This window comes from Salinivibrio sp. VGrn1, from assembly GCF_009377995.1.
In the GTDB taxonomy this organism is placed as follows: Bacteria; Pseudomonadota; Gammaproteobacteria; order Enterobacterales; family Vibrionaceae; genus Salinivibrio; species Salinivibrio siamensis.
On the sequence record NZ_SATA01000003.1, the window covers coordinates 56,903 to 287,588 of the forward strand.

Annotated in this window: 208 protein-coding genes, 9 tRNA genes, 1 other RNA gene and 3 pseudogenes (2 of these 221 cut by a window edge); 128 read left to right on the forward strand and 93 right to left on the reverse strand. The window is 50.6% G+C overall.

Annotated elements, in window-relative coordinates; all coding sequences use genetic code 11:
- Nucleotides 1-1,927 (reverse strand): annotated as a pseudogene (gene leuS, locus EHW56_RS05920) (leucine--tRNA ligase) (its annotated part extends 632 nt beyond the left edge of the window); the annotation flags it as partial.
- A gap of 106 nt (nucleotides 1,928-2,033) precedes the next feature.
- On the opposite strand from leuS, the gene EHW56_RS05925 reads away from it, so the two are divergent.
- Nucleotides 2,034-2,519 carry a zinc ribbon-containing protein gene (locus EHW56_RS05925; RefSeq protein ID WP_046073731.1) on the forward strand — a complete coding sequence of 162 codons (486 nt, stop codon included), beginning with the start codon at nucleotides 2,034-2,036 and terminating at the stop codon, nucleotides 2,517-2,519.
- 66 nt (nucleotides 2,520-2,585) lie between these two features.
- Here the strand turns inward: EHW56_RS05925 and EHW56_RS05930 are convergent, their stop codons facing one another.
- From EHW56_RS05930 to EHW56_RS05945, 4 genes are read right to left on the reverse strand one after another with little or no spacing between them, the layout of a single operon-like run.
- Nucleotides 2,586-2,999 (reverse strand): DUF2069 domain-containing protein, encoded by a 414-nt coding sequence (locus EHW56_RS05930; RefSeq protein WP_046073730.1) that lies wholly within the window; start codon nucleotides 2,997-2,999, stop codon nucleotides 2,586-2,588.
- Nucleotides 3,000-3,032: 33 nt separating this feature from the next.
- Nucleotides 3,033-3,626, reverse strand: a complete 594-nt coding sequence (gene wrbA, locus EHW56_RS05935) for an NAD(P)H:quinone oxidoreductase (protein WP_077578608.1) — start codon at nucleotides 3,624-3,626, stop codon at nucleotides 3,033-3,035.
- Nucleotides 3,623-3,979 carry an arsenate reductase (glutaredoxin) gene (gene arsC / locus EHW56_RS05940; RefSeq protein ID WP_077578607.1) on the reverse strand — a complete coding sequence of 119 codons (357 nt, stop codon included), beginning with the start codon at nucleotides 3,977-3,979 and terminating at the stop codon, nucleotides 3,623-3,625. The genes wrbA and arsC overlap by 4 nt, the downstream gene beginning before the upstream one ends.
- A gap of 23 nt (nucleotides 3,980-4,002) precedes the next feature.
- A complete protein-coding gene (locus EHW56_RS05945) occupies nucleotides 4,003-5,502 on the reverse strand; it encodes a M48 family metalloprotease (RefSeq protein WP_152799424.1) in 1,500 nt (499 codons plus the stop codon).
- A 125-nt stretch (nucleotides 5,503-5,627) separates the two neighbouring features.
- Here EHW56_RS05945 and EHW56_RS05950 point away from each other — a divergent pair, with 125 nt between their 5' ends.
- The 3 genes from EHW56_RS05950 (at nucleotide 5,628) to EHW56_RS05960 (ending at nucleotide 8,479) form a co-directional block, all read left to right on the forward strand.
- Nucleotides 5,628-5,846: a sulfurtransferase TusA family protein gene (locus tag EHW56_RS05950; RefSeq protein WP_046073727.1), complete on the forward strand. Its 219-nt coding sequence runs from the start codon at nucleotides 5,628-5,630 to the stop codon at nucleotides 5,844-5,846.
- A 10-nt stretch (nucleotides 5,847-5,856) separates the two neighbouring features.
- Complete coding sequence (locus EHW56_RS05955; RefSeq protein ID WP_046073726.1) at nucleotides 5,857-6,936, forward strand: AI-2E family transporter; 1,080 nt, start codon at nucleotides 5,857-5,859, stop codon at nucleotides 6,934-6,936.
- Between the two features lie 106 nt (nucleotides 6,937-7,042).
- On the forward strand, nucleotides 7,043-8,479 hold the full coding sequence (locus EHW56_RS05960; protein WP_152799421.1) for an FAD-dependent oxidoreductase: 1,437 nt from the start codon (nucleotides 7,043-7,045) through the stop codon (nucleotides 8,477-8,479).
- A gap of 136 nt (nucleotides 8,480-8,615) precedes the next feature.
- On the opposite strand, the gene bcp is transcribed toward EHW56_RS05960, so the two are convergent.
- Complete coding sequence (bcp, locus tag EHW56_RS05965; RefSeq protein ID WP_046073724.1) at nucleotides 8,616-9,086, reverse strand: thioredoxin-dependent thiol peroxidase; 471 nt, start codon at nucleotides 9,084-9,086, stop codon at nucleotides 8,616-8,618.
- Nucleotides 9,087-9,353: 267 nt separating this feature from the next.
- On the opposite strand from bcp, the gene dapA reads away from it, so the two are divergent.
- From dapA to purC, 3 genes are read left to right on the forward strand one after another with little or no spacing between them, the layout of a single operon-like run.
- The gene (gene dapA / locus EHW56_RS05970) at nucleotides 9,354-10,232 is read left to right on the forward strand and encodes a 4-hydroxy-tetrahydrodipicolinate synthase (RefSeq protein WP_046073723.1); all 879 of its coding nucleotides are present in this window, start codon (nucleotides 9,354-9,356) and stop codon (nucleotides 10,230-10,232) included.
- A gap of 15 nt (nucleotides 10,233-10,247) precedes the next feature.
- A complete protein-coding gene (gene bamC, locus EHW56_RS05975) occupies nucleotides 10,248-11,276 on the forward strand; it encodes an outer membrane protein assembly factor BamC (protein WP_046073722.1) in 1,029 nt (342 codons plus the stop codon).
- A gap of 58 nt (nucleotides 11,277-11,334) precedes the next feature.
- A complete protein-coding gene (purC, locus tag EHW56_RS05980) occupies nucleotides 11,335-12,048 on the forward strand; it encodes a phosphoribosylaminoimidazolesuccinocarboxamide synthase (RefSeq protein ID WP_152796847.1) in 714 nt (237 codons plus the stop codon).
- A 68-nt stretch (nucleotides 12,049-12,116) separates the two neighbouring features.
- Here the strand turns inward: purC and EHW56_RS05985 are convergent, their stop codons facing one another.
- Genes EHW56_RS05985 through EHW56_RS06000 form a run of 4 tightly spaced genes read right to left on the reverse strand, consistent with a single transcriptional unit; the run spans nucleotide 12,117 to nucleotide 14,510 of the window.
- Entirely contained in the window at nucleotides 12,117-12,311 is a 195-nt protein-coding gene (locus EHW56_RS05985) for a DUF2897 family protein (RefSeq protein WP_046073720.1), read from the reverse strand.
- Entirely contained in the window at nucleotides 12,299-13,066 is a 768-nt protein-coding gene (locus EHW56_RS05990) for a M15 family metallopeptidase (RefSeq protein WP_046073719.1), read from the reverse strand. Before EHW56_RS05990 ends, EHW56_RS05985 begins: the two co-directional genes overlap by 13 nt.
- Nucleotides 12,994-14,127, reverse strand: a complete 1,134-nt coding sequence (dapE, locus tag EHW56_RS05995) for a succinyl-diaminopimelate desuccinylase (protein ID WP_152796849.1) — start codon at nucleotides 14,125-14,127, stop codon at nucleotides 12,994-12,996. Before dapE ends, EHW56_RS05990 begins: the two co-directional genes overlap by 73 nt.
- Nucleotides 14,128-14,165: 38 nt before the next feature.
- The gene (locus tag EHW56_RS06000) at nucleotides 14,166-14,510 is read right to left on the reverse strand and encodes an ArsC family reductase (protein ID WP_046073717.1); all 345 of its coding nucleotides are present in this window, start codon (nucleotides 14,508-14,510) and stop codon (nucleotides 14,166-14,168) included.
- 224 nt (nucleotides 14,511-14,734) lie between these two features.
- Here EHW56_RS06000 and EHW56_RS06005 point away from each other — a divergent pair, with 224 nt between their 5' ends.
- Entirely contained in the window at nucleotides 14,735-15,013 is a 279-nt protein-coding gene (locus EHW56_RS06005; RefSeq protein WP_025740011.1) for a helix-turn-helix domain-containing protein, read from the forward strand.
- Here EHW56_RS06005 and EHW56_RS06010 read toward each other — a convergent pair.
- A complete protein-coding gene (locus EHW56_RS06010) occupies nucleotides 15,010-15,393 on the reverse strand; it encodes a DUF1499 domain-containing protein (protein ID WP_172969990.1) in 384 nt (127 codons plus the stop codon). The genes EHW56_RS06005 and EHW56_RS06010 overlap by 4 nt on opposite strands.
- A gap of 65 nt (nucleotides 15,394-15,458) precedes the next feature.
- Entirely contained in the window at nucleotides 15,459-15,809 is a 351-nt protein-coding gene (locus tag EHW56_RS06015) for a DUF2956 domain-containing protein (protein WP_046073715.1), read from the reverse strand.
- Between the two features lie 121 nt (nucleotides 15,810-15,930).
- Between EHW56_RS06015 and EHW56_RS06020 the strand changes: the two genes are divergently transcribed.
- On the forward strand, nucleotides 15,931-16,380 hold the full coding sequence (locus EHW56_RS06020; protein WP_158011352.1) for a DUF2919 family protein: 450 nt from the start codon (nucleotides 15,931-15,933) through the stop codon (nucleotides 16,378-16,380).
- Nucleotides 16,381-16,452: 72 nt separating this feature from the next.
- Here the strand turns inward: EHW56_RS06020 and crr are convergent, their stop codons facing one another.
- The 5 genes from crr to cysZ form a co-directional block, all read right to left on the reverse strand.
- Entirely contained in the window at nucleotides 16,453-16,962 is a 510-nt protein-coding gene (crr, locus tag EHW56_RS06025) for a PTS glucose transporter subunit IIA (RefSeq protein WP_046073714.1), read from the reverse strand.
- 39 nt (nucleotides 16,963-17,001) lie between these two features.
- Nucleotides 17,002-18,729 carry a phosphoenolpyruvate-protein phosphotransferase PtsI gene (gene ptsI, locus EHW56_RS06030; protein ID WP_152799418.1) on the reverse strand — a complete coding sequence of 576 codons (1,728 nt, stop codon included), beginning with the start codon at nucleotides 18,727-18,729 and terminating at the stop codon, nucleotides 17,002-17,004.
- Between the two features lie 50 nt (nucleotides 18,730-18,779).
- Entirely contained in the window at nucleotides 18,780-19,037 is a 258-nt protein-coding gene (gene ptsH / locus EHW56_RS06035) for a phosphocarrier protein Hpr (protein WP_046073712.1), read from the reverse strand.
- 317 nt (nucleotides 19,038-19,354) lie between these two features.
- On the reverse strand, nucleotides 19,355-20,323 hold the full coding sequence (cysK, locus tag EHW56_RS06040; RefSeq protein ID WP_046073711.1) for a cysteine synthase A: 969 nt from the start codon (nucleotides 20,321-20,323) through the stop codon (nucleotides 19,355-19,357).
- 171 nt (nucleotides 20,324-20,494) lie between these two features.
- Entirely contained in the window at nucleotides 20,495-21,253 is a 759-nt protein-coding gene (gene cysZ / locus EHW56_RS06045) for a sulfate transporter CysZ (RefSeq protein WP_046073710.1), read from the reverse strand.
- A gap of 309 nt (nucleotides 21,254-21,562) precedes the next feature.
- Here cysZ and zipA point away from each other — a divergent pair, with 309 nt between their 5' ends.
- The 3 genes from zipA (at nucleotide 21,563) to gltX (ending at nucleotide 26,245) form a co-directional block, all read left to right on the forward strand.
- The gene (gene zipA / locus EHW56_RS06050; RefSeq protein WP_152796857.1) at nucleotides 21,563-22,525 is read left to right on the forward strand and encodes a cell division protein ZipA; all 963 of its coding nucleotides are present in this window, start codon (nucleotides 21,563-21,565) and stop codon (nucleotides 22,523-22,525) included.
- A gap of 111 nt (nucleotides 22,526-22,636) precedes the next feature.
- Complete coding sequence (gene ligA / locus EHW56_RS06055) at nucleotides 22,637-24,652, forward strand: NAD-dependent DNA ligase LigA (protein WP_152796859.1); 2,016 nt, start codon at nucleotides 22,637-22,639, stop codon at nucleotides 24,650-24,652.
- Nucleotides 24,653-24,820: 168 nt separating this feature from the next.
- Nucleotides 24,821-26,245, forward strand: coding sequence for a glutamate--tRNA ligase (gltX, locus tag EHW56_RS06060; RefSeq protein WP_152796861.1), 1,425 nt, complete (start codon nucleotides 24,821-24,823; stop codon nucleotides 26,243-26,245).
- Between the two features lie 71 nt (nucleotides 26,246-26,316).
- Here gltX and EHW56_RS06065 read toward each other — a convergent pair whose 3' ends face one another.
- Nucleotides 26,317-27,567 (reverse strand): uracil-xanthine permease family protein, encoded by a 1,251-nt coding sequence (locus EHW56_RS06065; protein WP_046073706.1) that lies wholly within the window; start codon nucleotides 27,565-27,567, stop codon nucleotides 26,317-26,319.
- A 260-nt stretch (nucleotides 27,568-27,827) separates the two neighbouring features.
- Between EHW56_RS06065 and EHW56_RS06070 the strand changes: the two genes are divergently transcribed.
- On the forward strand, nucleotides 27,828-28,997 hold the full coding sequence (locus EHW56_RS06070) for a DUF2066 domain-containing protein (RefSeq protein WP_152796863.1): 1,170 nt from the start codon (nucleotides 27,828-27,830) through the stop codon (nucleotides 28,995-28,997).
- A gap of 95 nt (nucleotides 28,998-29,092) precedes the next feature.
- Here EHW56_RS06070 and EHW56_RS06075 read toward each other — a convergent pair whose 3' ends face one another.
- The 6 genes from EHW56_RS06075 to miaB all read right to left on the reverse strand — a co-directional run bounded on the left by EHW56_RS06075 (nucleotide 29,093) and on the right by miaB (nucleotide 35,220).
- Nucleotides 29,093-29,671, reverse strand: a complete 579-nt coding sequence (locus EHW56_RS06075; RefSeq protein WP_077578595.1) for a YSC84-related protein — start codon at nucleotides 29,669-29,671, stop codon at nucleotides 29,093-29,095.
- A 74-nt stretch (nucleotides 29,672-29,745) separates the two neighbouring features.
- On the reverse strand, nucleotides 29,746-31,311 hold the full coding sequence (gene lnt, locus EHW56_RS06080) for an apolipoprotein N-acyltransferase (RefSeq protein ID WP_370517137.1): 1,566 nt from the start codon (nucleotides 31,309-31,311) through the stop codon (nucleotides 29,746-29,748).
- Nucleotides 31,298-32,170, reverse strand: a complete 873-nt coding sequence (gene corC / locus EHW56_RS06085; RefSeq protein ID WP_046073703.1) for a CNNM family magnesium/cobalt transport protein CorC — start codon at nucleotides 32,168-32,170, stop codon at nucleotides 31,298-31,300. Before corC ends, lnt begins: the two co-directional genes overlap by 14 nt.
- An 18-nt stretch (nucleotides 32,171-32,188) precedes the next feature.
- A complete protein-coding gene (ybeY, locus tag EHW56_RS06090) occupies nucleotides 32,189-32,659 on the reverse strand; it encodes an rRNA maturation RNase YbeY (RefSeq protein ID WP_046073702.1) in 471 nt (156 codons plus the stop codon).
- Entirely contained in the window at nucleotides 32,656-33,741 is a 1,086-nt protein-coding gene (locus EHW56_RS06095) for a PhoH family protein (protein ID WP_152799415.1), read from the reverse strand. Before EHW56_RS06095 ends, ybeY begins: the two co-directional genes overlap by 4 nt.
- A 54-nt stretch (nucleotides 33,742-33,795) precedes the next feature.
- Nucleotides 33,796-35,220 carry a tRNA (N6-isopentenyl adenosine(37)-C2)-methylthiotransferase MiaB gene (miaB, locus tag EHW56_RS06100; RefSeq protein ID WP_046073700.1) on the reverse strand — a complete coding sequence of 475 codons (1,425 nt, stop codon included), beginning with the start codon at nucleotides 35,218-35,220 and terminating at the stop codon, nucleotides 33,796-33,798.
- A gap of 283 nt (nucleotides 35,221-35,503) precedes the next feature.
- On the opposite strand from miaB, the gene EHW56_RS06105 reads away from it, so the two are divergent.
- A complete protein-coding gene (locus tag EHW56_RS06105) occupies nucleotides 35,504-36,664 on the forward strand; it encodes a 2-octaprenyl-3-methyl-6-methoxy-1,4-benzoquinol hydroxylase (RefSeq protein WP_152799412.1) in 1,161 nt (386 codons plus the stop codon).
- A 53-nt stretch (nucleotides 36,665-36,717) separates the two neighbouring features.
- On the opposite strand, the gene EHW56_RS06110 is transcribed toward EHW56_RS06105, so the two are convergent.
- From EHW56_RS06110 to lolB, 8 genes are all read right to left on the reverse strand, one after another.
- Nucleotides 36,718-36,792, reverse strand: a tRNA-Gln gene (locus EHW56_RS06110).
- Between the two features lie 17 nt (nucleotides 36,793-36,809).
- Nucleotides 36,810-36,896: transfer RNA gene (locus EHW56_RS06115), tRNA-Leu, on the reverse strand.
- A 52-nt stretch (nucleotides 36,897-36,948) separates the two neighbouring features.
- Nucleotides 36,949-37,025: transfer RNA gene (locus EHW56_RS06120), tRNA-Met, on the reverse strand.
- A 268-nt stretch (nucleotides 37,026-37,293) separates the two neighbouring features.
- Nucleotides 37,294-38,385: a redox-regulated ATPase YchF gene (gene ychF, locus EHW56_RS06125; protein ID WP_046073697.1), complete on the reverse strand. Its 1,092-nt coding sequence runs from the start codon at nucleotides 38,383-38,385 to the stop codon at nucleotides 37,294-37,296.
- Between the two features lie 24 nt (nucleotides 38,386-38,409).
- A complete protein-coding gene (gene pth, locus EHW56_RS06130; protein ID WP_077665978.1) occupies nucleotides 38,410-39,000 on the reverse strand; it encodes an aminoacyl-tRNA hydrolase in 591 nt (196 codons plus the stop codon).
- 192 nt (nucleotides 39,001-39,192) lie between these two features.
- Nucleotides 39,193-40,140: a ribose-phosphate pyrophosphokinase gene (locus EHW56_RS06135; RefSeq protein ID WP_046073862.1), complete on the reverse strand. Its 948-nt coding sequence runs from the start codon at nucleotides 40,138-40,140 to the stop codon at nucleotides 39,193-39,195.
- Between the two features lie 32 nt (nucleotides 40,141-40,172).
- The gene (ispE, locus tag EHW56_RS06140) at nucleotides 40,173-41,030 is read right to left on the reverse strand and encodes a 4-(cytidine 5'-diphospho)-2-C-methyl-D-erythritol kinase (protein WP_077578586.1); all 858 of its coding nucleotides are present in this window, start codon (nucleotides 41,028-41,030) and stop codon (nucleotides 40,173-40,175) included.
- Nucleotides 41,023-41,649, reverse strand: coding sequence for a lipoprotein insertase outer membrane protein LolB (gene lolB, locus EHW56_RS06145; RefSeq protein WP_227486495.1), 627 nt, complete (start codon nucleotides 41,647-41,649; stop codon nucleotides 41,023-41,025). The genes ispE and lolB overlap by 8 nt, the downstream gene beginning before the upstream one ends.
- Before the next feature lie 318 nt (nucleotides 41,650-41,967).
- Between lolB and hemA the strand changes: the two genes are divergently transcribed.
- The 10 genes from hemA (at nucleotide 41,968) to EHW56_RS06195 (ending at nucleotide 52,037) form a co-directional block, all read left to right on the forward strand.
- A complete protein-coding gene (hemA, locus tag EHW56_RS06150; RefSeq protein ID WP_046073693.1) occupies nucleotides 41,968-43,227 on the forward strand; it encodes a glutamyl-tRNA reductase in 1,260 nt (419 codons plus the stop codon).
- A gap of 11 nt (nucleotides 43,228-43,238) precedes the next feature.
- The gene (gene prfA / locus EHW56_RS06155; protein ID WP_046073692.1) at nucleotides 43,239-44,327 is read left to right on the forward strand and encodes a peptide chain release factor 1; all 1,089 of its coding nucleotides are present in this window, start codon (nucleotides 43,239-43,241) and stop codon (nucleotides 44,325-44,327) included.
- The gene (gene prmC / locus EHW56_RS06160) at nucleotides 44,327-45,172 is read left to right on the forward strand and encodes a peptide chain release factor N(5)-glutamine methyltransferase (RefSeq protein WP_077578584.1); all 846 of its coding nucleotides are present in this window, start codon (nucleotides 44,327-44,329) and stop codon (nucleotides 45,170-45,172) included. Before prfA ends, prmC begins: the two co-directional genes overlap by 1 nt.
- Before the next feature lie 31 nt (nucleotides 45,173-45,203).
- Nucleotides 45,204-45,587 (forward strand): SirB2 family protein, encoded by a 384-nt coding sequence (locus EHW56_RS06165; RefSeq protein ID WP_046073861.1) that lies wholly within the window; start codon nucleotides 45,204-45,206, stop codon nucleotides 45,585-45,587.
- Between the two features lie 2 nt (nucleotides 45,588-45,589).
- The gene (locus tag EHW56_RS06170) at nucleotides 45,590-46,399 is read left to right on the forward strand and encodes a SirB1 family protein (RefSeq protein WP_046073690.1); all 810 of its coding nucleotides are present in this window, start codon (nucleotides 45,590-45,592) and stop codon (nucleotides 46,397-46,399) included.
- A 31-nt stretch (nucleotides 46,400-46,430) separates the two neighbouring features.
- Complete coding sequence (gene kdsA, locus EHW56_RS06175; RefSeq protein ID WP_046073689.1) at nucleotides 46,431-47,282, forward strand: 3-deoxy-8-phosphooctulonate synthase; 852 nt, start codon at nucleotides 46,431-46,433, stop codon at nucleotides 47,280-47,282.
- A 255-nt stretch (nucleotides 47,283-47,537) separates the two neighbouring features.
- On the forward strand, nucleotides 47,538-48,884 hold the full coding sequence (locus EHW56_RS06180) for a Na+/H+ antiporter NhaC family protein (protein WP_152799406.1): 1,347 nt from the start codon (nucleotides 47,538-47,540) through the stop codon (nucleotides 48,882-48,884).
- A gap of 272 nt (nucleotides 48,885-49,156) precedes the next feature.
- Complete coding sequence (ushA, locus tag EHW56_RS06185) at nucleotides 49,157-50,830, forward strand: bifunctional UDP-sugar hydrolase/5'-nucleotidase UshA (RefSeq protein ID WP_152794630.1); 1,674 nt, start codon at nucleotides 49,157-49,159, stop codon at nucleotides 50,828-50,830.
- Between the two features lie 98 nt (nucleotides 50,831-50,928).
- Nucleotides 50,929-51,402 (forward strand): Cys-tRNA(Pro) deacylase, encoded by a 474-nt coding sequence (gene ybaK / locus EHW56_RS06190; RefSeq protein WP_077658817.1) that lies wholly within the window; start codon nucleotides 50,929-50,931, stop codon nucleotides 51,400-51,402.
- A gap of 17 nt (nucleotides 51,403-51,419) precedes the next feature.
- Nucleotides 51,420-52,037 carry a LysE family translocator gene (locus tag EHW56_RS06195; RefSeq protein WP_046073686.1) on the forward strand — a complete coding sequence of 206 codons (618 nt, stop codon included), beginning with the start codon at nucleotides 51,420-51,422 and terminating at the stop codon, nucleotides 52,035-52,037.
- A 69-nt stretch (nucleotides 52,038-52,106) separates the two neighbouring features.
- Here the strand turns inward: EHW56_RS06195 and smrA are convergent, their stop codons facing one another.
- Entirely contained in the window at nucleotides 52,107-52,691 is a 585-nt protein-coding gene (gene smrA / locus EHW56_RS06200; RefSeq protein ID WP_077578581.1) for a DNA endonuclease SmrA, read from the reverse strand.
- A gap of 145 nt (nucleotides 52,692-52,836) precedes the next feature.
- On the reverse strand, nucleotides 52,837-52,974 hold the full coding sequence (locus EHW56_RS06205) for a DUF3149 domain-containing protein (protein ID WP_046073685.1): 138 nt from the start codon (nucleotides 52,972-52,974) through the stop codon (nucleotides 52,837-52,839).
- Nucleotides 52,975-53,282: 308 nt separating this feature from the next.
- Here EHW56_RS06205 and EHW56_RS06210 point away from each other — a divergent pair.
- Together EHW56_RS06210 and EHW56_RS06215 are read left to right on the forward strand one after the other, a co-directional pair.
- Nucleotides 53,283-53,359 (forward strand) — tRNA-Pro (locus EHW56_RS06210).
- Between the two features lie 127 nt (nucleotides 53,360-53,486).
- Nucleotides 53,487-53,563: transfer RNA gene (locus EHW56_RS06215), tRNA-Pro, on the forward strand.
- Between the two features lie 245 nt (nucleotides 53,564-53,808).
- Here EHW56_RS06215 and EHW56_RS06220 read toward each other — a convergent pair.
- Nucleotides 53,809-54,246, reverse strand: coding sequence for a DUF411 domain-containing protein (locus EHW56_RS06220; protein ID WP_046073684.1), 438 nt, complete (start codon nucleotides 54,244-54,246; stop codon nucleotides 53,809-53,811).
- Nucleotides 54,247-54,258: 12 nt separating this feature from the next.
- Entirely contained in the window at nucleotides 54,259-57,201 is a 2,943-nt protein-coding gene (locus EHW56_RS06225) for a cation transporter (protein ID WP_152799403.1), read from the reverse strand.
- Nucleotides 57,202-57,304: 103 nt separating this feature from the next.
- Between EHW56_RS06225 and cueR the strand changes: the two genes are divergently transcribed.
- Nucleotides 57,305-57,766, forward strand: coding sequence for a Cu(I)-responsive transcriptional regulator (gene cueR, locus EHW56_RS06230; RefSeq protein ID WP_077578578.1), 462 nt, complete (start codon nucleotides 57,305-57,307; stop codon nucleotides 57,764-57,766).
- Nucleotides 57,767-57,769: 3 nt separating this feature from the next.
- Here cueR and EHW56_RS06235 read toward each other — a convergent pair whose 3' ends face one another.
- The 3 genes from EHW56_RS06235 to tesA form a co-directional block, all read right to left on the reverse strand.
- Nucleotides 57,770-58,624 (reverse strand): co-chaperone YbbN, encoded by an 855-nt coding sequence (locus EHW56_RS06235; protein ID WP_152799399.1) that lies wholly within the window; start codon nucleotides 58,622-58,624, stop codon nucleotides 57,770-57,772.
- 430 nt (nucleotides 58,625-59,054) lie between these two features.
- Complete coding sequence (locus EHW56_RS06240; protein WP_152794854.1) at nucleotides 59,055-59,882, reverse strand: SDR family oxidoreductase; 828 nt, start codon at nucleotides 59,880-59,882, stop codon at nucleotides 59,055-59,057.
- A 29-nt stretch (nucleotides 59,883-59,911) separates the two neighbouring features.
- Entirely contained in the window at nucleotides 59,912-60,526 is a 615-nt protein-coding gene (gene tesA / locus EHW56_RS06245) for a multifunctional acyl-CoA thioesterase I/protease I/lysophospholipase L1 (protein WP_152794637.1), read from the reverse strand.
- Between tesA and EHW56_RS06250 the strand changes: the two genes are divergently transcribed.
- Both EHW56_RS06250 and EHW56_RS06255 read left to right on the forward strand, forming a co-directional pair.
- Nucleotides 60,525-61,211, forward strand: a complete 687-nt coding sequence (locus EHW56_RS06250; RefSeq protein WP_074213144.1) for an ABC transporter ATP-binding protein — start codon at nucleotides 60,525-60,527, stop codon at nucleotides 61,209-61,211. The genes tesA and EHW56_RS06250 overlap by 2 nt on opposite strands.
- Nucleotides 61,201-63,642 carry an ABC transporter permease gene (locus EHW56_RS06255; protein ID WP_152799396.1) on the forward strand — a complete coding sequence of 814 codons (2,442 nt, stop codon included), beginning with the start codon at nucleotides 61,201-61,203 and terminating at the stop codon, nucleotides 63,640-63,642. The genes EHW56_RS06250 and EHW56_RS06255 overlap by 11 nt, the downstream gene beginning before the upstream one ends.
- Before the next feature lie 114 nt (nucleotides 63,643-63,756).
- Here EHW56_RS06255 and EHW56_RS06260 read toward each other — a convergent pair whose 3' ends face one another.
- Entirely contained in the window at nucleotides 63,757-64,653 is an 897-nt protein-coding gene (locus EHW56_RS06260) for a TIGR01777 family oxidoreductase (protein ID WP_152799393.1), read from the reverse strand.
- 226 nt (nucleotides 64,654-64,879) lie between these two features.
- Between EHW56_RS06260 and EHW56_RS06265 the strand changes: the two genes are divergently transcribed.
- The 17 genes and pseudogenes from EHW56_RS06265 to EHW56_RS06345 all read left to right on the forward strand — a co-directional run bounded on the left by EHW56_RS06265 (nucleotide 64,880) and on the right by EHW56_RS06345 (nucleotide 80,031).
- The gene (locus EHW56_RS06265) at nucleotides 64,880-65,605 is read left to right on the forward strand and encodes a DUF1538 domain-containing protein (protein WP_074213141.1); all 726 of its coding nucleotides are present in this window, start codon (nucleotides 64,880-64,882) and stop codon (nucleotides 65,603-65,605) included.
- Nucleotides 65,602-66,384 (forward strand): DUF1538 domain-containing protein, encoded by a 783-nt coding sequence (locus EHW56_RS06270; protein WP_046073675.1) that lies wholly within the window; start codon nucleotides 65,602-65,604, stop codon nucleotides 66,382-66,384. Before EHW56_RS06265 ends, EHW56_RS06270 begins: the two co-directional genes overlap by 4 nt.
- Nucleotides 66,385-66,393: 9 nt before the next feature.
- On the forward strand, nucleotides 66,394-66,744 hold the full coding sequence (locus EHW56_RS06275) for a P-II family nitrogen regulator (protein ID WP_025674528.1): 351 nt from the start codon (nucleotides 66,394-66,396) through the stop codon (nucleotides 66,742-66,744).
- A complete protein-coding gene (locus EHW56_RS06280; protein ID WP_077771019.1) occupies nucleotides 66,741-67,163 on the forward strand; it encodes a CBS domain-containing protein in 423 nt (140 codons plus the stop codon). The genes EHW56_RS06275 and EHW56_RS06280 overlap by 4 nt, the downstream gene beginning before the upstream one ends.
- Nucleotides 67,164-67,547: 384 nt before the next feature.
- Nucleotides 67,548-68,480, forward strand: coding sequence for an MvdC/MvdD family ATP grasp protein (locus EHW56_RS06285; protein ID WP_152799389.1), 933 nt, complete (start codon nucleotides 67,548-67,550; stop codon nucleotides 68,478-68,480).
- Nucleotides 68,480-69,550, forward strand: a complete 1,071-nt coding sequence (locus EHW56_RS06290) for a hypothetical protein (RefSeq protein ID WP_152799386.1) — start codon at nucleotides 68,480-68,482, stop codon at nucleotides 69,548-69,550. Before EHW56_RS06285 ends, EHW56_RS06290 begins: the two co-directional genes overlap by 1 nt.
- Nucleotides 69,547-69,915 (forward strand): hypothetical protein, encoded by a 369-nt coding sequence (locus tag EHW56_RS06295; protein ID WP_152799384.1) that lies wholly within the window; start codon nucleotides 69,547-69,549, stop codon nucleotides 69,913-69,915. Before EHW56_RS06290 ends, EHW56_RS06295 begins: the two co-directional genes overlap by 4 nt.
- 271 nt (nucleotides 69,916-70,186) lie before the next feature.
- The gene (locus tag EHW56_RS06300; RefSeq protein ID WP_152799380.1) at nucleotides 70,187-70,870 is read left to right on the forward strand and encodes an HNH endonuclease signature motif containing protein; all 684 of its coding nucleotides are present in this window, start codon (nucleotides 70,187-70,189) and stop codon (nucleotides 70,868-70,870) included.
- Nucleotides 70,857-71,261, forward strand: coding sequence for a hypothetical protein (locus EHW56_RS06305; RefSeq protein WP_152799377.1), 405 nt, complete (start codon nucleotides 70,857-70,859; stop codon nucleotides 71,259-71,261). The genes EHW56_RS06300 and EHW56_RS06305 overlap by 14 nt, the downstream gene beginning before the upstream one ends.
- A 326-nt stretch (nucleotides 71,262-71,587) precedes the next feature.
- Nucleotides 71,588-72,505, forward strand: a complete 918-nt coding sequence (locus tag EHW56_RS06310) for an IS5 family transposase (protein WP_152799445.1) — start codon at nucleotides 71,588-71,590, stop codon at nucleotides 72,503-72,505.
- 285 nt (nucleotides 72,506-72,790) lie between these two features.
- Nucleotides 72,791-74,047, forward strand: a complete 1,257-nt coding sequence (locus tag EHW56_RS06315) for an ATP/GTP-binding protein (protein ID WP_227486486.1) — start codon at nucleotides 72,791-72,793, stop codon at nucleotides 74,045-74,047.
- Complete coding sequence (locus EHW56_RS06320) at nucleotides 74,047-74,745, forward strand: RloB family protein (protein WP_152799371.1); 699 nt, start codon at nucleotides 74,047-74,049, stop codon at nucleotides 74,743-74,745. The genes EHW56_RS06315 and EHW56_RS06320 overlap by 1 nt, the downstream gene beginning before the upstream one ends.
- 282 nt (nucleotides 74,746-75,027) lie before the next feature.
- Nucleotides 75,028-75,614 (forward strand): annotated as a pseudogene (locus EHW56_RS06325) (IS5 family transposase); the annotation flags it as partial.
- Nucleotides 75,615-75,923: 309 nt separating this feature from the next.
- Nucleotides 75,924-76,835 carry a 3-keto-5-aminohexanoate cleavage protein gene (locus EHW56_RS06330; protein WP_152799368.1) on the forward strand — a complete coding sequence of 304 codons (912 nt, stop codon included), beginning with the start codon at nucleotides 75,924-75,926 and terminating at the stop codon, nucleotides 76,833-76,835.
- A complete protein-coding gene (locus EHW56_RS06335) occupies nucleotides 76,832-77,788 on the forward strand; it encodes an L-carnitine dehydrogenase (RefSeq protein ID WP_152799365.1) in 957 nt (318 codons plus the stop codon). The genes EHW56_RS06330 and EHW56_RS06335 overlap by 4 nt, the downstream gene beginning before the upstream one ends.
- Complete coding sequence (locus EHW56_RS06340) at nucleotides 77,788-78,249, forward strand: thioesterase family protein (protein WP_152799363.1); 462 nt, start codon at nucleotides 77,788-77,790, stop codon at nucleotides 78,247-78,249. Before EHW56_RS06335 ends, EHW56_RS06340 begins: the two co-directional genes overlap by 1 nt.
- 177 nt (nucleotides 78,250-78,426) lie before the next feature.
- Nucleotides 78,427-80,031, forward strand: coding sequence for a BCCT family transporter (locus tag EHW56_RS06345; RefSeq protein WP_077578569.1), 1,605 nt, complete (start codon nucleotides 78,427-78,429; stop codon nucleotides 80,029-80,031).
- Between the two features lie 132 nt (nucleotides 80,032-80,163).
- Here the strand turns inward: EHW56_RS06345 and EHW56_RS06350 are convergent, their stop codons facing one another.
- A complete protein-coding gene (locus EHW56_RS06350) occupies nucleotides 80,164-81,129 on the reverse strand; it encodes a GlxA family transcriptional regulator (RefSeq protein WP_152799360.1) in 966 nt (321 codons plus the stop codon).
- A 271-nt stretch (nucleotides 81,130-81,400) separates the two neighbouring features.
- On the opposite strand from EHW56_RS06350, the gene EHW56_RS06355 reads away from it, so the two are divergent.
- Nucleotides 81,401-82,774, forward strand: coding sequence for a hemolysin family protein (locus EHW56_RS06355; protein WP_152799357.1), 1,374 nt, complete (start codon nucleotides 81,401-81,403; stop codon nucleotides 82,772-82,774).
- Nucleotides 82,771-83,787: a CNNM domain-containing protein gene (locus tag EHW56_RS06360; protein WP_152799354.1), complete on the forward strand. Its 1,017-nt coding sequence runs from the start codon at nucleotides 82,771-82,773 to the stop codon at nucleotides 83,785-83,787. The genes EHW56_RS06355 and EHW56_RS06360 overlap by 4 nt, the downstream gene beginning before the upstream one ends.
- Nucleotides 83,788-83,911: 124 nt before the next feature.
- Here EHW56_RS06360 and metQ read toward each other — a convergent pair whose 3' ends face one another.
- From metQ to metN, 3 genes are read right to left on the reverse strand one after another with little or no spacing between them, the layout of a single operon-like run.
- Complete coding sequence (gene metQ, locus EHW56_RS06365) at nucleotides 83,912-84,727, reverse strand: methionine ABC transporter substrate-binding lipoprotein MetQ (protein WP_077605865.1); 816 nt, start codon at nucleotides 84,725-84,727, stop codon at nucleotides 83,912-83,914.
- 46 nt (nucleotides 84,728-84,773) lie between these two features.
- Nucleotides 84,774-85,460, reverse strand: a complete 687-nt coding sequence (locus EHW56_RS06370; RefSeq protein WP_077578564.1) for a methionine ABC transporter permease — start codon at nucleotides 85,458-85,460, stop codon at nucleotides 84,774-84,776.
- Entirely contained in the window at nucleotides 85,450-86,484 is a 1,035-nt protein-coding gene (gene metN / locus EHW56_RS06375; protein ID WP_152799351.1) for a methionine ABC transporter ATP-binding protein MetN, read from the reverse strand. The genes EHW56_RS06370 and metN overlap by 11 nt, the downstream gene beginning before the upstream one ends.
- A 266-nt stretch (nucleotides 86,485-86,750) precedes the next feature.
- On the opposite strand from metN, the gene EHW56_RS06380 reads away from it, so the two are divergent.
- The 7 genes from EHW56_RS06380 (at nucleotide 86,751) to EHW56_RS06410 (ending at nucleotide 97,237) form a co-directional block, all read left to right on the forward strand.
- A complete protein-coding gene (locus EHW56_RS06380) occupies nucleotides 86,751-87,374 on the forward strand; it encodes a LysE family translocator (RefSeq protein WP_370517142.1) in 624 nt (207 codons plus the stop codon).
- Between the two features lie 67 nt (nucleotides 87,375-87,441).
- Nucleotides 87,442-88,755, forward strand: a complete 1,314-nt coding sequence (locus tag EHW56_RS06385) for a serine/threonine-protein kinase (RefSeq protein ID WP_077479667.1) — start codon at nucleotides 87,442-87,444, stop codon at nucleotides 88,753-88,755.
- Nucleotides 88,745-90,172 (forward strand): chromosome partitioning protein ParA, encoded by a 1,428-nt coding sequence (locus EHW56_RS06390; protein ID WP_152799348.1) that lies wholly within the window; start codon nucleotides 88,745-88,747, stop codon nucleotides 90,170-90,172. The genes EHW56_RS06385 and EHW56_RS06390 overlap by 11 nt, the downstream gene beginning before the upstream one ends.
- Nucleotides 90,162-90,743 carry an ECF-type sigma factor gene (locus EHW56_RS06395; protein ID WP_152794677.1) on the forward strand — a complete coding sequence of 194 codons (582 nt, stop codon included), beginning with the start codon at nucleotides 90,162-90,164 and terminating at the stop codon, nucleotides 90,741-90,743. Before EHW56_RS06390 ends, EHW56_RS06395 begins: the two co-directional genes overlap by 11 nt.
- Entirely contained in the window at nucleotides 90,740-92,290 is a 1,551-nt protein-coding gene (locus EHW56_RS06400) for a hypothetical protein (RefSeq protein ID WP_152794680.1), read from the forward strand. Before EHW56_RS06395 ends, EHW56_RS06400 begins: the two co-directional genes overlap by 4 nt.
- Before the next feature lie 203 nt (nucleotides 92,291-92,493).
- Complete coding sequence (locus tag EHW56_RS06405) at nucleotides 92,494-94,845, forward strand: hypothetical protein (RefSeq protein ID WP_152799345.1); 2,352 nt, start codon at nucleotides 92,494-92,496, stop codon at nucleotides 94,843-94,845.
- Between the two features lie 124 nt (nucleotides 94,846-94,969).
- Nucleotides 94,970-97,237 carry a TonB-dependent receptor domain-containing protein gene (locus tag EHW56_RS06410; RefSeq protein WP_152799342.1) on the forward strand — a complete coding sequence of 756 codons (2,268 nt, stop codon included), beginning with the start codon at nucleotides 94,970-94,972 and terminating at the stop codon, nucleotides 97,235-97,237.
- 90 nt (nucleotides 97,238-97,327) lie between these two features.
- On the opposite strand, the gene EHW56_RS06415 is transcribed toward EHW56_RS06410, so the two are convergent.
- The 3 genes from EHW56_RS06415 to EHW56_RS06425 form a co-directional block, all read right to left on the reverse strand.
- Nucleotides 97,328-98,479: an amidohydrolase gene (locus EHW56_RS06415; protein ID WP_152794689.1), complete on the reverse strand. Its 1,152-nt coding sequence runs from the start codon at nucleotides 98,477-98,479 to the stop codon at nucleotides 97,328-97,330.
- 129 nt (nucleotides 98,480-98,608) lie between these two features.
- The gene (gene pta, locus EHW56_RS06420; RefSeq protein ID WP_077578561.1) at nucleotides 98,609-100,756 is read right to left on the reverse strand and encodes a phosphate acetyltransferase; all 2,148 of its coding nucleotides are present in this window, start codon (nucleotides 100,754-100,756) and stop codon (nucleotides 98,609-98,611) included.
- Between the two features lie 105 nt (nucleotides 100,757-100,861).
- Nucleotides 100,862-102,058, reverse strand: coding sequence for an acetate kinase (locus tag EHW56_RS06425; protein ID WP_077578560.1), 1,197 nt, complete (start codon nucleotides 102,056-102,058; stop codon nucleotides 100,862-100,864).
- Between the two features lie 369 nt (nucleotides 102,059-102,427).
- Here EHW56_RS06425 and yfbV point away from each other — a divergent pair, with 369 nt between their 5' ends.
- Nucleotides 102,428-102,877 (forward strand): terminus macrodomain insulation protein YfbV, encoded by a 450-nt coding sequence (yfbV, locus tag EHW56_RS06430; RefSeq protein WP_077578559.1) that lies wholly within the window; start codon nucleotides 102,428-102,430, stop codon nucleotides 102,875-102,877.
- Nucleotides 102,878-103,001: 124 nt separating this feature from the next.
- Here yfbV and EHW56_RS06435 read toward each other — a convergent pair whose 3' ends face one another.
- The 3 genes from EHW56_RS06435 to EHW56_RS06445 all read right to left on the reverse strand — a co-directional run bounded on the left by EHW56_RS06435 (nucleotide 103,002) and on the right by EHW56_RS06445 (nucleotide 105,446).
- The gene (locus tag EHW56_RS06435) at nucleotides 103,002-103,973 is read right to left on the reverse strand and encodes a ChaN family lipoprotein (protein ID WP_152794692.1); all 972 of its coding nucleotides are present in this window, start codon (nucleotides 103,971-103,973) and stop codon (nucleotides 103,002-103,004) included.
- A gap of 18 nt (nucleotides 103,974-103,991) precedes the next feature.
- On the reverse strand, nucleotides 103,992-104,816 hold the full coding sequence (gene rlmA / locus EHW56_RS06440) for a 23S rRNA (guanine(745)-N(1))-methyltransferase (RefSeq protein WP_077605869.1): 825 nt from the start codon (nucleotides 104,814-104,816) through the stop codon (nucleotides 103,992-103,994).
- Nucleotides 104,817-104,945: 129 nt separating this feature from the next.
- A complete protein-coding gene (locus EHW56_RS06445) occupies nucleotides 104,946-105,446 on the reverse strand; it encodes a YfbU family protein (RefSeq protein WP_077578556.1) in 501 nt (166 codons plus the stop codon).
- A 182-nt stretch (nucleotides 105,447-105,628) separates the two neighbouring features.
- On the opposite strand from EHW56_RS06445, the gene EHW56_RS06450 reads away from it, so the two are divergent.
- A complete protein-coding gene (locus tag EHW56_RS06450; RefSeq protein ID WP_077605870.1) occupies nucleotides 105,629-106,294 on the forward strand; it encodes an energy-coupling factor ABC transporter permease in 666 nt (221 codons plus the stop codon).
- Between the two features lie 110 nt (nucleotides 106,295-106,404).
- On the opposite strand, the gene focA is transcribed toward EHW56_RS06450, so the two are convergent.
- Nucleotides 106,405-107,853: a formate transporter FocA gene (gene focA / locus EHW56_RS06455; RefSeq protein WP_152794695.1), complete on the reverse strand. Its 1,449-nt coding sequence runs from the start codon at nucleotides 107,851-107,853 to the stop codon at nucleotides 106,405-106,407.
- A 197-nt stretch (nucleotides 107,854-108,050) separates the two neighbouring features.
- On the opposite strand from focA, the gene EHW56_RS06460 reads away from it, so the two are divergent.
- Complete coding sequence (locus tag EHW56_RS06460; protein WP_046073653.1) at nucleotides 108,051-108,956, forward strand: LysR substrate-binding domain-containing protein; 906 nt, start codon at nucleotides 108,051-108,053, stop codon at nucleotides 108,954-108,956.
- 43 nt (nucleotides 108,957-108,999) lie between these two features.
- Here the strand turns inward: EHW56_RS06460 and pflA are convergent, their stop codons facing one another.
- Entirely contained in the window at nucleotides 109,000-109,740 is a 741-nt protein-coding gene (pflA, locus tag EHW56_RS06465) for a pyruvate formate lyase 1-activating protein (RefSeq protein WP_152794698.1), read from the reverse strand.
- A gap of 331 nt (nucleotides 109,741-110,071) precedes the next feature.
- On the opposite strand from pflA, the gene EHW56_RS06470 reads away from it, so the two are divergent.
- Nucleotides 110,072-111,694: a methyl-accepting chemotaxis protein gene (locus EHW56_RS06470; RefSeq protein WP_152794701.1), complete on the forward strand. Its 1,623-nt coding sequence runs from the start codon at nucleotides 110,072-110,074 to the stop codon at nucleotides 111,692-111,694.
- A 166-nt stretch (nucleotides 111,695-111,860) separates the two neighbouring features.
- Here EHW56_RS06470 and pflB read toward each other — a convergent pair whose 3' ends face one another.
- Complete coding sequence (gene pflB, locus EHW56_RS06475; protein WP_046073650.1) at nucleotides 111,861-114,137, reverse strand: formate C-acetyltransferase; 2,277 nt, start codon at nucleotides 114,135-114,137, stop codon at nucleotides 111,861-111,863.
- Nucleotides 114,138-114,270: 133 nt separating this feature from the next.
- Nucleotides 114,271-115,782: a DUF3360 family protein gene (locus EHW56_RS06480; RefSeq protein WP_077665960.1), complete on the reverse strand. Its 1,512-nt coding sequence runs from the start codon at nucleotides 115,780-115,782 to the stop codon at nucleotides 114,271-114,273.
- A gap of 544 nt (nucleotides 115,783-116,326) precedes the next feature.
- Between EHW56_RS06480 and EHW56_RS06485 the strand changes: the two genes are divergently transcribed.
- The 5 genes from EHW56_RS06485 (at nucleotide 116,327) to EHW56_RS06505 (ending at nucleotide 120,966) form a co-directional block, all read left to right on the forward strand.
- Complete coding sequence (locus EHW56_RS06485; RefSeq protein WP_152799339.1) at nucleotides 116,327-117,439, forward strand: lipopolysaccharide assembly protein LapB; 1,113 nt, start codon at nucleotides 116,327-116,329, stop codon at nucleotides 117,437-117,439.
- 432 nt (nucleotides 117,440-117,871) lie between these two features.
- A complete protein-coding gene (locus EHW56_RS06490) occupies nucleotides 117,872-118,642 on the forward strand; it encodes an ABC transporter ATP-binding protein (protein ID WP_046073647.1) in 771 nt (256 codons plus the stop codon).
- Between the two features lie 84 nt (nucleotides 118,643-118,726).
- Nucleotides 118,727-119,503: an ABC transporter substrate-binding protein gene (locus EHW56_RS06495; protein WP_046073646.1), complete on the forward strand. Its 777-nt coding sequence runs from the start codon at nucleotides 118,727-118,729 to the stop codon at nucleotides 119,501-119,503.
- 38 nt (nucleotides 119,504-119,541) lie between these two features.
- Nucleotides 119,542-120,282, forward strand: coding sequence for an ABC transporter permease (locus EHW56_RS06500; protein WP_046073645.1), 741 nt, complete (start codon nucleotides 119,542-119,544; stop codon nucleotides 120,280-120,282).
- A 6-nt stretch (nucleotides 120,283-120,288) separates the two neighbouring features.
- Entirely contained in the window at nucleotides 120,289-120,966 is a 678-nt protein-coding gene (locus EHW56_RS06505) for an ABC transporter permease (protein WP_046073644.1), read from the forward strand.
- 84 nt (nucleotides 120,967-121,050) lie between these two features.
- Here EHW56_RS06505 and xthA read toward each other — a convergent pair whose 3' ends face one another.
- Together xthA and EHW56_RS06515 are read right to left on the reverse strand one after the other, a co-directional pair.
- Nucleotides 121,051-121,854, reverse strand: coding sequence for an exodeoxyribonuclease III (gene xthA, locus EHW56_RS06510; protein WP_172969987.1), 804 nt, complete (start codon nucleotides 121,852-121,854; stop codon nucleotides 121,051-121,053).
- A gap of 118 nt (nucleotides 121,855-121,972) precedes the next feature.
- A complete protein-coding gene (locus tag EHW56_RS06515; protein WP_152794710.1) occupies nucleotides 121,973-122,173 on the reverse strand; it encodes a hypothetical protein in 201 nt (66 codons plus the stop codon).
- Between the two features lie 520 nt (nucleotides 122,174-122,693).
- On the opposite strand from EHW56_RS06515, the gene EHW56_RS06520 reads away from it, so the two are divergent.
- From EHW56_RS06520 to arsJ, 6 genes are all read left to right on the forward strand, one after another.
- Nucleotides 122,694-123,029, forward strand: a complete 336-nt coding sequence (locus tag EHW56_RS06520; protein WP_152794855.1) for a metalloregulator ArsR/SmtB family transcription factor — start codon at nucleotides 122,694-122,696, stop codon at nucleotides 123,027-123,029.
- Nucleotide 123,030: 1 nt separating this feature from the next.
- The gene (arsH, locus tag EHW56_RS06525; protein ID WP_152794713.1) at nucleotides 123,031-123,744 is read left to right on the forward strand and encodes an arsenical resistance protein ArsH; all 714 of its coding nucleotides are present in this window, start codon (nucleotides 123,031-123,033) and stop codon (nucleotides 123,742-123,744) included.
- Between the two features lie 15 nt (nucleotides 123,745-123,759).
- Nucleotides 123,760-124,821 (forward strand): ACR3 family arsenite efflux transporter, encoded by a 1,062-nt coding sequence (gene arsB / locus EHW56_RS06530; RefSeq protein ID WP_077667524.1) that lies wholly within the window; start codon nucleotides 123,760-123,762, stop codon nucleotides 124,819-124,821.
- Between the two features lie 106 nt (nucleotides 124,822-124,927).
- A complete protein-coding gene (locus tag EHW56_RS06535; RefSeq protein ID WP_077638573.1) occupies nucleotides 124,928-125,269 on the forward strand; it encodes a metalloregulator ArsR/SmtB family transcription factor in 342 nt (113 codons plus the stop codon).
- 11 nt (nucleotides 125,270-125,280) lie between these two features.
- Nucleotides 125,281-126,288 carry an ArsJ-associated glyceraldehyde-3-phosphate dehydrogenase gene (locus EHW56_RS06540; RefSeq protein ID WP_152794719.1) on the forward strand — a complete coding sequence of 336 codons (1,008 nt, stop codon included), beginning with the start codon at nucleotides 125,281-125,283 and terminating at the stop codon, nucleotides 126,286-126,288.
- A 73-nt stretch (nucleotides 126,289-126,361) separates the two neighbouring features.
- The gene (gene arsJ, locus EHW56_RS06545; RefSeq protein WP_152794857.1) at nucleotides 126,362-127,585 is read left to right on the forward strand and encodes an organoarsenical effux MFS transporter ArsJ; all 1,224 of its coding nucleotides are present in this window, start codon (nucleotides 126,362-126,364) and stop codon (nucleotides 127,583-127,585) included.
- A gap of 47 nt (nucleotides 127,586-127,632) precedes the next feature.
- On the opposite strand, the gene EHW56_RS06550 is transcribed toward arsJ, so the two are convergent.
- On the reverse strand, nucleotides 127,633-127,986 hold the full coding sequence (locus tag EHW56_RS06550; protein WP_046073635.1) for a DUF4168 domain-containing protein: 354 nt from the start codon (nucleotides 127,984-127,986) through the stop codon (nucleotides 127,633-127,635).
- 210 nt (nucleotides 127,987-128,196) lie between these two features.
- Between EHW56_RS06550 and EHW56_RS06555 the strand changes: the two genes are divergently transcribed.
- Nucleotides 128,197-129,174 carry a glutathione S-transferase family protein gene (locus EHW56_RS06555; RefSeq protein ID WP_152794722.1) on the forward strand — a complete coding sequence of 326 codons (978 nt, stop codon included), beginning with the start codon at nucleotides 128,197-128,199 and terminating at the stop codon, nucleotides 129,172-129,174.
- A 56-nt stretch (nucleotides 129,175-129,230) separates the two neighbouring features.
- Here the strand turns inward: EHW56_RS06555 and EHW56_RS06560 are convergent.
- From EHW56_RS06560 to EHW56_RS06575, 4 genes are all read right to left on the reverse strand, one after another.
- Nucleotides 129,231-129,315, reverse strand: a tRNA-Tyr gene (locus EHW56_RS06560).
- A gap of 22 nt (nucleotides 129,316-129,337) precedes the next feature.
- Nucleotides 129,338-129,422 (reverse strand) — tRNA-Tyr (locus EHW56_RS06565).
- Between the two features lie 21 nt (nucleotides 129,423-129,443).
- Nucleotides 129,444-129,528, reverse strand: a tRNA-Tyr gene (locus EHW56_RS06570).
- 22 nt (nucleotides 129,529-129,550) lie between these two features.
- Nucleotides 129,551-129,635: transfer RNA gene (locus tag EHW56_RS06575), tRNA-Tyr, on the reverse strand.
- 286 nt (nucleotides 129,636-129,921) lie between these two features.
- Here EHW56_RS06575 and EHW56_RS06580 point away from each other — a divergent pair.
- Nucleotides 129,922-131,043, forward strand: a complete 1,122-nt coding sequence (locus EHW56_RS06580; protein ID WP_046073633.1) for an efflux RND transporter periplasmic adaptor subunit — start codon at nucleotides 129,922-129,924, stop codon at nucleotides 131,041-131,043.
- Entirely contained in the window at nucleotides 131,043-134,192 is a 3,150-nt protein-coding gene (locus EHW56_RS06585; RefSeq protein WP_152799337.1) for a multidrug efflux RND transporter permease subunit, read from the forward strand. Before EHW56_RS06580 ends, EHW56_RS06585 begins: the two co-directional genes overlap by 1 nt.
- Before the next feature lie 85 nt (nucleotides 134,193-134,277).
- On the opposite strand, the gene queC is transcribed toward EHW56_RS06585, so the two are convergent.
- Nucleotides 134,278-134,973, reverse strand: coding sequence for a 7-cyano-7-deazaguanine synthase QueC (gene queC / locus EHW56_RS06590; RefSeq protein ID WP_152799335.1), 696 nt, complete (start codon nucleotides 134,971-134,973; stop codon nucleotides 134,278-134,280).
- 180 nt (nucleotides 134,974-135,153) lie between these two features.
- Nucleotides 135,154-135,585 carry an acyl-CoA thioesterase gene (locus EHW56_RS06595; protein ID WP_370517139.1) on the reverse strand — a complete coding sequence of 144 codons (432 nt, stop codon included), beginning with the start codon at nucleotides 135,583-135,585 and terminating at the stop codon, nucleotides 135,154-135,156.
- 243 nt (nucleotides 135,586-135,828) lie between these two features.
- On the opposite strand from EHW56_RS06595, the gene dbpA reads away from it, so the two are divergent.
- Nucleotides 135,829-137,211 (forward strand): ATP-dependent RNA helicase DbpA, encoded by a 1,383-nt coding sequence (dbpA, locus tag EHW56_RS06600; RefSeq protein WP_152794734.1) that lies wholly within the window; start codon nucleotides 135,829-135,831, stop codon nucleotides 137,209-137,211.
- Between the two features lie 148 nt (nucleotides 137,212-137,359).
- Here the strand turns inward: dbpA and EHW56_RS06605 are convergent, their stop codons facing one another.
- On the reverse strand, nucleotides 137,360-138,421 hold the full coding sequence (locus EHW56_RS06605; RefSeq protein WP_069588008.1) for a PLP-dependent cysteine synthase family protein: 1,062 nt from the start codon (nucleotides 138,419-138,421) through the stop codon (nucleotides 137,360-137,362).
- Between the two features lie 132 nt (nucleotides 138,422-138,553).
- On the opposite strand from EHW56_RS06605, the gene EHW56_RS06610 reads away from it, so the two are divergent.
- The 3 genes from EHW56_RS06610 to EHW56_RS06620 are packed head-to-tail and all read left to right on the forward strand — an operon-like array spanning nucleotide 138,554 to nucleotide 142,577.
- Nucleotides 138,554-139,021, forward strand: coding sequence for an Lrp/AsnC family transcriptional regulator (locus EHW56_RS06610; protein ID WP_046073854.1), 468 nt, complete (start codon nucleotides 138,554-138,556; stop codon nucleotides 139,019-139,021).
- Nucleotides 139,022-139,063: 42 nt separating this feature from the next.
- The gene (locus EHW56_RS06615) at nucleotides 139,064-140,824 is read left to right on the forward strand and encodes an ABC transporter transmembrane domain-containing protein (protein WP_152794737.1); all 1,761 of its coding nucleotides are present in this window, start codon (nucleotides 139,064-139,066) and stop codon (nucleotides 140,822-140,824) included.
- Complete coding sequence (locus tag EHW56_RS06620) at nucleotides 140,817-142,577, forward strand: ABC transporter transmembrane domain-containing protein (RefSeq protein WP_152799333.1); 1,761 nt, start codon at nucleotides 140,817-140,819, stop codon at nucleotides 142,575-142,577. The genes EHW56_RS06615 and EHW56_RS06620 overlap by 8 nt, the downstream gene beginning before the upstream one ends.
- An 89-nt stretch (nucleotides 142,578-142,666) precedes the next feature.
- Here EHW56_RS06620 and tesB read toward each other — a convergent pair whose 3' ends face one another.
- Nucleotides 142,667-143,530, reverse strand: a complete 864-nt coding sequence (gene tesB, locus EHW56_RS06625; RefSeq protein WP_046073853.1) for an acyl-CoA thioesterase II — start codon at nucleotides 143,528-143,530, stop codon at nucleotides 142,667-142,669.
- A gap of 99 nt (nucleotides 143,531-143,629) precedes the next feature.
- Between tesB and EHW56_RS06630 the strand changes: the two genes are divergently transcribed.
- From EHW56_RS06630 to EHW56_RS06655, 6 genes are all read left to right on the forward strand, one after another.
- The gene (locus EHW56_RS06630) at nucleotides 143,630-144,049 is read left to right on the forward strand and encodes a YbaY family lipoprotein (protein ID WP_046073620.1); all 420 of its coding nucleotides are present in this window, start codon (nucleotides 143,630-143,632) and stop codon (nucleotides 144,047-144,049) included.
- Nucleotides 144,050-144,088: 39 nt separating this feature from the next.
- Nucleotides 144,089-144,820 (forward strand): hypothetical protein, encoded by a 732-nt coding sequence (locus EHW56_RS06635; protein ID WP_152799331.1) that lies wholly within the window; start codon nucleotides 144,089-144,091, stop codon nucleotides 144,818-144,820.
- 122 nt (nucleotides 144,821-144,942) lie between these two features.
- Nucleotides 144,943-145,039: signal recognition particle sRNA small type (ffs, locus tag EHW56_RS06640), an RNA gene on the forward strand.
- A 171-nt stretch (nucleotides 145,040-145,210) separates the two neighbouring features.
- Nucleotides 145,211-146,629 (forward strand): DUF3404 domain-containing protein, encoded by a 1,419-nt coding sequence (locus tag EHW56_RS06645; protein ID WP_227486497.1) that lies wholly within the window; start codon nucleotides 145,211-145,213, stop codon nucleotides 146,627-146,629.
- A complete protein-coding gene (locus EHW56_RS06650) occupies nucleotides 146,626-147,270 on the forward strand; it encodes a response regulator transcription factor (RefSeq protein WP_077578529.1) in 645 nt (214 codons plus the stop codon). The genes EHW56_RS06645 and EHW56_RS06650 overlap by 4 nt, the downstream gene beginning before the upstream one ends.
- Nucleotides 147,267-148,130 (forward strand): DUF2861 family protein, encoded by an 864-nt coding sequence (locus tag EHW56_RS06655; RefSeq protein WP_152794747.1) that lies wholly within the window; start codon nucleotides 147,267-147,269, stop codon nucleotides 148,128-148,130. Before EHW56_RS06650 ends, EHW56_RS06655 begins: the two co-directional genes overlap by 4 nt.
- A 55-nt stretch (nucleotides 148,131-148,185) precedes the next feature.
- Here the strand turns inward: EHW56_RS06655 and EHW56_RS06660 are convergent, their stop codons facing one another.
- From EHW56_RS06660 to EHW56_RS15685, 4 genes and pseudogenes are all read right to left on the reverse strand, one after another.
- On the reverse strand, nucleotides 148,186-148,662 hold the full coding sequence (locus tag EHW56_RS06660; protein ID WP_077486604.1) for a Dps family protein: 477 nt from the start codon (nucleotides 148,660-148,662) through the stop codon (nucleotides 148,186-148,188).
- Nucleotides 148,663-148,818: 156 nt separating this feature from the next.
- On the reverse strand, nucleotides 148,819-150,210 hold the full coding sequence (locus EHW56_RS06665) for an HD-GYP domain-containing protein (RefSeq protein WP_152799326.1): 1,392 nt from the start codon (nucleotides 150,208-150,210) through the stop codon (nucleotides 148,819-148,821).
- A 54-nt stretch (nucleotides 150,211-150,264) separates the two neighbouring features.
- Entirely contained in the window at nucleotides 150,265-150,798 is a 534-nt protein-coding gene (locus tag EHW56_RS15680; RefSeq protein WP_255377317.1) for a methyl-accepting chemotaxis protein, read from the reverse strand.
- Nucleotides 150,793-151,560 (reverse strand): annotated as a pseudogene (locus EHW56_RS15685) (PAS domain-containing protein); the annotation flags it as partial. The gene EHW56_RS15680 and the pseudogene EHW56_RS15685, both read right to left, overlap by 6 nt.
- 422 nt (nucleotides 151,561-151,982) lie before the next feature.
- On the opposite strand from EHW56_RS15685, the gene EHW56_RS06675 reads away from it, so the two are divergent.
- The 9 genes from EHW56_RS06675 (at nucleotide 151,983) to choV (ending at nucleotide 162,503) form a co-directional block, all read left to right on the forward strand.
- Nucleotides 151,983-152,546 carry a GbsR/MarR family transcriptional regulator gene (locus EHW56_RS06675; protein ID WP_152794750.1) on the forward strand — a complete coding sequence of 188 codons (564 nt, stop codon included), beginning with the start codon at nucleotides 151,983-151,985 and terminating at the stop codon, nucleotides 152,544-152,546.
- 18 nt (nucleotides 152,547-152,564) lie between these two features.
- Nucleotides 152,565-153,908 carry a cytochrome ubiquinol oxidase subunit I gene (locus EHW56_RS06680; RefSeq protein WP_046073609.1) on the forward strand — a complete coding sequence of 448 codons (1,344 nt, stop codon included), beginning with the start codon at nucleotides 152,565-152,567 and terminating at the stop codon, nucleotides 153,906-153,908.
- Nucleotides 153,905-154,903, forward strand: coding sequence for a cytochrome d ubiquinol oxidase subunit II (gene cydB, locus EHW56_RS06685; RefSeq protein ID WP_046073608.1), 999 nt, complete (start codon nucleotides 153,905-153,907; stop codon nucleotides 154,901-154,903). Before EHW56_RS06680 ends, cydB begins: the two co-directional genes overlap by 4 nt.
- Nucleotides 154,904-155,551: 648 nt before the next feature.
- Complete coding sequence (gene betI, locus EHW56_RS06690) at nucleotides 155,552-156,154, forward strand: transcriptional regulator BetI (RefSeq protein ID WP_046073607.1); 603 nt, start codon at nucleotides 155,552-155,554, stop codon at nucleotides 156,152-156,154.
- Nucleotides 156,155-156,208: 54 nt separating this feature from the next.
- Nucleotides 156,209-157,669, forward strand: coding sequence for a betaine-aldehyde dehydrogenase (betB, locus tag EHW56_RS06695; protein WP_046073606.1), 1,461 nt, complete (start codon nucleotides 156,209-156,211; stop codon nucleotides 157,667-157,669).
- A gap of 20 nt (nucleotides 157,670-157,689) precedes the next feature.
- On the forward strand, nucleotides 157,690-159,414 hold the full coding sequence (betA, locus tag EHW56_RS06700; RefSeq protein WP_152794754.1) for a choline dehydrogenase: 1,725 nt from the start codon (nucleotides 157,690-157,692) through the stop codon (nucleotides 159,412-159,414).
- A 25-nt stretch (nucleotides 159,415-159,439) separates the two neighbouring features.
- On the forward strand, nucleotides 159,440-160,393 hold the full coding sequence (locus EHW56_RS06705) for a choline ABC transporter substrate-binding protein (RefSeq protein WP_371416090.1): 954 nt from the start codon (nucleotides 159,440-159,442) through the stop codon (nucleotides 160,391-160,393).
- Nucleotides 160,394-160,447: 54 nt separating this feature from the next.
- Nucleotides 160,448-161,290 (forward strand): choline ABC transporter permease subunit, encoded by an 843-nt coding sequence (gene choW, locus EHW56_RS06710; protein ID WP_046073603.1) that lies wholly within the window; start codon nucleotides 160,448-160,450, stop codon nucleotides 161,288-161,290.
- Nucleotides 161,291-161,300: 10 nt separating this feature from the next.
- Entirely contained in the window at nucleotides 161,301-162,503 is a 1,203-nt protein-coding gene (choV, locus tag EHW56_RS06715; protein ID WP_046073602.1) for a choline ABC transporter ATP-binding protein, read from the forward strand.
- 151 nt (nucleotides 162,504-162,654) lie between these two features.
- On the opposite strand, the gene EHW56_RS06720 is transcribed toward choV, so the two are convergent.
- On the reverse strand, nucleotides 162,655-163,149 hold the full coding sequence (locus EHW56_RS06720) for a fasciclin domain-containing protein (protein ID WP_077578519.1): 495 nt from the start codon (nucleotides 163,147-163,149) through the stop codon (nucleotides 162,655-162,657).
- A gap of 423 nt (nucleotides 163,150-163,572) precedes the next feature.
- On the opposite strand from EHW56_RS06720, the gene EHW56_RS06725 reads away from it, so the two are divergent.
- Nucleotides 163,573-163,878, forward strand: coding sequence for a hypothetical protein (locus EHW56_RS06725; RefSeq protein WP_077605900.1), 306 nt, complete (start codon nucleotides 163,573-163,575; stop codon nucleotides 163,876-163,878).
- Between the two features lie 85 nt (nucleotides 163,879-163,963).
- On the opposite strand, the gene yjjG is transcribed toward EHW56_RS06725, so the two are convergent.
- Nucleotides 163,964-164,641, reverse strand: a complete 678-nt coding sequence (gene yjjG / locus EHW56_RS06730; RefSeq protein WP_046073599.1) for a pyrimidine 5'-nucleotidase — start codon at nucleotides 164,639-164,641, stop codon at nucleotides 163,964-163,966.
- A 124-nt stretch (nucleotides 164,642-164,765) separates the two neighbouring features.
- Nucleotides 164,766-165,998 (reverse strand): NupC/NupG family nucleoside CNT transporter, encoded by a 1,233-nt coding sequence (locus EHW56_RS06735; protein ID WP_152794758.1) that lies wholly within the window; start codon nucleotides 165,996-165,998, stop codon nucleotides 164,766-164,768.
- A gap of 548 nt (nucleotides 165,999-166,546) precedes the next feature.
- Here EHW56_RS06735 and EHW56_RS06740 point away from each other — a divergent pair.
- From EHW56_RS06740 to EHW56_RS06760, 5 genes are all read left to right on the forward strand, one after another.
- Nucleotides 166,547-168,163: a BCCT family transporter gene (locus tag EHW56_RS06740; RefSeq protein ID WP_152794867.1), complete on the forward strand. Its 1,617-nt coding sequence runs from the start codon at nucleotides 166,547-166,549 to the stop codon at nucleotides 168,161-168,163.
- Nucleotides 168,164-168,590: 427 nt separating this feature from the next.
- Nucleotides 168,591-170,207 (forward strand): BCCT family transporter, encoded by a 1,617-nt coding sequence (locus EHW56_RS06745; RefSeq protein WP_152794869.1) that lies wholly within the window; start codon nucleotides 168,591-168,593, stop codon nucleotides 170,205-170,207.
- A 161-nt stretch (nucleotides 170,208-170,368) separates the two neighbouring features.
- Nucleotides 170,369-172,246 (forward strand): DUF294 nucleotidyltransferase-like domain-containing protein, encoded by a 1,878-nt coding sequence (locus tag EHW56_RS06750; protein WP_046073595.1) that lies wholly within the window; start codon nucleotides 170,369-170,371, stop codon nucleotides 172,244-172,246.
- A 9-nt stretch (nucleotides 172,247-172,255) separates the two neighbouring features.
- A complete protein-coding gene (locus tag EHW56_RS06755; protein WP_077578513.1) occupies nucleotides 172,256-172,987 on the forward strand; it encodes a 3'-5' exonuclease in 732 nt (243 codons plus the stop codon).
- A gap of 133 nt (nucleotides 172,988-173,120) precedes the next feature.
- Nucleotides 173,121-173,324: a hypothetical protein gene (locus EHW56_RS06760; protein WP_046073593.1), complete on the forward strand. Its 204-nt coding sequence runs from the start codon at nucleotides 173,121-173,123 to the stop codon at nucleotides 173,322-173,324.
- Nucleotides 173,325-173,430: 106 nt separating this feature from the next.
- On the opposite strand, the gene EHW56_RS06765 is transcribed toward EHW56_RS06760, so the two are convergent.
- The 6 genes from EHW56_RS06765 to dinG all read right to left on the reverse strand — a co-directional run bounded on the left by EHW56_RS06765 (nucleotide 173,431) and on the right by dinG (nucleotide 179,999).
- Nucleotides 173,431-174,861 carry a sodium:alanine symporter family protein gene (locus tag EHW56_RS06765; protein ID WP_077578512.1) on the reverse strand — a complete coding sequence of 477 codons (1,431 nt, stop codon included), beginning with the start codon at nucleotides 174,859-174,861 and terminating at the stop codon, nucleotides 173,431-173,433.
- Nucleotides 174,862-175,443: 582 nt separating this feature from the next.
- Nucleotides 175,444-175,626, reverse strand: coding sequence for a DUF2496 domain-containing protein (locus tag EHW56_RS06770; RefSeq protein WP_077605903.1), 183 nt, complete (start codon nucleotides 175,624-175,626; stop codon nucleotides 175,444-175,446).
- Nucleotides 175,623-176,549, reverse strand: coding sequence for a histone deacetylase (locus EHW56_RS06775; protein ID WP_172969984.1), 927 nt, complete (start codon nucleotides 176,547-176,549; stop codon nucleotides 175,623-175,625). The genes EHW56_RS06770 and EHW56_RS06775 overlap by 4 nt, the downstream gene beginning before the upstream one ends.
- Before the next feature lie 14 nt (nucleotides 176,550-176,563).
- Entirely contained in the window at nucleotides 176,564-177,115 is a 552-nt protein-coding gene (locus EHW56_RS06780) for a primosomal replication protein (protein ID WP_046073589.1), read from the reverse strand.
- Nucleotides 177,116-177,138: 23 nt separating this feature from the next.
- Entirely contained in the window at nucleotides 177,139-177,912 is a 774-nt protein-coding gene (locus EHW56_RS06785; RefSeq protein ID WP_077578509.1) for a TSUP family transporter, read from the reverse strand.
- A 14-nt stretch (nucleotides 177,913-177,926) separates the two neighbouring features.
- The gene (dinG, locus tag EHW56_RS06790) at nucleotides 177,927-179,999 is read right to left on the reverse strand and encodes an ATP-dependent DNA helicase DinG (protein WP_152794760.1); all 2,073 of its coding nucleotides are present in this window, start codon (nucleotides 179,997-179,999) and stop codon (nucleotides 177,927-177,929) included.
- Nucleotides 180,000-180,537: 538 nt separating this feature from the next.
- Between dinG and EHW56_RS06795 the strand changes: the two genes are divergently transcribed.
- On the forward strand, nucleotides 180,538-181,593 hold the full coding sequence (locus EHW56_RS06795; RefSeq protein WP_152794762.1) for a porin: 1,056 nt from the start codon (nucleotides 180,538-180,540) through the stop codon (nucleotides 181,591-181,593).
- Nucleotides 181,594-181,684: 91 nt separating this feature from the next.
- On the forward strand, nucleotides 181,685-182,329 hold the full coding sequence (locus EHW56_RS06800; protein WP_172969983.1) for a DUF2057 domain-containing protein: 645 nt from the start codon (nucleotides 181,685-181,687) through the stop codon (nucleotides 182,327-182,329).
- 134 nt (nucleotides 182,330-182,463) lie between these two features.
- Here EHW56_RS06800 and EHW56_RS06805 read toward each other — a convergent pair whose 3' ends face one another.
- Nucleotides 182,464-182,847 carry a hypothetical protein gene (locus EHW56_RS06805; RefSeq protein ID WP_077668771.1) on the reverse strand — a complete coding sequence of 128 codons (384 nt, stop codon included), beginning with the start codon at nucleotides 182,845-182,847 and terminating at the stop codon, nucleotides 182,464-182,466.
- 423 nt (nucleotides 182,848-183,270) lie between these two features.
- Between EHW56_RS06805 and EHW56_RS06815 the strand changes: the two genes are divergently transcribed.
- The 9 genes from EHW56_RS06815 to EHW56_RS06855 all read left to right on the forward strand — a co-directional run bounded on the left by EHW56_RS06815 (nucleotide 183,271) and on the right by EHW56_RS06855 (nucleotide 193,141).
- The gene (locus EHW56_RS06815; protein ID WP_152794764.1) at nucleotides 183,271-183,678 is read left to right on the forward strand and encodes a YbaN family protein; all 408 of its coding nucleotides are present in this window, start codon (nucleotides 183,271-183,273) and stop codon (nucleotides 183,676-183,678) included.
- A 37-nt stretch (nucleotides 183,679-183,715) separates the two neighbouring features.
- A complete protein-coding gene (gene apt, locus EHW56_RS06820; RefSeq protein WP_152794766.1) occupies nucleotides 183,716-184,261 on the forward strand; it encodes an adenine phosphoribosyltransferase in 546 nt (181 codons plus the stop codon).
- Nucleotides 184,262-184,318: 57 nt separating this feature from the next.
- On the forward strand, nucleotides 184,319-186,583 hold the full coding sequence (dnaX, locus tag EHW56_RS06825; RefSeq protein WP_152794768.1) for a DNA polymerase III subunit gamma/tau: 2,265 nt from the start codon (nucleotides 184,319-184,321) through the stop codon (nucleotides 186,581-186,583).
- 24 nt (nucleotides 186,584-186,607) lie between these two features.
- Nucleotides 186,608-186,937 (forward strand): YbaB/EbfC family nucleoid-associated protein, encoded by a 330-nt coding sequence (locus EHW56_RS06830; protein WP_046073581.1) that lies wholly within the window; start codon nucleotides 186,608-186,610, stop codon nucleotides 186,935-186,937.
- Nucleotides 186,938-186,940: 3 nt separating this feature from the next.
- Nucleotides 186,941-187,549, forward strand: coding sequence for a recombination mediator RecR (gene recR / locus EHW56_RS06835; protein WP_046073580.1), 609 nt, complete (start codon nucleotides 186,941-186,943; stop codon nucleotides 187,547-187,549).
- Nucleotides 187,550-187,872: 323 nt separating this feature from the next.
- A complete protein-coding gene (htpG, locus tag EHW56_RS06840) occupies nucleotides 187,873-189,768 on the forward strand; it encodes a molecular chaperone HtpG (protein WP_046073579.1) in 1,896 nt (631 codons plus the stop codon).
- Between the two features lie 157 nt (nucleotides 189,769-189,925).
- Nucleotides 189,926-190,570, forward strand: coding sequence for an adenylate kinase (gene adk / locus EHW56_RS06845; protein WP_046073578.1), 645 nt, complete (start codon nucleotides 189,926-189,928; stop codon nucleotides 190,568-190,570).
- A 205-nt stretch (nucleotides 190,571-190,775) separates the two neighbouring features.
- Nucleotides 190,776-191,750, forward strand: coding sequence for a ferrochelatase (gene hemH, locus EHW56_RS06850; RefSeq protein WP_152794770.1), 975 nt, complete (start codon nucleotides 190,776-190,778; stop codon nucleotides 191,748-191,750).
- An 89-nt stretch (nucleotides 191,751-191,839) separates the two neighbouring features.
- Nucleotides 191,840-193,141, forward strand: coding sequence for an inosine/guanosine kinase (locus tag EHW56_RS06855; RefSeq protein WP_152799324.1), 1,302 nt, complete (start codon nucleotides 191,840-191,842; stop codon nucleotides 193,139-193,141).
- A 74-nt stretch (nucleotides 193,142-193,215) separates the two neighbouring features.
- Here the strand turns inward: EHW56_RS06855 and asnB are convergent, their stop codons facing one another.
- The 5 genes from asnB to nagB all read right to left on the reverse strand — a co-directional run bounded on the left by asnB (nucleotide 193,216) and on the right by nagB (nucleotide 200,186).
- Complete coding sequence (gene asnB / locus EHW56_RS06860; protein WP_046073575.1) at nucleotides 193,216-194,883, reverse strand: asparagine synthase B; 1,668 nt, start codon at nucleotides 194,881-194,883, stop codon at nucleotides 193,216-193,218.
- 268 nt (nucleotides 194,884-195,151) lie between these two features.
- On the reverse strand, nucleotides 195,152-196,732 hold the full coding sequence (locus EHW56_RS06865; protein WP_077666120.1) for a cation:proton antiporter family protein: 1,581 nt from the start codon (nucleotides 196,730-196,732) through the stop codon (nucleotides 195,152-195,154).
- A 283-nt stretch (nucleotides 196,733-197,015) separates the two neighbouring features.
- Nucleotides 197,016-198,230, reverse strand: coding sequence for an ROK family protein (locus EHW56_RS06870; RefSeq protein WP_046073573.1), 1,215 nt, complete (start codon nucleotides 198,228-198,230; stop codon nucleotides 197,016-197,018).
- Nucleotides 198,231-198,237: 7 nt separating this feature from the next.
- Nucleotides 198,238-199,374 (reverse strand): N-acetylglucosamine-6-phosphate deacetylase, encoded by a 1,137-nt coding sequence (gene nagA, locus EHW56_RS06875; protein ID WP_077666121.1) that lies wholly within the window; start codon nucleotides 199,372-199,374, stop codon nucleotides 198,238-198,240.
- 11 nt (nucleotides 199,375-199,385) lie between these two features.
- Nucleotides 199,386-200,186, reverse strand: a complete 801-nt coding sequence (gene nagB / locus EHW56_RS06880; RefSeq protein ID WP_152794772.1) for a glucosamine-6-phosphate deaminase — start codon at nucleotides 200,184-200,186, stop codon at nucleotides 199,386-199,388.
- A 317-nt stretch (nucleotides 200,187-200,503) separates the two neighbouring features.
- Between nagB and nagE the strand changes: the two genes are divergently transcribed.
- Complete coding sequence (nagE, locus tag EHW56_RS06885; protein WP_046073570.1) at nucleotides 200,504-202,012, forward strand: N-acetylglucosamine-specific PTS transporter subunit IIBC; 1,509 nt, start codon at nucleotides 200,504-200,506, stop codon at nucleotides 202,010-202,012.
- Between the two features lie 212 nt (nucleotides 202,013-202,224).
- Nucleotides 202,225-203,892 carry a glutamine--tRNA ligase gene (glnS, locus tag EHW56_RS06890; protein WP_152794774.1) on the forward strand — a complete coding sequence of 556 codons (1,668 nt, stop codon included), beginning with the start codon at nucleotides 202,225-202,227 and terminating at the stop codon, nucleotides 203,890-203,892.
- A gap of 52 nt (nucleotides 203,893-203,944) precedes the next feature.
- On the opposite strand, the gene fcrX is transcribed toward glnS, so the two are convergent.
- A complete protein-coding gene (gene fcrX, locus EHW56_RS06895; RefSeq protein ID WP_046073568.1) occupies nucleotides 203,945-204,391 on the reverse strand; it encodes a ferric iron uptake transcriptional regulator FcrX in 447 nt (148 codons plus the stop codon).
- 196 nt (nucleotides 204,392-204,587) lie between these two features.
- Between fcrX and EHW56_RS06900 the strand changes: the two genes are divergently transcribed.
- Nucleotides 204,588-205,076, forward strand: a complete 489-nt coding sequence (locus EHW56_RS06900) for a DUF4442 domain-containing protein (RefSeq protein ID WP_370517140.1) — start codon at nucleotides 204,588-204,590, stop codon at nucleotides 205,074-205,076.
- 70 nt (nucleotides 205,077-205,146) lie between these two features.
- Here EHW56_RS06900 and fldA read toward each other — a convergent pair whose 3' ends face one another.
- The 3 genes from fldA to EHW56_RS06915 all read right to left on the reverse strand — a co-directional run bounded on the left by fldA (nucleotide 205,147) and on the right by EHW56_RS06915 (nucleotide 206,840).
- Nucleotides 205,147-205,674, reverse strand: a complete 528-nt coding sequence (fldA, locus tag EHW56_RS06905) for a flavodoxin FldA (RefSeq protein WP_046073566.1) — start codon at nucleotides 205,672-205,674, stop codon at nucleotides 205,147-205,149.
- 110 nt (nucleotides 205,675-205,784) lie between these two features.
- Nucleotides 205,785-206,006, reverse strand: coding sequence for a DUF2788 domain-containing protein (locus EHW56_RS06910; protein ID WP_021022467.1), 222 nt, complete (start codon nucleotides 206,004-206,006; stop codon nucleotides 205,785-205,787).
- A gap of 60 nt (nucleotides 206,007-206,066) precedes the next feature.
- On the reverse strand, nucleotides 206,067-206,840 hold the full coding sequence (locus tag EHW56_RS06915) for an alpha/beta fold hydrolase (RefSeq protein WP_172969982.1): 774 nt from the start codon (nucleotides 206,838-206,840) through the stop codon (nucleotides 206,067-206,069).
- 99 nt (nucleotides 206,841-206,939) lie between these two features.
- Here EHW56_RS06915 and seqA point away from each other — a divergent pair, with 99 nt between their 5' ends.
- Together seqA and pgm are read left to right on the forward strand one after the other, a co-directional pair.
- Nucleotides 206,940-207,485, forward strand: a complete 546-nt coding sequence (seqA, locus tag EHW56_RS06920; RefSeq protein ID WP_046073564.1) for a replication initiation negative regulator SeqA — start codon at nucleotides 206,940-206,942, stop codon at nucleotides 207,483-207,485.
- A 28-nt stretch (nucleotides 207,486-207,513) separates the two neighbouring features.
- Nucleotides 207,514-209,160 (forward strand): phosphoglucomutase (alpha-D-glucose-1,6-bisphosphate-dependent), encoded by a 1,647-nt coding sequence (pgm, locus tag EHW56_RS06925; protein WP_077666124.1) that lies wholly within the window; start codon nucleotides 207,514-207,516, stop codon nucleotides 209,158-209,160.
- Nucleotides 209,161-209,215: 55 nt separating this feature from the next.
- Here pgm and EHW56_RS06930 read toward each other — a convergent pair whose 3' ends face one another.
- Nucleotides 209,216-210,025 carry a DUF1853 family protein gene (locus tag EHW56_RS06930; protein ID WP_077666125.1) on the reverse strand — a complete coding sequence of 270 codons (810 nt, stop codon included), beginning with the start codon at nucleotides 210,023-210,025 and terminating at the stop codon, nucleotides 209,216-209,218.
- Nucleotides 210,026-210,172: 147 nt separating this feature from the next.
- Between EHW56_RS06930 and EHW56_RS06935 the strand changes: the two genes are divergently transcribed.
- Both EHW56_RS06935 and EHW56_RS06940 read left to right on the forward strand, forming a co-directional pair.
- On the forward strand, nucleotides 210,173-210,370 hold the full coding sequence (locus tag EHW56_RS06935) for a DUF2517 family protein (protein WP_046073561.1): 198 nt from the start codon (nucleotides 210,173-210,175) through the stop codon (nucleotides 210,368-210,370).
- A gap of 176 nt (nucleotides 210,371-210,546) precedes the next feature.
- The gene (locus EHW56_RS06940; RefSeq protein ID WP_077579201.1) at nucleotides 210,547-211,305 is read left to right on the forward strand and encodes a Nif3-like dinuclear metal center hexameric protein; all 759 of its coding nucleotides are present in this window, start codon (nucleotides 210,547-210,549) and stop codon (nucleotides 211,303-211,305) included.
- 112 nt (nucleotides 211,306-211,417) lie between these two features.
- Here EHW56_RS06940 and EHW56_RS06945 read toward each other — a convergent pair whose 3' ends face one another.
- Nucleotides 211,418-212,707: a citrate synthase gene (locus tag EHW56_RS06945; protein WP_046073559.1), complete on the reverse strand. Its 1,290-nt coding sequence runs from the start codon at nucleotides 212,705-212,707 to the stop codon at nucleotides 211,418-211,420.
- Between the two features lie 399 nt (nucleotides 212,708-213,106).
- Between EHW56_RS06945 and sdhC the strand changes: the two genes are divergently transcribed.
- The 8 genes from sdhC to sucD all read left to right on the forward strand — a co-directional run bounded on the left by sdhC (nucleotide 213,107) and on the right by sucD (nucleotide 222,646).
- Entirely contained in the window at nucleotides 213,107-213,499 is a 393-nt protein-coding gene (gene sdhC, locus EHW56_RS06950; RefSeq protein WP_046073558.1) for a succinate dehydrogenase cytochrome b556 subunit, read from the forward strand.
- Nucleotides 213,493-213,843 (forward strand): succinate dehydrogenase, hydrophobic membrane anchor protein, encoded by a 351-nt coding sequence (sdhD, locus tag EHW56_RS06955; protein WP_046073557.1) that lies wholly within the window; start codon nucleotides 213,493-213,495, stop codon nucleotides 213,841-213,843. Before sdhC ends, sdhD begins: the two co-directional genes overlap by 7 nt.
- Nucleotides 213,844-215,610, forward strand: a complete 1,767-nt coding sequence (sdhA, locus tag EHW56_RS06960; RefSeq protein ID WP_046073556.1) for a succinate dehydrogenase flavoprotein subunit — start codon at nucleotides 213,844-213,846, stop codon at nucleotides 215,608-215,610. It abuts the gene before it with no gap.
- Between the two features lie 14 nt (nucleotides 215,611-215,624).
- Complete coding sequence (locus EHW56_RS06965; protein WP_046073555.1) at nucleotides 215,625-216,335, forward strand: succinate dehydrogenase iron-sulfur subunit; 711 nt, start codon at nucleotides 215,625-215,627, stop codon at nucleotides 216,333-216,335.
- Between the two features lie 114 nt (nucleotides 216,336-216,449).
- Nucleotides 216,450-219,260, forward strand: coding sequence for a 2-oxoglutarate dehydrogenase E1 component (gene sucA / locus EHW56_RS06970; protein ID WP_152794778.1), 2,811 nt, complete (start codon nucleotides 216,450-216,452; stop codon nucleotides 219,258-219,260).
- Nucleotides 219,261-219,288: 28 nt separating this feature from the next.
- Nucleotides 219,289-220,497 (forward strand): 2-oxoglutarate dehydrogenase complex dihydrolipoyllysine-residue succinyltransferase, encoded by a 1,209-nt coding sequence (gene odhB / locus EHW56_RS06975; RefSeq protein ID WP_152794780.1) that lies wholly within the window; start codon nucleotides 219,289-219,291, stop codon nucleotides 220,495-220,497.
- Nucleotides 220,498-220,604: 107 nt separating this feature from the next.
- On the forward strand, nucleotides 220,605-221,771 hold the full coding sequence (sucC, locus tag EHW56_RS06980) for an ADP-forming succinate--CoA ligase subunit beta (RefSeq protein ID WP_046073552.1): 1,167 nt from the start codon (nucleotides 220,605-220,607) through the stop codon (nucleotides 221,769-221,771).
- A 2-nt stretch (nucleotides 221,772-221,773) separates the two neighbouring features.
- A complete protein-coding gene (gene sucD, locus EHW56_RS06985) occupies nucleotides 221,774-222,646 on the forward strand; it encodes a succinate--CoA ligase subunit alpha (RefSeq protein ID WP_046073551.1) in 873 nt (290 codons plus the stop codon).
- An 81-nt stretch (nucleotides 222,647-222,727) separates the two neighbouring features.
- On the opposite strand, the gene znuB is transcribed toward sucD, so the two are convergent.
- Nucleotides 222,728-223,516 carry a zinc ABC transporter permease subunit ZnuB gene (gene znuB / locus EHW56_RS06990; RefSeq protein WP_046073550.1) on the reverse strand — a complete coding sequence of 263 codons (789 nt, stop codon included), beginning with the start codon at nucleotides 223,514-223,516 and terminating at the stop codon, nucleotides 222,728-222,730.
- Nucleotides 223,509-224,273, reverse strand: coding sequence for a zinc ABC transporter ATP-binding protein ZnuC (znuC, locus tag EHW56_RS06995; protein WP_077579204.1), 765 nt, complete (start codon nucleotides 224,271-224,273; stop codon nucleotides 223,509-223,511). The genes znuB and znuC overlap by 8 nt, the downstream gene beginning before the upstream one ends.
- A gap of 80 nt (nucleotides 224,274-224,353) precedes the next feature.
- Here znuC and znuA point away from each other — a divergent pair, with 80 nt between their 5' ends.
- The 3 genes from znuA (at nucleotide 224,354) to EHW56_RS07010 (ending at nucleotide 229,399) form a co-directional block, all read left to right on the forward strand.
- Complete coding sequence (gene znuA / locus EHW56_RS07000) at nucleotides 224,354-225,250, forward strand: zinc ABC transporter substrate-binding protein ZnuA (RefSeq protein WP_227986275.1); 897 nt, start codon at nucleotides 224,354-224,356, stop codon at nucleotides 225,248-225,250.
- Nucleotides 225,234-226,568, forward strand: coding sequence for a murein DD-endopeptidase MepM (gene mepM / locus EHW56_RS07005; RefSeq protein WP_077579205.1), 1,335 nt, complete (start codon nucleotides 225,234-225,236; stop codon nucleotides 226,566-226,568). The genes znuA and mepM overlap by 17 nt, the downstream gene beginning before the upstream one ends.
- Before the next feature lie 188 nt (nucleotides 226,569-226,756).
- Complete coding sequence (locus tag EHW56_RS07010; protein WP_172969981.1) at nucleotides 226,757-229,399, forward strand: AraC family transcriptional regulator; 2,643 nt, start codon at nucleotides 226,757-226,759, stop codon at nucleotides 229,397-229,399.
- Between the two features lie 305 nt (nucleotides 229,400-229,704).
- Here the strand turns inward: EHW56_RS07010 and EHW56_RS07015 are convergent, their stop codons facing one another.
- The gene (locus EHW56_RS07015; RefSeq protein ID WP_077579207.1) at nucleotides 229,705-230,133 is read right to left on the reverse strand and encodes an HIT family protein; all 429 of its coding nucleotides are present in this window, start codon (nucleotides 230,131-230,133) and stop codon (nucleotides 229,705-229,707) included.
- A gap of 164 nt (nucleotides 230,134-230,297) precedes the next feature.
- Between EHW56_RS07015 and EHW56_RS07020 the strand changes: the two genes are divergently transcribed.
- Nucleotides 230,298-230,686, forward strand: the 5' portion of a protein-coding gene (locus EHW56_RS07020) for a DUF924 family protein (protein WP_046073545.1). The gene runs 217 nt beyond the window's last position; 389 of the gene's 606 nt are visible here — the first part of the coding sequence; its start codon is at nucleotides 230,298-230,300; the stop codon falls past the right edge of the window.

Consider the following 230,686-nt stretch of genomic DNA (forward strand, 5'->3'; position numbering starts at 1 on the left):
GGCGCACCGTATCAGCCCCGTACTTCTCGACCATAAGCTGCGGATCAATGCCGTTGTTTTTAGACTTCGACATCTTGGTCATGCCCGCATGGGTCACCGCATTGCCTTGGCTGTCTACCGCATTAACAATTTGCCCTTTGCTGTCACGCTCAACGGTGACATCGGTTGGCGAGACCCACACGCGCACGCCTTTGTCATCGGTATAGTAGAAGGCATCAGCCAGTACCATGCCTTGACAGAGCAGTTGCTTGAAGGGTTCATCGCTATCGACCATGTTTTCGTCACGCAGCAACTTGTGGAAGAAGCGTGAGTAAAGCAGGTGCATACAGGCGTGCTCAATCCCACCAATATACTGATCGACAGGCAGCCAATAGTTGGCAGCGCTTGGGTCGAGCATCTGATCGGCCTGCGGCGAGCAATAGCGAGCATAGTACCAAGACGATTCCATAAAGGTATCGAAGGTGTCGGTTTCACGCAGCGCAGGCTCGCCTTGATACTGGGTTTGTGCCCATTGCTTGTCAGCTTTAATCGGGCTTTGCACCCCGTCCATTACTACATCTTCTGGCAGGATAACCGGCAGCTCATCCGTCGGGACAGGCACCACGTCACCGTCTTCGGTGTTCAGCATTGGGATAGGCGCGCCCCAATAACGCTGACGAGAAACGCCCCAGTCACGTAAGCGGAAGTTGACCGTTTTTTGCCCTTTACCCAAAGACTCAAGCTTAGCGGCAATCGCATCAAACGCGGCATCAAAGTCTAAGCCATCGAATTCACCAGAGTTAAATAGCTTGCCTTTTTCGGTATGTGCTTGCTCAGACAAATCAGGTGCGTTGCCATTTTCATCCAGGATCACAGGCTCAATATCGAGGCCATATTTGCTGGCAAATTCAAAATCGCGTTGGTCGTGTGCAGGCACGGCCATGACTGCGCCCGTCCCATAATCCATCAACACGAAGTTGGCGACAAAGATAGGTACGCGGCGGCCGTTTAATGGGTGCGTGGCGTACAAGCCCGTCGCCATGCCTTTTTTCTCCATGGTGGCCAGCTCAGCTTCCGCTACCTTGGTGTTACGGCACTCTTGCACAAACTCCGCCAAGGCTGGGTTGTTCTTGGCCGCGGCATCGGCCAGTGGGTGACCGGCGGCAATACCGACATAAGTCACCCCCATCAGGGTATCAGGGCGGGTGGTGTAGACGCCCAGCGCAGGGTGATCGCCCTCAACATCGAAGGTCAGCTCAACGCCTTCTGAACGGCCAATCCAGTTGCGCTGCATGGTTTTTACCATCTCTGGCCAACCATCCAGTTTGTCGATGTCTTGCAGCAGCTCTTCTGCATAATCGGTGATTTTGATAAACCACTGTGGAATTTCTTTTTGCTCAACCGGGGTATCGCAGCGCCAGCAGCAGCCTTCATGCACCTGCTCGTTCGCCAACACGGTTTGATCGTGTGGACACCAATTCACTGAAGAGGTTTTTTTGTATACCAAGCCTTTTTTATAAAGCGTGGTAAAGAATTCTTGCTCCCAGCGGTAGTAATCAGGGCTACAGGTTGCGATTTCGCGATCCCAGTCGTAACCAAAGCCCAGCATTTTCAGCTGGCCTTTCATGTAATCAATGTTTTCATATGTCCAAGGTGCAGGGGCGGTTTTGTTTTTGATAGCGGCCCCTTCGGCCGGCAAACCAAATGCGTCCCAACCAATAGGTTGCATCACATTCTTGCCTTGCAGGCGCTGATAACGCGAGATCACATCACCGATGGTATAATTACGGACATGCCCCATGTGAAGTCGGCCACTGGGGTAAGGGAACATAGAAAGACAGTAGAATTTTTCTTTGTTAGGGTCTTCATGAGCCACAAAGGTTTTATTGTCGTCCCAATGGGCTTGAACTTTTTGTTCAATATCTTGCGGGCTATATTGTTCTTGCATCGATGGCTTCCGAGATTCTGTGAGAAAGGTAAAACCTGAAAGAGAAATATCGTCATAGAATAACGAAAGGCAGAGACCGCAACAACACTTGAATCAGGACAGAACCATGAATAAAGAGAAAGAACCGCAACAAAGTATCATTGAGCGGGTAAAAGAGGCACTGGAAAACAGTCCAGAGGCTTTGTCTCGCTGGGTCGAGTTGTCTGATCAATATCTCAAAGCAGCTGCGGATCTTACCAAAGATGAGTGGGCGCTGATTGAGGCTTACTTCAAGCGCGATGTGAAAGCGTTTGGTGAGCAGTACGACAAATCTCAAGGCGAAGACATGGACAGTCAGGTATTTAACGATCTGATTGCCAACTCTATTTGGGAACAGCTGGCAGAAATCACCGATCGCACTCAGCTAGAGTGGCGTGAAGTGTTTGACGACCTTCAGCACCATGGCGTGTATGAAGCGGGTGAAATTGTTGGGCTGGGCGTATTGCAATGTGAGCAGTGCCACCACCAGTCACGCCACAGCCGGGTGGATGTGATTGCGCCTTGTAGCAAGTGTGGCCACCGGTATTTCTCTCGCCGCCCGTACCCGGTGTAAGCCAAGCACGGTGCTTGGCTTAGCCGAGGCGGTTAAGATACCAAGGGCGAGGATAACGGTCAGTTATCAGTCAGACGAGGCGTTATCTTTGCCCTCAAAGCGTTGGCGCTCTTCGCGTTCCACTTGAGACAGGCGTGGCAGTTTTAGCCCTTGTGATTTTCCCATCCAACGCGCGAAGACGATATTGCTGGCGAACGCACAGGCGACCAAGACAAGCTCGATAGCGGCCAACCAGCGTTCCCCCTCATCGACATAAATAAGGGTCAATGCGTGCAAAAAGTAAAACATCAAAATAAAGTTCGCCCACGCATGAGTAAAGGCCTTTCCTTTCAAGATCCCCGGTAGCGGAAGGAGCAGCGGGATGGTCCAGCCGATCGTTACCGCCCAAGCATTGAGGTGTGGGTGGGGCGATAAAGACGCATGCCAGATTATTACCCAACCAATCAGGCCGAGGTTACTCAATAGCGAGAGCCTACGCATTAATGCAAGCCGAGAGTCAGTCACAGTACTATCCTATTGTCCCAAGTGGTGGTGAAAGGTTTGTGCAAAACGTGCAAGACGTTGACCTAAGGTTTTGGCGATTTGTTTCTCGTCTGCGATTAAAGGCAGGTTCGGCTCTGCCACACTCGACGCACCATAAGGCGAGCCGCCACCTTGCGTGGTATGTAGCGCACGTTCGCTATGTGGCACACCGAGCAACACCATACCATGATGAAGCAGTGGCACTGTCATGGTGAGCAGGGTGGTTTCTTGTCCGCCATGCAGCATTGATCCGGCGCCAAACACGGCTGCAGGTTTATCGATCAGGGCGCCTGATAGCCACTCCCCACTGGTACTGTCGATAAATTGCTTCAAAGGCGCGGCCATGTTGCCAAAACGCACCGGACTGCCGAGGGCTAGGCCATGACAGTCCAGCAAATCTTGCCGAGTGACAAACGGGTCTTTCGCGGTTGTGTCTGGCACTTGGCCATCAGGGTAAGCGGGCAGCTCGGGCACCGTGCGCAATACCGCTTCAGCGCCTTGCGCCTCGATACCACGGGCGACTTGCTGGGCGAGTTTGCGTGTATTCCCCGAGCGGCTGTAGTAGAGCACTAATACTTTCGTCATTTTATTAGCGTGAGGACGTTTTCAGGTGGACGACCAATGACCGCTTTTTCGCCCTTGACGGCGATTGGACGTTCGATCAATTTGGGATTGTTAACCATGGCGTCGAGTAATTGCGCTTCGTCCACGGAGGCATCGCCCAAGTTTGCCGCTTTATAGTCTGCTTCTTTGGTTCGCATCATCTCCCGAAACGAGCTGAGTCCGAGTTGCTGTTTTAACATCGTCAACGCCTCAGCAGACAAAGGGGTGTCGAGATACTTGATGATGGTCGGCGTGACACCGTTGGACTCCAACAACTTGAGGGTTTCACGACTTTTTGAACAACGGGGGTTGTGGTAGAGGGTTATAGCGGTCACAACAATGATCCTTTTTGAGTGAATTAACGGTCGCTAAGCGCTTTAAAGCGGGCTTGTTGGCGACGAAGTTGATCAAGACGCGCATCATACCGTGCCTGCGCCAAGCTACCTAGTTCTGCGATCTGGGCGGCTTGGGTATAATTGCGAATGGCTTTGTCCCATTGTCCGCGTAAGGCATACCGCTCACCTTGGGCGGCCAGCTCACCGTCTCGATGCGTCCCGGTACTTTCGTACGCTTGTTGTAACAAAAACCAACCGTTGCTGTCATCTGGATGCTGGTGTGTATATCGCTCCAGCATGGAGATCGCCTCGCCTCCTCGCTTGGCTTTGACGAGGGTATAGGCACGATTAAGCAATAATACGCGGTTATTAGGTTGATGGTTCAATGCGTTTTCAAGGCGCGTCAATGCCTTGTCGTACTGTTTCTCACCGATGTTTAAATCGGTCATGGCATCAAGGAAAAATCGATTATTAGGTTGCGCCTTGATAAGTGGGGTTAATTTTTCTCGCGCATCGTCAAAACGACGGGCATCAATATCAAGCAACGCCATCCCGTAGTTGAGGCTTTGCTTTTCGGCCGGCGAGGCCTCTTTATGACGCCGTTCAAACCAATCCATCGCCGAGCGGCTGGCGATGCCGCTATATCGCGCGACGATACGGGCGCGCGCGAGTTGATAATCGGGCGAGGCAGGTACCCGTTTTTGTGGGTATTGGCGGGCACGAGCGCGAGAGTCAGTGATCCGTGAAGCCGGTAAAGGGTGGGTGCTGAAGTACTCGGGCATTTGGCTGGCGTAACGGTACTCATCCGCCAATCGTGAGAAAAATCGCGGCATGGCTTGCACGTCAAAATCAGCACGTGCGAGGGTTTCAATGCCGATCCGATCGGCTTCTTCTTCATTGCGACGGGTGAAGTTTATTTGGTTTTGCATACTGCCCGCTGTCGCGGCGTGTGCCGCTGCAATCCCGGCTTCGGGAGAGGCAATCGCGAGCATCAACGATCCCACTAAGGCGGCGACGGTCAGCGGCGAGGTTTGCGCTTGCTCCTCCATGCTTCTTGCAAGATGACGCTGGGTGACATGGGCGATTTCGTGGGCCATCACCGATGCCAATTCGCTTTCCGTTTTTGCATGGAGGAACAGCCCAGAGTGCATGGCCACGTAGCCACCGAAAAAGGCAAAGGCGTTGATTGCCTGATTATCGATTAAAATAAAACGAAAGGGTGTGCGAACATCGTTGGCATTCGCCACCAGTCGATGGCCCAAGCCATTAATATACTCGTTGAGTAGAGGATCGCTGATGATGGGCTTGCTGGCTCTTAGCATCCGCATGTAGGCATCACCAAACTCTTTCTCTTTGGCAACTGATAAGGTACTGACGGCGGCGGTACCGATATCAGGTAAGTCACTTTGATATGACTCAACACGTGCCGACACAGGTGCGCTCGCTAAAACCCCCGCTAGTGCATAACAGAGCAGGCGGCGAGCGTTGTTGCCTTTGTGAGAGCCAAGTGCGCGAGATGACATAAGTATGATGACCTTTAAATGCAGGGTGTACTTAGGTACAGACCGATAAAACCCGTTAGGGTTTCGTTGGCGTTCTATCTAATGTCCATTACAATACTGACGATAATACCGACCGGTGAGCCAGAATGGAATCTCAAACACTTGATTTGCGAGAACATGTTTGTCCAATGGCGCTATTGCTGGCAAAGCGCGCCGCCGCGTTATTGCAGTCAGGTGAGCAATTGGTGATTTTACTCGGTGATCAAGGGGCGAAAGACGATATCCCCAAGTATTTTAAACGCGAAGGCTTCAGCATGAGGTGGTTAGACACGCCAGCTTCGCGGCTACTCATCACAAAGAAATAGCGGGCTTTTTATGTTTGATATGTTACATCGCTGGTATCGGCGACGTTTTTCTGACCCACATGCCGTGAGCCTGGTGGCGATCCTTCTTTTTGGTTTTATTACCATCTACTTTTTTGGCAATTTGCTCGCCCCATTATTGGTCGCGATCGTGATGGCCTATCTACTTGATTGGCCGGTAAATCGTCTCTGCCGGCTGGGTTTGCCCCGCATTTTGTCAGTGCTGGTGGTACTGACTGTGTTTGTTAGCTTAACCTTGATGGCGTTATTCGGGTTGGTGCCGACCATATGGAACCAGGGGGTCAGCTTGGTGGCCGATGTGCCAAATATGTTTAATAACATGCAAGCACTGATGCTGAGTTTGCCAGAACGCTACCCAGAGCTGATCAATCCCCATATGGTCAATACCTTTGTCGATACCTTGCAAAATAAAGTGCTCAACCTTGGCGAAACATTGGTAAAAGGTTCATTGGCGTCTTTGGTGAACTTAGTCGCGGTGGCGGTATACCTGATTTTAGTGCCCCTGCTGGTGTTCTTTTTGCTCAAGGACAAAGCACAAATGTTGGCGATGTTCAAAGGCTTGTTACCACGCAACCGTCGTCTTGCCTCTCGAGTCGGCCATGAGATGAATCAGCAGATCTCCAACTACATCCGGGGCAAAGTGACTGAAATCATTATCGTCGGGGTGACCAGTTATTTGACCTTTAGCCTGTTAGACCTTCGCTATGCGGTCCTACTCAGTGTGGCGACGGGCTTCTCTGTTTTGGTGCCTTATATTGGCGCGGCGATTGTCACCGTCCCGATAGCCATTGTTGCCTTGTTCCAGTGGGGGCTTGAGCCTGGTTTTTGGTATGTAATGATCGCCTATGGCGTTATCCAAGCGCTAGATGGCAATGTGCTCGTCCCCGTGCTTTTTTCAGAAGCGGTGAATTTACATCCAGTCGCCATCATAATAGCCGTACTGGTTTTCGGTGGACTCTGGGGCTTTTGGGGGGTATTTTTTGCTATTCCATTGGCGACCTTAGTGAAAGCGGTGTGGCAAGCGCTGCCAGTGATTGAGCTGGATGACGATCCCAAGACAGATATTGAGTGATCCATCTTGTTTTCACGCCCCTAATAAAAGGGGCTGAGCGGCAGGTAAACATCGACACGTCGTGATCAGTTTGGCCCACAGAAGTAGTAATGAAAACAGGGTTGGCATGGCACAACACAGGCAAGAACAAACGCAAGTAGAAAAGTTTCGCGTCGCGGTGATAGGTGGCGGTGTTGCGGGAACCACAGCGGCAATGCGCTTGGCTCAGCGCGGGGTGGACACCCAGGTGTTTGAGGCGGGCACCGGCTTGGTGAGTGGGCCGCCGATTTGCCATCTGCACGCGGGCGGCAATTTGTATCGTGAAATTTCGCTCGATCAATGCCTGACCTTACTCGAACAGTCGGTGGCCACGGTGCGCATGTATCCGCATTCGGTCAATCGTCGACCGACTGTCCTTGCCGTTCCTCAGCAAGACCCAGGCTCATTAGACAGTGTGATTGCACGTTTAGAAACCCTGCGTGAGCGTTATGCGCAATTGGTTGAGATCGATAGCGATAATAAAGTCATGGGTGAGCCGAGCGATTATTTCCGTTTGTATCAGCAAGAGGAACTGGAAGCATTGCGCGCTCAAGACTACCACAGCGTGATCGATGCTGCCGATCGATGGATGTGGCCCGTGGCCCAATCGCTCGATTTAAGTGCAATGAAATACCCTCTGGTCCTGGTGCAAGAATACGGGCTTAGCGTGTTTCGCTTGGCGGCGGAAGCGCAATTGACCCTTGCCGACGCGCCTCATTGTCAGCTTAATTTCAATCACAAAGTGATGGATACTCAGCCCATCTCGTCAGGGTGGCGGGTAACCTATCAAGACCAGTCAGGGCAGATACAGACCACCGACGTTGACTATCTTATCAATGCGGCCGGATTCCGCACGGGGACAATCGATGATATGGCCGGGTTTGGTCGCGAGCGTTTGGTCGAATACAAAGCCGCGTATATCGCGCATTGGACACGGACTGAGTATCAGTGGCCGGAAATCATTGTCCACGGTCAACGGGGCACCCCACAGGGAATGGCGCAGTTGACCCCTTATCCGGATGGTTTTTTCCAGCTGCACGGTATGACTCAAGACGTCACCTTGTTTGAGCGTGGTTTAGTGAAAAGCTCTGCGGAGTCAGCGCAACCGACTGTCGATGCACGTTATGTGAAAAACATCGATAAAGGCTGGGACTGGCAAGAAGTGTGTGAACGCACTGATCGTGCGATTGACCACTTTGGCCAGTGGTTACCGGCATTCAAACAGGCCGAAGTAGGTGGCAAACCCTTGTGTGGTGCGCAGCAAATCCCCGGGGATGATCCTTCGTTACGTGCCTCGGATGTGTCGTTTGATGGTGAACGTTATGCGCGTTTGGAAATTGTCAAAGCGTCGTCGGCGCTGACGGCCATCAATAAAGTACTGACGCAATTTGAAGATTCAGGTTGGATATCTCCTACCTCTTATCAGCCATTGTCTCGCCCCAACACCGCGAAGATAATCGATACCGCTTGCGAGCTTGCGACACGCCGCGGATACCCTGAGGCGTTGGCAAAGCCTGTCGGCTAATCATACAAAAAAGCGCACGGTGTTCGTGCGCTTTTAGTCAGCAGCATGTAGGCTGCTTTGTCGCCAAAGCTAACGTGTCGCCAAAGCTAACGTGTCGCCAAAGCTAACGTGTCGCCAAAGCCAACGTGGACTGACGTTACGCTTGGTTTAAGTAATCAAGCACCACTTGGTGGTGGTCCTTGGTTTTAAACTTATTGAACACATGTTCTATCTTACCGTCTTTGCCGACCAAAAAGCTTAGACGATGAATCCCATCGTATTCTTTGCCCATGAATTTTTTCGGTCCCCAGACTCCGAACGCATCGGCGACGGCATGATCTTCATCGCTCAACAGCGTGAAGTTAAGTGCGTCGCGTTCAACAAAACGGGCCAGTTTTTTCACCGGATCGGGACTTATGCCAAGCACCACGGTGTCAAGTGCATCCAACTCGGCTTTCGTATCGCGTAGCGAGCAGGCCTGCGTTGTACAACCCGGTGTCATCGCCTTTGGGTAGAAATAAACCAGAACACGTTTGTCGCCTTTGAATTGGCTAAGCGTGACGGTGTCGCCATTTTGATCTTGCAGTGAAAAATCGGGCGCTTGTGCGCCTTCGGTGATTGTTTGCATGCGCTGCGTTTCCTTTTTGTCGGTAAACCGAATTCACGATGATAGAGGGTGTTCGCAATTACGCAAGTTTTTGATAATAGGATCACTGACTTGACAGGATTTGACTGCCCATTGACGCAGACTCATCCCTTCCTCGATTATAACGATAAGACACATTACCTATCGATGAAAAAATGTCGATTAAGACATGCCTAGACGCAGGGTTATTCTTGTGTTTGCCCAGCGCCAAAAGTAACATTGCAGGCATCACTAATAAGGGAGACGAACATGGTTTCTGGAAGCATTGTGGCGCTCGTCACACCAATGGATGCACACGGCGAAGTTGATTACGTTAGCCTGGAAAAACTGGTCGAGTTTCATATCCAATCGGGCACTGATGCGATTGTCGCAGTGGGCACGACGGGTGAGTCGTCGACAGTAACCGTGGATGAGCACATTAAAGTTGTGCTGAAAACCTTGGAATTTGCTAACGGGCGTATTCCGGTTATTGCGGGAACTGGCGCCAATGCCACCCATGAAGCAATCACTTTCAGCAAAATGTTTGCTGGCTCAGGTGTGGCCGCCTGCCTAAGCGTGACCCCTTATTATAACAAACCGACCCAGGAAGGTTTGTTCCAGCATTACAAAGCCATTGCTGAAGCCACGGACCTGCCACAGATTTTATATAATGTTCCCGGGCGTACCGCGGTCGATATTCAGCCTGAGACAGTAGCGCGACTGGCGGCATTCGACAACATCATTGGTCTGAAAGATGCCACCGCTGATGTAAGCCGAGTGGCGATTCACCGGGAACTTTGTGGCGACGATTTCCTCTTATTCAGTGGCGATGATTTAACGGGCTTGGATTTTGTCTTGGCCGGGGGGCACGGCGTTATCTCTGTGACCAATAATGTGGCGGCTGCGCAAATGGCTAAAATGATCAAACTGGCGCGCGCAGGTGAAGCAGAGCAAGCGCATGCTATTAACGAAACCTTGATCCCCCTACATCGTCACCTGTTTGACGAAGCCAATCCGATCCCTGTGAAGTGGGCAGTCCGTGAGATGGGCTTGATTGCGGATGGGCACCTTCGTCTGCCATTAACTGAGTTAAGCGAGCACTTGCGTCCAGATGTTCGTGAGGCACTGCGTGTCGCAGGTGCTGTTTAAGCCGTTGGAGTGTCAATGAAACCAGTATTTAAGCTCGGCCTATGTGCCATCATGGCCACCAGTGTGGTGGCCTGCAGTGGTGGCGTCGAGCAGCGCCGTCAAGCCAAAGATGACTTTGACTATTTGCAAACAACCCCGTTGTCGCCATGGCAAACCTTGCCGGATCAAGCGCCGTATTTTTCCACCAATTATCAGATCCCGACACAAGATTTTAATGGTGAAGTCGGTCAGAACGTTGATATTCGTCCGCCGCGCCAAGTGCTGGATCTGATCCCGGGCGCACGGATACAACGTGATAGCCGTGGCGTCACCCTTGCCGTTGCCAATGAAAAGCAACTCGATAAAGTATGGCAAACGGTAGAGCGTTTGGTCAGCGAGCAGACCATCCCAGTGTCGTCGCAAACGGCAGACCAAGTAGAAACCGGTTGGATTGCTTGGGAAAAAGAAGACAGCGCCCATCAAGCACGCTTCCGTTTATCGCGCCTTGAGCAAGGTCGCCGCTTTGCGTTAGGGGTGAATATGATTGACTCGCGTGCGAAAGCCAGCGATGAACCGCTCACCCCTGCGTTGCGTGAGCGCTACAACACCCTGATGACTAACCTTATCACGGTGAGTCACGATGCGGCATTGCGTGCCGAAGCGCGCCGTTTGGCGGAGCAGCGCCAGTCTGATATTCCGATTAGCTTTGGTACCGATCGCAGTGGGTTGCCGGTCATCATCGCGCGCGCCCCTTATGATGTGGTTTGGGAAAAGCTGCCCGCTATCATCAAGCCTTTAGGGTTCACGGTAGAAAGTCGTAACCAGTCGCAAGGCACGGTGAAAACCCGTCACGTCGCGCCAAATGATGAGCGTTGGCAATCCCTTGGCGTTGATCCGATTTCGTTCCCGGACAATAGCTATACCTTGTTGCTGGGCGATCTAGGCAACCGCACGTCACTTAACGTGACCAACAGCGATGGTAAGCCTGTCGATGAGGCGACGTTAGAAGCGCTGAGCCCAGCGCTCAAAGCGGTCATTGCTCAAGTGAACCAAGCATCAGAGTAATTTTATAGGGACGCGGTGAGCGTCCCTTACTTTTAGCGCCTAATGGAGAGTATAGGTAATGGAAAAACGTGCTGAGTTGTATCGCGGTAAGGCAAAATCTGTCTATGCCACAGATGATGAGCACCGCTTTGTTCTGCACTTTCGCAATGACACGTCGGCTTTTGATGGCGAGCGTGTTGAGCAGCTTGAGCGAAAAGGCGAAGTGAATAACAAATTTAATCACTTCATCATGCAAAAGCTTGAGCAGGCGGGCATCCCCACCCAAATGGACCAATTGTTGTCCGATACCGAGTGTGTGGTGAAAAAGCTAGATATGATCCCTGTAGAGTGTGTGGTGCGCAACATTGCAGCCGGCTCACTTTGCCGTCGCCTTGGCGTCGAGGAAGGGACGACACTGACGCCGCCCACCTTTGAGTTGTTTTTAAAAAACGACGCGCTGCACGATCCCATGGTCAATGAATCCTTGTGTGAGTCTTTGGGCTACGCCACGCAAGCGCAATTGGCGACGATGAAATCACTGACCTACAAGGTGAACGATGTCCTCAAAGCGCTGTTTGCGGAAGGAGAGCTGTTGTTGGTCGATTATAAACTTGAGTTTGGTGTTGATCATCAAGGTAATATTGTTCTGGGTGACGAGTTTAGTCCTGACGGTTGCCGATTGTGGGATGCCAATACCCGAGAAAAACTGGATAAAGACCGTTTCCGTCAAGGCCTAGGTGGTGTTGTGGATGCTTACATCGAGGTGGCAAAGCGTATCGGCCTTACCTTGTAATTTTTGGTTTTAAAAAGCAAACGTTTGCTTTTTGCGCGCGAAAAATAGCGCCATCAATATGGCGCTATTTACTCTTTATGCTCGTCTGATTGCGCTTGATCATTCCCCGCATCGCTTTCTTTGGATGACGACTGTTTATCCGGCTTCTCTTTGTACTTAAGGCCAAACTTTGCGTTGGCGGTGTACTTGAGTGCCATGATATTACTGACCACCACGGCAACCACGATGGCAATAATGACATAAGGGTTGGTTAGCCATTCCATTGTTCCACCTCGCAAAGATTGGTGACGTAGGTTGAATATATCCAATCCAATTGGTCAAGAATAGTACGTTTACCACAAATAGGCGCATTGCCGATCGCGTTGGCAAGCATGTCTTGGCTAAATGCTGACAAAAGGGTGGCGCTGGTGGCGATATGGCTGATATGCCAAGGCTCCCTCGCAACACCGCCCTTATCCTCGGCATAAGGAAGGAAGAACCCCCATTGCGGGGCGTGGGTTTTAAGCCACTGAGAAAACGCGGCCTGAGGGCCATCATCATATTCCGGTGGGGTGAGCGCCAACCTTTGATGTGGAGCCAGTGCACGCTTGTCATACACGTCTAAATCTGTTCCCCAATGATGGCGGCTTGCCCCAGGCAAAGCTGACCAACGCAATATTGCCTTGACGCGCGCATCATCAGACAGTTGCGTGATATCCAGTGGCTGGCTGTCGGCATCTAGCACCGGTTTTTCGCCATTAAATTTACCATTCCAGATAGCCAACTGACGGGCAAACGAGCGATAGCCGCTGGCGACCATTAGGGTAAAGCCCGCTTGTGATGCCGCCTGTTGTAAGGCGGCAAAATCAGCCAGTACAGCCTGATGCAAGCATGGTGCATTAGGTTGGTTGTTGATCGGTGCGAGCACTGAGCCGTCTTGGCCAGTGAGCTGTGCGGACGTTGGGGTCAAGGGAGTGCTTTCTCCAACACCTTTTGATACATGTCCGTCAGCTTTTCTAAATCCGGGATACTGACACATTCATTCACCTTGTGGATAGTGGCATTCACCGGGCCCAGCTCAATCACTTGCGCACCCATTTGCGCAATAAAACGTCCGTCGGAGGTGCCGCCAGTGGTCAGCAGTTCCGGTGTTTGATGATTCACCTCTTCCACCGCCGCCACCACCGCGTCCAATAACGTACCTTTATCGGTTAAGAAAGGGTCACCACTATGCGTCCACTCAAGGGTATAGTCGAGCCCATGGGCGTCTAAAATCGAGTAAACCCGCTCTTTGATGGTTTCACTGTCCAGCTCTGTGCTGAAGCGGAAGTTAAACTGCGCATGGCATTCCCCTGGGATGACATTGGCCGCGCCTGTGCCAGCCTCGATATTGGGGATTTGGAAGCTTGTGGGGGGAAAAAACGCATTGCCTTTGTCCCAGAGTGTTTGCGCAAGCTCGGTGAGCGCTGGCATCGCCTGATGCACTGGGTTGTTGGCAAGATGCGGATAGGCGACATGGCCTTGTGTCCCTTTGACGTAGAGATCCCCGGTGATGGACCCGCGACGGCCGTTTTTCACCACATCACCGACATGGTGTGTGCTAGACGGTTCGCCAACAATACACATATCGATCTTCTCGCCGCGCGCCATTAGGGTATCGACGACGCGGGTAGTGCCGTTAATAAACGGGCCTTCTTCATCTGAGGTGATTAAAAACGCGAGAGAGCCAGAGTGGTCAGGGTGCTGGGCAATAAAACGCTCAACCGCGACAACCATGGCGGCCAATGAGCCTTTCATATCCGCGGCGCCACGCCCATGGAGGTGATCGTCAATCACTGTCGCTTCAAACGGCGGTGTATGCCATTGTTCGCGCGGCCCTGAGGGAACCACGTCAGTGTGGCCGGCAAAAGCAAACAGAGGGCCTTCCGTCCCCCGTCTGGCCCAAAGGTTAGTAGTATCTTCAAACACCATGGTCTCAATGGTGAAGCCCAAGGCTTCTAACCGCGCAATCATTTGATCTTGGCAGCCGGCATCTTCCGGCGTGACCGATTCTCGGTTTATCAGATCTTTCGCTAAAGCCAGCGTGGCAGAGTCAGTCATCGGGGTTTCCTTACAACAAAAATGAATCGACTATCACATTACGCGAAAATATCAGCGTATTGGTTCTCTTTAAAGCCGAGGTAATAGCTACCTTTGTGTACGAGCAATGGGCGTTTAATGATCGCTGGGTTGTCGAGCATGATTGCGATAGCGCTGGCTTGGTCTAAATGGGCTTTTTGCTCATCGCTTAGTTGGCGGTAGGTGGTGCCACGTTTGTTGATTAACGCTTCCCAGCCCAGTTCGGCAACGAAAGTTTGCAGCATTTGTGCGTCTAAGCCATCTTTCCGGTAGTCGTGATATTGGTAGTCGATACCTTGGTTATCCAACCACTTTAGGGCTTTTTTTAGGGTGTCGCAGTTTTTAATCCCAAATACAGTTGTCATGGTCTTATCGTGATTGTTGGCAAAGGTTTAAGAGTGACACCACTGGTTAATGAACGCAATACTTGGCGCGGCAGGGATGTACGCCATGTGATGGCGCAAAACCGTGTGAAATGCGTGGGTAAATGCGCCTGCAGCACGTCGATTTGATGGCGTTTTGATCAAACGCAAAACCTCTTAGCAGGCGCCATGAATAATGGGATCATTCGTAATTGTTGGAGGTTCGTATGGAACTCAACCCGGTATTCGCTCGGCGCTTGTATCTCGCCGCACTGGTAGAAGAGATGGAGCGCCCAAATGTTCCGCGTTTGATTGAGGCAACAGGCTGGCCGCGCCGCACTATCCAGGATGTGCTCAAATCTTTGTCAGGGCTAGGCATTGATATGACATTTATCCAAGATGGCAAGCGCCATAACGATGGTTATTACCAGCTAAAAGACTGGGGCCCGTTTCGTCGCGATTGGGTCGAGGATAAAAAGCGAGACATTCGCTCGTATATCAACTAGTGATCGCCTGAGGGACGACGGACCAGTTTCGCCTCGACCAGTGTGCGTCGAATGGCATCAGCACGCCGACGGTTTGCGCCAAAGTCGTAATAGCCAATACGAGAGGCAGAGCGAAGCGCGAGCTGGTTATCACTGAGTGAGACTTCAACATCATCGACAAAGCGCAGCACCCGGGTGGTGAAGCGTAAGTGTGCGTAGTTTTCTTGGGCTGCAACCACTTGAGCACCTGGCATTGAGGCAATTTTCTCAACAATGGTCGCCAAGGCAACATCGGTGTTAGCCAGCGGCAAGGGCGCTAACTGAAATGTCGCGCGCGTGTCTTCTGTTGAAACACAATTAGGGCTGTCACCACAGGCAGTGACAGGCGGTTGTTTTGCCATGGGGCCTCCTTTCGAGCAGCCGAACAGTGTAAAAAGTACAATGAGGCCGAGCAGATTTTTTCCCATTATGCCCCCACGAGCGTGTAACCAATAAACCCTATCCAGCTTACGACGAGTAAAAGCCAAGGTAAACGGCTGTGCCCTTTATCTTGTGCAGTAGGCTGCGGTGAAGAGGCAGGCTCGCTGAGTTGGTCGACAGCCGGTGTCGGTTTTTGCTGTTTCTTGCGCGCTTTGTCCTGCGCCCGCGCCTTTGCTTTTTGTTCTTTTTTGTACTGCGCAATCCCTTTCTCAATCCCTTGAGCAATCAGTTTCGTCTGAGCCTTGGTTTGTCCAGGCTTTTGCGTGGCTTTGGCAACGCGCATGGCGTCTTGTTGCGTCTCTGGCGAAATCGTTGCTTTGGCTTTTGTTTTGGCCATGAGGGCTCCATGTAACGCTAAATAAATGGCTCGTCCCTAGGATAACAAATTTTGCTTTTGCGCTTGCAGTTTTTATCGCATGTCGCCATGGTAAATGCGTGACTTCTCAATCAAAAATCTTATGGACACGTTTCATCATTTCGACGACAAAGGGTATATCAAGGCCCCCCAGATCGCCGTACTGTGCCTGCTACTGTTAAGTCGCGCATGGTGGCTACTGGCGATGGCCGGTGTCAGCCGAGAGCAGGGCAGCGAGCTGCTTGCGCTGGTTTATCCGGACACCGCTGCGTTTTATCTCAGTTTAGGGATTGGCCTGGTGCCGCTTGGGCTATTACTGTTGGTGGGGAACTGCGACAAGGCGCCTGAATGGTTAACACAGCATTGGCACTTAGGTTATTGGTGGGTGTGGCTATTGTGGACGTGGGAAGCCTATCAAGTGGTGCATACGCTCACGATGACGGGGGGACGGTTTGATTGGTTGCTTGCCTTGCACGGGCTTTGGTTAGTGTGGGCAAGCCTTTATTGGCTGAGAAGCCAGCGCGTAAAGCGCTTTTTTTATCAGTTCACATAAACTGGGCAAACTCGGCCGGGCATAAAAAAACGCAGCACGAGGCTGCGTTTTTTCCTCACTAAGTAAACCTAATTACTTAGTAACGCGCAATACAGATGTTTCACCCACAGTGACGGCACCAGAGAGCTTAGTCAGCTCTTTGATTTCGTCCATGTTAGAGATAACAACCGGCGTTAGCGTTGATTTGGCTTTCTCTTCGAGCATGCCTAAATCAAATTCGATCACGGTATCACCGGCTTTCACCGTTTGACCTTCTTCCGCAATGCGCTTAAAGCCTTCGCCTTTTAGCTCGACAGTGTCGATGCCAAAGTGCACGAACAGCTCTACGCCGTCATCAGACTCAATTGAAAAAGCGTGGTTGGTTTCGAAAATCTTACCGATTGTGCCGTTTACCGGCGCAACCATCTTGTCGCCCGATGGTTTAATCGCAACACCATCACCGACGATTTTCTCAGCAAACACAACGTCAGGCACGTCTTCGATGTTGACGATCTCACCCGACAATGGGGCGATAATTTCAATGGCACTAGCGTCGTTGCTGTCTTCAGACACCAACTTCTTCAGTTTGTCGAACAGACCCATAGTGTTGCTCCTAAGCAGTGATTCTTTGCTGATTGTATATTAGCAAGCGGTTTTTTCCGCAATAAATTTTTCGACATAGGCCTCGATTTCTGCCGCAGTTGGCAGAGTGAGTGCTTTGTCGGCCATCGCTTTCACATCAGCAAAGTTGGCATTACGGATAATCTTCTTGATGCGAGGGATAGAGATGGCACTCATACTAAACTCATCCAAACCCATTCCCATCAATAGTAACGTTGCTTTCTCGTCACCTGCAAGCTCTCCGCACATACCCGTCCATTTACCTTCCGCATGTGAGGCATCAATCACTTGCTTGATAACCGTCAATACAGCAGGAGACAGTGGGTTATACAGGTGCGAAATCAGCTCGTTACCACGATCGACCGCCAAGGTGTACTGGGTCAAATCGTTGGTGCCAATGCTGAAGAATTCCACTTCTTTTGCGAGGTGGTGAGCGATCGCAGCCGCGGCTGGCGTCTCAACCATCACACCGATTTCCAGATCGGCGTCGAAGTCGTGACCTTCTTGGCGCAGTTCTGCTTTATAGGTCTCGATCGCTTCTTTCAGCTCTCGGATTTCCTCCACAGAAATAATCATCGGGAACATCACACGGATTTTACCGTGTGCCGATGCGCGAAGAATGGCACGAAGCTGATCGCGGAGAATTTCGCGACGATCGAGGCTAATACGGACTGCACGCCAACCCAAGAATGGGTTCATTTCTTCCGGCAAGTCCATATAAGGCAGATCTTTGTCACCGCCGATATCCATGGTGCGGATGATCACTGGGTGACCATCAATCGCTTTCGCTACCGCTTTATAAGCTTGGTATTGCTCTTCTTCGGTAGGAAGCGAGTCGCGATCCATAAACAGGAATTCGGTGCGATAAAGACCGATACCTTCACCGCCGTTACGGTTCACGCCGTCACAGTCTTTGACTGTACCTACGTTACCGCACACTTCGACTTGGTGACCGTCCAGCGTGATGGCTGGCAGATCTTTAAGCTTAGCCAGTTCCGCTTTTTCGGCGATATGTTGATCGCGAATCGCTTTGAACTTGCTGAGCTCTTGGTCTGATGGGTTGATAACGATTTGGTTGTTAATCGCATCAAGCACCAGCATGTCGCCGTTTTTTACTTTGCTGGTTGCATCATTGGTGCCTACAATCGCTGGTAGCTCAAGCGAGCGCGCCATGATTGAAGAGTGTGAAGTGCGACCACCAATGTCGGTGATGAAACCAAGCACATAATTCAGGTCAACCTGTGCTGTTTCTGAAGGCGTCAGATCGTTTGCAACCAGGATCACTTCTTCGTTGATAGCGCTCAACGACACCATGTTGATGCCAAGTGCGTTTTTGACGAAGCGTGAACCGATATCACGGATATCCGCGGCACGCTCTTTCAGATAATCGTCGTCGAGTGACTCAAGCGTCACCGCTTGTTCTTCGATAACGCTGTAGATTGCGTGATCAGCGGTTGCTAGGTTTGACTTAATGAAGCTGACGATCTCTTCTTCGAGCTCTTCATCTTCAAGCAGCATGATGTGACCTTCGAAGATAGCTTCTTTCTCTTCGCCAAAGGTCTCCCTTGCTTTGTCTTTGATCGCTTCAAGTTGCGTCTTAGACTGTTCGCGAGCATCCAATACGCGCTGAATTTCTTTGTCGATTTGAGACGCAGCAATCTTATCTTTATTGATAACAACGTCTTCTTCTTGCAGCAGCAGTGCTTTACCAAAAGCAATACCAGGTGATGCCAGGATGCCTGAAATCATAGCTTTACCTTACGTTTATCCAACTTAAAACCGATAGAAAAAGAGCCGGATTACTCCAGCTCGTCCATCAGTTTTACTAGGTGATCAACGGCCTGTTGTGCTTGCGCACCTTCAGCAGAGATAGTCACCTTAGTGCCTTTGGTCAAGCCAAGGGTTTGAAGTTTAAATAGGCTTTTTGCGCTCGCGCTCTTACCGTTAGATTCAACAGTGATGTCAGCGTCGTAGCTTTTCGCTTCTTTGACGAACTGCGCCGCTGGACGAGTGTGTAGGCCGTTTTCTGCAGTAATCTCAACTTGCTTCTGATACATGATTCACCCCGTTTCTCTATTTTTTTAAATCTATGTATTAAATATAAGGTTAGCTTAACCGCTAACGGGCGACTTCGCTATCCGTTGACGCTAACCTAACCAAGAAATCGACCCGATAGCTTAATCCATGTCAATTTCGTGTCATCTTTTTGCCATTTTTGACCTTCCACTCATTAGGCGCGAGGGCTTTTATTTTGATGCGGAAAATAAAAAGGCAGACGTGTTTTACTAAAGCTTAATATAAAAATCAAACAAAAAAGGCCCAATTTGGGCCTTTGCGAATAGGGGGTTATGGAGGCTGGTTGGCTAACCTGCTGTTACTGCTCGGTTTCCAGCTCGGTGAACATCCCAGCAAACAGTGGCGAGCTGAGATAACGCTCTGCTGCACTTGGCAAAATTGTGACGATCTTCTTATTTGCGAACTCGGGAAGCTCAGCAATTTTGTTTGCCGCAACCACGGCTGCACCTGAAGAAATCCCGCCCAAGATGCCTTCTTCTTCCATCAAACGGCGAGCCATCGCAATGGCTTCGTCTGAGCTGACAGAGACCACCTGGTCAACAAGCGTGACATCCAAGTTTTTTGGCACAAAGCCCGCGCCAATACCTTGAATTTTGTGAGGGGCAGGCTGCACGTCTTGGCCCGCGATCGTTTGTGCAATCACTGGCGATTCAGCGGGTTCGACCGCGACCGTGGTGATGGCTTTGCCTTTGGTGTTTTTGATGTAGCGGCTAACACCGGTTAGGGTGCCACCTGTGCCAACACCGGCAACAAATACATCGATTTCACCGTCGGTGTCTTCCCAGATTTCAGGCCCTGTGGTTTTTTCATGGATCTCAGGGTTGGCGGGGTTATCAAACTGTTGCAGCATCAGGTATTTGCCTGGCTCTGCTGCCATGATTTCTTCGGCTTTGGCAATCGCCCCTTTCATGCCTTTTGGCGCTTCGGTGAGCACCAGCTTCGCGCCCATGGCTTTAAGCAGTTTACGACGCTCAAGGCTCATTGACTCCGGCATGGTAAGGGTCAGCTTATAACCACGTGCCGCCGCGACATAAGCGAGTGCGATCCCCGTGTTACCACTGGTTGGCTCAATCAATTCGATACCGGGTTTGAGGGTGCCTTTTTTCTCTGCGTCCCAGATCATATTGGCGCCGATACGGCACTTGACGCTGAAGCTTGGGTTGCGTGCTTCAACTTTGGCTAACACGTTTGGCTTCGCCACGCGGTTTAGGCGAACTAGCGGTGTGTTTCCGATGGTTTGTGTATTGTCTTCGTAAATCTTGCCCATTGTATCGTTCCTTCATGACACCGATTTTAATCACACTCCAAGCATATCTCTGCTGCTTGGTTTTGAAAGGATCGGTTGGTTATATCTTATTGTGACATTAACCAATAACTGATTGGTTAACCGAAAAAAGCCCACACCGATGATGTGAGCGTTCGCGTAGACGATCACAGACTAATTGCGTCCCAATGACGCTTTGTGCTTATCCACCCACATGGCGGTCGCGCCGCATACGGCCGCAGGCATCACCAGTAGATTGAGAAAAGGGGTCATGGTAAATAGCATCACCACGGCGCCAAAGCCAAGCGATGCGCCCCGCTGTTGATTTAAGGTCTGGCGCATGGCGGGAAACGATACCTTGTGATTGTCAAACGGGTAATCACAGTATTGAATCGCCATCATCCACGCGCTAAACAAAAACCAGATCACTGGCCCCACAGTTTGTCCGACCGCTGGTATCCACAGCAGTAACAAAAAACCTATTGCTCTGGGGATGTAGTAAGCGAGCTTTTGCCATTCTCGTTTCATCACCCGCGGGATATCTTTAATGATGCCAGCCAAGCCATCATCAGGCGCACGCGTTCCCGACAGCTTTGCCTCCACGTGTTCGGCCAATAGACCATTGAACGGCGCCGCTATCCAGTTGGCCAACGTGCTGAACACATAGGAGAACACGACCAAGATAGCAACCACCACCAAAGGCCAAATCAAAAAAGAGAGCCAGGACAACCACTCAGGCAGGCTGGCCATCCAATGATCGATCCAGTCACCAACTTGTGAAAGCAAATAGATGAACGCGCCGCCAAGCAGCAACACATTGATCAAAATAGGAATGATCACAAACCGGCGTAAGCCGGGGGCCATCATCAGAGAAAAGCCTTGGAACAGGTAGCCAGCACCACTTTGGGGACGGGGGCGAGCATTATTCGCCATGATATCTCCTTGAGAACAATGTAGGTCACAACAATCCGCATGCATGCGGTCGATACAAAAATAACGATGTGCGCTATATTACGGGGGGAATCCTTGCGATGACAACGACCCAATAATGGGAAAGTTTAACGATTTGTGTGTCTTGATTCGTTAAATTCTCCCCAACTTTTGATACAGTTAACTAAGTTGACCATTAACGCATTGCGTCAGCCAACGGGCCCCGCTTATGATCACACAAACCTTTGCAAACTGGTTGGCGTTGTGACATAAGCGAATCAAAACGCTGAACATAGATAGATTTGAGAATCGATGATGCAGGAATTGCGCCTTGTACTGATTGTGTTGGGAGCACTAGCAATCGCAGCTTTGCTTTTGCATGGCCTCTGGACAAACAAGAAAGAAAAGACGACCAAGTTTGGTGAAAAGCCGTTGGGAAAACTGGATGACGACAGTGACGAACAAAAGTTTGACCAAGATGGTATTGGTGCCGTCAGAGTTGTCAGTCGCGCTAAAAGCGAGAGCGATAAGCCTGCGCGCCAAGAGCCCGCGATGAACTTTGGTGATAAACCTGAAGTGGATCCATTATTCGCAGGGCAAACTGGCACCGTGTCTGAATCTGAACAGACCCTGTATCCTTCAATGTCTGCGACTGATGATGAGCCTTCGCTTTCAGCCGCCACTCCGCACGTAACCGGTCAAGCTCACGAAGAACCAGAGGCGCCGCAGGCACACGCTACGGTGGCCGATGATGAGCCATCAGAGCCTGCGCCAAGCGTGCATCAAGGTGATACAGAGACGGCTGAACAGGGCGAGCCGCAACCCAGTGATGAACCACCAAAGGCAGATGAACCCGCGGATGAGACCGAAGTACTTGTGTTGCATGTGCATGCGAACAATAGCGACGTGTTCAGTGGTCTTGAGCTGATCCCGACCCTTGAGCAATATGGCCTCCGTTTTGGTGATATGGGCATTTATCACCGTCACTCTGATCTATCGGGGAGCGGAAAAGTCTTGTTCAGTGTGGCCAATATGGTCAAACCCGGTACGTTCGATGTCAGTCATAGCGAAAGCTTTGAAACGCCTGGCATTAGCTTTTTTATGACGCTGCCGTGTTACGGTGAGCCAGAGCAAAACTTTAAGCTTATGCTGCAAACGGCCCAGCAAATCGCGGATGAGTTAGGTGGATTAGTGCTGGATGACTCACGCACGATGATGACGCCATCACGATTGGATGAATATCGCGAGCGCGTCAAAGCCTTCATGGCCAAATAGCCTGCGCTAACGCGACCACGGTTTAAGCATACAGCGGGACATGGCTCCCGCTGTATGTGATTTACAGATATACTTGCCCGCAACCGACTCTGCTCAGACGACGAATCAAACATGGCTTACACCAAACAACAACTCGATGATTTAAAGTATCAGCTCAACTATCATGCCTATCGCTACTATGTAGAAGACAGCCCAGAGCTGCCCGACGCTGAATACGACCGCCTGATGCAAACCCTATTGGCCATCGAGGCCGAGCATCCCGAATGGGTAACCAGTGACTCGCCAAGCCAACGGGTAGGGGGCGCGCCCCTGAGTGCATTTGAAACCGTGACTCACGAGCTGGCGATGCTGTCACTTGATAATGCCTTTGAACCCGCTGATTTGGATGCGTTTGAACGTCGTTTGAAAGAGCGCCTATCGCTAGACGCTGAGCAAGCGGTGACCTACACCTGTGAACCCAAGCTCGATGGCTTAGCGGTGAGCCTGATTTATGAAAACGGTGAGCTGGTGCAAGCGGCGACGCGGGGAGATGGCACTACCGGCGAGAACATCACCCACAACGTCAAAACCATTCGCAATGTTCCCCTCACGCTACAAAAAGGGGATTGGCCAACGCGGCTCGAAGTGCGCGGTGAAGTCTTCATGCCGAAAGCGGGCTTTGAAGCACTCAACGAAGCGGCATTGAAACGAGGCGATAAAACCTTTGCCAATCCGCGCAATGCGGCGGCAGGCAGCCTGCGTCAACTTGACCCCAAAATTGCCGCCAACCGACCATTGAGTTTCTATGCCTATGCGGTGGGTGTCATGTCGACCCCGTTTGGGCAAGGGCAAAGTGAGCGCTTACAAAAGCTGAAAAAATGGGGTCTAGCGCTCAGTCCGGAAGTGAAACGGGTGGAAGGGTTAGACGGCGTGAAAGCCTATTACCAAGACATTATGGCGCGTCGTGATGCGCTGCCCTACGAAATTGATGGGGTGGTGATCAAGGTTGATAGCATTACCAGCCAAGAACGATTAGGTTTTGTGGCGCGGGCACCGCGTTGGGCCATTGCTTACAAATTCCCGGCGCAAGAAGAAATCACCACCCTTAACGATGTGGAATTCCAAGTGGGCCGTACCGGGGCGATTACGCCCGTCGCTAAGCTTGAGCCGGTATTTGTAGGCGGCGTGACGGTCAGTAACGCCACCTTGCACAACGGTGATGAAATCGAACGATTAGGCGTTCATATTGGTGACACCGTGGTGATCCGCCGTGCCGGTGATGTGATCCCGCAAGTGGTGGGTGTGGTGGAAAGTCGACGCCCTGAGCAGGCGAAACCGATTGTGTTTCCCGATGCGTGCCCCGTTTGTGATTCAGCGGTCACTCGCATCGAGGGAGAAGCAGTGGCACGATGCACCGGTGGTTTGATTTGTCTGGCGCAGCGCAAAGAAGCGATCAAACACTTTGCGTCACGTAAGGCAATGGATATTGACGGTTTGGGCGATAAAATCGTCGAGCAGCTAATCGAAAAAGAGCTGATAGAAACCCCCGCTGATCTCTTTACCTTGACGCCAGGTCGGGTGACGCAGCTAGATAGAATGGGGCCAAAGTCAGCCCAAAACTTGGTTGATGCATTGGAAAAAGCCAAAGCCACCACCTTGCCACGCTTTATTTATGCCTTGGGGATTCGTGAGGTAGGCGAGGCAACTGCGCAAAATCTCGCTTTGCATTTTCACACCCTTGAGGCGTTGCGCGCGGCCGATGAAGACGCACTCATTAACGTGCCGGATGTCGGTGCGATCGTCGCGGGTCACATCGTCCGCTTCTTTGCCGAGCCGCACAACCAAAGTGTGCTAGAAGCCTTGCTGGATACTGGGATCCACTGGCCGGAAATCAGTGCGCCTTCTGAGCCAGATGCGCAACCGTTAGCCGGTAAAACCATTGTCCTGACTGGCACCTTATCGCAAATGTCTCGCAGTGATGCCAAAGCGGCGCTACAGGCGTTGGGCGCAAAAGTAACCGGCAGTGTCTCGGCAAAAACCGACATGTTAGTGGCGGGAGAGGCGGCAGGCTCCAAACTGACCAAAGCGCAAGATTTGGGCGTTACTGTGCTCGATGAAGAGCAGATGATTGCCATACTCAATCAGTAGCTTGTACCCATCACGCTGTGCGCTTCGCCGTGTAAGCGAATAACCGCGCACAGGCGCAATAGTTTACATGGCCATGTTCCGTGTCTGGGCATGGCCGGATTGTGGAATTTACCTGTACTGGTAAACTAACCGTTACATATTATTCTCAGCACTGGGATAGGGATCCTAATGACGATTAAAACCCGCTTTGCCCCCAGCCCAACCGGCTTTTTGCATGTTGGTGGCGCGCGTACCGCACTTTACTCTTGGCTGGCAGCACGCAGCCAAGGTGGTCAATTTGTGTTGCGTATTGAAGATACAGATATCGAACGTTCAACCCAAGAAGCTATTGATGCCATTCTAGAAGGCATGAAGTGGCTGGGCCTTGATTGGGATGAAGGGCCGTACTACCAAACGAAACGCTTTGATCGCTATAACGAGCTTGTTGATCAGCTGTTGGCAGAAGACAAAGCCTACAAGTGTTATGCCCCCAAAGAGCTGCTAGAAGAAATTCGTGAAGAGCAAAAAGCGAATGGCTTGAAAGCACGCTACGATGCCAATCATCCTAAAGTGATGGCGGCCAACAGCCAAGCAAACGCTGACGACCCACACGTCATTCGTTTCCGTAACCCCAAAGAGGGCAAGGTGGTGTTTGACGATAAGATCCGCGGTCGGATTGAAATTGCGAACAGCGAGCTTGATGACTTGATCATCCGCCGTACCGACGGCAGCCCAACCTACAACTTCTGTGTGGTGGTTGATGATTGGGATATGGGGATCACCCAAGTGGTGCGTGGCGAAGACCACATTAACAACACCCCGCGTCAGATTAATATTTATGAAGCGCTGGGTGCGCCTGTCCCTGAGTTTGCCCATTGCTCGATGATCCTCGGCGACGATGGTGCCAAGCTGTCTAAACGTCATGGTGCAGTGAGCGTCATGCAATACCGCGATCAAGGTTTCTTGCCACAAGCACTGCGTAACTACTTAGTGCGCTTGGGCTGGTCTCACGGCGACCAAGAAATCTTCTCGATGGAAGAAATGATTGATTTCTTCTCCCTAGAGGCGATCAGTAAATCAGCCTCTGCCTTCAATACGGAGAAGCTGCGTTGGCTGAACAACCATTACATCAAAAACGGTGATCCAGCTGAGGTCGCGTCACACTTGCAATGGCACCTGGATCAGCAAGGCATTGATGCCTCGACAGGACCAGCTTTGACCCAGGTTATCCAGCTGGTGGGTGAGCGTTGTGACACCCTGGTTGAGCTGGCCGAGCAAAGCCGTTATTTCTATCAAGACTTTGATGAGATTGAGGCAACCGCCGCCAAGAAACACCTTCGCCCAGTGGCGCTTGAACCACTGCAAGTGGCAAAAGGCAAGATTGAAGCGCTGGACGAGTGGACGGTTGATGCTCTGAAAGCGGTGATTGCGGATACCTGTGCAGAGCTAGACGTGGGCATGGGCAAAGTCGGGATGCCATTGCGTGTTGCGGTTACAGGCGGCGGTCAATCTCCGTCGGTGGATGCGGTGATGCACCTGATTGGTAAAGACCGTGTGGTGGCGCGTATCGATCAAGCCATCAAAGTGGTTGAAGCTCGAGCCGCACAAAGCTAAAAAGTCGTGACACTGCGGCACAATCAAAAAAGGGCGCTGCGGCGCCCTTTTTTAGTTTGTCATCGCCTGTCTTAATGTGACTCTTCTTCCATCTGCGCACTATCAACAATGTGGTTCTCGCCCATTTTTCGCGGTAGGACAAGATTGAGCACGATGGCCACTAAACCACACAAGCTGATGCCTTGTAAGCTGAAATCACCAATGCCGAAGGCCATCCCGCCAATCCCAAAGACCAAGGTGACGCCGACAATCGCGAGGTTGCGCGAGTCGTGGAGATCAACTTGATTGCGAATCAAGGTATTGAGGCCCACGGTGGCGATAGAACCAAACAGTAGGATCATGATACCGCCCATCACCGGCAAAGGAATGGTTAATAGCAGTGCACCCAGTTTACCCACAAAGGCGAGCACGATGGCAGTGATCGCCGCGTAGGTCATAATCTTAGGGTTAAATGCTTTGGTAAGCATCACCGCCCCGGTGACCTCACTGTAGGTGGTATTGGGCGGGGCACCAAACATTGATGCGGCGATAGTGGCCGCGCCGTCACCTGCCATGGTGCGATGAAGGCCGGGCTTTTTAAGGTAGTCTTTGCGAGTGACGTTGGAAATGGCCAGCATATCGCCCACATGCTCCACCGCGGGCGCTATCGCCACGGGGATCATAAATAAAATGGCGTTAATGTTAAATTCTGGCAAGGTAAAGGCGGGCATCATCAACCAGCTGGCATTTGTCACCTGAGTAAAGTCGACAATCCCCATCACTAGGCTCGCCACATAGCCAATTGCAATGCCAGCCATAATCGGAACCAGCTTGAAAAAGCCTTTGGCGAAGACGCTGACCGCGATGGTGGTCAGTAATGAAAGCAGGGAAATCCAGATAGCGATATCACCGGCGATGAGTTGCTCACTGCCGTCGCCACTTTTACCCAGCGCCATATTGACGGCGGTGGGGGCTAGACCAAGTCCAATCACCATAATCACAGGGCCAACCACCACGGGTGGAAGTAGCTTGTGAATAATGTCGACGCCTTTGAGGCGAATGATGCCTCCCATAATGAGGTAGATAACCCCGGCGGCCATCAGTCCACCCATGGTGGCAGGAATACCGAAATTGTTAACGCCGTACAGAATGGGGGCAATGAAGGCAAACGAAGAGGCGAGAAAAATAGGAACAGAGCGGCGGGTAATAACTTGAAAGATTAGCGTACCTATCCCGGCCCCGAAGAGTGCGACGTTGGGGTCAAGCCCGGTTAACAGTGGCACCAACACCAAGGCTCCAAATGCGACGAACAGCATTTGTGCCCCTTGTAAAACTTGCATCATGATCTCACCTCCAAAAAAAATCGCGCAATGCTAGCACAAAGCGTTTCTGTGATTCCTGTCATGTTTTTAAATGTGAGACCGATAGCAAATAAATGATGTAACGGATTTCATTGGCAAGGGGTAATTGTGAAATACGCCTTTTTGCAGCGACGACTATCACTTTATCGCGTTTGCCCTATCTTTTTTACAAATGAGGATTGCTGAACCTAGAGCTGTCAGCTTATGATCGCTCCACGCCCATTTATCCATGTGGAAAGACTATGAATCGATTTGTGTTGGCCTTAATTGCCTGTCTATGGTTGCCAAGTGCGCTGGCAAACGATCTTTATCACGCCAGCATTCCGCTCGAGAATGGCGCGCAAACCTCGCAACAAGCAGCCAAAAAACAAGGGTTAAGCGCGGTACTGACCAAGGTATCCGGTCAGCGGAATCTGTCCGACAATCCGGCAGTTAAACAAGCGCTACAAGAGGTAGATAGCTTGATTACTCAGCTTGGGTACGGCGAGAGTGATACGGCAGGTGGGGCACCGACGCGTACGTTAGAAGTTGGGTTTGACAGTCAACAAGTACGGGAAATATTGCGTCAAGCGGGGCTACCTTTGTGGGGAAGCCCGCGCCCGTCGGTACTGGTGTGGCTGGTGGATGACCGCGGCCTTGAGCGACAAATTATTTGGGAGCAAAGTGAGCGTCCCGTGATTGATAAGCTGCGTCAAGCGTCGGCATTGCGTGGGTTGCCTGTTCTGATCCCTGTGGGCGATTTTGATGATTTGATGGCGATTTCGAGCAGTGATTTGTGGGGCGGATTTATTCAGCCCGTTGAAGAGGCCAGTGAGCGTTACCAGCCAGACGGTATCGTGATTGCCAAACTGACTGACCAAGGCATGCGTTGGCAGCTTTTCCCTGAAGCAAACCAAATGCAAACCAATCAAACCCGTGGTCAGGCGCGTAACGCAGCCGCAATGATTCATTCACTTGCTGATTATTACGCGCAGCAAACCGGTGTGATCCTCGATCAAAACGATGAAAGTGCGTCTGTCGTGATCGCGGTCGGTGGTATTAATAACGGCAATGATTATGTCGCACTCGAGAAAACACTGGCAAACTTAAATGCGGTACAAGGTGTACATTTACGCAAGCTTAATGATGACACCCTGGTATTCGATGCGCAGTTGGCCGCGTCACAGCAAGCACTGATTAAAGAGCTAACCGCCAACCGAGAAGTGCGCTTAATGACTTCTCAGGAGCAAGAGGCTTATACGGCGAACACATCGCCAACTGCCAGCGATGCGCAACATACCACACAGCCGGCTGTTGAGCTGGAGCAAGGTGAGAAGGCGGGCGAACAGGGGGAGAGCGATAGCACACAAACGCTTGTTCCCGACCCACAACCGTCGGCGGAAAAGCGTCTGTGGTTTGTTTGGCAGCCGTAACGGTGCAGTGACAACCCAATTTAAAAAAGGCTAGCCAACACGGCTAGCCTTTTTGATGGGCAGATGAGGCGTTTACGCTCTGTACGCGTCAATGACTACCAGTTGGCAGGACTAAATTGTTGACCGGCGAGGGCAGCTTCTACCATCAGTCCTCCCTTTGCATGGGTAAAGACAGTCAGGCCATTGACGTAATAAGCTTTCGACTGACGGTTACTGGCGGAGGCTGAGGTGCCAGAGGTACCTGTTTGCGCCGATGCCCCCTCGGTCAATGCGGTGGCAGACGCTTGCGCGCCTAGCTCCACTTGTCCTTGCATAAAGCGGTCATACGCTGTTTTGTCTTTAAAGAAAACAATTTCACTGAACGCTTGACCACCAAAGGTCAGCCCGACCGATACCTGTTTGAGCTCCGCGGCACTCACTGGGGAGCCTTGGCGATAAACGACGCCCTTACCATAGGCACCGCCTACCCAAAAACCCCCTTTGCCGACAGAAGGGAAGACGGCATAGCCGTAGGCGTTATCAAAAAAGGGTTGTGTTTGTGGGTACTGCTTAAATTGTTCGCGCGCGAGGTTGGCTTGACGAACCTGATCTTGCTGCGAGCTAGCCGCACAACCGGTCAATGCCGTCAATGCGACAATGACCAACGCTAACCAGCGATGAGAAAGACGTAACATGTTTGATCTCCTTATGGCGTCAATGAAAATGACCAAAAGCGCAATCAGATTACGTCAGTTTCTCGCGGATAATGTCAGAGGTTTGTCGATATTTTCGCTTGCCGGCTGGGATCGCGACGCCACGCAATGAAACCGATACACCCGCTTATCAGTATCCAAAGCCATAGCGGGGCATTGCCCCATTGGCGGTAAGGCGTTTCCCCTCGGGTGCGGGTGACTTGCGTGGTGAGCACCTGGGTTTCAAATTGCGGCAGGGTAGTTTGAATCTGGCCGTGCTCGTCCATCAAGGCTGTCACACCGTTATTGGTCGCGCGTATCACTGGCAAGCCAAACTCGAGTGCGCGCATGCGTGCAATTTCAAGGTGTTGCCAAGGGCCAATCGAGCGACCAAACCATGCGTCATTCGACAGTGTAATGATGGCGTCACTGTCGGCATTCAAGTTGTCGCGGATCTGCGCGGGAAAGGCAATTTCATAGCAAAGCGCGGTGATATAGTCCCAGCCGTTGGCGGGCAGGGCAGGTTGAACCGGCTCGCCCGGTGAAAATGACGACATCGGCAGGTTAAATAGCGGGGCGAGCGGGCGTAATAGTGCCTCAAATGGCACAAACTCGCCAAACGGTAGCAAATGATGTTTGCTGTACTGGGTGGGGGCCGGATAGCGATACTCGGGTGTCCCTGCACCCAGTGCCAGTACATTGTTAAAATACGCGCCCTGTTCATTTTGGTCGAGCGCGCCTGTGATCACCGTGGTTTGGTTATGCTTGGCGGCTTGATCAAGCTGAGAGAAAAAGCGGGGCAGTTCGCGCTCCAGGGCCGGGACGGCGGCTTCTGGCCAAATAATGACATCACTGTCCCAATGCTGGCGGGTTAAATCTAGGTACTTCATCAGCGTTGGCCAGCGCTGATCGGGACGCCATTTCAGCGCTTGCGGCACATTGCCTTGAATTAACGAAATCTGCTGCTGTTGGTCGGTTTTTGTGACCCATTGAATCGTACCGAGGCCATAGCTAACCGCGATAAGCCCTAACCCGGCGGCGACGGCACCATAGCGTGCTTGTCCTTGCCACTGGCCCCAGAGAGGTGTGATGAGCGCGAGTAGGCCAGCCAGTATAGCCAAGACAAGCGTGATCCCCTGCACGCCGAGCACAGGGGCAATGCCAGCCAGTGGACTGTCGATTTGGCTGTAGCCAGGCCAAAGCCAAGGAAAGCCGGTAAATACCCAGCCTCTAAGCCAATCAATCACAAGCCATAAGGCGGGTGCGAGGATTAACCACTTAATACCCGGCTGGCGACTGGGCAGTTTGTTGACCAATGCGCCGAATAACGCCGGATAGAGGGAGAGATAGGCAATCAGCAGGCCCATTAATGACAAGCCAGCAATGGCCGGCATGCCACCAAAATGGTCAATGCTCACGTAAACCCAGCTAACGCCGGTAGTAAATTGGCCCAGCCCCCAGCAAAATCCCAACCACGCACTGCGCTTGGGCGAGGCGTTTTGTAGCAGGGTGAATAAGCCCCACAAGGCAACCAGCATCAATGGCCAGTACGAGAAGGGAGAAAAGGCGAGGGTGGCGCTGGCACCAAAAGCGGCAGCCAGTAATGACTGCCCGCTTTGGCGTAAACGGTTAGGCGTTTTCACTGTTTGTTTCGCTACTGTCTGGGACGGTGACTTGTAGCTGAATGATACGACGACTATCGGCGGCCGTCACTTTAAAGTGATAATCACCAATATCGACTTCTTCACCACGATCAGGGAGATGGCCAAAGCTGGTCATTACCAGACCACCGATGGTATCGACCACATCGTCTTGGAACTGAGCGCCAAAGTGTTCATTAAAGTCTTCCAAGGTCGTCAGGGCTTTGACCGAGAAAGTATGACGGCTGAGCTGGCGGATTTCCTGCTCCTCTTCGTCGTCGTACTCGTCTTCGATTTCACCGACGATCTCTTCTAAGATATCTTCAATGGTCACTACCCCTGACACGCCCCCGAACTCGTCAATGACAATCGCCATGTGGTAGCGCTCTTCTTGGAACTCCTTGAGTAGACGGTCAACCCGTTTACTCTCAGGCACCACCACAACAGGGCGTAACACTTTTTCGATGTCAAAGTCTTCGGCATCTGGGCGCAGGTAGCGCAACAAATCTTTCGCAAGCAAAATGCCTTCAACATGGTCTTTGTCATCACTGATCACAGGATAACGAGAGTGTTGGGCATCAATAATAATATTAATGATCGCTTCCAATGACTGCGATCGTTCAACGATTACCATCTGCGAGCGGGGTATCATGATATCTCTCACACGCATGTCAGAGATTTGCATCACACCTTCCAGCATGTCCCGTGTGTCGTGATCGATCAGGGCGTTTTGCTCTGAGTCTCGGAACACGTCCACCAGCTCTTGTCTGTCTTTTGGATCAGCTTGGAAAAACTGACCCAGCCGCTCGAAGAAGGTCTTCCTACTCGGACCGTCTGAGTTTTGCGAATTATCGTCGTTCATTCAGTTTCATTCAGTTAGTTAACGCTCGATGAAGTCGTTAGCATAAGGGTCACTGACCCCCATGGCGGCGAGAAGCTCTCGCTCCAATGCCTCCATTTGCTCGGCTTCATCATCCTCAATATGGTCGTAACCCAGTAAGTGTAAGCTACCATGAACAACCATATGTGCCCAATGATCCATCAGTGCTTTGCCTTGTTGTTGGGCTTCTTGTTCAACAACTTGACGGCACACGATGAGATCACCAAGCAAATCAATTTCCACTCCAGGAGGGGCATCAAACGGAAAAGATAACACGTTTGTAGGCTTATCTTTGCCGCGATAGTCGCGATTTAGGCTTTGGCTCTCACCTTCGTCGACAATACGAATCGTCACTTCCGCTTGAGGGCGAGCGGCACGCACTGCCTGCTCAAACCAAGCTTGGAGCTGATCGTCACTGGGCAAGCCTTGTTCGTTCTCACAGGCAATTTGCACATCGACATAGTAGCTCATGACGGCTCCTGTGAGTCAGTGGTGGCAGGCTGCGCAGCCACTTGCTGGGCTTCACGCGCTTCTCGACGACGTGCCTCGGCTTCTTTTCGCGTTTTGGCGTCTTCCGCTTCCCACTTATCGTAGGCTTGAACAATGCGGGTGACCACATGGTGGCGGACGACATCATCTGCTTGGAAAAAGTGGAAGCTAATTTCGTTCACGTCCGCGAGTACCTCAATCGCATGGCGCAGGCCTGAGCGCGCATTGCGCGGTAAGTCGACCTGAGTCACGTCACCGGTGATCACGGCCCGTGAATTAAAGCCAATCCGCGTCAAGAACATTTTCATCTGCTCGACCGTGGTGTTCTGGCTCTCATCCAAGATAATAAAGGCATCGTTCAAGGTTCGGCCACGCATATAAGCAAGAGGTGCCACCTCGATCACGTTACGATCGATCAATTTCTCGACCCGTTCAAAGCCGAGCATTTCAAAGAGCGCATCGTAAAGGGGACGCAAGTAGGGGTCGACCTTTTGGCTCAAGTCACCGGGCAAAAAGCCCAGTTTTTCACCGGCTTCAACCGCAGGACGCGTCAGGAGGATACGACGGATCTCTTGACGCTCAAGCGCATCCACCGCCGCCGCGACGGCAAGGTAGGTTTTCCCCGTCCCCGCTGGGCCGATACCAAAGGTGATGTCATGATTGACCATGTTGGCGATGTACTGCGCTTGGTTGGGCGTGCGCGGTTTGATCACCCCTTTTTTGGTCTTGATGTTGATTTCTTTACCGTAAGGAATGCTCGACTCGGTGTTTTGCTCCAACACGCCCGACTCTTTGATCGCCAAATGAATCGCTTCGGGCTCAATGTCTGGAGAGCTACCACGCACAGGGGCGGTGTCGACGTATAAGCGCTTTAAAATATCGACCGCGGCATTGGCTGTATGGGGTTTGCCCATCACAGTAAATGCATTATGGCGGTGGCTAATTTCCACACCCAAGCGGCGCTCAAGCTGTTTGATATTATCGTCAAACGGGCCACATAAGTTGGCAAGACGGGTGTTGTCGGCAGGCTCTAGGTTCAGGTCAAGAGAGATGATTTTAGACAAGATTATCCTCGCTTTCGGCGCCGGCTATCCGGCGCCGTTGAATTGATGAACGCGTTATGGCGTGAAAACACCAACACCAAGCTCGTTTTCATTGCGCGTCTTCGCCATGATCTCGGTTGGCGAGACGGCGACCCGCAAGTCCATATCTTTTTCGGTACGAACCAGCTCGCCGCGCAGCGAGTTTGGCATCACTTCAGTTATTTTGACGTCAACAAATTGGCCAATCAAATCGACAGAGCCTTCAAAGTTGACCACTCGGTTGTTCTCGGTACGACCACGCAACTCCATCAGGTTTTTGCGTGATGGGCCTTCAACCAAGATACGTTGTTCGGTATCTAGCATCATGCGCGAGTAGCGCATGGCTTGGCTATTCACTTGTTGTTGCAAGCGGTACAAGCGCTCTTTTTTCACTTGCTCTGGCGTATCGTCAGGCATATCGGCAGCCGGTGTGCCTGGACGAGATGAGTAAACAAAGCTAAAGCTCATATCGAAATCGACATCTTTAATCAATTTCATGGTCGCTTCAAAATCTTGCTCGGTTTCGCCAGGAAAGCCGACGATAAAGTCAGAGCTGATAGTGATATCAGGACGCGCCTGACGCAACTTACGGATTTTTGATTTGTACTCAATCGCCGTGTGCGGGCGTTTCATCATGGTCAAAATCCGATCTGAGCCGCTTTGTACCGGCAGGTGCAAGAAACTTGCAACCTCAGGGGTATCACGATACACCTCAATGATATCATCGGTAAATTCAACCGGATGGCTGGTGGTGTAACGGATACGGTCAATACCATCAATCGCCGCGACATAGCGCAGCAGCTCCGCAAACGTGCATACATCACCGTCATGAGTGTCACCACGGTAGGCGTTCACGTTTTGTCCCAACAGGTTAACTTCACGCACACCTTGTTCGGCCAGCTGTGCAATTTCGAACAAAACGTCATCCAGCGGGCGGCTGACTTCTTCGCCACGGGTGTAAGGCACCACGCAGAACGTACAGTATTTTGAACAGCCTTCCATGATCGAGACGAAGGCGGTCGGCCCTTCTGCACGAGGCTCAGGCAGACGATCGAATTTTTCGATCTCTGGGAAGGTAATGTCCATCACTGGCGCATGATCCGAGCGTGACTGCTTGATCATCTCTGGCAGACGGTGCAAGGTCTGTGGGCCAAAAATCACATCCACATAAGGCGCACGCTCACGAATATGGTCGCCTTCTTGGGTTGCCACACAGCCACCGACACCGATCACCAGCTCTGGGTTTTTATCTTTGAGGGTTTTCCAACGCCCGAGTTGATGGAATACCTTTTCTTGTGCCTTTTCTCGAATCGAGCAAGTATTGAGAAGGAGAACATCTGCGTCTTCTGGTTGTTCGGTCAGCTCATAGCCACCGGCAGAATTGAGCAGATCTGCCATTTTGGATGAGTCATACTCATTCATTTGGCAACCCCAGGTTTTGATCAGCAGTTTCTTAGCCATGTAACTTCACGCTCATTGTTAATCTTATGGACGACATTACCCTTTCAAGCTGTATGGTTTTTAATCAGTCAATCAGCTTGGCAAGCCGCGTATTGTACTGCTTTCCAATATCGCTGACCAGATCACAGGCTCGGAGAAATCGTGTCGATCCGGCTAAACGTTTGAGCGGATGCGACAAAGGCCAACTCGGAAAAGCGAATTTGCCCTCACTTTGATCGGATTGATATCGAATTCTCGTTTACCTTCAGTAGAATGCTTGCATCAACGGCACAAAGAGACGGTCATGAATCAATTTGAAGTTATTATAGTCGGTGGTGGCATGGTTGGCGCCGCGGCCGCACTCGGGCTTGCTCGCCAAGGCCGCCAGGTGGCGTTAATTGAGCGCCAGACCCCTGAGCCTTTTGAACCTTCACAACCGATGGACCTGCGAGTGTCCGCGATTTCTCAGGCATCGGTGAGCCTGCTCAAGGATCTCGATGCGTGGGCGAGTGTTGAAGCCATGCGTGTTTGCCCCTACCGCCGCCTAGAAACCTGGGAAGCGGAAGACAGCCGTGTATGTTTCAGTGCCGACCAACTCGACTTGCCACAATTAGGATATATGGTCGAGAATCGCTTGATTCAACTCGGCCTGTGGCAGCAGTTTGCTCGTTTTGACAATTTGCACCTCGTCTCACCGGCCTCGATCACGGGTATGACGCAGGCGGGCGAACTGCATCAAGTCCAATTAGACAGCGGTGACACCCTGAGTGCCCCTTGGCTTATCGGCGCAGACGGTGCCCACTCCAGAGTGAGAGATTACGCGCAAATCGGGCTTACCAGCTGGGATTATCGCCAGCACTGCATGCTCATCCATGTTGAAACCGCTGCCCCCCAACAAGACATTACCTGGCAGCAGTTTTTCCCCACCGGGCCGCGCTCGCTGTTGCCGCTTTGTGGCCACAATGCCTCGCTAGTGTGGTACGACAGCCCAGCGCGTATTCAACAGTTGTGTCAGCTCAATGCCGAACAGCTCAAAGCCGAGATCGTGAGCCATTTCCCACCACAAGTGGGCGACGTCACTCCCATCAATTGGGGAGCATTCCCGCTGACACGCCGTCATGCGCAGCAGTACCATCGCAATGGGGTCGTGGTAATTGGTGATGCCGCCCACACCATTAACCCGCTGGCAGGGCAAGGGGTGAATTTAGGCTTTAAAGACGTCGCTGCACTGCTGGATGCCTGTGCCGATGCGGGCGCACAATGGCAAGCGGAGTCAACGTTAAAGGCATACGAAAAGGCACGCCGCACCGACAACATGATGATGCAAACGGGGATGGATGTGTTTTATGCCGCGTTCAGTAACCAAGTGACGCCTTTAAAACTGGCACGTAATGCGGTGTTTAAACTGGCTGAACACAGTGGCCCGGTGAAAAAGCAGGTGTTGAAATATGCCTTAGGTCTGTAGAGAGGCCAAGGCGCTAAACGTAAAAAAGCCCACATGATGTGGGCTTTTTAATATGGCTGGGGTACCAGGATTCGAACCTGGGAATGACGAGATCAAAACCCGTTGCCTTACCGCTTGGCGATACCCCAGTAGGCGTTGCCTAACTTGGTGCGGAGAGAGGGACTTGAACCCTCACGTCCTTTCGGACACTAGCACCTGAAGCTAGCGCGTCTACCAATTCCGCCACCTCCGCAAAAGGTGGGTAACTCGGCAATAAAAAAGCGCTGCCAAATTACAAAAATAAATGGTGGCTACGACGGGATTCGAACCTGTGACCCCATCATTATGAGTGATGTGCTCTAACCAACTGAGCTACGTAGCCACGCTATAAGGCAAAAGCCTTAAGACGGAACGGATTATGCGGATCGAGAGCCTGAGCGTCAAGTATGGCTACCCATTTTTTTATGATTTTCATCTCGTTGGCTGCAATATTCACCAGTTTGTGCTGATTTTGCCAACAGTATGCGTACAAGGCTTGCTCTGGACAGTGGTGAGGTCAGCTGTAAGACAAAAAAGCCAGCCCGTAGGCTGGCTCAAGATCATCAGGGTGGGGTCTCGACAACACACCCATGGCGCTTAACGCTTGCGCGTTAAACGTTGAAACGGAAGTGAATGACATCGCCGTCTTTAACAATGTACTCTTTGCCTTCAAGACGCCACTTACCCGCATCTTTGGCACCGCTTTCGCCATTGTTAGCAATGTAATCATCATAGCCAACGACTTCGGCGCGGATAAAGCCTTTTTCAAAGTCGGTGTGGATTTTACCTGCCGCTTGTGGCGCGGTAGAGCCAATCGGCACTGTCCAGGCGCGCACTTCTTTCACCCCTGCGGTGAAATAGGTATGCAAGGTAAGCAGCTCGTAACCGGCGCGAATAACGCGATTAAGGCCCGGCTCTTCAAGGCCCATTTCATCTAAGAACGCGGCCGCTTCTTCGGCGTCCAGCTCGGCAATTTCGCCTTCAATTTCGGCGCACACAGCCACCACGGTCGCGCCTTCTTGGGCGGCGATGTCGCGCACTTGATCCAAATATGGGTTATTTTCAAAGCCATCGTCGTTAACGTTGGCAATGTACATGGTGGGCTTGAGCGTCAAGAAGTTAAGATATTGCACCGCAGCGGCTTCTTCTTTGCTCAGTTCGACTGAGCGCAACATGTTGCCTTCTTCCAGCACAGGCAGCAGTTTTTCCAATACCGTCAGCTCAAACTTGGCGTCTTTATCGCCACCTTTGGCTTTTTTAGCGTTGCGCTGCATCGCGCGCTCACAGCTTTCTAGGTCGGCGAGCGCCAATTCGGTGTTAATCACGGCAATGTCATCAGCAGGATCGACTTTGCCCGACACATGGACAATATTGTCATTCTCAAAACAGCGCACCACATGGCCAATGGCGTCGGTTTCACGGATGTTGGCCAGGAATTTGTTACCCAGGCCTTCACCGCGTGATGCACCCGCGACCAAGCCGGCGATATCGACAAACTCCATGGTGGTCGGTAGCACTTTTTGTGGGTTCACAATTTTGGCTAACGCATCCAAGCGCAAGTCAGGCACAGGCACCACGCCCGTGTTTGGCTCGATGGTACAAAATGGAAAGTTAGCGGCGTCAATGCCCGCTTTGGTCAGTGCGTTAAATAGTGTGGATTTACCTACGTTTGGTAGGCCCACGATGCCACATTTAAAACCCATGAGATGGTAACCCTTTAATCAAAATTACTGTGCTTTGAAGGTATGTAAACGATTTTGCGCTCTAGCAAGATCGTCTTTGAGCAGTATTTCAAGGCTGCGAACCGCCTCATCAGTGGCCTGTTCTAACAGACTCTGCTCATTGGCGGGGGCTTTGGTAAGCACGTATCCCGCCACCTTGTCCTTGTGACCCGGATGGCCAACACCAATCCGGAGTCGATAAAATGATTTATCATTTGCCAGTTTGCTGATGATGTCACGTAGCCCATTATGGCCACCGTGCCCACCACCTTGTTTAAACTTGGCCACACCGGGTGGTAAGTCTAGTTCGTCATGCGCCACCATGATGGCGTCGACGGGAATATTGTAAAAGTTGGCGAGTGCTTGCACGGCCTTCCCGGACAAATTCATGTACGTGGTTGGGATCAACAAACGCAGATCTTGCCCGTGGACATTGATACGGCCCGTCAAACCAAAGAATTTTTTTTCTTCTTTTAACGGTGCATTGTGGATCCGCGCAAGCTCTTGCACGACCCAAGCGCCCGCGTTGTGGCGTGTTTGGGCATATTCTGGCCCTGGATTGGCCAATCCAACTAGTAAGCGGATCTGATTACTCACAACGTTTCTCGCTATTTGTCTACTTATCGTAGCCGGTGAGCATCGCGCCCACGCAAAAAGGCGACATATCCTACCATTGTTGTGACTAAAGGGTCGAGCCAGCACCGACAAATGGCAGATAAAAAAACACCCCGCACAAGGGCAGGGCGCTTAGGGGCTGTTGCTGAGGTTAACTCAGTGACGATGGCTAACTTACGAGTTAAACATCGCAGAGATAGACTCTTCGTTGCTGATGCGGCGAATCGCCTCAGCGAGCATGCCAGAGAGCGTTAATTGCGATACGCGGCCAGTGGCCTGGATCTCAGCGCTCAATGGGGTGGAGTCTGTTACCACGATTTCATCAATCACAGACTCAGCGATATTTTTCGGGGCATCGCCAGAGAAAACCGGGTGAGTGGCGTAAGCGAAGACGCGCTTAGCCCCGCGGTTTTTCAAGGCTTCGGCGGCTTTACACAGGGTGCCACCGGTATCAATCATGTCATCAACGATGATGCAGTCACGCCCTTCAACGTCGCCAATCAAGTGCATCACTTGTGAGACGTTGGCACGTGGACGACGCTTATCGATAATGGCGATGTCAGTGTCATCCAGCAGCTTCGCGGTTGCACGCGCGCGAACCACGCCGCCAATGTCAGGAGACACAACCACAGGGTCTTCCAGGTTCTTCGCCAGCATGTCTTCAAGCAGAACAGGGGTACCAAAGATGTTATCGACCGGTACGTCGAAGAAGCCTTGGATTTGTTCAGCGTGAAGATCCACCGTAAGGACGCGGTCAACACCCACGTTAGAAAGGAAATCTGCAATGACTTTTGCGGTGATAGGAACACGAGAGGAGCGGACGCGGCGGTCTTGACGGGCATAACCAAAGTAAGGGATCACAGCGGTTATGCGGCCAGCCGATGCACGTCGAAACGCGTCTATCATCACGACCAGTTCCATTAAGTTGTCATTGGTCGGGGCGCAGGTGGACTGGAGGACGAACACGTCACTACCGCGCACATTCTCGTTAATCTGAACGCACACTTCACCGTCAGAAAAACGGCCTACAGTGGCGTCACCCAGTGACATGTAAAGACGGTTTGCGATACGTTGGGCGAGAACGGGTGTCGCGTTACCAGCGAACAGCTTCATATCAGGCACGGTGGAAACCTCGGGTTGCATCCATTTAGTAGTCACTGACCGACGGTTTGTTGCTGCAGCGCATCAAGTAGGGGTGAACGATTCAACCCACGTGCAACAAACCCTGTCAGCCAGTTAGGCATAGTGTCGAGTGTGGCCTGGGCATCTTGTGCAGTGTCAAACTCGGCAAACACGCACGCGCCTGTCCCAGTCATCCTAGACGGCGCGTATTCTAGCAGCCACGAAACAGCCTTATCAACCTCGGGGAATTGTTTACGGGCTATCTTTTCGCAATCGTTTTCGTATTTTTGTGCCATTAGCGCAGAAACTGTGCGCTTTGGCGTGTTTCGTTGCAACTGAGGGTGAGTGAAAATTGCAGCGGTTGAGATAGACACGTCAGGCTTTACCACCAAGTAGTATTTCTCGCGCGGCGCGACGGGCGTAAACACCTCTCCAATGCCTTCTGCTACTGCCGCCTGGCCATAAATGAAAATCGGCACATCTGCACCCAGCGTCAGGCCAAGTTGCGCCAGCGCTTGTTGGCTGACTTGGGTTTGCCACAGATGATTGAGTGCGACCAGCGTGGTGGCCGCATCGGATGACCCACCGCCAAGGCCGCCGCCCATAGGAAGGCGTTTTTCCACGTCAATATGTGCGCCTTGTTGGCATCCCGTATATTGCTGCAACGCTTTCGCGGCTTTGACAATCAAGTTGTCGTTTTCACTGACCCCCTCTATCGCGGGACTGAGGCTGATCGTGCCACTCGCGTTCGGCGTAATAGCTAGTGTGTCGCCATGGTCGAGAAACTGAAACAGGGTTTGCAGCTCATGATAGCCATTGTCGCGACGACCGGTGATGTAGAGAAACAAGTTAAGCTTGGCAGGCGCGGGCCAAAAGGTGGCTTTAGTCATTATCGAGCGTCCAATCAGAAATCATTAACTTAATGGTTTGCTGGCCTTTGGTAAGGGTAATACGTGTGGGTAGCGCAGGCTGCGTGTCAGCGCTGTAGTCTTGATAATCAATGTCCCAGCCCTGCGCTCCTTTGAGGGTCGCGACACGGTTATCTGGCCCAAGCAAAAAGGTGTCTTGCGCGCGCGGTAGGCCAATGAGCCAAGGGGCAAGGGCATCAACAGGCAATGGCGCGCCAGTTAAGTAGGCCATCAGACGCGCAGGATTAGGGTCTTGATAGGTCTTACCTTGGTCATCAATCACGGTCGCGCCTTGGGCATTCATGGTTAGCGACAGCAAGGTGGTGCCGAGAAAATTGGTGAGCCGCAGTTGAGATTGGGCGGGCGAGTGCCGCCAGTACAAATTGGCAGAAAAACGCGTGCTGGGGGCAATAAACGCGACCTTACCCCGTGCGGTGTAGCTATCCACCGATGCCAGGGCGTCGCGATGGCTCTGCCACTCAGTCGTGGGGGCTGGGGCAGTGGCACACCCCGCGAGTAGCGCTAAAAGCAACGCCAAGACGCTCACGCGTAACAAGACGCTCACGCGTAACAAGACGCTCACGCGTAAAGAGGAGAACATCAAACCGAATATCCTTTTTGTTTTGGTCAACCGAGCATGGGTTTCGTCAGCCGACCATGGGTTTGGGTCAGACGACATCAATCGCTGTGTAACGCTACTTTGCCACAAGCGCCGGAATGAGAGAAGCCAGTCAAGCGCTTGGTTGTGTGGAGGAAAGAAAGAAATGTTTGTGGTTGTACACCTTTACATCGATCTCGTGAGGCTTCACATTTCCGTGCCACGAAAATGCTGCGATACAATGTTCGCTTTAATTCGCGGGGGGCATCAAGTAAAATCCTCCGCTCCAATCCTTACTGGTGCTGTCGGTAACAACGCTTCATGAGCCTGTTAGTTCTCGGAATTAATCACAAAACGGCCCCCGTCGAGCTGCGGGAAAAGGTCGCCTTTTCGCCGCAACAACTTGAGCAGGCGTTAGGGCAGCTTTCCGAGCATCCGCAGGTGCGCAGTTGCGTGATCGTTTCAACCTGCAACCGTACTGAGATTTATGCTGAGTTAAACCAGCCGGGTGTGGGGGTATTGGTGGAATGGCTAACGCGCTTTCATCAGCTCAGTAGCGACAGCCTAATGGCCAGCATTTATTACCATGAAGAGCAATCTGCGGTGAAGCACTTGATGCGGGTGGCGTGCGGGTTAGACTCCTTGGTGTTAGGCGAGCCGCAAATACTGGGGCAAGTGAAGCAAGCGTACGCCAGTGCCGGTGACGCGGGAATGATTTCTGGCTCATTGGAGAAATTGTTTCATAAAGCCTTTGCGGTGGCGAAGCGGATCCGTACCGAGACCGAGATTGGCGGCAATGCGGTGTCAGTGGCCTTTGCTGCTTGCACATTGGCGCGCCAGATTTTTGAGTCGTTATCAGACGTAACCACCTTGCTCGTGGGCGCTGGCGAGACCATTGAGCTGGTGGCGAGGCATTTAAAAGAGCACCAATGCAGTCAGATTATTTTTGCTAACCGCACACAATCACGCGCGCAGGCACTTGCCGAGCAATTTGACGCGAAAGTGTCGGGGCTCGATGCCCTTGAAGAGCAACTTTGCCACGCTGACATTGTGATTAGCTCGACGGCGGCGCCTATGCCATTGATTGAAAAGGCGATGGTAGAAAAAGCCTTGAAACAGCGGCGTCACCAACCCATGTTGCTGATTGATATTGCCGTCCCGCGTGACATTGATGAAAACGTGGGCAGTCTCGCGGACGCGTATCTCTACAGCGTGGATGACTTACAGTCGATTGTGGAGCACAACCGCGAGCAGCGAAAACTCGCGGCGATTCAAGCCGAAGCGATTGTGACCGAAGAAAGTGCTGATTTTATGCGCTGGTTACGCTCACGCGAAGCGGTAGACAGTATCAAGCAGTACCGTACACAGTCTGAACACATTAAACAGGCGGAACTGGAGCAAAGTATTCAGGCTCTAGCCAATGGCGCTGACGCAGAAAGCGTATTACGCCAGCTGAGTAACCGTCTGACCAATAAACTGATCCATCCCCCCACGCAGGCGATGCAGCAAGCGGCGCAAAATGGTGAGCCGGATAAACTGGCGGTGATGCGCGTTTGTCTGGGGCTGGACAGTGACAACTAACGAAGAGACATATGAAAGCATCAATATTAGCCAAGCTAGAGTCGCTATCTGAGCGTTACGAAGAAGTTCAGCACCTGCTCGGCACCCCAGACATCATTAATGATCAGAACAAATTCCGCGCGTTGTCGAAAGAGTATTCGCAGCTGGAAGAGGTGATCAAGTGCTTCAGTGAGTTCAAGCAAGCGCAAGAAGACTTGGCTGCCGCAAAAGAGATGGCCAACGAAGACGACGCAGAGATGCGTGAAATGGCGCAAGAAGAAGTCGCGCAGGCTGAACAAACCATTGCATCACTGACCGATCAGCTCCAGATCCTGCTGCTGCCGAAAGACCCGAACGATGACCGCAATTGCTTCCTAGAAATTCGCGCCGGTGCCGGTGGGGATGAAGCCGGGATTTTTGCCGGGGATTTATTCCGCATGTATAGCCGTTATGCTGAGCAGCGTGGCTGGAAACTGGAAATTATTAGTGCCAGTGAAGGGGAGCACGGCGGCTTTAAAGAAGTGATTGCCCGCGTTGCCGGTGAAGGCGCGTATGGTGTGCTTAAGTTTGAGTCTGGTGGTCACCGCGTTCAGCGCGTACCCGCAACAGAGTCACAAGGGCGCGTGCATACCTCGGCGTGTACCGTGGCGATTTTGCCAGAAATTCCAGAAGCGGAAGCCCCAGAGATTAATCCAGCTGATCTGAAAGTGGACACCTTCCGTGCATCCGGTGCCGGTGGTCAGCACGTCAACACCACAGATTCTGCGATTCGTATTACTCACTTGCCGACTGGCACTGTGGTGGAATGTCAGGATGAGCGCTCACAGCACAAAAACCGCGCCAAAGCGATGTCGGTATTGGCAGCACGCTTGATTAAAGCAGAAGAAGAAAAGCGCGCCGCAGAAGAGGCGTCAACCCGTCGTAATCTGCTGGGTTCGGGCGACCGCTCAGACCGGATTCGTACCTATAACTACCCACAAGGTCGGGTGTCAGACCACCGAATCAATCTGACGCTGTACCGTTTGGATGATGTGATGCAAGGCGATCTCAATAGCTTGGTCGACCCGGTGATTCAAGAACACCAAGCAGACCAACTTGCGGCCCTGTCTGAGCAGCAGTAATGACAGCAACGATTAGCGCACTACTGGCCGATAGCACCACAGAGCTGACCGCTTTATCGGGCGGCGCTGCGGCTGTCGACGTGAGGGCCTTACTCTGTCACGTATTAGGGCAGCCAAGCAGTTACCTCTACACCTGGCCTGAGCGCAAACTCACCGCGGCACAATTGGCGCAATTTCGCCAGCTGTTTGCCCGTCGTCTACAAGGCGAACCCGTGGCGTATATTTTGGGTTACCGCGATTTTTGGACGCTACGACTCAGTGTCTCATCCGCAACCTTAATCCCGCGTCCTGAAACCGAGCTGCTGGTGGAACAAGCGCTGGCCGTGCTGCCTGCCACGCCTTGTCGTGTGTTGGATTTAGGCACAGGGACGGGGGCGGTCGCCTTAGCCATTGCCAGCGAGCGGCCTGATGTTACCGTCGTAGGGGTCGATCTAATGCCCGAAGCAGTGGCCTTGGCAAGCCGTAACGCCCACGACAACCGCCTTCCCAATGCCCACTTTATTCAAAGTGACTGGTTCGACGCGCTCAGCGATATGAACCCGTTTGAGGTGATTGTGAGTAATCCGCCGTATATCGACAGCGCTGACCCGCACCTTCAGCAAGGCGATGTCCGCTTTGAGCCGGCCAGTGCCCTGGTGGCGGAAGAAAGTGGCTTGGCCGCGATTCGTCACATCGGCCAAACTGCGGCCACGTATCTGGTCGATGGGGGCTGGCTGATGGTCGAACATGGCTACAACCAAGGCGAAGCGGTGCGGTCTGCATGGAAAGAAGCGGGCTGGCCTGATGCCAAAACCCAACAAGATTACGCTGGGCTCGATAGAATCACCTTGGCACAGCGACTTTAACTGACACTGATAGGAAGCAGGAATCGTTATGATCTACATGGCCCTGAAGCACACCCACTTACTGACCGTGGTTTTAAGTCTCTCATTATTTGTGATCCGGTTTGTCTGGGTAATGCGCGACAGTGAGATGATGAATAAAAAATGGGTCAAGGTCACGCCGCATGTGGTCGATACCCTATTATTGAGCACCGGTGTGGCGCTGATTTTTGTGACCGGGTTTATTCCCTTCACCGAATCTGGCGCGTGGCTCACGGAAAAGCTGACCTGTGTCTTGGCTTACATTGCCTTGGGCTTTGTGGCCTTGCACTACAGCCGAGGTAAATTATTCCGAACGGTAGCCTTTTTAGGCGCATTAGGGTGGGCCTATGCCGCGGCTAACCTTGCACTACTCAAAGTTCCTCACGTAATGGGATAAACATGATGCCATTAACCGATCAACAATTAGACGCGCTGACATTGGCAGAAGGGGCGGCGACCCTGAACCATGCCATCGACTCGTCAGTCGATGTGCATCAGGTTAAAGCGTCACTGGATCGCCTTGCCGACGAAGCGGAGCACCAGCTTGGTGCCGAGCCCGATATGGCATTACGTCTGGATGGCCTGTGCCGTCTGTTTTATCACCAGTGGCAATTCAAAGGCGACATCGAGCAGTATTTTTCATCGGATAACGTCTTTATTAATAAGGTATTAGAGCGAAAAACTGGGATCCCAGCCTCATTGGGCGCTGTCTTTTTATATCTGTGCGAGCGCTTGTCGCTGCCGGTTAAGCCAATGGCGTTTCCTAGTCAGCTGGTACTGCGTATTGATGAGTTGGAAGACGCGCCGGTTTTCATCAACCCGTTTAACGGTGAACGGGTTAATGAACGTATTTTGCGTGGCTGGCTAAAAGGGAGCCAAGGCCCACTTGCCGAGCTTGAATCGTCGCACTTGCAGCCAAGTGACAACCCCACGATTATCGGTCGTTGGCTCACCGTGGCGAAAAGTGCGCTATTACGGGAAGAAAAATACGCCATGGCGCTGCGTTGTAGTGAACTGGCGCTAACCTTTAGCCCTGATGATCCTTACGAGATTCGCGACCGTGGCTATATTTTCCAACAATTGGATTGCGATCGTGTGGCGGCGACTGACTACGAGTATTTTATTGAGCAATGCCCGGACGATCCGGCGGCAGAACTGCTAAAAATGCAAGTAAAGGCGCTTAACGAAGAGCAACCAACGTTACATTAATGCGTGATCACGCATGACTAAGGATACCTGTATGACGCAAAAAACCGTCCACATTGGTGACACCCCTGTTGCCAACGATCGCCCGTTTACTTTGTTTGCCGGCATGAACGTGCTGGAATCACGCGATTTGGCCATGCAAATTTGTGAGCATTACGTCAAGGTGACCGACAAGCTTGGCATCCCGTATGTTTTCAAAGCCTCATTTGACAAGGCGAACCGCTCATCAGTGCATTCTTACCGTGGCCCGGGCATGGAAGAGGGGCTCAAGATCTTTGAAGAGCTAAAAAGCACCTTCGGCGTAAAAGTGATTACTGACATCCACGAGCAGTATCAAGCGGCACCGGTGGCGGAAGTGGCGGATGTCATTCAATTGCCCGCCTTCTTAGCGCGCCAAACCGACTTGGTTGAAGCCATGGCAAAAACCGATGCGGTTATTAACGTTAAAAAACCTCAGTTTATGAGCCCTGGACAAGTGGGCAACATCGTCGATAAATTTGCCGAGTGTGGCAACGAGAAAGTGATCTTGTGTGAACGTGGCAGCTGCCATGGCTATGATAACTTGGTGGTGGATATGCTCGGCTTTGACGTGATGAAAAAAGCCTCTAACGGCAGCCCGATTATTTTTGATGTTACCCACGCGTTGCAATGCCGTGATCCACAAGGTGCCGCCTCTGGTGGACGTCGTCAGCAAACGGTTGATTTGGCCCGTGCAGGTTTAGGGACCAAAATTGCTGGTTTGTTTATCGAAGCGCACCCAGATCCAGACAATGCCCGTTGTGACGGGCCGTCAGCGCTACCACTGGACAAGCTTGAGCCTTTCCTGGCACAAATGAAAGCGCTGGATGATGTGATTAAACACTTTGCAGAGATTGATATCCGCTAATTAGCGGTCGATCGATACCGATAACAAAGCTGCCGAAATGGCAGCTTTTTTTGTCTGTATTGAAACACAATAGGTCAGCCAGTGACGGGCGCGGTCCCTAGGATAAAAGGGGAGGTCAGCAGTTGCTGAGTAATGAGTCAGCAATCTAGACAAGCAATCAAGATATTTAGATGTTTAGACGTCCATTTGTTGACTGGACGGCTAGAGGTCTGTAACCTTGATCACAGTTTTAAAAGAGGTATTACAAAAACTGCCATGACAACACCAGCAAACACCACACCGCAGCCCTCTGCGCTTGCACTCCTCCCCCTACTATTATTCTTAACCCTTTTTATTGGGGCGGGCGTTTATTTCACTTTAGAAGGCGCGGACTACGCGTTTTATCAACTCCCCGCGCATGTGGCGATTCTGCCGGCCGTGATGCTTGCCATCGGCTTGAGCCGTGAACGTTTGAACACCGCCATCGAACAGTTTATTCGTGGTATGGGACACGGTGATATCATCGCCATGTGCTTAATTTATTTGCTCGCCGGCGCGTTTTCCGCGGTGGCCGATGCGACGGGCGGGGTCGACGCCACGGTAAACCTAGGATTGGCCCTTATTCCAGAGAGCTTAATCTTGCCTGGGTTGTTTGTGATTGCGGCGTTTATCTCAACGGCAATGGGCACCTCGATGGGCACCATTGCCGCGTTGGCACCGTTTGCATTGAATATGGCGACAGCCACGGGGCAGGCACCGGCGGTGATGGCCGGAGTACTGCTAAGTGGCGCAATGTTTGGTGATAACCTTTCTTTTATCTCTGACACCACCATCGCTGCGACGCGCTCACAAGGCTGTAGCATGCGTGACAAGTTCAAAGAGAACGTGGGGATAGCCATTCCCGCCGCAATCGCCGCGATTATTCTGTTTGTGTTTAACAATCAAAGCGCTCCCGTCGACGCACCAGAGAGTATTAACTATTTGGCGGTATTACCCTATTTGTCGATCATTGTGTTGGCGCTAGCGGGATTAAACGTGTTTGTGGTGCTCACCGCAGGGATTGCATTGGCGTTGTGTGTGGGCTTAATGAGCACCCCAGATTTCACCGTGATGACCTTCAGCCAAGAGGTCAAAGCGGGCTTTGCCAGTATGCAAGAAATCTTTGTCCTGTCGCTAATGATTGGCGGGATAGCGGAGCTAATGCGTTGTCAGGGTGGGCTGAGCTTTTTAACCCAGGCCGTCAACCGTGTGATCGCCCGGTTTGAGAAAAACCGCGGCGCGCATCACTCTCGTGCAAGCGAGTTTGGCATTGCCTTGCTGGTGTCTTTTTCTAACCTGTGCACCGCTAACAACACGGTCGCCATTGTGGTCTCAGGGCAAGTGGCGAAAAACATTGCCAGCGAGCACTCGGTGCCGGCGAAACGCAGTGCTAGCTTGCTGGATATCTTTTCCTGCGTGGTACAAGGCCTGATCCCTTATGGCGCACAAATCCTGCTCCTCGGCGCGAGTTTTGGCTTGTCGCCTTTGGTGATTGTTAGCCATTCTTACTATTGTTTCTTCCTCGCCGCGTCTGCATTAATTGCGGTGATTAGCCGCCGATGGTGGCAAGCGCGTCGCGCTTAATCGTCATGGTTGACACATCACGGCGCTGTCTTTTCTTGTCTAGATAGGTAAGCAAAGGCTGCGCCGTTTTTGATCTGTCTAGAGTGCAGGCTCTAGAAATTTTGTCTTGATCACCAAAGTCGCCTTATCTCGGTGCTGTAAGGTGATCGCAACAACAAAAATATGAAATCACTCAGCACCATAGCATCAATTCTTTTAGACTAGATAGCGTTTTATAACCACCGACAATGATGTCGATGGTGGTTTATCCATCGCTAAAAAGGTCTATGATCATGAAGGAACGTCTTTGTTTAAAGGCAGCGGTCAGCGCTGCATTAATTGCATCATTGGCAGGCTGTGCCAACTCTGGTTCAGAGACACAAGAGCAAGGTTGGGCGCCAGATACCACTTATAAACTCACCATTCTTCATACCAACGATCACCACGGTCGTTTCTGGCACAACCGCTATGGCGAATACGGCATGGCAGCACGTAAAACCCTAATTGATGATCTGCGCGCAGAAGCCAAAGCGGAAGGCAGCCAAGTACTGCTCCTGTCGGGCGGCGACATCAACACGGGCGTACCAGAGTCAGATTTGCTGCAAGCGGAGCCTGATTTTAAAGGGATGACCCAAATTGGTTACGATGCGATGGCCATTGGTAACCACGAGTTCGATAACCCGCTTAGCGTGCTTGAACAGCAAATGCAGTGGGCTGACTTCCCGATGCTCTCTGCCAATATTTATGATAAAGAAACCGGTGAGCGTAAGTATCAGGCTTACGAGATGTTTGAGCGCAATGGTCTGAAAATTGCGGTTGTGGGCCTGACTACCGAAGATACCGCCAAAATCGGTAACCCAGAATACATTGGCTCGCTCGACTTCCGCGACCCGAAAGCCGAAGCGAAAAAAGTGATCGCCAAGCTCAAAGAAACCGAGAAGCCTGACATCATCATCGCCGCGACCCATATGGGTCACTACGCCGACGGTAAGAGCGGCGTGAATGCCCCAGGCGATGTGGCGCTAGCACGTTACATGGATGACGGTGACCTCGACCTTATCATCGGCGGCCACTCACAAGAGCCTGTGTGTATGGAAGGCCCGAACATGTATAACAAGAGCTTCGAGCCTGGGGATGCATGTACGCCAGACCAACAAAATGGCGCGTGGATTATGCAAGCCCACGAATGGGGTAAGTACGTAGGTAAAGCGGAATTTGAATTCCAAAACGGCGACCTTAGCCTTGTTAGCTATGACCTGATCCCGGTTAACCTGAAGAAGAAAATTAAGGTTGATGGCGAGAAAAAACGCGTCTTTATTCAAGATGAAATTGAAAAAGACCAAGCGCTGTATGATTTCTTGAAGCCTTACCAGGACAAAGGCCAAGAGAAGCTGAGCGTCAAAATTGCCGAAAGCAACGGCAAGCTAGTGGGCGACCGCAACATTGTGCGCTTCCAGCAGACCAACCTAGGCCGTCTAATTGCCACCGCTCACATGGAGCGCGCCAAAGCAGACTTTGCGGTCATGAACTCAGGCGGTGTGCGTGACTCTATCATTGCCGGTGACATCACCTATAAAGACGTGCTCAAAGTGCAGCCGTTTGGCAATATGGTCACCTATACCGACATGAGCGGTAAAGACGTGATGGATTACCTGAATGTGGTGGGAACCAAGCCAGTTGATTCGGGTGCCTACGCGCAATTTGCGGGTCTGTCGATGGTCGTTGAAGACGGTAAAGTCCATGACGTGAAGATTGGCGGTGAGCCTATTGATATGGATAAAACCTATCGCTTCACCGTGCCAAGCTTTAACGCTGCGGGCGGCGACGGTTATCCAAAACTGACTAACCACCCTGGTAACGTCAATACTGGCTTTGTTGATGCAGAAGTATTGAAAGACTATCTGGAAGACAACAGCCCAATCGATGTTAACGACTATGCGCCACAAGGCGAGATCGTTTACAAATAAACGGATGTAAGATTGCCAGAACAAAAAGCGGTACCGATGCGGTGCCGCTTTTTTTATGTAATCATTAGTGACGGGTTTACAAATAAGTGGCAAAAACGATGACGCCTGCAATCAAATTAGCAGAAAAACAAAGCATTGCGTTTGAAGTTCACCAGTACCAGCACGATCCCAATAACCTTAACTTTGGTGAAGAAGCTGTCCAAGCGTTAGGGCAAGACCCCGCTCGGGTATTCAAAACATTATTGTTTTGTATTAATGGTGACAGCAAGCAGCTGGCGGTGGCGGTTGTCCCCGTCAAAGGTAGCCTCAACCTAAAAGCCGCTGCCAAAGCCGCGGGTGGCAAGAAAGCAACCATGGCCGATCCGCAAGTGGCCCAGCGCACAACAGGCTACCTGGTCGGAGGGATCAGCCCCCTAGGCCAGAAAAAGCGGCTACCGACGCTTGTCGACAGCTCCGCGCAGCAGTTTGAGACTATTTGTGTCAGTGCTGGGCGGCGTGGATTGGAAATCGAACTCTCACCGGACGATCTGCTGTCTTTGACGGCGGGGCAATATGCCGCGATTGGCGAATAAATAAGAAGGATACACAGATGACTCTTACCATTTGGGCGTCGCTCGCGTTGGTTTGCATGCTTGGGGCGATGTCGCCCGGGCCGAGCTTGGTGGTAATGGCAAAGCATAGCCTTGCCAATAGTCGCTTACATGGCATTGTGGCTTCATGGGCGCATGCCTTGGGGGTTGGCCTCTACGCGCTAATTACGATGTTAGGGTTGGCGGTTATCTTTAAACAATCCCCGTTGCTTTTTACCGTCATTGCCTACGCAGGCGCTGGCTATCTCGCTTGGCTAGGAGTGAAATCATTGCTCAGTAAAGGCGGGGTGGCAGCTAAATTAGAAGCGGGACAACCCGCCAGTTTAGGCGAGGCGGCACGCGATGGGGCGATGATCTCGATGCTCAACCCAAAGCTGGCACTATTCTTTATTGCCTTGTTTAGCCAGTTTGTTGCGGTGGGCACGGACTTATTTAGTCGTAGTGTGATTGTGCTGACGCCATTATTGATTGATGGGCTTTGGTACACCTTGATAGCCTTTTTGTTATCCAGCCCTGCCATTGTCGACAAGCTACGTCACCACGGCGCGTGGGTCGATAAGCTCTCAGGTGTGGTATTGATTGCGCTGGCCGTGCGTGTGGTGGTTACGCTGCAATAGTGAGGCGAGCCAGAGGCAACAAACGGACGCGTTAATAAAAAGACTGGCAAGTGGCCAGTCTTTTTGCTTTTAAGGGCGGTGGCTTAAGTGACGTTCGCGGGTTTCTAGCTTTTTCTCTTGGCTTTTTTTGAGCATCACATACAACGCACCGGTGCCGCCTTGATGACGCAGTGCCGAGTGGTAGCAGAGCACATCTGAAATTTGTTGTAGCCACTGACAGACATAGCTTTTCATCATTGCCTGTGGGTTACTGCGCTCGCCTTTTCCATGCACAATAATCACGGTGCGCACATCCATACGCTGGCATTGTTTTAAAAAACGTAAAATTTCATCTCGGGCTTTTTCCAATGACATCTTATGCAGGTCGAGCCTTGCGTTGACGTCATATTTTCCCAGTCGTAGTTTACGAAACACGCCATCCTGTACGCCATCGCGTTTGTAAGCCATCACCTCGTCGGGCTTCACCATCTGGGCGTACTCGAGCGACAGGTATTCAGGATCGCTGTTTGCCAGTTTCTGTGCGGCCTGTTGGCGTGCAAGCTGGGCCTCAGTGGGCTGATGCGAGCCTGTTTGCTCCTCAACCTTGTCCTGCTTGATGGGCGCCACATCTGACATCATTTCTCGAAACAGCTCAAACTCGTTTTTATCACTCATCACTACAGTGCCATGTGCGTCGTGGAGTCATTTGGGGACAGTATAAACGAAAATAAAAAAAGAAACCTAGAGCCACACTCTGTGACCAACCATGCAACTCCAGGTTAAGCAATTATGCTTAAAGATAGGTAGGCAATAAAACAGGTTATTGAGGTTTGGAAGTCATCACTTTGTAGACAAAATAGCCGCCGAAAAAGCTGATCAGGCCAAATGTACAGATGATGACAATCATGGATGACAAGCCCACGGCGTTGCCGAAAAGAAGATCAAGCCAAAAGTCCATAGTCTGTACCCTCGTGTCCGTTAATGTAGGGTCAGGATGCCAATAGGAAGCGGGTTGAATACTGATCAGGATCAAGAGAAATGTCGAACAAATTATCAACATTTGTTAACAACGATCCGATCACAAACTGCGCGCAACTGATGCGAGTTTCACCGTTTAATGCGCTTAAGTGAAAAAATACACGGCGAGGGCTTGAGGTTTCGCGGTGCTTGAGTATGATAGGCGACCTCAGCAGGCAGGATGCACTTAAACGCATACTAAGCTGCTTGACAAGTTTGATACCTATTCGTAAAACTTGTCAGAGATGTCGGTGAATAGCGCAGTTTGGTAGCGCATCTGGTTTGGGACCAGAGGGTCGGGGGTTCGAATCCCTCTTCACCGACCACTATTTAGGTAGTGGAGAGCGCGTTTGGTCGGGGGCCGGAAGCCCGGTCGCATCAAATCCCTCTTCACCGACCATTATTTTGAAACTGAGTGATCTAAGGTTACTTAGTTGACGTAAAAAGCATTAACGGTGAATAGCGCAGTTTGGTAGCGCATCTGGTTTGGGACCAGAGGGTCGGGGGTTCGAATCCCTCTTCACCGACCAACTTAAAACCCCAGCCTTTTGGCTGGGTTTTTTTCATTTCAAAATGGAGCATCGGAGTTATGCTTGCAGAGGGTCGGGGTCCGGAAGCCCGGTCGCATCAAATCCCTCTTCACCGACCACTATTCGGATAGTGGATAGCGCATTTAGTCGGGGTCCGGAAGCCGGTCCAATCGAATCCCTCTTCACCGACCAACTTAAAACCCCAGCCTTTTGGCTGGGGTTTTGTCGTTATAGTGGCAGGGTGTTTATGGTTTTGGGTAATGCTGGAAGGCTTGCGTGTTGCCTGCGTCATCAAACGCCATCACTGTGTAGGGCTGGTGACGGTCGCCATATTCCATGCCTGGCGAGCCGATCGGCATGCCAGCGACAGCGAGACCTTCTAACCCAGTATTGGTAGCGAGTAGCTTTTTCACCTCTTTGGCTGGCACATGCCCCTCAATCACATAGCCGTTGATACGTGCGGTATGGCACGATTGCATCTCCGCGGGCACGCCCATTTCTTGCTTGATGGACGCCATATCGTCATGCGGTTTAACCTCCAGCTCAAAACCGGCTTGCGCCATGTGCTCAACCCAATCGTCGCAACAGCCACAGCTGGGCGATTTATACACCACGCCGCTCGCGGCCATCGCTGAGGCACTCATCAGGCCCACTGTCGCTGCAAGTAATTGTAAACGCTTCATTATCGCTCCTTGTTACTTATCGTCTGATTTTATTTTGAAAAAACGTAGTCGATTGGCGTTGGTGACAACCGTAATCGAAGACAGCGCCATCGCGCCCCCTGCTATCACCGGGCTGAGCAACATGCCAGTGAATGGATAAAGGATGCCGGCCGCGACTGGGATCCCTAAGGTGTTATAAATAAAGGCCCCAAAGAGGTTCTGCTTCATATTGCGCACGGCGGCTTGAGACAAAGCAATCGCGTTGGCCAATGCCCCTAGGTGCTGGTGCATCAAGGTGATTTGCGCACTTTCTATGGCAATATCACTGCCACTGCCCATGGCGACACCCACATCGGCTTGTGCGAGTGCAGGGGCATCGTTAATGCCATCGCCGACCATCGCCACACGCTTGCCTTGCTGTTGCAGGTGTTGAATTTGTTCCGATTTACCATCGGGTAGCACCCCAGCAATCACATGATCAATGCCTAGCTGACGACCAATGGCATTGGCGGTATCAGGATGGTCACCAGAGAGCATGATTACTTCGAGCCCTTGCGCTTGCAGGTTGGCAACGGCCTCAATGGCATCGTCACGAATAGGGTCACTGACGCCAATCAGCGCTTGTACACTGTCTGCATTGGCAAGATAGATGGCGGTCTCGCCACGCTGAGTCATGGCGTCGATATCGCTTTGATGGGAGGCCGTCTCGATCCCTTGTGCGTCCATCCAGGCTTGGTTGCCAATGAAGTAGCGCGCCCTATCGATCTGCGCCTGGATCCCTTTGCCAGATTCGCTATTAAAGTCGTTTGATGTTGGCAGTGAGAGATCTTGTGCCTTGGCATAATTAACAATAGCCTGTGCCAGCGGATGCTCAGAATGCTGCTCCAGCGAGGCGGCGATTGCCATTAAACGTTCTTGGTCACCGTTAATCGCTTTTACATGGGTGACTTCGGGTTGGCCGCGTGTCAATGTTCCGGTTTTATCAAACACTAGCGTGTGGAGTTTGGCGGCGGTTTGTAGCGCATCCGCATCACGAATTAATACCCCGACTTCGGCGGCGCGACCCACCGCAGCAGTCACCGATAAAGGCGTGGCCAAGCCAAGCGCGCACGGACAAGCGATAATTAGCACGGTCGTGGCGGTGACTAGCATATAGCTGACCGACGGCTCTGGACCGACAACATACCAGATAGCCGCCGTGATCAGCGCAATGGCCACTACGATGGGCACAAACACCGCGGAAATGCGATCGGCAAGCTTGGCCAGCTCGGGTTTACTGCTTTGGGCTTCGCGCACCAAATCGATAATACGTGCCAGCATGGTATCGCTACCGACGCCGGTGGCTTTAAACGTCAAGCTCCCTTTTTGGTTGACTGTCCCCGCGTGCAGCGTGTCTCCCTGCTGTTTGCTGACCGGCACGGGCTCACCTGTGAGCATCGACTCGTCAATATAGCTGCTGCCTTCGACCACTTCGCCATCTACCGGCACTTTCGCCCCCGGTTTTACCCTAAGCGTCATCCCTTGTTTGACTTTATCAAGCGGACGCTCTGTCTCCTGGCCATTTTCAATCACCAGCGCCGTGGGCGGCTGCAAATCAAGCAGCTGGTCAAGCGCTTTGGAGGTGTTGGCACGTGCGCGTGCCTCAATCGCATGGCCTAGGCTAATCAAACCAATGATCATCGCTGAGGCTTCAAAATACACATGCCGTGCTTGTTCAGGGAATAATGCCGGTGCCACGACGACGGCGGTAGAATACAGCCACGCTGCGCCCGTCCCGAGCGCCACCAAGGTATCCATGGTGGCGCGTTTGTGCATCAACGCTTGCCAAGCATTGGCAAAGAAGTGACGGCCACCCGTAGCCAAAAGCAAGAGGGTAAGGATGGCCACCGCGCCCCACGCCCACTGATCTTGGCTGGATTGAATGGTCATGCTGCCACCGACTATCCCCCAAGCCATAATTGGGCCACCAAGACCTAAGCCAGCTATCGTACTGCGTTTAAAGTTTTTTAACTCGGCGGCTTGTTGGTGCTGTTGGCGCTCGCGACGGTCATTGTCATCCTCGACTTTCTCCGCGCCATAGCCAGCGTTTTTCACGGCCTCAACGATGGCATCAGGTGAGGCATTGCCTTTTACAATCGCACTGCGCTCGGCCAGATTCACACTCACATTGGCCACGCCATCCACACTGCTGATGGCAGTTTCAACACTTTTGACACAGCTTGCGCATGTCATGCCAGATAACACAAACTGCATACGTGAATGGCTGGATGAGGTTTCAGTGCGTGGCGGCGTTTCGGCCTGTTGGTCAACCTCAGTGGTCGCAGTTTGAGGTTGATGCGGCTCGGTGGATGAGGGCGTTTCTTGGCTGGGGTCGATGAGTGTGGCCTCAAAGCCTAAAGATGCGATTGTTTCAATCAGCGTCTCGGCGCTAAGCGTCGTGCGTACGGTCGCCGCGTCTTTGCTGACTTGGTAGTCAAAAACCGCATCGTTTTCATCGAGCGCACGCTCTACTTTCGCCACGCAGTGCCCGCAGCTTAACCCCGATAATGCCAATTGATGCTGATAACCGACTTGATAGCCAAGGTTCTCAATGGTTTGGATGATGGACGCCAAGCTCAAGCTGGTGTGAATATCTGCATGAGTTTTACTGACCGAATGAGAAAACACCGTGGGCTGCTCGTCCAGTGCCGCTTCGACTTTGGCCACACAGCGGCCGCAGTTTAGCCCGCTTAAGGTGAAGTAGTGACGGTAGCCGACCTGATAGCCGAGCGCTTCAATCGCGGTAACCGCTTGGCCTAGCGGGTACTCAGTGCTCTCACCCAGGGCTTCTAATGACACTGACTGGGTATCAATGTCCTCAATGCGAACCCCGTCGATATCCTCAAGCGCTTTTGTCACTTTTTTCACACAGCCTTGGCAGCTTAAGCCACTCAGCGGCAGTGTGTAGTAGGTTATGTTAGTGTCGGTGGTGGTCATTGCCTCTCCTTATCGCCTGACGTCATTCGATGTTGGCGATTGTCGCAACTTCAGTTAGGCTAAACTGTAAACCTTATAGCTACTGGAAGGTCAAGCGAGCAAAATGAAAATTCAACAAGTGGCAGAGAAAACCGGCCTAACCAGCAAAACCATTCGTTTTTACGAACAAAAAGGGCTGATCACCCCGCCGCATCGGGCGGAGAATGGCTATCGGGACTATCGCGCGCAGCACGTGAGTGAGCTGCAAATGATCCGCCGTGCACGATTGGTGGGGTTTACCTTGGAAGAAAGTGCGGATTTGTTAGCGTTGTCGCGCGATCCGTCGTTACGCAGTGCCGATGTCAAAGCGCGTGCCGAGACAAAATTGGTAGAGATTGATGAGAAAATGGCAGAACTGGCGGCAATGAAAACCACACTGCACGCCTTAACGCAGGCTTGTCCGGGCGATGGTGACGCGCAGTGCCCGATTATCGAAGCACTGCGCGGTGACAGTGAGCTAGGCGAGTTGGACGCCAGCCCCTCAAGTTGTTGTGCATCAGGGGATGAATCGCCCGTGACAAACTAACATTTAGTAAAGCAGCGAATAGAGCTGACGACGATAACGCGACGCCACCTCATTGCCTTGGCCGAGCGCGGTAAGGATGTCCATCAGGGTTTTCTTAGCTTCACCCTCGGCATGATTCATGTCGCGGCGAAGAATGTTCATCAGTAGCTCCAGCGCTTCTTCACTGCGATTAATCTGATTGAACTGCACCGCCAGCTCATAGGCGACGTTGGCGTCGTCTGGGTTTTCTTCGAGTTGAGCCTGAAGACGGCGGATTTCAGGCGCATCAATCGCTTGGTTATGTAGCTCAATCTTGGCGACCAAGCTTTTGTAGGTGGCATCTTGATCTTGCATCAGCACGGTATCCAGCAGCGCTTGCGCCGCATCAAACTGATGACTCTCGACCAAGCATTCTGCCATCGCCAGTTTGTACTCACCCTTATCGCCGTGACTGGTTTCCAGCGGCTTTAGAATCACCAAAGCATCGGTGTAATTGCCTTCGGCCATAAGCTGACGCGCTTGCTCGAACGCTTGATCTTCTGGGCTTGGAAGGTGCTTGTTCAGCATCTCGCGTACGGTTTCTTCATTTTGCGGGCCAGCGAGGCCATCCACAGGTTGACCGTCTTTAAACAGCGCCAGGGTTGGCAGTGCGCGGACGCCAAACTGCGCGGCAATCAGCTGCTGCGCTTCGCAATCGATGGTCGCCAGTGTGAAGTTGCCGTGACTGTCGTGAGCAATTTGTTCAACCGTGGGTTTAAGCTCCACGCTTTCGGGCATCATGCTCGCCCAAAAGTACACCAGCACCGGCGTGCGAGACGACGACTCGAGAATCTGCTGAAAATTATGCTCGGTTAATTCGACGATATAGTTTGCGTTCATCATGGATCCTGACCAAGTGGATTTGCTTTAAGGGTGGGGGCAAACGTGCAGAAATTCAAGCAACTGGGCGTGTATTTGGGCGTGTTATTACGGTTCTGACCAAAGGCGAAAGGGATTAAAAAGAGAAAAAACGAAAAAGCCACCGGAGGGTGGCTCATTTCGTCGGTCTGCAAGCGAAGTCATTACAAAGCAAGTGCGAGTTACAACACGAGCACCACGCACAAAGCGACGCTCAAGCAGAGCCAGTTCAATTGATGCAAGGTCATCAGCCGGCTCCTTTATGATTGTTATCTAGGGTGTTGCGTTATTGGCGGATAATGTTCTAACGGACGTTTTCCACCAGTGACGGTCAGATTAGCGCTCGTCTATGACAAACGTATGACAAATGCGACAGCAACCACGCTTTTTTGGCGTTTTTTTCGCTGTTGCATCAACCGCCTTTGAGCAAGACCCGATCCAGCCAGCGGCTGGGAAGGAGCCGTTTGAGGATTGCCATCCACACTGTCGGTTGAGTCACGCGATAACGTATTTTGGGGCGAGGCGAGAACAAGGCATGCGTCAGTGGTGCGACAAGCGCGTCAGCGGGCAACGTATATTTGTTGCTGCCCTCATCCGCCGCAAGGCGGTCAAGTTGGGCTTGGTAGGCCTGGTGATGGCGGCTTTTATTAGGGTCTACCCAATGTTTAAAGGCGCTGAGTGCATTGGCACGAAACGCGGTTTCAATTGGGCCGGGCTCAATCAAGCTCACCTTAATCGGCGTGTCGCTGAGCTCTAAGCGCAAGGTATCGGTCCAACCTTCGAGGGCAAATTTGCTGGCGTTATACGCGCCGCGGTATTTCAATGCCACGATACCCAGCACCGAGCTGTTTTGCACAATGCGTCCCTCGCCATAATTAAGCAGCATCGGCAACAAGGCTTGGGTTAAATGGTGCCAGCCAAACACATTGGTCTCAAACTGAGCGCGTAAGGCGTCGGTGGGCAAATCTTCCAGCGCGCCCGGTTGGCCGTAAGCGCCGTTATTAAACAGTGCAAAGAGTTTGCCGCCTGTCATTTGCTCGACGGTGTCGACCGCTTGGTTGATGCTGGCCGTGTCTGACACATCTAACTGAATACAAGTTAGGCCTTCTTGCTGTAAACGGCTGACATCGTCAGCCTTTCGGCAACTGGCGATCACCGTGTGTCCTTGCTCATGCAAGGCTTTGGCGCAGGCATAGCCGATGCCGGTGGAGCAGCCGGTGATTAAAATGGCGTTATTCAGCGGAGAGGCAGTGTCCATAAGATCCTCATTCATGATTCGGTTGCGTCAGACAAGTAAGGCGCGAGTTTTTCTGCCATAAAATCGGCAATCCAAGGTTGTGCGGCCGGCATCGGGTGAATGCCATCATCACGCATCCATTCAGGCTTTTGGATCACAGTCTCCATAAAAAAGGGCAGCAAGGGGGTTTGTGTTTGCTCTGCCAGTGTAGGATAAATATCAGCAAATCCTTGTGCATAGCGCTGACCATAATTAGGCGGGATTTGGATTTGCACCAACAAAGGCGTGGCATCGGCGGCGCGGGTTTGAGTGATCAATTGCTTAAGGTTGTCTCGTATACGATTAAATGGCCAACCGCGTAGGCCATCATTGCCGCCGAGCTCAATCAGCACCCATTCTGGCTGGTGGCGTTCTAATAATTGCGGCAGACGCTGCAGGCCATTGGCGGTGGTGTCGCCGGAAATACTGGCATTAATCACCTCAACCTCGACATCGTGGTCGTTGAGCGCGCGCGGCAGCTTAGCAGGCCAGGATTGTTCAGCCGCCATTTGGTAGCCAGCGCTTAAGCTGTCACCAAGGACAAGGAGCGTTTGTGCACTGGCACTGCTCACCCACAAAAAACACAACAAAGTAAGGATGCGTAACATGGCCTCTCCTGTTATTCGAGCCGAAAAAATTGCAAAACATGTCGTGACACGCGAACAGCCGCTTACCATTCTGCAGGATGTCTCGCTACAAATCGAGGCAGGCGAGTCGATTGCATTAATGGGTGTGTCCGGCGCAGGAAAATCCACCTTAATGACTTTGCTTGCAGGATTAGATACGCCCAGTGAAGGCGAGGTCGATCTGCTCGGCCACAAGCTTTCCACCTTGGATGAAGATGCGCGTGCGGCGCTTCGTGCCGAATCGGTGGGGTTTGTGTTCCAAAGTTTTTTACTGGTGCCGTCACTGAACGCGCTTGAGAACGTGATGTTGCCGCTCACCATTCGCGGTGAGGAAGAAGATGAAACCCGCGCCAAGCAACTGCTGGCGTCGGTGGGCCTACAAGGACGCGAAAGCCACTTGCCGTCGCAACTGTCTGGCGGGGAGCAACAACGGGTAGCCCTGGCGCGTGCATTTATTATTCGCCCGCACGTGCTGTTTGCCGATGAGCCGACCGGCAATCTTGACCAAAAAACCGCGGCGACCATCATCGATTTATTGTTTGAGCTGAACGAAAAGCATGGCACCACCTTGGTGTTGGTCACCCACGATCCGGCGCTGGCAAAGCGTTGTCAGCGTACCTTGATGATGGACAGCGGCAAACTACAGGAGCGAGTGAATGGCGAGTAAAAACGGACTACTCAACCGCTGGGCGTGGCGCGAACTGTTACACGGGCAAATTTGGCCAGTAGCGGTGGCGCTGGCACTGATCATCACCTGTGTGTTTGCGCTATCGGCATTGGCCGATCGCATTGAAAACGTGCTCACCCAGCAAGGGCGTAACCTGATTGCCGCCGACACCGTGTTGCGCACTCGCCAGCCGCTTAACACCGAACAAATTGATGCGTTTAAACAAGCCGGCGCTACGGTATCTGCCCAAACCCGCTTTGGCACCATGGCGTTCAGCGAGCAAAAAATGCAGCTGGTCAGCGTGAAAGCGGTGGATAGCCTTTATCCGCTGCGCGGCGACTTGGTGCTGGAGCAAAACGGCCAAGCGATTGGCGGTGACCGACGCATTCAACCCGGTGAGCTATGGCTGTCTGAGCGGGTGTTCAGCTTGTTGGATGTGAAACCTGGCGACACCGTCTCGATTGGTAACCTCGATTTAACGGTGAGCGGCACTTTGGCCGCCGAGCCGGAGCTGTCGTTTAACCCCTTTAGCCAAATGCCCGCGGTGATGATGCATCGCGATGATGTGCCTGCCGCTGGCGTGGTGCGCGAAGGCAGTCGCGTGCGTTATCGCTACTTTTTAACCGGTGACGAGCCCAGCCTAAGCGCCGCTAAAGCCAGCTACACGCTGCAAGATGGTGAGCGCTGGGTGGATGAAAACACCTCCGATCGCACTGGCGATATGCTGGATCGCAGCCGTCAGTACTTGTCGTTAACCGTGGTGCTGGTGATTGTGATGGCCGCGGCGACGTTAACCTTAACCTGTCAGCACTATGCCAAAAGCCGTGCGGATTTGGTGGCGATGCTAAAAAGCCTCGGTGCCAGCCAACAATGGGTGCGGCGCTGGTTGGCTCGGCAGTTAACCTTATTGTTTGTCCTTGCTACCGCCGTGGGCTTGGCTGCCGGTTACACGCTTGAAGTGTTATTGCGCTTGCCGCTGACCGATGTGCTGCCTTCGCCATTACCAAGCTATGGCTGGGTGCCTTGGGTGCTTGCGCCCGGTGTCGCGCTGTTGGTGGCGCTGCCAGCCTTGGGGGTGCCGCTGCTTAAACTGCTGGATGCGCCCGCGTTGGCCGCCGTGCAATCGCAGGCTGCCATCGGACGTCGCCGTCGTGGCACCGCGGCTGTTTTGATTGCGATACCTGTGGGGGCGCTTGCACTGTGGGCGTTTGACAACACCTTGCTATGGACAGTGCTGGGGGCGATGGCGGTGATGATCGTCTTGCTGGCGCTGGCAGGGTTAGGCCTGCTTAGGTTGGTGAAATCACGGGTGCGTGCGCCGTCGGTCAAGCTCGCCTTAAGCCGAATTACCCGCAACAAACTGGCTAGCAGCGTGCAGTTAGGGGCGCTGGCGATCTCCTTTATGCTCTTGGCGATTATCTGGCTGCTGCGCACCGATTTGCTTGCCGATTGGGGACGGATGCTGCCGCCCGATGCGCCTAATGTGTTTGCGCTGAATATCGCCCCGAGTGAGCAGCAAGACTATGTGGGTGAACTCGACGAAGCCAGCCTAATGCGCTCCGATGCCTACCCCATCGTGCGTGGCCGGCTGGTGGGCAAAAACGGTGAGCGTTATCAGCTCCCAACCGACGAGGCCGAGCGCGATGAAGCGGATGAGGCCTTGCGCCGCGAGCTTAACTTTACCTGGCGTGACAGCTTGCCGTCACACAATGAGGTGATTGCCGGAGACTGGCCAACCGAGAATGGCGTGTCGGTAGAGGCCGACATTGCCGAGCGTTTGGAGATTGAGATTGGCGATAGCCTGACTTTTAGCGTGACTGGCCAAGACTTTACCGCCACGGTGAACTCGATTCGTGAAGTCGAGTGGCGCAATATGCGGCCTAACTTCTACTTTATTTTCGACCGCGAGACGCTCGCCGACAAACCCGCTAACTGGCTGGTGAGCTTCAGGCTCGATGAATCACAAACACCGCTGCTCAATCGCTTGGCACGGGAGTATCCGACCGTCACGCTGCTTGATTTGCGCACCATGAGCAGTCGTATTCAGTCGATTTTGCGTCAAATTGGCTTGTCGCTTTCGGTATTGGCGGGGCTGGCGGTGATCAGCGGCTTATTATTGTTGCTCACCTTACTGCGTATCAGCCTGAGCGAACGCCAGCAGGAGATAAACCTCTATCGCACTTTGGGCGCGAGCCGCACCCGTATTCAACGCACCTTGTGGAGCGAATACGGCGTGATGGCCTTTGTATCGGGCCTAATGGCGGTGCTTGGCGCAGAAGCGGCGATGGTCGGCCTGCTGAAATGGGGCTTTGAAATGGAGGTACGCCTGCATCCTGAGCTCTGGGCGGTGTTGCCTGTGTTGGCGGTGGCGCTGGTGTTTGTCACGGTCGCCTCGATGCTGCGTAAACTGATTGACCCGCAACGGCGTTAACGCGATAAAACATATCTGATTCGTCGATAACAAAGCGGGTATCAAGAAAATTGATACCCGCTTTTTTGTGCAGAACGGCTAGCAAGCAACACGCTGTGTGATAGGAAAGGGCCGCTATTTAAAAAGTGACTGCATGGCTTCTTCCACCTTGGGGTGCTGGAATTGAAAGTCCGCATCCTCGAGTGCGTGAGGCAGGGCGCGCTGGCTATCGAGCAGCAAATGCGAGGCTTCGCCCATCATGGTTTTAATTGCCAGTGTGGGGACAAAGAACACATGCGGGCGTTTTAAGGCACGGGCGAGCGCTTGGCTAAAACGTTTATTGGTGACCGGCTCTGGCGCGGTGCAATTAAACGGCCCCTTGAGCTCAGGGGTGTTGAGTAGATGGATAATCGCACCGACCATATCATCAATATGAATCCACGGCATGTATTGCTGGCCTTTGCCAATTGGGCCGCCCAGCCCGAGTTTATACGGCAGCATCATCCGCTTTAGCGCACCACCTTCAGCGCTTAACACCACGCCGGTACGCAGCAAGCACACGCGCGTTTGTTGCGACGCGCCTTTTAAGGCAATTTTCTCCCACTGATGACACACATGTTGGGCAAAATCATCGGCATGGACCACCAAGGTTTCGTCAAAGCTGCGGTCTTGCTGATCGCCGTAATAGCCCACCGCCGAGCCGCTAATAAAGGTGTGTGGTGGGGTGCTGCTGGCATGAATTTTCTCCACCAGTTTTTCGGTTAGCCCCCAGCGACTGGTGCAGATAATCCCTTTTTGCTGCTCACTCCAGCGTTTATCGGCAATCGGCTCACCCGCCAAATTAATAATGGCATCAATATCATTGAGATGAGGGAGGTCATCAAGCCGCTCTAACGGGGAGACCTTATCGCCAAAGCACTGGGAGACCTTTTGCTTGGAGCGGGATAACACAGTGATCTGATGCTCGGTCAGCAAGCGTGGAATTAACGCCTGACCAATCAGGCCAGTGCCGCCAGTGATTAAGAGTTTCATGCCTGATGTCCTAACGTCGGGTAATGGTGATTATTACTAACGCTAAGAGGGTTTTAGACTTAGCGCAAGTGATTGCTTTGTATCCTGTTACGTGCCGCAACCAAAATCGGTTTGATCGCGCAGTTTTCTCTTCTGCTCCTCGCACCCCAAATTGGGAGTGCTAACATAAATAGGCATACAAAAGGTGTGTTTTTCATTCTATTGCGCAGGGAGTCATGTCGCCTACATGCAAGCGTTATTCAAATCATTGCTAGGAAGCTTTCGCGATCTCTTACCCATCATCCTAGTGATTGGCTTTTTTCAAGTGATTGTTCTTCAACAACCGCTGCCCAATTGGATATCCATCACCTTTGGGTTGGTGCTGGTGGTCGTCGGGCTGACCTTATTTGTATACGGCTTAGACATGGGGCTATTCCCGATTGGCGAATCCATGGCGCACTCCCTTGCCCATAAAGGTAGCTTAGGCTGGTTGATTGCGTTCGCGTTTTTGCTCGGCTTTGGCACCACCATAGCCGAACCCGCACTCACCGCGGTGGCGGCAGAGGCGGCAGATGTCGCCGCCAATGGCGGGATGATACACACCAGCGAAGCGGCCAAAGACAACTATGCCAACGGCCTGCGGCTAACCGTGGCGCTCTCTGTTGGGTTTGCGATTGTGCTGGGCGTGGTGCGAATCATGAAAGGCTGGCCGATCCACCGTTTAATCATTGGCGGCTATTTGTTGGTGGTGGCGATGACCATGGTCGCACCGCCGAGTATTATCGGCATTGCCTACGACTCAGGTGGGGTGACCACCTCGACCATCACGGTGCCATTGGTCACCGCGCTCGGCGTGGGACTGGCGACCGTGATCAAAGGGCGTAATCCTATGGTGGATGGCTTTGGCTTGATTGCCTTTGCCTCTCTGTCGCCGATGATCTTCGTGATGGCCTACGGCATGGTGGTGGCATGAACAATCCACTCACCCTGTTTCTCGACACCTTTTTCTCCACCGTGCGCGATGTGATCCCGATTATCGCGATCATCTTTGGCTTTCAGCTGTTTGTATTGCGCAAAGCGCTTAACAATCCCAAACGGATCTTTCTCGGCTTTTTCTATGTCATTCTCGGCTTGAGCCTGTTTTTAATGGGGCTCGAGCTGGCATTGTTTCCACTCGGTTCGTCGATGGCCGAGCAGCTGACCGCTCCCGATTTTGTCGGCGCAGCGCTCAAAGCGGGCGGCGAGATCGACTGGCAAGCCTATTACTGGGTGTATCTGTTTGCCGCAGCGATTGGCTTTAGCACCACGGTGGCTGAACCCTCATTGATTGCAGTGGCGATTAAAGCCGCCAAAGTCTCGGGCGGGGCGATCCGGGTGAACGGCTTACGTGCCTCAGTGGCACTGGGCGTCGCCATGGGGATTGCCTTGGGGTGCTACCGCATTGTGGTGGGCGATCCGCTCCATTATTACATCATCACCGGCTATGTGGTGGTGGTGATCCAAACCTATTTTGCCCCGCCGTTTATCGTGCCTTTGGCCTATGATTCTGGAGGGGTAACCACCTCAACCGTGACCGTACCCTTGGTGACAGCGCTGGGGTTGGGGCTAGCCTCTACCGTACCGGGAAGAAACCCGATGCTCGATGGGTTTGGCTTAATTGCGTTTGCCAGTTTGTTTCCGATGATCACCGTGATGGGTTATGCCCAAATCACAGCCTATTTACAGAAAAAGCACGCACAGCGTTCATCGTAAGGAGAGCCTATGCGGTTCAAATTAATTATGGCGTTTATTGAAGATGCCAAAACCGATGCGGTGCTCGATGCCGCCAGACAAGCCGGCGCTACCGGCGCGACCATTATTAACAACGCGCGTGGCGAAGGCTTGGTGAAAAAGAAAACCTTTTTAGGGCTGACGCTGGATGTGCAGCGAGACGTGGCCATCTTCCTGGTGGAAGAGCACTTAGCGCGCACCATACTCGAAACCATTAATGACGTGGGCGAGTTTGATGCCACCTCCGGCAGTGGCATCGCGGTGCAAATTGATGTGGAAGATGCCGTGGGCGTGGCCCACCAAATGCGAGAATTAACCGAAGTGGTGAAGGACGAGTTATGAAACAACATAAAACGGTAAGAGATGTGATGCATGCCCATGCCGTGTGTATTGATGGGCTCACCACGGTCGAAGAAGCGATCCGCATTGCTCGAAAAGAAGAAGTAAAAGCGATTATCGTCAATAAACGCGATGAGCATGACGAATTCGGCATTGTGTTAATGAACGACATTGCCAAAAAAGTGCTCGCCAAAAACCGCGCGCCATCACGGGTCAACGTTTATGAAATTATGACCAAACCCGCGCTTAGCGTATCGCCCAATATGAACGTGAAATACTGCGCCCGTTTATTCGAACGCTTCGGCATCAGCCGCGCTCCCGTGATTGAAAACGGCCAAGTTCTCGGCATGGTGAGTTATAACCTAATCGTCATCTACGGCATGCTTGCCGAAGAAGTGGAGAGTCAGCATAGGAAGGATTAGGGGGATAGGTGTAAAGGTGGTTTTAAGGGAGTGGGGACTAGCTCATTTGTGCCCCGAAACGGTTTAGAACCACTGGGCTACACTCGTCAATGCTCCTTCTTTTCCCTTACAGAATCTAATGCTGGCCTATTTGTGAGATAACGCGCAAAGCATGGCTGCTCATATGGGTATGCTCAATCTGATGAGTGGCACGAAACTTTTGGGTATGAGGACGGTAGCACATCAAAACTAGGGTAATTGCACGTTGACACCCAAAAGGTTGTCTACATTAACGAATCTCACATAAAAGCCAGTTGAATCAAGAGAGTGAGTGCTTCCCTCATAGAAAATAGCCATGCAATCATGTACATTAGTTAGTTGTGATTGAAGTTGAGAGAAAGCAAGTTGAATAGTAGACCAATACTCGTAGTAACAAGCAGTTATGACAAAACCTGTGATTACCTTATTACAAAGTTCACTCAGCTTAAATTTTTCCGTTTAGACCTAGACAGATTCTCAGAGTACCGTATCACCTGTTCCTCTAATGGTTTCAAAATTAAAGGTACAAGTAGTGAAATAGACTCCGAATCGTGTTTGTCCATTTATTTTCGAAAGCCATCAATGGAAAAGCTAGATGGCATCTTTGAGAGTCATTATCACTCGTATATCCATAGGGAAACCTATTCCTTGATTGAAGGAATCATAGAAAGCTTTAAAGGTACTGTACTCACAAAACCTTCGATTATGCGCCGAGCCAATAATAAGGTGCTTCAGGCTTCTCTAGCTACTGAAGTCGGATTTAACCTGCCAGAACTCGCAATTACAAATGATGTAACTTTACTAAAGCACTTTTCTAATCAGAAAGGCATTATCAAGCCTGTTGCCATAGGCGAAATCACGAGAGACTCTAGTAAAGAATTCGTACAAACAAACCTAATAGACCCATCATTTTCAACCCGTAAATTTGAGTACTCACCCGTTTATCTACAAAGTTATATCCAGAAAGATTTCGAAGTACGATTAACTATTATAGGTGAACGAGTTTTCCCTGTTAAAATTTGCTCACAAAACAATATAGACTGGCGAAAACCAAACAACAAAGTTGTCTATGAAACCTGTTCGATTCCAGAAGATATTGAGCGCAATTGCTTTGCCTTTATGGATCTCTGTGGTATGAGATTTGGGTGTTTTGACTTCATTGTGAAAGATGACATGTGGTACTTCTTGGAGATGAATGCTAATGGTCAATGGGCATGGCTAGAGTTTGAGACAGGACTCAATATATCGGAATCAATTATTGAGTACTTGACAACGGGTAGCACTAAAATGGAGCCATAGTGGAAGAACAAAATCGCACCTCTCTTTGGTATAAATTCGGCTTATTTTTTTGTAGGTTACTAAACCATTTTCCTATATTCCATGCATCACAGGATAACGGTTTTGACTCAGTAGATTCCTTAGCAGGACTTCGTTTTTCCCTCCTCTCGTTACCTTGGGGTGACAAGCATATCTACTTATTTACTTATATCCATCAAGGCAACTTTAAAGAGCGCTTTAAGTGGGTGTCAATTTTACGAATTTTGGATATAAAGTCACCTCGTCAACAAGAAGAAATAGCCCAACTTGAAGCTGACTTTTTAGGACTTTATGATGACGATTGCGGTTCAAAAAGCAAATTAAGAATGGAGTTCTTAAAGCATAAGAATGCAGAGTGCCAAAACAGTATTAACACACTAAACAACAAGGTTAATAGTTATATCGCAATTGCCTTAGTATACACAGGGTTGTTCGCATTTTTATTTCAATCAATACTAGAGTTGGGATTTTCACACTTCAGTGTATTGATGTGGCTTGCCTTTGGTTTTTCAAGTGTTTCTATAATTAACGTTTTGGTTCTACTACGTAGATACCTACAAGTAAAGGGAACCTTAAAGAGTAGATTTGGTTCATTCAAATTTTCGCCTGATTTTAAGCAGTTAGCTAAAAATATTTATATCGACTGGCTAACCTCACAAGATGAGCAGTGGGAAGCTGCAACCTTAGTGAAAAATATTGAAAAGTATTTCATTAGAAGTCTTTTTTTTAGCTCATTAATATTATTTTCTACGGTCTTACAACCGTTTATTCAGCAAGTTCCATCCGATGCTATAAAATTATCTAATGATGAATTTATATTGATAGATAAAGAGGGCAACTTCTCACCTCAAGAGTTGTTAAGTCTGTCTAAAGCTGTCACCCCCGATAACATAATTATTTTTGTTTATTCGTCTTCAAATTCCTCGGGTAACACTTCCGCTAACTTTATGATTAGTGCATTAAACCTCTCTAAACAAAGCACAGTAATCAAGATAAGTAATGAATTGTTTGACCCTAATTTACTCATAGCTACTGTAAAGGATGAAAAATGAAACCTTACATTATGAACTATAGTGAAATAATCGAGATTTCCCCTGTGGGTTCTACTTTCCATGCAATCGATACAACAACCAAAACTTTCACAATAGAGAGTCATGATAATGATGAGGTTCGATGTGATTGGACAATTCAAACGAACGTAACCGAACCAATAGATAACGATAGTATTTTTTGTTCAGATGAAACGGCAATAACAAAGACTTTAGAGCCAACAGATAAAGATTGTATGTATTTAGATGCTACATACGAGACTAAAGTTGTTGAAAGCAGCGACAATGATTCGCTCTACCTAGATACGACTGTTGTGACTGAATCAATTGAAGATTTAGATCCTGATGAGATTGTTCTAGCTCATTAAGGTGTAGTAACTTGGACCGACTTGACATATTGTCAGTAAGGACATGACAGTTAACCCTTTGTCCTTTTCTTTGTTAGCGATCTATGGTTCACGTTGTATCTAGCTCTCCGGTGGCAATATTTTTGCCAGTGGCAAGTCATGATGCTTATAACTATACAATTTATGCTGTAAGAGCTATTCCACTAGTATTGTTGTGATATCATTCTATTTCCTTTAGGTGATAAGTAGTAGCCAGCTACAAATCATCGGCTTATTACTGTGTGAGGTATCAATGGCAATACCAGTAAAAGACATCAAAATTTTATGGGGCAAAGCTGGCGGACGTTGCTCCAAGCCCAGATGCGGCATTGACTGCATTCAGTTCACCGATGGAGATGGAGCCACTCTAATCGGTGAAATGGCTCATATCATTGCTAACAAACCAGATGGTCCGCGTGGCGTTGCCGGCGGCGGTGATGACACCTATGACAATCTTATCTTGCTGTGTCCGACCCATCATACGGAGATTGATAAATCTCCAGAAGGTACGTTTACGGCTGAAGAAATTCATCGTTGGAAAGCTGAACATGAAGCTGCGATTGAAGCAGCATTTGTTGTCCAGAAGTTCGAATCAAAGAAAGACATGGCTGACGCTATTAAACGTTTACTGATTCGAAACAAACGTGTCTGGCAAAACTTTGGTCCAGAGTCAGAAGAAGCGATAAGAAACCCATTGAGTAACATGGTGGAGCTTTGGAATCTCCGCAAACTTGATACCGTCGTCCCTAACAACCGATCTATTACCAAGATTATTCGCGACAATGAAGATCTAATTGATGTTGATGATCTTGATGCCTGCTATCAGTTCGTTGAGCATGCAGCAGGATTCGAACAGAATTGCTATGACAAAGTTGAAGGTGTGAAGAGATTCCCGCAAGAATTTCAAGAGGTTATTGATAGATATGGCGAAATTTAACAATTGGAATGTGTCGTTTCCAACTATTAAGTTTGTAGAGACAACACTAAGTGGACATGAAAAAGTTGTTTCTTTTGAACGCAAACGAGACATCGTTTTTGAGGTCACCCGTGAGCAAGGCGATAAAGTAAAAATGGTTCTAGTAAACGAGTATATATTGGGTCTAGCAGCTATCTATCAGATTCGTGATGAGTTTCCAGAAGCTGACATTATCGTTACTAGCGGCAACTGGAATGGTTATACCCGTGAAGCCAAAGAACACGGTGATAACAATGATCTAGGCATCTTCAATATTGGTGAGTTCTTCGGAGCTTTGTACTGGTCTAATCCGAAGGTATATGTAAAGAAAGACCGAGAAGGTAGACCAGTATATGCTTATAAAACCGCTTAATACGAAGTGGTATATCTTTGGGTCGTACCTCCATTCAAATTCACCCTCAGATATTGATCTGCTGGTTGTGTATGACCCACTAGAAGTGCGCCCAAAGGACGTAACAAAGTATTGTAAACCGTTATTCGATGCAATAGAGCAAGCTGTTTCGTTAAAAGTTCATAGCACGATTCTTACATGCTCTGAGGAGCGAGAATCTGAGTTTGTTGAACGGTCAAAAGCACTTCCTCTGGAAAAGGCTCTAACTCGGCGTTGTTTCCTAAATCATTGAACTTATCATCCGAGCCGCGATCAGATCATCAACGCCTCAAAACAGGTCACCGATGATGAGCAAAGCCAAGTACAAAATCAGCAATTGGAAGCAATACAATCAAGCATTGATTAACCGTGGTTCGATTACCTTTTGGGTTGATGATGCCGCTATCCAGACTTGGCACTGCAAAGAGCATCATGGCAAACGAGGCAGAGGCTTTACGTTTACCGATGGTGCCATTGAAACCGCGCTGATGGTTAAAGGTATTTTCAAGCTCCCTCTTCGCGCCCTGCAAGGCTTTCTCGACTCGATATTTGGTTTGATGGACGTACCGCTAAAATCGCCGTCATACAGTTGTATCAGCAAACGGGCGAAGACGGTTGAAGTTAACTACCGATTACCCAGTCGTGGGCCCATTGCTCACGTCGTCATTGATGCCACCGGTTTAAAAGTGTTCGGCGAGGTGGAATGGAAAATGCGCAAACATGGCAAGGAAAAACGCCGTGTTTGGCGCAAACTGCATTTCGCGATTGATGACAGTACACATGAAGTGATTTCTGCCGTTGTTAGCTTGGCGTCTGTCGGCGACAATGAAGCCCTACCGACGCTGCTCAATCCGTTACGCCGAAAAATTGCCCAAGTCAGTGCTGACGGCGCTTACGATACGAAGGCCTGTCATCAGGTGCTCAAGAAAAAAGGCATCAAACCGACCATTCCACCGCGCAGCAATGCGGGTTACTGGGAGGACGGCCACCCTCGCAATGCAGCCGTCAGCGCCTTGAAATCGGGTAACTTGGCAAACTGGAAACGAGAAGAAGGTTATCACCAACGCTCTCTGTCAGAAACAGGCATGTCCCGATACAAAACGTTACTTAGCCCTAAGCTGACTCTGCGTAATTACAATGCACAAGTTGGCGGAGCATTGGCCAACGTGAAAGTGATGAACAAAGTCATAAGACTCGGTATGCCTGTTAGCTATCGAGTTGATTGATGGGAGCAATCCTATTGGGATCAGTGCATTAGGTGGATTATTTGACTAATGAGTCTGTCTACAAATGTATGCATTTCCTTTCAATAATTGACTGATAACCTATTTTCGAGAAGAAAGCCTTGCTAGGTGCGATTTGGAGTGGCGTTTCGTGGCGATTTTTGGCAGAATCAGTCAAATAGTGCACGGAAAGTGCATTTGGTGTCTCTATAGTACTGAGGATGAAAGATGTTAATTAATTTCTCTGTGGGGAATTACAAGTCAATTCGTACATTACAAGAGTTGAACATGACTAAAACTCCAGCCAAAGAGAAAGCAGCTACTAATACGTTCTCTATTGAGGTTGGTGAGAGCTCTCATAGCTTGCTTACTACTGCCACAATTTACGGGGCTAACGCGAGTGGAAAGTCAAATCTTGTTCACGCTGTTAGAACAATGAGAGATATTGTGGTTTCCTCATCAAAAGGGCAAATCGGCGATGGTTTGCCCTACGACCCTTTCAGGCTTTCAAAGTCAACACGAAATGAGCCTACGGAATTAGAAGCAATTTTTATTTCTGAAGGTGTTAAATATCAATATGGTTTTGTCTATGATGAAAACCGAATTCTTGAAGAATGGCTTTACGCTTATCCAAGAAAAAAAGCTCAAAAATGGTTTTTAAGGGCATGGGACGTAGAAAATCAAAAGTATGCTTGGCAATTCGGCCGTTTTTTTACTGGCGAAAAACAAGTATGGGTCAATTCAACTAGGCCTAACTCACTCTTTCTATCTACGGCTGTCCAGCTTAATAGCGCTAATTTACGGCCTGTTTTTAATTGGTTTGCACACACTCTACAAATTGCTACCCCTAATGGTTGGAATATCAACTTTAGTACATCTGAGTGTGAAAAATCAGAAAGAAAAAGTAAAATTCTAGATTTCATGAAAAAAGCTGACGCTTCTATCAATGCTATTGAAGTTAGTTCAGAGCTATTTGATCCTAGTACGATTCCTTCAGATATGCCCAATGAATTAAAGTCGATGATTATTGATAAGATGAAAGGTGAGGAAGTGGTAGAGTTAAAATTCATGAAAAGAGATGATCAAAATGATATGATTCCATTTGAAGTTGAAGAGGAATCTGATGGCACGCGTAGGCTCTTTAGTTTTGCAGGCCCTTGGCTAGACGCTTTAGATGGAGGGAGAGTTTTGGTAGTTGATGAATTGAACTCGAATCTTCATCCTCTGCTGGTTAACTATTTGGTTGGCTTCTTTCACTCTAAGGAAACCAATCCCAATGACGCTCAGCTTTTGTTCACTACTCATGAAACATCAATTCTAAGCCAAGATGTATTTAGACGTGATCAGGTTTGGTTCGCTGAAAAAGATAGAGCTGGTGCAAGTACTATTTATTCACTAAGCGACTTTAAGCCTAGAAAAGACAGAGATGATCTCGAGTCGTTCTATCTTTCAGGTGCTTATGGAGCGCTCCCTGTTCTCATTAATGAGCGATTTCCTGCTGAAGACTCGCAGTGTGGAGATGACTTTGAAGAGGCGCATTTCTAATGGGTAGTGACGACTTATTCAAAAGAGCTAAAGCTCGAAAACAAAAAGGTTTAGTGCGCGAGTCTAATAAGAAAGAACCATATGACAAATTTTTAATTGTTTCTGAAGATACCAAATCAAGTACTATCTATTTAGAAGAAGCAGTAGCCTACTATAGGATACAGTCTGCTAATTTTGCTATTATTGGCTTGGGGAAGGATCCTTTGGATGTGGTCTGTGAGGCCGAGAAACTCTATAGTTCTGAATTAAAATCTCATAAGCCAGATTATGATAAAGTTTTTTGTGTTTTCGATAGGGACGCTCATACGCGCTACTACAACGCACTTCAAAAGATAGAGTCTTTGAACAAAAAACACATAAGTAAAACGGAATTGCCAATTTTCAATGCTATAACTAGCAACCCTTGTTTTGAATTATGGATATATCTTCATTTTAAATATACAACGAAGTCTTTTACTCCTACACAAAAAAAGAGTATCGGAGAGAAAATGATATCCGAACTGCTATCTGTATACCCTGAATATGCTAAAAATAGCAAGGGTTACTTCACTGAACTTTTTCCAAGGCTAAATCCCACTGCGATTTCTAACGCGGAGAAATTACTCGCTCATCGAGAAGAAACCGGATCAGAAACTCATACTAAGGTTGTAACTTTAATTAAATACATACAAGATCTCAAAAATCAAAAGCCGCAATAGCGGCTTCAGACTGCTGACAAAGGTCTAGACCTGAAGGAGCTTCTGATGATTTAGTTGAAAATCATCAAGTTAAGGTAGATACACATCCTGTTATGTGATCAAATGATTTCGCCAAAAAACAATCAACCAGACAACAAAATGTGCGAACTCAATATGCGTTGTTTCCTAAATCATTGAACTTATCATCCGAGCTGCGATCAGATCATCAAAGCCTCAAACAGGTCACCGATGATGAGCAACGCCAAGTACAAAATCAGCAATTAGAAGCAATACAATCAGGCATTGGTTAACCGTGGCTCGATTACCTTTTGGGTTGATGACGCCGCTATCCAGACTTGGCACTGCAAAAAACATCATGGTAAACGAGGCAGAGGCTTTACGTTTACCGATGGTGCCATTGAAACAGCACTGATGGTTAAAGGCATTTTCAAGCACCCTTTCAAGGCTTTCTCGACTCGATATTTGGCTTGATGGACGTACCGCTAAAATCGCCGTCATACAGTTGTATCAGTAAACGGACGAAGACGGTTGAGGTTCACTACCGATTATCCAGCCATGGGCCCGTTGCTCACGTCGTCATTGATGCCACCGGTTTAAAAGTGTTCGGCGAAGGAGAGTGGAAAATGCGCAAGCATGGCAAGGAAAAACGCCGTGTTTGGCGCAAGCTTCATCTCGCGATTGATGACAGTACACATGAAGTGATTTTTGCCGTTGTTAGCTTGGCGTCTGTCGGCGACAATAAAGCCCTACCGACGCTGCTCAATCCGTTACACCGAAAAATCGCCCAAGTTGGTGCTGACGGCGCCTATGATACAAAAGCCTGCCATCAAGTGCTCAGGAGAAAAACGCCGTCCAAGAACTCCGCTGGATCAAATGGATGTGTCGTTATCATCGCTGAATCCCTTTTATATCTGAAATGTTAGAATTTGCCATCTGCCGCCGCTTTCCTGCCCTTTAGTCTAGCGCTTAAGCAACGCCTGTGATCCGTTACAGCCAAAAAATCATCGGTAACCGCTATCACGTTTAGCGCTCTACCGTGATTTGTTCGCGCCATTCCGTCAGCCTGCCAATAACTCACAATGTCTCTTTATGCGTCTTTTATGTCGCTTAGTGTCAAGTTGTGGCGTGTTATTCCGGACACACTGTGGCCAGTTTAATCAAGCGACAAGAGGCCGAACATGAATCGCAGCGTCATTCTTACCTGCGCCGTTACCGGTGCGGGCGATACCACGGGCAAAAATCCCAATGTGCCAATCACGCCAAAACAGATTGCCGTCAACTGTATTGAGGCGGCGCGTGCTGGTGCCAGTGTCGCTCATATTCACGTGCGTGATCCTGAAACGGGCGGTATTAGCCACAACATTGATCACTTCCGTGAGGTGATGGAACGTGTTCGCGAATCAGACGTCGATATTGTCATGAACATCACCGGCGGTGGTGGCGGGGATTGGGTGCCGGATGCCCAAGACCCAAGCCGTGGTGGCCCGGGCACCGATATGCAAACCCCAGCCGAGCGCCATGCGCCAGTGGGCGAGCTCTTGCCTGAGCTGTGTACCTTAGATTGCGGCAGCCTGAATTTTGGCGACATGGTGTACATTAACACCGCTGACTGGCTGCGTGAGCAAGCCCGTATGGTGCAGGCCGCGGGTGTGAAAGCAGAGCTGGAGTGCTTTGACTTAGGCCACGTTTGGTTTGCGCGTCAGCTACAAAAAGAAGGTTTGCTCGAGGGCGATCCGCTGTTTCAGCTGTGCTTAGGCATTCCATGGGGCGCGGAAGCGGACACCGAAACCATGCTGGCCATGCGCAATAAGTTGCCGGAAAACGCCAACTGGGCGGCGTTTGGAATTGGTCGTCACCAGATGCCGATGGTCGCGCAAGCCATGTTGCTGGGTGGCCATGCGCGCGTGGGCTTGGAAGATAACCTCTACCTGGAAAAAGGGGTAATGGCGACCAACGGCGGCTTGGTGGAAAAGGCGAGCACCATCATTGAAAACCTCGGTGGTCGTATTATGACGCCTGCCCAAACGCGCGCCGCGCTGAAACTGGTTGACCCTAAAACCGGTAAGCCGGTTGAAGGAGGTGACCAATGAGCAAGCAGTTAGCGGTCATCGGCACTGGCGTGATTGGTAATGGTTGGATTGCGCGCGCTTTGGCGCAAGGCTGGGACGTGGTTGCCTATGACCCTGACCCACAAGCGCCTACTGGCACCCGTGCCTTCGTGGCCAATGCCTGGCCATCGTTAGAAAAGCTAGGGCTGGCTGAAGACGCAGATCCTGCTCGGTTAACCTTTGTTGATAGCCTTGAGCAGGCGGTGAAAGAGGCCGATCTGGTTCAAGAGAACGTGCCGGAGCGCATTGATATTAAGCGTGAGACCTTGGCGGCAATTGATGCGGCCGCGGCGCCAAGCGCGATTATTGGTTCATCGACGTCTGGGTTTAAGCCTACCGAGCTGCAGAGTGATTGTGATCATCTTCCTGGACGCGTCATCGTCGCGCATCCTTTTAACCCGGTGTATTTGTTGCCGCTAGTCGAACTGGTCGGCGGCGAGGCCACCCAACCGGATCATATCGATCGCGCTCATGCACTCTACCAAGAATTGGCAATGCGTCCCTTGGTGGTTAAGCGTGAAATCGAGGGGCATATTGCTGACCGCTTAATGGAAGCGCTGTGGCGTGAAGCTTTGCACCTGGTTAACGATGGGGTAGCGACCACCGAGGAGATTGATGCGGCAGTGGTTTATGGCTGCGGCCTGCGCTGGTCACTGATGGGCACCTTCTTAACCTTCCATCTGGCCGGTGGCGAGCAGGGCATGCGCCATATGCTAGAGCAGTTCGGCCCGGCGCTAAAACTGCCGTGGACCAAGCTGGAAGCGCCTGAGCTGACCGATGATCTGATTGATAAAGTGGTCGAAGGCTGTGAACACCAAGCCGCGGGTCGTCCGGTCTCTGAGCTAGACCGTCGTCGTGATGCCTTCTTGGTCGAGCTTTTGGACTTGGTACAAAAATACTGGCCCGAGGCTGAAGGTTTGGAAGGGCGCATCTAATGGCACTGTTAACGATAGACGTCGCCCCCGAATGGGTCGATTATAACGGGCACATGAACGACGCCGAGTACGCGCGTGTGTTCTCGCTGGGTGTCGATGCACTAATGGCGACCATTGGCTTGGATGACGCAGGCCGCACCCAGCATGGCTATACCATTTATACCCTAGAAACCCATTTGTGTTACCGACGTGAGGCGCATCAAGGCCAGACCTTGGTGGTCGACGTGACCGTGTTAGCGCGGGATCAAAAGCGCCTGCACGTGTTTATGCAAATGTGTGATACCCAAGGTGAGGTGCTGGCCACCAGCGAGCAGATGCTGATGGGCATCGATACGCAAACCGGTCGCCCAGCGCCTTTTCCGGATGTTGTCGCCAGCCTGATTGAGGGGCTGCCTGCCGCATCCGACCATGATTGGCCCCAGCTTGCGGGGCGTCGCATCGGTCTGCCCAGTAGGCCGTGAGCGCGTCGTCACCGAGATGGTGAGCCATCATGAGGTCCCGCCCAGCAGTCGGCTGGGCGGATAACGGGATCGCCGGCCCGACTTCCGGCTCAAGGAGGAATCATTATCGCTACTTCAACACCCCCACACTCACCCCAACGCGGTGACAGCCAGCAGGCTGCTACCTCGACCGATTATATGGTCACCGAGCTTGCGCAAGGTGGCTTCTTTCAAGGCATGCATCGCGGCATGACCATTTGTTCAGCCGTGCTGGTACTGGCGTTTGTATTGTTCACCGGCTTTCAATCCGAGACGGCCAGTGTCCTGTTTGGTACCACGCGCACCTGGATTGAAAGTACCTTTAGTGGCTACTACCTGGTCACCGTGATGCTGTTATTGACCGTGTGCGGTTTTATCGTTTTCAGCAAGTACGGTAACGTGCGGCTCGGCCCTGACGACAGTCGCCCGGAGTTTAGTAACTTCTCTTGGTTCTCGATGCTGTTCTCTGCCGGCATCGGTATCGGCATCCTGTTTTTTGGGGTGGCCGAACCGATTTTTTACCTCGATAACACCGGCGGATTTGGTTATCCCAACAACCCCCACGCTGATATGGCGGGCGCGGCTACCATTGGCTATGAGCGCGCCATCGATGCGCTGCGGGTCACCGTGTTCCACTGGGGGCTGCATGGCTGGGCCATCTATGTGATTGTCGGTATGTCGCTGGCGTATTTTGCCTACCGTAAGCAACTGCCTTTGGCCCTGCGCTCGGCGCTTTATCCTTTTATCGGCGATCGTATTTTCGGCGTCTGGGGCCATCTGTTTGACATCCTCGGGGTGCTCGGTTGCGTGTTTGGTGTGGCGACGTCGCTCGGGCTTGGCGTGAGTCAAATGGCCGTGGGGCTGGAGCGCTTGATGGGTATCGCCTCTGGCTTATCGACCCAACTGGTGTTGATTGCGGTGATTTCGTTTATCTCGATTGTGTCGGCGGTCTCTGGCGTGCGCCGCGGGATCCGTATCATTTCGCAGATGAATATTTGGGTGTCGGTGTTTGTGGTTGGTGTCTTTTTAATTGGCGGCCCCACACTGTGGTTGTTCGGCGCGTTTGGTGAAACCTTACTCGACTATGCGATTAACTTTATCCCCATGGGGCTGTGGTTTGCCGATGAGCCGGGTACGGTAGATTGGCAGCAGGCTTGGACGATTTTCTATTGGGGCTGGTGGCTTGCCTGGGCACCCTTTGTTGGGTTGTTTATTGCGCGTATTTCCAAAGGGCGTACCCTGCGTGAGTTCGTGCTGGGCGTGTTGTTTGTGCCCACCTTGCTGATCTTTGTCTGGTTGGTGATTTTTGGCGGCAATGCGATTTATCAGGAGCTTTATGCCAGCGGCGGCGTGGGCAGTGCCGGCATTATTGACTTGGTCAATGCTTGGGAGTTACCAGCGGCTCTGTTTGCGGCTGCCGATGGCATTGTTGGTACGGGAACGTTCGGCTGGATACTCTCGGCCTTGATGGTGTTCTTGCTGATGAGCTGGTTTGTGACCTCGTCGGACTCGGGCACCCTGGTGCTGACGACGATTTTGTCACTGGGTGACGAAGAGCCGCCGCGGCGTTTCCGTATTATTTGGGGCGTGGTGATTGGCTTGGTGGCGGCGACGCTGCTGATGGCCGGTGGCCTTAAAGCGCTACAGACGGCGTTGATCGCCGCTGCCTTGCCACTGAGCGTGGTGATCCTGGTGATGACCGCCGGGGTACTGATCTCGCTGTTTGGTGAATCGCGCCGTTCGCTGGTGGCGGCGAAAAAATAGCGAGTCGTTAAAAAATAGCGATTCGCAAAAAAATAGCGGCTTGAAGCGTCGCCCTGTGACGCTTTGAACGCAATATCCGCTCACTCCGTTGCCGATTAAGGTAGTGGGGTGAGCGCTTTTCTTTCCTTACCTCTACGGCGCTTGACGTATCTGACGCGGTGATGCGCCGTAATGGCTGCGAAACGCGCGGGAAAAGCTCGAGCTTGAATTAAAGCCACACGCCAACCCCACGGACAACACATCGAGATCGGTTTCTTTAAGCAAGTAACGGGCTCGCTCTAGCCTTAATCCCAAATACCAGCTTCGCGGGGACTGGTTTAGCTCGCTGTCGAAAAGCCGTTGCAGATGACGAAGGGAAATACCGCTGCGCTGAGCCACCTCGGCCAAAGACAGGGGGGATTCTATATGGCGTTCCATCACATCCACCGCTTCGACCAGACGTCGTCGATGGGTGCCGAGGCGGCGGGCGAGTGTCATTCGCTGCTGATCGCGCCGAGTACGAATGCGCTCGTGCACCAGCTGCTCAGAGACGTCGATGGCCAATTGGGTGCCGTGGCGACGTGCAATCACATCCAATGCCATGTCCATCGCTGCTGCGCCCCCCGCGCATGAGAAGCGTCGCGATCCCAGTTCAAATAGCTCATCTGAGGTTTTCACCTCCGGGAAGCGCTCTTGAAACGAGGGTAGGCTTTCCCAATGCAAGGTGACACGTTCCCCTTTAAGCAAGTCGGCAGCGGCCAGCAAAAAGCAGCCGGTATCGAGCCCGCCGAGCGCGCACCCCGCCGCATCAAGACGGTGCAGCCAGCGCATTAAGGGGCGGCTTAGATAGGCTTCTGGGTCAAAACCGCTACACACGGCCAGCGAGGGCAGGTCATGCACCGCATCGATGGCTTTGTCGGCCAGCAGTGACATGCCGTTAGACGCCTTCACCGGTTTGCCATCTTCACTGATCATTTGCCAATCAAATAGCGCTTCGCCACTGATTTGGTTGGCAATACGCAGCGGTTCGACGGCAGAGAAAAAGGCCATCATCGAGAAGCGGGGCAGTAAAAGAAAGCCGATGCATTCTGGCATCGGGCCGGTGTATTCAAGACGCATGACCGCAAACGAACAAAGAATGGTAGAAATAATGATGAGGGGCAGCCACTAGCCGGGTCAAGATAAGGTGAGCATTTTATTGATAAAAGTACCAACTCGTTTGGCTGCCAAACGCGTCACGGAGAGGTGTGCAAAAATTAACTAGACTATATCGATATCACCAGAATATACTCCGATTCCTCTTTCTACATAAGGCATATTTTGTGGATCCAACACGCGTCGATTGTCACTCCCCTTCACTGGTACGTTGTCACCAACAAAGGATGCAGTCATGATTGAACCTATGATTACCCTCCTGCTCGGTCTTTTCTTTATTTTGTTAATTATTGCCGCCAATGGTTACTTTGTGGCGCAAGAGTTTGCCTATATGGCGGTTGATCGCGCAAAGCTTGCGACCCTAGCCGCGACGGGCGATGCATCGGCAAAACGGGCGCTGGCGGTGACAAAACGGACGAGCTTTATGCTGTCTGGCGCGCAGCTTGGTATCACGGTCACCGGCTTGGTGTTGGGCTTTGTTGCCGAGCCGTTGGTCGGCGAGTCGATGGGCGTTTTATTGCAACAACTAGGCTTGTCGCTGGAATCGGGGATCGCGATTGGCACCATGGCGACGCTCGCGGTGGCGATGATTGTGCAAATGATTTTGGGTGAGCTTTACCCTAAAAACTTAGCCATTGCCAATGCTGAACCCATGGCGCGTATGATGTCGCGTTCGACACTGATTTATATGTCGGTGTTTGGTTGGATCATCAGTTTCTTTGATAAATCCGCCAACCTGGTGCTACGGGTGGTGGGGATTCAACCGGTGCATGATCTTGATATGAGTGCCTCAGAAGACGACTTACACCATATTATCGCCGACTCGCGAGAGAGCGGGGATTTGCCGGTGGAGTTGTCACTGATGATGGATAGGATCCTGGATTTTCCTGCGCGCGATGTTGAGCATGCGATGGTGCCGCGTTCGCAAGTTGATTGGGTGTCGCCAGAAACCAAGCTGTCCGAATTGTTGGCGCTGATGGCGCAAGCCCATACTCGTTATCCTGTGCTTGATGATAATGATGCGCCTGTGGGCGTGGTTCACCTGTCAGACGTCCTCGCGAAAACAGAGGCGGATTCAAATGATACCGTGGCGTCAGTGATGCGTCCTGCCAGTGTTCTCCCCACATTAATGCCGTTGCCAAATGCGCTAGATCAGTTGGTGCGCACGACCAATCAACTGGCGTGTGTGATTGATGAATATGGCGGCTTTGCTGGCGTATTAACGATTGAAGATTTGGCCATGGAGATCGTGGGGGAAATTACCGACGAGCATGATAGTGATCATGCCGAGGCGGTTGTCCCTGAAAGCGACAATATTTGGTTAATGGATGGTGATGTGCACATCGACGAAGTGGAGCGTGTGATTGGTTATGATCTGCCGCGGGGTGATGTCGAAACCATAGCTGGCGTATTGATTGCGGCGTGTGGCGCATTGCCAGCCGTAGGGGATACGGTGACCATTGCGCTGCCGATTGACCCATCCGAACTGGCGGAGAGTCAACCAATAATGCGCCATCTTGAAGTGGATATATTAAGCATTGAACGACATATCCCCACGTCGGTGCGGGTTACGCTCATCGAGCAGCCCATTGCGGAGGATAACCAATGACCGATCCTTTGATGGTTAGTGTTGTCACGCTGGCTTTGATTGTATTGAGTGGCTTTTTTGTCATTATCGAGTTTGCCTTGATGGGCGCGCGTCGACATCGTCTGGAAGAAATGGCGGTAGAGAGTGGGTCGGCGCGGGCAGCGTTGCGTGGCATGAATGATTTGACCTTGATGCTGGCAGGGGCGCAATTAGGGATCACTTTTTGTACCTTTGCTCTTGGGGCGGTCACCAAGCCAGCGGTGGATGTCTGGGTAGGGCCCGTCTTTCTCGCGGTTGGCTTACCCGCTTGGGCAGCTGATGCGGCGGCCTTCGGGTTTGCGCTATTTGTGGTGACATTTTTGCACCTCGTCGTGGGTGAGATGGCACCGAAGTCTTGGTCGATTGCTCATCCAGAAAAGTCAGCCTTGGCAATCGGTGTTGTCTCGCGCGCTTATGTGTGGCCGTTACGTCCGTTACTTCGCTGGATCAATCGTATTGCCAATCGCTTGGTGAAAGCCTCAGGGGTTGAGCCGGTAGAAAGCGCCGCGGTCGGGGGACAAGATATTCAGACCATTCGTCAATTGGTTGAGCATTCTGGGCAAGTGGGAACCTTGCAACCAGCGATTCAACGGCAATTGTCGGGGTTGATCGATCTGAGTTCGATTGCAATCGAAACCTTGGTCACCCAGGGGCAGGTGATGGCACATGTTGATAAACATGCAACGGTCGCAGAGGTGCGTGCTGTCGCCGTGGCGTCAGGGCATCTGCGTGTTTTAATGACTGGCAACGAGGGGCTAAAGCCGTTGGTGGTGCACGTGCGGGATACGCTACTCGAACCGGCAGACCGACTCGCACGCGATGTCGCTCGCAATGCGTATGTGTTAGATGCCAACACGCCCATCTACGAAGCGCTAGCGCGCATGCGTGAAGCCAGCGTTCAGCTTGCGGTGGTCAGTAAAGAGGGGGAAATGATTGGCGTGGTGACGCTGGCGGATATTTTAAAACGCGTGCTTCCGGTTACGGCAGCAAGTTAACCCGCTATTTGCCAAGGTTAAAAAACGCCACAGTCACTTCACCAGTCACTGTGGCATTTTGTTTAGCTATCGATACTCGTTAGCGTCGCTGCGTTCGTCTGAGCGAACATATTGTGACGCTAGCTTACCAGCCTTTTACCACGGCGCCGTCAAAGATTTCCATCGCGGCGTTGTAAACCGCATCAGTTTGGTAGGCTTTAACAAAGGTTTTGACGTTTTCTGCGTCGACGTTGTCTTTGCGCGCCACAATCAGGTTCACATAAGGCGATTCTTTGTCTTCAACAAAGATACCGTCTTTGCTTGGCGTTAGGCCCACGCCTGCTGCAAAGGTGTTGTTGATGATAGCCAAGTCCACATCTTCCAATGAGCGAGGCAGTTGTGGGGTTTCTAGCTCGATGATTTCTACGTTTTTCGGGTTCTCAACGATATCCAGTTTAGTCGCGTTAATACCTGCGCCTTCTTTGAGCTTGATGATCCCTTGCTGCTCAAGCAATACCAGTGAACGGCCTAGGTTCGATGGGTTGTTAGGCACCGCAATTTTACCGCCTTCTGGTAGATCTTCGACGCTATCTAGCTTGTAAGAATAAGCCGCAATCGGATACACAAAGGTGTTGCCAGCAATCGCAAATTCATAACCACGGTCTTTGATTTGTGCGTCCAAGTAAGGTTTGTGTTGGAAAGCATTCACGTCGACCGAGCCATCATCCAGTGCCGCGTTCGGTGACACGTAATCGGTAAAGGTCACCAGCTCTACCTCAAGACCGAGCTTTTTCGCTTCTTCCACCGCGTGTTCAGCCACTTGTGCTTCTTCGCCGGCCATCACGCCCACGGTGATGCTGTTGGTATCGGTTGCGGCTTGTTCTTTCTCGCCGCAGCCAGTCAGCACCAAGGTTGAGGCAAGGCCAAGGGTGGCAAGTAGTGTTTTGATCGTGGTTTTCATTGTCTGTCTCCCTGTTTGGAACATATTCGTCATTATTGTGTTTGATTTAGCGGTGATCGGCGCGTCGCACCAAGTAATCACCAAAAGATTGAATCGCTTGCACTAAGACTACCAGCATTACAACGGTGATCAGCATCACTGTGGTGTCAAAGCGCTGATAGCCATAGCGGATGCCCACATCCCCAAGGCCGCCGCCGCCGACCGCACCGGCCATGGCCGAGTAGCTCACCAAGGTAACCAGGGTAATGGTCGCGCCATTGATGATGCCGGGGAGCGCTTCCGGTATGAGCACTTTATAAATAATCTGGAACGGGTTCGCGCCCATCGCTTTGGCCGCTTCCTCTAGCCCAGCCGGTAACTCGAGTAACGCCCCTTCAACCAAGCGGGCAATAAATGGAATCGCGCCGACGGTAAGTGGCACAATCGCCGCCGCGGTACCAATCGAGGTGCCAACCACCATGCGGGTAAACGGAATAATTGCCACCAGCAAGATAATAAAGGGGATAGAGCGACCAATGTTCACTATTGCACCGAGCACCTGGTTAACTTGCGGCTGGCCCAGCAAACCACCGGGTTTGGTCACATGCAGTAACACGCCCAATGGGATGCCAATCACAAACCCCATGATCCCGGAGGCAAACACCATGTACAGCGTTTGGCCAGTGGCTTCGAGGAGCAAGTTGATAAGGGCGCTGTTTTCATTGACCCAGTGAGTGAGTTGATCAATCAACATAGCCGAGTACCTCCGTGTTGACATGGTGCTTGTTGAGGTAAGTGATGGCGTTTTCAACCGCCTCTTTTGGACCCATGATTTCCGCAAGGAGTAGGCCGAATTTCACGCCGCCGGCGTAGTCGATATCTGAGCTTAAAATGCTGATGTCGATATCAAACAGGCGCGAGATCTGGCTGATTAATGGGTCATCGACCGTCGCGCCGGTAAACTCGAGGCGCACCAAGGGGTAACTGCCTTCGAAGTATTCTTGTTGTAAGCGCTGGGCAAAATCATGCGGCACTGACAAGTCGAGGGTTGAACGAATAAATTGTTTGGCCAAGTCGGATTTGGGATGCGCAAAGATCTCGCCCACCGGGCCGGACTCGACGAGCTCGCCATCGCCAATAATAGCGACGTCGTCACATATACGTTTGACCACATCCATTTCGTGGGTGATCAGCAAAATGGTGAGATTGAGCTTTTGGTTGATGGTTTGCAGCAGCGACAGAATGGATTGCGTAGTGGCTGGATCCAGTGCGCTGGTGGCTTCATCACAAAGCAGAACGTTGGGGCTTGGCGCCAATGCACGGGCAATGGCGACACGTTGTTTTTGTCCGCCACTGAGGCTGGCAGGATACACATCACGCTTATCGGCCAAGCCGACCAGATCGAGCAGTTCGCTCACGCGTGTTTCAATCTCATCGCGGCTCGAGCCACTTAGCTCAAGCGGCAGGGCGATATTGTCGAACACGGTGCGTGACGAGAGCAGATTAAAGTGTTGGAAAATCATCCCGATTTTACGGCGCGCTTGGGTCAACTGGCGGCTGGGTAGCGCAGTGAGGTTAGTGCCACCCACTTTGACTGAGCCGCTGGTTGGGCGCTCAAGCAGGTTAACCATCCGGATCAGCGTGCTTTTGCCCGCGCCAGAGGCGCCAATCACACCAAACACTTTTCCTTTCGGAATAAATAAATTGATGTCTTTAAGGGCATGAATTCGGCGCTCCCCGAGTTCGAATACCTTGTTGAGTTGTTTTATCTCAATCATCACATGTCCTTAGCGATAAATCTTATGACATCTCGCAGCTGTCCAGCGCCTTGCACCTTGGCTGTCGGGTCTCTCTGGTTATTGATGCTATGGGTTCGTTAAAAACAAGTCAATGGATATTTTTACTTCTAGACGTCCAAATGGCAATAAGTCTAACCGTCCGGTTATAAAGTGAGCGAAGGGCTTGATCTCTGCAGGCAAAGCGCGTTAACTGACAGCTTCCGTACCTAACTGTTAAGACTGTTGTTTTTATGTCTCCGCTTTTAATTGATACCACCATGCTGACGCTGTTCATCCCTACCTTTTTTTTCGTGTCGGTCACGCCCGGCATGTGCATGACATTATCGATGACCCTTGGCATGACAATTGGCGTTAAGCGTAGCTTACATATGATGTGGGGCGAGCTTATCGGCGTGGGGCTGGTAGCGATCGCCTCTGTCATTGGTGTGGCGACGGTGATGCTGAACTATCCCGCCGTGTTTCAGGTGTTTAAATATGTCGGTGGTGTGTACTTGGCGTATTTAGGCGTACAAATGTGGCGCTCTCGCGGCAAGATGGCGATCCCAAATGATGATGACGATACCGCCAATGAAGCCTCGGCATTGTCGTTGGCCGCGCAAGGCTTTGTGACCGCCATTGCCAACCCGAAAGGTTGGGCGTTTATGATCTCGCTGTTGCCACCGTTTATTAACCCTGCGATGTCACTCCCCAGCCAGTTGAGCGTGCTGGTGTTGATCATCCTTTGCACGGAATTTAGTTGTTTAATGCTGTATGCCAGCGGTGGGCGTACCTTGCGTCAGTTTTTGCAGCAAAAGGGCAATGTGCAAATGCTGAACCGAATCGCCGGCACCCTGATGATCGGCGTCGGATTTTGGTTGGCGTTGGGGTGAATTAACTTTTAATAATTCTGCAAATAATTAGAATAACCACTTAAATTCATAGGCTTGGTCGATTATTGTGCAATTTGGTGGGGCTGAGACGCAGCTTGTTTATGATTTTCTCGATTTGTCCGAGGAAGAACAGGAAGTATGGTTAAGTCGGTTGAAAGTCACGTCTCCCTCTCAATACGCACAACTCTTGCCATTCTATCATTGCGATACACAGCCATTGCTGAGCCAAATTTGGTCAGATGGGGCTCAATCTTTCATCGCATCACAGCTGTTTGAACCGAATACTACGTTGGATAAATATCGTCTCGGTGAGGAGATTGGCCGCGGTGGAATGGGGGTTGTGTATCGCGCTTATCGCGATGATAGTACGTTTGAACAAGAACTTGCCATAAAGTGTATCCACCCCTCTTTGTACCCTATTATCGGTAGAAATTCTCTGTTCAAAGAAGCACAGATGTTGGCGCGTTTAAGTCACCCCTGTATCGCAAAGGTGTTTGATGGCGGGATCAGTGACGGGTGTGTTTATATTGTCATGGAGTATGTGGATGGATGCACGCTTGGAAAGCAGATAGCAACGCAGCCAACGTCGCACAAGGCACGACTATCCTTGTTTGTGTCGATTTGCTCAGCGATTGAGCATGCGCATCGCCACCAAATGATTCATGGTGATATTAAGCCGGATAATATCCTGATTGATAGAGACGGACAGGCCAAAATTATCGACTTTAACCTCACACAAAAACTTGAATGCTATCCAAGCCCTGATAGTGATGATGGTGTGTTGGCCTACAGTGAGAGTTATGCAAGCCCTGAACAAAAACGTGGCGAATACCTTACCCAACAAACAGACGTATACGCATTAGGCAAATTGTTAGCATTTCTACTGACTGCGGACGGTAAAAAGCCCAATCAAGAGTTGGCATTGGTAATTACTAAAGCGACAGAAGAAGAGGCAGATAATCGCTACGTGACTGTCAACCAGCTTCGTAATGACGTTATTCATGTGATGAATAAAAAGCCGATTTCTGTTAAGCAAGATAATTGGCTCTATCGATTACGCTGTTTAGTACGACGACGGCCTATCCCTCTATTTTTATCGATCGTGTTGGTCGTGTCTGCGTTTGTGTTTAGCCTAGTGTTAGTGAAAAAAAATCAGCAGCTTTATTCTGAAAAACAGGCATCTGAAGAGCTGGTTATGCATCTGACACAGTTGATGTTTCATGGTAAAGAAACGTACGACCACCCGATTAGTTTTGAGGTGATGTTAGATCTTTCTCGTCGTCAAATTCTTGCAAATCCCCATGTCTCTGATGATGTTAAACAAAAATTAATTGTCGCTATGATGGTCCCTCATCCGAGTACTTCAAAAAATGAAAAATAAAATTACACTGTTTTTACTATCCTACATGAGTGTGATACTGCCAGCGCAAAGTGAACCGCAATTAAGTGGCTACTTTATTGATGCTCCTGTTACAGGTTTATATTACGAAACATCCTCGGGGCATCAAGGCTTTACAGATAAAGGTCGATTTGAATATGACGAGGGTGACGCTGTTAAATTTTATTTAGGTCAAGATAACCGCGGAGCTTTAATTAGTGCAATTTCAGGTCAAGAAATTGTGACTCCTAATAATATTTCCACTCAGCCAAGTAGAAGTATTAATCTTACTCGCTTACTGATGTCACTGGATAGTACACCAAATAACCGTAATAACATCACGATTGATGACAGTGTGAGGAACAATACTGGGCTAATAAACACACTAAACAATCTTGACTTAAGCTACTTAGATAGTCATTTGGATGAGTTTCAACTTGCATTTGTATCCATCGAAGAAGCTGCTCGTCACCTTAAAAAAAGCCACGAGTATATTAAGGATAAATTTGCTTCAGAGCATAAAATTCTTGATGGGAAAGATACAGTGTTCATCTATGAAACCGTCAAGAAAAGAGACTATAAAGGAAATATCTGCGCCATCAATCTTGACCAACTAAGGAATCCTTATTACCACGCGCCGATAGGGAAAACGGTTTTTGAGATAACAGATGACACGATCATTGAATATCCTTCAATAGGCGATAGGTTCAAAGGGTGCCAGCTTGATCCTAGTAACGACCAGAAGGTAGCAGTCAGCCCACTCAGTGAATTTGGTGGTGGACGAGGCCTAGTAAGTTGTGCTAGCCAGGGCTGTCGACAATATCAATTAAATGGCTTTTACATTGACGATCGACAAGATGGTAGCGATTGGAAATATCGTTCTATTGCCATAAATTATGATGAGAAAACGCATCTTTTAATGGAGAAATCTCAGGGGCTAGGCAAAAAAAAACATATTGAACACAACAATGTTGCTGAAGGTGTGACTTTTATTTATCCGAAGCGTAAAGAGAGTTTTATTGATTACTCCGGAGTATGGATAAAGAAAACATTTAATGGCAGCAAAACTTCATCTCAGTGCGTATTGATGAAAGGTGATCGTCTCCTAGAAGGGCCTAAAGAAACAGATCATTGTCCGATCACAGAATCAAGCTATCAGTTAATGGATAAGTTTTTGTATCGAGATGCCTGGTGGCTAAATGAAACGGGCAAGACTGCTTTGTCTGCACTCAATGTTACTGTGAGTTGGTTTGATATAGATAAGGGCGATCAATACACCAGTTGGGAGTACTTGCCAGTTAATGAAAGTTGGTTAGGCGGGACTATCTATCAATACAATCAAATAAAAATATTAGATAAGCATGGTTTGCCCAGTTTAAAAACTATTAAGACAAGTATGTATACAAAATATGATGAATAAAAACGCTGACTTCACACAGCTTCTTTTACAATGGAAGCAAGGTAATCGACAATCTGAATCAGAACTTTACCATCTGGCTTATGCTAGGTTAAAGCAACTGGCGGCACTTGAAAGCAAAAGAAGTAGTGATAACTTTGGTGCTGACAACACGATTATTAGTGATGCTATTCACAGTGATACTATGCTTGTTAATGAAGCTTATATCAAAATGACGCAAGTGGATTTAACAGATGTGAATAATCGAAAGTCATTCTATCTCATGGCTGCAAAAATTATCCGTCAGGTATTGATTGAACAAGCAAGAAAATTACATGCTAGTAAGAGAAAATCGACCAGAATTTTCGTAGATAAAAATCAGTTGAGTGGATTAGATAGAATGCTAGTTTTTGATATGGAGCTCGAGAAGTTTGGGCATCGCTATCCTAGGCAAGCTGATGTTTTAAAAATGAAGTATCTGGTTGGAATGAAAGTGGATGAAATTAGCCAGACGTTGAGTTGTAGCAAAAGCTTGATCGAAAAGGATCTTAAATTCTCGAAAGGATGGTTTGCATCGAGGATGCGTGCTCAATGAAGCGGAAGCTATTTGTTATAACGTGTATTTTATGTGTGTCCTTCTTTATCTTAAGACCAGAAAGTGAAGGTGCCGAGGAAGAAGCAACAAAGACTCAATCTGAGACAGTTGAAACGCTAAAAGGAAAAAATAAAGCGTCACTCCCTTTTTTCTCACCAGCTCCTTTATTAGTGACTGAGCAGGATATACAAGTAGAAGAAACATTAGAAGAAACAATTTCCCAAGCTTCTATCGCTCCAGTCAAAAAGCCAAAAATATCTCCCGATGACAGTGTTGAGGATGAAGTGGCATTGATGACGGCACAAGCGTCGTCACGAGAAGCGGTTGGTTATCAGAAGCCTAGTAACAGCAAACCAACCATCGATCCTCATGTTTTTTCTCAAATATCTGCGGAGGTTGCAACGTGGCGCTTGGAACAAGACGTTGCCATGTATCATCGGGTTTCGTTCCAAAATTTATTTATTGATGCTGAAGATGATTTCTTAAGTTATCAAGTCGGCATTGAGGGAGCAAAAACACAGTCTATTTCTGTCCGGTTATCATCAAGCCAGGTTGTAGTGAGCGGCTCGCCGAATGATCATCTGGAGCGCTTAACTTTAGTAATCAGGGCGCGAGATAATCACCATGGCAGCGGTGAAGAGAGTTGGGCCGTTGCTCGTTTTCCTTTGCCGGGGATTGAGGACAAACCTGATAAGGCAGAGGTGCTTGTTGACCAACCCTTGTATCGTTTAACAACTACACGGATTCGCGATGAAAATGGTGTCGCTTATGATATCTTGCAATGCGAGATTTTCTTACTTCGTGATGATGCGGTTTGGTATGCCATCGGCCGAGATCGTTTAAAATGTCCAGATATGTCAAATATCGCGCAGCGGGGAGCTTACAGAGTTGAAGGTGATGCTGTTTTAATCCAGTTATCGCGTGAAGCTGGCGAGATCACTTGGTTACTGCGCTTTGATTATGATGCTTATTATGGGCCAAGTGCACATCACTACTTGGTTACGCAACGACGTGGTGGGCAATACCAAACCGATACGCTTTTTGATAACAAACGGGCGGCAGAAGCACGGTTGAATATGCATACCGGACGGCATATCTATGAAGGCCGTTATTTTGACCACTTGTTAATGGATCCTGAGGGTAACTATTACTTGGTGGGCATGATGAATTACATCTACAACGTCCGTATTGATGATCCAAGTTATTATCAGCCTGCAGACTCCGATCTAAATATTACCCATCCTATTCATAGTATGACGTGCGCTGACATTGAACGCTGGTATGGCTACTCAGTGTTGATTGGTCCATCACAATACAACACGCTCATCAGCACGAGTGGTGATCCCATGGGAAATTATCCTCCTCAGTGTGGTACGTACCAGCAAACGCCGACGAGAGTGGCGCTCTACCTAGACTTTTCTTTTGATCCGAGTGATATACCGATTCATGGGCGTATCTACTCTTACTTGTTACACCCTAAGCCTGAATATAAAGATCGCTTAGAAACGTTTAAGATCAATCTTCTCTATGCTGAACCACAGGAGTAGTATGATATATAGACAGATTTTATCTATTTTGGCCTGATTTTTATTCGAAAAGTGGCTTTGAGATAAAAAAGACTAAAAAAAATTACGGTTTTTGTATAGCTTTACGTCCCTTGTGCTAGCAAGGTGTTAGCAACAAAATGAACGAAAATGCGCAGATCGCTTGATCGTGCGCGTAGTTTTTGCAGTTTATTTCAGGGACAAAGATGAATAAAAAAACACTTCTTGCGGCATCCGTTGCGATTGCATTGACCGGTTGTAATGGCTCTGGCTCTTCTGAGCAATCAACGCCATCGAAAGATATGGTAACCATTACGGCAATCGATGGTTATTTGAGTAATGCTGTCGTTTTTATCGACCAAAATAACGACGGTAACTGGAATAAATCCGAGCCTGTTATCGCACAAACGAATAGTGATGGTAAGGCTCAGGTTGCACGTGAAAAGATTAAAGAAAAAGGACCTATCGGGATACAGATTATCGCTGAAGGCAGTCCTAAACTGAGTTGGCTCGAAGAGTTAGGCTTGGATCCTCAAGCGACGATTGACCAAGATTTGAAAGGACAAAAGCTCAATAAAGAAGTCGCATTAATGGCGCCGAGTTCTACTCTTAAGAACAAAAATGTTGTTATTTCACCATTGTCTGATTTGGTCGCAAGTAGAGTGCGCCAAGGTGAAAGTGAAGACGTCGCAATCGACGCGGTGCAAACGGCATTAGGTATTGAAGACTCAGCAGAAATCTTCGATGACTATGTGGGCAAAAATAAAAAATTGCATAAAGTTGCTCAGGTACTGACAGTTTCAAAGGCTGACAGTAAAGCTGAGTATGATGAAATGGCTTTAAAGATCGCTGATCGGGCGGTCCAACATGTTGATACCTTGACTGATGAGCAGTTGGAAGATGCGACGTATAAGCCAGTAATTACGCGCGATAATAACAACGACAGCTTTACGGTCACTGAAAACCACACAGTAAAAGTAAACGCCGATGCCTTAGCTAAACTACAGGCAAAGCTGAGTGACAAAACGAAATCATTAATGGATACCGACAGTTTTCCAGTCATTGATTTAGATATTGCGGAGCTATTCAGTGATAAAGATACTACAGCACTAGTAGCGTGGTCGGTAGACTCATTGTCGCCAGATATGGGGATTCAGATCTCTTATCGCGAGAATACACTTAAGCTTTCGAGTAATGGTGAAGCGTTAAAAGCTGGCCCTGTTGTTCTAACCCTTTTGGCCGACGATTTTAACAGTGATAATAAAAAAGTTGGTAAACAAGCAGTGACACTTCAGTTCACAGTTGGCACATCAAACAAAGCGCCAGTTGTGGATACTCAAGAAAAAACCGAATTGCAGGATATCCTTGATAATTGGTATATCCAGCAAGGTGACGTTTTTGAGCAATCGTTCAGTGTTGCAGCTCTGTTCAAGGACGCCGATGGAGCGATCCAGTCTTATCACGTCGATCAGTTTAATCTCGAGGGTCTCGTTGCCTCCGTGGATAAACAAGGTCTCGTACGTATTACGGGTGTCCCGAAACATGCGCGTCAGTCGGGGACAAAACTCGTTATCTCTGCGAAAGATAATAAAGGGGCGATGACGTCAACCCTGTTCTCCCTTCCTGACGTTAAAGAGGGCTATCAGCCTCCAGTGACTGAACCAGAAAACGGCTTTACCCAAGCGTTATTTGACGATAATCGCGTGTGGAAAATGGGTAGCCTGGCAGATTCCGATGGTGAAATTGGTTATGCCATGTTCCTACAAAATGGTGGAGATTATCAGTTCTGCTGGGGCGGCAATGACGAGGTGCCCGACGCCTACAAGACAAACATTAGTCGTAAGACCGATTGGTCATTAACGAATCCACAATCTGTTCAACAGATGTTGGTCTCTCTTGATCATGTAACAGACTATGTTGAGTATGAACATAAACGTTGCGGTAGTGTGACATTGAACGAAGGGAAATTACAATTGACCTTAGATGGGGCAGGTGAATCGGTAGTGATGGAGCGTCTCTATCACCATGTAGACGCTGAGGGTCAAGAGCAATTGATTATGAAAGCGTTTAATGATGAGTTGTTCTGGCTAGACTCGTCAGATACTCCTTTTTATCAATCAGCTCAGGTTGACTCATTTGTTTACCCTGGTGTTGAAGAATATCGATTGATGGTTGAGCAAACCGGTGTCACCCAAAGTTTCGATGGGGAAGATCCGATTTTGCAATACTCGATATTAATGAATCGCTTCAAAAGCAATGGTTACTACGAATCTCAATCCATCGACTATAAAACACAGTCAAAAGATGACTTTTTTACCGGTGGTCAATGGCGTGTTATTCAAGATGAATTCGGCAATGAGTTGCTTATTCAACAGGAATCGAGTGAGGATAAGAAAAAACGTCATCGCTACATTAACCGCAAAATAGGCGATGTTTTAGTGGGGATTTCGTGGTCTCAAGATAACGGTGGAACGTCGTTGCCAAACTACAGCCTTTCTAGTGATAACAAGCAGGTGATGCTAGATATCATGGACAACCTCCCGTTAATTCAAGAGTAATTGAATACAAGGTGTTGTGAAGAGCCCTCGTTGAGCGAGGGCTTTTTTGATCACAAATAATGCTATAAAATGATAACCATTTGCATTATCATCCCCGTCGCTTTTTATTGACGGGGAATGTTCAATGCAGTTAAAGCCAGTCGCCTCTTTTATTCTTAACTTTTTTGCTTTTCCTTCTCTCGCACTTGCTGCTCCGGCAGAGGATGCCTCTGAAAACGATGCGCCTATCGATACCGTGGTGGTCAATGCCGATCGCTTTTCCGATGCGCTGATGATGCGTGAGGATTTGGATAAGGTTCGTGGGATCAGTAACGCGGATATCTTTTCGGGTAACACCAGTATTCAGCTCAATAACATCCATAACGAAGCCGGCGCGATTGACCCCGGTATTCGTGGTTTGCAAGGGCATGGGCGGGTTGCGATGCTGATTGATGGCAGTTTGCAGTCGACACATACCTCGCGTGGTTATCAGGGAGTGAGTGATCGTACCTACATTGATACCGACTTATTGTCGTCGCTGTCGGTAGACAAAGGGGCAACAATTGGGCGGTCGCCTTATGCCAGTGGTGCGATTGGCGGCACCATTACCGCTACCACACTCAATGCGACAGACATTGTTCGTGATGGCGAGGGCTTTGGTGCGGTGGTGAAGCTACGTGCCCACAATAACGCCCGCTCGCCGCGTGTGAGTGACGATGCCCAAGAGCAAATGCGTTATCGCTTGGCCGATAGCAGTGACCACCAAGGGTTTGATAACGGGTCTGCAATGGTAGGGCTAGGGTATCAGGGTGATGGACTCGGTGGTGTGCTGGCATTTAGCCATCGCAAAAAGGGCAACCACTTTGCCGGTAAAAAGGGCATTGAACGCTACGAAGAGCCTGTGATTGGTGCAGGCCAAGAGGTGGGTAATACCAGTTTTGAGAGTGATTCTTGGCTCGCCAAACTGGACAAAGAATTCGGCAATGGTCATCAGGCGGATATTAGCTATCGTCACCACCGCCAAGAGGCGGGCGAGGTGCTGATGGCCTACTGGTATACCTACGAGAAAGATGGCGACACCTTGATGCCACAGTGGGGGCTAGGAACCGCGGATGTGGATGCTTATAGTGCGAACTACCGGTATACCTCGCCGTCGCAAAGCTGGCTGAATCTGCATGCGAATGCGTGGCACACGTCGGCCAAACTGAACCAATACAACGGGCTCTGGGCGAAAGGAAGCAATGCAGAGCAATATCTGCATGAGTATCAAAACGACCGTCATGGCGCGAGTATCGTCAACCGCAGTGAATGGTCGAGTGTGCCGGTGAGTGTGGATTATGGTGTGTCTTACACCAAAGAAACCCTTGAACCGCGTGGTGACACCGACAAGTTTTATACCAGCGAGCCGACCTCTCGCCACGGAAAACGCTCAGAGTGGAGTGTGTTTGCCAATAGTGAAATCGATCTCACGCCGGTGACCGCAAAGCTTGGCGTAAACTGGCATGAGGCGCAATCACTGGATAAGCAAACCCAGCAATCTTTGCACTATCGCGGTGAATGGGACTTATTGGGTGAGGTGCATTATGACATCAATGCTTCGGCGTCTGTGTTTGCCAAACTCTCTCGCACGGCGCGGTTACCGAGCTTGTATGAAGTGACTATTTCTAACGAGGTGTTTAGCTACAACCCGTATAACCCGCTGGATCCTGAAGTGTCGTTTAACCAAGAGTACGGTGTTAGCTCAGATGGCCGAGCTTGGTTGCAGGAATTAGGACTGGCGCAAACACGTCGCGCCGCCATGACGGTGTCTTACTTTAATAACCATGTCAGTGATTTTATTTCGGGTGGTGTGCTCGATCGCACGCCGGGTATGCCGTCTTGGCGCAGTAATTTTACTTTTACCAATTATGATGAGCTGTCGCTGTCTGGCATCGAGTTGCAAGCGCATTACGCGTATCAAGGCTTTTATAGCCACTTCTCTGCCACGTTTTACGACAGGGTGCAGGTGTGTTCGCAAGATCAAGCCGAACGTTCAGGCATGGACCGCTGTAACAGCTTAGGCTTTGCGTGGGGCACCACACCGACTCGTATTCCACCTGAGCGTAAATGGCACCTGAATATTGGCCATAAATGGTTGGATGATCGGCTCGATATTGGCACGACAGTGCGTTACCACAGTGGCAAATCGAACCCTGCCGATTGGCTAACAGGCACCGGCGCCGCAAGCCCTGTGGTGGCAATCCCATCAGAATACTTGGTGGATATTTATAGCCACTACGACATCACGCCGGATGTCAGTGTCTTTATTACGGTCAATAACCTAACGGACCGTTACACCATTCAACCTGGCTCGGTGGTGAGTATGCCGGACCCGGGCCGCACCATTACCATCGGCACCCAGTGGTCGTTCTAACGGTGATGCGTTAGCGCTGACTTGGCGTTGAGCAGGATGAACAGGCCTTTGCGTATTCCGTAACAGGCCTGTTTTTTATCTTACCCGTGTTTATTCTGTCGCCGGAGGCGGTGCCATGCCATGATGGCGAGCCACCAAGGCGCAGAATAGATCATGTGCGGTCGATAAAATCGCATCCGGAAAGTCATAGTCCGGGTTGTGCAGCTGTGGGTGATGCTCTCCGCTGCCAATCCCAAACAACGCGCCGGGCCATCGGGCGAGAAATTCGGCCACATCTTCTGACCATCGCATCGGCTCGGTAAGTGTTTGAACTGACAACCCAATAGTTTGAGCGGCGTCAACCACATGGGCGTGATGATCCGGGTGGTTGTAGGCGGCGATAAAAGGCTCGTGCCATGCTATGGATACCTCTAGCCCCGCGTGCTGGGCGATTGCGTTAATCGTGGCAGTCAGGCTGGCTTTCATCGCGTGGAAAGTAGCGTTGTCATCACTGCGCAAGGTAGCCATCACGGTCGCGTGGCCGGGGGCGACGCCGTAGGCGGGCTCTCCTAACTGGGCATGAACCAAGGTGACAAGGCTGTTGGCCTCAGGGTAGGCGTCGGGCAGTTGTGTCAGGGTATGCATCACGCCTGTCATCGCACCGGCAGGGCTAATCCCGCGTTCGGGGTAGGCGGCATGAGAGGTTTTTCCGTACAGCTCAATGGCGACTCCAGTCGAGGCACAGGCAAAGGTCCCTGGGCGTACCACGATTTGATGTTGATTAAAGCCGGGGAGATTGTGAAAGGCGTAGACGTTATCAATTTGCGCGTTGGTAAGTGCGGGGGACTCGCACATACGCACTGCGCCTTCTCCGGTTTCTTCTGCAGGCTGGAAGGCAAGCAGCACAGTACCACGAGCGGGCGGAGTGTGGCTAAGCTCGGCAGCGACGGCTAGCAACGCCGCGGTATGACCATCATGGCCACACGCATGCATCACGCCCGAATGCTGGGAGCAATAAGCCTGTGTTCCACGCTCTTCAATCGGGAGCGCATCAAAATCGGCGCGTAGCAAGGTGGTGGGCCCTGGCGCAGCGCCTTGAATGGTGACCAGGATCCCGTGACCACCGATATCAGTGGCTGGGTGAAAGCCAAATTGTCGCAATTGGGCAGCGATAGTACGTGCGGTGAGGGCTTCGTGGTTAGAAAGCTCAGGGGTTTGGTGCAGGGTATGCCGTAGCGTGACGGGATCGAACTCGTTAGCCATCTTCGACTCCAAAACCAGAATGGATACGCCATGCTAGATCGCGTTGGCATGTCACGTTGTGAACGCAAACGCAAAAAAGCCAGCAACAGGTGCTGGCTTTTGTTTTATCTCGACAGGGCGTGGTGAAAATTACACTTGGCCGTTGTCTTCCGCTTGTTTCGCTTGGATAGCTGTCAGGGCCACTGTGTAAACAATGTCATCGACCAGTGCGCCACGAGACAGGTCGTTCACCGGTTTGCGCATGCCTTGCAGCATTGGACCGATAGACACCAGCTCAGCAGAACGCTGTACCGCCTTGTAGGTGGTGTTACCTGTGTTCAAGTCTGGGAAGACGAACACGGTCGCTTTACCGGCAACCGGTGAATCCGGTGCTTTCGACTTAGCAACATTTTCCATGATTGCTGCGTCGTACTGAAGCGGGCCATCAATCACGAGATCAGGGCGCTTCTCTTTGGCAAGGCGGGTGGCTTCGCGAACTTTATCCACGTCAGCCCCTTTACCTGAGCTACCAGTCGAGTAAGAGATCATCGCTACGCGTGGCTCGATACCAAAGGCGCTGGCTGAATCGGCCGATTGAATGGCGATTTCTGCCAGTTGCTCAGCGTTTGGATCTGGGTTGATCGCACAGTCACCATATACCAGCACTTGCTCAGGCAGCAGCATGAAGAAGACCGACGACACCAAAGAGGCGTTCGGGGCTGTCTTGATGATCTGCAGCGGTGGGCGAATGGTGTTGGCCGTCGTGTGCACGGCACCGGAAACCAGGCCGTCCACCTCGTTGGCTTCTAGCATCATGGTACCCAGTACGACTGTGTCTTCCAGGTGTTCTTGCGCAATCACTTCGGTGATACCTTTGCTCTTACGCAGCTCAACCAAGCGGGCCACGTATTTGTCACGCGCTTTCACTGGGTCAATGATTTCTACGCCAGCGCCCAAGGTCACGCCTTGCTGATCGGCAACACGTTTAATTTCTTCTGGGTTACCCAAAAGCACACACTCAGCAATCTTACGCTCCGCACAGATAGCGGCCGCTTTAATGGTGCGTGGCTCGTCACCTTCCGGCAGCACAATGCGCTTGGCGGCTTTACGCGCAAACTCGGTGAGCTGATAACGGAAGGCCGGTGGGCTGAGGCGACGCTCGCGGTTAGAACCAGAGCTTAGTGACTCAATCCAGTTACCATCAATGTGGCTGGCTACATGGTCGTTCACAAACTCAACACGCTCTTTGTCGTCAGCTGGGACTTCGAGGCTGAAGCTTTGCAGGTTGAGTGAGGTTTGCCAGGTGTTACCTGCGGTGGTGAACACTGGTAGGCCCGTTTCAAAGGCACGGTCACACAATGCTTTGAGCTGGTCAGGGATCGAGTAACCACCGGTCAGTAGCAGCGCACCGATTTCCACGCCGTTCATTGCTGCCAAGCAGGCCGCGACAATCACGTCTGGACGGTCTGCCGAGGTCACTAGCAGTGAGCCAGGGCGGAAGTGCTCAACCATGTTAGGAATAGAGCGTGCGCAGAAGGTAATGCTCTTAATACGGCGCGAGTGAATTTCACCTTCATTAATGATGGTGGCATTCAAGTGCTTAGCCATATCGCTGGCACGGGTAGCAATCAGATCGATTTTCCATGGCACACAGCCCAGTACGCGGATTGGGCTCGTGTTGAAGATCTGCATCACTTCAACGTTAGTCGGACGCGCGCCGTCTGCATCGTCAAAGATCTCTGACAGATCGGGACGGGTGCGGCCAGCATCATCAACAGGTGCATTGAGCTTGTTGATGATCACGCCAGAGATGTTGCCGTTTTTGCTGCCACCAAAGTTGGTGCACGCAAACTCGATACGCTCTTTTAGCTGCGCAGGGTTGTCGGTACCTGGTGTGGTGACAAAGACAATCTCTGCATCCAGCGTCTTGGCAATCTCGTAGTTGATTTGGTTGGCAAACGGATGGTTACGCGTGGTGACCAAGCCTTCAACCAGTGCCACTTCGGTGTTTTGCGTGGCGCGTGTAAAGCGTGCAAGCACTTCTTCAAGCAGCACGTCTTCTTGATCGGAACGCAGCAGATCTTCGGCCTGGTTCATTGACATCGACTCGGCGACTTTCATGTCACTGTTGGCGTGAATGATTTCTGTCGTCAGGTCAGTGACATCAGTGTCGCTACCGTGATGAGGCTGCGCAATGGGTTTAAAAAATGAGACGCGGACGCCTTTACGCTCCATCGCTCGCATCACGCCGAGGCTGACACTTGTCAGGCCGACGCCGGAGCCGATTGGGATTAGCATAATAGTACGGGACACGTTGACTTCCTCTTACTATCTGATTGGCGTGCCGGACAGGCCGGCACAAATATAAAAACGGCTGAGTGGAATCAGCCGTTGGGAATGGTCTTACAGGCCAGTTAGGCGCGCGGTGTCTTGCGCAATGACCAACTCTTCGTTGGTTGAAATCACCATCGCAGGCACGCGGCTTTCGTCTGTGGTGATCACGCCTTCACCGCCAAAGCGGGCTTTTAGGTTGCGTTCTTTGTCGACGTCAACACCCAGCAGAGATAGGCGCTCGAGTACCAATTCGCGGATTGGGCCTGAGTTCTCACCGATACCGCCGGTGAAGACGATCGCGTCTAGGCGACCATCGAGGGTCGCGGTGTAGCTGGCCACGTACTTAGCAAGACGGTGACAGAACACGTTCATCGCGCGAGTGGCTTCTTCTTTCTCACCGTAGTTGTCTTCGACAAAGCGGCAGTCAGAGGTCACTTCGGTCAAGCCTTGTAGGCCAGACTCTTTGGTCAGCATGGTGTTGATTTGCTCAACGCTGTAGCCCAGTGCATCGTGCAGGTGGAAGATAATCGCTGGATCTAGGTCACCAGAGCGGGTGCCCATTACCAGGCCTTCCAACGGGGTCATGCCCATTGAGGTGTCGACGGATTTGCCGTTTTTAATCGCACAAACTGACGCGCCGTTACCGAGGTGGCAGTTAATGATGTTCACTTCATCAACAGGTTTGCCAAGCTGCTCAGCGGCGGCGTTAGCGATAAAGTAGTGCGAGGTACCATGCATGCCATAGCGACGGATGCCGTGCTCTTTATAAAGGTTATAAGGCAGTGCATACAAGTAGGCTTCTTCTGGCATGGTTTGATGGTATGCCGTATCGAATACAGCGACATTTTTCAGCGCTGGGAAGGCTTTTTTCGCCGCTTCGATACCTACGATGTGGGCTGGGTTGTGCAGCGGTGCAAAGCTGGCTGCATCGTGGATCCCTTTCAGTACATCGTCCGTAATTAATGCTGACTGAGTGAAGTGCTCGCCACCGTGAACAACGCGGTGGCCAATGGCACCTAGGTTCTCGGCAAGCTCAGGCTTAGAAGCCAGGATGGTATCAACAATGAAGTTAAGCGCTTCATTGTGTGCGGCACCTTCGCCGAGTTGGGCTTCATGCTTGCCGTCCATCTTCCACTTGATGCGGGCTTCTGGAAGGTGAAGGCATTCGGCTAGACCGGTAAGATGCTCATCGCCTGATTGAGCGTCGACAATGGCGAACTTCAAAGAGGAGCTTCCGCAATTGAGTACGAGAACCAGCTTGGACATGTATGACTACCTATGTTTCGTAAGACAGAGTGTATTGAACAAAAAGGATAGTGGACAAACAGAGACACTACCTTTTTAAAAAAAGAATTATCTCATGCGTTGTCGCGGGGAAAGAACCATCTTTATCCGTCCTGGATAAATGAACGCTCCGTCGAGTACAACCAGATTAGGTTGCGAGACAATCGAATCCGAGCAACAATGATAAAGTGCGCTAAGGATAGCGGGACTTGATACAGATAACAAAAATTTTTTGAGCAATACTGGTTAATTTTGAAAGTTTTTAAACAGTTTGTTTAATTTTTATTGTAAAAGTTGAGTGACAGCGCCTTGTGCCACACTGAGCGAGTCACACGAGTAAGTGAGGTAGGTATGACAACGAATAAGTCAATCTGGCGTTGCCTGCAAGATGGTCAGAAGTACATGCAGGAATGGCCAATGAGAAAGGAGTTGGCACCGGTATTCCCCGAGAACCGTGTGATTACCATGACTCGCTTTGCGATCAAAGTGATGCCAGCGGTGGCGGCGATTAGCGTGTTATTACAGATGTCGGCCAATAATGTACAAGGGCTGCCGCAGGCGGTGATTGTGGCCTTGTTTGCATTGAGCTTGCCGGTGCAAGGTTTGTGGTGGTTGGGTAAGCGTCGTGATACGCCTCTGCCGCCAGCGCTTGCGGGTTGGTATCGCGAGCTGCATCAAAAGATCACCAGTGAAGGACATGCGATGCAGCCGATCAAAAACCAGCCACGATACAAAGAGCTTGCGCATGCGTTAAGCCGCGCGTTTAAAGTAGATCGCGCTGCGTTGGAGCGTTGGTTCTAACAGACACGCGGCGGCGTCGCTATCGACTAGCGAACAGATATAGAGAAGAAGCGACAACAAAACGCCGACCGTTTGGTCGGCGTTTTTGTATATGGGTAAAGTGTATGTGGGAAAGCGTGAGCGCTTAGCTATTTGTGGCGCGCTTGCACTGAGCGGCACCTTGCCCTTTCATTTGGCTCACCGCTTGGCGCATTTCGTCCATCGACAGCCAGCGCTGTGGCATGGGTAGCACGTGTAAGCGCAAGTCGGGCGCGTCGTCGCTTAGCATGGCTTGGTCGCTTACCGCGGTGATCAATGCAATGCGCAGTTCAGGGTTGCGGGCGTGAATTTGTGCCGCGGTTCCCAAGCCTTCGGCGATGTGAAAGCGCCCGGCAATATGCACAATTTGGCTGTCAGGTTGAGCGGCATGGTAATCGACGATGCTTTCGGCCATGGTGGCATCCCACGCAAGCTGAGCCGCATACTGGGCGTCTGTTTGGCTGGCGCTGCCATGGTGCATATTGGCCTTAAACTTGCGCTTATACGGTGAATCTTGGGTATCTATGGTGTCGGCAAACCAGCTACGCTGTTGCTCGGATAGACTATCGAGATATGACAAGCCTTGCTGACCAATACAGCGTACCAGTCGCTTGGGGGCGTTGGCAGCAATCACCTCGATTTGGCGTTGCTTGGCCAGTTCAATCAAGGGCCGATAACTACCATCATAATTATCCCATGCATTGGCTTGTCGCTTTAACGTGTCTTCGCCGATCTCGCCAGCAAGATATTGGTCAAGCACGGGTTGTGTATCGCGACTGAATTGCTCCATCGACAGGGCCACTGGGTGTTCTGAGGCGAGCTGGCTGAGTAGCTCAGCTTGAAAGCGGTGCACGCCTGGATGGCCGTGCCATTCGCCAATGAGTACCACATCGGCATCCGCCACTTGGCGGGCCACTTGGGTCAGGCTCAATGATTCGCCCTCTGCGCGAGTGACTTGGTAGTCAAATAAAGTGGCAAGCGCATCGGTTTTTGCATGAAGCGTCGAACTGGTGAATACGATGCAGGCTGCGGCGAGCCAGGCGCTGATGATACGAACCGATACGCGACCTTGTTTCATGGGATGTCTCCTTGGCTATCATTGCTCGGCGGCGTGATGGCGATACACGCGCAGGGTGAAGTCGGCGTCGCACTCAAAGGCCTCGCTGTTCGCTAAGGTGTCACGCCATTCATCCGAGGCGCGCCAGGCAAAGGGCGTCATTTGCAGCAGAGTCAGGGCTTGCTCACCTGCCAATGTCATCGAGTAATGCAGTGAGTGCTCACTTTCAAGTTGGAAGCCTGGTAGGGCTTCAGGTGGCGTTTCGTGTAAACGCACCTCTTGATAGATACCGGCTTTTAGCTGAAATAGATGACGTGGACCTGGCGTAACCGTCACCACCACGCCGCCGGGCTTAATCGCGCGCGCTAACTCTTCGCCGTTACAGGGCGCATAAATCCGTACCACACCATCCAAGCTGTTGTCGGCAAACGGCAGGCGCTGGGAAGAGGCGACCGAGAACTGACACTGTGGGTACCACTTGGCCGCATAACGCACCGCCACTTTGGCAATATCTAATCCGTGAACAGACCATTGTTGCTCTGCGGTTTGATCGGCAATCGCGTGGGTGTAGTACCCTTCACCACAGCCGACATCCAAGATGGTTTTGTGCTCGCCATCGAGCGCTTGGGTGAGAGCGTCAATCATCGCTTGGCGCATCGGCGCATAGTGGCCAGCGTTTAAAAACGCCCGACGCGCTTGGGTCATGGCCTTGTTGTCGCCCGGATCTTTAGAGCGCTTAAATTGCACGGGGAGCAAATTGAGGTAGCCTTCTTTGGCGCGGTCAAATTGGTGATTGTTCGCGCAATAGGCGCCACGTGAGGTGGCTTGCAGAGACTGTTGGCACAGTGGGCATCGATAAATCATGGTCGTTCGGTGTGTTAGCGTGAATGGGCTTAAGGGTACGGGCTTGCGAGGCATTCGACAAGCGCGAGACGCGCAAATAAAAAGCCGCCTCGCGGGCGGCTGAGATTCGGGATGGTCGCGCTCTGCGGTTTAGGCGGCGAGGATTTGCTCAATCTCGGTTAAGCTTAAGTGGAATTGGCGCGGGCAATGACGCCATACATCCAGCATGCGACGATATTTGTCCAACATGGGCATTTGGCTGTTAAAACGATGCTCGCCCTGATCGAATTGCGGATAGAGTCCCTCCGTATCGACAAGAAAGCGGACATAATGCACTAACGCACCTTCGGTGGCGGCGTCGAAGCCCCAGAATTGAACGCGGCGCGGTGATAAGGCGGCTTGGTTGGCGTCGTCCAAGAGGTTGTATGAGGCCTGCATGGCATGGTGCATTTCCATGATATCAATGATCTCACGACACTGGGTTTCGCATAGCGCCTCGAACTGGCTGATCACTTCTGCCATTTGCAAGCTGTAACCGCGCTCAATAATGGTTTGTAAGCGGCGATACTTTTCGCTATTCGAGGGATCGAGGTGGCACATTAATTGGTATTGATTAGATAAAATTAGACGTTGTGCAGGGGTCATATCCATCGCGGTTGGCCTCTTAACTCTCAAAGGTACAATAGTCATTCATCAATTGATGAGGGAATAAATAGAGACTACCAGCTCTATGAGGGGGAAATCTTGATCTGGGCTATGTCCGTAGCACGTTTATCACCCGCTAGTTGTTGTGTCAGTCAAAGGTAGAAAAGGTCAGTGACTAGGGATTGAATATGTTTGAGTTCGCCGAAGTGAGCGGTTGGCAATGGAGCGGCTGGTTATTGTGGGCCGCGGTGCTGTATCGAACCTATCCGCCGGAATTTTTTTCTAAGCTGCGTCAAGAAACCGGTTACCAGCATTTGGCGTTTTCCTCGGCGGTGGTGTTGTTTGCTTTATGGGCGCTTCAAGCAGGGATCAAAGCGGGGCTAGATATCCACTTTTTAGGCGTGACCACGCTCGCCTTGTGTCACGGCTGGCGTATCGCTATTTGGATTGCCACTGTGCCTCTAACACTGATGGCGGTGTTTGGTTTTGTCCCTGTCGCGGACTTGGGGATGACCGCGCTCACCACGGCGGTGCTGCCAATCACTTTTAGTTATGCGATTTTCGCGCTCAGTTACCATTATTTAACTCGCCACCTGTTTATTTATATTTTTATCGCCGCTTTTATCGGCGCGGCGCTGACCATGGTTTTTCAGCTGTCCGTGACATCGTTGTGGTACGGGCTGGCAGAGCGACATAGCTGGCAAGACATTGTCCATAACTATCTGCAAATTGCGCTCCTGATGTGGTTCCCTGAGGCGTTATTAAATGGCATGGCGGTGACAGTGATGGCGGTATATCGGCCTCATTGGCTACGCACCTTTTATGACCGTGAGTATTTATCACCTGAGCGTTAGTCCGTGTGTCAATGCGGCGATGACGGCAACATCTCGATGAAAAATGCCGCCGGTATTGACCGGCGGCGTGATCGATAACGGCCATCCCTGTGTTAGGTGGTAACTAAGTGTTAGGCGGTGACTAAGCCTTCTTTCGCATCGGCGGGAAGGATATCCATTGCATTACCGTAAAGTGGCGCGAGTGCTCGAATCACATCGGCGCGCGTGATCACCCCCTCCAAGCGCTCGTCTTTCATCACCGGATAAATATAGGGACGAGACAGTGTTTGCGTTTTGGCGCGCTCTAATGCCGATTGGTTGGTAAAGCGGGTGGCAATGCCCGCATCACTGACCGGATAGAGCACTTGGTTATCAATGCTCATGTACTGCGCCAGCTCAATCACCGATTGGTCTGCCTCAACGGTTTGTACCTCGGTGCGCATCAGATCTTCAACTTTGGCATCCATGTCGGGTTGATAGTCATTCCACCATAGATCCACTAAGACATCTTGCACCGAGAAAAAGCCAACTAGTTGATTTTGGCTGTCTACCACAGGGGCGCCTTGAAGTTTGGTGCGGTTGAGCTGCTCTAGGGCGTCCGCCACAAACTGCTGGGCTTTTAAAGCACACTGAGCCGATTGCATGTTGTTTTTAATAGTTAAGGTTTCTTGGGTCATAATAGGTCTCTCAGAATAAGGCGCAGACGGGAGCGTCAATGCAGAAATGTGCGCGGTTTTGTGTTCTCTTTCTGGGTTGATAATCAGCCAATAGCCCATACCAACCAGGCCAGCGCCACCGACGATATTGCCAAGGGTGACGGGGATTAAATTGGCACTGATAAACTGGATGAGATTGACGTCATTAAAGGCCGCGGGGGAACTGCCCACCGCTTGCCAAAAGCTGTCTGGTGCGAAGGTGGCGATGCTCATACCCAAAGGCACCATGAACATATTGGCCACGCTATGCTCAAAACCGGTGCTGACAAACATGGCAACAGGTAAGATCACCATCACGGCTTTGGTCAGCGGGTTTTGCGAGGTGAATGTCATCCAAATCGCCAGACAAACGAGCAAGTTACAAAGCACACCGAGGGAGAACGCTTGCAGCCAGCTGTGATGCAGCTTGTGCTGCGCGACATGAAGAGCGTTGAGCCCCCACTGCCCATCATCAAGCTGATATAAACCCGCCGCCATCACGATCAGCACCAACAATAGCGCGCCGCATAAGTTGCCGATATACACCCTTGCCCAGGTATAAAGCAGGCTACGTGTACTAATTTTGCCGTTGGCGCGAGCAAGCATGGACAGCACCGTGCTGGTAAATAGCTCGGCCCCGCCGAGTACCACAAGAATTAATCCCATGCTAAAGGCCAGCCCGCCCATCAGCCGAGTGAGCCCCCAGCCGGCCGTGCTCCCCGTGGTCACCGTGAGGTAAAACACGAATGCCAACCCGATAAATAGGCCTGCCATCATCGCCAGCCCGACGGCCATACGGGTCGATTTGCGCGATTTGCTCTCTGCGTATTGTTCGGCTTGCACCAGCAGCGCAGCGGGGCCTTCAGTGTGGATAGGGGTTACCATCGGTTGCCTCCTCTTTTGGCAATGTGTGCCCGACCTTGAAGACAAAAAAACATACTGGTTGTACTCCTTTTTAGACTTAATGTGAATAAATCCAGCCTATTCGCCTGGTTATCAGGAGTAAAATTGATATTGCTTAGGGTCATAATCATAAAAATTGATAGTCTGATGTCATCAAAGTCAGACAGTAAGGATCCTAGATGCGCTACTCACTTAAGCAGCTCGCTGTGTTTGAAGCGATTGCCGCGATGGGCAGTGTGAGCCGTGCTGCCGACCATTTAGCGTTAACGCAGTCGGCGACTAGCATGGCGCTTTCACAGCTTGAAAAGCTACTCGGTAGGCCGCTCTTTGAGCGTCAAGGTAAGCAAATGCAGCTCACCTATTGGGGAGCATGGTTGCGACCCAAAGCACGACAACTGTTGTTTGACGCGCAACAAATTGAAGCAGGGTTTGATGGGCAGCACATTATTAGTGGTGATATTGCCTTAATTGCCAGTCAGACCGCAGCAGAACACCTAATTCCAGACCTTATCAGTATTATTGATAGTGATTTTCCCGAGCTGAGAATCGACTTTACGGTGAAAAATACCCAGAAGGTGATTGATAGTGTGCGTCGGTATCAGCACGACTTGGGGATCATTGAAGGGCGTTGTGACGACAGCCGGTTGAAGCAGCAGGTGTGGTGCCATGACCATTTGGTGGTGGTGGCAGCCAAGCATCACCCTTACGCGCAGCGCGATCAAGTAAGTTTGGCGCAACTTGAGCAAGCCCAGTGGGTATTGCGAGAGCCGGGAGCGGGGACGCGACACAGTTTTGATAGTGCCATTCATGGCGTTATCGAAGATCTTGATGTGCGCCGTGAGTATGAGCAGGTGCCGGTATTGCGCACCTTGGTGGCTAATTCCAACTACCTCAGTTGCTTGCCGTATCTTGATGTCGAGAAGTGGATAGAACGTGAAGAGCTGGTGGCGCTGAACGTGCCGGAGCTAAATATGCGCCGCACATTGTCGTTTATCTGGCGAGCAGACGCGGCGGATAACCCGTTGCGTGACTGTATTATCCGTGAAGCCATTCGAATGACGAAGGCGCGGCGACGCGAGATGTAAGGCGAAAAAGCCGGCTGCATGGCCGGCTTTATGGGGTTAACGCTTAGTAGGTGACACTGTGACCGTAACTGGCAATAATCGCTTTGACGCTCTCCATCACTTCTTTTGATGGGGGCGAGACGTCTTGCAGTTCGTAGTCATGACCCAGCGCTTCCCATTTGTGCGCGCCGAGTTGGTGGTAGGGAAGTAACTCAACTTTTTCGATGTTATCCATATCTTGAATAAATTGGCCAAGACGATGGGCAGAGTCGTCATCATCGGTGTAGCCGGGGACAACCACGTAACGAATCCAGGTTTTTTGCCCAATTTTTTGCAGGTACTTAGCAAAGTCAAGCGTTCGCCGGTTTGATACGCCCACCAAGTCTTCGTGGACTTCATCGTTGAGTTGCTTCAAATCCAGCATCACTAAATCGGTGGCATCAAGGACTTCATCAATCACCGGGGTGTGTTTGCGAATATAGCCGTTGGTATCTAAACAGGTGTGGATCCCTTCCGCGTTAGCGGCTTGGAAAAAGTCACGCACAAACTCAGGTTGCAACATGGCCTCACCGCCAGATGCTGTCACCCCGCCACCCGAGGCGGTAATAAAATGGCGATAGGCACGCACATCTTTCATTATTTCATCCACGGTGACTTCTTTGCCGCCGTGCGTGTCCCACGTATCACGGTTATGGCAGTATTTGCACCGCATCAAGCAGCCTTGCATAAAGACAATAAAGCGGATGCCAGGGCCATCTACGGTGCCACAGGACTCAAACGAATGGATGCGACCAATTGTCGACATAGCTGTCTCCAGACTGCGAATGGCTATGCCGTCATTTTATTACAAAAACCGGTGTGAAGATAAGGGAATTCCCGGCTTTTTCGCACTTCTCACCTTCGTATTTCTCCTATGTTGCATCCCTGTCATAGCTTGATCACAGTTCCAGTTTTTCGTTGCCTAGCGAATGAGACGTTAACCAGATAAATTCCATGCAGATTTTGTGACTTTTTGTTTTTTTGTCCAAACTTACGTGCGACACATCGCCAAAGCGATACATGCTTATGCCAGGTTGCATGCAAGCAAGGACATGCTTGGTGTCAGGCTAGGATCAAAGCAAATGCTAGGACTTATAATGAGAAAAATCAGTGATCTGAGAGTGAAGAATAAGCTTGTTGCACTAATGCTGGTTGCCGTTGTGTTGCTGGCAGGGATCAGCGCGTACACCATCAACAAAGAGCGGGAGCAGTCTTATGCTGAACGGACGGCTTCCTTGCGTGCCAATATTGAGGTGGCGCAAAGTGTGGTGGCCTATTATCGTCAGCAGGCACCACAAATTGGCGAAGAAGAAGCAAAGGCACAAGCGATCGCGCAGCTTAATAAACTGCGTTACGACGGGAATAATTACTTTTGGGTACTCAAGCCCGACCTCACCGTTGTGAATCACCCGATCAAGCCCAAGCTAAACGGCACCAGTGCGGATGGGCTGACCGATGGTGACGGCAAGCACCACTGGCGTGAGATGGTGCAAGTCAGTCAAGGCGCGCAGGGCGGCGTGCTCGATTACACCTGGCGTTCACCTGAGGGCGAGATGAAGCCGAAAATTTCCTATGTGAAACGCGTTGATGGCTGGAATTGGATTATTGGCTCAGGCGTGCATGTCAGTGATATTGAAGCACGGGTGATACAATCTGCGTGGCAAATCGGTGGTTTAACCCTGTTATCTGGTGCTATCTTGCTGGTATCCGGTGGGTTTGTCAGCCGCGATATCGTGGTGCCCTTGGATGAGCTGGTGGAAAAATTCGATCGCATTGCCGGTGGCGATCTTCGGGTCGAGTGTGGTTATACCCGTCATGACGAAATTGGCAAACTCGCTCGGCGCATGGATACCGCGATGAGCAGTGTCCGCGAGGCGCTGCGTGTGGCGCATGATGAAGCCAAGCAATCATCGACCATGGCCTCCTCCATAGCATCAGCCAGTGAGGAAAGTGCACAAAGCATTCAATCGCAGCGCGCACAACTTGAGCAGCTCGCCACGGCGATGAACGAAATGACGGCTACCGTGGCCGATGTTGCCGATCACGCTGAGCAAACCGCGCAAGCGACCAACGATATTTCGTCGATGGCGGAAGACAGCAACCACAAGCTAGATAGCACGGTGGCCAGTATTCGTGAGGTGGCTGAGCGTATTGCCGCAGCGGATAAATTGGTGAATCAAGTGAAACAAGGGGTGATGGAGATCAGTGATGTGGCGACGGTGATCCAAGGCATCTCTGAGCAAACTAACCTGCTGGCACTCAATGCGGCGATTGAAGCAGCGCGAGCGGGTGAGCAAGGCCGTGGCTTTGCGGTGGTGGCCGATGAAGTGCGCTCGCTCGCTCAAGGCACGCAAAAATCGACCACTCAAATTCAAGGCACGATTGAATCGCTCACCAACAATGCGATTGAGGCCGCTGAGGCAATGACATCAAGTCATCAATCGAGTGAAGACAGTGTCAATACGGCGCTAGAAACCCAAGCGCAGTTGAAGGAAATGGTGAGTGCCTTACATGGCTCGAATGACCGCGTGGTACAAATCGCCGCGGCGGCAGAAGAGCAGGGGACGGTGTCGGAAGAGATGAACCAAAATGTGAGTAATATTCACAACTCGGCCAACGAAGTGAGCGGTGCGGCGTCGCACCTTGCCGAGCAAAGCCAGCTGCTTGCCGATTCAGCACGTGAGTTGGACAGTAAGTTGGACCGCTTTGAAGTGGGGTAATGGCTGATTGCGCCTAGCTGGCAGGTTAAACAACTGTTCGCTGGGCGTCGGCTCTTTGGCGTTACCCCCGGACAAAGCAAGACATAGCGCTGAAAAACGACAGACAAACAAAAACCGCCAGCATTGCCGGCGGTTTTTTCTTTAGGCGTTAACCCTTATTTATCTCTTACAGTGAAGAGGTAAAGGTACGGGTAATCACGTCTTGTTGCTGCTCTTTGGTCAGCGAGTTAAAACGTACCGCGTAACCAGAAACACGGATGGTCAGCTGAGGATAGTTCTCAGGGTGCTCCATCGCATCCAGCAGCATTTCACGGTTCATCACGTTGACGTTCAAGTGCTGGCCACCTTCTTGACCGCTTTCGTGGTGGAAGTAACCATCCATCAAGCCTGCCAAGTTAGCGCGTTGTGCGTTCTCATCTTTACCCAGTGCATTTGGCACGATAGAGAAGGTATAAGAAATACCGTCTTTGGCGTGGGCAAATGGCAGTTTACCGACAGATGTCAGTGACGCAACCGCGCCTTTTTCATCACGGCCGTGCATCGGGTTAGCACCTGGGCCAAATGGCATGCCGGCTTTACGACCGTCAGGCGTGTTACCCGTTTTCTTACCGTATACCACGTTTGAAGTGATAGTCAGGATAGACTGGGTAGGCACCGCGTCACGGTAGGTCTTCAGTGAACGGATTTTGTTCATGAAGCGCTCAACCAGGTCACAAGCGATTTGGTCAACACGCTCGTCGTTGTTACCAAATGCTGGGTATTCGCCTTCGATATCAAAGTCGATAGCAATACCGTCTTCGTCACGAACAGGCTTCACTTTGGCGTATTTAATCGCGGCTAATGAGTCAGCTGCTACCGAGAGACCGGCGATACCACATGCCATGGTGCGATACACATCACGGTCGTGGAAAGCCATCAGCGCCGCTTCATAGCTGTACTTGTCGTGCATGAAGTGAATGCTGTTTAGGGCAGTCACATACTGTTTAGCCAGCCAATCCATCAGGTGATCCATGCGGTCCATGACTTTGTCATAGTCCAACACTTCGTCAGTCATTGGCGCGTGTTCAGGCGCAACTTGGATTTTCAGCTTCTCGTCAATACCACCGTTGATGGTATAAAGCAGCGTTTTCGCCAAGTTGGCACGGGCACCAAAGAATTGCATCTGCTTACCAACAATCATGGGTGATACGCAGCACGCAATCGCATAGTCGTCATTATCAAAGTCAGTGCGCATCAGATCGTCGTTCTCGTACTGGATAGACGAGGTGTCGATCGAGACTTTGGCACAGAACTTTTTGAAGCCTTCCGGCAACTGCTCAGACCAAAGCACGGTGATGTTTGGCTCTGGGCTTGGTCCCATGGTGTATAGGCTGTTTAGGAAACGGAAGCTGGTACGTGAAACCAGTGGACGACCGTCAACACCCATACCGGCAACAGATTCTGTTGCCCAAATTGGGTCACCAGAGAAGAGATCATCATACTCAGGCGTACGCAGGAAGCGCACCATGCGTAGCTTCATCACGAAGTGGTCGATCAGCTCTTGCGCTTGCTCTTCAGTCAGTTTACCCGCCGCGATATCGCGCTCTACATAGATATCGAGGAAGGTAGAGGTACGGCCAAGCGACATGGCGGCACCGTTTTGGGTTTTCACTGCACCCAAGTAACCGAAGTATGTCCACTGAATGGCTTCTTGCGCGGTTTCGGCTGGGCGAGAAATGTCACAGCCGTATTTTGCGGCCATTTCTTTCAATTGACCCAGTGCGCGATGCTGCTCTGCAATTTCTTCACGCAGCTGCATGGTCATCTGCAGATCTTCGCCGTTTTCGAATTTCTCTTGCAGCGAGTCGAATTGGGCTTTCTTGTCTTTCATCAAGAAGTCGATACCGTATAGCGCAACACGACGGTAGTCACCGATGATACGGCCACGGCCATATGCATCAGGCAAACCGGTCAACACGCCAGATTTACGGCACTTCATGATTTCTGGGGTATAAATATCGAAAACGCCTTGGTTGTGGGTTTTACGATATTCGGTGAAGATTTTCTTCACTTGTGGGTCGAGTTCGCGGCCATAGGCGTCGCATGACCCTTGAACCATGCGGATACCACCATACGGGAGCATCGCGCGTTTTAGCGGCGCGTCAGTCTGTAGACCGACAATCTGTTCCAGATCTTTCTCGATGTAGCCGGCGTCGTGAGACGTCAGGGTCGAAACCACAGACGTATCAAAATCAACCGGTGCATGCGTCGCGTTCTCTTGCTTGATGCCTTCCATCACGCGCGCCCACAGTTTGCGAGTGGCGTCAGTTGGCTCAGAAACTAGGAATGATTCGTCGCCCTCGTAAGGGGTATAGTTTTTCTGGATGAAGTCACGAACATCAACTTCTTTGCTCCAGTTACCTTCAACAAATCCTTCCCATGCATTGGAAACGTGCTCAGACATGTTGCACCTACCTGTACTCTTTTCAAAAAGATATGTATTGGGACCAGGTTCAGTCATCGTCTTTGTCAGTATGGCTGACGCCTGCGACCCATCGATTTATCCGGATACCCCGCCCGAAAGCGGGGCAATGTTATTACAACAAAGATGGAATGCCGGGAATCATTCCGACTGCCAACATGGCAGCAATACAAATGATCACTGTGGCGGTTGGAATCACCAGACGGTCAACGGTAGAGAGCGTTGTCGGGCGCTCTTTATCACCGATAAGGCCGTTGTTGTCCAAGAGCATAGTGACTGCCCAACCAAAGACTGGGTTAACAGCCATGGAGGCGAAAATACAAATACCCGCTGCTTGGCTCGACTTGGCGTCTTTCACCATCTGCATGCCTGCTTCAAGCAAGGGCAAGAAAACACCTGACAGTAGCGCGATGGTCATCACGGGTGGCCAAGTGGCGACATCCATTGGGTAGCCAATCAAGGCAACGGCAATACATAACAGACCCAGTACAATGGCACCGCCAGGGATGGGTCGACGCGCAATCGCCGCCGGAATCATGTAGGTTCCCCACGATGAAGTGATGTTACCGCCACCCACAGAGGCACCGACGATTTGACGGATAGAACAACCTGTCATGGTGTCATCCACGTCCATCAATACTTTTTCGGCTTTCTTCGGATAATTTAGTTCCTGGAAAATCCGGTGACCAAGAAAATCTGGTGACCACATCGCTACCGCGAGCAATGCAAATGGCAAAGAGGCGAGGAAGTGCGACAGGTTAGGAAGTCCTAGCTGCCAGCCTTGCTCGGTTGAGCCCCACCAGTAAACCGGGTTGAGGTTAGGCACACCTGGTTGAGTAACGAACTCCAGTGAAGAGCCAGCACCCAGCGCGGTAGCAATCAGTCCGCCGGTGACCGCACACACGGGAATCGCGAGCCAGCGTTTACCGATGCGCGCCAAGAAGGCATAGATCACAATCGATACGGCGAGAATTAAAATGGAGATATAGCCCATATCAATCGCCGCGCCCCATGCGAGCAGACTCTCAATCTGGCCTTTTGCACCACCAAAGCCAAGGAAGATCAGCAAGCCACCGGCGACCCCTTGACTGGTCAAGTTAACTAATTTGGAGCCACCTTTCAGGTAACTGAGTATCAGGCCAAAGGCACCAATCAGAATCCCCAATGCCAATGGGTGAGCACCTGCTAACGCAATGGTCCCGACCAGTGGAATCATTGGCCCATGGTTGCCGGCCAAGTTGGCGCGTGGGTTAATAAACCCGCACAACAGGACACAGAACAGAAGCGCTGGGATAAGCATTTCTACCCGCGCCACTTCAACGGCAAACGCTTTACCCAAGGTGATGTGATCCCAAGCGGCGGTTAAACCATCCGCCCAGGACATCATCACAGCAGAGTACATGGCGATAATGCCGATGGTACCCGCGAGCGCTGGGACAAGGTCTTCGATTTCAAAACGGAAGTCACGGCCAGGCAAGTTTAAGCCCCAACGGCGCGGACGCATAATTTGTAGTTCGTGATTCAGGTAGTCAGCGCGGGAGGCAAATGAAGAAGCCGGCTTGTGCTTCTTTTGATATTCGCTCTTTTCTTCGTGACTCACACTGCGGTCTTGAGCATGTGTTGCCATAATTTCCTCGTCGTACAGAAAGCAAACGCTTTCGAAACAGTGGCTTAGCCAGTCTTTATGTGTTGTTAACGCTGGCCTTGTGGCCGTGTTCTGTTTCGTTATCAGCATGCTAACAACAGGGGGGGCGCAGAATGTTGACTTAGATCATTACCGTGTAATTTTTTTACGTGCTACGCCCACTTGTGCCGAGGTTTTTGACCCTGTGTTCCTCTCGTCTCGCCGATAAACCAGCATTTATGTAATTTAATTACCAATCTAAGCGGCGAATATGTGCTACAAAACAGTAAGATAAACTCGCCTGATGTAAAGCGGACGTGGTGGCATCCTGAATCTGTGTCAATAAATAAAGACAGCCACCGCTTGCTCGCTGTAGTGAATAAAAAAGATAGGTTATAGTCGATATATTGTCCTCTAAAAATGGGTCCTTATGGTGCGCCGATTGTTCCGCCTGTTTGTTTGTTCTCCCATGCTGATGCCAAAGTGGCGTTGTTTGAGCTTGGGTGTCTTACTGTTTTGCCCTTTTATGGTTGTCAAGGCTGCGGGGGTGGAAACAGTGAGCGCAGCGATTCAAAACGGCGACTATCAACATGCGCTCACCGAGGCCGATACGTTGCTGACTCCATCGGATCAGCAGGTGCTGGCACCCTCTGAGCGTGCGGAGCTGCAACGTTTGCAGGCTATCGCCCACCTTTACCTTGGTCAGCGCGCCGAAGCCTACCGAGCCTATCGTCTTGCATTGGCATTGAACGCGCTCAGCAAAGAGAGCGAGGCGGATGCGTTAACTGCCGTGATTAGCTTGGCGTTTCGAGTCGAGCAATATGAAGAAGTATTGAACTATGCCCGCCAGCTCCGCGATAAGCACACACTTCAGCCGACCTCTGCTCGCTTCGCGATGCAGGCTGCTTATGCGCTGTCTCGTTTCGACGTGGCGATTGAGTATGCGCGCCAGCTGAAAAAGCTCGGCGCGGAGGATGCATTTATCCTGCAAACCAAAGGGCTCAGTGAAGTGGCGCTATCACGCTTTAAGGCGGCGGCAGCGACATTCGATCAGTTGGTCAATCAACCCGATGTAGCCCCTCGTTGGTTAGAGCAGGCCGCACGCGCTCACGCCAAAGCGGGCTCGCACCAAGCGGCACGCCAGTATTTAGCGCGTGCCAATGCTGACATTGCCCTTTACCGGACTCTCTCCACCGGCCAAATGGAGCTGGGGGCCTCACAGCAGGCATTGCTATATTGGCAACAGGGATTACAGCAATTGACCCGGCTACCCACGCGTGATGAGCAGTTATTTCTGGTGCAGTGTTTGATTAAAACAGACCAGCGCGTGGCGGCGTTAAACCGGATCAGTGAAGTGAATTTGAGCGAGCCAGACAAGCAAACGCTCAAACTACAGGTGATGTTAGCGTATCAGCTTAATCATTGGCAGGAAGTGATTGATACCGCGCAAGTGGCGCTCTCTTATGGCCTGAAAGATGATCGTATGCTGTGGCAGTGGTTATCCATCAGTGCGATTAAAGCTGGGGACTATGCACTAGCAGACTATGCGCTAGAACAGTGGGAGGCGCGTGATCCTACCGGCCTTGCCGAGCGCTGGCGTGACACCTTAGAGCTACTTAAAGCGAAGCGAGCGAAACGTCGCGACGCGCGGCTGTCATAAGGTGAGAGGCTGCCTACTTTAAAAGCGCCACTGTCTTTTTTAGTAGGCGTTTAACTATGGTGTTCACAGTTTTGTTACGCACCGCTGATCGCATTGAAATGAAATAAATTGCACGTCTATCCCCTCCAACGCTAATTTTTGTCAGCTTTCACGATAAAAATAACCAGCTTTCTTCAAGTTAACTTCTATACTTACCTCGGTTAAAGCCGGTTTAGTACGGCTAATGGCTGACAAAGCAATTGTTGGTTTTTTCAGCAGTAAATTTTACGATTGACTTTTTATGCAGTAATAGTGACTATAATGAATGCACTTTAAAGGTTAACAAAATGTTGCTCATTGCGTTGAGGGGTGATATTTTCAATCCATACTCAGTGCATTTAGTGCGCTTTAACCACAAACACAACAGATTTCACGGATGACAGGAGTTAGCGCATGACGGATGCTGTGGCGCTACAGGTAAAATCACTTAAAAAAAGCTTTGGGCAGCATCAAGTGCTCAAAGGTATTTCCCTCGACGCCCACCGCGGCGACGTGATTTCCATTATCGGCTCTTCCGGTTCTGGCAAGAGCACCTTTCTTCGCTGTATCAATCTGCTGGAAACCCCCACGGGCGGTGAAATTTGGGTCAACGGTGAGTTGATCAAAATGAAAAACAACCGTGCCGGTGAGCCCATCCCCGTCAGTGACAAGCAAGTGCAACGCATTCGTTCGCGGCTGGCGATGGTGTTTCAAGGGTTCAATCTTTGGTCGCATATGACGGTGCTGCAAAATGTTATCGAAGCGCCCGTGCATGTGCTGGGTGTGCCTAAGGCACAAGCGATTGAAGAAGCAGAAGCGTTATTACACCGCGTTGGGCTTTATGAGCGCCGCGATTACTACCCAGGCCATTTATCCGGTGGTCAGCAACAACGTGCAGCGATTGCGCGCGCACTCGCGGTAGAGCCAGAAGTCTTGCTGTTTGATGAGCCAACCTCCGCGCTGGATCCTGAATTAGTAGGAGAAGTGCTGGGTGTGATGCGCTCACTGGCTGAGGAAGGACGTACCATGCTGGTGGTTACCCATGAAATGAGCTTTGCGCGCGATGTCTCTAACCATGTGATGTTCTTGCACCAAGGGTTAGTAGAAGAGCAAGGCAACCCGAAAGAGTTGTTTGATTCGCCAGAATCAGAGCGTTTGCAGCAGTTTATCTCATCGATTTATTAATCTATTTATTAAAAATATCAATAGCATAACCATGCAATAGGGCAATGCCCTGACAACATCGTAAAAACGACAGGAGACAGGAAGATGAAAAAATGGCTAGTTGCCGCCGCTGTAATGGCCGCGGTTGGGTCAACCTCCGTAGCAGCCAAGGATTGGAAGGTCGTACGTTTCGGTATCGAAGGGGCCTATCCTCCATTTAGCTGGACCACCAACGAAGGCGAGCTAAAAGGCTTTGATGTGGATATGGCCAATGCGCTCTGCGAAGAGATGCAGGCAAAGTGTAAGATTGTGGCCCAGGATTGGGATGGCATTATTCCATCACTGCTGGCACGTAAGTACGATGCCATTATCGCCGCGATGTCTATTACCGAAGAGCGGAAGCGAAAAGTTGACTTCACCAACAAATACGCGCTGATCCCTAATAAATTTGTGGCTGAAAAAGGCACGGATCTGACCTTTACCAAAGAGGGCTTAGAGGGCGTTAAAATTGGTGTACAACGTGCGACCACGCACGACAAATACCTGACTGATAACTATGGTGACTCGGTGGATATCGTGCGTTACGGCACCTTTGATGAAGCCTACCTGGATCTAAAAGCAGGCCGTATTGAGTCAATCCTTGGCGATGCGTCGGCACTCCAGCAAGGGCTGCTCGACAAAGAGGGGGGTGACGAGTTTGCGTTCATCGGCCCGTCACTGACAGACCCTGAGTGGTTTGGTGAAGGCTTTGGGATTGCGACACGTAAGCAAGACAAAGAACTGACCAAGAAGCTCAACCAAGCGATCGATTCGTTGCGTGAAAAAGGCGTGTATGACGAGATTGCTGCCAAGTACTTTGACTACGACGTTTACGGCGAGTAATAGGCAGGCGGGCAGCATGAAAGTGCTGCCCGAATCATATGATTGATTTGAAAGGTTACGAGTGGTCCCTGCTTGAAGGCGCATGGGTGACCCTTCAGGTTGCGCTGCTCTCGTTAGGTCTTGCAATGCTACTGGGTATGCTGGGCGCACTGGCGAAACTCTCCAAATTTGGCTGGCTGCGTGGGATAGCGACGGTCTATACCACGGTCATACGCGGGATCCCTGATCTGGTGCTGATGATGCTGATTTTTTACGGCGGTCAAATGCTGTTGAACAACAGCTTGTATGGCATCAATGAGTGGCTTAACGAATACATGGCCGGACAAAACCCCAATCACGACTGGACATCTTATTTACCTGACTATATTGATGTGAGTCCATTTATTGCCGGGATCCTAACCATCGGGTTTATCTTTGGTGCTTACATGGCGGAAACTTTCCGTGGCGCTATCATGGCGGTGGACGCTGGGGAAATGGAAGCCGCACGTGCTTATGGCATGAGCAGCAGTTTGGCATTTCGCCGTATTTTGCTGCCGCAGATGATCCGACATGCGCTGCCAGGCTTTGGTAACAACTGGCTGGTGCTGCTCAAAACCACTGCGCTGGTGTCGATTATTGGCCTTGATGACATGGTGCGAAAAGGCGCGTTGGCGGCCGGCTCAACTCAAATGCCATTTACTTTTTACTTTACCGTTGCACTGATTTTCTTGCTCTTTACCAGTATCTCGACCACGGGACTGCGCTGGATGGAGCGTCGTTTTAGCATTCACACGCGGTAGGTGACCATGGATTTTTCTCTCGTACTCGAAACCTGGCCGATATACTTAGAAGGCCTTTGGACCACCGTATGGCTGGTCGCCTCTGCGTTGGTGATTGGCTTAGTGGTCGCGGTGCCGGTAGCGGTCGCGCGTAATGCGCAATTCCCTTTATGGCGTTATCCAGCGTGGGCGTTTATTTATTTTTTCCGGGGTACACCGCTGTTAATTCAGTTGTATCTGATTTATTACGGCTTGAGCCAAGTGATCAATGTCGAGAATTCTTTGTGGCAGCACGCTTGGTTCTGCGCCTTGGTGGCCTTTGTGCTCAACACAGCCGCTTACACAGCGGAAATCATCCGTGGCGCGATTAATGGCCTCCCTAAAGGAGAGGTCGAGGCGGCGATCGCTTATGGCATGAGCCCCTATAAAGCCTTTTCGCGCATTGTGTTGCCGAGTGCGATGCGTCGTGCGTTACCCGCGTACAGTAACGAAGTGGTGTTTATGCTACACGGCTCAGCGGTGGCAGGGATCATCACCATTGTCGATTTAACCGGTGCCGCGCGGATAGTGAACTCTCGCTATTATGCGCCGTTCGAGTCGTTTTTGACCGCGGGCGTGTTTTATATGGCGCTGACATTTAGCATCCTTTGGATGTTCCGCTTAGCGGAGCGCCGCTTCCTACGCCATTTAAGGCCGCTTAGCTAATCGGCTCAATCTCAAATGAGAAACGCCGCAGTGATCACCTGATCATCTGCGGCGTTTTTTTATCCAACGCGTGCGCCTTGGGGCTTACTTAAAGGTCGCCCAAATCGGTGCGTGATCTGACGGTTTTTCAATCGCACGGAGTTCGTAGTCAATGCCGGCATCGATGCATTGGCTCGCCAGATCGGAGGTGGCCAGAATCACGTCAATACGTAGGCCGCGGTTATCGTCAAAGCCGCGGGAACGGTAGTCAAACCACGAGAACTGATCGTTCACGCTAGGATGCAGGGCTCGGAAGGTGTCAACAAATCCCCAGTCCATCAGAGTGCCCAGCCACTCACGCTCTTCGGGTAAGAAAGAGCACTTACCGGTGCGTAGCCAGCGTTTGGCGTTTTGCTCACCAATACCGATGTCATCGTCTTTCGGGCTGATATTAATATCGCCCATCACCACCAACTGCTCACTCGGATCACGGTCAGCTAAATAGGTCATTAAGTCTTGATAAAACTTACGCTTGGCGGGGAATTTGGTTTCATGGCTGCGGTTTTCCCCTTGCGGGAAGTAACCGTTGAGCACAGTGATTGGCTTGCCGTTTTCGTCTTCAAAGGTCGCCATGATCATCCGGCGTTGAGCGTCCTCGTCATCGGTAGGAAAGCCTTTTTGCACGCTGATAGGGGACTTTTTGCATAGCATTGCCACGCCATAGTGGGCTTTTTGGCCATAGAAGTGCACTTCATAACCCATCGCTTTGACATCCGCGAGCGGGAAGGCGTCATCATGGACTTTGGTTTCTTGTAACCCGATCACGTCAGGTTGATGCTTTTCAATTAAGGCTTGCAATTGATGCAAACGAGCACGAATACCATTGATATTGAATGAAATGATTTTCACGTGTGAGGCTGCCTTTGTTGTCTTGTTAATAGCAAGACACTTTACCAGCTTCGTTCAATGAACGGAAAGGCGGCCTCTATCTCTATAGGTTATGGAAACGCGCGATATGCGCTAAGCGTTAGTGCGCAAGAGAGAATTCACCTAAGCATTCGCCTTGGCTAAAAATAGTGCCAAGCTCGGTGCTGGGATCAAACTGCAGCGTCGGTTGGGATAGTGTCGGTAGGCGATGGAGCAAGTGCTTGAGGATAATATCCCCATTAAATTGATGAATCGCGACCTGCCAGTTGGCAAGGTTAGGGAGTGAAAAGTTAACTTTCAATGGCGCTCCTTACTGTTTTGGTTGTGTTGTTAGCGGTTTTCGTTTGTGTTTGCGCACGGCGTAAATGATACCAGTGACGCAGTCTGCCGTTAGTAGCGGCCATATTTTATCTCCATGAGTTAAATGATTATTGCTCTGCCCTCTCAGTCGTTATCCATCATGGGCCGCGCAAATGCGTCGGTTTCTTTGGATTGAGCGATCACCATCCATACAGTGATACTTACCAATGAGTGATAGCAAAAGGGCGTTTAACGGGTTATCAATCTAGGAAAAAAGCGAAAGTGGATTACTGCAGAGAGTCTATGCGGGAAATAGCGTGGTCTGTCTCGACTTTGACTTGATGTCTTTTGATGCTCCGTATCTAGAGCTTTGGCCACACTACAGCATTTCTTACGGATGTAAAGGGCTTTTTTAACAGCAATACGATCGCGATAGTGCTGTGTTTTTCCTCTGTGCGTGATTTGACATATGGTATTTCATATATATTATTTTTCGTATGTATTAGGAAGAGGTAATGCAGATGTATCACACACTCACTTTTTACAAAGCCTTATCCGAGCCCACTCGGCTGACCTCTCTATTGCTGCTCTCTCAGCATGGTGAGTTATGTGTATGTGATCTGATGGAGGCGTTAGCCCTAAGCCAACCAAAGATTTCTCGGCATTTGGCGGAGCTACGTAAGCACCAATTAGTTGTCGGAGAGCGTCGTGGTAAGTGGGTCTATTACCGGTTGCATCCAGCCTTACCGGAGTGGATGCGTGGTATTTTACTGACCACGGTAAAACACAATCCTGCCATGTTGCCACCTGTTGAACCAACGGCCTTAAACCAGACTTGTTGTGAGGAAAAACAATAATATGAATGATAACGAACTCCCAAATATCACGGCCGATGCGTTTGATATTCCGTCGGCTGATAAGTTCGCGGTTCAGCGCTCGAGCCACCGCCCTCGTATCTTGTTGCTATATGGTTCCTTGCGGGCGCGTTCATACAGCCGACTGGTGGTTGAGGAAGCGGCGCGCTTACTGACGGCGATGGGGGCCGAGGCGCGGATTTATGATCCTAGTGGCTTACCCGCGCCCGATAGTGTTGAACCTTCACATGAGAAAGTAGCGGAATTGCGCGAGTTGATGATGTGGTCTGAAGGGCAGGTTTGGTGTTCGCCTGAACGCCATGGCTCGATCACCAGTATCATGAAAAGCCAAATCGACTGGGTGCCTCTAAGTCTTGGGGCCGTGAGACCAACCCAAGGTAAAGTGCTCGCGGTGATGCAAGTATGTGGGGGCTCTCAATCATTCAATACAGTTAATCAGCTCCGTGTTCTCGGCCGCTGGATGCGTATGTTTACCATTCCGAATCAATCATCGGTGCCCAAAGCCTATTTAGAGTTTGATGAAGAAGGCCGGATGCTGCCATCGCCTTTTTATCAACGCATTGTTGATGTGGTGGAAGAGCTTATGAAATTTACGCTCTTACTTCGTGACAACAAAGACTATCTCGTTGATCGCTACTCTGAGCGCGTTGAGAGTGCCGATGAGCTATCAGCACGTGTCAATCAACGTCAGTTATAAAAAGGAACTACCACGATGTCTCAATCTGAAACCTGTGCGCCGTCGGCCGCCGAAAAGATGGGTTGGCTTGATCGGTATTTAACGGTATGGATTTTCCTCGCTATGGCCATAGGGGTCAGCATAGGGTGGATTTATCCAGAAGTGGCGACCCTCAGTGAGCGTTTATCGGTCGGCAGCACCAATGTGCCGCTGGCGATTGGCTTGATCTTAATGATGTATCCGCCACTGGCAAAAGTGAATTATCGTTTATTGGGCTCGGTCACGCGCGACAAAAAAGCCATCACGCTGTCGCTGATCATGAACTGGGTGGTAGGCCCTATTCTGATGTTCACACTGGCGGTGCTGTTTTTACGTGATGAGCCAGGCTACATGGCGGGAGTGATATTGATTGGTCTTGCCCGTTGTATCGCCATGGTCTTGGTGTGGAACGATATCAGTGGCGGTAACAAAGAGTATGGCGCAGCCCTAGTGGCACTGAATAGTTTATTTCAGATCCTGACTTACAGTGTGATGGCATGGCTATTTATCACCGTTTTACCCCCCATGCTGGGTCTACAAAGTTTTGTGGTGGATGTCACCATGGGCGACATCGCGCAAAGTGTGCTGATTTACTTGGGTATCCCTTTTGTAGCGGGTTATCTATCACGTACCGTGCTGGTCGCTAAAAAGGGCGAGCAATGGTACGAAGATGTCTTTCTGCCACGTGTCTCACCGATGACGTTAGTCGCTTTGTTGGCGACCATTGTGTTGATGTTTAGCCTCAAAGGGGAAGCGATTATTGCGTTGCCGCTTGATGTGCTGCGTATCGCTGTACCGCTAGTGACCTACTTTGTGTTGATGTTCTTTATTAGCTTCTTTGTGGGCAAAAAATTGGGGATCCCCTATGACCGCAACGCGTCAATTGCGTTTACCTCATCCGGTAATAACTTTGAATTGGCGATTGCGGTGGCAATAGCAGTCTTTGGCATTCACTCTGATCAAGCCTTTGCAGGAGTGATTGGGCCGCTGGTGGAAGTGCCGGTGTTGATTGCCTTGGTGAATGTCGCGCTAAGGATGAAGCGGCGCTATACGATTTAACATGAAGCTTTTATGAATTCCGGCCTGTCCCAGTTGCGTGCATGCTTGGGTTCATTAATATACGCATATCCATATATACAGTTAGTAAAGCGTTATGAGAGAGCCCGTGTTGCCTCATCAGTTTTTCAAATTATTGGCCGATGAAACACGTGTGCGGTGTTTACTGCTTATTGCCCGTGAAGGGCAGTTATGTGTGTGCGAACTGACTGAAGCGCTAGATACCTCGCAGCCGAAGATCTCACGCCATTTGGCGCAACTGCGGGCCAGTGGTTTGTTGGTTGATACGCGCCAAGGACAATGGGTGTTTTATCGCTTAGCCGCTGACTTACCCGGTTGGATGCGCAAACAAATTCAAGGGCTGGTGGACTCCAACTGCCTAAAAGACACTTATCAAGAAGATCTCACGCGGCTTGCCAAGATGGCGTCTCGCCCCACCTGCTGTGTGTAAAGGAGAAAGCAATGACAATTAAAGTCGGGATCAATGGGTTTGGCCGTATCGGCCGTTTGGCTCTGCGTGCTGCGTTTGACTGGCCAGAGCTCGAATTTGTCCACATTAATGACGTGGCGGGAGATACGGAAACACTGGCGCATTTGCTGGAGTTTGATTCGGTACAAGGGCGTTGGCATCACGCGGTGAGTGCAGAAGGCAACCGCGTGCAGATTAACGGTCAAACACTGACGACAAGCCAAGAAAAAGCGATTGATGCAGTCGATTGGTCAGGCTGCGATGTGGTGATTGAGGCCACAGGAAAACACCGTGACGCGGATTTGCTGCAAAAATACTTGGACAAAGGCGTAAAGCGTGTGGTTGTCTCTGCGCCAGTCAAAGATGAGCGAGTGGCGAATATTGTGGTGGGAGTGAATGACGCGATATTTGATCCGAGTAAACATCGAATCGTGACTGCGGCGTCGTGCACCACGAACTGCTTGGCTCCGATTGTGAAAGTGATCCATGAAAAACTGGGAATTGCGCAGTCGACCTTCACCACCATTCATGATTTAACCAATACTCAAACGATTTTAGATGCGCCGCATAAAGACTTACGTCGTGCCCGCGCGTGCGGTATGAGCTTGATCCCGACCACCACAGGATCGGCGACCGCCATCGTAGAAATTTTTCCGGATCTAAAAGGTAAGATTAATGGCCATGCGGTGCGTGTACCACTCGCCAATGCGTCGCTAACGGATGTGATCTTTGACGTGGAAACCGATACCACTGCTGATGAGGTGAACGCCCTGTTGCAAGAAGCCGCGGACGGCGAGCTCAACGGCATTCTTGGCTTTGAGGCGCGTCCGTTAGTCTCGATTGATTACCGTGGCGATCAGCGCTCCACGATTGTCGATGGTTTATCCACCATGGTGGTGGGTAAGCGTATGGTCAAAATCTATGCGTGGTATGACAACGAAATGGGGTATGCCACGCGCACCGCAGAGTTGGTGCGCAACGTCGGCCGCGTTGATCAGTAACCGCTTTTTTATAGGGTAGCGATGCGTGCCCCGTGCCGCATCGCCCTTTTTTGTATGTGAATCGATGACCACTATGTTTGCTCAATTAAGCCAATCTGTGCGCCAGTATATGCTGGTCACCTTTAACTATTGGAATTTTACCATCACCGACGGAGCACTACGGATGCTGGTGGTGCTGTATTTTTATGAGCTGGGCTACGGCACGTTAGAAATCGCTTCGCTGTTTTTGTTTTACGAATTCTTCGGCGTGGTCACCAACCTTATCGGTGGATGGCTCGGTGCGCGTTTAGGCCTTAATCGCACCATGAATATTGGCCTTGGCATGCAAATTATCGCGCTTGCCATGTTAGCCGTGCCAGCCGTTTGGCTCACCATTCCCTGGGTAATGGCGGCTCAAGCCTTGTCTGGGATTGCGAAAGATCTGAATAAAATGAGCGCCAAAAGCGCGATTAAAACCTTGGTGCCTGACAACGCACAGGGAGCGCTGTTTAAGTGGATTGCGATCTTGACCGGCTCGAAGAATGCACTCAAAGGTGTGGGCTTTTTTGTTGGTGGCGCATTGCTCTCTCTGATTGGCTTTCAGTACGCGGTGGCAGCCATGGCTGGCGTGTTGAGTTTGGTGTTTATCGGCAGTGTGGTGTCGCTCAATGCAGAGTTGGGAAAAGCTAAAAGTAAGCCCAAGTTTTCGGAAGTTTTTTCTAAGTCTCGAAGCGTGAATATCCTCTCAGCGGCACGGATGTTCCTTTTCGGCGCGCGAGATGTGTGGTTTGTGGTGGCCTTGCCAATTTATCTTGGCACCACATTTGGTTGGAGCCACAGTGCGGTGGGCGGCTTTCTTGCGCTATGGGTGATCGCTTACGGCATGGTGCAAGGCATTGCGCCGAAAATCACTGGGCGCCAATCTGGCCATTCGCCGGGTGGTAAGGCGGCGCTCGGTTGGGCATGTTTACTGGCGATGGTGACGGGAGTCATTGCTTATGCAATTGGCGAACAGTGGCATCCGCAAGGGGTGATTATCGTTGGACTCATGGTGTTCGGAGCGATCTTTGCGATTAACTCTTCACTGCATTCCTACTTGATTGTCAGCTACGCCAAAGGCGATGGTGTGTCGCTGGATGTAGGATTCTATTATATGGCGAATGCCATGGGACGCTTAATTGGTACTGTGTTATCCGGTTGGGTGTTCCAAGTATGGGGACTCGCCGCGTGTCTTTGGGTGTCTTTCGCATTTCTAGTTCTAACTACTGTGATTTCGCTAGGGCTCCCCAACACGGCTGTCTCGACAGACCAAGCTTAAATAAACAGGGGTAGCATGGATATGCTTACCCCTGTTTCAAACTGCGGTTACTCGTTGAGCATATTGCTGATTTTCTTCTGCAGCTCTTTATCTTCACGTGCTTGACGAAAAACAGCGTTATATTCTTCTATCGTTAGGCCCGTTGCCTCAATCGCTTGCGCCATTTCTTTTTGCGTCTCCGCCATTAGCGCTTTCGCCTTTTCTTCACTGCGAATGCTCTCAAGCTTGCTTTTATAATCTTTTGAGATTGAAACCACCTGTTCAGCGGCCTCTGCGTAGCTGCTTACCACTTGGTCGGTCAGCTGATCCGCTGACAGTTCGTTTGTTTCGTTGGCAGCGAAACTTGGCAGACTGGCTGCAACAACAAACGCAAAAGATAGGGTCGCTAGTAAACGTTTCATCAATACTCTCCTTTTATTTATCACGGTCACCCTAAAAGAGATGGAGAGTGACCGTCAAACGCGAAAAAGCAATCAGACAAATTCTCACAAGACCATGACATTGTTGATACTGTAAGGATTGTTCAGCTTTTTCGAATAACTCCAACAAGTTGCTCTGCCGACTTTCCTTAGCGCGCTTCTTATACTGCTGATAGTAAAAAAGGAGGACGTATGGGAAAACTGATAGACGGTATTTGGCATGATGTGTGGTATGACACCAAGTCGTCGGGTGGTCGATTTGTCCGTGAAGACGCGGGCTTTCGTCATTGGGTGACCGCTGATGGCCAAGCTGGACCAAGTGGCGATGCGGGCTTTAGTGCTGAATCAGGCCGCTATCATCTTTATGTTTCTCTTGCTTGTCCATGGGCACATCGCACCCTGATTATGCGCCATTTAAAAGGGCTTGAGCCTCATATAGCGGTTACGGTCGTCTCGCCTGAGATGCTAGAACATGGCTGGACGTTTTCTGAGCCAGAGCCGCTGTATGGATACGACTATGCCCATCAGCTCTATACCCACGCGAAGCCTGATTACACCGGTCGAGTCACCGTTCCGATTTTATGGGATAAGCAAACTCAGACGATTGTCAGTAATGAATCCGCTGACATTATTCGAATGTTTAATTCGGCGTTTAATGGTATGACGGGCAATCATGACGATTATTACCCAGACAACCTGCGTGCGGCGATTGATCAGTGGAACGAGTTTGTTTACCCCAATGTGAATAATGGCGTCTATAAATGTGGCTTTGCCACCGAACAAGAGGCTTATGAAGAAGCCTTTGATCAGTTATTCACTGCATTGACGGTGTTGGATGATCATTTAAGTCGCAATCGTTATCTTGCCGGAAATCAGATTACTGAAGCAGACTGGCGGCTGTTCACAACGTTAATTCGCTTTGACCCCGTCTACGTGGGCCATTTTAAGTGTAACAAGCAACGTATTGCCGATTACTGCAATTTATTCTGTTACATGAAAGAGTTATTCCAAGTGCCAGGCGTGGCAGAGACAGTCGATATGCACCATATCAAAACCCATTATTATTACAGCCACGGCAACATTAACCCGACGCGCATTGTGCCGAAAGGACCAGAGCAAGATTTGTGGTCGCCGCATGGGCGTGCATCAGTCAGCTCTCGTGGCAAGTGATTGAGCCGTTGACAAAAAACAACGAAAAAGGGCCAGCAAATGCTGGCCCTTTAAGATGGTGGTGGAGGAAGGATTCGAACCTTCGAAGGCTGAGCCGTCAGATTTACAGTCTGATCCCTTTGACCGCTCGGGAACTCCACCATGGAGTCTTGCTTTGTAAAAGTGGTGGTGGAGGAAGGATTCGAACCTTCGAAGGCTGAGCCGTCAGATTTACAGTCTGATCCCTTTGACCGCTCGGGAACTCCACCACGGAGTCTTGCTTTATAAAATGGTGGTGGAGGAAGGATTCGAACCTTCGAAGGCTGAGCCGTCAGATTTACAGTCTGATCCCTTTGACCGCTCGGGAACTCCACCACGGAGTCTTGCTTTGTAAAATTGGTGGTGGAGGAAGGATTCGAACCTTCGAAGGCTGAGCCGTCAGATTTACAGTCTGATCCCTTTGACCGCTCGGGAACTCCACCACGGGAACGAGGCGAATCTTACCAAACCGACTGGAGCTGTAAAGGGTTTTCTCTGTCCCGATTAGTGGTTGGTGCTTTTTTCAGCGTCTTGCGGGTGATAATTAACGTAAAGTGTGCTTTTTCGACGTTTTTTGAAACCTGCCCGCATGTTAACAGTCTTATTCTCGTCTCGCTTTATCGCAAAACGCTATGAAATAACGTTAAAAATACTGTCTTTACAATTCTTTAAGGACAAAAAAAAGCAGATCAGTACACTGGTGCTATCCAACATATAAGGTACATGGCAATGAAAAAGTGGATGCTATTGGGCGTCGTGGTATTGGCGGGCGTCGCGTTCTGGAAGTGGGGCGATATCCAGCCCTCGAGCGAGGAGGCCTCTGCGCCACCACCGGGGGCACGATCTGTGGATGTGATGACGGCACAAGTGGAAACCAAACCGATTGCGCCGTCGTTGTCATTGGTGGGCAATGTTAAAGCCCATCAGCAGATTGATATTGAGTCAGAAGTCTCGGCGCGCATTGAAACTGTGCATGTAAAACCGGGCGAGACGGTTGAAAAAGGGGCGCCTTTGGTGACCTTTAATCGCGCCAAAGCCCAAGCTGCGGTGTTGGAAGCGTCGGCTTATCTCAATGATGAGCAGCGCAAGCTAAAGGAGTACACCAAGCTGGCGCAACGTGGTGCCTTAACACAAACCGAGTTGGATGCGCAGCAAGCCAGTGTCAATATTGCCAAGGCCCGTTTGCAATCGGCGCAATCTGATTTAGATGATCATCGTTTAATCGCGCCTTTTTCCGGTCGCATTGGTTTGTTTGATTTAAGCGTCGGCCAGCGCGTGGATGTGGGCGAAACGCTTTTTAGTCTCGACAACCTGTCACGCATGAACCTTGATATTCAGGTGCCAGAGCAATACGTCGGACTGCTTTATCCCAATATGCCAGTGGCGGTCACGTCGCAAGCGTATCCCGATGATGCCTTTACCGGCACGGTGAGCGTGGTGGACTCTCGGGTGGATAAAGACGCGCTATCAGTCAGTGTTCGTGTGGCGCTGGATAACCCTGAACGCCAATTGCAGCCCGGCATGCTGATGGAGGCGAAACTGACCTTGCCGGAGCAGCAAGCGGTGATTGTGCCTGTGCAAGCTCTGCAGTATTCCGGTACGCGTCGCTATGTCTTCCGCGTTGATGACGAAGGCATTGCCCATCGTACTGAAATTACCCTTGGCGCGAGGATTGATAACCAAGTGGTGGTGAGTAAAGGACTTGAACCCGGTCAGCATATTGTGGTGCAAGGTTTGGTGAATATGCGCGATGGGGCGCAAGTGTCTGTATTAAATGCGGAAGCACCGAAAAATCCAGAAGATGACCAAAGCCGTATCGATGATACCGTGTCTGAGACGGAGGCCAGCTAATGTGGTTGTCTGATGTCTCGGTGAAACGGCCAGTGATGGCGATCGTATTGAGCTTGTTGTTATGTGTCTTTGGCGCGGTTTCTTTCTCGACCTTGCCCGTGCGTGAGATGCCTGATATCGATAGCCCGGTGGTGAGTATTTACACCGGATATTCTGGCGCCTCGGCCAGCATTATGGAAAGCCAAGTCACGCAGTTGATTGAGGATGAGCTTTCCGGCATTAGCGGCATTGAAGAGATCACCTCGGTCAGCCGCAATGGCTCATCACGGATCACGGTGGAATTTAAACTCGATCACCCGCTGACCGAGGGGGTGAGTGATGTGCGTGATGCCGTGGCGCGCGCGCAAGGGGGACTGCCTGATGATGCCAATGATCCGATTGTGTACAAAGACAACGGCACCGGTGAAGCGGCGGTTTATATCAACTTGGCCTCGTCAGAGATGGACCGCAACCAACTGACGGAATACGCCCAACGTACGCTGGAAGATAGATTCAGCTTGATCTCTGGGGTGAGCTCGGTCGATTTATACGGCGCGCTGTATAAAGTGATGTATGTGAAGCTGGATCCCACCCAAATGGCGGGGCACGGTGTCACCACCCAAGATATTCTTGACGCATTGCGGGATGAAAACTTAGAGAGTCCGGGCGGGGAAATTCGCAATGACGTGATGACCATGCCAGTGCGTAGCGATCGTTTATATCGTGACGCAGAGGACTTTAAACAGCTGGTGGTACGCACCACGGCGAACGGCACTGCGATTTATTTGTCGGATGTGGCGGAGGTGGCCATTGGCTCACGCAACGAAGATGCCACCTATAAAAACAATGGTATCAATAATTTAAGTTTGGCGCTGATCCCACAATCTGATGCCAATCCGCTCGATATTTCTGACCGCGCTCATAAGCTTGTCGATGAGATGCAGACCTTCCTGCCCGAAGGTACGCGTCTTTGGGTGGATTACGATACTACGGTATTTATTGAGCGCTCGATTGAGGAAGTGTATAGCACCCTCTTTATCACTGGGGCGCTGGTGGTATTAGTGCTGTATATCTTTATCGGCCAAGCGCGCGCCACCTTGATCCCTGCTGTGACTGTGCCGGTATCCTTGATTTCCGCCTTTATCGTTGCCTCAGCGATGGGCTTTTCGATTAACTTGCTGACCTTAATGGCGCTTATTCTCGCGATAGGTCTCGTGGTGGATGATGCCATTGTGGTGGTCGAAAATATCTTCCACCACTTACAACAAGGCGATAAACCCTTGGTGGCCGCTTACCGTGGCGCACGGGAGGTGGGTTTTGCAGTGATCGCCACCACCGCGGTGTTGGTGATGGTGTTCCTCCCCATTACCTACATGGATGGCATGATTGGTAAGTTGTTCACCGAGTTTGCAGTGATGCTCGCCGTCACCGTGCTCTGTTCGTCCTTAATAGCGTTGACGCTTACGCCGGTGCTTGGCAGTAAATTGCTGCGCTTAAATGTGGCATCTAGTCCTGTAAACCGCGTGATCACCCGTGGGTTTGATGTGCTTGAAAGCTACTATCGCCGAGTGCTGGCACATGTCCTGCGTTGGCGTTGGATTGCGCCTGTGGTTATCTTGCTCTGTATTGGCGGCAGTGGCGTGCTGATGCAACACTTACCGTCGCAATTAGTGCCACAAGAAGATCGCGGGGTGCTGCTGGCGTTTGTCCGTGGTGCGGAAGGCACGGCGTACAACCGTATGGTGGGCAATATCGAGCAAATTGAGCAGCGCTTAATGCCCTTGGTCGATGCGGGTACTCTGAGCTCGGTTAGCTTACAAACACCAGCGTTTGGTGGCCGAGCTGGGGATCAAACAGGCTTCGTGATCATGCTATTGCCGGATTGGGATGAGCGCGACCGCTCCGCACAAGATATCTTGGCGGAAGTCCGGCAGGTGTTAAATGGTGTGCCAGATGTGCAAGTGTTCCCGTTTGCGCCTGGCTTTGGGGGCGGCAGTTCAGAGCCCGTGCAGTTTGTGTTAAGTGGTCCAGACTATCCTGAACTTCATCGCTGGGCGGAGAAATTGGGCGAAATGGGCCGCGAGGCGGGTGTGATTGACAGCCCGGATTACGACTACAACCAAAACACCCCTGAGCTGGTAGTGAAAGTTGACCGTCGTCGCGCCTCTAAACTTGGGATTTCGGTGCGGGATGTTTCCGATACCTTAGAGGTGATGCTTGGTGGCCGGGCCCAGACCAGCTATGTGGATCGTGGTGAAGAATACGATGTGTATGTACGCGGCGATGAAAAGGCCTTTAGCAGCAAAGGGGATCTTACCCGTATTTATATGCGTAGCCGCAGCGGCAAGTTAGTCTCGCTGGATGCAGTGACCACGGTGGAAGAAACAGCGTCCGCGCAGCGTTTAAGCCATACCAACAAGCAAAAGTCGATCACCTTATCGGCGCATTTAGGCGAGGATGTGACACTGGGTCAAGCACTCGATTATCTCGATAAAATCGCGGCTGAGAACCTGCCGGCCGATATCTCGGTGGGCTATTCAGGGGAGTCGAAAGATTTTCGTGACAACCAAACCAGTGTGCTGGTGGTGTTCGGTTTAGCGCTCTTGGTGTCTTACTTGGTGTTAGCGGCGCAATTTGAAAGCTTTATCAACCCCTTGGTGGTGATGTTGACGGTGCCCATGGGGATGCTAGGTGGCTTTTTAGGCCTGTGGCTGACCAACCAAGGGATCAATATCTACAGCCAAATTGGTTTGATCATGCTGATTGGGATGGTGACCAAAAACGGTATCTTAATCGTGGAGTTTGCCAACCAATTGCGTGACCGTGGCATTGCATTTGATAAAGCGATTATCGATGCGTCAGTCCGTCGCTTGCGACCGATTCTGATGACGGCGTTTACCACCTTGGCAGGGATGATCCCGCTGATCCTGTCAACCGGGGCGGGAGCCGAAAGTCGTATCGCGGTTGGGACGGTGATCTTCACCGGTATGGCCTTTGCGACCTTTGTTACCTTGTTGGTGATCCCGGCGATGTATCGTCTGCTCTCCATTCATACTCACTCGCCTGAGTATGTGGCGCAGCAATTGGACAAAGCGCTCGCGGTAGAAACTGTGCATCGGACCAGTCATGGTGAGTTTGATACCCACCCGCATGATGAGCCGCATAAATAACCGCTGTTGTATTCTCGATACAAAAACCGCCTCTTCATAGTGAGGCGGTTTTTTATTTCTTGTCGCTGCCAGTGTGTACCCGCTATTACGCGTTTTCGGCTTGTTTGCGTTGCAGTGCGGCTTGTACGTCCGCTTGGTTGGCGAGGTAGTCATCTAAGCCACGCTGACGCAAGTGGCAGGCTGGACACTCACCACAGCCAGTGCCTTTAATACCGTTATAACAGGTTAGGGTGTGGTCGCGTACAAAATCGAGAGCGTGATACTGGTCGGCCAGTGCCCAAGTCTCGGCTTTATTCAGCCACATCAGTGGTGTGACTAACGCGAGTTTTCTATCCATGCCGCGCTCAAGGGCTTGCTGCATTGATTGAATAAAATCGTTACGACAATCTGGGTAGCCAGAAAAGTCAGTTTCGCAGACACCGGTGATCACCGCCTCAGCGCCAATTTGATAGGCGTAAATGCCCGCCAAAGTCAAAAACAAGATATTACGACCCGGCACAAAGGAATTGGGCAGGCCGTTTTCGTTCAGTGCATTGGAAACAGGAATATTGTCGCGTGTGAGCGAGCTAATCGCCAATTCATTGAGCAAACCAACATCCAGTACCTTGTGCGCACTGACGCTGCGGTTTGCAGCAATCTCACGGGCAACATCAATTTCTTGCTTGTGGCGCTGGTTATAGTCGAACGTGAGGCAATGCACTTCGTCGTACTCTGCCTGCGCTTGAATCAAACAGGTGGTTGAATCCTGTCCTCCGCTAAATACCACAACGGCTTTTTTCATTGGTTTGTCCTTTGGCGGTGCTACTTACCCAGTGTTACACAGAGCACGGATGGTACCCCTGTGCGGTATCGACAGCAAGCCAGAAGCTTTTGAGTCATCATGATGCCAAGGAACAAATGTCCCAATGGCTCAACGGCTGACTGCGCATCAGGCAACGCGCAGTGCTTGTCTCTATGCTTACTATTTCGCCACAAAGGCTTTTAACCCTTCGAGCGTCTCGGCTGGGATGGGGCAGCTTTTACCGGTTTTAAAATCGCAATAGACAATCAAGGCCTCGCCCTCGGCCACACAGCGCTCTTGATTGTGACTGTAGATTTCATACTTCATCGCATAGCGCTTTTCTTGAATATCCTCGACCCAAGCGACGGTGGTGATGGTATCTGGATACACTAAAGGGGCGCGATAATCGCAGCGGGTTGAGGCGACCACGGGGCCTACATGCAGCCGTTTGGCTAGCTCGAATACTTCCAGTTTTTCAAGCATCACCACGCGCACATCTTCAAAATAGCGAAAGTACACGGTGTTATTGATGTGTTGCATGGCATCCATGTCGTTCCAGACAATCGCCTGCGTATGAGAGAGCGGGTAGTTTTCTACTGGGATATTTGCCACAAGACAATCCTCCTTAATTGTGTGCCTTGATTGCACACCAAGCCCAATCACAAGACAAGTCGCGCAGGTATAAATACGGATCTTTGTCTAACAATGACGTAACAAAACACATGAGTCGACAAAGTGGTTATCAGGATGTGTGACGCTAATCGATTAATGTGGCAGCAATAAGACTCTGGTATGATACGCACCCTTTGGCCGTGCTTGGGCGCGGCATGATTTACTTTTGCTGTGGATACGACTTTGACTGATACCGCTTTTTCCTCGCTTGCGTTACCTGCTGATTTACTCGATAACTTAGCAACCTTGGGTTATACGCACATGACGCCCATTCAGGCGCAGAGCTTACCGTCTGTGCTTAGTGGGAAAGATATTATTGCCCAAGCAAAAACCGGCTCGGGGAAAACGGCGGCGTTTAGCCTGGGCGTGTTAGCCAAACTGAACGTGAAACGTTTTCGCGTGCAATCTTTGGTGCTGTGTCCAACCCGTGAGCTGGCCGAGCAAGTGGCGGTTGAGATGCGTAAGTTGGCGCGTGGTCGTCATAATGTCAAAGTACTGACGCTGTGTGGCGGCGTATCGATTGGCCCACAAATTGGCTCATTGGAGCATGGTGCACACATTATTGTCGGCACTCCAGGGCGTGTGGATGACCATTTACGCAAAGGCACCTTGCGCCTTGATGATGTTGAGACCTTGGTGTTGGATGAAGCCGACCAGATGCTGGATATGGGCTTCCAAGATACCTTGGATGCTATCATTGCGAGTGTTCCTGCTCATCGCCAAACCTTGTTATTTAGCGCTACCTTCCCGCGCTCGATCAATGCGATTGCCCAGCGAGTGCTGAGCCATCCTGTCTCCGTTAAAGTGGATGAGGTGCAAACGCAAAGTACAATCACGCAACACGTTTATAAAGTCGATGACAACAATCAGCGTTATCAAGCGTTAAAGCTACTGTTATTACATTTTCAGCCGCAAAGCTGTGTGGTGTTCTGTACGACCAAAGCTCAAACACAACAAGTTTGCGATAACCTAGAAGATGATGGTTTTAGCGCCGTTGCTTTGCATGGTGATATTGAACAGCGTGGCCGTGAGCGCACCTTGGTAAAATTTGCCAACAAAAGTGCGTCCGTGCTGGTGGCCACTGATGTGGCTGCGCGAGGCTTAGACATTGATGACATGGATATGGTGATCAACTATCAACTCGCCCACGATCCGCAAACTCATGTACACCGCGTCGGCCGTACCGGTCGCGCTGGCAAAAAAGGGGTGGCGTGTTCGCTATATAACGATGCCGAGCACTATAAGCTGGCGATGATTGGCGATCAATATGATCGTGATTTTCTCCCCGAAGCCCTCCCGCCGCAGCACTTGCTCGACACTGCGCCTTATCAACCTGAGATGGCAACCTTGATGATTGACTCAGGTAAAAAGCAAAAAGTGCGCGCGGGCGACATTTTGGGCGCGCTGACTGGTCAAGCGGGCATTGACGGTAAGCAGGTCGGAAAAATCAATGTGCTCGACAATGTGGCGTTTATTGCTGTGTCCCAATCCTGCGTTAAAGCCGCGTTGCGTAAACTCAATGATGGAAAAGTTAAAGGACGCACTATTCGCGCTCGTCGGATTTAGTTTACTCGTTCCCACGCTCCTGCGTGGGAACGCATACAAAACTCGAACCCTGAACAGAAGTCGTGACAAAGCCATCTATCCGCACTTCCTACGCCTGATTTATATATGAATGCGCCTGTTTATCAAACGCTGTATAGACGATGATGCGTTAACCCAACAAGGTCTGCAAATCATGGGTCGCTTGGTCGAGATCCCCAATGTGCTCGCGTACCCAATCAGGGTTGTAATAGGTGTCTAGGTAGCGCTCGCCGCTGTCACATAGCAAGGTGACAATAGAGCCTTTTTCGCCGTTGGCGCGCATTTCATTTGCTAGCATCAAGACGCCGTACAGGTTGGTACCGGTGGACGCGCCGGCTTTGCGGCCAAGTTGGCTTTCTAGCCAGTGAATGGTGGCGATACTGTGAGTGTCCGGCACTGTGGTCATTCTATCAATCACGCCGGGAATAAAGCTGGGCTCGACACGTGGCCGTCCAATCCCTTCAATGCGACTGCTTTTATCGGTGGTTAATGCACTGTCGCCAGTGAGGTAGTAATCGTGAAACACCGAATGTTCAGCATCGGCCACCATCAGCTGAGTCGGTTGGCAGCGATAGCGAATGTAGCGGCCAATGGTCGCTGAGGTGCCACCGGTGCCCGGGCTCATCACAATCCAGCGAGGGATCGGAAAGCGCTCGTACTGCATTTGATCAAATATGCGGTTGGCAATGTTGTTATTGCTACGCCAATCGGTCGCGCGCTCGGCATAGGTAAATTGGTCCATGTAATGGCCATTGAGCTCTTTAGCAAGGCGACGAGACTCGGCATAGATCTGATCTGACCGCTCGACAAAGTGCGCTTCACCGCCATAAAAACGGATTTGCTCAATCTTCTTACACGCGGTGTTTTTGGGCACTACGGCAATAAAACGTAAACCAAGCAAACGGGCAAAATACGCTTCGGAAATGGCGGTGCTGCCCGATGAGCTTTCAATGATGGTAGTGTGCTCATCAATCCAACCATTACATAAGCCGTACAAAAACAAAGAACGCGCCAAGCGGTGCTTCAAGCTGCCGGTTGGGTGAGTGCTTTCGTCTTTCAGATAGATATCAATGTCCGTAAAGCTAGGGAGATCGAGCTTAATTAAATGGGTATCTGCAGAGCGTTTAAAGTCGGCTTCAATGAGGCGAATCGCGTTACCGACCCAAGTATGGCAAGGATGTGAGGTTGTCATCATGCGTCTCCGAATGCGTAATTAGCACCAGTTTATGTAAAGAGTGGGATAAAAACCTTGCTATTTTTGCTCTATAATGCCACCTAAATAGAAAAATAAACTCCCATATAATACTTAATGGAAAAAAATTTTATGACTATCACTTTAGATGAGATAGATCGCACTTTACTCGCGGCGCTGCAGGAAGATGCCAACTGGTCTGTGGCAGCGTTGGCCGAACGGGTGAATTTAACCACGACTCCCTGTTGGAAGCGGCTAAAACGGCTGGAATCACAAGGGGTGATCCGTGGGCGGGTGGCATTGCTTGACCCCGAAACCGTTGGCCTCGCATTTACCGCCTTCGTCCATATCAAAACCAATGACCACAGTGAGCAGTGGTACAAGACCTTTACCGAGGTGGTGACCGAGTTCCCTGAGGTGATGGAATTCTACCGTATGGCGGGAGAATATGATTACATGATGAAGGTGCAGGTGGCTGATATGACTCGATTTGATCATTTTTATAAAAAGCTGGTCAATTCTGTGCCAAGTCTGAATAATGTGACATCAACATTCGCCATGGAAGCGCTTAAGTACACCACCGCCTTACCGATCCGATAGGTCGTTGTGATGATAAAAAGGCGGGGATAAAAAGGAGACCTCATGAAGGTGTTTTGGCAGTTAGGCTGGTTTTTTAAACGTGAATGGCGTCGTTATCTCGGCGCCATGATTATTTTAGTATTTGTCTCTGTCTTCGAGCTGATCCCGCCGATGGCCGTGGGCCATGTGGTTGATGGCGTGGTCGCGGGCGAGATTTCCACTGAGCTACTGATGTGGCTACTGGCAGGCATGCTGGCCATTTGGGTAGTGGTATATCTGCTACGTATTGTGTGGCGAGTCTGGCTATTTGGTGCCGCGGCTGAGCTGGGCACTGTGCTGCGCAATCGGCTTTATGATCACTTTACCCGTCAATCCCCGCATTTTTTCCGTCGCTATCCGAGTGGCGATATCATGGCGCGTTCCACCAATGATGTGAAAGCAGTGGTAATGACGGCCGGTGAAGGGGTCCTGACTGCCGGGGATTCCATTATCACAGGCGTTGCTGTGCTCATTGTGATGGTAAGCCAAATTAGCTGGCAGCTGACGCTTTTAGCGCTGTTACCGATGCCGGTGATGGCGGTGCTGGTCAATCGCTTTGGCCGTCGTTTGCACCATACCTTTACCGAATCGCAAGCGGCGTTTTCTGAGCTTTCAGAGGTGAGTCAGTCCTCACTGTCAGCAGTGCGTATGGTACGTGCATTCGGCTTAGAGCAGCACCAGATGAATCAGTTTAATCAAGTTGCCGATCGTACTGGGGAGAAAAACCTCGCGGTGGCACGGGTTGATGCGCTGTTTTCGCCGGTGATCCAAGGCACCATTGGCGCTTCGTTTTTCCTAACCGTGTCTGGCGGCGGCTACATGGTCGCCACTGGTGATATTTCGCTTGGGGATCTTACCGCATTTACCTTGTATCAAGGCTTGATGATTTGGCCGATGCTCGCGGTGGCGTGGCTATTTAATATTATTGAGCGTGGGCGCGCCGCTTGGACGCGGATTGATGCGTTACTGCAAGAGCAGCCGGATATTGTTGGCGGTGACACGCCGCTGCCTAACACCATGCAGCCGTTGACGCTGGCCATTGAGCAGTTTAAGTGGCAACCGGATGACAGTTTTGCCCTCAAAGATATCCATGTGACGCTTCCGCCTGGGGCCATGCTGGGGATTGCCGGCCCAGTCGGCAGTGGTAAATCAACCTTATTGCAATTGCTACTTCATCTGACCCAGCTTGAAAAGGGTGATATTCGCTATGGTGATGTGTCGATAGCGGAGGCTGACTTGTCGTCATGGCGACAACGTTTCGCGGTGGTGACGCAAACGCCGTTTTTGTTTTCGCGCTCGATTGCGGAAAACATCGCCCTTGGTCGTCCGGATGCGACCCAAGCGGAAATCGAACAGGCGGCGACACTTGCCTGCATTGATGAAGACATCCGTCAGCTGCCGCACGGGTATGAAACCGCGGTGGGTGAAAAAGGGATCACCTTATCTGGTGGTCAAAAGCAGCGTATTTCGATTGCTCGCGCTTTATTGGTGGAAGCGGAGTGCTTGATTTTGGATGATGCTTTGTCAGCCGTTGATGGTGACACCGAGCACCGCATTTTGCAGAACCTGCAACAGCATCAGCACACCCGTACCACGATTGTGATAGCCCACCGCTTATCGGCACTTGAAAACGCCGATGAAATTGTGGTGCTCACTCATGGGCAAATCCGAGAGCGTGGCCAGCATCGCCAATTGATTCAACAGCCAGGATGGTATCAAGAAATGCACCAATATCAGCAGCTGGAAGCGGCATTGGAAGCCGATGAGGAGCCGCGCCATGACTAAGCGAGAGATCTTATTTCGATTGCTAAGCTACATGCGCCGCGACAGGCGTCAATTCGTGATTGCCACGGTTTTCTTGCTGGTGGCGGCTGTGGCCGAAGTGACGGGGCCTTATTTAGTGCAAATCTTTCTCGATAATTATGTCGCCAAAGACCATTATCCGGCGGTGATTATGTGGGCACTGGCGGTGGGCTATATCGTATCGACCATTGTTTCCGCGGGCTTTCAGTATCAGTACGAGCTGCGTTTTAACACCATGGCGGTGGCCATCATTCAACGTATTCGTAAAGCGGTGTTCGCCAATGTGATTAAACAGCCTCTGTCAGCCTTTGATTATGTGCCAATGGGACGCATTGTATCGCGCTTAACTAACGACACCGAGTCGTTGAAAGAGCTGTATGTGTCGGTGCTTTCTACCTTTTTACGTAACATAGCGCTAATTGGTGTGATGCTGGTGGCGATGCTAATGCTCAGTGTGCAACTGACAATGGTGGTGCTGGTGCTACTGCCGTGTGTGGTGCTGGTGATGGCGCGCTATCAAAAACGTTCAGCGCCTGCGTATCGTCGGGCACGAGATCGGCTAGCAGACATCAACGGGGTAATGAACGAATCTGTGCTCGGCATGAATTTGATCCAGTTGATGCAGCAAGAGCGGGCGTTCTCCTCGCGATTCAGTGATATGACTGCGGATCACTTAGATGCCATGGTGACTATTCAGCGCCTTAACGGGATCTATCTTCGCCCTTTGATTGATTTATTGGCAGGGGCCGCGTTGCTGTCTTTGGTGGCGATCTTCGGTTTTAGCGGCACAGCAGTGATTGGTGTTGGGGTGCTATATGCCTTTTTAAGCTATTTGGGGCGGATCACCGAGCCACTGATTGAAATGATGCAGCAACTGTCACTGCTTCAGCAGGCTATCTCGGCCGGTGAGCGGCTTTTCGAAATGATGGATACGCCGCCTGAGCAATATGGTCATGACACCACGCCGATCCCTGATGGTGCCATTGCACTGCAGAATGTGTCGTTTTCCTATGATGGTGAAACACCGGTGTTGTCAGACGTGAATGCAGACGTCCCTGCGGGCGGCTTTCTGGCGTTGGTGGGACATACGGGCAGCGGTAAATCAACTTTGGCGTCGTTACTGATGGGATTTTATCGCGCAGGTGAGGGGACGCTGACGCTGGGTGGATTACCGATCGAAAGCTTGAGTCATCAAAGCTTGCGTGAGGGCGTTGCCATGGTGCAACAAGATCCGCACATGCTGACGGGGAGTTTGCGAGAAAACATCGCGCTGGGGCAGACGCTGGACGATGAAAAAATCTGGTATGCGCTCGAACAAGTGGCGCTGGCAGATTACGTGAAAGGGTTGCCAGCGGGGCTGGATACCTTATTTGGTGAGGGCGGGATGACCTTTTCTGCCGGTCAGCGCCAGCTGTTGGCTCTGGCGCGCGTGTTGGTGCGTCAGCCGAAAATTCTGATCCTTGATGAAGCCACCGCCAATATCGACTCCGGTACTGAAGAACTTGTGCAACAGGCGCTGAATCGGTTACGCCAACAGATGACGGTGGTGGTGATTGCGCACCGCTTATCGACCATTGCCGAGGCCGATAACATCCTCGTCTTGCATCGTGGCCGCGTGATTGAGCAAGGGCGTCATCAAAGCCTGCTGCGTCAGCAAGGCCGTTATTGGCAGATGTATCAACTTCAGCAAGCCAGCGCGCATTTAGCCGCACTAGAGGAAGAGGCGCAGGTGTAGCAGTCCAGCCATGAGTGAAACAGATAAAAAGGGGCGCAATGCCCCTTTTTTGTGCTGCTCAGACTCGCTCACGCTCGAGACGTTGATGGTTAGGAGAGTTTACGCATCAAACCTTCTTGGGTCGCTGAAGCAACAAGGTCGCCTTGCTGATTAAAAAGTTCGCCGCGTACAAAGCCACGCGCGCCACTGGCGGACGGGCTTTCAATCGCAAACAGCAGCCACTCATCCATTCTAAACGGGCGGTGGAACCACATGGAGTGATCAATGGTGGCCACTTTCATGCCCGGCGTAAGCAGCGTCACTGCGTGAGGCTGCAACGCCGTGACCAAAAAGCCCCAATCGGCGGCATAGCCGAGTAAATACTGGTGGACATGAAAATCGTCGCCGACTTCACCATTGGCGCGGATCCACAGATATTGCTTAGCCGGCGCGGAATGGGGTTTAAGTGGGTTGATCACTGTGGCAGGCCGCACTTCAATCGGCTTGTCACCCCCAAAGGCTTTGACCACATTAGGGGGAAGCTTGTGAGCGATATCATTGACAAGTGACTGCTCAGAGCGCAAGGTCTCGGGCGCTGGCACGTCTGTCGGCATGGTGTTTTGATGCTCGAAGCTTTCTTCCTCTTCTTGATAAGAGGCGGTGAGATAAAAAATAGGTTTGCCGTACTGCACGGCTTTTATTCGCCGTGTGCTGAAACTTTTTCCGTCTCTGAGTATCTCAACATCATAGATGATCGGCTGCTCAGGATCGCCTGGGCGCAGAAAATAGCTATGGAATGAATGCAAAAAGCGATCAGGGTCAACCGAGGTTTTGGAGGCCGATAAGGCCTGTCCAATCACTTGCCCACCATACACTTGGGGCAGTCCAAGGTTCTCACTTTGACCGCGGTACAGGCCAGTGTCTAGTCGCTCAAGCTCTAGCAGCTGTAAGAGTTCTTTCAGTGGTTGGCTCATAAGTCCTTGATTCATGCTATGCTTCCATTGTTATTGTTCAAGCTATCATAACCTTAGCGTTTTTGCCGCATTTGAACGTGCTTCAGTGAGGATTCTTTAATGAAGAAACTAACGTTTCTATTGTTCGCCTTATTCACTGCTTTGGTGTTTACTGCTTGTTCTGGAAATAGCCAACCTAATGATTTAGCAAATGTTTCTGGTAGCTTGGTGTATCGAGAACGCCTTGCGTTGCCCGAAAATGCCAGTGTGACAGTGCGCTTGGTAGAGATTAAAAACATCGATGCGCCAGGCAAAGTGATCAGTCGACAGTCTTTCGTGACGGAGGGGCAACAAGCGCCTCTGCATTTTTCCCTCAACTATGATCCGAGCCAAATTACGACGACGCACGATTATGTGATCACCGCCCAGATCGATGTGAGTGATCGGCCTCTGTTTATTACCAATACGGTCAATAAAGTGATCACGGATACGAATCATACCTATGATCCAACGCTAACACTGGTGCGCGCGGGGCATTGATCGCTACACTGGTGAGAGATATCCGCACAAGGAGTGTGCATGCGAATCTCACTGTTTCTCTGGCCCGTGTTGGTGCTGACGGTTATCGCTGTCGCGGGGATTAGCGCCACGTTTTCCCTGAATAGTCTAGCGATTGGCGCGTCTGCTTTATTCTTTTTCTATCCAGATAAATTCTCGAGTTGGTGCTTAGCGCTAGCGATGGCGATTTTTGCCTTTACCTTGCCACATCTCCCTGCGCTGTTAGCCGCGAGCACGCTATTGCTTTTGCCGGCTTTGTCTCTCTGGTTCAATCCCGACCGACATCCACACGTCAAGCTATTACTCGGTGCGGTGATGGTTGCCATGTTCGCGGGGATGATGGCTTTGCAATCTGAAGCTAAATTGGGTGGCTCACCGAGTACTCTCGCGCTGCAAACGCTAGCACTCGTGGGGTTATGGCTTGCGATCAGATATTGGCCAGGTTATCAGCCTCCCCATCGCGGGGCCTGGCTGTTACTGCCTGTATTAGTGGCGGTGAGTGGCTGGCCTGCTGCGTTATGGAGTGCGACAACGGTGATGATTATTTGGTTGTTACAGTGGGTGGGGTTCACACCACAATTTGCTCGCTCACGTCACCTTGCCTTGCATCTTATCCCGAGTATTCCGTTTTTGGTGATTACATGGATTACCCCTGGACAACTCACGCTGTCGCTATTAGTCGCGTGGGCCACCATGCTTGCGGCGATTTGGGTTGGTGAGTATTTGCTATTGGAAGAGCCGGACGATCAGTAGGAAAATTGCCTAGAAGATAAACAGTTAACGAATGAGGTCATGAATCCTCCTTGCATTGCATCCAGCCTTGCCACATAATGCCCCGCAGTTAAGCAAGCTTAACGACATATCGATGGAGGCCTCCTTGGTTCTCCCGCAACACTATCTTGTGTACTGGGTCAGGTCCGGAAGGAAGCAGCCCGCGCTTGGGACGTGTGTGCCGGGATGTAGCTGGGGAGGTCTCCGCCCTTTCTGCGCCATGAAAATCGCCTCATTCATTAACCACCGATATCTTTCGTTGTTCGTATGACCACATAGCGTCTTGGCCTCCTCACAATGTTGACACTCGGGTGACACAGCCCCTTACCGCTTAGCTATGATTTAATCATTAGCGCTGGTAGCGTAAGTGTGATGGTCCATAAGGGTGGCAAAGTGGTGTTTCGAGCGTTAGCAGCGTTATTGTTGGCTTTACTCAGCAGCCAAACGGTGGCCAGTGAGCTGCACACGCAACTGAAAGGGTTTTATGATAAGGCCTGGCAAACGGGCACCTTGATGGTTGCTCAGCCGGCATTAAATGCCTATCCGCAGGCTTTGTTGGTCAGTCAGTCGCAGTACCCTGATTTCGAGAATGTTAACTGGCAGGACTTAAACGCACTACACCAAGTGGTGCAAACGTGCCAGCCGAGCCCCAGTATCGTGTCCCCCCTTTTGTTAGCCGCCCAGCGTTTTGAATTGGCTTTGTGCCGTGATGAGCCTTTACCCATTGAGTGGTTTGAGCAAAACCCGCTACTCCATCCTGCCGGTGGAAGTTATGCTGAACGTTATGTGTCAGCGCGTGGTATCGCCACGCCGTCACCTGAGCTGGTACAACGTTTTACCTTAGCCAACGAAAAGCACCCTCTACATGCTGCACTGAATGTCCTCAGTCAGGCAGGCCGAGATGCGTTACTCAGTGGTTACCGTGCGTATTTAGATGGCGGGCGCCTGTGGCTTAACGGCGAAGAAGGGTGGAAGGCGCTATCTCATGAACAATGGGCGCCAATTGCTGAGCAATATCGTTTGAGTTTATCGACGAATACGACGGGGTGTGATTACCGCTATGGAAATATTTGTAATCAACTCCACCCGGCGTATCGTGGCGTGATGATTGCGGTGTTGGTAGCGGTTTTTTGTGCGCTAATAGTTGGTTTAGCGCGTAGCCTATACGATCGATACCAGCAGCGCCGTGAGCGCCAATTTATTCTCCAGTTGCTGACGCATGAGCTAAGAACACCGATCGCAAGCCTAGGTATGACGGTGGAAATGTTGCGCAGCCAGTTCGATTTGCTTGAGCCCAGCACGCAAGATGTGCTTTGGCGATTACTGGCGGATCATCAACGCTTAAGTCAGCTGACAGAGACCAGTAAGGGCTATTTAAGTACCGATAAACGTGAGCAATTTAAGTTACAAACTGCGTCCTTATCGGAGTGGCTGGATAATATTTGCGATTGCCTAGAGGTTGACTACACCCTTGAGCAAGATAAAACACTGACGTTGCCTTTCTACTGGTTATCCATCTGCTTGAAAAACCTGATTCAAAATGCCCATCATCATGGCGGTGATCAAATTTGGCTTCGTGTATGCGTGGATAAGCGCGTACGAGTTTGTGTGTATGATAACGGAGTTTTTCCATCCTGGTGGCAAAGGCTGTGGCGGCGATATAAGTCGTCACCGTCAGAAAGAAACATGGGGATTGGATTGTTTTTAGTGGCGCGTTTAATGCGTCAAATGGGGGGGAAGCTAGTGATCAAGCGCCACCCAACCTGCTGTATTCTGGAGTTGCCGCAATGAGCCATCTATTGTTGATTGAAGATGACACCTTATTAGGGGAAGGCTTACGCCAGTTTTTGGAACAGCAAGGGTTTGAATGCACCTGGCTGGCAGAGAGTAATAAGGTGGATAAGCATTGGTTTCATGCCGATTTGGTGATTTTAGACCGCCAGCTCGCCGATGGCGATAGTTTAGCGCATCTGCCTCATTGGCTGTCTTTAAAAGCAGTGCCAGTGATCGTATTGACAGCCAAAATTGAGGTTGAGCAACGGGTTGAGGGCTTAATGGCCGGCGCCAAAGATTATGTGGTTAAACCCTTTTCACATCAGGAGCTCTTGGCGCGTATCTATGCCCAATTACGGCCCTTAGGAGAAAGCCAACTCGTATACGGGCAGATCAAGGTTGAACCTGGATCCCGTCATGTGTATTGGCAAGACCAGGATGTGACGCTCAAGCCTAAAGAGTTTGATTTATTGCTATTGCTGTTACAAAACCAAGGGCGGGTTTTTCATCGCGAAGAATTGCTCAATAAAATATGGGGATATCAGGCGTTTCCTACCACGCGCACGGTTGACAATCATGTGTTGCGACTACGACAAAAGTTGCCCGGTTTAGCGATAGAGACGCATCGCGGTGTCGGGTATCGGTTGGTGGTGCTATGAACGGGTTTGGCTACCACATACTCGTGATAGCATGCATGGTATGCAGCTTCAGTGTCCGCGCTGAGCAAGTTTGGTTTCCAAAAACACCGATGCAGGAAACCTATCAGGCACTCCTCGCAGATAGGCCCAAGGTGGCGTGGCAAGAGCTTATTTTTGCGCTATCTCAGCAGCAGATACCGACTGAGCATTGGGCGAAGATCAAGTACGCGATCATCAATCAAACGGATTGTGGCCAACAGTTAACTGAGCCCAACGGTAAAGGGATCCCTCAAGGGTTAACCATTGCATTTGTACGACGGGCAGGCGCCTCAAGTCTTGGCTATGAAATCAAGCTTTCTGCCGAGCAGGTCGAGCGTGATACCTTGCTAACCCTCACTGATCCTACCGGGCAAACGGTGCTCAATGAGATCTTGAACGCGAAAAGCGGGTATCAAGAAATAGAATCAGGGCAACTATTTACCCAAATTATTCCTGGTATTTATGAGTTAAAAATGGGTGGTCAGCATTATAGTTTGGTGGTGTATGGGCTGCCACGCCGCCCTTGGGTAAAACTGATAGGCCATCCTGATCAACAGCTCGCAATCGATTTGCCCGATACGCCTTTGAGTTGTTCGCCAGCCGCTGCACACTGGTTGTGGCTTGATGACGCCTATCGCTGGGTCGAACAAACGCCGATTTATCTGTCCGGCCGCGCAGACAACTCCCACGCGCCAACCAAGATAAAATTGCCCACCTCATCACTTGTTAATGCTGAGCATTTAAGCGTCACTGTCAGCCATTTTGAGTATCAAGGTGCCATTAAAGTCAACTATGTTGAGCGATTAGCGTTGCCGCTGCCTCGAACAGTGAATAAAGAATGAGCCACAAAAAAGCCCGCATTTACGCGGGCTTTTGCTAAATCTTATTGATTGATGATTAGTTAAGGTAAGCGTTTAGCATCCACATCAGTTTTTCTTGTTCGCGGATGTAATCGCTCATCAGTGCAGATGTCCCTTCGTCACCCGCATCACCGGCAAGGTTCATGATATCGCGTTGTAGGCCAATCAGAACACTAAAGCCTTCGACTAATGCACGGACACCAGCTTGACCATTTGCTTCGGGTGCATGCTCTTTAATTTCACTGACCTTCAGGTACTCGCTGAAGCGATGTTCGGCGGTGCCACCGATGGTGAGAATGCGCTCGGCGACTTCGTCAATTTTGGTTTGAAGATCGGTGTAAATCTCTTCAAATTTGGTATGCAACTCGAAAAAGTCGTTGCCTTTGATGTTCCAGTGAAAACCACGCACATTGGTGTATAGCACTTGGTAGTTCGCTAATAGCGTATCCAAACGCGCGCCTAGATCTTCGGCTTTGCTGCTGTCTAGTCCAATCAATGCTGCTTGCTTACTCATTTAATGCCTCCTTAGTGGCAAATCAATGTGTTCGACCCTTCGCTTTATCGCGAGTGCCAAGCACTGGAAACGGTTCGTTCCAAACGATGTGGATAGAGTAACTACCCGATATAAAAAAAGAAAATGGAGTTAACCTATATACGCGATAGGTGTGACCTATGATGTGATCGAGGTATCGTCATGAACAATAAAATGCTCCGGCAGGCGCTCGAGGCCAGCCATTAGCGCTTGTAAACATTGCGCGTCGATGGCTGTGCCTGTCTCTTCTTTCATGATAGAGAGGGCTTTGTTCATCGGAATCGGGCCACGATAGGGGCGCTCGGCAGTGATGGCATCGAAAATATCAGCGGTGGTAATAATGCGAGTGAGCAAAGAGATGTCATCGCTTTTGATCCCCTCAGGGCACCCAGTACCATCGAGCTTTTCGTGATGGGCGCTGGCGAACTTGGCAAGATGATCGAATTGGTGGATTTTCGATAAGATGGTTTTACTCAGTGCGGCATGGCGTTTAACATGCTCCCATTCCTCTTCATCCAATTTTCCCGGTTTATCAAGCACATCATTGCTTACGCCGAGCTTGCCAATATCGTGCAGTAACGCGCCACGCTTTAGCCATTTTTTTTCCTGTTCACTGATACCAAGCTCATCAGCAATTAAGCTGGCGTAAACGGCCACGCGCTCGCTGTGACCGGAGGTGAAAGGGCTTTTGGCATCAACAATGCGCCCGAAAGCCGCTGCAATGTCATCCAAGTAGTCATCATCGACCGGAATACTTGTGTCAGCCGGCGTCATCGACAGCACGTCTTTTTTTAACGCGGGGCTGTCCAGTTGCTGCCAAAACTGCGGCTCGCGCGCTATCTGTAAAAAGGTATCGACCAGCGTTGGATCAAACCAGGTGCCGCGACGGTTTTTTAGCTCGCGAAGTGCGGCGTCGACACCGGACTCGGTTCGGAAGACATCAATGACTTGCGTCATCAATGCGATGCGCGAAAAAAAGGGGATCTGATCGGCCTTTAACTGATCAGGACGCCCACCACCATCATAGTGTTCATCCAGCGCATAGATGGCTTCAGCAACGGTTTCACTAAAACGTAAATCGCGTGCGACATCGGCACCACGGGTACATCGCGTTTCGATCAGCTCTTGCGCATACATGTCACCGTTGCGGATGATATCGAGTGTGGTCGAGAGTTTTTGCATGAAGCCGCGTTTGACCCCAGTATTTTTTAACACAAAGTTAAGTACGCTGGACAAGCTACCGTCCACTACCTTGTAGCTTTGTTTAAACGCTAAATCATTGGTGAGGTAAAGCTCACAGATCCGTGCCGCATTGCTGCTGCAGCCCGCATCTTTTAGCAGCAACGTATAGAAAAGATCATGACGTTGTTGATCATCGAGCGCTAAGGCGTCAGCGAGTTTCATTCCTAACCACGTGCAGCGCATACAATGTTCGGGAGGTTGCCCCTCCGTCATATCCAACGCGGTACTTAACGCCAGAATAAGCTCCGATAATTGCAACTGTGTCGCGCTGCTGGCCTGGGTGTGCATCGTATTTCCTTATCCTTTGTACTCATCGCGACCGAATGGCAATGAGATCGACGGTTATTGTGTCAGCCGACGAACGGTAGCGGACACTTCTTCCGCGCCGGCATGAATGTCACTCATCACAGTGTCGGCAGCGGTGACTTTTTCTTGTCCTATGGTCGATTGCTCGGTCACTCTTTCCATTGCCTCACTCACGCCTTTGATCAGTTGTTGGTTTTCATCGACAACATCGGCAATTTCGGTGGTCGAGTGACTAGTGCGTTGCGACAGGCCGCGTACTTCATCGGCGACCACGGCAAAGCCTCGCCCTTGGTCGCCCGCGCGTGCGGCTTCTATTGCCGCATTTAGCGCTAGAAGGTTCGTTTGCTCTGCGATTTGCTTAATAGTGGTGACGATGTTTTCGATACTTTGTGCGTGCTCACTCAATTGTGCGACTTGATTGGTGGCCTCGACGGCTTGATCGTTCACACTCTGCGACAGCTTGACGGCCTCTTGTAACAAGGCACTGCCGTTTTCACTGTGGCGGAGTGTTTGTTCGGAAGAGGCTTGCGCGAGTTCTGCCGCCTGATTGACTGCCTGGTTTTGTTTCACCGTATCGGTGATGGCAGTAGCGAACTTGATTACCCGATGAACGTTTCCCTTCGCATCAAAAACGGGATTATAGGTGGCTTCTAACCAGACTTCGTTACCATATTTATCGCGGCGCAAATATTGCCCAGAAGTGAATTGTCCGCGTGCTAAATTCGCCCAAAAATCAGGGTTCTCATCGTAAAAGTCCTGATCACAGAACATACGGTGATGTTGGCCTTTGATCTCGTGGTCTTGATAGCCGACTGCAGCGAGAAAGTTATCGTTGGCACGAATAATCGTGCCATCGGGCTCGAATTCAATCACCGCCAATGAGCGGTTAATCGCTGCTAATATGGCCTCTTGTCGGCGGGCGTCTTGATACTGTTGCGTCACATCAGCCGCTAATTTGCGAATGCTGACGACTTTGCCGTTGGCATCTTTAATGGGGACATAGGTCGCTTCCATCCAAATCTCGGCGCCGGATTGATGGCGGCGACGAAACACCCCTTTTTGTGCCTTTCCTTGCGCGAGTGACTGCCAAAACTGCTGGTAACTTGGGGCTTGACTGGTCTCGTCAAAGCACACCGCACGGTGATGTTGGCCGATGACTTCATCGGCGGTGTAGCCGATAATATTGAGCAGCTTGTCATTCACATCGGTAATAATGCCATCAGGTGTAAAGGTGATGGTGGCAATATGTGCTTTGATAGCATCGAGCTCTGCTTGGAGCGCGGCTTTTTCTGCTCGGCAGGTGTCCAGCTCTCGCTGCGCTTTTTTGAACATGACAGCAAACTTCCTTTTGTTCAGGTGTTTATGTTAACGGCGCGTCTTGTTTCATCGTTATAAGGAGGCGCACCATGATAAGTGTAGGCGATAATGACACTCCTAATGTGATCTTGTCCCCAAATACATTGTGGTTGCCAGTATAAAAAGCCATTTGTGTTGAGAAACTCGATGATTATAAAACTCTCAATTGTGTATCTGTTTGTGTGTTTTCCCTTTCTTTTCCGTCCGTGGGTACGTAACCTGTGTGACTTCGATCATGTTTAATTATAGCTGAATGTAACGTATTCATAACCTCTCTTCACCTTTGCTTACAACTTTGCTTTTCTATTTTCAATAATTTCTGAAATTTCCAAATTTTCATTGATCTCCCACAAAGAAACTCCGTATTATCCCACAGAAGCACTGTGAGGGAGATCAAGATGGAGCTATCACAAGAACTACGTAATGTGGTGATGCACTTTGGTGAAATGGGAAGTCGTTGGGGCTTTAATCGTTCGGTGGGCGAAATGTTGGCACTGATTGTGTTGAGCGAGCATCCACTGAGCGCAGACGACATTGTGTCGGCGCTCAACATTTCTCGTGGCAATGTCAGTATGGCAACCAAAGAGCTGCAAGGCTGGCACTTGATCCGTTCGCAGCGCACCCCCGGGGATAGAAAGGACTACTTTGTGTCCAATGGCACTATCTGGGAGTTGGCGCAGCAAGTTCTCGCCGAAAGGAAGAAGCGGGAAGTTGACCCTACTTTATCCATGCTGCGCTCACACTTTATGCGGAGTGAAGACGACGCAGAGAGTCACTCGGTTAAGCAGTTGCACGAAATCCACGATCTCCTAGAGCTGTTTAACCACTGGTTTGACGATGTGCAGCAAATGAAACCTGAACATCTAAAAAACTTGATGAAGCTGGGTAGCAGTGTCGGCAAGCTTCTTGAGTTATCCGGCAAGCTGTTTCACAGCAAGTCCAACGAAGAATCGGGTAGTTAACCTCCTGAGGGTAATGTCATGTTAGATACATTAATGTTGTCGCGGATCCAATTTGCGGCCAACATCAGCTTTCACATCCTGTTTCCCACCATCACAATCGCGCTTGGGTGGATGCTGGTGTTTTTCAAGTTCCGGCACAACCGTACCGGTGAGCAAATCTGGTTGGATACCTACTACTTCTGGGTAAAAGTGTTCGCGCTCACCTTTGCGCTAGGGGTGGTGTCTGGGATCACCATGAGTTTCCAGTTCGGCACCAATTGGCCTGGCTTTATGGAAAAGGTCGGTAATATTGCCGGGCCTCTGTTGGGCTATGAGGTGATGACCGCCTTTTTTATGGAGGCGACCTTCCTTGGCATTATGCTGTTTGGTAAAAATCGCGTTCCGAACTGGGTGCACACATTAGCGACGCTGCTGGTGGCGATTGGTACCACTATTTCTGCGTTCTGGATTTTGGTGCTGAACAGCTGGATGCATACGCCAACCGGTTTTGAAATTATCGATGGTGTGGTGCATCCAACCAGTTGGTTCGAGGTGATTTTTAATCCGTCTATGCCGTATCGCTTAAGCCATATGCTATTAGCGTCAGGGCTGACCGCGTCTTTCTTGATTGCCGGTATTTCTGCCTACCAGAAGTTGAAATCGCCTAAATCAGGTGTGGCAGATAAACCATTAAAAGTAGGGATCACGGCTGCCGCCATCCTTATTCCCTTGCAAATTTTTGTCGGTGATATGCACGGTCTCAATACCCTTGAACATCAGCCGCAGAAAATTGCGGCCATGGAAGGGGTTTGGGAAACCGAGCAGGGTGCGCCTTTGCTGTTGTTTGCGGTACCCAATGAAGAAACACGTTCCAACGACTTTGAAGTTGGGATCCCGAATCTGGCGAGCTTGATTCTGACTCACCAACTCGACGGCGAGATCAAAGGGCTGGAAAGCTTTGACTATCATCCGCCGGTGAAGCCGTTGTTCTTTGGTTTCCGCATTATGGTCGGAGTGGGCGTATTGATGCTGCTGGTAAGCTGGTTTACAGCGTATCGCGTGTGGCGTAACCAGCCGATGCCCAAGTGGCACTTAATCGGCCTAGTCGCTATGACGTTTTCCGGTTGGGTGGCCACGCTTTCAGGCTGGTATGTGACGGAAATCGGTCGTCAGCCCTGGCTGGTGCAGGGGGTGCTTAAAACCGCCGATGCGGTCACTCCAGTCGCAAGCTCGCACGTAGGGATTACCTTAACCATTTACCTGACGCTCTACGCGGTGCTAATGGTGGCGTATATCCGCACCTTATTCTTTTTGGCGAAAAAACGCCTGCCTGAATATCAATCAGACAATCACGCTCAGCCTGAGAAAGAGGTGAACGTATGAGCATAACTCCTTATCTGCCTGAAATTTATCTGCTGCTGTTTGGCTTTTCGGTCTTCATGTATGCCGTGCTTGATGGCTACGACCTTGGCGTCGGTATGCTGTTACCAAGCTGCAATCAGGCGCAGCGTGACCGTATGATTGCGTCAATTGGTCCCTTTTGGGATGCTAACGAAACCTGGCTGGTGTTGGCGGTGGGATTGTTGCTGATTGCTTTCCCAGCGGCCCACAGCATGATTTTGACTGAACTGTACCTGCCAACGTCTGTGATGCTAGCTGGGCTTATCTTACGTGGTGTCTCTTTTGATTTTCGTGCCAAGGTGAAGCCAGAGCGTAAAGATCTCTGGGACCGTTGTTTTAAAGCCGGGTCTTTTATCGCGTCAATGACGCAAGGCTACATGATTGGTCGCTATGTGTTGGCCTTTGATGACAGCACAGGCTCATATTTGTTTGCGCTATTAAGCGGCCTCTGTGTTACCGCAGCGTACATCTATATCGGCGGTACCTGGCTGGTGATGAAAACCGAGGGGGATTTGCAAAAACGTGCGGCTAAATGGTCACGTCGTGGCGGTTGGCTGGCAGCACTAGGGGTGTTAGCGATCAGTATTGTCAATCCTCTGGTCAGTGAGACAGTCGCAGCGCGTTGGTTTGGCTTCCCTGAAATTTTATTACTCGCACCCGTCCCGTTGGTTTGTCTTGCCATCATGCTGCTTGTTGATCGCTACCTACGCCACGTACCGGTCGAAAACGATGTGGGATACCAGTTCCCTTTCATTGGTGCAATTTTCCTATTCGCATTGAGTTTCTTTGGTCTCGCGTATAGCTTTTTCCCCGATATTATTCCTGGGGTGATGACAGCAAAAGAAGCGGCCAGTGCGCCGGGTACCTTATTGATTGTGGGCTATGGTGCCATGTTTGTCTTGCCCATGATCTTCTTGTATACCCTGTTTGTTTATCGTGTCTTCTCGGGGAAAGCGACAGAGCTTAACTACGAGTAGGGCGACGTTAACATCATCGATGAGGCGCTCAGGCTTTTTGACAGGCCTGAGCGCTTTTTTATGCCCTCCTGTGGCTGGCCTTAAACGCGCTTCTATTAAGCGATGTCAAGGTTGCCTGTTATCGCTTCATGCATCACGCTGCGACGTCATAAAACTTGTCACCCTAAACATTTAGGGGGTTAACCATTACATCTCATTTATTTGTCGTCCGTTTAGTACGACGCTTTCCTCTCTTTATCTTATTGTGACGATCCGTGCCTAACTGCCACTTGTGGCTAATTAGTAGCGATATTACTCTAATGTGCCGCATTTTGCTGTTATCTTTTTATTGCTATGTGGCCGGCACGTCTCGGTCGTCGAGACAATGAAGCGTTTTTCTTCTTTATGCCCCTTATTAAAGCCAGCTTTTAGGGTTTGGTAAGGCGGTTTTTTACACGATTTGCTCACAAATAGTGCTATCAGCACAAAATATTAGGTCTGGAATCAGTCAGGGTAAAATTGACCTAAATCATTGTTTTGTCTTTATCTAGCTGTTTTTTGGTGGGGGTGGGTGTAGCAAATTGGTTAAAAATAATGTTTGAGATCTAAAGATTAGCGTGTAAGATTATCTTTAACTAATCGTTCAATTAAAAACGAATGGGAGACGAAATGCCTAAGGTAGGGATGCCGGAAGTACGAAAACCGCAACTTGTTAGAGCCACCATGACGGTGATTGGTCGAGTGGGGCTACATGCGGCAAGTATTTCTTTGATTAGTAAGGAAGCCGGCGTATCGACAGGCATTATCAACCACTACTTCGGTGGTAAGCATGGCTTGCTGGAAGAAACGATGCGCGTGGTATTGCGCGAGCTTTCAGCCACTGTGATCGGCGCATTGAAAGAAATTCCGCGTCATCACCACCAGGCGCGTATTAACGCGATTATTAATGCCAACTTTGAAGGTTTTCAGGCCAAATCTGATGTGGTTAAAACCTGGTTGGCGTTCTGGTCTTATGCCATGCATGACAACGAGTTACATCGTTTACAACGCGTGAACGAGAAGCGCTTGCTGTCACATTTGCGCATTGAACTTCGCGCACTATTGCCAGAAGAGCAGGCTGCGATGGTTGCTCAGGGGATTGCCGCATTGATTGATGGTATCTGGTTGCGTGGTGCATTGAACCCTAAAGGTATTGATGCCAACAACGCACGCACCATTATCAATGACTATTTGGATAAGCAACTGACCTTTTATGGTCGTCCTCAGAGCTAAGCCTCAACAGAGCCTTACATGCACACTCGAACAGAAATGAATTCAGGATTAATCATGGATGCGAAAACGCTTTTTATTAACGGTCAGCTTACCTCCGCAACAAGCGGTGAGCAGTTTGCAACGGTAAACCCAGCAACGGGCGAGACACTGGCGCAAATTGGCCAAGCCTCGGCAGACGATGTGCAAGCTGCGGTGGATGCCGCTAAGCAAGGTTTTGCGGTTTGGTCACGTATGACGGCCATGGAGCGTAGCCGTATTTTGCTTAAAGCCGTTGCGTTGTTACGTGAGCGTAATGATGAGCTAGCCAAGCTGGAAGTACTAGACACCGGCAAACCGATGCAAGAAGCGGTAGAGGTTGACGTAGTGACGGGCGCGGATGCGATTGAGTACTTTGCTAACTTGGTACCATCAATGCAAGGTGAGCAGCAACCGCTTTCTGACAACCAATTCTTCTACACCCGCCGTGAGCCACTGGGTGTGTGTGCAGGCATTGGTGCATGGAACTATCCGATTCAAATTGCCATGTGGAAGTCAGCACCTGCCTTAGCCGCGGGTAACGCCATGGTTTTCAAACCCTCGGAAGAAACACCGCTGACCGCACTGAAACTGGCAGAGATCTTTGCAGAAGCGGGTATGCCTGCCGGTGTCTTTAATGTGGTGCAGGGTGATTATCGTGTGGGTCAAATGCTGACGGCACATCCTGAGATTGCCAAAGTATCGTTTACCGGTGAAGTGGGCACGGGCAAAACCGTTATGGGTGACGCCGCGAAGACCCTGAAATCAGTCACGATGGAACTAGGCGGTAAATCGCCATGTATCGTGTTTGATGATGCCGACCTGGACAATGCGGTATCCGCAGCAATGGTGGCAAACTTCTACACCCAGGGTGAAGTGTGTACGCACGGTACACGTGTGTTTGTTCATGACAGCATCTATGACCGCTTTATTGAACAGCTTAAACATCGTACTGAAAAGCTTGTTATCGGTGACCCAACCGACATGAACACGCAAATTGGTGCGCTGATCTCAACCGATCACCTTGAGAAAGTGATGACGGCTATCGAGACCGCAAAACAAAGCGGTGCGACCTTGCTGACCGGTGGTTACCGCGTCACTGAGAACGGCCTCGATAAAGGTAACTTTGTGGCCCCCACCATTTTCACTGACTGTGACGACAGCATGGCGCATGTTCGTGACGAGATCTTTGGCCCTGTGATGTCAGTGCTGCGTTTCTCTGACGAGGAAGAAGTGGTAGCACGTGCCAACAATACTCACTATGGCCTAGCGGCTGGTGTCTTCACCCAAAACCTATCGCGTGCACATCGCATTATTCATCAACTCGAAGCGGGTATTTGCTGGGTCAACACCTGGGGCGATTCGCCGGCTGAAATGCCTGTCGGTGGCTATAAGCATTCAGGGGTAGGGCGTGAAAATGGTGTCGAAACCCTCACGCATTATACCCAAACCAAGAGTGTGTTGATCGAGCTTGGCGACTTCGCCAGCCCTTACGCCTAATTTCTAACGGAGCGACCAATATGTCACAACGCTACGATTATATTATCGTCGGCGCGGGTTCGGCCGGCTGCGCATTGGCTGATCGGCTGACCGAGTCAGGCCAACATCAAGTGTTATTGCTGGAAGCCGGTGGTACCGATAAGAGCATTTTTATTCAGATGCCAACGGCGCTATCGATCCCGATGAATACCAAACGCTACGCGTGGCAGTTTGAATCTTTGCCTGAGCCAGGCCTTGACGGCCGCCAACTGCATTGCCCGCGTGGCAAAGTGCTGGGGGGAAGCTCATCGATTAATGGCATGGTGTATGTCCGCGGTCACGCTTGTGACTTTGAAGAGTGGGTTGAGCACGGTGCTAACGGTTGGGATTACGCGAGCTGTTTGCCGTACTTTAAGCGCGCAGAAACCTGGTCTGGCGGTGCCGATACTTACCGTGGCGGTCAGGGGCCTGTGGGCACATGTAACGGTAACGACATGAAACTCAACCCGCTGTATCAAGCCTTTATTGATGCGGGTGTCGAAGCAGGCTATCCCGAAACAAACGATTACAACGGTTATCAGCAAGAGGGCTTTGGCCCTATGCACATGACCGTCGATAAGGGCGTGCGTGCTTCTACGTCGAACGCTTATCTGCGCCGCGCACTGAAGCGCAGCAACCTGACCTTGAAAAAAGGTGTGGTCACCCGCCGCATCTTGTTGGAAGGCAAGTGCGCGGTGGGCGTGGAATTTGAAAAAGGCGGCAACATCGAGCATGTGATGGCCGACAAAGAAGTCATTTCGAGTGCGGGTTCTGTGGGATCGCCACAGCTGCTGCAGCTATCAGGGATTGGTTCACGTGATGTGCTGGAGAAAGCTGGCGTAGACGTTAAGCATGAACTGCCGGGTGTGGGTGAAAACCTGCAAGATCACCTCGAGGTCTACTTCCAGTTCCACTGCAAACAGCCTATTACGCTTAATAGCAAGCTGGGCCTTATCAGCAAAGGCATGATTGGCACTGAGTGGATCTTAACCCGTAAGGGGCTGGGGGCCACCAACCACTTTGAGTCATGCGCTTTTATTCGCTCTCGTGAAGGATTGAAGTGGCCGAACGTTCAGTATCACTTCTTGCCTGCAGCGATGCGCTATGACGGCAAAGCCGCGTTTGATGGCCATGGTTTTCAGGTACACGTTGGCCCGAACAAACCAGAGAGCCGCGGTCACGTTCGGATCAAATCAGCCGATCCGCACGATAAGCCGTCAATCCTATTTAACTACATTACCACCGAGCAAGATCGCCAAGACTGGCGTGACACCATCCGTTTGACCCGTGAAATCATGGCGCAAAACGCGATGGATACCTTCCGCGGCGATGAAATTCAGCCGGGCAATGATGTTCAGTCTGATGAAGCGATTGACCGTTGGGTGAAAGACAACGTGGAAAGCGCGTATCACCCCTCGTGTACTTGCAAAATGGGCGCCGACGATGACGCATTGGCTGTGCTTGATGAGCAGTGCCGTGTGCGTGGAATTCAAGGGTTGCGGGTGGTGGACTCGTCTGTCTTCCCGACAATCCCTAACGGCAACCTAAATGCCCCAACCATCATGGTAGCGGAGCGCGCCGCTGACATGATCCTTGAAAAGCCACTCTTGCCTGCCGAGCAGGTGCCAGTATGGATTGCGGCTGAGTGGCAGCACAAGCAACGCAATCAAAACGCGCAGAGTGATGATGCCACCGCCGGTGAGCACACACTAGAAACTAATCAGTAAGCATTACAAGGAAACTAAGATGTCAATGAATAAACGTAAAACCAGCAAAACTCTGATGACCGCAGTCGGTTTGAGCTCAATGGTCGCTTTTAGCGCCGCCGCTAATCAGTGTGAGACAGTCCGCTTTTCGGATATCGGTTGGACAGACGTGACCTCAACGACTGCCATCACTACTGAAGTGCTGAAAGGCATGGGTTACGAGACACAAACCGATCTATTGTCTTTGCCGGTAACCTTCTCATCACTTGCGTCGGGCGACATCGACGTATTCCTCGGTAACTGGATGCCTACGCAAACAGGCGATATCAAAAAGTATCTTGACGAAGGCTCGATCGACAGCGTTCGCGCCAACCTGACAGGTGCCAAATATACCCTCGCCGTGCCTAAGTATGTTTACGATGCGGGTGTTACTAGCGTCGCAGATATCGCGAAATACGCTGACAAGTTCGACTCACGCATTTATGGCATTGAGCCAGGTAACGACGGTAACCGCCAGATCCAGAAAATGATCGATACCGATGATTTCAACCTGGGTGACTTCCGTCTTATCGAATCCAGTGAAGCTGGCATGGTGTCTCAGGTGTCTCGTGCCGTTCGTCGTGACAAGTGGGTTGCCTTCCTCGGTTGGGCCCCGCACCCAATGAACAGCAACTTTGATATGAAATACCTATCTGGTGCGGACGAGTACTTTGGTCCTAACTATGGCGGTGCCACGGTTCATACCAACGTACGTAGCGGCTATGTCGAGCAGTGTGCGAACGTCGGTCAAATGCTTGAGCAACTTGAGTTCAGCCTCAAGATGGAAAACGAAATGATGGGCAAAATCCTTAATGACGGAGAGAAGCCTCAGGCCGCGGCACGCGAGTGGTTGCGTAATAACCCAAGTGTGCTGAACAAGTGGCTAGACGGCGTGAGCACCGTTGATGGTGAGAACGCGGTTGAAGCGGTCACTGAGTACCTGAAAAAGACTGAAGCGTAAATAAAAAAGTGTAGAAGGAGAGGGCGGTGTTAACGCCGCCCCTAAGGTTTTATTGTGAATATTATTACAGATAACAAGATCCCACTCGGTCAATGGATGGAAAATGGTGTTGACTGGCTAACCATGAACGCCGCCGGCTTTTTTGATGCGATCTCAATTGGCTTAGATACGACCATCACACTATTAGTCGACATTTTTAAATGGATGCCAGCGGCAGGGCCGATCATTATGACAGCCGCCTTAGCATGGTACCTGCAGCGTCGAATTTCCATCGTGATCTTTGTTGTGAGTGCGCTCTTGTTGATCCTCAACCTGGGCTACTGGCAAGAGATGCTGGAAACCTTTGTTCTGGTATTTGCCGCGACAACGATTTCCGTATTAATTGGCATACCGCTTGGGATAATGGCCGCGCATCGGCCCTTGGTGTACACCATTATGCGGCCCTTATTGGACTTGATGCAGACGGTACCGCCGTTCGTCTACTTGATCCCAACCTTGGTGCTGTTCGGTTTGGGCATTGTCCCAGGTCTGATTTCAACCATCATTTTTGCCATCGCGGCGCCGATTCGTTTGACGTATCTCGGCATTACCCGTGTACCGGAAGAGTTGGTAGAGGCAGGACGCGCATTTGGTGCTAACCGTATGAAACTACTGTTTAAAGTGGAGCTTCCTGCGGCACTGCCTAGCATTATGACGGGTGTGACTCAGTGCATTATGTTGTCACTGTCGATGGTGGTGATCGCGGCGCTGGTAGGTGCTGATGGCCTCGGTAAACCAGTGGTTCGTGCACTGAATACCGTCAACATTTCTCAGGGTTTTGAAGCGGGTCTGGCGATTGTATTGGTAGCCATCATTCTTGACCGCCTGTGTAAAGCACCAAATCAAGGCAACGAATAAGGGGGAAACCATGGACGCAATCGCAATTAAAAATTTAGACGTGGTGTTTGGCGACAATGTTAAGCCAGCACTGGATCTGCTTGATGATGGATTAAGCCGCTCAGAGATTATCGAGAAAACCGGTCAAGTTGTGGGCGTGGACAATGTCTCACTCAATGTGAAAGAAGGTGAAATCTGCGTCTTGATGGGTTTATCTGGCTCAGGTAAATCGAGTCTACTGCGCGCCGTGAATGGATTGAACCCCATCAGCCGCGGTAGTCTTGAAGTCCGTGATGGCAACAGAATGGTCGACATGGCAACAGTTGACTCGCAAACGCTTCGCCACCTTCGTACTAACCGTGCATCTATGGTGTTTCAAAAGTTTGCGCTTATGCCTTGGATGACAGTGGTTGATAACGTCGCCTTTGGCCTAGAAATGAAAGGTATCAGCAAGAAAGAGCGTCGTCGACAAGCGCTGGAAAAGCTAGAAATGGTCGGGTTGGACGACTGGGCTTATCAATATCCGCATGAGCTGTCTGGTGGTATGCAGCAGCGCGTTGGCTTGGCCCGTGCGTTCGCGATGGACAGTGATATTCTACTGATGGATGAACCTTTCTCGGCACTGGATCCACTGATCCGTGCGCAGCTACAAGATGAGTTGCTAGAGTTGCAGAAAAAGCTCAACAAAACGATTTTGTTTGTGAGCCATGATTTGGACGAAGCCCTGAAAATTGGTAATAACATTGCCATCATGGAATCAGGCCAGCTTATTCAACATGGTAAGCCTGAAGACATTGTGCTGCGTCCTGAGACGGATTACGTGCGTGACTTTGTTGCTCATACTAATCCATTGAACGTGTTGAAAGGGCGTTCGATGATGAAATCTGTTGACGACTTACCTCATGTCGACAACCGTTGGAAAGTGTGTGAGCAGCGTGATATTTGGGTTACCGCAGAGCAGGGCGGTCGTTTGTCAGCCGCTGCAGGCTCACAGCCCCTACGAGTCGTTGAATGGGAAAAAGACGTTCAAGATCTGTCACAAGTTGGAGACGACACCATTGTGGTTGCCTCGCCTGACATCGAAATGCGTGATGCGATTGAAATTCGCTATCACACTGTTAAGCCAGTGTTACTCATCGAAGAAGGGAAACTGGTTGGTACCTTATCTGACCATGACTTCTACCACGCGCTGTTAGGTAAGTTTCAACAAAAGTGCACTGATAAAGCGGCGTGACATTCGGTGTATGAATTGTCTATAGACAGATGAATAAAACAGCCTGCTCCAAGAGCAGGCTGTTTTTTTACGTATCTATGTGTGTACCGAGGTTTGGTGCCTCACTCATATCGCCTCACGAGCGCCCTTGTTGAGCGAGACGGACAAAGTACTAGGGCATTATCACGGTATCAATCACATGAATAACGCCGTTAGAGGTCATGATATCGGGCTTGACGACGGTAGCGTTATCGATTTTGACATCCCCGTACGATGTTTTGATCATTACGTCACTGCCTTGCACTGTGGTCGCGGAAGACATCCCCATCACTTGCTCTGCCGTTACTTTTCCAGGGACGACGTGGTAGGTCAGGATCTCGGTGAGTTTGTCTTTGTTTTCTGGCTTGAGTAGGGTGTCCACCGTGCCGTCAGGTAACTTATCGAAAGCCGCGTTCGTGGGGGCAAAGACGGTAAACGGGCCCTCTCCTTTCAATGTATCAACAAGGTCCGCGGCTTTAACGGCTGCCACCAATGTTGAAAAGTCGTCATTTTTCATTGCTGTATCAACAATGTCATGCTCACCTTTGTGGTGGGCAGCGACGGCGCTTCCCATCCCAACCAGCAATGTCGCAGTGATGGCTAATTTCGTGATCGTGCGTGTTAACATCATTGTTCTCCCTTTTGCGTTCGTTTCCCCACCCAATAAGTTGCCTTATTACAACCCTTGGTGACGACTTGGGAAGTATCAACTTGTTGCAAGGATGAAAACGAGGACGGGAGCGAAGTCGATCACTGGTAAGGAGAGTATTCCCCATCTTCCTCTTTTCTACGCCTAATAACCGCCGCCGTCTTGTGAAATTTTTCGAACGAGTCATTCATATTATTGTGATTGTCGTCACGTTCTGTCAGGCGTAACCTCATTCTCGTTCCACGGCAATAACGCAATAACGCAATGACGATATCGAACCGTGATTGCGCCTTGATGAGTCTCTGGAGACAGATTTTTAGAAATGGAGACATTGAGGTGACAAATCACCGGCACAATTTGCGTTTAATAGCTGTCAACCCATTACGAAAGAGGAAACAAACCATGAAAAAACTTGCTGCAATCTTTGCCCTAACGTTCGCTTCAACGTCTGTCATGGCTGGTGGTCTGAACCTCGATGTAGACCCTGCAGAAGGGGGCGCTTGGGTAACGGTCACTGAACAAGGCCAAGCGGTAAAAGGCGCTAAAGTCGCCAATGAGTCGGGTCTTGATGCGAAGGTAACGGATGAGTCTGGTCGTGTATTTATCCATGCTCAGAACCAAAACAGCCGCTCAATCAACTTTGTGGCTAGCACCGATCAAGGTGAGCGTGTAGAGCAAGCCGCATTCATCAAAGGCGACCACAGCTAAAAGACGCACGATTGAGTTCAAGCCGCCGTTAATAATGGCGGTGCCGATAAAAAGAGAGCATGTTTGCTCTCTTTTTTGTCACTGTTTAGGTTGGCAGTAGCCAATTTTTTAATTGATGTAGAGAGTCAACTTGGTGTGTCGGCGCAATATCTTCAGGGACAGGGGTATTATCGACATTTAACCAACACGTATCGATGCCGGCTTGCATGCCACCGAGAACGTCAGAATGTGGGTTATCACCCACCATCAAGATTTTTTCTTTAGGCGGATGCCCCATTTTTTCAAACGCATGTTCAAAGATACGTGGGTCAGGCTTAGCGACACCGACCTGCTCAGAAATGACTAACGTAGAGATCGCCGCCTTCAATCCTGTTTTTTCTAAACGAATATCTTGTAAAGCTGTAAACCCGTTAGTGATGATACCGATATGAGCATGCGGGGAAATGGCGTTGATGAGTTCCCGAGCCCCTGGTAATGGTTCACAGATGTCTGCCATGGCATCTAAAAACCCTTGGTTTAAGGAAGAAGGGGCGACGTTTAAGCGCTTTCCCCAGTCCGTAAAGCGTTCGGTCTGTAGAGTCTGGGCATCAATTTCCCCATTTTGATACTGTACCCACAGTGGTTTATTGCGTGCGGAGTATTCTGCAAACGCCTGCTGGTCAAAATCGACATCGTAATGCGAGAACAGACGTTGTAAGCCGGAGAACGCATCAAAGTGAAACAAGGTCTCGTCGGCATCGAATAAAACCCATGGGTATCGCATGTTATTACATCTCTTTACGTGAAGTTAACTAAGTGTAACAGAGTGCCAGTGCGGTTTTCGAGTCCATTTTTGTTTACTCACCGTCCATGGTGAGAAACAGCGTGAGTGGTCGCGAGCGAATACGCTAGGAGAATGACAAGGAAAGGTAGAGACCTGCCAGGGTCGCACTCATCAGGTTGGCGAGTGTCGCCGCGAGAATGGCTCGCATACCGAGTGTCGCAATATCGCCCCGGCGTTCGGGTACGATGCCGCCTAGGCCTCCCATCAGCATGGCAATGGAGGTCAAGTTGGCAAAACCACACAGCGCAAACGTCACGATAGCTTGACTGTGGGCGGATAATTGGCCTTTTAAGTTCATAAAATCGGCAAAAGCAACAAACTCGTTCACTGCGATTTTTTTACCGATCAAGGTGCCTGCGGTCATGGCTTCATGCCAAGGAATGCCAATTAACCAAGCCACCGGCGCGAATAGGTAGCCAAATAGCCATTCAAGGCTTAGCTGAGGCAGGTTCAAAAGAGGACCAAGCTTACCTAACCCACCATTGATGAGCGCAATCATACTGATCACGGCCAATAAACTGGCACCCACTGCCATGGCGATTTGTAAGCCACTTAAGGCGCCTTGCGTGCCGGCATCAATCAGGTTCACTGGTTTGTCCTGTGTGTCTTGCACTGATTGATGTTGCGTCGGGGTCATCGGTGTTTCGGTTTGTGGCACGATGATCTTGGCCATCATGAGTCCTGCCGGTGCCGACATAAACGCCGCCGCAATAAGGTACTTCATTTCCACACCGAGCCCTGCATAGCCTACCATGGTGCCGCCAGCCACTGAGGCGAGCCCACCCACCATGACAGCAAACAGCTCTGAGCGTGTCATGGCAGCAAGAAAAGGCCGAACAACCAGCGGCGCTTCAACAGAGCCAACAAAAATATTGGCGGTGGCAGACATTGATTCTGTACGCGACGTGCCGAGTACACGTCGTAGTAGTCCACCAATCAGGCTAATGACCCATGTCATTATCCCAATGTGGTACAGCACAGCGATCAGTGCAGAGAAAAAAACGATGGTAGGCAATACATTAAAGGCGAATATAAAACCGAGTTTAAATTTAGCGAGATCGCCAAAGAGGAACTCTGCGCCTATGTCACCAAAGCTGATGATCGCAGAGACGGTGTCAGACGCGTTGGCCAAAATACGCTGGCCAAGGGGAACCGAGATGATAAAGCCAGCAAAGACGATTTGTATGAGGAATGCACCGCCAACGGTGCGCCAGTTAATCGCGGATCGATTTTCAGAAAAACCCATCGCGATAAGAAAGAGGACGCTAATCCCCAACAGGCCAATGCCAAACTGCATGATGTTGCTCCACAAACGTTAAACTTGAGATGGAAAACGATTGCGGCGGTATTGTACGTGGTTTTTCTTATGTGACAAGTGTCACTTTGTGTGTTTTGTGTTTGCATTTTTTTTCATCAATGGCGTCTTTGATATGAGCAAGCGAGTTGCCCAAGCGTGATGACTTTCACGATCGTTATGTTTGCTTAGCAATGGTGGAAAATACGACTATGATTTTAAGAGGGTGTTAGGCGTTCTAAAACGCTATTAACAAAATTGTTTATTGTTCTGAAATAAAGAGTTCAAATAACCGGGAAAGCCAGTAAAATCGGGGCATGGAGGGAAGTTGGTATTCGGTGCTTGGTTAGAAAGTAAACATTTGGTTAGGGGCCTAATTAAATTTTTTCTCAGATGTGGTAATGTAGTTGATTGTGTGGTGACAGCTGGTCTTTTATTGCTGGTAAAGATGGCTTGAACAGCAATGAATAATGGGCGCACCACCAACACTCACAGGCTTCCGAATAAACGGACTAAGGAGTTAACTCGTGAGCGATAAAAGCCATGAAGATATGATGACACCAGACGGGAAGGTTAACCCGATCGATACTGATTATCAGGTCGGTCAGGATAACGTGGCACTGAAACTCGGCCCGTTTGGTTTTGATATTCACAACCGAGTATTTATGGTCTCAGGGCTGGCTATTTTGGCCTTCATTTTTGTCACCCTGGCCTTTCAAAACCAAATTGGTCCTGTTTTTGGGGATCTACGTGGATGGCTAACTTCAAACCTAGACTGGTTCTTCCTTTCAGCAGGAAACATTTTTGTTATTGCCTGTCTAGTGCTGATTGCGTCTCCACTGGGTAAAGTGAGACTCGGTGGTACCGAAGCTAAGCCCGATTACAGCTACGGCGGCTGGTTTGCGATGCTTTTCGCAGCCGGTATGGGTATTGGTCTGATGTTCTACGGGGTTTCAGAGCCATTGACGCATTTCCAAACGGCGTTAGGCGGGACATCCGTAGGCGCTGATGGTCTTCGCACTGACTGGGCGCCTTTGGGTGCGGCAGCCGGTGATACAGAGGCGGCGCGCCGCTTGGGTATGTCTGCCACGATTTTCCACTGGGGCTTGCACCCATGGGCGATTTACGCGGTATTGGCGTTAGGCCTGGCACTGTTTGCGTACAACAAAGGCTTGCCTTTGACCATGCGTTCTGTGTTCTACCCACTGTTCGGTGAACGTGTTTGGGGCTGGACGGGCCACGTGATTGACATTTTGGCAATCATCGCGACCTTGTTTGGTCTTGCAACATCGCTTGGCTTGGGTGCCTCACAGGCATCAGCGGGTCTTCACTATCTGTTTGATACACCGCTAGGTGATACCACAGAAGTGTTGCTGGTAATGGGTATCACAGGCGCCGCGATTCTTTCGGTTGTGGCTGGTGTTGATAAAGGGGTCAAGCGCCTATCTGAAATCAACATGATGCTTGCGCTATTGCTGCTCATCTTTGTGATTGCAGTGGGTCCAACCATCGCTATCCTAACCGGTTTCTTTGGTAACTTGGGCGCGTATCTACAAAACTTGCCTGCGCTGTCAATGCCATTTGGCCGTGAAGATGCCAACTTTACCCAAGGTTGGACATCCTTCTACTGGGCATGGTGGATTTCTTGGTCCCCATTCGTCGGTATGTTTATTGCGCGCGTATCGCGTGGCCGTACCGTGCGTGAATTCATCACTTGTGTGTTGATCATCCCATCAGCAGCCTGTGTATTGTGGATGACTGCCTTTGGAGGCACCGCAATTGGTCAGTTCGTCAATGAAGGCTATACCGCGGTTGCGGACGCAGAGCTGTCACTGAAACTGTTTGCGATGTTAGATGATCTGCCACTAGCAGCGATCACCTCGTTTATCGGCATTATCCTGGTCATGGTGTTCTTTATCACCTCGTCTGACTCAGGGTCATTGGTTATCGACACCATTTCTGCCGGCGGTAAAGTGAATGTTCCTGTGCCACAGCGTGTATTCTGGGCCTCTTTCGAGGGCTTGGTGGCCGTTGCGCTGATCCTTGGCGGTGGCTTGGTCGCCCTGCAAGCAATGGCGGTGTCGACAGGCTTCCCATTCACGATTGTGTTGCTGGTTGCTACCGTGTCACTGTTTAAAGGTTTGGCCTCAGAGCCTCGTGCTTCGTAAGCCAAACACTTAACGTCACGTTAAGGTTTTATAAGCAGCCCCAAGTGGGCTGCTTTTTTTATTGGTTACGTTTTTCCCTACCTATTGTTCGTTTTTCTTCCCTGATTGCGCCAAAAGCGAGCACCTTTATCCAATCGTTATAACTGTTAAAGAATGAGTTCAAAGGATCTGCTTCGTTGTAAATAAGCTGTGCTGGCAAGGTATGTGTGTAACAACCTTGATGACAAAGTGACCAAGCGGTTAGGGGCCTAATTAAAGCGCGTTCGCTCTATGGTATTCTTGCTGACCGTGTTGTCATTGCCACCCTTTTTGGTGTTTTTATCACGCTTAAATACCAAGCAACCTTCGGCAGTGTTCGGCAACACAGAGAGGCTTGTGAATCGACGGACTAAGGAGTTAACGCGTGAGCGATAAAAGCCATGAAGATATGATGACACCAGACGGTCAGGTGAACCCGATCGACACTGACTACCAAGTGGGTCAGGATAACGTCGCTTTGAAAGTCGGCCCGTTTGGTTTTGATATTCACAACCGTGTATTTATGGTCTCAGGGCTGGCGATTATGGCCTTTGTCTTTGTGACCTTGGCCTTTCAAAATAAAATGGGGCCGATTTTTGGCGATTTACGTGCTTGGCTGACTGCAAATCTCGATTGGTTTTTCCTCTCGACAGGCAATGTTTTCGTCATTGCTTGCTTAATATTGATTGTATCGCCGTTAGGAAAAGTGCGGCTGGGTGGCACAGAAGCCAAACCGGACTTTGGCTATGGTGGCTGGTTCGCGATGCTTTTCGCCGCGGGTATGGGCATTGGCCTTATGTTCTATGGCGTGTCAGAGCCGTTGACGCATTTTCAAACCGCGCTCGATGGCACGTCGACAAATGCTAATGGTATCCGGACTGACTGGGCCCCGTTAGGCGGCGCCGCGGGGGATACAGACGCGGCACGTCGTTTAGGTATGTCCGCGACCATTTTCCACTGGGGACTGCACCCTTGGGCCATCTATGCGGTGCTGGCGCTTGGTCTCGCACTGTTTGCTTACAATAAAGGGTTGCCGCTGACTATCCGTTCGGTGTTCTATCCCTTGTTTGGTGAGCGCGTATGGGGCTGGACCGGTCATGTGATTGATATTTTAGCTATTGTGGCGACGCTCTTTGGTCTTGCCACCTCGCTCGGTATTGGTGCCTCACAAGCGTCCGGTGGTTTACATTACTTGTTCGATACGCCGTTAGGCGCAACGACCGAGATCATCTTGGTGGTGGTGATCACCGCGATGGCGATCTTCTCCGTTGTTGCTGGCGTCGATAAAGGGGTGAAGCGCCTATCTGAGCTTAACCTCATCCTTGCGTTTTTATTGTTGCTGTTTGTGATTGCGGTTGGCCCGACGCTTGCGATTCTGACCGGTTTCTTTGGGAATCTTGGTGCTTATTTAGAAAACTTGCCAGCACTGGCGATGCCATTTGGGCGAGATGACGCCAACTTTACCCAAGGTTGGACATCCTTCTATTGGGCGTGGTGGATCTCTTGGTCACCATTTGTCGGGATGTTTATCGCGCGCGTATCTCGGGGTCGAACGGTACGCGAGTTCATTACCTGTGTGTTGTTGATCCCATCGGCGGCCAGTGTGCTTTGGATGACGTCATTCGGGGGCACGGCGATTGACCAGTTTGTCAACGACGGCTACACCGCCGTTGTCGATGCCGAGCTGTCTCTGACGTTGTTTGCGATGCTTGAAGGCCTGCCACTTGCGACGATCACCTCGTTCATTGGTATTATTCTTGTCATTGTCTTCTTCGTCACGTCATCCGACTCAGGCTCTTTGGTGCTTGATACCATCTCGGCGGGCGGAAAAATGGATGTACCCGTATCACAACGGGTGTTCTGGGCCACTTTTGAAGGTTTAGTGGCGGTGGCGCTGATCCTTGGCGGCGGCTTGGTGGCGTTGCAAGCGATGGCTGTCTCCACCGGCTTCCCATTCGCCGTGGTGCTCCTGGTAGCGACTGTCTCCTTGTTTAAAGGCTTGGCTTCTGAGCCACGCGCGAAATAAACAGGTGTGCTAACTGTTTGATTGTTAGCTAAGATAGGAAAGGCAGGCCTTCGGGGCTGCCTTTTTTATTACCCGGCCAGCGCTTGAGCTGTGCCGCTGGCGAAAGAACGGATGCCCCAAAGGGGGAGCCCTTCAATAAAATGCAGGTTTAGGTGAGCATTATGGAAGCTGAACAAATTGAAATCGCGACATTTCTTGCGCAGTACGCCCCTTTTGACGCGATGCCGGAAGAGGTGGTGGCTGAGGTAGCAACCAGTATTGAAATCAGTTACTACCGTGCAGGCACCGATATTTTTGCTTACGGTGATGAAATTCACGATTTAGCCATCCTGCGCAGTGGCGCGGTCGAGCTCTTTCGCCGGAATGGAACCTTGTATAACCGTATTTCAGAAGGCGATATCTTTGGTCAGATGGGCCTTTTGATGAACAACCGCGTCCGGATGCCCGCCAAAGCGATCGAGGATACCTTGGTCTATTTTATCCCAGAGGCGATGTTCAACCGGCTCTTTGATGACTTTGAGCACTTTGCTGATTTTGTTGAGGTAGAGGACAGAACCCGATTGCGCCAAGCGGTCTCGAGTCATAATGAAGCCAACGACTTGACCACCTCAAAAGTGAAAAAACTGATTATCCGTGACCCGGTAATGATATCCAGTACAGACTCGGTTCAGCACGCTGCTCAGGTCATGTCACAAGAGACAGTCTCTTCTATTCTGGTGATGGGCGATGAGCCAGATCCTGATACAGGTATAAAGCCGGTACTGGGGATCATAACGGATCGTGACTTACGTAATCGCGTCTTAGCGGAAGGGTTGCCTTATGAGACGCCAGTGCAAGAAATCATGTCACCACAGCTGATCACGCTTGACCACAATGCGTATATCTTTGAGGCAATGCTGACCATCTTGCGCTCAAACCTTCATCATGTGCCCGTGATTCAACACGGTAAGCCGATTGGTGTGGTCGCACTGTCTGATATCGCGCGCTATGAGTCGCAAAACAGTTTGTTCTTGGTGGCGAGTATCTTCCGCCAACAATCTGTGGATGATTTGGTCATCTTGTCTAAACAAGTGAAAGATTGCTTTGTCCGTATGGTCAACGAAGACGCGAATTCACATATGATAGGCTCCGCGTTGTCGGTGATTGGGCGTAGTTTCAAACAGCGCTTGCTTGAGCTTGCTGAGGAAGAGCTCGGTGAGCCGCCAGTGCCGTATTGCTTTTTAGCCATGGGGTCAATGGCACGTGACGAGCAGTTAATTGTTACTGACCAAGATAACGCCATTATTTTGGACGATAGTTATGATCACAGTCAGCACAATGCGTATTTTGAAGCCTTGTCTAAACGTGTCTCTGATGGATTGAATGCGTGTGGGTATACGTATTGCACCGGCAATATTATGGCGACTAACCCTGAGTGGCGAAAAACGCTGAAAGAGTGGGAGCAATGCTTTGCTGATTGGATTGATAATCCCAGTCCGCGATCGCTACTTGATAGCAATATCTTTTTTGACCTTGATGGCGTCCATGGTCGTACTAACTGGGCAGAGCAACTTAAAGCCTTTATTGGTCGTCGTGCGCGCCGCAACAACCGCTTCTTGGCGGCGATGGCACGCAATGCGCTCAATCGCACACCGCCACTGGGCTTTTTCAAAGACTTTGTCATGGAGCAAGACGGGCGTCATAACAATTCCATTAACTTAAAACGTCGTGGCACGGCACCTTTGGCCGATCTGATTCGGGTACATTCATTGGCGATCGATTCACGCTCGCAAAACTCCTTTGAGCGTTTGGACGATATTATCGAGTCGGGGATCTTGCCTAAAGGTCGAGGCCCAGACTTACGCGATGCGATGGAATTTATCTCTATGGTGCGCATTCGTCATCAAGCGTTAGACATCGAAGCGGGTCGCGAGCCGGACAACAACATTGAGCCAGAGAACCTATCTGACTTTGAACGTCGAAACTTAAAAGATGCATTTCAGATCTTAAGTAACGCGCAGAAATTCTTGAAATTCCGCTATCAGCCGAATCGGTCTTAAGGGGAGGGTATGCTTCATTTCGATTTGAGAAAAAAAGAGGATGCCGACCACGTGGATTGGCGTGCCATGCTGGAAACCAAACGTGAGACGGTCCAGCATGAGACGTTGCAAGCGTTTTATCAGCAAGGCTGGGTATCGCCTGATACGCCTGTCTCCCAGGTGTCTTTTGTGGCGTTAGACTTTGAAACCACAGGGCTTGATAGCCAGCAAGATGCGATTGTCAGTATTGGCTTGGTGCCCTTTACCCTGAATCGCATTCGTTGTCAGCATGCGCAACACTGGATTGTTAACCCTAACCGGCCGTTGGCAGAGTCGTCGATTGTCATTCATGGGATCACCCACTCAGATATCGTGAATGCCCCTGACTTTTCGCATGTGATTGAACCTTTACTGAGCGCACTAGCCGGCTCAGTAGTCGTGGTTCATTATCGCCGTATTGAGCGGGAGTTTCTGGACCGTGCGATCAAACAGCGCCTAGGCGAGGGGATCATTTTCCCAATGGTCGATACCATGGAATTAGAAGCGCGCAAACATAGAAACGGTAAACGCAGCTTTATGGATTGGATTGCCCGTCGCCCGCCCGAGTCGATTCGTTTAGCCGATAGTCGTCATCGTTATCACTTACCCTTTTACCAGAGCCACCATGCGCTGACGGATGCGATGGCAACGGCTGAACTACTGCAAGCGCAAATTGCCCATGACTTTTCACCGGACACGCCCATCAGTGAACTATGGCGCTAACCGTGGGAACGGTCCTCGCGACTAAAGTAGAGGCTCGTGGCGAGACAATGAACCCTTTGCTGATGGTTTTCGTAATGACTGATAAGGCGTATAATCAACGTGCTACAAGTCAGTGACGAAAGTGAGAGGAAAAATGACATTGATCCATGCGGTTGAAGGGTTAGCGTTCGGTCTCGGTGTGCTATTGCTGTCATCGTCCATTGGCTTTGCGTATTGGGGGATCACTTTAAAGCCTGAAGAGGCTGAGGACATGACCGCACGTAAAATTGAGTTGGGGTTTTATGCGGGCGCGTGTCTTGTTTTCGCCCTACTCATTGGCTATTGGTTGAGCGTGTAGCCTTAGATACTTTGGTATAACGGCGCCAGCGCAAGCCTAAGACTTAAAAGTGAGTGTAAAAAAACCACCGATTGCTCGGTGGTTTTTTCGTATGACCCGTAGGGGATTACCAAACGTCTTTATCGATTTGCTTATCCAGTTTCGGGAACTTGGTGCGATCAAAGGTTGGGTTCTTGCCCGCACGGCGCTGGTCTTCATAGTCTTTCATCAGCGCGAAGGCGACACCCGACAAGAGCGCAATCGCCACCAAGTTGATCACGGCCATCATGCCCATCGACAAGTCAGCAAAGCTCCAGATTAACGGTAAGTCGGTAATCGATCCCACCAACACCATTGCTAGCACAGCAATACGGTAGAGCAGAATCGCGTTTTTCGAGCGGAAAATATACTCGATGTTTGACTCACCATAAGAATAGTTGGCAATGATAGAGGTGAAAGCGAATAAGAGGATTGCGATAGCAATAAACGCCGCACCCCAGTCACCCACTTGGCTAACCAATGCTTCTTGGGTAAGCGCAATACCCGTTAGGCCGCTATTTGGCTCAAGCATACCGGAGATCAAGATGATCGATGCTGTCGCGGTACAGATAACGATGGTGTCGACAAAAACACCCAGCATCTGAACATAGCCTTGCGCCGCTGGGTGATTCGGCTTGGTGGTTGCGGTAGCGGCCGCATTCGGTGCTGAACCCATACCTGCTTCGTTTGAGAACAAACCGCGCTTGATACCGTGCATCATCGCTTGCGCGATCGCATAACCCATTGCACCACCCGCCGCTTGTTCAAGCCCGAGCGCGCTTTTAACAATGGTGGAGATCACAGCAGGTAGCTGCTCGATATTCATGCCAACCACGACTAGCGCAACCAGCAAATACGCCAGTGCCATAAACGGCACGATCAGCTCCGCCACACGCGCAACCGAACGCATACCGCCAAAAATCACGGGTGCGGTCACTACGGCAAGGCCGATGCCAACCGCTAAGGCATCAAAGCCAAACGCGGTATTCATTGCTGCAGCAATCGAGTTGGACTGGACACCGTTAAACGCCAGACCAAAGGCGATAATCAGACAAATAGCGAACGCAATACCTAACCAGCGCTGACCTAAGCCTTTCTCAATGTAGTAAGCCGGGCCACCGCGAAAGGTCTTATCGTTGTGGTTAACTTTGTACGCCTGCGCCAAGGTGGACTCGACGAAACTGGTTGCCATGCCGACCAATGCCGTTAGCCACATCCAGAAGATAGCACCAGGGCCACCCAGATAGAGTGCGACGGCCACACCGGCCATGTTGCCGGTACCGACGCGCGCTGCCAGACTGGTACTAAAGGCTTGGAAAGAAGAGATACCACCTGACGCGCCATCGCGGCTGTTGGCCATGAGTTTGAACATGTGGCCAAAGTTACGGAATTGAATAAAGCCAGATCGTACGGTGAAGTACAAACCTAAGCCAATCAAAAGATAAATGAGTACGCTGCCCCAAAGGAGGCCGTTACCTGTATCGACTATGGACACAAATAGATTTTTAAGTTGTTCCATCATTAAACTCTGTTTTGTCTGTTGGGAGACGCCTAACTCGATAAACACGTGAACTTAGGTTCATCGTGAAAGAGCGAGGGTCGACAACCACTGTCCATGTGAGATCTCTGCCGTCCATGCAGGTGAGCAACGAAACGCGCGATAGCACCAAAACATCTGGCTTGCTATGACGCGCGATGTTGGATCTGCAACAGCATTTTGAATCCATGCTGGGCTGTTGCCAGAGTGCGCCGTTGCCAGTGATAGCGATGTCTTAGCACATCAATACACTAGGTGGAGCACGCCGGATAATACCGACATTTGTGAGACAAAACACTAGATGATTATTGATCTGTTGGTTTTTTGAACGGCCTTGGGTGTTAATAACAGCACTAAAAACTGTAACAAGAATGTAATGGGTTGCACGCTAATTACTTGATGTTAAAGCAGTCATCTCGACGTCTTTCGCATATTATTCCGTATTTTTTGATTAAATAACGTTTTCTTGCGCGCTGAACGAAATGTGATCAATGCCTCATATTGCCGCCGATTCATCGTACCGACTGTCGAACGAATTTGCCCGAACCGGTAGATAAAGGTGACTTATTCACTGGATGACGCCGCTTTTTTGGTCAGCAAATCATGCTTAACGATATCGATCGCGGAGAGCGCTGTGTCGGTATCGATCGCATGGCTTTCAAGCAAGTAAATAAGATCGACGGCGAGTTTAACGTCGTCGGGGGCCTCTTCGAGTGCTTTTGACGAGGAAGAATGTGAGTCAGTCATGATACCTCCAGGCTGGCGGAAAAGTCGGGAAAGTGGGTGAGCGCGGCTTGTATCAGTTGTTCGTGCAACGGGATTAGCTGCTCATGGGTGTCATGATAGCCTCCTCCTATGACCGCAGCGACAGGTATCTGGTGGGAGGCACACCGTGATAACACGCCTGTGTCGCGTTGAAAAATACCCTCAGCGGTAAGTGACAAATACCCCAACGCATCGTCTTTATGCACGTCGACACCCGCATCATAGATCACCATGTCGGGGCGGTGCTGAGCCAGTGCAAGGTCGAGTAAAGGCAAAAAGGCATCGAGATAGTCGTTATCTTGGGTGCCAATCGGGAGGGGTAAATCAAGCGTTGATGATGGTTTTCGCGAGGGGAAATTTTTCTCACAGTGGACGGAAAAGGTCACAATATCTGGATGTGAGGAGGCTAGCGCGGCGGTGCCGTCACCGTGGTGAACATCGCAATCGACGATCATCACTGTCTCTATGCCCGGCTGCGTGAGGGCATGACGTGCAGCAATCATTAAGTCGTTAAATAAACAAAAGCCACTGCCAAAGTCATAATGGGCGTGATGGTAGCCGCCGGTAAGGTGGATAGCCAGACCCGTGCGCAATGCCTGATCCACCGTTAAGGTGGTGCCACCCAGTGAGGTTAAACTGCGCTTTATTAGCGACTCACTCCAAGGAAACCCAATACGGCGCATTTTTACCAAAGGCAAGTTGCCCTCGAGTAATTGACTCACATAGGCGGGGTCATGAATCGCGTCAATGATCTCTCTGTGCGCGGCGGTGGGCTGGTAAAACGCAACCGGCAATCCAAGCGCTTGCAATCGTTCGAACAGCAGCCGGTACTTTTGCAGTGGATAACGGTGACCCTCGGGAAGCGGGAAATCAGAGTAAATGGGATGGTATATCAGTGGTAGCACATTCGCTCCTTACGTTATCGCTTTTCCCGGTAAGTAATGGTGGTTTCAATGCGTTCTCGGGCTTTGGTGCACCGCGCTAGACGCTGCTCGAGCGCGAGAACTTGCTTTTGATGCTGTTGCCGTACAGCCGGACTGGAGGCCATCTCAACACTGGCGTTGGCATCACGGAGTTTGTCGGCGAGACGCCGCTCCCAGTCTTGATGCTTGGCCAAGTCTTGATAGAGCTCACCGATAGATTGGCGTCTTGGACCACGACGAGCTTGTTCTTGCTTACGTAAAGGTTGAGTGGCAAGTTCACGCTGGAGTGCGGTGATTTGTGCTAACAAGGTTTCGCAAATATGGGTGGCTCGCGCATCCGTTAGTACCCCTTGCTGATGATCGCGGCGCATCACGGCTAACAGGCCTTGTGCTTCATTAACACAGGGCGTTAATAACTTACCTTTGCAGTGAAAAAGTGGCGTGGCAAATAGCGGTGCCTTGGCTTCTCCTCGGCGACGATCAACCTCTGCGGCTTGAACGGCGAGTTGATCTAAATGTTGAGCCATGGCATCGATTTGCGCTTTCATGATGTTTTCTCTCTCAATGAGGGCTAGAACCAAGCATCAACGGCGAGTTTGCCCGCTAGAATAACCACCGCGGTGATAAAAATAGGGCGAATAAAACGGCTACCAAAGCGGATGGCTGAGTGAGCGCCAATAAAAGCCCCTAGCATTAAGCAGGCTCCCATGGTTAAGCCCAGCGCCCAGCTTACATGGCCTAACAGCGCGAACGCCACCAGTGAGGTGAAGTTACTGGTAAAGTTCATCGCCTTTGCTAATCCCGAGGATAGCAAAATATTCATCCGATAGAGCGACATGGTGGAAACCGTCCAAAACGCGCCGGTTCCCGGGCCTGCCACTCCGTCATAAAAGCCAAGTGATAAACCCTGACTCCACTGTTTTATGGGCAGCTTTGGGCAACGTGCGGGTAGCTGGTTGTTATCGCCTTTAGGGTGTGGATGCCAGATGGTATACACCGCGGCGACCAACACCACAATGGGAATGGCCTTCTCTAACCATTCGGTACTCAGAACGTCCACCAGCAGGGTGCCGGCCGTGGCGCCAATTAAGGTGCCCCAAAACGCATGTTGCCAAAATAAGGGAGAAAATAGGCGCTTTTTATAATAAGTGAACGCGGCGGTGCTCGACGCAAAGGTCGCGGCCAACTTATTGGTGCCTAACGCAACATGCGGCGGCAGGCCAAGTGATAATAGAGCAGGGACAGTGAGCATGCCGCCACCGCCAGCCACCGCATCAATAAATCCAGCGACAAACGCGGTCAGCCCCAGAATAACTAAAGTAGAGAGGTCAATCAGTTCCAGCATGTTAACTCGTCAGTTTAAGGTTCGATCACGCGTGTAAAGGGAGGTAGCGAGTCGAGTAAGGATTGGCCATATCTACGGGTGATAATGCGCCGGTCAAGAAGCACTACTTTACCAGAGTCCTCTTCTTTGCGCAGTAGACGACCGACTGATTGTACAAGCTTTTTACTCGCTTCTGGCACCGCGATTTGTAAAAACGGGTTGCCACCACAGCGCTCGATATACTCCGCGTGCGCTTCTTCAACCGGCGAGGTGGGCACGGCAAAAGGGATCTTAGTAATAATGAGGTTGGTCAATAAGTTGCCCGGTAAGTCCAGGCCTTCGGAAAAGCTGCCGGTGCCAAAAATGATACTGGTTTTATCAGCGTTAACCGCTTGCTGATGCGCCTTTAGTAATCCGGGACGCGACTGGCTCCCTTGGCAAAGCAGCTGCCAGCCCCGTTGCTTACAGGTGCTTTCTATCGCTTTTGTCACTTGCTGCATTTGCCAGTAGGAGGCGAAGAGCACCAAAGAGGCGCGTTCGCCTTCCAGATGTTCGAGTATTTTATCGCTCAGCACATCCGTAAAGTCGCTCGCTTGAGGTTCACAAGGCATCGTCGGGATCACCAAGCGCGCTTTGTTGGCGTAATCAAATGGCGAAGGCAAGGCTAAATAACGCGAGCCGTCGGTTTCGCTCAAGCCCACTTGACGGCAGAAATAACTGAACCGGTTGAGTGCACGTAAGGTCGCGGAAAATAGGCCAACCCCGGCTGCACGGGACCAGAGCATTTGGTCTAAACGCCAACCCACTTCCAAGGGGGAGACATGGATCCAAAGGTCGCCTTCGCGCTCGCGACACGCTCGCACCCAACGTGCCAAGGGGGCGCCTTTATCCGAATTAGGTTGAGCCATCAAGGTCCACACCTTTTCTAAATTTTCTAACCGTTGCAGGAAAAAAGCCGTTTCCGCGAGCGCCGGATCAGCCAGTTTTGCCGAAATGTCATTTTCTTTCAGACGCTCATTGATCAAATCATGAATTTTTCCCAATGCCTGATGGGCTTTTTTGCTCGCCGTTTTGAGTTGCTCACTGGGTGAGGTAAGCGCATCGGGGAGCTCGCCATCAGCAAAGCGGTAGCAACCATCATCGTTGAGCGGCAATTGACTGAGCTGTTGTTTAACCTCGCGTAAGCCTGGGATTAAGGTTTGAATCGCGTCTAGCAAGCTATCCACAAACCGATGTGCGCGCTTAATATCAGCGGTATTCCCCAACTTGGTCGTCGCTTGATTGAGCTTTTCCAGCCAGCTGACCACACCCAACAGGCTGGCACTGGCGGCAGAAAAGTCTCGCGCGACAGTGGGCAAGTGATGAGCCTCGTCAATCATATACAGGCATTGCTCCGGCTCGGGCAAGATCACTCCGCCGCCGAGTTCGAGATCGGCGAGCAGCAAACTGTGGTTCACCACCACCACATCCGCTTTATCCATCGCCTCTCGTGCTTTAGCAAACGGGCAAGCACGGTGGGCGGGCAAACCGGCATGACAAGTGTGCTTATCAGAGGCGATGGCTTGCCAAAGATGATCAGCAATGGGTTTTGGCCAACTGTCTCTGTCACCATCCCACTTACCCCGATTCAGCGCAGCGTAGAGATCGTTGAGTAATAATTGCTCGCTGCGCTTGGGTTTTTGGGTAAATAGCGCCCCTTGAATGCTTTCCATGTCCGCTACCGCACTGAGCTTATGTGCACAGCAATAGCGTTGACGCCCTTTGGCTAAAATAAAATCAAACGGTTTGGGGCAGATGCGATGAAAAAACGGGATGTCTTTATTGGCAAGCTGTTCTTGCAACGCCACCGTCGCAGTTGAAATCACCACTTTTTTATTGTTGTTGAGTGCAAACGGGATCGCACCCATCAGATAGGCCATCGACTTACCGACCCCTGTGCCTGCTTCTGCCACTAATAGTCGCCGTTTAGGCGCGTAATCGCCAGCTAGGGTTTTCGCGAGCTCTGCCACCAAATAGTTCTGAGCTTTACGGGGAATAAAGTGGGGAAGTTGATCTTGTAGCGTTTGATAGCACGCGCGAATGTCTGATTTTACGGCAGGACTGAGCATCAACAGGTCCGAGTTGCAAAGGTTGGCGCCTAGTATAACACGGGGCAAAAACGTGAAAACGATCGCGAACTGCAAGATTTCCTTACAGATATGAGATCTTGGTCACGAATTTAATTTGAACCATTCTTCGCTATCTTGCTGATCTGCCGTTTGATTAACAAAACGCCTGATTTAAGCTATTGATTAGTTTTTTATTCTAATATAAGCAATAAATACTGTGATTTTTGGTGTTTTATGTTGTTAGTGTTTGTTGTTTATTTTCATCAAAAGGCGGGTGTTGAGTCAATTAAACTGTGATCTCAGTTCAACAAATATCACTATATTGTTGTTTTTAAGCGGTTTTTGTCTAGATTGTAATGCGCTTCCGGCGAGTTGACAGAACTACAAATGTTCTGCACGATTAGCCACGAAGTTTCAGTGAACTGGCATTTTGTTCTTCGCAGCGTTTTTGCTGCTGGTAATAGAGTGACAGTCACAATAAAACAGAGTTCCAAGAAGGAACTCATAATGACTAAATAGAAAAGGCAGTGGATTAACCATGAAAAAGACTATTCTAGCAATGGCAGTACCAGCTCTGCTGGCTGCTGGCTCAGCATCAGCAAGCATCAACCTGTATGACGCAAACGGCGTTAAAGTAGACGCATCTGGTGCAACTGAAGTTCAGTACATCAGCGGTCTTGCTGAAAACTCAGAAGGTGCATGGAAACTGGACGATGGTGATATCGCAATCAACACTACCGTTGCTATCTCTGACAAAATCAACGCCCTAGGCGGTTTTGCGTATGAATTTGAAGATGGCGATGTAACTAACGACGAGCTTTTCGTTGGCTTCGGCGGTGATTTCGGTACTGTTACTTTCGGTCGTCAATACCTGATCGCGGACGATGCTGGCAACGGTAAAGACAAAGAGTTCGGCGGTGAGTCAGTCGATTTTGTTGCCGCACACGGTGATCAGGTTGCTAAGTACGTCTATGACAACGGCACTTTTTACGCAGGTATCTCTGCGCTGCTAGAGTCTAACGGTGAAGACAACGATGATGATGTAACAGGACCGGTCACTACACCTGTTTACAATGAGAACACTACTAAGTATGAGCCCCAAACCGTTGACCAGGGCGAAGCTGACCAAATCATCGATGGCCGCATCGGTTATCGTGTAGGCGATCTTGATGCGCGTATCTATGCTTACAACGGTCAAGATATCGATACCGAAGATGGACAGCGCGATATTAACGGTTTCAATATCGAAGCTGACTATGTAATGGATGCGTTTAGCTTTGCAGCTTCTTACGGCCAGGTTGAGTACGAAGTTGTTGACGGTGTTCAAGAGCTTAATGTCGACACCATTGGCCTTGCAGCTGATTACACCATGGGTAAAAACGTATTTGCCATCGGTTACAACCGCTATGAAGCAGATAGCAACACAAAATCGAACAAAGCTGACCAAGATACTGTTTACGTGAACGCGACTCATAGCTTCCACAGCAACGTAACTGGTTACGTTGAGCTAGCAGTAGCTGACGGTGAAGGCTTTGATGGTCAAGATGCCGATTTCGACACTGCTTACCTAGCGGGTCTAGAAGTTAAGTTCTAATTGAACGTTAACCAATCACTACTGATGTAGTACTGGTTTTTTAAAAGCCGCCCTCGGGCGGCTTTTTTATTAGTAATTTTGGGGGTAAAACGTGAAAAAAGTCACTTGGTTCAGCGCACTCGCTGTTTTATTGGCGGCAGGCGCTGCGCAAGCAGCGACCATTACATCAGCACGTAATATTGAGTTCTTGGTTGCAGATGGTAAAGAGGTGACCTTTGAAAGCTGGGCACCACAGCAAAGTATTGAGCTCAGCGAGGGAACACACCAGTTGGTGATGCGCTTTGACGGAGAGGTCAAGCGGGGAAGCAAAGAAGTGATCTTTACATCCCGTCCGTATCTGTTTGAGCTTACAGTCGATGGACGTGATGCTACCATTGGCGTTAGCAGCCGTCTTCGTTCGCAATCACAAGCGAAAAGCTATTTCTCCTCTGGCCCGCAGTGGCAAGCTGAATTCGAGAATGGCGATGTGATGCCACTGGAAGCTGTTGAACTTGAGGGCGATGGCTTTGGCGCCTATGCCGACATGGAAGCGCTGGTGGCGGAGTATAACCGTGAGAATGGTATCATTATCGACCAAGGTGAAAGCAAGAACCTCAACGATGTATTGGTCGAGGTGGATGATCAAGGTAAAGCCTCTATTAAAGGTGATGCCTTGTCGCAGTTAAAGCTTTGGTATACCAAAGCCAGTGACCAAGAGCGTAAGTCGTTCCGTCGTTGGATTATTGACCAAGATTAAACGCCTCAGGATGATGTGTGATCGTTAGTATCACCCGCTTGTCAGCTTTAAATAGTCAATAAAAAACGCGCCCAGCTGATGCTGGGCGCGTTCCGTTTAAGCCACGATGAGACAAGCGAAAGTCAACCTCGCGATCACACGGTTTTACGTGCTCCTGCTGTGGCTCGGCGAGTGGCTGGATCGTGATGATAATAATTTGACGCACGGCACTGTGGGCAGCGCTGCTCGGCGGCGTCTTTAATTAAATCATCCAGTGGGATTTCACTTTCACAATCGGCACACAAGCCATAAATCTCCAAATCCATGGCACATAAAGCCGCATCGACTTTTTCTAAACGTTCACCGAGGCATCGGATGGCACCAGGTACCCCTTGGCTTTCTTTAATCAGATCCGAAATGGTGAGGTTCTCGCAATGCTTGTCCCAGTCTTCACGCAATCGCGTGGTTAATGTTGCTACTAGCTCAGTGCGTTCGCGGTTAAGTTCACGCCCCAGCTGAGCAAGGGTTGTTTTATCCATGGTCAGTTCGCTTGATTGGCTAAAATGACTTTTATCATGACGCAGTCACACAAGTTGTTACCCTGATGTAAATCAATGAACCGGCTAAAACCTTACAAAGAGTCCGTTTTTAGCGGTCTTGACCTGAGCTATAGTACCCGCTCACTGTTGTTATGCTGTTGTGAGTGAAGTAACAAAATGGAACATGATTTTAAAGAGCCTTATAACGTCAAGTACTTCATCGGCTTCCTGCTGGTATTACTGATCCCGACCTTACCTGCCAGTCTCACTTGGCTTGGCATTATTTTTGGCGGCTAATCACCGCCTTATTCACTCGCCGTGCGGCATTCCTTATTCGCCACCCTGTACCTCCATCGTCTCTGACACTACACTTAGCGTGAGTGAACAAGCGCGACCATCTCGAATCGAAGGGTAATAGAGACTATGCAACAAGCACCGACAGCCGCATGGCGTTGGTTATGGAACGGGTTAGGTTGGTTATGGGTCGCGATGGGTGCGGCAGGCGCCTTTTTGCCGGTACTCCCGACCACGCCGTTTTTGCTGCTCGCCAGTGGTTGCTTTATGCGAGGCTCTCCTCGCATCGCTAACTGGCTCCACGCCCATCCAACGTTCGGGCCGATATTGACGGACTGGTACCAAAAGCGCGCGATTAGTCGCAAAGTAAAACGACGCGCGACCGTCATGATAGTGGCAAGTTTTAGCTTCTCCATTTATATCGTCGGGGCGATGTGGCTGAAAGCGTTACTGGTTACCTGCCTAATTGTGCTCTTATGCTGGTTTCTCCGCCTACCTGAAACGGAATCTGTTGCTGGCTCGGCCGAAAATTCATAACATGACGGTTTGCGTTTTTTACCGGCGAGAATTGGCCATGAGCACCGACAGCTTGAATGTCATCAAACAAAGTATTCAAACCATCCCAGACTATCCCAAACCTGGCATCTTATTTCGCGATGTCACCAGCTTAATGGAAGACCCTGCAGCCTACCAAGCCACCATTGATGCCCTGGTTGCGCAATACCGCGATCATGGATTTACCAAGGTGATTGGTACCGAGTCACGTGGCTTTTTATTTGGTGCACCATTGGCGCTTGCGCTAGGGCTCCCATTTGTGCCAGTGCGTAAGCCTGGCAAGTTGCCACGCGCGGTGATCAGCGAAAACTATCAGCTAGAATACGGTGAAGATACCCTGGAAATCCATCGTGATGCGATTGCTGAGGGGGATAAAGTACTGGTGATTGATGATCTACTGGCGACAGGCGGCACTATAGAAGCCACCGTGAAGTTGGTGCGCCGTTTAGGTGGCACCGTAGAACACGCTGGGTTTGTGATAAGCTTGCCGGATATCGGCGGTGAAGAAAAGCTGGCCGCGCTTGGGATCAGTGTTTATAGCTTGTGTGAATTTGCAGGCCATTAATGCCAGGCTATATGCAGGGTCCCGCGTTAGCAATAAGCATACAGGAAGCGGATTGACATGAGTTACCAAGTCCTCGCTCGCAAGTGGCGACCCCATAATTTTGAGTCTGTTGCCGGTCAAAGTCATGTGCTGACGGCCTTAGCCAATGCATTGGATCATGACCGCTTGCACCACGCATACTTGTTCAGTGGTACTCGTGGTGTGGGCAAAACCACCATTGCGCGCATTTTTGCCAAAGGGCTCAATTGCGAACAAGGGGTGTCTTCTTCGCCATGTGGTCAGTGCGCAACCTGCCTTGAAATTGACGAGGGACGTTACGTTGATTTGCTGGAGATTGACGCTGCGTCCCGGACCAAGGTGGAAGACACGCGAGAGCTGCTCGATAACGTCCAATACAAACCCGCACGTGGCCGCTTCAAAGTGTACCTCATTGATGAAGTCCATATGCTGTCACGGCACAGCTTCAATGCGCTGCTAAAAACGCTGGAAGAGCCGCCTGAGTACGTAAAGTTTTTATTGGCGACCACGGATCCACAAAAGCTGCCGGTCACCATTTTATCGCGTTGTTTGCAATTTCACCTAAAACACTTTGATGCGAGCCAGATTCAGACGCAGCTAGAGCATATCCTTGGTCAAGAAGGTGTCGAGGCAGAGTCACGTGCCTTAATGCTATTGTCACGGGCTGCGGAAGGCAGTATGCGTGATGCCTTGAGCTTAACCGACCAGGCCATCGCGCTCGGAAATGGCCACATCAGCACCCAAGCTGTCGCTGACATGCTGGGGACCTTGAGTACCGATAACGCACTCTTGCTCCTTGAAGCCTTGGCGAATCATGATGCGGTTGAATTGATGAACATGCTGGCGCAGATTGCGCACGTCGGGGTGGAGTGGGATGGTTTACTCAAAGAGTTAGCCAGCCAGCTTCACCATGTGGCGCTTGCCCAAGCACTGCCTCAGACCCATGATGATGACAGCGGGGAGCAAGCACGGATTCACGCCTTGGCCTCGCGGCTTGCGCCACAAGATGTGCAGCTGTGTTACCAAATGGCACTGCAAGGACGGCAAGACCTGCCTTATGCCCCTGATGGGCGGGCCGGTCTAGAAATGGTCTTGCTGCGTATGTTGGCGTTTCAGCCGGTGAAAACGGTACCGTATGAACCGGCTACCATATCGGTGCCGGCACACGATCCCGCATCTTCACCACAACAGCCGGTAAAAAAAGATCCCTCGCAAGCACTGAACGCGTTGAAAGCGCAGGTCTCATCGGCCAGTGCGGCGTCGCCAAACCAGTCGTCACCAAGCCAGGGGCACGAAGTACAACAGAACCGGCCCATGGGCGATACCCCGGAGAGCAATGACCGAGACACGCCGGAAAGTCCCCAAAATATCAATGACACACGCGCGCCAACTCCTCAGCAGGCGACGGCAAAGACTAGCGCGGAGGTGCCTAGCGCAGGTGCATCCGGCAGAGGGGCACATGAAGCGAGTGTTTCCGAGCTGAGCCAACCAGCAGTCGATGACTCGGCGCCAGATGCCGGGTCATCACTTGCGAATCAGCCGTCTGCCTCTTCGCCTGCCTCTAGTCTTATTCAGGCTCGTAATCAGTTGCGTAGTCGTATGAAACGTCAATCTGAACAATCGGGGAGTGGGGTAAAAAAGGCGGGGCGGACACCGGCCAAGACTGATGCGTTATCTGTGCTCGATCGCGTCGCGACGGCGGCAGAGGGAGCATCGCCTGTGTCCACGCCTGAAAAAAAGACACCGAGTGTGTTGTTGTCACCCGTGACTGAACCTACTAACGGGTCGTCAGAGCCTTACCAGTGGCGCTCTACGCAACCTGTGTCACCGGAGCCCGAGACGGTGCCTTCACTGACACCTAAGTCGTTAAAACAGGCGTTAGAACATGAAAAAACGCCCGCCATGCGCGACAAACTGGTACAGGAAACCAACGCACAAGATCCTTGGTGTGCCTTGGCAGACAGTTTAGAGGTAGAGCGCCTAGTTAAACAAATGGCACTGAATGCGGCGATGTCCCAGCAAGGCGAGCGCGTACAGCTCACATTGCGCCCGGATCAATCGCACCTTAATACCGAAAAAGCGCAGCAGCAATTGACTCAGGCCTTGACGACGGCGCTGGGCGCCCCCATAACCTTGGAGGTACAGCTCGGGGAAGCGGGAATCACACCTTTAGAGCGGCGCGAGCAGCTCTATCAACAAAAATTAGCGCAGGCGACACACAGCCTGCATAATGATCCGAATGTGACTTTTATTCTTCAACGCTTTGCGGCGGAGTTAGAAGAAGATAGCATTCGACCAATTTAAGACACCTAACCAAGAGAGAGAATTATGTTTGGTAAAGGCGGCATGGGTAACATGATGAAGCAGGCGCAGCAAATGCAAGAGCGCATGCAAAAAGTACAAGAAGAAATTGCCAGCATGGAAGTGACAGGCGAAGCGGGCGCAGGCATGGTGAAAGTCACCATGACAGGTAGCCACAGCATCCGTCGTGTCGACATCGACGATAGCTTGATGGAAGATGATAAAGACATGCTGGAAGACTTGATTGCGGCTGCATTCAACGATGCTGCCCGTCGTGTCGAGGAGCAACAAAAAGAGAAAATGGCGGAAGTGACAGGTGGTATGCAGTTACCACCAGGCATGAAAATGCCATTTTAATCTATGCGCACCAGCCAGTTACTTGAACAACTGATGGACTCGCTGCGTTGTTTACCAGGCGTTGGCCCCAAATCAGCGCAGCGGATGGCCTACCACTTATTGCAACGAAACCGCCAAGGCGGGCTGGCCCTCGCGCAAGCACTGAGTACGGCAATGACTGACATTGGCCACTGCAGCCAATGTCGAACCTTTACCGAGCAAGACGTGTGCGCGATTTGCGATAACCCGAAACGCCAAGAAACAGGGTTGATTTGTGTGGTTGAAAGCCCGGCAGATATTGCAGCCGTGGAAGCCACGGGTCAGTACTCAGGGCGGTATTTTGTTTTGATGGGACACCTGTCACCCCTTGATGGCATTGGTCCGGCAGACATTGGCCTTGATGTGTTGGAAAAGCGTCTGCAACACGAACCGATCCAAGAGCTTATCTTGGCGACCAACCCGACAGTGGAAGGCGAGGCGACGGCGCAATACATCGCTGAGCTATGCCAAGAGCACCAAGTGGGTGCGAGCCGTATTGCACATGGCGTCCCCATGGGAGGCGAGCTAGAGCTGGTGGACGGTACCACGCTATCTCACTCAATTATCGGTCGCCAACAGTTGAAATATCGCTAGAAGCGCCTGACGTGTCCTAGAGACCGCACCTACCGTTGGTGACATTGTCTTCCACCTCGAGGGGCGGCAAAACAATGTGGCAACACCCACTGTCAAAGCAGCGATGTCAATCACACGACTGACGTGTAAAGCCTAGCCTTTGGTTAGGCTTTTCTTTTTTATTGTCTATCGACTTACTACTAACTGGCTTATATTTGACCACTTAGGCCTTGAAAGCGTGGTACCGGATCCCTATATCCAAGGAGACGGAAACAACGAATTCATAGTGGCGCGGGCAGATTGTCCGCGTCGCCATTAATCCTCATAGTGTTAGGTAGATTGACATGAGCGTGAAAACCCCAGAAAAACATCAGTTTGGTTCTGATACCTCCAAATTGCTGCAGTTGATGATCCACTCTCTCTACTCAAACAAAGAGATTTTCCTGCGAGAGTTAGTGTCAAACGCGTCGGATGCCGCCGATAAGTTGCGCTTTAAAGCATTGTCAGCGCCTGAGCTTTACGAAAATGACGGTGACCTGCGTGTCCGTCTGTCTTTTGATAGCGAAGCCGGTACGTTAACTGTCTCAGATAATGGTATTGGTATGAGCCGTGACGATGTCATCGCTAACCTCGGCACCATTGCAAAATCAGGCACAGAAGAGTTTCTTAAACAGCTTAACGAAGATCAAAGCAAAGACTCGAACCTCATTGGCCAATTCGGGGTCGGCTTTTACTCTGCCTTTATTGTGGCTGACAAGGTAACCGTAAGCACTCGAGCGGCGGGTCTTGCGGCCGACGAGGCAGTGCAGTGGGAATCAACCGGAGAAGGTGAGTATACCCTAGAGCCTATCAGCAAAGCTGACCGTGGCACTGAGATTACGCTGCACCTTAAAGACGACGAGAAAGAATTCCTCAATGATTGGCGCCTACGTGAGGTGATCGGTAAATATTCCGACCACATCGGTATTCCGGTAGAAATGTGGACGCAAGAGAAAGACGAGGAAGGTAACGAGACGGGCGAAGGCAAGTGGGAGCAAGTTAACAAAGCGCAAGCGCTTTGGACCCGTGCTAAGTCAGATATCTCGGCAGACGAATACAAAGAGTTCTATAAGCATGTGTCTCACGACTTTGCCGAACCGCTGACGTGGAGCCACAACCGTGTAGAGGGTAAAAACGACTACACCAGCTTGCTGTATATCCCGTCAAAAGCCCCTTGGGATCTATACAACCGCGAGCACAAACATGGACTGAAACTCTATGTACAACGCGTCTTTATCATGGATGATGCGTCACAGTTCATGCCAAGCTACTTGCGTTTTGTCCGGGGTTTGATTGACTCTAACGATCTGCCGCTTAACGTCTCGCGTGAGATCCTGCAAGACAACAAGATCACCCAGTCACTGCGCGGTGCGTGTACCAAGCGTGTGTTGTCGATGCTAGAAAAACTGGCTAAAAACGATGCTGAAAAATATCAGACATTTTGGCGTGAATTTGGCCTGGTAATGAAAGAAGGGCCGGCGGAAGATTTCAGCAACAAAGAAAAAATTGCTGGCTTGCTGCGCTTTGCCTCAACGCATGAAGACAGCGCTGAGCAAACCGTCTCCTTGGCCGACTACGTGTCGCGCATGAAAGAAGAGCAAGACAAAATCTACTACATCACCGCGGATAGCTACAATGCAGCGAAACACAGCCCGCACTTGGAGCAGTTTAAAGCCAAAGGCATCGAAGTTATCTTGATGTATGACCGCATCGATGAGTGGTTGATGAGCTACCTGACCGAGTTTGATGGTAAGTCGTTCCAGGCAATCACCAAGGCAGATCTCGATCTGAGCCAATTCGATGATGAAGAAGCAAAAGCAGAGCGTGAAGAAACCGAAAAAGCGTTTGAGTCTGTGATTGAGCGAGTAAAATCGCACTTGGGTGATCGTGTTAAAGATGTACGTACCACCTTTAAACTTTCTGGCACACCGGCGGTGGTGGTGACCGATCAGTTTGAAATGGGCACGCAAATGGCGAAGCTTTTAGAAGCCGCTGGCCAGCAAGCGCCGGATGTGAAGTACATCTTTGAACTGAACCCAGAGCACGCTCTAGTTAAGCGCATGGCAGATGAAAGCGATGAGCAGAAATTCGGTACTTGGGTAGAAATGCTGCTGGGTCAAGCGATGCTGGCAGAGAAAGGCAGTATGGACGATCCGTCAGACTTCTTGGCCTCGGTCAACCAGCTTCTGACTAAGGTATAATCGACAGGCGATTGTCGAGACCACATACTGAATGACTATCGAACAAGCCCGGCCGGATTGCCGGGCTTGATAGCGTTTAGTTAAGCGTGTATGTTTCGTGTCTTTGCGAATATAGACGCAGTTTAACGAAACCTAAATAATCATAAAGGGGATCACTATGCGCATCATTCTGTTGGGTGCACCGGGCGCGGGTAAAGGGACGCAAGCGCAGTTCATCATGGAAAAATACGGGATTCCGCAGATTTCTACGGGTGACATGCTGCGCGCCGCGATTAAAGCGGGCACTGAGCTTGGCAAACAAGCCAAAGCGGTTATTGATGCTGGCGAATTGGTGTCTGATGACATCATTCTTGGCTTGGTTAAAGAGCGTATCTCGCAAGATGATTGTGCCAACGGCTTCTTGCTAGATGGGTTCCCACGTACCATTCCTCAAGCTGATGGACTGAAAGAGATCGGTGTCGCGATCGATTACGTACTCGAATTCGACGTTCCGGATGACGTAATTGTTGAGCGTATGAGTGGTCGCCGTGCTCACCTTGCTTCAGGCCGTACTTATCACGTTGTTTACAACCCACCGAAAGTGGAAGGAAAAGACGACGTGACTGGCGAAGCGCTAGTGGTACGTGATGATGATAAAGAAGAGACGGTGCGCGCGCGTTTGAATGTTTATCATAATCAAACTGCACCACTGATTGCTTACTACAAAAAAGAAGCCGATGCTGGCAACACCCAGTTTGTGACCTTCGATGGCACACAAGGGGTTGAGCAAGTCAGCGCAGAGATCCAAAAGGTTCTCGGCTAATTTTTTGTTTAAAGGGTTAGTGCTCAGGCGCTGACACCTGTTCTCATCGGTATGACTGATGCCAGAAACCGGAGCTGACGATTAGTCGCTCCGGTTTTTTTATGGCAAGCTACGCGTCATTCTCCAAGCCATTTAATCAGACAACGTTAAATTGGAAAGGTACAACAAAAATAATCGGCTCGCGAATAAGCCAAGGACAACAAACATGACCGAAAAGCATAATCGAGTTGGCGTACTCTTGGTCAACCTGGGAACCCCGGATGCGCCCACCTCTTCTTCAGTAAAGCGTTTTTTATCTGAATTTCTGCATGATCATCGGGTGGTTGATTTAACGCGTTGGTTGTGGTGCCCACTGCTGCATGGTGTGATTCTGCCTGTACGCTCTCCCAAGGTGGCGAAGCTCTATCAAAGTGTTTGGATGGATGAGGGCTCACCTTTGATGGTGTATGCCACGCGCCAGCGTGATGCCTTAGCCACCAAGACGGGGTTACCTGTCGCTTTAGGAATGACCTATGGCTCACCTTCGATGACGGATGGTATTGAGCAACTGCAGCAACAAGGTTGCGAAAAGGTCATGGTTTTGCCTTTGTATCCGCAATACTCTGCGACCACCACGGCCGCGGTATTTGATAAAGTTGCCAAATCCCTTAAAGGACGCCCCTTGCTTCCTGAGCTTCGCTTTGTGCACCACTATCACGATCATCCGTCGTACCAATCCGCATTGGCAGACTCCGTCAGGCGCCACTGGGATAAACACGGCAAGGGCGATCTCTTACTGTGTTCATACCATGGGATCCCGCAACGTTTCGCGGATAACGGCGACCCGTACCCGCAACATTGCGAACAAACCACGGCATTGCTGCAGGCGGAACTTGGGCTCCCCGACCAAGCGATCATGATGAGCTACCAATCGCGTTTCGGACGTGAAGAGTGGCTTAAGCCTTACACCGATAAAACCTTGGAAGCGCTACCCGCAAAAGGGGTTAAAACCCTCGATATCATGACCCCAGCCTTTTCTTCTGACTGTTTGGAAACCTTGGAAGAAATTGCTGGCGAGTGTCGGGATATCTTTTTGGAAGCAGGTGGCGAAGCCTTTCGTTTTATCCCATGCTTGAATGATGACGAGGCGCATATTGAGTTAATGGCGACGCTGGTGGCAGAGCATACCCAAGGGTGGTAGACGGATAAAATTCGTTTCTCCAACGCTATGCAGGCGCAAATTCTGTGGTAGAATTCGCGCCTCCCTTCCATTAGCTAGTTACACGAACCATGAAATTTCCAGGACAACGTAAGTCTAAACACTACTTTCCGGTTCACGCCCGGGATCCTTTGCTTAACCCTGCCAGTGAGCGTGGCTTTAAACGCCCTCATGTGATTGGCATAGACCAAACCTTGGTGGACATAGAAGCAAAAGTGAGTGATGACTTCCTGGAGCGCTATGGTTTGAGCAAAGGCCACTCGTTAGTGATTGACGATGAGCGCGCTGAAGCCTTGTATCAAGAGCTCAAAGACAACAATTTGGTGACGCATGAATTTGCCGGCGGCACCATTGGCAATACCTTGCACAACTACTCCGCTTTAGCGGACGACCAATCGATTCTGCTTGGCGTGATGAGTCAGGATATTCGCATTGGGAGCTACTCTTATCGCTATCTATGCAACACGTCCAGCCGCATGGACCTCAATTATCTGCAACCTGTCGAAGGCCCGATTGGCCGTTGTTACGCGCTGATTGGCGATTGTGGTGAGCGTACTTTTGCCATCAACGAAGGCTTAATGAATCAGCTGCGTCCTGAGTCGATTCCGGAACATATCTTTGAGCATGCGTCTGCCTTAGTCCTGACAGCCTATCTGGTACGTTGCAAGTACGGTGATCCGATGCCGGATGCGACCATGCGTGCCATCGAGTATGCCAAAAAGCATAACGTGCCTGTGGTGATGACGTTGGGCACCAAGTATGTGATTGAACAAAATCCACAATGGTGGCGTGATTTTCTGGCTGAGCACGTCAGTGTGGTGGCGATGAACGAAGATGAGGGTGAAGCGCTCACGGGTGAAAGTGACCCGCTGCTCGCGGCCGACGCCGCCTTACAATGGGTAGATATGGTGCTTTGCACCGCCGGTCCGATTGGCCTCTACATGGCGGGTTATAGTGAAGATAAAGCTAAACGCGAAACCTCACTGCCTTTATTACCCGGCGCCATTCCCGAATTCAATATGTATGAGTTCAGCCGTCCAATGATCAAAGCCGATTGCGAAAATCCAATCAAAATTTATTCGCACATTGCCCCATACATGGGTGGGCCGGAACGGATCAAAAACACTAATGGCGCGGGAGACGGTGCACTGTCTGCGTTGCTGCACGATATGTCAGCGAATCGTTACCACCGTGATAACGTGCCTAATTCGAGCAAACATCAGTACCCATTTTTGACTTACTCATCGTTTTCTCAGGTGTGCAAATACGCCAACCGTGTTAGCTATGAAGTGCTGGCACAGCATTCTCCGCGTTTGTCACGTGGCTTGCCGGAGCGCGAAGATAGCTTGGAAGAGGCTTACTGGGAACGTTAATCTCATTGCCATAAAAGATAAAAAACCGCCAATTGATGTTGGCGGTTTTTTATTATTGGTCGTGAGGCGTGGGCTTATTGATACGCTTTTTCGTGTACGTTGCGGACCGCACGACCTGATGGGTCGGCTTGGTTTTTGAACGATTCATCCCATTCAATCGCTTTGGCACTTGAGCAGGCGATCGATGGGCCGCCAGGAACACACTTCGCGGCATCTTCCAGAGGGAAGAGTTCGGCGAAAATCTCACGATACATATACGCTTCTTTAGTCGTCGGCGTGTTGTATGGGAAACGGAAGGCTGCCGTTGCCAACTGTTGATCGCTGACTTTTTCATCGGCAATGGCTTTCAAGGTGTCAATCCATCCGTAACCGACGCCATCGCTAAACTGCTCTTTTTGACGCCATGCCACCGATTCTGGCAACAGATCCCCGAAGCATTCACGAATGATGTGCTTTTCCATTTTACCCTCACCGCACATTTTATCATCCGGTTTGATTTGCATCGCCACTTCCAAAAATTCTTTATCCAAGAAGGGGACACGCGCTTCAACGCCCCAAGCGGCCATTGATTTGTTCGCACGAGCACAATCAAACATGTTGAGTGCGAGCAGCTTGCGAACGGTTTCCTCGTGGAATTCTTGAGCGTTGGGCGCTTTGTGGAAATATAAGTAGCCGCCAAATACCTCATCGGCGCCTTCTCCCGATAGCACCATTTTAATTCCCATTGCACGGATTTTACGTGACATCAAATACATGGGGGTTGATGCTCGGATAGTGGTCACATCATAGGTCTCGATGTGATACACCACGTCGCGGATGGCATCCAAGCCTTCTTGAATACTGTAGGTAAATTCGTGGTGTACGGTGCCAAGGTGGTCGGCGACTTCTTTGGCGGCTTTCAAATCCGGCGCGCCTTCCAGGCCGATAGCAAACGAGTGCAAACGTGGCCACCAAGCTTGGCTTTGATCGTCATCCTCGATACGGTTGGCGGCATATTGCTTGGTCACTGCGGAAATCACCGATGAATCCAACCCACCAGATAGCAGAACGCCATAAGGTACATCGGTCATAAGTTGACGGTGAACCGCTTTCTCTAGGGCTTCTTTGAGTGCTGCTTTATCCGTGGTGCTGTCTTTTACCCCGTCATATTCCATCCATGCGCGTTTGTAATAACGAACAGGCTCACCTTGTTTACTCCATAAAAAGTGACCCGGGGGGAACTCACTGATGGTTTTACAAATAGGCGTCAGTGCTTTCATTTCCGAAGCAACGTAGTAGTTGCCATGTTCATCGTGCCCATGATAAAGCGGGATAATGCCGATATGATCGCGACCAATTAAATACGCATCCTGCTCCTCATCATACAAAATAAAGGCAAAGATACCGTTGAGATAATCGAGCAGTTCTGGCCCTTTCTCTTGATATAGGGCGAGAATGATTTCGCAGTCTGACTCTGTTTGGAACGGATAATCGGCGGCGAATTCAGCGCGGAGCTCTTTGTGATTGTAGATCTCACCGTTGACTGCGAGGGCTTGGGTTTGGTTTTGGTTATAAAGTGGCTGTGCCCCACTGTTAAGATCGACAATCGCAAGGCGCTCATGAACGAGAATGGCTTTTTCAGACGAATAAATCCCTGACCAGTCCGGACCTCGGTGACGCATGGTCTTCGACATTTTTAACGCGATTTCCCGCAATTGTTGCGAGTCGGTTTTAATGTCAAGCGCTCCAAAAATTGAACACATAATCTTCCTCTCTGTTTGTGTTATACGGTGTTTTCGCCGTGGCATGTCTGCGATATAGGACCACTGGTGGCGACCTGTTAATCACACTCTGCCCTGTGGCAGAGAAAGACACAAGTAGATAAAACAAATTCGTTATCCAAACTGACTTTGTGGTAAATATTATTTAATAAAAACCATAAAAAATGAATTTAATTCAAAAATGGCGCAGTTTTTATACAAAAACGCACAAGTGAAGCATCACTTGTGCGTGAGGAGGGTGGCAGAGTGGTTAGGTATCCGGATGTGAGAAGCGGTCTCTTACGTGACGCGCAAAGCCACTACCTGCCTCTTGATAGATATTAAAGGCTTCATCCACGCCAAGTGCTTTGAGTTGGTCGAGCTCATCTTGATATTTGGCGATGGCAGCGACTTTACCACTGAATTGTGTTTGTCGAATTTGCTCGAGTGCCAACGTATTGGCGTGGCTGTGAGGCATGGCCAGTAAAATGAGCGAGATATTGCCATCAGACACGGCTCGTGACCAAAAGTCGGGATCAGTCGCGTCGCCTAAAATAACACGTCTTCCTTCTTGCTGATGACGAGTGACAGAGTCTTCTCGTGTGTCAATTCCCACAATGGGTTGGTGGTGTGTGGTGGCGAGTTCGTCGTAGGCGCCTGAGCCAATACGTCCCATCCCCAATACTAAAATACTGGCATCACCGAGATTGATTTGTTGATCGCTGGGGTGAAGTTTGTCGGGTGCACGCTCAGGTAGCCAGCGTGATGCCCAACCATACAGCTGATTACTAAAGGTATTGAGCGGGGCGGAAAAGGCAAAACTGAGTGATACCGCGATGGCGATGGAGACCAAGATCGGGCCGGGCATCAGTCCTGTTTTATACGCCAAGCCACCCACAATGAGTCCAAACTCACTGAAGTTGAATAAGGTGAGCGTGGTAAATAAGGCAGTACGGACGCGGTAACGGAATCCATTAACGATCCAATAGTAGAGTACGCCCTTGATGGGCAGTAATAACATCAAGATCAGGGCAAAACTAAAGCTTTGCCAGGTAGGCTGTTCGGACAAGCCAATGTTGAGGAAAAAGCAAACTAGAAAAAGCTCTTTCATATTAAACAGTGACTTGGCCATTTCGGATGCACGTGGGTGACTGGCAAGCAGCATACCGAGAATAAGTGCGCCTAAATCAGGTTTAATCCCCACCGCCTCAAACAATCCAGCGCCAGCCACTAGAGCGAGGAACACGGCATAAAGAACCAACATTTCACCGTGACCTGCCTTGTCCAAAAGCTTACCCAATAGAGGTTTTAGCAGAGGTAAACCAAAGAGGAGGAGGGCGGTGAGTTCGGGGGTTTTTCCCGATGTGGCGGTGAGGAAAATCACGGCAAAGATATCTTGCATGATCAGCATGCCGATGGCCAAGGTGCCATAGGTGGCATTAAGCTCACCTTTTTCTTGCAGCGCTTTGATGGCAAAGACGGTGCTAGAAAACGAAAGCGCGAAGCCAAGCAGCAGCATTTCAGACATACTCATGCCTGACAGCATAGGAATGCTCAGTGCTTTAAGGCCCATTAGCGCGAGAGTAAAAAACGCGGTTGTCAGGACATTATGGGCAGTAGCCCCAAACCAGATTTCTTTCGCAAGCAAGGTTTTGACATCAAGCTTTAAGCCGATAGTAAACAGCAGCAATGTGACACCCAGATCGGCCAGCTGCGTGATCACCGGTGTCGACTGGTAGCCCATGGCATGGAGAACAAAGCCAGCGATAAGAAAGCCAACCAGTGGCGGGAGGTGGCAGCGCATTAATGCATAGCCACTGATAAATGCAGCGGAAATAAAAACCAGTTCCATATCTTGTACTTATTCTAAAGTTGAGTGAGACAAGGCATTGTCGGTAACGTGGCTATAATGTACACGTTTTGTGGTCAGTATGTGAATGTAAAATAAGGAAGCGTGAGAAAAGGCCGGTGAAGATAAGATGAGGCAAGGCGACATTTGCAGAGAAGACTGACGTTGCGAGAGAAGATGCCCGCTCTCCTAACCGCTGGCTGACCAACGGTTAGGGATTAACGTCTCGGCTAGGTTTAACTGACATGTTTTAATCACTCAACATGTCAATCCAAGTAGTGAAAAACTACTCCTCCAACAGCTCTTGTAGGAGCTCACCATTAAGCATCGCCCGCTTGACTAAGGAAAACGCAGCCATTGTAGGCTGAGCCTCCAGATTTGCGCTAACAATCGCCAGCTTCTCGTGGAAACTTGGCAGTGATTGATTCTCTACACAGCGCTCAATGGCAGGAAACACCACACTTTTTGCCGCGGTAATTTTGCCAGCAATCACCACCAGTTGTGGATTAAACAGGTTTACGGTCATCGCGATCGCTTTACCCAGGTGATTGCCAACTTTAACCAACACTTGGCGTGCTAACTCATCACCTTGCTCTGCGGCTTGGCAAATGGCTTCGATGGTTAGGCTTTGATCATAACTGAGGCTACTGGGATGCCCTTGCGCAAGCAGTTGTTGGGCATGCTCAATGATGGCTTCGTTTGAGGCCACGGTTTCTAAGCAGCCAAAGTTGCCACACTGACATTTTTTACCCAGTGGATCGATCTGCACATGGCCGAGCTCACCGACATTGCGGTTATGGCCAAGAAAAATTTGCCCATTGACGATGATCCCCGCGCCAGTACCATGATGCACACTGACCAGCATAGAGTCATAGTAGTCTTGGCTCGCCCCAAAGTAGTGCTCCGCCAGCGCTTGACCGCGAATATCGTTGCCAACGAAAGCCTGCACACCAAACTCTTCGCGCAAGGTATCAGCAAGTGCAAGTTGTTTGATATTGATGTTGGGCATGTATTCGACCACCCCTGAATCAGGGTCAACCAAGCCAGGCATGACCACGGATATCGCAATCAGTTCTCGGAGTGCGTGTTGGTGCGTTTCCAAAAATTGGCTAACGATATGAATCAAGCCTTGAACAAGCTCGTCCTGGTCATGGTAATGGAAAGTTTCGCCGTGTTCGGCCAAAGAGGCACCGCTCAAGTCATACAAAGACAACTCAATAAAATGACGACCCAATCGTACCGCAAGGGTATGAAAGGGCGCACACTCGGTGGTGAGAGAAATGGCACGACGTCCACCTGTCGATGCTTGTTGTGCCACCTCTTTAATGAGGCCTCTTTCTAGCAGTTGGCGGGTAATTTTGGTCACACTTGCCGGCGCCAATCGGCTTACATCGGCAATTTGTATGCGTGAAATAGGCCCTTGTTGATCAATTAATCGATAAACGGCAGCTCCGTTAAGTTGCTTTACAAGATCGACATTCCCGATTTTTCCGCCAGTCATAGGTGTCCTAGCTTTGTAGATATTGTCCGTTTACGATCGTCGCTTGAACGTTGATTGCACGGTCGAAAATGGCAAGATTCGCAATTTTCCCCGGACGAATGCTGCCATAGTGTTGTTCGATACCGATTGCGCGAGCGGGATAGAGCGTAGCCATCCGCAAAGCTTCATCCAAGGCGATCCCTACATGCTCAACACTGTTATAAATCGCCTGATCCATCGTCAGTGCCGAGCCGCCAAGCGTGCCATTTTCATCAACACACTTACCGTCACGGTAATATACTTTCTTACCTACAAAAATAAAGTGATCCATGTCGGCTCCTGCTGGTGCAACCGCATCCGTAACCAACACTAATTTCTCACCTTTTACTTTATGTGCGAGACGAATATTAGGGTACGAGACGTGAAAGCCGTCAGCAATTACACCAGTGTAGACATCAGGTGTATCGTAGATGGCACCGACGACACCTGGCTCACGGCCTGAAATAGAGGTCATTGCGTTAAACAGGTGCGTGGCAAAGGAAATGCCGTGGGTAAAGCCTTGCTTAGCTTGTGCGTAAGTGGCATTGGTATGGCCAGCAGAGACCACGATACCAGCTTGCTTCAGGGCTTGAATATGCGACGCGGGCGCCAGTTCAGGCGCGAGGGTGACTTTGGCAATCACATCCGCATTTTCGCATAAGTAGTTGATCATCTCATCGTTGCTTGGGCGAATATAGTCAGCGCTGTGTATCCCCTTTTTTTCGATATTCAAATAAGGGCCTTCAAGGTGTAACCCCAGCGCCTGATGGGGCTGCTGTTTTTGGTAAGCACGCATGGCGTTGATGGCGGCTTGCATATCGGTATCAGAGCTAGTGATCAGGGTGGGGAGAAAGTTGGTGCAACCTGATTTAAGGTTAGCCTGATGCATGGTCGCGATGGTGTCAGGGGTAATGGCATCATTAAACATCACGCCGCCACAGCCATTAAGCTGAAGGTCAATGAAGCCTGGGCTGACTAATGCACCGTCGAGCGCGCGCGTGGCAATATCATTGGGCAGGGCGTCTTGTCGACAGACGGCGTCAATCAGGCCTTCTTTAATCACGATGGCATGATCATCCAACACCTCATGGCCAGTAAAAATCCGGCAGTGGGTTAACGCATACATGCTTCAATTCCTTATAAATGGTGTATATTTTGGGCTTCAAGCTCTTGAAAATACTTCACAGTTTTTACTTTTAGTTCTGCTGTTGAAGGCGCATCGCACACAATCATCGCTTTTGGGTGCAGTTGTAGCGCTGATACTGTCCATAAGTGGTTCACTGACCCTTCTACCGCGGCCTCAAGTGCCTGGGCTTTATTGTGTCCTGTGACTAGGATCATGACTTCTTCTGCATCTAACAAGGTGCCGACACCAATGGTGAGCGCATGCTTAGGTACCTGATTGATATCATTATCAAAGAAGCGAGAGTTTGCCACACGGGTATCCTCGGTCAAGGTTTTGATCCGTGTTCTTGATGCTAATGATGACGCGGGTTCATTAAACGCAATATGACCATCGTTTCCTACACCACCCATAAAGAGATGGATTTTGCCGTACGCTTTGATTTTTTCTTCATAGCGTTGGCACTCGGCATCGACATCGGTCGCATTGCCATCAAGCAAGTTGATGTTTTTTTCTTGAATATCAATATGGTTAAAAAAGTTTTCGTACATAAAGGTACGATACGCTTGTGGGTGATCAGCAGGGATCCCACAGTATTCGTCCATATTAAAGGTCACCACGTGCTCAAAACTGATTTCGCCTTGCTGGTGGAGCTTAATGAGTTGCTTATAGGTGTTGAGTGGCGTCCCCCCTGTGGGTAAGCCCAGAACAAAGGGGTTATCGGCAGTCGGCGAAAACGTGTTGATGGTATCGACGATATAGCGAGCCGACCATAGGCCGACTTGTTGGCTGGTTTGTAAAGGAATGAGTCGCATCGGTCACCTCGTTCTATCAATGCTCAGTTCGTGGCCATAGCATAACGGATATGCTCATTTATTTTCATCATAAAATAAGTTTTATGATCAGGCTAACAATTTTCTCTGTATATGGGTGGGTTTGGTGATGATTCTCACAAATAACGCGGGTTTAATTTGCGAGGCGAATTTATTGACATAAACTGCAATTGACTAACATTGCTTTACAAAAGAAGTGATTTAACAAAAGTCCTTGGGCAAGCGTCCAAGTTAGATGCCCAGCCGCGGAGCAAGCGCAAGCGTGGTGGGGCACTGAAAAATATAAAGGGGGAACGACGGTGAATATTCTTGGTTATGCACAACGTATAGGTCGTGCGCTGATGGTACCGGTTGCGGTATTACCAGCGGCTGCGATCTTGATGGGGGTCGGCTACTGGCTTGACCCAACTGGATGGGGGGGCAACAGTGCCCTAGCTGCTTTCTTGATAAAATCAGGGGCAGCGATTATAGACAATATGTCAGTGTTATTTGCCATCGGTGTGGCATATGGCATGTCAAAAGATAAAGACGGCGCCGCCGCTCTGGCAGGCTTTGTTGGCTTTATGGTGATCACCACGCTGTGTGCGCCGGGTGCGGTAAGCCAAATTGGCTTGGTCGATATTTCAGTGGGCAACAATGAGCTTGCGTTCAGCAAAATCAACAACCAGTTTATCGGTATCTTGATCGGTGTGGTGTCTGCTGAGCTGTACAACCGTTATAGCGGTGTTGAGCTGCCTAAAGCCTTGGCGTTCTTTAGTGGCCGGCGTTTGGTGCCTATTTTGGTCTCTGTTGTGGCGATCATCATCTCGTTTGTATTGATGTTTGTCTGGCCTGTGTTATTTGGTGGCTTGGTTCACTTTGGTGAAAGCATCACCAACCTAGGTGCCGCGGGTGCCGGTGTTTATGGCTTCTTTAACCGCTTACTTATCCCTGTTGGTCTGCACCACGCGCTTAACGCCGTATTCTGGTTCGATACGGTCGGTATTAACGACTTGGGCCGCTTCTGGATGGGGGCACAAGGCCTTGAAACAGGCGAAGCGATTAAAGGGACCACAGGCATGTACATGGCAGGCTTCTTCCCCGTCATGATGTTTGGTCTACCGGGTGCAGCGCTTGCGATTTATCACACAGCGCGTCCTGAGAACAAAGCACGTGTTGCGTCTATCATGATTGCTGCTGGTTTTGCGTCTTTCTTTACTGGGGTGACCGAGCCACTTGAATTCTCATTCTTGTTTGTCGCACCTTTGTTGTTCGTGTTGCATGCGCTATTAACCGGTGTTTCCTTGTTTATCGCGGCCACTTTCGACTGGACGGCAGGCTTCGGCTTCTCGGCAGGTTTAGTTGACTTGGTGTTGTCGTCGAAAAACCCTGTGGCTAACCAGTGGTACATGCTGCCTATCATGGGCCTTGTATTCTTTGCGCTTTATTATGTGTCATTCCGCGCCGCGATTTCAGCGCTCAATCTGAAAACGCCAGGCCGAGAAGATGACGCAGTAGAAAGTGCACCTGCGAGCGCCAATACCGGTGAAGCGAGCGATAATCGCGAGCTTGCACGCAAGTACCTTAAAGCCCTTGGTGGCCATCAAAACCTCACATCGATTGATGCGTGTATCACCCGTCTGCGTCTGTCGGTTGCCGACCGCGAGGTGGTTGATGAAGCGAAATTGAAAGCCATTGGGGCGATGGGAGTCGTCAAGCTTGGCGAGAACAACTTGCAGGTCATTCTTGGCCCTCTAGCAGAAATCATTGCCGGTGAGCTGAAACAAATTCCAGAAGATGAAGATTTGTCAAACGTCGCGCTGCCATAAACGAGGCACTGTACGACAATGATCTGAACAAAGCGCCCAGCCAACAGCAGGGCGTTTTTTTAGGTTTGTGTCATCGCTTTCGCGCAAAAAAGTAACAAATAGGCCTACACCGCGATGACAATGACAACAACGGGTTGAGTCGCAGCGCGGAATAGGAGATCATAGTATCTATGTAGCTTTAAAATTCGCATTTTTGATACGAGGTAACCTTGATGAGTGATGCTGAAGCTCGTCCCACTAACTTTATTCGCCAAATCATTGATAAAGACTTGGCGGAAGGGAAACACACAGCGATCGTGACACGTTTCCCACCGGAGCCGAATGGCTATCTGCACATCGGCCATGCCAAATCAATTTGTTTGAACTTCGGGATCGCACAAGACTATCAGGGTGAATGCAACCTGCGTTTTGATGATACCAACCCAGAAAAAGAAAACGTGGAGTACGTTGAGTCTATCAAGCGTGATGTGCAATGGTTGGGCTTTGACTGGGCAGGAGAGGTGCGTTACTCCTCAAACTATTTTGACAAGCTTTATGGCTACGCGGTTGAGCTGATTGAAAAAGGGTTGGCATACGTCGAAGAGCTGACGCCCGACGAGATCAGAGAGTATCGTGGCACATTGACCGAGCCGGGCAAGCACAGCCCTTATCGTGAACGCTCGGTTGAAGAGAATTTGGCACTGTTTGAAAAAATGCGAGCTGGTGAGTTTGCAGAAGGTAAAGCCTGTTTGCGTGCTAAAATCGATATGGCGTCCCCCTTTATGGTGATGCGGGATCCGGTTTTATACCGTGTTCGTTTTGCGCATCATCATCAGACTGGCGACAAGTGGTGCATTTATCCAATGTACGACTTTACCCATTGCATTTCAGATGCACTGGAAGGGATCACGCATTCTCTATGTACCCTCGAATTTCAAGATAACCGACGCCTATACGATTGGGTATTGGAAAACATCACTATCGACTGTACGCCGCACCAATATGAGTTCAGCCGCTTGAATCTCGAGTATACCGTGATGTCTAAACGTAAGCTGAACCAACTGGTGGAGGAGCAGTTAGTGAACGGTTGGGATGACCCGCGTATGCTGACTATTTCAGGCTTGCGTCGTCGGGGTTACACGCCTGCCTCCATTCGTGAGTTTTGTCAGCGTATTGGTGTGACTAAGCAAGATAACACCATTGAAATGAGTGCGCTTGAATCTTGCGTGCGTGATGACTTAAACGAAAATGCACCACGCGCCATGGCGGTGCTCGATCCCATTAAGCTGGTGATTGAAAACAAAGCCGATGACGTGGAGTGGCTTGATGCACCCAACCATCCCAATCAGCCAGAGATGGGGACGCGCCAGGTGCCATTTTCGCGCGAGATCTGGATTGAGCGAGAAGACTTCCGTGAATCAGCCAACAAGAAGTACAAGCGACTGGTACTGGAGAAGGAAGTACGTTTGCGCAATGCCTACGTGGTAAAAGCGGAGCGTTGTGAAAAAGACGATGAGGGCAATATTACCACTGTATATTGCAGCTATGATCCAGACACCCTCGGTAAAGATCCTGCCGATGGGCGAAAAGTGAAAGGCGTGATCCATTGGGTTTCTGCGGCTGAGGCGTTACCCGCTGAATTCCGATTGTATGACCGCTTATTTACGGTGCCAAATCCGGCCAGCGCAGACAACTTCGCTGAGACGATTAATCCGGCGTCATTGCAGGTACAACAGGGATTTGTTGAACCAAGTATGCAAAATGCGCCAGTAGAGAAGGGTTATCAGTTTGAACGGACAGGCTATTTTTGTGTAGATAATAAAGATAGCCGTAAAGATGCACTTGTCTTTAACCGGACCGTGAGTTTACGTGATACCTGGGCGAAGATAGAAGGTAAATAATAAAAAGCCGGCGTGATGACCACGCCGGCTTTTTTCGAACGTTCACACTGAATCAATCAGCGTTATGAATGGATGGGTCGGCTTTGCAATCGCCTTCCTTACAGTGACCATACAAATACAAACTATGGTTTGTCAGTTGCACATTAAAGCGTGCGGCGATTTCTTTCTGACGCTCTTCAATCAAATCATCAGAAAATTCAATCACTTTACCGCAGTCAAGGCAGACTAAGTGGTCATGATGATGCTGTGTCGCCAATTCAAATACGGACTTTCCGCCTTCAAAATGGTGACGCGTGACAATGCCTGCATCGTCAAATTGGTTCAGTACGCGGTACACGGTTGCTAGGCCAATTTCTTCACCTAGGTCAATTAATTTCTTATACAGGTCTTCGGCACTGATGTGCTGGCAATCTGGCTGTTGCAGCACTTCTAGGATCTTGAGCCGTGGGAGGGTGACTTTGAGCCCAGCTTGCTTCAACGCCTGGTTATTGTCTGACATGTGTATCTACCTGTTTTCTGCCTGAGTTAAGACAGTTGGATTAGCAAGGAAAATATCTTATAAGCCTATCAAAATTGCACTGCTCTCGCTACTCTCGACATGCGTTCTTAGGACGAAATTTGATCATTTGTGGTTGCATCAATGTTTACGAGATGTGAATATTATCTGGTTAGACCAGATAAGGATGTCAACTTACATGTATCGCTTCTACAAACCACGTATTGTTAAGTGGGCACTTAACAGCTGGCCACCATTTTGGGGCGCAGGGATCCATATTGATGCCATTAGCCAGGATTTTAAACGTGTCAATATGCGTTTGAAACTCCGCTGGTGGAATAAAAATGCTAACCGTACCCAGTATGGCGGTAGTATCTTCTCCTTAACCGATCCTGTCTATGCGCTCATGTTAATGGGGATTCTCGGCCCTCAGTACCATGTCTGGGACAAACAAGCAGATATCAATTTTATTAAGCCGGGAACCACGGACTTGTACGCAGATTTTGTGATCAGTGATGCGGTGTTAACCGATATCCAACAACAAGCAGGACAAGGCGATAAGGTATTGCCCGAGTTTGTTGTCCACGTCAAAGACGCGCATGGCGAGGTGGTTGCTGAAGTAAGGCGTACACTTTATGTGAGAAAAAAACGCCAGTATCGAGATACAGCCAGCAAACAAGCCGCATGATCGGCCCATTGTGCGCCGGTTAGATAAAAAACGCCAAGGTTGAGTCCCCTTGGCGTTTGATAAGCCAGACTTAGTCTTCAAGCTCTGCGAGACACATTTCTTCGTAAACTTGTTTCACCCACTTGCTCACACGCTCGTCGGTCAGTTCAGGTTGGCGGTCTTCATCGACACATAAGCCAACAAAATGGTTGTCATCAACCAATGCTTGTGAGGCTTCAAATTCATACCCCTCAGTTGGCCAATGACCAATGATGGTCGCGCCTTTCGCTTCAATGATGTCGCGGACGGTGCCCATGGCATCACAGAAGTATTCTGCGTAATCTTCCTGGTCGCCACAGCCGAAAATAGCCACGAGTTTTGTTGAGAAGTCAATTTGCTCTAACTCTGGGAAAAAGTCATCCCAGTCGCACTGTGCTTCACCGTAATACCATGTCGGAATACCGATCAGCAGCAAATCGAAGTTATCAATATCTTCTTTGCTGCTCTTCGCGATATCCTGCACGTGAACCATTTGCTTGCCTAACTGCTTTTGAATGGTTTTTGCAATTGCTTCCGTGTTTCCCGTGTCACTACCAAAGAAGAGACCTACACTCGCCATATAAAAACACCCGTTTTGTCAGTGGGTTGCTGTTTGCAACTAACTCGAATTAAAGAAAAAGCGTCGCTTTTTCAAACCTATATGATTAACCAGTGACTTCAGTGCTAGGGTTAGCCGATGCCGACCCCTTCCCAAACCAACTGAATCACACCTTTCACGATAAAGCCGACACAGCCTAGTGTGAGCACAAACCAGACGATCCGTCGGCCGAATACTGGCACATTGCCCTCACGTAACACGTCTTTAATTGCCATGCCGATAAAAAAGAAAATCGCGGCGAAGACGAGATCTAGACCTATTTTCTCGAGCAATTGAAAGTGCTCGTAAAGCATGCGTGCCTCCATTGAGCACCGACTTATGCGGCGCAATATATCACAAGGGTCACTTAACTGTTAACGCTCGCTCGGCATTAAAAAACGTTCTATGACGCTGGCAACCACCGCCGGTTTTTCAGCATGTAGCCAATGACCCGTGCCTGCCACCATATGCGCTTTTGAATGAGGGAACTGAGCGACAATGGCCTCGCGGTGGTCTGGCAGAATGTATTCAGAGTTCTGCCCTTTGACAAACAGAGTTGGCCCCGAATACTGGCCAAACTCTGTCCATCCCATGATGTCACGATAGCCGTGATAAAGATTATCAATATTGAAGCGCCAGGCGTAGTGACCGTGATCGGTTTTATAGAGTGATTTCAATAAAAATTGGCTCACGCCTGGATTTTCAATCGATTCATTCATCATGGTTTGCGCTTGTTGGCGGCTTTCCAGTGTCACCCTTTGTGTCTGATGCAATGCCCTGAAAACATTGTCATGTCGGTTAACTTGATAATCGACTGGGGCAATATCCATCACCACCAGTTGTTCGACGCGCTCTGGGAAGCGCTGAGCGACGGCCATCGCCACTTTGCCACCCATCGAATGGCCAACGATAATGGTTGACTCAAGCTGTTGTGCATCCATCCACGCGATCACGGCATCGGACTGGCTTCGATAATCTGTGTCCTGTGTATGATAGGAGCGACCATGGTTAGGTAGATCAACTTGATAGACACAAAAATGGTCGGACAGTGTCTTGGCGAGCCCGCCTAAATTATCGAGATCACCAAATAAACCGTGGATCAATACAAGCGGTGAGCCCTCACCGCGAGACTTTCCGTTTAATAACACGTTGCTTTTCTCTCAGATTACTGGCTTTAACGTAGAGTATACCTATCTATCTCTGTATAATCGCCCCGTTAAACGATAAACAGGACGCGATGAAAAACAATGAAGACGATAGAGGTTGACGACGATCTATACCGGTATATTGCCAGCCAAACTCAGCATATTGGCGAAAGCGCATCAGACATCCTGCGTCGCTTACTGCTGTCGGACTCGGCACCGCAGCCAACCCAGGCTGCGCCGACGACGCCCTCTCGTTCTAGCGGTATTGTTGTCAGTAAAGACGCTGGGCGCAGTGCGTCCGTTGATCGTGTCAAAGCGATGCGAACGTTATTGATTTCAGATGAGTTTGCGGCTCAAGAACGAGCTATTGGTCGTTTTATGCTGATCCTCACCACCTTATACCGTGTTGACCAACAAGGATTCGCAGATGGTATGGCGCTAAAAGGGCGTACCCGTCTGTATTTTGCCGATAATCCACAAACTTTATTAGAAAGCGGCAAAACCACCAAACCCAAGCAGATTCCAGACACCCCTTTTTGGGTCATCACCAACACGAACACTGGCCGTAAGCGTCAGATGGTGGAGCAGCTTATGGAAAAAATGCAGTTCCCGAGTGATTTGACTGAGAAGGTTGTGAACGCGATTTAATCTATGCCACTCATGGGAGAAGAGAATTATGGCAGTGCATCCTCAAGCCGGACAGCGCGCGAATCCGCAAGATTTGTGTGATATCCCGGCGCTTGTGACGCGTTTTTTCCAGGCTCAACCACGTCCAGGTGATCCGTCGCAACGTGTTGCGTTTGGGACGTCAGGACACCGTGGAAGCGCGTTGAACACGACGTTTAACCGCGATCATATTTTGGCGATTGCACAAGCAATTTGTGATGAGCGCAGCGCGCGCGGCATTTCTGGCCCTGTCTTTGTGGGAAAAGACACTCATGCGCTTTCAGTACCAGCATTCGATGCCGTGGTTGAAGTGTTAACGGCCAATCACGTTACGGTGATTGGCCAAGCTGAGCAAGGGTATACACCCACCCCAGGGGTATCGCAGCAGATACTCGCCTACAACCGCGCGCATGACGCGAAAGCGGACGGGATTGTCATCACTCCCTCGCACAACCCACCGCAAGATGGGGGCATCAAATACAACCCGCCCCATGGTGGACCCGCCGAAGGCGAAATCACGAAAGCAATAGAAACGCGAGCGAATCACTATATTGAAACCCATCTCGTCGGCGTTAAACGCTCGGAGATTGATGCGGCGATGCACAGTGACTATTACCAAGCGCAAGATCTTGTGACGCCATATGTCTCTGGGCTGGCCAAGGTTGTTGATATCGAGGCTATTCAAAAAGCGGGTTTAAAACTTGCCGTTGACCCTTTGGGGGGCGCAGGGATCCGCTATTGGCAGCAAATTGCCGCGCATTATCAACTGGATATTACCCTGATTAACGATCATGTCGACCCAACGTTTGGCTTTATGCCGCGCGATAGCGATGGCGTGATTCGTATGGATTGCTCGTCTGCATACGCAATGGCCGGACTATTGGCGTACAAAGATGATTATGATTTGGCATTTGGCAATGATCCAGACTTTGATCGCCACGGCATCGTGACTCCCGAAGGATTGATGAACCCGAATCACTATTTAGCCGTGTGCATCGATTATTTGTTCCGCCACCGTCCGCAGTGGTCAGCCGATTTAGGCGTGGGTAAGACCCTGGTGTCCAGTGCGATCATTGATAAGGTGGTTGGCGATCTCGCTCGTCCGCTGGTTGAAGTGCCCGTCGGCTTTAAATGGTTTGTGCCTGGCTTGAGTGAAGGAACGCTTGGCTTTGGCGGGGAAGAAAGTGCCGGTGCCTCATTCTTAACCTTTGATGGGCAGCCATGGTCAACAGATAAAGATGGTATCATTCTTTGCTTACTGGCAGCAGAAATTCTGGCGGTAACGGGGCTTACGCCACAGGCGTATTATCAAAAACTTGCCCACAAGCACGGTGATCCGTCGTATAACCGATTACAAGCGGTTGCCAATGCAGCGCAAAAGCAGGTGCTCAGTCAGCTCAGCCCCGAGATGGTGACGGCAGAGAGCTTGGCGGGCGATACCATCACCGCCAAACTGACGCATGCGCCGGGCAATGGCGCTGCCATCGGAGGACTGAAAGTGGTCACGGAGTTTGGTTGGTTCGCTGCGCGCCCATCAGGGACAGAAGATATTTATAAAATCTACTGTGAAAGCTTTAAAGGTGATGATCACTTGCGTTTGATTGAGCAAGAAGCGCAACAAATTGTTGACCGCGTGTTCAACGCTCAAGGCGTTTAGCGCGTCCCGTCGTGACGCTGTAGTCGAAAACGCGTACAGACAATGTGCGCGTTTTTTATTTCAAAGCGGGTAACGCGGGTATCGTCTCTGGCCAGTCGCGGGGTACCACGAACCAAGGGGTGAGTGAGTCATCTAACAAGTGACAGGTGCGAGATAGCTCATCAAGTGATGCGCGTTCGAGCTTGGGCAAATCAGCGAAAGCAGGCAGTGACAACCACTGGTCGCGGGCCAATACGGCAAATTCCCTGTCTGTTGGTAATGCATCTGGCCAACACCACCATCCCCCAATGCTGTCATGATTGACGGGTGGCCACTCTGGTAGGGGCTGCTCGCCATGATGATAATGGCGGTACAACCTTCCTTGCACCATTAAACGCTTCTCACTTGGTTGCCAGTGTGGGTATTGCTGACAGAAGCTTGGGTGGCTGGACAGCGCCAATTGGTGGTCAAGCATTCGCGCCACTTTGATATCCAATGCATCCTTGGCATTGGGGCCTAACCAACGGTTGTCATAGGCGAGGTAGAATTTTACCGCTACCTCCCAGTGCTCTAGTTGCCCCTGATATCTGACTAAAAAGTCGATGGCACCTCGCGTCTTGCCGCCTTCATTAATTTGTATTTCCTCAGCTTCTAACCCCAAATGCGGGTGACAATCAATGAGCTGAGTGAGCAGCCACTGATAGTAAAAGCCGATACGCTTTGGTCCCTTATAGGGCGAGGGAGATGGCAGTAATTTGTGTTGCCAAAGATGATGAGGCACAACCGGGAAGTGCTTGTCGCTGAGTAGTGAGAACTGATTTTGTAACCAGCTAAAGTCGGCATTGATTTGATCTTGGTTGCTAAATAGCGGATCGGTGTCACTCATGATGTAATTTTATTACCTTGTTAAAAGACTGTTAAAGCTGAATCTGGTAATTTTTGGGTGAAAAATAACCATTTATGTAGTAAAAAAACAAAACGGGTGGTACACTACGTCCATACTTGCAAACTGGTCAGATGAGTGAGGTTGATTATGTATACACCGTTCGATAAAACCCGTGTTGTGTTGCGCCGCTGCGCGGTTGTGATCGCGGGCATCACTTGCCTGCCAACACTGATTGTGCCGCCAATGGCATCGCGTTTATATAGCCATTTACATCAAGTCTGGCTTAAAGACAGCACCAAGCCAGTCTGGTTAGCTGAGTCGGAAAAGGTCGGTGGTTTTTTCTAACCCACCTTTACCTCATCAAGGCTTAGCCTATCGTATAAGCCATAAATACGTATAGATGCAGCCGAACAGATAGGTAGCGATTAGATAAGCGGTGAGCCATTCGTGCTCGCCGCTTTTTTTATTTTTGCTTGTCAGGTTACACTGTTGCCATTGTCTCGCAAGTGGATGTGAATGCTATGAATAATTTTGAACTGGAAGCATTGCTCAACGCCGAACTAAAACCGGATAGCATCAAAGACTACAGCCCGAACGGACTGCAAGTGCAAGGGCGTGATGAGGTTCAAACCGTCGTCACAGGGGTGACGGCTTGCCAAGATCTTATTGATGCAGCGATTGAGCAGAATGCGGATGCCATCCTGGTGCACCATGGTTACTTCTGGCGCGGCGAACCACAGCAAATTCGCGGCATGAAGTACCAACGTATCAAGATGTTGATTGAACATGGCATCAATCTATACGGTTATCACTTGCCTTTGGATATTCACCCGACGCTGGGTAACAACGCGCAACTTGCCAAACGTTTAGGCATTGAGCTGCTTGGGGGACTGGAGCCTGACAACCCTGTCTCGATTCCTGTTTATGGAAAGCTTTCAACGCCCATGACGTTGGCTCAGTTTGAGCAACAAGTGGCCACGGTGCTTAACCGAACGCCCCTTGTGATTGACGGTGGCCAACAAACGCGGATTGAAACCGTCGGGCTGTGTACTGGTGGCGCGCAAGATTTTATCGACTTGGCCGCTTCACAAGGGATGGATGCGTATCTGTCGGGTGAGATTTCTGAGCGCACAACCTTTTCGGCGCGCGAGCAAGGTGTGCATTATATCGCGGCAGGGCATCACGCGACCGAGCGTTATGGCGTGAAAGCGCTAGGGGAGTGGCTTGCCCAGCAGCATGGTTTGAATGTGCACTTTATTGATATCGACAATCCAGCGTAACGCCTAGGCGTTGAGGCTAAGTGCGATAAAAGGTAGACGCAGCAATGTGATAACCTGCTGATAATAAAGAAAAAGCCGCCTATTGGCGGCTTTGTTATATGACATTCGCGGCTTAACTGCGCTTGTCCATCGGCGTAAACTCGCGTTGCGTATAGCCTGTGTAAAGCTGACGCGGGCGCCCAATACGCTTGTGTGGGTCGGTATGCATTTCATTCCAGTGAGCAATCCAACCAATGGTACGAGACATCGCGAAGATCACTGTAAACATCGACGTGGGAATCCCGATCGCTTTCAGGATAATGCCTGAATAGAAATCAACGTTCGGATAAAGTTTCTTATCGATAAAGTAATCATCTGACAATGCGATGCGCTCTAGCTCCATCGCTACGTCAAGCAGTGGGTCCTGTATTTGTAACTCATTGAGCACTTCGTGACAGGCTTCACGCATCACGGTTGCGCGAGGATCGTAGTTCTTGTAGACACGGTGACCAAAGCCCATCAGGCGGAATGGATCATCTTTGTCTTTCGCGCGAGCAATATACTCAGGAATGTTATCAACATGCCCGATTTGCTCAAACATACGCAAGCACGCTTCATTCGCACCGCCGTGGGCGGGTCCCCATAACGAGGCAATCCCTGCCGCAATACAGGCAAATGGGTTCGCACCTGACGAGCCCGCAAGGCGTACTGTTGATGTGGATGCGTTTTGTTCGTGATCGGCGTGCAGCGTGAATATTTTATCCATTGCACGCGCAACCACAGGGTTGACCTCATACTCTTCGCATGGCGTGGCGAACATCATATGTAGGAAGTTCTCCGCGTAGTCGAGGTCGTTACGTGGATAAATAAATGGCTGCCCGATCGAGTACTTGTAACACATTGCAGCCAATGTTGGCATTTTCGACAGTAAACGGAACGCCGTGATTTCACGGTGTTGATCGTTGTTGATGTCGAGAGAGTCGTGATAGAACGCGGCCAGTGCACCTACAACCCCGACCATTACGGCCATTGGGTGAGCGTCACGGCGGAAGCCGTGGAAGAAGCTTGCAATCTGTTCATGCACCATGGTGTGGCGCACGATCATTGAGCGAAACTCATCGTATTGCTTTTGGGTAGGGACTTCACCGTAGAGCAGGATATAACAGACTTCTAAATAATCAGCGTTATTGGCAAGTTGATCTATCGGGTAACCGCGGTGCAGCAATACGCCGGCTGCGCCATCGATGTAGGTGATTTGCGAATTGCACGAACCCGTTGCGACAAAGCCAGGATCAAAGGTGAAATAGCCTTCGTTTACCAGCTGGCGCACATCAATGACTTCTGGACCGACGGTGCCCTCGATAATCGGCAGTTCGATTGGTGCTTTCCCTTCGATATGTAGGGTAGCTTTCTTCTCTGCCATAACAATCTCCTTTGTTATTTTATAATCCCATCCAGGATACGGACTCGACCGTTGTACCGATCGACCCTAATGATGTCAATTTTTAACCTATCGATGTGTGCGTCAGTTAATAACTTATTTGCAATGCGAGTTAAATATCTGTTGTGAGATTCCGGTCAATTTTGTGCGTTTGTAATTGTCTGTTACGCCACGTATACTTTTTCGAGGTCTCTGGGCAAATCAGTATCCTAGAGCGTTTAGGGGCTCAAACACCTTTCCTAACTGACGTGATCCATTCGCCAATAATTGCAGTTATAAGCAATAAGGTACATGAAGCGCGTTACGCAGATGTTGCAGGTCTTACGCTTTGAGTACTGAGGTTCAGAGAGTGTAATAACTATAAATGCTCAATGGAGCTGAGTGGGCAATATCGTGAAAGAAAGAAAGTCAAGACCCGTAAACCTCGACCTCCAGACGATTCGTTTCCCGATAACAGCGATTGCGTCTATATTGCATCGAGTGGCAGGTGTCATCACCTTTGTCTCGATCGCCATCCTCCTATGGCTGCTTAGCCTGTCTCTCTCTTCTCCTGATGGATTTCAATCCGCTGCTGCCATTGTCGATAGCTTTTTCGTCAAACTGATCCTTTGGGGCATTTTGACGGCACTGGCGTATCACATTGTTGGCGGGATCCGTCATTTGATCCAAGACATGGGTTATTTTGAAGAGCTGGAGTCTGGCGCGCAAAGTGCGCAGGTTGCATTTGTTATCACTGGCGTGTTGTCTGTGTTGGCGGGGGTTTTAGTATGGTAACTAAAAACATCTCATCGGTCGGGCGCAATGGTGTGCACGACTATGTGCTGATTCGCGCCACTGCGATTCTCATCACACTTTACACACTTTATATGGTCGGTTTTGCCGTTTTTGGTCCTGAGATTACGTATGCCTCATGGACAGCGTTTTTCGGCCAGACCAGTACCAAAGTCTTTACCATGTTAGCCCTGGTCTCCGTGCTGATTCACGGCTGGATCGGAATGTGGCAAGTATTGACTGATTATATCAAGCCAGCCTTGCTGCGTGGCATGTTGCAACTGGGCGTTGTGGCCATGCTACTGATCTATGTTTTCGCCGGTTTCTTTGTATTGTGGGGTGTGTAAGTGAGTATTCCAGTTCGCGAATTTGACGCAATTGTCATTGGCGCAGGTGGCGCAGGTATGCGCGCCGCACTGCAAATATCAGAGCAGGGCCTAACCTGTGCACTGTTATCTAAAGTGTTTCCAACTCGTTCGCACACTGTGTCCGCGCAGGGTGGGATTACGGTAGCACTGGGTAACTCGCACAAGGACAACTGGCAATGGCACATGTATGACACGGTGAAAGGGTCGGATTATATTGGCGACCAAGATGCCATTGAGTACATGTGTAAGACAGGCCCTCAGTCTGTGATTGAGCTTGAAAAAATGGGGCTGCCATTTTCTCGCTTCGAAAACGGATCCATCTATCAACGCCCGTTTGGTGGCCAGTCCAAAGAGTTTGGTGGCGAGCAAGCAGCGAGAACGGCAGCGGCTGCTGACCGGACCGGGCACGCACTGCTGCACACCTTGTATCAACAGAATATTAAAAACAAGACCACCATCTTCTCTGAATGGTATGCGCTTGATTTGGTGAAAAACCAAGACGGTGTAATCGTTGGTGCCACGGCCATGTGTATGGAAACTGGGGAGATTTGCTACTTCAAATCCAAAGCAACCGTGTTGGCGACAGGTGGCGCTGGTCGTATCTATCAATCAACCACCAATGCGCATATCAATACCGGTGACGGTGTTGGTATGGCGCTGCGCGCAGGCGTGCCAATGCAAGATATGGAAATGTGGCAATTCCACCCCACAGGCATTGCTGGAGCGGGTGTATTGGTGACGGAAGGTTGTCGTGGTGAAGGCGGTTATCTGCTCAATAAAGATGGTGAACGCTTTATGGAGCGTTACGCCCCCAATGTGAAAGATTTGGCAGGGCGTGACGTGGTGGCGCGTTCAATGATGATCGAGATTCGAGAAGGGCGTGGCTGTGACGGCCCATGGGGCCCACACCTCAAATTGAAGCTCGATCACCTTGGCAAAGATGTGCTCGAGTCTCGTCTCCCCGGTATTCTTGACTTGTCGCGTACCTTTGCGCACGTCGATCCTATCAAAGAACCGATTCCGGTGATCCCAACCTGTCACTACATGATGGGGGGCATTCCAACACAAGTGTCTGGCCAAGCAATCAAGCAAGACCCGCTCGGCAATGACATTGAAGTACAAGGTTTGTTTGCCTGTGGCGAGATTGCCAGCGTGTCTGTTCACGGTGCCAACCGCTTAGGCGGCAACTCATTGCTCGACTTGGTTGTCTTTGGCCGTGCGACCGGCCTGCATCTTGGCGAGACACTCGCCGCGCAAGTAGAAGCGCGCGATGCGAGCGAGTCAGACATTGAGGCGTCACTGGCACGGGTTAATCGTTGGAATAACACCCAGCAGGGTGAAGACCCGGTTGAGATCCGCAAAGATTTGCAAGCTTGTATGCAAGAAAACTTCTCTGTGTTCCGAGAAGGCGAGGCGATGGAAAAAGGGCTGAAAGAGCTGAAGGAAATTCGCGAACGCCTTAAGTCGGCGCGTCTTGATGATACGTCAACCGAGTTCAACACCCAGCGTGTCGAATGTTTGGAGCTGGAGAATTTGATGGAAACCGCGTATTCAACGGCGGTATCAGCCCATTATCGTACTGAAAGCCGTGGCGCACATGCGCGTTTCGACTATCAAGACCGCGATGATGAAAACTGGCTATGCCACTCCATCTATAACCCAGAAACCGAAGCCATGTCGAAGCGCGACGTCAATATGGCGCCAGTGCACCGTGAGGCTTTCCCACCGAAAGTCCGCAGTTACTAAGGGGGTCGAGAACGATGAATGTTAAGTTTTCTATCTATCGCTACAACCCAGATGTAGATAATGCGCCATACATGAAAGACTACACGCTGGATGTGCCTGAAGGGTCTGACATGATGCTGCTGGATGCGCTCATCCAGCTTAAAGAGCAGGATCCTACTTTGGCCTTCCGTCGCTCGTGCCGTGAAGGTGTCTGTGGCTCTGACGGCGTCAATATGAACGGTAAAAATGGCCTGGCATGCATCACGCCGCTGTCCTCACTGATGGACAAGTCCGAAATCGTGATTCGTCCGCTACCCGGTCTACCGGTGGTGCGTGATCTTATTATTGATATGGGGCAGTTCTATGAGAACTATGAGCGTGTCAAACCCTACCTGATGAATGATGAAACGCCACCGTCGCGAGAGAACTTGCAAGCGCCGGAAGATCGCGCGGAACTTGATGGCTTGTATGAGTGCATTATGTGTGCATGTTGCAGTACCGCATGCCCTTCATTTTGGTGGAACCCTGACAAGTTTGTTGGTCCAGCGGGCTTGCTTGCCGCTTACCGTTGGCTGGCGGATAGCCGTGACACAGCGACCGAAGAGCGGTTATCTGATCTAGACGACGCTTTTAGTGTCTTCCGTTGCCACGGGATCATGAACTGTGTCAGTGTATGTCCAAAGGGACTGAACCCAACCAAGGCAATTGGGCATATCAAGTCTATGCTGATTCAGCGCGGCGTTTAAAACGCTGAACCAATAACGTAGAAAAAAATGCCCCGTCCTCGGACGGGGCTTAATAACAGGTAACCCGGCCTCAGACCGGTGTTTGGATAAATAACTAGTGGTTAAGGGATAACAATGCAAAATGGCGTGATGAAGGCTTGGTTAGAGTCTTCTCATTTGGCTGGCGCCAATGCAACGTACGTAGAAGACCTCTACGAAATGTACCTCAGTGACCCGGAGTTAGTTGATCAAGAATGGAGAGCGGTTTTCGACCAGCTGCCAGTGGTAAGTGATACCGCGGTAGAACAACCTCACTCTCGTGTTCGTGATTACTTTCGACGCTTAGCTACCGATACATCGCGTGCAAGTGCTTCAGTCAATGATCCAGATGTAGACGCGAAACAAGTCAAAGTTCTTCAACTGATTAATGCTTTTCGTTTCCGCGGCCACCAACAGGCCAGCCTAGACCCTCTCGGGTTATGGAAACGTAAACCTGTACCTGATCTGTCACCTGCTTTTCACTCTCTTAATGAGCAGGATTTCAACGAAACTTTTAATGTCGGCTCATTTGCGATTGGTAAAGACAATATGCAATTGGGCGAGCTGTATGATGCGCTTGAGAAGACCTATTGTGGGTCTATCGGTGCAGAATACATGCACATTACCGATACCGAAGAAAAGCGCTGGATCCAAGGTCGCCTGGAGTCTGTGGTTGGACAGCCGCAGTTTAGCGAAGAAGAAAAGCTCACCTTTTTAGAAGAGCTCACCGCAGCTGAAGGCCTCGAACGCTATCTTGGTGCCAAATTCCCCGGCGCTAAGCGGTTCTCTCTTGAAGGCGGTGATTCGCTGATCCCGATGCTGAAAGAGCTGATTCGCCACGCGGGTAGCGAAGGCGCACGAGAAGTGGTGGTCGGAATGGCTCACCGTGGGCGCCTCAATGTGTTGGTAAACGTATTAGGTAAGAAACCGTCCGAGCTTTTTGATGAGTTCGCGGGTAAACAAGACGAGAGTTGGGGAACCGGGGATGTGAAATATCACCAAGGCTTCTCGTCTGATTTCGCGACACCGGGGGGTGATGTTCACCTTGCGTTGGCGTTCAACCCCTCACACCTTGAGATTGTGAACCCGGTGGTGATGGGATCAGTGCGTGCTCGCCAAGACCGACTGGAAGATAATACCGGCTCGAGTGTTCTCCCTATCACCATCCACGGTGATGCCTCTATCGCCGGGCAAGGGGTGGTACAAGAGACCTTCAACATGTCGCAAGCGCGAGGCTTCCAAGTAGGCGGCACCGTGCGCATCGTGGTCAATAACCAAATTGGGTTTACCACGTCGAATCCGGCTGATTCACGCTCGACGCAATACTGTACAGACATCGCTAAGATGGTGCAGGCGCCGATTTTCCACGTCAATGCAGATGATCCCGAGGCGGTTGCTTTTGTATCGCGCTTGGCGCTCGATTTTCGCAACGAGTTTAAGCGTGATGTGGTGATTGACTTAGTCTGTTACCGTCGCCATGGCCACAACGAAGCGGATGAGCCCAACGCGACTCAGCCGATGATGTACCAAAAGATCAAAAAGCATCCTACTCCGCGTAAGCTGTATGCCGATGTATTGGATCAACAAGGGGTCGCTAATCTCGAAAAAGCCACTGAGATGATCAATGAGTATCGTGACCTTCTCGATAGTGGTGAGTGTGTGGTGAAAGAGTGGCGCCCAATGGTGTTGCATTCTGTCGACTGGACGCCCTATCTAGGCCACGATTGGACGGTAGAGTGGGCAAATAAGTTCGATGCTAAGCGTCTGAAAGAGCTGGGTCATCGCATTTGCCAGTTGCCGGATAGCCATAAACTCCACAGCCGTGTTGCCAAGCTCTACAAAGATCGCAAAGCGATGGTAGAAGGCGAAAAGATGGTTGATTGGGGGATGGCTGAGACCCTTGCTTATGCCACTTTGGTTGATGATGGCAAACGTATCCGCATTACGGGTCAAGACTCAGGTCGCGGCACCTTCTTCCACCGTCATGCGGTGCTCCACAACCAAGAAGATGGCAGCACGTATTTGCCACTTGCAAATATCCATGACAAACAAGGACCATTCGAGATCTTCGATTCCGTGTTATCGGAAGAAGCGGTACTGGCGTTTGAGTACGGTTACGCCACCGCTGAGCCAGGCGGTTTAACCGTGTGGGAAGCACAATTTGGTGACTTCGGCAATGGTGCGCAAGTGGTGATTGATCAGTTCATCAGCTCTGGTGAACAAAAATGGCGCCGCATGTGTGGCCTGACCATGCTGCTTCCTCATGGCTATGAAGGGCAGGGCCCCGAGCACTCGTCAGCGCGTTTAGAGCGTTATCTGCAACTGTGTGCTGAGCAAAATATGCAGGTTGTGGTGCCATCAAGCCCCGCGCAGGTTTATCACATGTTGCGCCGGCAAGTGGTGCGCCCCATGCGTCGTCCTTTGATCGTTATGTCACCGAAGTCGCTGTTACGTCACCCACTGTGTGTGTCTAACTTGGAAGACTTAACCGAGGGTGATTTCCTACCAGCGATTGGTGAAATGGACGATCTTGAGTCAAGCAAGGTGAAACGCGTCGTGATGTGCTCGGGCAAAGTCTATTATGATTTGCTACAAGCACGCCGAGAGCAAGAGATTGATGACGTTGCCATTATCCGTATTGAGCAACTTTATCCATTCCCTCTGGACGCGGTTAAAGACGCGATTGCGCCTTATAGCAATGCGAAAGACTTTGTTTGGTGCCAAGAAGAGCCACAAAACCAAGGGGCGTGGTACAGCAGCCAGCACAACTTCCGTGCTGCCTTACCGCAAGATGCCACATTGACCTATGCCGGACGCTCGGCATCCGCATCACCTGCGGTAGGTTATATGTCTGTACACCAGAAACAACAAAAAGCGTTAGTTCAAGACGCTCTGACCCTAAAGTAAGAACTAGAACATTAAGGATAAATACGATATGACAATCGAAATTCTGGTTCCCGATTTACCCGAATCTGTGGCTGACGCAACCATTGCCACATGGCACAAACAGCCAGGTGACTCGGTAACCCGTGACGAAGTACTGGTTGATATTGAAACAGATAAGGTCGTGCTGGAAGTGCCTGCCCCTGCTGATGGGGTGTTGGAGTCCATCATTGAAGATGAAGGGTCAACCGTATTAGCGAAACAGGCCATCGCTAAAATCAAAGAAGGTGCCGTCGCAGGTGAGCCAACCAAAGACGTTCCTGCACAATCAGAGTCTTCACCTGACAAGCGCCACACCGCCTCACTAGAAGAAGAGACGAACGACGCGTTAAGTCCTGCGGTACGTCGTCTGCTTGCTGAGCATGACCTCTCTCCTGATGCAGTGAAAGGCACAGGTGTGGGTGGACGCATTACGCGAGAAGATGTTGAAGCACACCTTGAGAGTCAGCCTGAACAGGGAGAGCAAAAAGCACAAAGCCAAGATGTGCCACCTGTGGCTGAACGCGGTGAGAAGCGTGTTCCTATGACGCGCTTGCGTAAACGTGTCGCTGAGCGCTTGTTAGAAGCGAAAAACAGTACCGCGATGCTGACCACCTTCAATGAAGTGAACATGAAGCCCATCATGGACTTGCGTAAGCAATACCGTGATAGTTTTGAAGAGCGTCACGATATTCGTCTCGGCTTTATGTCTTTCTATGTGAAAGCGGTCGTCGAGGCCTTGAAGCGTTACCCAGAAGTCAACGCATCCATCGACGGTGATGATATCGTTTATCACAACTACTTCGATGTCAGCATGGCGGTATCTACACCGCGTGGTCTGGTTACCCCTGTGCTGCGCGATTGCGACAAGCTGGGCTTTGCGGATATTGAAAAGGGTATCCGTGATTTGGCGATTAAAGGCCGTGATGGCAAGCTCACCGTCGATGAACTGACAGGGGGCAACTTCACCCTCACCAATGGCGGTGTCTTTGGCTCATTGATGTCAACGCCGATCATTAATCCCCCTCAAGCAGCCATTCTTGGCATGCACAAGATCCAAGACCGCCCGATGGCGGTGGATGGCAAGGTCGAAATCTTGCCGATGATGTACCTGGCGCTTTCTTATGATCACCGTCTGATTGACGGTCGTGAATCGGTAGGCTTCTTGGTGACCATCAAAGAACTTCTAGAAGACCCAACACGTCTGCTTCTGGACGTTTAATGGCGCTACCCCCTGTTTCTGAGGGGAGCCATTTTAGAGGGGACGGAGGTCCCCTCATTTGGAAAGCAAAAAGACACAATAATGGACACTAACACGGATAGAACATCATGAATCTGCACGAATATCAGTCAAAGCAGCTGTTCGCTGAATATGGTCTACCAGTTTCAGAGGGCTATGCTTGCGACACACCACAAGAAGCTGCTGAAGCAGCCGATAAAATTGGCGGAAACAAATGGGTCGTTAAATGCCAGGTTCACGCCGGTGGGCGTGGCAAGGCAGGCGGGGTAAAACTGGCTAACTCCAAAGAGGAGATCCGTCAGTTTGCTCAGCAATGGCTTGGTAAAAACTTGGTGACCTTTCAAACCGACGAAAACGGTCAGCCGGTAAGCAAAATTTTGGTGGAGTCATGCACCGATATCGCCAAAGAGCTTTACCTGGGTGCGGTTGTCGACCGTGGTTCACGCCGCGTTGTTTTCATGGCATCGACTGAAGGCGGTGTCGAAATCGAGAAGGTGGCGGAAGAAACCCCTGAGCTTATCCACAAAGCATCGATTGATCCCCTTGTTGGCCCTCAGCCTTATCAAGGTCGCCAACTGGCCTTTAAACTGGGTCTAGAAGGTGAGCAAATCAAGCAATTTACCAAAATCTTTGTGGGTATCGGCCAGCTGTTTTTGGATAAAGATGTTGCACTGGTTGAGGTTAACCCTTTGGTTATTACTGACCAAGGCAACTTGCACTGCTTGGATGCGAAATTGGCCATTGATAGCAACGCTGTCTACCGCCAGCCAAAAGTACGCGCGATGCACGACCCCAGCCAAGAAGACGAGCGTGAAGCGCATGCCGCGCAATGGGAACTCAACTATGTCGCGCTAGATGGCAATATTGGCTGCATGGTTAACGGTGCGGGCCTAGCAATGGGCACCATGGACATTGTTAATTTGCACGGTGGCAGCCCAGCTAACTTCCTTGACGTTGGCGGTGGCGCGACCAAAGAGCGTGTAACAGAAGCGTTTAAAATCATTCTGTCTGACAGCAACGTAAAGGCTGTCTTGGTGAATATCTTCGGCGGTATCGTGCGCTGCGACTTGATCGCAGATGGCATTATTGGTGCAGTCGAAGAAGTTGGCGTTAAAGTTCCAGTGGTGGTTCGCCTCGAGGGAAATAATGCTGATGTAGGTGCCAAGAAACTGGCCGATAGTGGTTTGAATATCATTGCGGCAACATCGCTAACCGAAGCCGCTCAAAAAGTCGTTGCTGCCGCGGAGGGTAAATAACAATGTCAGTGCTGATTAATAAAGATACCAAAGTGATCTGCCAAGGTTTTACAGGTGGACAAGGTACTTTCCACTCAGAGCAAGCTATTGAGTATGGAACACAAATGGTCGGCGGTGTATCCCCTGGTAAGGGCGGTACGACTCACCTAGGTTTACCTGTGTTCAACACGGTGGCCGATGCGGTCGAGGCGACGGGTGCGACAGCATCAGTTATTTATGTTCCTGCCCCTTTCTGTAAAGACGCGATCCTAGAAGCGATCGATGCTGGTATTGAGCTTATTGTATGTATTACGGAAGGTATCCCAACACTGGATATGCTGGAAGTAAAAGTGAAGCTGGACCAAGCAGGCGTGCGTATGATTGGGCCTAACTGTCCAGGTGTGATCACGCCGGATGAGTCTAAAATCGGCATTATGCCGGGGCACATTCATCAATCTGGTAAAGTGGGCATTGTGTCGCGCTCGGGCACACTGACGTATGAAGCCGTTAAGCAAACCACTGATGAAGGCTTTGGCCAATCCACCTGTGTTGGTATTGGTGGGGACCCTATTCCAGGCTCAAACTTTATCGACATTTTAGAAATGTTCGAAAAGGATCCGGCGACCGAGGCGATCGTGATGATCGGTGAGATTGGCGGGACTGCAGAAGAGGAAGCGGCGGCTTACATCAAAGCCAATGTGACCAAGCCCGTAGTGGCATATATTGCCGGGGTAACGGCACCTCCAGGTAAGCGCATGGGTCATGCGGGGGCAATTATTTCTGGTGGTAAAGGAACCGCAGATGATAAATTTGCTGCCCTTGAAGCAGCGGGTGTCACGACGGTTAAAAGCCTGGCTGATATTGGTAAAGCATTGCGCGAGAAAACCAGCTGGTAAGCCAGACAAAGTAATCGCATAAACAAAAGCCGCTCATATGAGCGGCTTTTTGATATAAAAAACATAATAAGTGGTTAGGGCTTAGTGCGAGCGATTCGGCAATAACTGCGCCAACATAAAGACACTGGCTGCTGCAACCACCACAGATGGGCCAGCGGGCGTATCATAAAACCAAGAGCCTGCCATGCCTAGCAGCACCGCAGCCATCCCAATGAGGCTAGCAAACGAGGCCATTTGCTCTGGTGTTGAGGCGATACGCCGTGCCGTTGCCGCGGGAATGATTAGCATAGAGGTAATAATTAATGCCCCGACAAATTTCATCGCCAACGCAATGACCAAACCAATCAGTAGCATCAATAACAGCCGCAGCTTTTCTACTGCAATACCTTCTACCTTGGCAAGCTCTTCGCTGACTGTCATCGACAGTAACTGCTCCCAGTAATACGCGAGTACCCCGAGTGTTAAGCACGCGCCAATGGCGAGTAAAGTGAGATCGGCAAAAGAGACCGCCAACAAATCGCCAAACAAATAGGCCATGAGATCGACGCGCATGTTGTCCAAAAAGCTTACTGACACTAACCCCAATGACAGGGCACTGTGAGCCAATATACCGAGCAAGGTATCGGTCGAGACCAGGTGTTGGCGCTGTAGTCCCACCAATAAAACCGCCAGGAGTAAGCAGGTGATCACGAGTGCGAGGTTTAAGTCGATTTGCAGCAGAAAGCCTAACGCTAAACCGAGTAGTGAAGCGTGAGCGAGGGTATCGCCAAAGTAGGCCATACGTCGCCAGACCACAAATGAGCCCAAAGGGCCGGCAATGGCGGCGATCAATAAGCCGCCCATGATAGGGGCAAGTAAGAACTCAATCATGATGATGCTCTTGGTGTTCGCAGCTTACAGGTTGCCCTGCAAGATCATGTTTATGATGATGGTGGTGGTGGTATAGCGCGAGTTGCTCACTGGTTTGGCGACCAAACATCGCCACATAAGAAGGGTGCTGCGAGATGGCATCGGGCTCACCGGAGCAGCAGACATGATGCTGCAAACAAATCACTTCATCGGTTTTAGCCATTACTAAATGCAAGTCATGCGACACCATGAGTACCGCGCACCCAAGGCTATCACGCAATTGACTGATCAGGCTATACATCTCCAATTGACCGCTGACATCCACCCCTTGCACTGGCTCATCTAACACCAACACATCAGGGTGCTTTAAAATGGCGCGGGCGAGTAGAACGCGTTGCGTTTCACCGCCGGAGAGGGTATGCATATTCGCATATTGCAAGGATTCGGCATTGACCGTATGTAGCGCCTGGCTAATCTGCGCATTGGTATAGCGTGTTCCCAGACGAATAAACCGATCAACCGTTAGCGGCAGAGTTTGATTTAACTGCAACTTCTGAGGTACGTAACCGATTTTTACATCTCGGGCTATTTGTACTGTGCCGGCGCTCGGCTTAACTAAACCGATCAGTGCTTTGACAAGCGTCGATTTCCCGGCGCCATTGGGGCCAATTAGCGTGGTAATTTGCCCGCGCTTTAGTTGCATCGAAACCTTATCCAGCACATGGCGGCCATTGAAGGTCACCGTCACCGCATCGAGCGAGACTAGCGAGTCAGTCATAGTGAAAAAAGCATTGTGAATTGGAATTGTTATATTATAACATTCATAGCCAGTGAGAAAACATAAGAATGAGAGGAAAGATGATGGCGCGTATTATTGGGGTATTTATTGCACTACTACTGGCATTGCCCGCGCAAGCCACGTCGGTAATGACATCGATTAAGCCTTTACAGCTGATCGCGGCAGGACTTGTGACACAAGATGATACCGTCGATGTGTTGTTGCCGCCGGGCGCGTCACCGCATAGCTATGCGCTAAAGCCATCGGACATACGCGGTTTAAATCAAGCGGATGTGACGATTTGGGTGGGACCCGAGCTAGAGCTTTTTCTTTCTAAATTGTTGGCGGATAAACCTTCTGTATTGACCTTGACACAGGTCGAGAATATGCCGTTGCGCCATTTTGATGGCGGGCACCATCATCATCATGGACACGATCATGGCGAGCACAATATTGACCCGCACCTTTGGCTGGGACCCAAAACGACTCGAGTGGCGGCACAAGCTATTACAGAGGCATTGATTGAAGCCGCTCCCGGTAAAGCAGAGCAATACCAAGCCAACCTGACTCGTTTCAATGATAAGCTCGATCAAACCGTTGCCGATATTCAGCAAGACCTCGCCACCCGTATTCAGTCAGGGTATTTTGTCTTCCATGATGCCTATGGTTACTTTGAAGATGCTTTTGGCCTCGCAAAAACCGGACATTTTACGGTTGATCCAAGTCAAAAGCCTGGGGCGAAAACCCTGGTGACGATTCGCCGAGGTTTGCTTAATCATGATGCGACCTGTATCTTCACTGAGCCGCAGTTTAATCCCGCACTGATTGATGCTGTGACACGACATAATGACGTCAATGTACTTGCCTTAGATCCATTGGCGACATCAATTCCGGTAGCGCCTGATAGCTATCAGGTGTTTTTAAAAGATTTAGGAAATCGTTTCACACGTTGTTTAAAGCATGAAACTACTGACTAACTGGCTCGCTGTGACAGCCAGACTTCCTCGCCAGCACAAGCTGGCCCTGGCTTCATTATCTCTTTTGGTTGGCGCTGCCCTCATGTGGCAGCCCCATCCTTTTTCTCCCAAAGAACGGCAACCGTTGCCGGCGGTCAATCAACACCAAGCGCCGGCGACAGTGGATCACAGTGAACCGATTGAGCAAGGCATGGATGCAAATGATCCTGCCTTGAGTGTGCCTGAAGATGCGCTCGAGCAAGACATCACATCTGAGGCGCCGCGTGTCCATCACCACACCGTCGCGGCAGGGGATACACTCGGTGAGATCTTCTCACAGTATGGTCTCGCTATCGGTCAGCTCTACCAAATGCTGGATGTGAACGATAAGGCCGGCGATATTCGTCGCGGACAAAAAATGGAATGGCAAGTTGACGAGGAAGGTCGATTGCTGACGTTCACCGTTTATCAATCGATTAAATACCGCGACTATTACCAGTTCGATCAAGGTACCGTTGACTATCAGCGCTTGGAAACCAAAGGCGAGTTTGAGAGTGTGACCTTGATTGGACGGGTGAATAGTAGCTTTTATCAGCAGGCGCGCCAAGCTGGGCTCACACCTAATCAGATTCAAAATCTGGTCTCGGCGCTACAGTGGCGTTTTGACTTTGGACGTCAATCTCGTCGCGGCGATCAGTTTGCGGTACAAGTAAACAGAGAGTTCATCGACAATAAACCCGTGTCATCGGGTAAGGTCACGGCCATGCTCTACAAATCGGGCAGTCGAGACATTTTTGTCTATCGTCATCATGATGGACGCTTTTATGATCAGAAGGGGCAAAGCCTTGATCGTGCGCTCCGTCGTTATCCCACTGCCAAGCGCTATCGTATTAGCTCATCGTTTAACCCACATCGTAAGCACCCGATTACCGGGCGTATTTCACCGCACAATGGCACTGACTTCGCGACGCCAGTGGGTACCTCAGTATTGGCCGCCGGTGATGGTGTTGTCGTTAAAGCGCGTAAACACCCGCTAGCGGGTAATTACGTGGTGATTAAACACGGGCGTGAGTATTCAACGCGATATTTACATTTGCACCGGATTTTAGTGAAGCCGGGCGATCATGTGTCGATGGGACAACGAATCGGATTAAGTGGTAATACCGGTCGCTCAACGGGGCCTCATCTTCATTTTGAATTGCTCAAATACGGTCACCCGGTCAACGCGATGAAGGTACCGCTGCCTGAAGCGCACCCCGTTCCTAATGGCGAGCGTAATGGGTTCCAGCGTCAAGCTAAACGTGCACATCAGGCGTTGGCGCAGCGATTAAATGGGTAATGGGTATCAATTATGTGAGGCCTAGCTCACATTTAGGGTTGCAGGGTTTTATTTAGGGGCAGGTCGCAGGACACTACGCCACTGAATCCTGCAACCTGTCTCTCTTCTCGTACATGAAACGCCGATGTCTCTGTTTGTTATGGCTGGCTCTCATCTTTCCTTGCCTACCTTTGCAGGCGCATGATCCCTTGCTCACATCGTTTCAATCATACGGCGGTCTCAATGGCCTCGGTGATGTTCGCGATGTGGCGGTGCAGTCATCTGGTGGTATGTGGTTGTTGGATAACCAAGGACGCATTCATTTTTTTGATGGTCATCAGCGCCATCCACTCAACGACGCCCTGACCTTGCCTGATGAAAAGATCCTGACCATTGCTTATGCTCACCAGGCGCTTTGGATGGCAGGAAGGCAACATGTTTATCGTTTCCAGCCAAGTACCAATACGCTTACCGCTTTCCCGTTGCCCGATGCCGTTGCACAGACACGCGCTGATCATGCGCCTCGTCCCTCCCAATCGCCACGACTGGCGACGATCAATAATACGCTATGGCACATTCAAAGCGGCCAGATAAGCGTCTATCAACGGGAAGATAAGGCATTTCACGTGTGGCGAACGGGTCCGTGGCGTGCTGATAGTGTTTGGTTTACTGCGGGTCATCGATTGTTTGCGGTCGGGACAAGCTTATACCAACTCAGTGACGCGGGTGTGCGTCAACTGACACGCTTTTCTACGCCGATTACAGCGATCACGGCGAAACAAGACAGAGCATGGATCAGTACCGAAAAGCGTGTTTATCTACTGGCATTATCGGGCGATCAAGTAAAAGCACAACACGTGTTGAATACTCGTGGAGGCTACCAAAGAATGACGGTCGGCTCGGGCGGGTTGTGGGCCGCCAATCATAACGGGTTATTTCGACTTTCCCTAGACGGTGTCGCGACGCCTGTTTGGCAGCCAGGCTCTCAGGGTATAGCAGGCCAAAGCATCACTTTTTTATGGGCAGATTTTGAAGGGGGGATCTGGTTTTCAACCGATCAGGCTACACGTTATCGTGCGCCGGGCCAGCGTTGGATAACTCATCAACACCGCGCGTTTCCCAGCGTGCTTACCCATGGTTTTATGGCGCAGAGTAACCCTTGGGGGCTAGAGAGAGGCAGTTGGCGCGATTTAAGTGGGTATCGCACTGTACCATGGACCTCGGATGCACCAAGCGGTGAATACCTCAGTGCCACCCGAGACGCTCAGCGCCTTTGGTGGTCAACACCGTCAGGTACAAAAGGGATCAATACGCAAACAGGGGTAAGCATCGTCATACCCGACCGGTTGGTAACCTTGCCCGCGGAGCATTTGTATACTGATGCAGAGGGCACCGTCTGGTTATCGGTTGACGATCAGGTGATGCGCTACTGGCCGGACACACAGACATTGGTCAGTTATGGCACGCGATGGCAGACTCATCACGCGGGTGAGGTGTTAGGCTTTTACGATGATGGTCGCGGTAGTGTATGGATCCGTGATCAGAATGGCTTAACCCGTTATCGAGACGGTCATTTTAAGCCGGTCCCCTTGGCGAAAGACCGACTGCCTGTGCAGGATATGTATACCGATGAACGAGGTCGTTTATGGCTCACCAGTGCGCGCGGTGTGTATCAATACGATCCTAGCGCCCCAGACGCCGCGTCATTGGTTTATTTATCGCTACCCGATGAGCGATTCCACTGTGTCACTGGTAACCGCGACGGCGTATGGGCGTACAGTAACCAAGCATTGGTACACATTGCCCCACGAGGGTTCGTGCGCACATTTCGCCTCCCATCTGATGCAGAAAAAGTGGCCTGCTACGCGACCCAACCCCATCAACTCACTCTGTTGGCAGGGGATTATACCTACCAGATAGATACTGACCAATTGGCGTTTTCTCTGCGTAAACCGCCAAGTGTTGTGATTGGTGCGGTTTGGCAGCAACGCAAGCGTTGGCGTATTGGCCCTCGACAGCAAACAGCGGTGACATTACTAGAGCAAAGCCCCGCCTATCTAGCGTGGGGGAGTTGGCCACCAGAACGACAAGTGACACGCGTGCATTACCAGCTCGTGCCTTATCAGCACGCTGGCCAGCCAATGGCTGACAAACTGGCCGCTTGGCAGCAGACCGGCAGTGATACGATTTCTTTGGCCAATATGGTGGGGGGGCACTATCAATTACGTATTGCTATTCCGCGTGATGGTGCTTCCCATACTGTGTTAGATATCTCTGTCTCTCTTCCTCTATTGCCTCACATTATCAATGGCATGGTACTGGCCTGCTTTGTGAGCCTGGTTCTTGCGGCTGTCATCTTAGCCTTGAGACAACGTCACTTGTCGGCGGTGCACATAGAGACATCGAGCGTGCCCATCTCCGGGCCGCTGGATGAAATCTCGGATGTCACATATCCTATCGGATTTGAATCGCCCTCATCACTGGCGCTGGCTTCAGACCAAGCCAATCAGCGATGGACAGCCGAGTTTGAGAAAGTTATCGCGGCCAAGTACCGAGATCCTGACTTTTCAATGGCTCAGGTAGCAAGCGCGTTAGCGATGTCTGAGCGTAATTTGCAACGTAAGTGTCGACAGTATTTTGGTGTGACAGTGACCGCTTATGTGACGCAGAAAAGACTGAGTGATGCCGCTGCGCGCTTGCAGCACGGGTATTCGGTTGCGGATGTGGCTGAGGCGTGCGGATATCGCGATCCGGCTTACTTTAGTCAACGGTTTAAAAGCTACTTTGGTGTCAGTCCTTCGCAGTATCGACGCACGACGACCGATATAACCGTGGCAGATATACGTGATTAGGTTGGGCTGTTGACCTGAAACCCAGGGGGGAAATGCGCGTAAAAGAAAACGTGGCATAGCCGGGGAGCCATGCCACGGGTGTCAACGACACCTTCGCTTGCTGCCGAGGGCGGGGAGCCCGCCCTGGTAAAAAACGGGCTGGTCAGGCGTGTATTGTCTTAACCAGCGGCATCAATATACCGTAATTTGCGCTTGAGTCGTTATGACTAAACCGCCAATCGCACCTTGACAGGTTTAAGTTTAAGTCATTGATAATTATTGCTTTTATTTCATTTTCTGATTTTGACGAAAATAACGAAGTGCACTTACCCATTGACGACTAACCCACTGGCGGCGAGTGTCTCCCTCAGCTGTTGGATGAGGGGCTGTGCTTGTTCGTGAGGACGATGCCCCACTTGTAGGTGGCCCCAAATCGGATTTGGCCATACCGGATCCGTTTTAAACCGAGCAACATGGTGGAGATGGAGCTGGGGAACTAGGTTGCCGATTGCGGCGATATTGAGCTTGTCAGGGGAGAATAGACGCTCAAGACAGCGCGCCACTATGGCCGACTCTTGCCACAGCGAGTGCTGCTCAGTATCGTCAAGGTGGTGAATTTCTTCGATGTCCTGCTTACGTGGGATCAGCAAGAGCCATGGACCAATATCGGCATGCGCAAGGCGCAACTGACAAAGTGAGAAATCACCGACATAAGCGCTATCGGCGGCTAATCGTGAGTGGAGAACGAAGGACATACAGGCTCCTTATTGCAATGCGAGCGCATAGCTTACATCACAACTTGCTTTTGGGTCACAAACTCCTCACCGAATAGGAGGATTCGCCTCATAAGAAACAAAAAGCAAGTACGCTTAACACAATGTTGAAGCCAAATGTGTCGACGAACGCGAGAGGAGGTGGCATGCATTATCAAGACGTCCTAGCTTTTTGGTTTGGCGACGAGCGTAGTGAGTGGGTTCCTTCGTCCGCCTCGCAGGCACGATGGTTTGGCGGTAGTCCAGACGTTGATGAGGCGATTCGCGAGCGATTCCAATCTTGGGTCAGTGCGGCCGGCGCGGGCGCATTAAATGACTGGGCCCAGACCGCAGAGGGGCGTTTGGCATTGATTATTCTGCTCGATCAATTCCCCCGAAACTTATATCGCGGGTTGGCGGCAGCATATCGGTATGATGCCTTGGCATTGGCTCTCTGTAAGGCAGGGCTTGCGAAAGGTGACGACCAAGTCTTAACCCCGCTTCAACGGGTGTTTTTCTATCTTCCCTTAGAGCATGCTGAAGAAGAAGCAGACCA

Bases quoted from the DNA above. Each gene is read 5' to 3' on its own strand.
- EHW56_RS05925 (WP_046073731.1), top strand. From the start codon at position 2,034: ATGAATAAAGAGAAAGAACCGCAACAAAGTATCATTGAGCGGGTAAAA.
- EHW56_RS05930 (WP_046073730.1), bottom strand. From the start codon at position 2,999: ATGCGTAGGCTCTCGCTATTGAGTAACCTCGGCCTGATTGGTTGGGTA.
- wrbA (WP_077578608.1), bottom strand. From the start codon at position 3,626: ATGACGAAAGTATTAGTGCTCTACTACAGCCGCTCGGGGAATACACGC.
- EHW56_RS05945 (WP_152799424.1), bottom strand. From the start codon at position 5,502: ATGTCATCTCGCGCACTTGGCTCTCACAAAGGCAACAACGCTCGCCGC.
- EHW56_RS05950 (WP_046073727.1), top strand. From the start codon at position 5,628: ATGGAATCTCAAACACTTGATTTGCGAGAACATGTTTGTCCAATGGCG.
- EHW56_RS05955 (WP_046073726.1), top strand. From the start codon at position 5,857: ATGTTTGATATGTTACATCGCTGGTATCGGCGACGTTTTTCTGACCCA.
- EHW56_RS05960 (WP_152799421.1), top strand. From the start codon at position 7,043: ATGGCACAACACAGGCAAGAACAAACGCAAGTAGAAAAGTTTCGCGTC.
- bcp (WP_046073724.1), bottom strand. From the start codon at position 9,086: ATGCAAACAATCACCGAAGGCGCACAAGCGCCCGATTTTTCACTGCAA.
- dapA (WP_046073723.1), top strand. From the start codon at position 9,354: ATGGTTTCTGGAAGCATTGTGGCGCTCGTCACACCAATGGATGCACAC.
- bamC (WP_046073722.1), top strand. From the start codon at position 10,248: ATGAAACCAGTATTTAAGCTCGGCCTATGTGCCATCATGGCCACCAGT.
- purC (WP_152796847.1), top strand. From the start codon at position 11,335: ATGGAAAAACGTGCTGAGTTGTATCGCGGTAAGGCAAAATCTGTCTAT.
- EHW56_RS05985 (WP_046073720.1), bottom strand. From the start codon at position 12,311: ATGGAATGGCTAACCAACCCTTATGTCATTATTGCCATCGTGGTTGCC.
- EHW56_RS05990 (WP_046073719.1), bottom strand. From the start codon at position 13,066: ATGTGTCAGTATCCCGGATTTAGAAAAGCTGACGGACATGTATCAAAA.
- dapE (WP_152796849.1), bottom strand. From the start codon at position 14,127: ATGACTGACTCTGCCACGCTGGCTTTAGCGAAAGATCTGATAAACCGA.
- EHW56_RS06000 (WP_046073717.1), bottom strand. From the start codon at position 14,510: ATGACAACTGTATTTGGGATTAAAAACTGCGACACCCTAAAAAAAGCC.
- EHW56_RS06005 (WP_025740011.1), top strand. From the start codon at position 14,735: ATGGAACTCAACCCGGTATTCGCTCGGCGCTTGTATCTCGCCGCACTG.
- EHW56_RS06010 (WP_172969990.1), bottom strand. From the start codon at position 15,393: ATGGCAAAACAACCGCCTGTCACTGCCTGTGGTGACAGCCCTAATTGT.
- EHW56_RS06015 (WP_046073715.1), bottom strand. From the start codon at position 15,809: ATGGCCAAAACAAAAGCCAAAGCAACGATTTCGCCAGAGACGCAACAA.
- EHW56_RS06020 (WP_158011352.1), top strand. From the start codon at position 15,931: ATGGACACGTTTCATCATTTCGACGACAAAGGGTATATCAAGGCCCCC.
- crr (WP_046073714.1), bottom strand. From the start codon at position 16,962: ATGGGTCTGTTCGACAAACTGAAGAAGTTGGTGTCTGAAGACAGCAAC.
- ptsI (WP_152799418.1), bottom strand. From the start codon at position 18,729: ATGATTTCAGGCATCCTGGCATCACCTGGTATTGCTTTTGGTAAAGCA.
- ptsH (WP_046073712.1), bottom strand. From the start codon at position 19,037: ATGTATCAGAAGCAAGTTGAGATTACTGCAGAAAACGGCCTACACACT.
- cysK (WP_046073711.1), bottom strand. From the start codon at position 20,323: ATGGGCAAGATTTACGAAGACAATACACAAACCATCGGAAACACACCG.
- cysZ (WP_046073710.1), bottom strand. From the start codon at position 21,253: ATGGCGAATAATGCTCGCCCCCGTCCCCAAAGTGGTGCTGGCTACCTG.
- zipA (WP_152796857.1), top strand. From the start codon at position 21,563: ATGATGCAGGAATTGCGCCTTGTACTGATTGTGTTGGGAGCACTAGCA.
- ligA (WP_152796859.1), top strand. From the start codon at position 22,637: ATGGCTTACACCAAACAACAACTCGATGATTTAAAGTATCAGCTCAAC.
- gltX (WP_152796861.1), top strand. From the start codon at position 24,821: ATGACGATTAAAACCCGCTTTGCCCCCAGCCCAACCGGCTTTTTGCAT.
- EHW56_RS06065 (WP_046073706.1), bottom strand. From the start codon at position 27,567: ATGATGCAAGTTTTACAAGGGGCACAAATGCTGTTCGTCGCATTTGGA.
- EHW56_RS06070 (WP_152796863.1), top strand. From the start codon at position 27,828: ATGAATCGATTTGTGTTGGCCTTAATTGCCTGTCTATGGTTGCCAAGT.
- EHW56_RS06075 (WP_077578595.1), bottom strand. From the start codon at position 29,671: ATGTTACGTCTTTCTCATCGCTGGTTAGCGTTGGTCATTGTCGCATTG.
- corC (WP_046073703.1), bottom strand. From the start codon at position 32,170: ATGAACGACGATAATTCGCAAAACTCAGACGGTCCGAGTAGGAAGACC.
- ybeY (WP_046073702.1), bottom strand. From the start codon at position 32,659: ATGAGCTACTATGTCGATGTGCAAATTGCCTGTGAGAACGAACAAGGC.
- miaB (WP_046073700.1), bottom strand. From the start codon at position 35,220: ATGGCTAAGAAACTGCTGATCAAAACCTGGGGTTGCCAAATGAATGAG.
- EHW56_RS06105 (WP_152799412.1), top strand. From the start codon at position 35,504: ATGAATCAATTTGAAGTTATTATAGTCGGTGGTGGCATGGTTGGCGCC.
- ychF (WP_046073697.1), bottom strand. From the start codon at position 38,385: ATGGGTTTTAAATGTGGCATCGTGGGCCTACCAAACGTAGGTAAATCC.
- ispE (WP_077578586.1), bottom strand. From the start codon at position 41,030: ATGACTAAAGCCACCTTTTGGCCCGCGCCTGCCAAGCTTAACTTGTTT.
- lolB (WP_227486495.1), bottom strand. From the start codon at position 41,649: ATGTTCTCCTCTTTACGCGTGAGCGTCTTGTTACGCGTGAGCGTCTTG.
- hemA (WP_046073693.1), top strand. From the start codon at position 41,968: ATGAGCCTGTTAGTTCTCGGAATTAATCACAAAACGGCCCCCGTCGAG.
- prfA (WP_046073692.1), top strand. From the start codon at position 43,239: ATGAAAGCATCAATATTAGCCAAGCTAGAGTCGCTATCTGAGCGTTAC.
- prmC (WP_077578584.1), top strand. From the start codon at position 44,327: ATGACAGCAACGATTAGCGCACTACTGGCCGATAGCACCACAGAGCTG.
- EHW56_RS06170 (WP_046073690.1), top strand. From the start codon at position 45,590: ATGATGCCATTAACCGATCAACAATTAGACGCGCTGACATTGGCAGAA.
- kdsA (WP_046073689.1), top strand. From the start codon at position 46,431: ATGACGCAAAAAACCGTCCACATTGGTGACACCCCTGTTGCCAACGAT.
- EHW56_RS06180 (WP_152799406.1), top strand. From the start codon at position 47,538: ATGACAACACCAGCAAACACCACACCGCAGCCCTCTGCGCTTGCACTC.
- ushA (WP_152794630.1), top strand. From the start codon at position 49,157: ATGAAGGAACGTCTTTGTTTAAAGGCAGCGGTCAGCGCTGCATTAATT.
- ybaK (WP_077658817.1), top strand. From the start codon at position 50,929: ATGACGCCTGCAATCAAATTAGCAGAAAAACAAAGCATTGCGTTTGAA.
- EHW56_RS06195 (WP_046073686.1), top strand. From the start codon at position 51,420: ATGACTCTTACCATTTGGGCGTCGCTCGCGTTGGTTTGCATGCTTGGG.
- smrA (WP_077578581.1), bottom strand. From the start codon at position 52,691: ATGAGTGATAAAAACGAGTTTGAGCTGTTTCGAGAAATGATGTCAGAT.
- EHW56_RS06205 (WP_046073685.1), bottom strand. From the start codon at position 52,974: ATGGACTTTTGGCTTGATCTTCTTTTCGGCAACGCCGTGGGCTTGTCA.
- EHW56_RS06220 (WP_046073684.1), bottom strand. From the start codon at position 54,246: ATGAAGCGTTTACAATTACTTGCAGCGACAGTGGGCCTGATGAGTGCC.
- EHW56_RS06225 (WP_152799403.1), bottom strand. From the start codon at position 57,201: ATGACCACCACCGACACTAACATAACCTACTACACACTGCCGCTGAGT.
- cueR (WP_077578578.1), top strand. From the start codon at position 57,305: ATGAAAATTCAACAAGTGGCAGAGAAAACCGGCCTAACCAGCAAAACC.
- EHW56_RS06235 (WP_152799399.1), bottom strand. From the start codon at position 58,624: ATGAACGCAAACTATATCGTCGAATTAACCGAGCATAATTTTCAGCAG.
- EHW56_RS06250 (WP_074213144.1), top strand. From the start codon at position 60,525: ATGGCCTCTCCTGTTATTCGAGCCGAAAAAATTGCAAAACATGTCGTG.
- tesA (WP_152794637.1), bottom strand. From the start codon at position 60,526: ATGTTACGCATCCTTACTTTGTTGTGTTTTTTGTGGGTGAGCAGTGCC.
- EHW56_RS06255 (WP_152799396.1), top strand. From the start codon at position 61,201: ATGGCGAGTAAAAACGGACTACTCAACCGCTGGGCGTGGCGCGAACTG.
- EHW56_RS06260 (WP_152799393.1), bottom strand. From the start codon at position 64,653: ATGAAACTCTTAATCACTGGCGGCACTGGCCTGATTGGTCAGGCGTTA.
- EHW56_RS06265 (WP_074213141.1), top strand. From the start codon at position 64,880: ATGCAAGCGTTATTCAAATCATTGCTAGGAAGCTTTCGCGATCTCTTA.
- EHW56_RS06270 (WP_046073675.1), top strand. From the start codon at position 65,602: ATGAACAATCCACTCACCCTGTTTCTCGACACCTTTTTCTCCACCGTG.
- EHW56_RS06275 (WP_025674528.1), top strand. From the start codon at position 66,394: ATGCGGTTCAAATTAATTATGGCGTTTATTGAAGATGCCAAAACCGAT.
- EHW56_RS06280 (WP_077771019.1), top strand. From the start codon at position 66,741: ATGAAACAACATAAAACGGTAAGAGATGTGATGCATGCCCATGCCGTG.
- EHW56_RS06295 (WP_152799384.1), top strand. From the start codon at position 69,547: ATGAAACCTTACATTATGAACTATAGTGAAATAATCGAGATTTCCCCT.
- EHW56_RS06300 (WP_152799380.1), top strand. From the start codon at position 70,187: ATGGCAATACCAGTAAAAGACATCAAAATTTTATGGGGCAAAGCTGGC.
- EHW56_RS06305 (WP_152799377.1), top strand. From the start codon at position 70,857: ATGGCGAAATTTAACAATTGGAATGTGTCGTTTCCAACTATTAAGTTT.
- EHW56_RS06310 (WP_152799445.1), top strand. From the start codon at position 71,588: ATGAGCAAAGCCAAGTACAAAATCAGCAATTGGAAGCAATACAATCAA.
- EHW56_RS06315 (WP_227486486.1), top strand. From the start codon at position 72,791: ATGACTAAAACTCCAGCCAAAGAGAAAGCAGCTACTAATACGTTCTCT.
- EHW56_RS06320 (WP_152799371.1), top strand. From the start codon at position 74,047: ATGGGTAGTGACGACTTATTCAAAAGAGCTAAAGCTCGAAAACAAAAA.
- EHW56_RS06330 (WP_152799368.1), top strand. From the start codon at position 75,924: ATGAATCGCAGCGTCATTCTTACCTGCGCCGTTACCGGTGCGGGCGAT.
- EHW56_RS06335 (WP_152799365.1), top strand. From the start codon at position 76,832: ATGAGCAAGCAGTTAGCGGTCATCGGCACTGGCGTGATTGGTAATGGT.
- EHW56_RS06340 (WP_152799363.1), top strand. From the start codon at position 77,788: ATGGCACTGTTAACGATAGACGTCGCCCCCGAATGGGTCGATTATAAC.
- EHW56_RS06345 (WP_077578569.1), top strand. From the start codon at position 78,427: ATGGTCACCGAGCTTGCGCAAGGTGGCTTCTTTCAAGGCATGCATCGC.
- EHW56_RS06350 (WP_152799360.1), bottom strand. From the start codon at position 81,129: ATGCGTCTTGAATACACCGGCCCGATGCCAGAATGCATCGGCTTTCTT.
- EHW56_RS06355 (WP_152799357.1), top strand. From the start codon at position 81,401: ATGATTGAACCTATGATTACCCTCCTGCTCGGTCTTTTCTTTATTTTG.
- EHW56_RS06360 (WP_152799354.1), top strand. From the start codon at position 82,771: ATGACCGATCCTTTGATGGTTAGTGTTGTCACGCTGGCTTTGATTGTA.
- metQ (WP_077605865.1), bottom strand. From the start codon at position 84,727: ATGAAAACCACGATCAAAACACTACTTGCCACCCTTGGCCTTGCCTCA.
- EHW56_RS06370 (WP_077578564.1), bottom strand. From the start codon at position 85,460: ATGTTGATTGATCAACTCACTCACTGGGTCAATGAAAACAGCGCCCTT.
- metN (WP_152799351.1), bottom strand. From the start codon at position 86,484: ATGATTGAGATAAAACAACTCAACAAGGTATTCGAACTCGGGGAGCGC.
- EHW56_RS06390 (WP_152799348.1), top strand. From the start codon at position 88,745: ATGAAAAATAAAATTACACTGTTTTTACTATCCTACATGAGTGTGATA.
- EHW56_RS06395 (WP_152794677.1), top strand. From the start codon at position 90,162: ATGATGAATAAAAACGCTGACTTCACACAGCTTCTTTTACAATGGAAG.
- EHW56_RS06400 (WP_152794680.1), top strand. From the start codon at position 90,740: ATGAAGCGGAAGCTATTTGTTATAACGTGTATTTTATGTGTGTCCTTC.
- EHW56_RS06405 (WP_152799345.1), top strand. From the start codon at position 92,494: ATGAATAAAAAAACACTTCTTGCGGCATCCGTTGCGATTGCATTGACC.
- EHW56_RS06410 (WP_152799342.1), top strand. From the start codon at position 94,970: ATGCAGTTAAAGCCAGTCGCCTCTTTTATTCTTAACTTTTTTGCTTTT.
- EHW56_RS06415 (WP_152794689.1), bottom strand. From the start codon at position 98,479: ATGGCTAACGAGTTCGATCCCGTCACGCTACGGCATACCCTGCACCAA.
- pta (WP_077578561.1), bottom strand. From the start codon at position 100,756: ATGCTAATCCCAATCGGCTCCGGCGTCGGCCTGACAAGTGTCAGCCTC.
- EHW56_RS06425 (WP_077578560.1), bottom strand. From the start codon at position 102,058: ATGTCCAAGCTGGTTCTCGTACTCAATTGCGGAAGCTCCTCTTTGAAG.
- yfbV (WP_077578559.1), top strand. From the start codon at position 102,428: ATGACAACGAATAAGTCAATCTGGCGTTGCCTGCAAGATGGTCAGAAG.
- EHW56_RS06435 (WP_152794692.1), bottom strand. From the start codon at position 103,973: ATGAAACAAGGTCGCGTATCGGTTCGTATCATCAGCGCCTGGCTCGCC.
- rlmA (WP_077605869.1), bottom strand. From the start codon at position 104,816: ATGATTTATCGATGCCCACTGTGCCAACAGTCTCTGCAAGCCACCTCA.
- EHW56_RS06445 (WP_077578556.1), bottom strand. From the start codon at position 105,446: ATGGATATGACCCCTGCACAACGTCTAATTTTATCTAATCAATACCAA.
- EHW56_RS06450 (WP_077605870.1), top strand. From the start codon at position 105,629: ATGTTTGAGTTCGCCGAAGTGAGCGGTTGGCAATGGAGCGGCTGGTTA.
- focA (WP_152794695.1), bottom strand. From the start codon at position 107,853: ATGGTAACCCCTATCCACACTGAAGGCCCCGCTGCGCTGCTGGTGCAA.
- EHW56_RS06460 (WP_046073653.1), top strand. From the start codon at position 108,051: ATGCGCTACTCACTTAAGCAGCTCGCTGTGTTTGAAGCGATTGCCGCG.
- pflA (WP_152794698.1), bottom strand. From the start codon at position 109,740: ATGTCGACAATTGGTCGCATCCATTCGTTTGAGTCCTGTGGCACCGTA.
- EHW56_RS06470 (WP_152794701.1), top strand. From the start codon at position 110,072: ATGAGAAAAATCAGTGATCTGAGAGTGAAGAATAAGCTTGTTGCACTA.
- pflB (WP_046073650.1), bottom strand. From the start codon at position 114,137: ATGTCTGAGCACGTTTCCAATGCATGGGAAGGATTTGTTGAAGGTAAC.
- EHW56_RS06480 (WP_077665960.1), bottom strand. From the start codon at position 115,782: ATGGCAACACATGCTCAAGACCGCAGTGTGAGTCACGAAGAAAAGAGC.
- EHW56_RS06490 (WP_046073647.1), top strand. From the start codon at position 117,872: ATGACGGATGCTGTGGCGCTACAGGTAAAATCACTTAAAAAAAGCTTT.
- EHW56_RS06495 (WP_046073646.1), top strand. From the start codon at position 118,727: ATGAAAAAATGGCTAGTTGCCGCCGCTGTAATGGCCGCGGTTGGGTCA.
- EHW56_RS06500 (WP_046073645.1), top strand. From the start codon at position 119,542: ATGATTGATTTGAAAGGTTACGAGTGGTCCCTGCTTGAAGGCGCATGG.
- EHW56_RS06505 (WP_046073644.1), top strand. From the start codon at position 120,289: ATGGATTTTTCTCTCGTACTCGAAACCTGGCCGATATACTTAGAAGGC.
- EHW56_RS06520 (WP_152794855.1), top strand. From the start codon at position 122,694: ATGTATCACACACTCACTTTTTACAAAGCCTTATCCGAGCCCACTCGG.
- arsH (WP_152794713.1), top strand. From the start codon at position 123,031: ATGAATGATAACGAACTCCCAAATATCACGGCCGATGCGTTTGATATT.
- arsB (WP_077667524.1), top strand. From the start codon at position 123,760: ATGTCTCAATCTGAAACCTGTGCGCCGTCGGCCGCCGAAAAGATGGGT.
- EHW56_RS06540 (WP_152794719.1), top strand. From the start codon at position 125,281: ATGACAATTAAAGTCGGGATCAATGGGTTTGGCCGTATCGGCCGTTTG.
- arsJ (WP_152794857.1), top strand. From the start codon at position 126,362: ATGTTTGCTCAATTAAGCCAATCTGTGCGCCAGTATATGCTGGTCACC.
- EHW56_RS06550 (WP_046073635.1), bottom strand. From the start codon at position 127,986: ATGAAACGTTTACTAGCGACCCTATCTTTTGCGTTTGTTGTTGCAGCC.
- EHW56_RS06555 (WP_152794722.1), top strand. From the start codon at position 128,197: ATGGGAAAACTGATAGACGGTATTTGGCATGATGTGTGGTATGACACC.
- EHW56_RS06580 (WP_046073633.1), top strand. From the start codon at position 129,922: ATGAAAAAGTGGATGCTATTGGGCGTCGTGGTATTGGCGGGCGTCGCG.
- EHW56_RS06585 (WP_152799337.1), top strand. From the start codon at position 131,043: ATGTGGTTGTCTGATGTCTCGGTGAAACGGCCAGTGATGGCGATCGTA.
- queC (WP_152799335.1), bottom strand. From the start codon at position 134,973: ATGAAAAAAGCCGTTGTGGTATTTAGCGGAGGACAGGATTCAACCACC.
- EHW56_RS06605 (WP_069588008.1), bottom strand. From the start codon at position 138,421: ATGACAACCTCACATCCTTGCCATACTTGGGTCGGTAACGCGATTCGC.
- EHW56_RS06610 (WP_046073854.1), top strand. From the start codon at position 138,554: ATGACTATCACTTTAGATGAGATAGATCGCACTTTACTCGCGGCGCTG.
- EHW56_RS06615 (WP_152794737.1), top strand. From the start codon at position 139,064: ATGAAGGTGTTTTGGCAGTTAGGCTGGTTTTTTAAACGTGAATGGCGT.
- EHW56_RS06620 (WP_152799333.1), top strand. From the start codon at position 140,817: ATGACTAAGCGAGAGATCTTATTTCGATTGCTAAGCTACATGCGCCGC.
- tesB (WP_046073853.1), bottom strand. From the start codon at position 143,530: ATGAGCCAACCACTGAAAGAACTCTTACAGCTGCTAGAGCTTGAGCGA.
- EHW56_RS06630 (WP_046073620.1), top strand. From the start codon at position 143,630: ATGAAGAAACTAACGTTTCTATTGTTCGCCTTATTCACTGCTTTGGTG.
- EHW56_RS06635 (WP_152799331.1), top strand. From the start codon at position 144,089: ATGCGAATCTCACTGTTTCTCTGGCCCGTGTTGGTGCTGACGGTTATC.
- EHW56_RS06645 (WP_227486497.1), top strand. From the start codon at position 145,211: ATGGTCCATAAGGGTGGCAAAGTGGTGTTTCGAGCGTTAGCAGCGTTA.
- EHW56_RS06650 (WP_077578529.1), top strand. From the start codon at position 146,626: ATGAGCCATCTATTGTTGATTGAAGATGACACCTTATTAGGGGAAGGC.
- EHW56_RS06655 (WP_152794747.1), top strand. From the start codon at position 147,267: ATGAACGGGTTTGGCTACCACATACTCGTGATAGCATGCATGGTATGC.
- EHW56_RS06660 (WP_077486604.1), bottom strand. From the start codon at position 148,662: ATGAGTAAGCAAGCAGCATTGATTGGACTAGACAGCAGCAAAGCCGAA.
- EHW56_RS06665 (WP_152799326.1), bottom strand. From the start codon at position 150,210: ATGCACACCCAGGCCAGCAGCGCGACACAGTTGCAATTATCGGAGCTT.
- EHW56_RS06675 (WP_152794750.1), top strand. From the start codon at position 151,983: ATGGAGCTATCACAAGAACTACGTAATGTGGTGATGCACTTTGGTGAA.
- EHW56_RS06680 (WP_046073609.1), top strand. From the start codon at position 152,565: ATGTTAGATACATTAATGTTGTCGCGGATCCAATTTGCGGCCAACATC.
- cydB (WP_046073608.1), top strand. From the start codon at position 153,905: ATGAGCATAACTCCTTATCTGCCTGAAATTTATCTGCTGCTGTTTGGC.
- betI (WP_046073607.1), top strand. From the start codon at position 155,552: ATGCCTAAGGTAGGGATGCCGGAAGTACGAAAACCGCAACTTGTTAGA.
- betB (WP_046073606.1), top strand. From the start codon at position 156,209: ATGGATGCGAAAACGCTTTTTATTAACGGTCAGCTTACCTCCGCAACA.
- betA (WP_152794754.1), top strand. From the start codon at position 157,690: ATGTCACAACGCTACGATTATATTATCGTCGGCGCGGGTTCGGCCGGC.
- EHW56_RS06705 (WP_371416090.1), top strand. From the start codon at position 159,440: ATGAATAAACGTAAAACCAGCAAAACTCTGATGACCGCAGTCGGTTTG.
- choV (WP_046073602.1), top strand. From the start codon at position 161,301: ATGGACGCAATCGCAATTAAAAATTTAGACGTGGTGTTTGGCGACAAT.
- EHW56_RS06720 (WP_077578519.1), bottom strand. From the start codon at position 163,149: ATGTTAACACGCACGATCACGAAATTAGCCATCACTGCGACATTGCTG.
- EHW56_RS06725 (WP_077605900.1), top strand. From the start codon at position 163,573: ATGAAAAAACTTGCTGCAATCTTTGCCCTAACGTTCGCTTCAACGTCT.
- yjjG (WP_046073599.1), bottom strand. From the start codon at position 164,641: ATGCGATACCCATGGGTTTTATTCGATGCCGACGAGACCTTGTTTCAC.
- EHW56_RS06735 (WP_152794758.1), bottom strand. From the start codon at position 165,998: ATGCAGTTTGGCATTGGCCTGTTGGGGATTAGCGTCCTCTTTCTTATC.
- EHW56_RS06740 (WP_152794867.1), top strand. From the start codon at position 166,547: ATGATGACACCAGACGGGAAGGTTAACCCGATCGATACTGATTATCAG.
- EHW56_RS06745 (WP_152794869.1), top strand. From the start codon at position 168,591: ATGATGACACCAGACGGTCAGGTGAACCCGATCGACACTGACTACCAA.
- EHW56_RS06750 (WP_046073595.1), top strand. From the start codon at position 170,369: ATGGAAGCTGAACAAATTGAAATCGCGACATTTCTTGCGCAGTACGCC.
- EHW56_RS06755 (WP_077578513.1), top strand. From the start codon at position 172,256: ATGCTTCATTTCGATTTGAGAAAAAAAGAGGATGCCGACCACGTGGAT.
- EHW56_RS06760 (WP_046073593.1), top strand. From the start codon at position 173,121: ATGACATTGATCCATGCGGTTGAAGGGTTAGCGTTCGGTCTCGGTGTG.
- EHW56_RS06765 (WP_077578512.1), bottom strand. From the start codon at position 174,861: ATGGAACAACTTAAAAATCTATTTGTGTCCATAGTCGATACAGGTAAC.
- EHW56_RS06770 (WP_077605903.1), bottom strand. From the start codon at position 175,626: ATGACTGACTCACATTCTTCCTCGTCAAAAGCACTCGAAGAGGCCCCC.
- EHW56_RS06780 (WP_046073589.1), bottom strand. From the start codon at position 177,115: ATGAAAGCGCAAATCGATGCCATGGCTCAACATTTAGATCAACTCGCC.
- EHW56_RS06785 (WP_077578509.1), bottom strand. From the start codon at position 177,912: ATGCTGGAACTGATTGACCTCTCTACTTTAGTTATTCTGGGGCTGACC.
- dinG (WP_152794760.1), bottom strand. From the start codon at position 179,999: ATGCTCAGTCCTGCCGTAAAATCAGACATTCGCGCGTGCTATCAAACG.
- EHW56_RS06795 (WP_152794762.1), top strand. From the start codon at position 180,538: ATGAAAAAGACTATTCTAGCAATGGCAGTACCAGCTCTGCTGGCTGCT.
- EHW56_RS06805 (WP_077668771.1), bottom strand. From the start codon at position 182,847: ATGGATAAAACAACCCTTGCTCAGCTGGGGCGTGAACTTAACCGCGAA.
- EHW56_RS06815 (WP_152794764.1), top strand. From the start codon at position 183,271: ATGCAACAAGCACCGACAGCCGCATGGCGTTGGTTATGGAACGGGTTA.
- apt (WP_152794766.1), top strand. From the start codon at position 183,716: ATGAGCACCGACAGCTTGAATGTCATCAAACAAAGTATTCAAACCATC.
- dnaX (WP_152794768.1), top strand. From the start codon at position 184,319: ATGAGTTACCAAGTCCTCGCTCGCAAGTGGCGACCCCATAATTTTGAG.
- EHW56_RS06830 (WP_046073581.1), top strand. From the start codon at position 186,608: ATGTTTGGTAAAGGCGGCATGGGTAACATGATGAAGCAGGCGCAGCAA.
- recR (WP_046073580.1), top strand. From the start codon at position 186,941: ATGCGCACCAGCCAGTTACTTGAACAACTGATGGACTCGCTGCGTTGT.
- htpG (WP_046073579.1), top strand. From the start codon at position 187,873: ATGAGCGTGAAAACCCCAGAAAAACATCAGTTTGGTTCTGATACCTCC.
- adk (WP_046073578.1), top strand. From the start codon at position 189,926: ATGCGCATCATTCTGTTGGGTGCACCGGGCGCGGGTAAAGGGACGCAA.
- hemH (WP_152794770.1), top strand. From the start codon at position 190,776: ATGACCGAAAAGCATAATCGAGTTGGCGTACTCTTGGTCAACCTGGGA.
- EHW56_RS06855 (WP_152799324.1), top strand. From the start codon at position 191,840: ATGAAATTTCCAGGACAACGTAAGTCTAAACACTACTTTCCGGTTCAC.
- asnB (WP_046073575.1), bottom strand. From the start codon at position 194,883: ATGTGTTCAATTTTTGGAGCGCTTGACATTAAAACCGACTCGCAACAA.
- EHW56_RS06865 (WP_077666120.1), bottom strand. From the start codon at position 196,732: ATGGAACTGGTTTTTATTTCCGCTGCATTTATCAGTGGCTATGCATTA.
- EHW56_RS06870 (WP_046073573.1), bottom strand. From the start codon at position 198,230: ATGACTGGCGGAAAAATCGGGAATGTCGATCTTGTAAAGCAACTTAAC.
- nagA (WP_077666121.1), bottom strand. From the start codon at position 199,374: ATGTATGCGTTAACCCACTGCCGGATTTTTACTGGCCATGAGGTGTTG.
- nagB (WP_152794772.1), bottom strand. From the start codon at position 200,186: ATGCGACTCATTCCTTTACAAACCAGCCAACAAGTCGGCCTATGGTCG.
- glnS (WP_152794774.1), top strand. From the start codon at position 202,225: ATGAGTGATGCTGAAGCTCGTCCCACTAACTTTATTCGCCAAATCATT.
- fcrX (WP_046073568.1), bottom strand. From the start codon at position 204,391: ATGTCAGACAATAACCAGGCGTTGAAGCAAGCTGGGCTCAAAGTCACC.
- EHW56_RS06900 (WP_370517140.1), top strand. From the start codon at position 204,588: ATGTATCGCTTCTACAAACCACGTATTGTTAAGTGGGCACTTAACAGC.
- fldA (WP_046073566.1), bottom strand. From the start codon at position 205,674: ATGGCGAGTGTAGGTCTCTTCTTTGGTAGTGACACGGGAAACACGGAA.
- EHW56_RS06910 (WP_021022467.1), bottom strand. From the start codon at position 206,006: ATGCTTTACGAGCACTTTCAATTGCTCGAGAAAATAGGTCTAGATCTC.
- seqA (WP_046073564.1), top strand. From the start codon at position 206,940: ATGAAGACGATAGAGGTTGACGACGATCTATACCGGTATATTGCCAGC.
- pgm (WP_077666124.1), top strand. From the start codon at position 207,514: ATGGCAGTGCATCCTCAAGCCGGACAGCGCGCGAATCCGCAAGATTTG.
- EHW56_RS06930 (WP_077666125.1), bottom strand. From the start codon at position 210,025: ATGAGTGACACCGATCCGCTATTTAGCAACCAAGATCAAATCAATGCC.
- EHW56_RS06935 (WP_046073561.1), top strand. From the start codon at position 210,173: ATGTATACACCGTTCGATAAAACCCGTGTTGTGTTGCGCCGCTGCGCG.
- EHW56_RS06940 (WP_077579201.1), top strand. From the start codon at position 210,547: ATGAATAATTTTGAACTGGAAGCATTGCTCAACGCCGAACTAAAACCG.
- EHW56_RS06945 (WP_046073559.1), bottom strand. From the start codon at position 212,707: ATGGCAGAGAAGAAAGCTACCCTACATATCGAAGGGAAAGCACCAATC.
- sdhD (WP_046073557.1), top strand. From the start codon at position 213,493: ATGGTAACTAAAAACATCTCATCGGTCGGGCGCAATGGTGTGCACGAC.
- EHW56_RS06965 (WP_046073555.1), top strand. From the start codon at position 215,625: ATGAATGTTAAGTTTTCTATCTATCGCTACAACCCAGATGTAGATAAT.
- sucA (WP_152794778.1), top strand. From the start codon at position 216,450: ATGCAAAATGGCGTGATGAAGGCTTGGTTAGAGTCTTCTCATTTGGCT.
- odhB (WP_152794780.1), top strand. From the start codon at position 219,289: ATGACAATCGAAATTCTGGTTCCCGATTTACCCGAATCTGTGGCTGAC.
- sucC (WP_046073552.1), top strand. From the start codon at position 220,605: ATGAATCTGCACGAATATCAGTCAAAGCAGCTGTTCGCTGAATATGGT.
- sucD (WP_046073551.1), top strand. From the start codon at position 221,774: ATGTCAGTGCTGATTAATAAAGATACCAAAGTGATCTGCCAAGGTTTT.
- znuB (WP_046073550.1), bottom strand. From the start codon at position 223,516: ATGATTGAGTTCTTACTTGCCCCTATCATGGGCGGCTTATTGATCGCC.
- znuC (WP_077579204.1), bottom strand. From the start codon at position 224,273: ATGACTGACTCGCTAGTCTCGCTCGATGCGGTGACGGTGACCTTCAAT.
- znuA (WP_227986275.1), top strand. From the start codon at position 224,354: ATGATGGCGCGTATTATTGGGGTATTTATTGCACTACTACTGGCATTG.
- mepM (WP_077579205.1), top strand. From the start codon at position 225,234: ATGAAACTACTGACTAACTGGCTCGCTGTGACAGCCAGACTTCCTCGC.
- EHW56_RS07015 (WP_077579207.1), bottom strand. From the start codon at position 230,133: ATGTCCTTCGTTCTCCACTCACGATTAGCCGCCGATAGCGCTTATGTC.